At 71.6% G+C, this 230686-nt stretch carries 192 protein-coding genes, 1 tRNA gene and 3 pseudogenes (1 of these 196 running past the window's edge); 77 read left to right on the top strand and 119 right to left on the bottom strand.

Translation table 11 applies throughout. The features are described from left to right. Positions 1-296 carry the 5' end (the start) of a methionine synthase gene (gene metH, locus ACFY16_RS21775; protein WP_390648795.1) on the bottom strand. 3220 nt of this gene lie to the left of the window's left edge, so 296 of the gene's 3516 nt are visible here — the first part of the coding sequence; its start codon is at positions 294-296; its stop codon lies beyond the left edge, outside the window. A gap of 295 nt (positions 297-591) precedes the next feature. On the opposite strand from metH, the gene ACFY16_RS21770 reads away from it, so the two are divergent. The 4 genes from ACFY16_RS21770 (at position 592) to ACFY16_RS21755 (ending at position 5772) form a co-directional block, all read left to right on the top strand. After that, positions 592-1356 carry an IclR family transcriptional regulator gene (locus ACFY16_RS21770; RefSeq protein ID WP_390648794.1) on the top strand — a complete coding sequence of 255 codons (765 nt, stop codon included), beginning with the start codon at positions 592-594 and terminating at the stop codon, positions 1354-1356. Positions 1357-1725: 369 nt separating this feature from the next. Beyond that, on the top strand, positions 1726-2520 hold the full coding sequence (locus ACFY16_RS21765) for an MIP/aquaporin family protein (protein ID WP_351144045.1): 795 nt from the start codon (positions 1726-1728) through the stop codon (positions 2518-2520). A gap of 87 nt (positions 2521-2607) precedes the next feature. Beyond that, complete coding sequence (gene glpK / locus ACFY16_RS21760; protein ID WP_390648793.1) at positions 2608-4146, top strand: glycerol kinase GlpK; 1539 nt, start codon at positions 2608-2610, stop codon at positions 4144-4146. Between the two features lie 9 nt (positions 4147-4155). Beyond that, complete coding sequence (locus ACFY16_RS21755) at positions 4156-5772, top strand: FAD-dependent oxidoreductase (RefSeq protein ID WP_390648792.1); 1617 nt, start codon at positions 4156-4158, stop codon at positions 5770-5772. A gap of 162 nt (positions 5773-5934) precedes the next feature. Here ACFY16_RS21755 and mtnK read toward each other — a convergent pair whose 3' ends face one another. The 4 genes from mtnK to ACFY16_RS21735 are packed head-to-tail and all read right to left on the bottom strand — an operon-like array spanning position 5935 to position 10801. Continuing rightward, complete coding sequence (gene mtnK / locus ACFY16_RS21750; protein WP_390648791.1) at positions 5935-7095, bottom strand: S-methyl-5-thioribose kinase; 1161 nt, start codon at positions 7093-7095, stop codon at positions 5935-5937. A gap of 17 nt (positions 7096-7112) precedes the next feature. After that, positions 7113-8159 carry an ABC transporter permease gene (locus ACFY16_RS21745; RefSeq protein ID WP_390648790.1) on the bottom strand — a complete coding sequence of 349 codons (1047 nt, stop codon included), beginning with the start codon at positions 8157-8159 and terminating at the stop codon, positions 7113-7115. Between the two features lie 25 nt (positions 8160-8184). Further along, positions 8185-9717, bottom strand: coding sequence for a sugar ABC transporter ATP-binding protein (locus ACFY16_RS21740; protein WP_390648789.1), 1533 nt, complete (start codon positions 9715-9717; stop codon positions 8185-8187). Next, positions 9704-10801, bottom strand: a complete 1098-nt coding sequence (locus ACFY16_RS21735) for a substrate-binding domain-containing protein (RefSeq protein ID WP_390648788.1) — start codon at positions 10799-10801, stop codon at positions 9704-9706. The genes ACFY16_RS21740 and ACFY16_RS21735 overlap by 14 nt, the downstream gene beginning before the upstream one ends. A 529-nt stretch (positions 10802-11330) precedes the next feature. Between ACFY16_RS21735 and ACFY16_RS21730 the strand changes: the two genes are divergently transcribed. From ACFY16_RS21730 to mtnB, 3 genes are read left to right on the top strand one after another with little or no spacing between them, the layout of a single operon-like run. Then, positions 11331-11930 carry an acireductone dioxygenase gene (locus tag ACFY16_RS21730; protein WP_390648787.1) on the top strand — a complete coding sequence of 200 codons (600 nt, stop codon included), beginning with the start codon at positions 11331-11333 and terminating at the stop codon, positions 11928-11930. Then, positions 11927-12661 (top strand): acireductone synthase, encoded by a 735-nt coding sequence (gene mtnC / locus ACFY16_RS21725; protein ID WP_390648786.1) that lies wholly within the window; start codon positions 11927-11929, stop codon positions 12659-12661. Before ACFY16_RS21730 ends, mtnC begins: the two co-directional genes overlap by 4 nt. After that, positions 12658-13266, top strand: coding sequence for a methylthioribulose 1-phosphate dehydratase (mtnB, locus tag ACFY16_RS21720; RefSeq protein WP_390648785.1), 609 nt, complete (start codon positions 12658-12660; stop codon positions 13264-13266). The genes mtnC and mtnB overlap by 4 nt, the downstream gene beginning before the upstream one ends. A 76-nt stretch (positions 13267-13342) precedes the next feature. Here mtnB and mtnA read toward each other — a convergent pair whose 3' ends face one another. Next, positions 13343-14374 carry an S-methyl-5-thioribose-1-phosphate isomerase gene (gene mtnA / locus ACFY16_RS21715; RefSeq protein WP_390648784.1) on the bottom strand — a complete coding sequence of 344 codons (1032 nt, stop codon included), beginning with the start codon at positions 14372-14374 and terminating at the stop codon, positions 13343-13345. Between the two features lie 322 nt (positions 14375-14696). Here mtnA and ACFY16_RS21710 point away from each other — a divergent pair, with 322 nt between their 5' ends. The 8 genes from ACFY16_RS21710 (at position 14697) to ACFY16_RS21675 (ending at position 23082) form a co-directional block, all read left to right on the top strand. Beyond that, positions 14697-15749, top strand: a complete 1053-nt coding sequence (locus ACFY16_RS21710) for a BMP family ABC transporter substrate-binding protein (protein ID WP_390648783.1) — start codon at positions 14697-14699, stop codon at positions 15747-15749. Beyond that, positions 15730-17256, top strand: coding sequence for an ABC transporter ATP-binding protein (locus ACFY16_RS21705; protein WP_390648782.1), 1527 nt, complete (start codon positions 15730-15732; stop codon positions 17254-17256). The genes ACFY16_RS21710 and ACFY16_RS21705 overlap by 20 nt, the downstream gene beginning before the upstream one ends. Position 17257: 1 nt before the next feature. Further along, entirely contained in the window at positions 17258-18295 is a 1038-nt protein-coding gene (locus ACFY16_RS21700; protein ID WP_390648781.1) for an ABC transporter permease, read from the top strand. Further along, positions 18295-19161, top strand: coding sequence for an ABC transporter permease (locus ACFY16_RS21695; RefSeq protein ID WP_390648780.1), 867 nt, complete (start codon positions 18295-18297; stop codon positions 19159-19161). The genes ACFY16_RS21700 and ACFY16_RS21695 overlap by 1 nt, the downstream gene beginning before the upstream one ends. Then, positions 19158-19910 (top strand): purine-nucleoside phosphorylase, encoded by a 753-nt coding sequence (locus ACFY16_RS21690; RefSeq protein WP_390648779.1) that lies wholly within the window; start codon positions 19158-19160, stop codon positions 19908-19910. The genes ACFY16_RS21695 and ACFY16_RS21690 overlap by 4 nt, the downstream gene beginning before the upstream one ends. After that, positions 19907-21199, top strand: coding sequence for an amidohydrolase (locus ACFY16_RS21685; protein WP_390648778.1), 1293 nt, complete (start codon positions 19907-19909; stop codon positions 21197-21199). Before ACFY16_RS21690 ends, ACFY16_RS21685 begins: the two co-directional genes overlap by 4 nt. Before the next feature lie 56 nt (positions 21200-21255). After that, complete coding sequence (locus ACFY16_RS21680; protein WP_390648777.1) at positions 21256-21927, top strand: FadR/GntR family transcriptional regulator; 672 nt, start codon at positions 21256-21258, stop codon at positions 21925-21927. Positions 21928-22104: 177 nt separating this feature from the next. Then, positions 22105-23082, top strand: coding sequence for a PAC2 family protein (locus ACFY16_RS21675; protein ID WP_390648776.1), 978 nt, complete (start codon positions 22105-22107; stop codon positions 23080-23082). Positions 23083-23311: 229 nt separating this feature from the next. Here ACFY16_RS21675 and mshC read toward each other — a convergent pair whose 3' ends face one another. The 4 genes from mshC to ACFY16_RS21655 all read right to left on the bottom strand — a co-directional run bounded on the left by mshC (position 23312) and on the right by ACFY16_RS21655 (position 26824). Next, positions 23312-24541: a cysteine--1-D-myo-inosityl 2-amino-2-deoxy-alpha-D-glucopyranoside ligase gene (mshC, locus tag ACFY16_RS21670; RefSeq protein WP_390648775.1), complete on the bottom strand. Its 1230-nt coding sequence runs from the start codon at positions 24539-24541 to the stop codon at positions 23312-23314. A 124-nt stretch (positions 24542-24665) separates the two neighbouring features. Further along, positions 24666-25496, bottom strand: a complete 831-nt coding sequence (locus ACFY16_RS21665) for an SCO1664 family protein (RefSeq protein WP_390648774.1) — start codon at positions 25494-25496, stop codon at positions 24666-24668. Then, entirely contained in the window at positions 25460-26050 is a 591-nt protein-coding gene (locus tag ACFY16_RS21660) for a DUF3090 domain-containing protein (RefSeq protein WP_390648773.1), read from the bottom strand. Before ACFY16_RS21660 ends, ACFY16_RS21665 begins: the two co-directional genes overlap by 37 nt. Before the next feature lie 87 nt (positions 26051-26137). Continuing rightward, positions 26138-26824, bottom strand: a complete 687-nt coding sequence (locus ACFY16_RS21655; protein ID WP_390648772.1) for a histidine phosphatase family protein — start codon at positions 26822-26824, stop codon at positions 26138-26140. Between the two features lie 62 nt (positions 26825-26886). On the opposite strand from ACFY16_RS21655, the gene corA reads away from it, so the two are divergent. Then, positions 26887-27882 carry a magnesium/cobalt transporter CorA gene (gene corA, locus ACFY16_RS21650; RefSeq protein ID WP_390648956.1) on the top strand — a complete coding sequence of 332 codons (996 nt, stop codon included), beginning with the start codon at positions 26887-26889 and terminating at the stop codon, positions 27880-27882. Positions 27883-27906: 24 nt separating this feature from the next. Here the strand turns inward: corA and ACFY16_RS21645 are convergent, their stop codons facing one another. Next, positions 27907-28695 carry a ferritin-like domain-containing protein gene (locus ACFY16_RS21645; protein ID WP_390648771.1) on the bottom strand — a complete coding sequence of 263 codons (789 nt, stop codon included), beginning with the start codon at positions 28693-28695 and terminating at the stop codon, positions 27907-27909. A gap of 234 nt (positions 28696-28929) precedes the next feature. After that, entirely contained in the window at positions 28930-29985 is a 1056-nt protein-coding gene (locus tag ACFY16_RS21640; RefSeq protein ID WP_351144071.1) for an LLM class F420-dependent oxidoreductase, read from the bottom strand. A 210-nt stretch (positions 29986-30195) separates the two neighbouring features. On the opposite strand from ACFY16_RS21640, the gene ACFY16_RS21635 reads away from it, so the two are divergent. Next, positions 30196-31179 (top strand): aldo/keto reductase, encoded by a 984-nt coding sequence (locus ACFY16_RS21635; protein WP_390648770.1) that lies wholly within the window; start codon positions 30196-30198, stop codon positions 31177-31179. After that, complete coding sequence (locus tag ACFY16_RS21630; protein WP_390648769.1) at positions 31176-33530, top strand: helix-hairpin-helix domain-containing protein; 2355 nt, start codon at positions 31176-31178, stop codon at positions 33528-33530. The genes ACFY16_RS21635 and ACFY16_RS21630 overlap by 4 nt, the downstream gene beginning before the upstream one ends. A gap of 92 nt (positions 33531-33622) precedes the next feature. Here the strand turns inward: ACFY16_RS21630 and ACFY16_RS21625 are convergent, their stop codons facing one another. Then, positions 33623-34411 (bottom strand): hypothetical protein, encoded by a 789-nt coding sequence (locus tag ACFY16_RS21625; protein WP_390648768.1) that lies wholly within the window; start codon positions 34409-34411, stop codon positions 33623-33625. Positions 34412-34458: 47 nt separating this feature from the next. Here ACFY16_RS21625 and ACFY16_RS21620 point away from each other — a divergent pair, with 47 nt between their 5' ends. Beyond that, a complete protein-coding gene (locus tag ACFY16_RS21620; protein ID WP_005485166.1) occupies positions 34459-34647 on the top strand; it encodes a DUF5703 family protein in 189 nt (62 codons plus the stop codon). A 62-nt stretch (positions 34648-34709) separates the two neighbouring features. Here ACFY16_RS21620 and ACFY16_RS21615 read toward each other — a convergent pair whose 3' ends face one another. The 3 genes from ACFY16_RS21615 to ACFY16_RS21605 all read right to left on the bottom strand — a co-directional run bounded on the left by ACFY16_RS21615 (position 34710) and on the right by ACFY16_RS21605 (position 37349). After that, positions 34710-35528 carry a chaplin gene (locus ACFY16_RS21615; RefSeq protein WP_390648767.1) on the bottom strand — a complete coding sequence of 273 codons (819 nt, stop codon included), beginning with the start codon at positions 35526-35528 and terminating at the stop codon, positions 34710-34712. A 105-nt stretch (positions 35529-35633) separates the two neighbouring features. Continuing rightward, positions 35634-35867, bottom strand: coding sequence for a chaplin ChpH (chpH, locus tag ACFY16_RS21610; RefSeq protein ID WP_390648766.1), 234 nt, complete (start codon positions 35865-35867; stop codon positions 35634-35636). A 156-nt stretch (positions 35868-36023) separates the two neighbouring features. After that, the gene (locus tag ACFY16_RS21605) at positions 36024-37349 is read right to left on the bottom strand and encodes a M20/M25/M40 family metallo-hydrolase (protein WP_390648765.1); all 1326 of its coding nucleotides are present in this window, start codon (positions 37347-37349) and stop codon (positions 36024-36026) included. 197 nt (positions 37350-37546) lie between these two features. Here ACFY16_RS21605 and ACFY16_RS21600 point away from each other — a divergent pair. The 4 genes from ACFY16_RS21600 to ACFY16_RS21585 all read left to right on the top strand — a co-directional run bounded on the left by ACFY16_RS21600 (position 37547) and on the right by ACFY16_RS21585 (position 44015). Further along, positions 37547-37634 (top strand) — tRNA-Leu (locus ACFY16_RS21600). Positions 37635-37913: 279 nt separating this feature from the next. Then, positions 37914-38342 carry a DUF3291 domain-containing protein gene (locus ACFY16_RS21595; RefSeq protein ID WP_390648764.1) on the top strand — a complete coding sequence of 143 codons (429 nt, stop codon included), beginning with the start codon at positions 37914-37916 and terminating at the stop codon, positions 38340-38342. A 406-nt stretch (positions 38343-38748) separates the two neighbouring features. Further along, a complete protein-coding gene (locus tag ACFY16_RS21590; RefSeq protein WP_390648763.1) occupies positions 38749-42615 on the top strand; it encodes a Pls/PosA family non-ribosomal peptide synthetase in 3867 nt (1288 codons plus the stop codon). 74 nt (positions 42616-42689) lie between these two features. Further along, the gene (locus ACFY16_RS21585; RefSeq protein WP_390648762.1) at positions 42690-44015 is read left to right on the top strand and encodes a M1 family metallopeptidase; all 1326 of its coding nucleotides are present in this window, start codon (positions 42690-42692) and stop codon (positions 44013-44015) included. A 22-nt stretch (positions 44016-44037) separates the two neighbouring features. On the opposite strand, the gene ACFY16_RS21580 is transcribed toward ACFY16_RS21585, so the two are convergent. The 20 genes from ACFY16_RS21580 to ACFY16_RS21485 form a co-directional block, all read right to left on the bottom strand. After that, positions 44038-44928 carry a peptidoglycan-binding protein gene (locus tag ACFY16_RS21580; RefSeq protein WP_390648761.1) on the bottom strand — a complete coding sequence of 297 codons (891 nt, stop codon included), beginning with the start codon at positions 44926-44928 and terminating at the stop codon, positions 44038-44040. Next, a complete protein-coding gene (locus tag ACFY16_RS21575; RefSeq protein WP_390648760.1) occupies positions 44928-46478 on the bottom strand; it encodes a DUF6519 domain-containing protein in 1551 nt (516 codons plus the stop codon). The genes ACFY16_RS21580 and ACFY16_RS21575 overlap by 1 nt, the downstream gene beginning before the upstream one ends. Before the next feature lie 55 nt (positions 46479-46533). Further along, positions 46534-48726 (bottom strand): hypothetical protein, encoded by a 2193-nt coding sequence (locus tag ACFY16_RS21570; protein WP_390648759.1) that lies wholly within the window; start codon positions 48724-48726, stop codon positions 46534-46536. Then, on the bottom strand, positions 48726-52574 hold the full coding sequence (locus ACFY16_RS21565) for a putative baseplate assembly protein (protein WP_390648758.1): 3849 nt from the start codon (positions 52572-52574) through the stop codon (positions 48726-48728). Before ACFY16_RS21565 ends, ACFY16_RS21570 begins: the two co-directional genes overlap by 1 nt. Then, positions 52571-55711, bottom strand: a complete 3141-nt coding sequence (locus ACFY16_RS21560; RefSeq protein ID WP_390648757.1) for a putative baseplate assembly protein — start codon at positions 55709-55711, stop codon at positions 52571-52573. The genes ACFY16_RS21565 and ACFY16_RS21560 overlap by 4 nt, the downstream gene beginning before the upstream one ends. After that, positions 55708-56094, bottom strand: coding sequence for a GPW/gp25 family protein (locus ACFY16_RS21555; protein ID WP_390648756.1), 387 nt, complete (start codon positions 56092-56094; stop codon positions 55708-55710). Before ACFY16_RS21555 ends, ACFY16_RS21560 begins: the two co-directional genes overlap by 4 nt. Before the next feature lie 50 nt (positions 56095-56144). Next, positions 56145-56486, bottom strand: a complete 342-nt coding sequence (locus ACFY16_RS21550) for a hypothetical protein (RefSeq protein ID WP_390648755.1) — start codon at positions 56484-56486, stop codon at positions 56145-56147. Positions 56487-56517: 31 nt separating this feature from the next. Further along, positions 56518-57054, bottom strand: a complete 537-nt coding sequence (locus ACFY16_RS21545) for a phage baseplate assembly protein V (RefSeq protein ID WP_390648754.1) — start codon at positions 57052-57054, stop codon at positions 56518-56520. Between the two features lie 36 nt (positions 57055-57090). After that, positions 57091-58230: a hypothetical protein gene (locus tag ACFY16_RS21540; RefSeq protein ID WP_390648753.1), complete on the bottom strand. Its 1140-nt coding sequence runs from the start codon at positions 58228-58230 to the stop codon at positions 57091-57093. Then, a complete protein-coding gene (locus tag ACFY16_RS21535) occupies positions 58223-58588 on the bottom strand; it encodes a hypothetical protein (protein WP_390648752.1) in 366 nt (121 codons plus the stop codon). The genes ACFY16_RS21540 and ACFY16_RS21535 overlap by 8 nt, the downstream gene beginning before the upstream one ends. A 10-nt stretch (positions 58589-58598) precedes the next feature. Further along, entirely contained in the window at positions 58599-59285 is a 687-nt protein-coding gene (locus ACFY16_RS21530) for a hypothetical protein (RefSeq protein ID WP_390648751.1), read from the bottom strand. After that, complete coding sequence (locus ACFY16_RS21525; RefSeq protein WP_390648750.1) at positions 59282-59917, bottom strand: hypothetical protein; 636 nt, start codon at positions 59915-59917, stop codon at positions 59282-59284. Before ACFY16_RS21525 ends, ACFY16_RS21530 begins: the two co-directional genes overlap by 4 nt. Beyond that, positions 59910-66746, bottom strand: coding sequence for a DUF4157 domain-containing protein (locus ACFY16_RS21520; protein ID WP_390648749.1), 6837 nt, complete (start codon positions 66744-66746; stop codon positions 59910-59912). The genes ACFY16_RS21525 and ACFY16_RS21520 overlap by 8 nt, the downstream gene beginning before the upstream one ends. Next, a complete protein-coding gene (locus ACFY16_RS21515; protein WP_390648748.1) occupies positions 66743-67030 on the bottom strand; it encodes a hypothetical protein in 288 nt (95 codons plus the stop codon). Before ACFY16_RS21515 ends, ACFY16_RS21520 begins: the two co-directional genes overlap by 4 nt. After that, positions 67021-68994 carry an ATP-binding protein gene (locus tag ACFY16_RS21510; RefSeq protein ID WP_390648747.1) on the bottom strand — a complete coding sequence of 658 codons (1974 nt, stop codon included), beginning with the start codon at positions 68992-68994 and terminating at the stop codon, positions 67021-67023. The genes ACFY16_RS21515 and ACFY16_RS21510 overlap by 10 nt, the downstream gene beginning before the upstream one ends. A 45-nt stretch (positions 68995-69039) precedes the next feature. After that, positions 69040-69930, bottom strand: a complete 891-nt coding sequence (locus ACFY16_RS21505) for a DUF4255 domain-containing protein (protein ID WP_390648746.1) — start codon at positions 69928-69930, stop codon at positions 69040-69042. Positions 69931-69973: 43 nt separating this feature from the next. After that, positions 69974-70720: a hypothetical protein gene (locus ACFY16_RS21500; RefSeq protein ID WP_390648745.1), complete on the bottom strand. Its 747-nt coding sequence runs from the start codon at positions 70718-70720 to the stop codon at positions 69974-69976. Further along, positions 70713-71477 carry a hypothetical protein gene (locus tag ACFY16_RS21495; RefSeq protein ID WP_390648744.1) on the bottom strand — a complete coding sequence of 255 codons (765 nt, stop codon included), beginning with the start codon at positions 71475-71477 and terminating at the stop codon, positions 70713-70715. The genes ACFY16_RS21500 and ACFY16_RS21495 overlap by 8 nt, the downstream gene beginning before the upstream one ends. Before the next feature lie 32 nt (positions 71478-71509). Next, a complete protein-coding gene (locus ACFY16_RS21490; RefSeq protein WP_004003113.1) occupies positions 71510-72034 on the bottom strand; it encodes a phage tail protein in 525 nt (174 codons plus the stop codon). Between the two features lie 173 nt (positions 72035-72207). Continuing rightward, a complete protein-coding gene (locus ACFY16_RS21485; RefSeq protein ID WP_390648743.1) occupies positions 72208-74073 on the bottom strand; it encodes a phage tail sheath subtilisin-like domain-containing protein in 1866 nt (621 codons plus the stop codon). A gap of 371 nt (positions 74074-74444) precedes the next feature. Between ACFY16_RS21485 and ACFY16_RS21480 the strand changes: the two genes are divergently transcribed. Continuing rightward, complete coding sequence (locus ACFY16_RS21480; RefSeq protein WP_390648742.1) at positions 74445-74867, top strand: YchJ family protein; 423 nt, start codon at positions 74445-74447, stop codon at positions 74865-74867. 66 nt (positions 74868-74933) lie between these two features. Here the strand turns inward: ACFY16_RS21480 and ACFY16_RS21475 are convergent, their stop codons facing one another. Next, positions 74934-75635, bottom strand: a complete 702-nt coding sequence (locus tag ACFY16_RS21475; RefSeq protein ID WP_390648741.1) for a FadR/GntR family transcriptional regulator — start codon at positions 75633-75635, stop codon at positions 74934-74936. 130 nt (positions 75636-75765) lie between these two features. Here ACFY16_RS21475 and ACFY16_RS21470 point away from each other — a divergent pair, with 130 nt between their 5' ends. Genes ACFY16_RS21470 through ACFY16_RS21455 form a run of 4 tightly spaced genes read left to right on the top strand, consistent with a single transcriptional unit; the run spans position 75766 to position 79592 of the window. Then, positions 75766-76302 carry a gluconokinase gene (locus ACFY16_RS21470; protein ID WP_390648740.1) on the top strand — a complete coding sequence of 179 codons (537 nt, stop codon included), beginning with the start codon at positions 75766-75768 and terminating at the stop codon, positions 76300-76302. 36 nt (positions 76303-76338) lie between these two features. Further along, positions 76339-77736 carry a gluconate:H+ symporter gene (locus ACFY16_RS21465; protein WP_390648739.1) on the top strand — a complete coding sequence of 466 codons (1398 nt, stop codon included), beginning with the start codon at positions 76339-76341 and terminating at the stop codon, positions 77734-77736. A gap of 41 nt (positions 77737-77777) precedes the next feature. Further along, on the top strand, positions 77778-78539 hold the full coding sequence (locus ACFY16_RS21460) for an SDR family oxidoreductase (protein WP_390648738.1): 762 nt from the start codon (positions 77778-77780) through the stop codon (positions 78537-78539). A gap of 24 nt (positions 78540-78563) precedes the next feature. After that, positions 78564-79592 (top strand): L-idonate 5-dehydrogenase, encoded by a 1029-nt coding sequence (locus ACFY16_RS21455; RefSeq protein ID WP_390648737.1) that lies wholly within the window; start codon positions 78564-78566, stop codon positions 79590-79592. 105 nt (positions 79593-79697) lie between these two features. Here ACFY16_RS21455 and ACFY16_RS21450 read toward each other — a convergent pair whose 3' ends face one another. Both ACFY16_RS21450 and ACFY16_RS21445 read right to left on the bottom strand, forming a co-directional pair. Continuing rightward, complete coding sequence (locus ACFY16_RS21450; RefSeq protein ID WP_390648736.1) at positions 79698-80339, bottom strand: cytochrome b/b6 domain-containing protein; 642 nt, start codon at positions 80337-80339, stop codon at positions 79698-79700. Further along, positions 80323-81048 carry a molybdopterin-dependent oxidoreductase gene (locus tag ACFY16_RS21445; protein ID WP_390648735.1) on the bottom strand — a complete coding sequence of 242 codons (726 nt, stop codon included), beginning with the start codon at positions 81046-81048 and terminating at the stop codon, positions 80323-80325. The genes ACFY16_RS21450 and ACFY16_RS21445 overlap by 17 nt, the downstream gene beginning before the upstream one ends. 397 nt (positions 81049-81445) lie before the next feature. Here ACFY16_RS21445 and ACFY16_RS21440 point away from each other — a divergent pair, with 397 nt between their 5' ends. The 4 genes from ACFY16_RS21440 (at position 81446) to ACFY16_RS21425 (ending at position 83705) form a co-directional block, all read left to right on the top strand. Next, positions 81446-82357 carry a DMT family transporter gene (locus ACFY16_RS21440; RefSeq protein WP_390648734.1) on the top strand — a complete coding sequence of 304 codons (912 nt, stop codon included), beginning with the start codon at positions 81446-81448 and terminating at the stop codon, positions 82355-82357. 63 nt (positions 82358-82420) lie between these two features. Continuing rightward, on the top strand, positions 82421-82936 hold the full coding sequence (locus tag ACFY16_RS21435) for an NUDIX hydrolase (RefSeq protein ID WP_390648733.1): 516 nt from the start codon (positions 82421-82423) through the stop codon (positions 82934-82936). A gap of 53 nt (positions 82937-82989) precedes the next feature. After that, the gene (locus ACFY16_RS21430) at positions 82990-83382 is read left to right on the top strand and encodes a YidH family protein (RefSeq protein ID WP_390648732.1); all 393 of its coding nucleotides are present in this window, start codon (positions 82990-82992) and stop codon (positions 83380-83382) included. Further along, positions 83379-83705 (top strand): DUF202 domain-containing protein, encoded by a 327-nt coding sequence (locus ACFY16_RS21425; protein ID WP_390648731.1) that lies wholly within the window; start codon positions 83379-83381, stop codon positions 83703-83705. The genes ACFY16_RS21430 and ACFY16_RS21425 overlap by 4 nt, the downstream gene beginning before the upstream one ends. Here ACFY16_RS21425 and ACFY16_RS21420 read toward each other — a convergent pair. Continuing rightward, positions 83702-84262 (bottom strand): annotated as a pseudogene (locus ACFY16_RS21420) (zinc-binding dehydrogenase); the annotation flags it as partial. The gene ACFY16_RS21425 and the pseudogene ACFY16_RS21420 sit on opposite strands and share 4 nt — an antisense overlap. A gap of 347 nt (positions 84263-84609) precedes the next feature. Here ACFY16_RS21420 and ACFY16_RS21415 point away from each other — a divergent pair. Further along, entirely contained in the window at positions 84610-85644 is a 1035-nt protein-coding gene (locus ACFY16_RS21415) for a phosphotransferase family protein (protein ID WP_390648730.1), read from the top strand. 6 nt (positions 85645-85650) lie between these two features. After that, a complete protein-coding gene (locus ACFY16_RS21410) occupies positions 85651-86865 on the top strand; it encodes an acyl-CoA dehydrogenase (RefSeq protein WP_390648729.1) in 1215 nt (404 codons plus the stop codon). A gap of 54 nt (positions 86866-86919) precedes the next feature. On the opposite strand, the gene ACFY16_RS21405 is transcribed toward ACFY16_RS21410, so the two are convergent. The 8 genes from ACFY16_RS21405 to ACFY16_RS21370 all read right to left on the bottom strand — a co-directional run bounded on the left by ACFY16_RS21405 (position 86920) and on the right by ACFY16_RS21370 (position 102950). Then, positions 86920-87327 carry a hypothetical protein gene (locus ACFY16_RS21405; protein ID WP_390648728.1) on the bottom strand — a complete coding sequence of 136 codons (408 nt, stop codon included), beginning with the start codon at positions 87325-87327 and terminating at the stop codon, positions 86920-86922. Next, positions 87327-92144 (bottom strand): polymorphic toxin-type HINT domain-containing protein, encoded by a 4818-nt coding sequence (locus ACFY16_RS21400; RefSeq protein WP_390648727.1) that lies wholly within the window; start codon positions 92142-92144, stop codon positions 87327-87329. Before ACFY16_RS21400 ends, ACFY16_RS21405 begins: the two co-directional genes overlap by 1 nt. A gap of 240 nt (positions 92145-92384) precedes the next feature. Then, complete coding sequence (locus tag ACFY16_RS21395; protein WP_390648726.1) at positions 92385-94205, bottom strand: hypothetical protein; 1821 nt, start codon at positions 94203-94205, stop codon at positions 92385-92387. Between the two features lie 146 nt (positions 94206-94351). Further along, on the bottom strand, positions 94352-98794 hold the full coding sequence (locus tag ACFY16_RS21390) for a LamG-like jellyroll fold domain-containing protein (RefSeq protein WP_390648725.1): 4443 nt from the start codon (positions 98792-98794) through the stop codon (positions 94352-94354). A gap of 323 nt (positions 98795-99117) precedes the next feature. Beyond that, complete coding sequence (locus ACFY16_RS21385; RefSeq protein WP_390648724.1) at positions 99118-99693, bottom strand: hypothetical protein; 576 nt, start codon at positions 99691-99693, stop codon at positions 99118-99120. Positions 99694-99874: 181 nt separating this feature from the next. Continuing rightward, positions 99875-100468, bottom strand: a complete 594-nt coding sequence (locus ACFY16_RS21380) for a TetR/AcrR family transcriptional regulator (protein ID WP_390648723.1) — start codon at positions 100466-100468, stop codon at positions 99875-99877. A 53-nt stretch (positions 100469-100521) separates the two neighbouring features. Next, positions 100522-102189 (bottom strand): class I adenylate-forming enzyme family protein, encoded by a 1668-nt coding sequence (locus ACFY16_RS21375; protein WP_390648722.1) that lies wholly within the window; start codon positions 102187-102189, stop codon positions 100522-100524. Continuing rightward, the gene (locus ACFY16_RS21370; protein ID WP_390648721.1) at positions 102186-102950 is read right to left on the bottom strand and encodes an SDR family oxidoreductase; all 765 of its coding nucleotides are present in this window, start codon (positions 102948-102950) and stop codon (positions 102186-102188) included. The genes ACFY16_RS21375 and ACFY16_RS21370 overlap by 4 nt, the downstream gene beginning before the upstream one ends. A 180-nt stretch (positions 102951-103130) precedes the next feature. Between ACFY16_RS21370 and ACFY16_RS21365 the strand changes: the two genes are divergently transcribed. Further along, a complete protein-coding gene (locus tag ACFY16_RS21365) occupies positions 103131-104384 on the top strand; it encodes an exo-beta-N-acetylmuramidase NamZ domain-containing protein (RefSeq protein WP_390648720.1) in 1254 nt (417 codons plus the stop codon). An 81-nt stretch (positions 104385-104465) separates the two neighbouring features. Further along, entirely contained in the window at positions 104466-105803 is a 1338-nt protein-coding gene (locus ACFY16_RS21360) for a serine-threonine protein kinase (RefSeq protein ID WP_390648719.1), read from the top strand. 23 nt (positions 105804-105826) lie between these two features. Here ACFY16_RS21360 and ACFY16_RS21355 read toward each other — a convergent pair whose 3' ends face one another. Further along, entirely contained in the window at positions 105827-108613 is a 2787-nt protein-coding gene (locus tag ACFY16_RS21355; protein WP_390648718.1) for a penicillin acylase family protein, read from the bottom strand. A gap of 219 nt (positions 108614-108832) precedes the next feature. On the opposite strand from ACFY16_RS21355, the gene ACFY16_RS21350 reads away from it, so the two are divergent. After that, the gene (locus ACFY16_RS21350) at positions 108833-109438 is read left to right on the top strand and encodes a hypothetical protein (RefSeq protein ID WP_390648717.1); all 606 of its coding nucleotides are present in this window, start codon (positions 108833-108835) and stop codon (positions 109436-109438) included. Between the two features lie 184 nt (positions 109439-109622). Here ACFY16_RS21350 and ACFY16_RS21345 read toward each other — a convergent pair whose 3' ends face one another. Together ACFY16_RS21345 and soxR are read right to left on the bottom strand one after the other, a co-directional pair. Then, positions 109623-110357, bottom strand: coding sequence for a hypothetical protein (locus ACFY16_RS21345; RefSeq protein WP_390648716.1), 735 nt, complete (start codon positions 110355-110357; stop codon positions 109623-109625). A gap of 310 nt (positions 110358-110667) precedes the next feature. Further along, on the bottom strand, positions 110668-111162 hold the full coding sequence (gene soxR, locus ACFY16_RS21340) for a redox-sensitive transcriptional activator SoxR (protein ID WP_390648715.1): 495 nt from the start codon (positions 111160-111162) through the stop codon (positions 110668-110670). Between the two features lie 119 nt (positions 111163-111281). On the opposite strand from soxR, the gene ACFY16_RS21335 reads away from it, so the two are divergent. Continuing rightward, positions 111282-111743 carry a MaoC family dehydratase gene (locus ACFY16_RS21335; protein ID WP_351144119.1) on the top strand — a complete coding sequence of 154 codons (462 nt, stop codon included), beginning with the start codon at positions 111282-111284 and terminating at the stop codon, positions 111741-111743. 13 nt (positions 111744-111756) lie between these two features. Here ACFY16_RS21335 and ACFY16_RS21330 read toward each other — a convergent pair whose 3' ends face one another. Beyond that, on the bottom strand, positions 111757-112380 hold the full coding sequence (locus ACFY16_RS21330; RefSeq protein ID WP_390648714.1) for a TetR/AcrR family transcriptional regulator: 624 nt from the start codon (positions 112378-112380) through the stop codon (positions 111757-111759). 72 nt (positions 112381-112452) lie between these two features. Next, complete coding sequence (locus tag ACFY16_RS21325; RefSeq protein ID WP_390648713.1) at positions 112453-112698, bottom strand: YiaA/YiaB family inner membrane protein; 246 nt, start codon at positions 112696-112698, stop codon at positions 112453-112455. Positions 112699-112915: 217 nt separating this feature from the next. Here ACFY16_RS21325 and ACFY16_RS21320 point away from each other — a divergent pair, with 217 nt between their 5' ends. The 3 genes from ACFY16_RS21320 to ACFY16_RS21310 all read left to right on the top strand — a co-directional run bounded on the left by ACFY16_RS21320 (position 112916) and on the right by ACFY16_RS21310 (position 115400). Further along, positions 112916-113557, top strand: a complete 642-nt coding sequence (locus tag ACFY16_RS21320; protein WP_390648712.1) for a TetR/AcrR family transcriptional regulator — start codon at positions 112916-112918, stop codon at positions 113555-113557. 47 nt (positions 113558-113604) lie between these two features. Further along, positions 113605-114402, top strand: a complete 798-nt coding sequence (locus ACFY16_RS21315; protein WP_390648711.1) for an ArsR/SmtB family transcription factor — start codon at positions 113605-113607, stop codon at positions 114400-114402. 62 nt (positions 114403-114464) lie between these two features. Continuing rightward, positions 114465-115400, top strand: coding sequence for a DMT family transporter (locus ACFY16_RS21310; RefSeq protein ID WP_390648955.1), 936 nt, complete (start codon positions 114465-114467; stop codon positions 115398-115400). A gap of 117 nt (positions 115401-115517) precedes the next feature. Here ACFY16_RS21310 and ACFY16_RS21305 read toward each other — a convergent pair whose 3' ends face one another. From ACFY16_RS21305 to ACFY16_RS21280, 6 genes are all read right to left on the bottom strand, one after another. After that, a complete protein-coding gene (locus tag ACFY16_RS21305) occupies positions 115518-116855 on the bottom strand; it encodes an ABC transporter ATP-binding protein (RefSeq protein ID WP_390648710.1) in 1338 nt (445 codons plus the stop codon). A gap of 259 nt (positions 116856-117114) precedes the next feature. Beyond that, positions 117115-118377 carry an MFS transporter gene (locus ACFY16_RS21300; protein ID WP_390648709.1) on the bottom strand — a complete coding sequence of 421 codons (1263 nt, stop codon included), beginning with the start codon at positions 118375-118377 and terminating at the stop codon, positions 117115-117117. A gap of 104 nt (positions 118378-118481) precedes the next feature. After that, a complete protein-coding gene (locus ACFY16_RS21295) occupies positions 118482-119927 on the bottom strand; it encodes a CitMHS family transporter (protein ID WP_390648708.1) in 1446 nt (481 codons plus the stop codon). Between the two features lie 136 nt (positions 119928-120063). Continuing rightward, on the bottom strand, positions 120064-122316 hold the full coding sequence (locus tag ACFY16_RS21290) for a molybdopterin oxidoreductase family protein (RefSeq protein WP_390648707.1): 2253 nt from the start codon (positions 122314-122316) through the stop codon (positions 120064-120066). Between the two features lie 92 nt (positions 122317-122408). Further along, positions 122409-123026: a TetR family transcriptional regulator gene (locus ACFY16_RS21285; RefSeq protein WP_390648706.1), complete on the bottom strand. Its 618-nt coding sequence runs from the start codon at positions 123024-123026 to the stop codon at positions 122409-122411. Continuing rightward, positions 123023-123631 carry a hypothetical protein gene (locus ACFY16_RS21280; RefSeq protein WP_390648705.1) on the bottom strand — a complete coding sequence of 203 codons (609 nt, stop codon included), beginning with the start codon at positions 123629-123631 and terminating at the stop codon, positions 123023-123025. Before ACFY16_RS21280 ends, ACFY16_RS21285 begins: the two co-directional genes overlap by 4 nt. Before the next feature lie 182 nt (positions 123632-123813). On the opposite strand from ACFY16_RS21280, the gene hmgA reads away from it, so the two are divergent. From hmgA to ACFY16_RS21265, 3 genes are read left to right on the top strand one after another with little or no spacing between them, the layout of a single operon-like run. Next, positions 123814-125130 (top strand): homogentisate 1,2-dioxygenase, encoded by a 1317-nt coding sequence (gene hmgA, locus ACFY16_RS21275; protein WP_390648704.1) that lies wholly within the window; start codon positions 123814-123816, stop codon positions 125128-125130. A 26-nt stretch (positions 125131-125156) separates the two neighbouring features. Continuing rightward, positions 125157-125906, top strand: coding sequence for a GntR family transcriptional regulator (locus tag ACFY16_RS21270; RefSeq protein WP_390648703.1), 750 nt, complete (start codon positions 125157-125159; stop codon positions 125904-125906). Positions 125907-125932: 26 nt separating this feature from the next. Continuing rightward, a complete protein-coding gene (locus tag ACFY16_RS21265) occupies positions 125933-127093 on the top strand; it encodes a type ISP restriction/modification enzyme (protein WP_390648702.1) in 1161 nt (386 codons plus the stop codon). 9 nt (positions 127094-127102) lie between these two features. Here the strand turns inward: ACFY16_RS21265 and ACFY16_RS21260 are convergent, their stop codons facing one another. Then, the gene (locus ACFY16_RS21260; RefSeq protein ID WP_390648701.1) at positions 127103-127825 is read right to left on the bottom strand and encodes a TetR/AcrR family transcriptional regulator; all 723 of its coding nucleotides are present in this window, start codon (positions 127823-127825) and stop codon (positions 127103-127105) included. A 63-nt stretch (positions 127826-127888) separates the two neighbouring features. On the opposite strand from ACFY16_RS21260, the gene ACFY16_RS21255 reads away from it, so the two are divergent. The 3 genes and pseudogenes from ACFY16_RS21255 to ACFY16_RS21245 form a co-directional block, all read left to right on the top strand. Beyond that, a complete protein-coding gene (locus ACFY16_RS21255; protein WP_390648700.1) occupies positions 127889-128923 on the top strand; it encodes an ATP-binding cassette domain-containing protein in 1035 nt (344 codons plus the stop codon). Further along, a complete protein-coding gene (locus tag ACFY16_RS21250; RefSeq protein ID WP_390648699.1) occupies positions 128920-129702 on the top strand; it encodes an ABC transporter permease in 783 nt (260 codons plus the stop codon). Before ACFY16_RS21255 ends, ACFY16_RS21250 begins: the two co-directional genes overlap by 4 nt. Positions 129703-129939: 237 nt before the next feature. Beyond that, a pseudogene (locus ACFY16_RS21245) lies at positions 129940-130380 on the top strand (CoA transferase); the annotation flags it as partial. 9 nt (positions 130381-130389) lie between these two features. On the opposite strand, the gene ACFY16_RS21240 reads toward ACFY16_RS21245, so the two are convergent. The 3 genes from ACFY16_RS21240 to ACFY16_RS21230 form a co-directional block, all read right to left on the bottom strand. Further along, on the bottom strand, positions 130390-130659 hold the full coding sequence (locus ACFY16_RS21240) for a hypothetical protein (protein ID WP_390648698.1): 270 nt from the start codon (positions 130657-130659) through the stop codon (positions 130390-130392). 116 nt (positions 130660-130775) lie between these two features. Beyond that, positions 130776-131588 (bottom strand): anti-sigma factor domain-containing protein, encoded by an 813-nt coding sequence (locus tag ACFY16_RS21235; protein ID WP_390648697.1) that lies wholly within the window; start codon positions 131586-131588, stop codon positions 130776-130778. Beyond that, the gene (locus ACFY16_RS21230) at positions 131585-132127 is read right to left on the bottom strand and encodes a sigma-70 family RNA polymerase sigma factor (RefSeq protein WP_390648696.1); all 543 of its coding nucleotides are present in this window, start codon (positions 132125-132127) and stop codon (positions 131585-131587) included. Before ACFY16_RS21230 ends, ACFY16_RS21235 begins: the two co-directional genes overlap by 4 nt. Before the next feature lie 208 nt (positions 132128-132335). Between ACFY16_RS21230 and ACFY16_RS21225 the strand changes: the two genes are divergently transcribed. The 4 genes from ACFY16_RS21225 (at position 132336) to ACFY16_RS21210 (ending at position 139070) form a co-directional block, all read left to right on the top strand. After that, a complete protein-coding gene (locus ACFY16_RS21225) occupies positions 132336-133871 on the top strand; it encodes a DUF4331 domain-containing protein (protein WP_390648695.1) in 1536 nt (511 codons plus the stop codon). Positions 133872-133965: 94 nt separating this feature from the next. Continuing rightward, positions 133966-135756 carry a tetratricopeptide repeat protein gene (locus ACFY16_RS21220; RefSeq protein WP_390648694.1) on the top strand — a complete coding sequence of 597 codons (1791 nt, stop codon included), beginning with the start codon at positions 133966-133968 and terminating at the stop codon, positions 135754-135756. Further along, complete coding sequence (locus ACFY16_RS21215) at positions 135753-137417, top strand: nickel transporter (protein WP_390648693.1); 1665 nt, start codon at positions 135753-135755, stop codon at positions 137415-137417. The genes ACFY16_RS21220 and ACFY16_RS21215 overlap by 4 nt, the downstream gene beginning before the upstream one ends. Positions 137418-137444: 27 nt before the next feature. Then, positions 137445-139070, top strand: coding sequence for a serine/threonine-protein kinase (locus tag ACFY16_RS21210; protein WP_390648954.1), 1626 nt, complete (start codon positions 137445-137447; stop codon positions 139068-139070). Between the two features lie 4 nt (positions 139071-139074). On the opposite strand, the gene ACFY16_RS21205 is transcribed toward ACFY16_RS21210, so the two are convergent. Continuing rightward, entirely contained in the window at positions 139075-139869 is a 795-nt protein-coding gene (locus tag ACFY16_RS21205; protein WP_390648692.1) for an SGNH/GDSL hydrolase family protein, read from the bottom strand. 316 nt (positions 139870-140185) lie between these two features. Here ACFY16_RS21205 and ACFY16_RS21200 point away from each other — a divergent pair, with 316 nt between their 5' ends. From ACFY16_RS21200 to ACFY16_RS21175, 6 genes are all read left to right on the top strand, one after another. Further along, entirely contained in the window at positions 140186-140620 is a 435-nt protein-coding gene (locus tag ACFY16_RS21200; RefSeq protein ID WP_390648691.1) for a hypothetical protein, read from the top strand. Between the two features lies 1 nt (position 140621). After that, positions 140622-141716: a GNAT family N-acetyltransferase gene (locus ACFY16_RS21195; protein WP_390648690.1), complete on the top strand. Its 1095-nt coding sequence runs from the start codon at positions 140622-140624 to the stop codon at positions 141714-141716. Between the two features lie 391 nt (positions 141717-142107). After that, positions 142108-142929 (top strand): glycosyltransferase family 2 protein, encoded by an 822-nt coding sequence (locus ACFY16_RS21190; RefSeq protein ID WP_351144150.1) that lies wholly within the window; start codon positions 142108-142110, stop codon positions 142927-142929. Next, entirely contained in the window at positions 142926-143975 is a 1050-nt protein-coding gene (locus ACFY16_RS21185; protein WP_390648689.1) for a glycosyltransferase family 2 protein, read from the top strand. Before ACFY16_RS21190 ends, ACFY16_RS21185 begins: the two co-directional genes overlap by 4 nt. Beyond that, positions 143968-144768, top strand: a complete 801-nt coding sequence (locus tag ACFY16_RS21180; protein WP_390648688.1) for a polysaccharide deacetylase family protein — start codon at positions 143968-143970, stop codon at positions 144766-144768. The genes ACFY16_RS21185 and ACFY16_RS21180 overlap by 8 nt, the downstream gene beginning before the upstream one ends. Beyond that, entirely contained in the window at positions 144761-148651 is a 3891-nt protein-coding gene (locus ACFY16_RS21175; protein WP_390648687.1) for a polysaccharide biosynthesis C-terminal domain-containing protein, read from the top strand. Before ACFY16_RS21180 ends, ACFY16_RS21175 begins: the two co-directional genes overlap by 8 nt. A gap of 30 nt (positions 148652-148681) precedes the next feature. On the opposite strand, the gene ACFY16_RS21170 is transcribed toward ACFY16_RS21175, so the two are convergent. Beyond that, positions 148682-150103, bottom strand: a complete 1422-nt coding sequence (locus ACFY16_RS21170; protein ID WP_390648686.1) for a xylan 1,4-beta-xylosidase — start codon at positions 150101-150103, stop codon at positions 148682-148684. Positions 150104-150302: 199 nt separating this feature from the next. Here ACFY16_RS21170 and ACFY16_RS21165 point away from each other — a divergent pair, with 199 nt between their 5' ends. Beyond that, complete coding sequence (locus tag ACFY16_RS21165; protein ID WP_390648685.1) at positions 150303-151397, top strand: DUF5925 domain-containing protein; 1095 nt, start codon at positions 150303-150305, stop codon at positions 151395-151397. Between the two features lie 60 nt (positions 151398-151457). Then, positions 151458-152237: a DUF72 domain-containing protein gene (locus ACFY16_RS21160; protein WP_390648684.1), complete on the top strand. Its 780-nt coding sequence runs from the start codon at positions 151458-151460 to the stop codon at positions 152235-152237. A 5-nt stretch (positions 152238-152242) separates the two neighbouring features. Here the strand turns inward: ACFY16_RS21160 and ACFY16_RS21155 are convergent, their stop codons facing one another. Continuing rightward, a complete protein-coding gene (locus ACFY16_RS21155; protein WP_390648683.1) occupies positions 152243-152611 on the bottom strand; it encodes a GntR family transcriptional regulator in 369 nt (122 codons plus the stop codon). 93 nt (positions 152612-152704) lie between these two features. Between ACFY16_RS21155 and ACFY16_RS21150 the strand changes: the two genes are divergently transcribed. Both ACFY16_RS21150 and ACFY16_RS21145 read left to right on the top strand, forming a co-directional pair. Then, positions 152705-153634 carry a GNAT family N-acetyltransferase gene (locus ACFY16_RS21150; RefSeq protein WP_390648682.1) on the top strand — a complete coding sequence of 310 codons (930 nt, stop codon included), beginning with the start codon at positions 152705-152707 and terminating at the stop codon, positions 153632-153634. Then, on the top strand, positions 153615-154115 hold the full coding sequence (locus ACFY16_RS21145; protein ID WP_390648681.1) for a DUF402 domain-containing protein: 501 nt from the start codon (positions 153615-153617) through the stop codon (positions 154113-154115). The genes ACFY16_RS21150 and ACFY16_RS21145 overlap by 20 nt, the downstream gene beginning before the upstream one ends. A gap of 29 nt (positions 154116-154144) precedes the next feature. Here the strand turns inward: ACFY16_RS21145 and ACFY16_RS21140 are convergent, their stop codons facing one another. Further along, positions 154145-154768 carry a class I SAM-dependent methyltransferase gene (locus ACFY16_RS21140; protein ID WP_390648680.1) on the bottom strand — a complete coding sequence of 208 codons (624 nt, stop codon included), beginning with the start codon at positions 154766-154768 and terminating at the stop codon, positions 154145-154147. Positions 154769-154907: 139 nt separating this feature from the next. On the opposite strand from ACFY16_RS21140, the gene ACFY16_RS21135 reads away from it, so the two are divergent. Continuing rightward, a complete protein-coding gene (locus tag ACFY16_RS21135; RefSeq protein WP_390648679.1) occupies positions 154908-155042 on the top strand; it encodes a hypothetical protein in 135 nt (44 codons plus the stop codon). A gap of 22 nt (positions 155043-155064) precedes the next feature. Here the strand turns inward: ACFY16_RS21135 and ACFY16_RS21130 are convergent, their stop codons facing one another. Further along, a complete protein-coding gene (locus ACFY16_RS21130) occupies positions 155065-155526 on the bottom strand; it encodes a GNAT family N-acetyltransferase (protein WP_390648678.1) in 462 nt (153 codons plus the stop codon). Positions 155527-155817: 291 nt separating this feature from the next. Between ACFY16_RS21130 and ACFY16_RS21125 the strand changes: the two genes are divergently transcribed. Further along, positions 155818-156795, top strand: a complete 978-nt coding sequence (locus tag ACFY16_RS21125) for a lytic polysaccharide monooxygenase (protein ID WP_390648953.1) — start codon at positions 155818-155820, stop codon at positions 156793-156795. 49 nt (positions 156796-156844) lie between these two features. Here the strand turns inward: ACFY16_RS21125 and ACFY16_RS21120 are convergent, their stop codons facing one another. Beyond that, positions 156845-157714: an esterase/lipase family protein gene (locus ACFY16_RS21120; protein WP_390648677.1), complete on the bottom strand. Its 870-nt coding sequence runs from the start codon at positions 157712-157714 to the stop codon at positions 156845-156847. Between the two features lie 173 nt (positions 157715-157887). Continuing rightward, positions 157888-158331 carry a MarR family winged helix-turn-helix transcriptional regulator gene (locus tag ACFY16_RS21115; protein WP_390648676.1) on the bottom strand — a complete coding sequence of 148 codons (444 nt, stop codon included), beginning with the start codon at positions 158329-158331 and terminating at the stop codon, positions 157888-157890. 86 nt (positions 158332-158417) lie between these two features. On the opposite strand from ACFY16_RS21115, the gene ACFY16_RS21110 reads away from it, so the two are divergent. Then, positions 158418-158792 (top strand): cupin domain-containing protein, encoded by a 375-nt coding sequence (locus ACFY16_RS21110; protein WP_390648675.1) that lies wholly within the window; start codon positions 158418-158420, stop codon positions 158790-158792. 3 nt (positions 158793-158795) lie between these two features. Here the strand turns inward: ACFY16_RS21110 and ACFY16_RS21105 are convergent, their stop codons facing one another. The 12 genes from ACFY16_RS21105 to ACFY16_RS21050 all read right to left on the bottom strand — a co-directional run bounded on the left by ACFY16_RS21105 (position 158796) and on the right by ACFY16_RS21050 (position 175612). Further along, positions 158796-159806 carry a hypothetical protein gene (locus ACFY16_RS21105; protein WP_390648674.1) on the bottom strand — a complete coding sequence of 337 codons (1011 nt, stop codon included), beginning with the start codon at positions 159804-159806 and terminating at the stop codon, positions 158796-158798. After that, entirely contained in the window at positions 159803-163258 is a 3456-nt protein-coding gene (locus ACFY16_RS21100) for a DNA polymerase III subunit alpha (protein WP_390648673.1), read from the bottom strand. Before ACFY16_RS21100 ends, ACFY16_RS21105 begins: the two co-directional genes overlap by 4 nt. Before the next feature lie 204 nt (positions 163259-163462). Further along, complete coding sequence (ltrA, locus tag ACFY16_RS21095; RefSeq protein ID WP_390648672.1) at positions 163463-164728, bottom strand: group II intron reverse transcriptase/maturase; 1266 nt, start codon at positions 164726-164728, stop codon at positions 163463-163465. Positions 164729-165419: 691 nt separating this feature from the next. Beyond that, positions 165420-166502, bottom strand: coding sequence for a S1 family peptidase (locus tag ACFY16_RS21090; RefSeq protein ID WP_390648671.1), 1083 nt, complete (start codon positions 166500-166502; stop codon positions 165420-165422). A gap of 233 nt (positions 166503-166735) precedes the next feature. Next, positions 166736-167641 carry a slipin family protein gene (locus tag ACFY16_RS21085; RefSeq protein WP_390648952.1) on the bottom strand — a complete coding sequence of 302 codons (906 nt, stop codon included), beginning with the start codon at positions 167639-167641 and terminating at the stop codon, positions 166736-166738. A 157-nt stretch (positions 167642-167798) separates the two neighbouring features. Next, on the bottom strand, positions 167799-168695 hold the full coding sequence (locus ACFY16_RS21080) for a S1 family peptidase (protein WP_390648670.1): 897 nt from the start codon (positions 168693-168695) through the stop codon (positions 167799-167801). A 209-nt stretch (positions 168696-168904) separates the two neighbouring features. Beyond that, a complete protein-coding gene (locus ACFY16_RS21075) occupies positions 168905-169687 on the bottom strand; it encodes a DUF1684 domain-containing protein (protein ID WP_390648669.1) in 783 nt (260 codons plus the stop codon). A 5-nt stretch (positions 169688-169692) separates the two neighbouring features. Next, positions 169693-171015: an NtaA/DmoA family FMN-dependent monooxygenase gene (locus tag ACFY16_RS21070; RefSeq protein WP_390648951.1), complete on the bottom strand. Its 1323-nt coding sequence runs from the start codon at positions 171013-171015 to the stop codon at positions 169693-169695. Between the two features lie 14 nt (positions 171016-171029). Continuing rightward, on the bottom strand, positions 171030-172109 hold the full coding sequence (locus tag ACFY16_RS21065) for an LLM class flavin-dependent oxidoreductase (RefSeq protein ID WP_390648668.1): 1080 nt from the start codon (positions 172107-172109) through the stop codon (positions 171030-171032). A 34-nt stretch (positions 172110-172143) separates the two neighbouring features. Next, the gene (locus ACFY16_RS21060; RefSeq protein ID WP_390648667.1) at positions 172144-172905 is read right to left on the bottom strand and encodes an amino acid ABC transporter ATP-binding protein; all 762 of its coding nucleotides are present in this window, start codon (positions 172903-172905) and stop codon (positions 172144-172146) included. Positions 172906-172955: 50 nt separating this feature from the next. Further along, a complete protein-coding gene (locus ACFY16_RS21055) occupies positions 172956-174758 on the bottom strand; it encodes an FAD/NAD(P)-binding protein (protein ID WP_390648666.1) in 1803 nt (600 codons plus the stop codon). Beyond that, positions 174755-175612: an amino acid ABC transporter permease gene (locus ACFY16_RS21050; RefSeq protein ID WP_390648665.1), complete on the bottom strand. Its 858-nt coding sequence runs from the start codon at positions 175610-175612 to the stop codon at positions 174755-174757. Before ACFY16_RS21050 ends, ACFY16_RS21055 begins: the two co-directional genes overlap by 4 nt. Positions 175613-176057: 445 nt before the next feature. On the opposite strand from ACFY16_RS21050, the gene ACFY16_RS21045 reads away from it, so the two are divergent. Then, a complete protein-coding gene (locus ACFY16_RS21045) occupies positions 176058-177017 on the top strand; it encodes an ABC transporter substrate-binding protein (protein ID WP_390648664.1) in 960 nt (319 codons plus the stop codon). Between the two features lie 109 nt (positions 177018-177126). Here the strand turns inward: ACFY16_RS21045 and ACFY16_RS21040 are convergent, their stop codons facing one another. From ACFY16_RS21040 to ACFY16_RS21020, 5 genes are all read right to left on the bottom strand, one after another. Continuing rightward, entirely contained in the window at positions 177127-177726 is a 600-nt protein-coding gene (locus ACFY16_RS21040; RefSeq protein ID WP_390648663.1) for an ATP/GTP-binding protein, read from the bottom strand. After that, positions 177710-178060: a DUF742 domain-containing protein gene (locus ACFY16_RS21035; protein WP_390648662.1), complete on the bottom strand. Its 351-nt coding sequence runs from the start codon at positions 178058-178060 to the stop codon at positions 177710-177712. The genes ACFY16_RS21040 and ACFY16_RS21035 overlap by 17 nt, the downstream gene beginning before the upstream one ends. Then, complete coding sequence (locus tag ACFY16_RS21030; RefSeq protein WP_390648661.1) at positions 178057-178485, bottom strand: roadblock/LC7 domain-containing protein; 429 nt, start codon at positions 178483-178485, stop codon at positions 178057-178059. The genes ACFY16_RS21035 and ACFY16_RS21030 overlap by 4 nt, the downstream gene beginning before the upstream one ends. After that, entirely contained in the window at positions 178482-180866 is a 2385-nt protein-coding gene (locus tag ACFY16_RS21025; RefSeq protein ID WP_390648660.1) for a nitrate- and nitrite sensing domain-containing protein, read from the bottom strand. The genes ACFY16_RS21030 and ACFY16_RS21025 overlap by 4 nt, the downstream gene beginning before the upstream one ends. Positions 180867-181074: 208 nt before the next feature. After that, positions 181075-182322 carry a DUF5685 family protein gene (locus ACFY16_RS21020; RefSeq protein WP_390648659.1) on the bottom strand — a complete coding sequence of 416 codons (1248 nt, stop codon included), beginning with the start codon at positions 182320-182322 and terminating at the stop codon, positions 181075-181077. Positions 182323-182613: 291 nt separating this feature from the next. On the opposite strand from ACFY16_RS21020, the gene ACFY16_RS21015 reads away from it, so the two are divergent. Further along, positions 182614-183051: a cell division protein SepF gene (locus ACFY16_RS21015; protein ID WP_390648658.1), complete on the top strand. Its 438-nt coding sequence runs from the start codon at positions 182614-182616 to the stop codon at positions 183049-183051. Between the two features lie 35 nt (positions 183052-183086). On the opposite strand, the gene ACFY16_RS21010 is transcribed toward ACFY16_RS21015, so the two are convergent. Together ACFY16_RS21010 and ACFY16_RS21005 are read right to left on the bottom strand one after the other, a co-directional pair. Beyond that, positions 183087-184277: an acyl-CoA dehydrogenase family protein gene (locus ACFY16_RS21010; RefSeq protein WP_390648657.1), complete on the bottom strand. Its 1191-nt coding sequence runs from the start codon at positions 184275-184277 to the stop codon at positions 183087-183089. A 130-nt stretch (positions 184278-184407) separates the two neighbouring features. Next, on the bottom strand, positions 184408-186012 hold the full coding sequence (locus ACFY16_RS21005) for an MFS transporter (protein WP_390648656.1): 1605 nt from the start codon (positions 186010-186012) through the stop codon (positions 184408-184410). A 264-nt stretch (positions 186013-186276) separates the two neighbouring features. On the opposite strand from ACFY16_RS21005, the gene ACFY16_RS21000 reads away from it, so the two are divergent. Beyond that, entirely contained in the window at positions 186277-187464 is a 1188-nt protein-coding gene (locus ACFY16_RS21000; RefSeq protein ID WP_390648655.1) for a mannosyltransferase family protein, read from the top strand. A gap of 237 nt (positions 187465-187701) precedes the next feature. Next, complete coding sequence (locus ACFY16_RS20995; RefSeq protein ID WP_390648654.1) at positions 187702-188742, top strand: phosphatase PAP2 family protein; 1041 nt, start codon at positions 187702-187704, stop codon at positions 188740-188742. Between the two features lie 131 nt (positions 188743-188873). On the opposite strand, the gene ACFY16_RS20990 is transcribed toward ACFY16_RS20995, so the two are convergent. From ACFY16_RS20990 to ACFY16_RS20980, 3 genes are all read right to left on the bottom strand, one after another. Next, entirely contained in the window at positions 188874-189089 is a 216-nt protein-coding gene (locus ACFY16_RS20990; protein WP_390648653.1) for an I78 family peptidase inhibitor, read from the bottom strand. A 470-nt stretch (positions 189090-189559) separates the two neighbouring features. Further along, positions 189560-190600 (bottom strand): helix-turn-helix transcriptional regulator, encoded by a 1041-nt coding sequence (locus ACFY16_RS20985; protein ID WP_390648652.1) that lies wholly within the window; start codon positions 190598-190600, stop codon positions 189560-189562. A gap of 295 nt (positions 190601-190895) precedes the next feature. Then, positions 190896-191537, bottom strand: coding sequence for a transglycosylase family protein (locus tag ACFY16_RS20980; protein WP_390648651.1), 642 nt, complete (start codon positions 191535-191537; stop codon positions 190896-190898). A 535-nt stretch (positions 191538-192072) separates the two neighbouring features. Here ACFY16_RS20980 and ACFY16_RS20975 point away from each other — a divergent pair. Beyond that, on the top strand, positions 192073-192852 hold the full coding sequence (locus ACFY16_RS20975; protein WP_390648650.1) for a hypothetical protein: 780 nt from the start codon (positions 192073-192075) through the stop codon (positions 192850-192852). Between the two features lie 82 nt (positions 192853-192934). Further along, the gene (locus tag ACFY16_RS20970) at positions 192935-193339 is read left to right on the top strand and encodes a hypothetical protein (protein ID WP_390648649.1); all 405 of its coding nucleotides are present in this window, start codon (positions 192935-192937) and stop codon (positions 193337-193339) included. 55 nt (positions 193340-193394) lie between these two features. Here the strand turns inward: ACFY16_RS20970 and der are convergent, their stop codons facing one another. The 5 genes from der to aroH form a co-directional block, all read right to left on the bottom strand. Further along, on the bottom strand, positions 193395-194873 hold the full coding sequence (gene der / locus ACFY16_RS20965) for a ribosome biogenesis GTPase Der (RefSeq protein ID WP_390648648.1): 1479 nt from the start codon (positions 194871-194873) through the stop codon (positions 193395-193397). Between the two features lie 72 nt (positions 194874-194945). Continuing rightward, positions 194946-195638 (bottom strand): lysophospholipid acyltransferase family protein, encoded by a 693-nt coding sequence (locus tag ACFY16_RS20960; RefSeq protein ID WP_390648647.1) that lies wholly within the window; start codon positions 195636-195638, stop codon positions 194946-194948. Next, entirely contained in the window at positions 195596-196258 is a 663-nt protein-coding gene (gene cmk / locus ACFY16_RS20955; protein WP_390648646.1) for a (d)CMP kinase, read from the bottom strand. The genes ACFY16_RS20960 and cmk overlap by 43 nt, the downstream gene beginning before the upstream one ends. 103 nt (positions 196259-196361) lie before the next feature. After that, a complete protein-coding gene (locus ACFY16_RS20950) occupies positions 196362-197447 on the bottom strand; it encodes a prephenate dehydrogenase (protein ID WP_390648645.1) in 1086 nt (361 codons plus the stop codon). Next, positions 197444-197806: a chorismate mutase gene (gene aroH / locus ACFY16_RS20945; RefSeq protein WP_390648644.1), complete on the bottom strand. Its 363-nt coding sequence runs from the start codon at positions 197804-197806 to the stop codon at positions 197444-197446. The genes ACFY16_RS20950 and aroH overlap by 4 nt, the downstream gene beginning before the upstream one ends. Positions 197807-197935: 129 nt before the next feature. On the opposite strand from aroH, the pseudogene ACFY16_RS20940 reads away from it, so the two are divergent. Further along, positions 197936-198219: pseudogene (locus ACFY16_RS20940) on the top strand (DUF6529 family protein); the annotation flags it as partial. Then, entirely contained in the window at positions 198216-198626 is a 411-nt protein-coding gene (locus tag ACFY16_RS20935; protein WP_390648643.1) for a Rieske (2Fe-2S) protein, read from the top strand. The pseudogene ACFY16_RS20940 and the gene ACFY16_RS20935, both read left to right, overlap by 4 nt. 17 nt (positions 198627-198643) lie before the next feature. On the opposite strand, the gene ACFY16_RS20930 is transcribed toward ACFY16_RS20935, so the two are convergent. From ACFY16_RS20930 to ACFY16_RS20880, 11 genes are all read right to left on the bottom strand, one after another. Next, positions 198644-199666: an ADP-ribosylglycohydrolase family protein gene (locus ACFY16_RS20930; RefSeq protein ID WP_390648642.1), complete on the bottom strand. Its 1023-nt coding sequence runs from the start codon at positions 199664-199666 to the stop codon at positions 198644-198646. Beyond that, positions 199663-200418, bottom strand: coding sequence for an NUDIX domain-containing protein (locus tag ACFY16_RS20925; RefSeq protein ID WP_390648641.1), 756 nt, complete (start codon positions 200416-200418; stop codon positions 199663-199665). The genes ACFY16_RS20930 and ACFY16_RS20925 overlap by 4 nt, the downstream gene beginning before the upstream one ends. An 82-nt stretch (positions 200419-200500) precedes the next feature. Further along, positions 200501-201580: a pseudouridine synthase gene (locus tag ACFY16_RS20920; protein WP_390648640.1), complete on the bottom strand. Its 1080-nt coding sequence runs from the start codon at positions 201578-201580 to the stop codon at positions 200501-200503. After that, on the bottom strand, positions 201580-202239 hold the full coding sequence (gene scpB / locus ACFY16_RS20915; protein ID WP_390648639.1) for an SMC-Scp complex subunit ScpB: 660 nt from the start codon (positions 202237-202239) through the stop codon (positions 201580-201582). Before scpB ends, ACFY16_RS20920 begins: the two co-directional genes overlap by 1 nt. Continuing rightward, the gene (locus ACFY16_RS20910) at positions 202236-203345 is read right to left on the bottom strand and encodes a segregation and condensation protein A (RefSeq protein WP_390648638.1); all 1110 of its coding nucleotides are present in this window, start codon (positions 203343-203345) and stop codon (positions 202236-202238) included. Before ACFY16_RS20910 ends, scpB begins: the two co-directional genes overlap by 4 nt. Positions 203346-203363: 18 nt before the next feature. Then, complete coding sequence (locus ACFY16_RS20905; RefSeq protein WP_390648637.1) at positions 203364-203942, bottom strand: hypothetical protein; 579 nt, start codon at positions 203940-203942, stop codon at positions 203364-203366. Next, on the bottom strand, positions 203927-205063 hold the full coding sequence (locus tag ACFY16_RS20900; RefSeq protein ID WP_390648636.1) for a ParA family protein: 1137 nt from the start codon (positions 205061-205063) through the stop codon (positions 203927-203929). Before ACFY16_RS20900 ends, ACFY16_RS20905 begins: the two co-directional genes overlap by 16 nt. 387 nt (positions 205064-205450) lie before the next feature. Further along, positions 205451-206575 (bottom strand): alanine dehydrogenase, encoded by a 1125-nt coding sequence (ald, locus tag ACFY16_RS20895; protein WP_390648635.1) that lies wholly within the window; start codon positions 206573-206575, stop codon positions 205451-205453. A gap of 135 nt (positions 206576-206710) precedes the next feature. Next, positions 206711-208774, bottom strand: a complete 2064-nt coding sequence (locus ACFY16_RS20890) for a tetratricopeptide repeat protein (RefSeq protein WP_390648634.1) — start codon at positions 208772-208774, stop codon at positions 206711-206713. Between the two features lie 182 nt (positions 208775-208956). After that, positions 208957-209583: an NUDIX domain-containing protein gene (locus ACFY16_RS20885; protein WP_390648633.1), complete on the bottom strand. Its 627-nt coding sequence runs from the start codon at positions 209581-209583 to the stop codon at positions 208957-208959. 119 nt (positions 209584-209702) lie between these two features. Then, a complete protein-coding gene (locus tag ACFY16_RS20880) occupies positions 209703-211367 on the bottom strand; it encodes a CTP synthase (RefSeq protein ID WP_390648632.1) in 1665 nt (554 codons plus the stop codon). A 519-nt stretch (positions 211368-211886) separates the two neighbouring features. On the opposite strand from ACFY16_RS20880, the gene ACFY16_RS20875 reads away from it, so the two are divergent. Together ACFY16_RS20875 and ACFY16_RS20870 are read left to right on the top strand one after the other, a co-directional pair. After that, positions 211887-213689: a glycoside hydrolase family 15 protein gene (locus tag ACFY16_RS20875; protein WP_390648631.1), complete on the top strand. Its 1803-nt coding sequence runs from the start codon at positions 211887-211889 to the stop codon at positions 213687-213689. Between the two features lie 68 nt (positions 213690-213757). Beyond that, the gene (locus tag ACFY16_RS20870; RefSeq protein WP_390648630.1) at positions 213758-215140 is read left to right on the top strand and encodes an FAD-binding protein; all 1383 of its coding nucleotides are present in this window, start codon (positions 213758-213760) and stop codon (positions 215138-215140) included. Here ACFY16_RS20870 and ACFY16_RS20865 read toward each other — a convergent pair. Further along, the gene (locus tag ACFY16_RS20865) at positions 215127-216083 is read right to left on the bottom strand and encodes an LLM class F420-dependent oxidoreductase (RefSeq protein ID WP_390648629.1); all 957 of its coding nucleotides are present in this window, start codon (positions 216081-216083) and stop codon (positions 215127-215129) included. The two genes, ACFY16_RS20870 and ACFY16_RS20865, sit on opposite strands and share 14 nt — an antisense overlap. A gap of 89 nt (positions 216084-216172) precedes the next feature. On the opposite strand from ACFY16_RS20865, the gene ACFY16_RS20860 reads away from it, so the two are divergent. Then, positions 216173-217831 (top strand): PucR family transcriptional regulator, encoded by a 1659-nt coding sequence (locus tag ACFY16_RS20860; RefSeq protein WP_390648628.1) that lies wholly within the window; start codon positions 216173-216175, stop codon positions 217829-217831. On the opposite strand, the gene ACFY16_RS20855 is transcribed toward ACFY16_RS20860, so the two are convergent. The 5 genes from ACFY16_RS20855 to ACFY16_RS20835 all read right to left on the bottom strand — a co-directional run bounded on the left by ACFY16_RS20855 (position 217828) and on the right by ACFY16_RS20835 (position 223310). Then, positions 217828-218964, bottom strand: a complete 1137-nt coding sequence (locus tag ACFY16_RS20855) for a glycosyltransferase family 4 protein (protein WP_390648627.1) — start codon at positions 218962-218964, stop codon at positions 217828-217830. The genes ACFY16_RS20860 and ACFY16_RS20855 overlap by 4 nt on opposite strands. 409 nt (positions 218965-219373) lie before the next feature. Continuing rightward, positions 219374-221101 carry a DNA repair protein RecN gene (gene recN, locus ACFY16_RS20850; RefSeq protein WP_390648950.1) on the bottom strand — a complete coding sequence of 576 codons (1728 nt, stop codon included), beginning with the start codon at positions 221099-221101 and terminating at the stop codon, positions 219374-219376. Positions 221102-221243: 142 nt separating this feature from the next. Then, positions 221244-222149: an NAD kinase gene (locus ACFY16_RS20845; RefSeq protein ID WP_390648626.1), complete on the bottom strand. Its 906-nt coding sequence runs from the start codon at positions 222147-222149 to the stop codon at positions 221244-221246. Next, positions 222146-222961, bottom strand: a complete 816-nt coding sequence (locus tag ACFY16_RS20840; protein ID WP_390648625.1) for a TlyA family RNA methyltransferase — start codon at positions 222959-222961, stop codon at positions 222146-222148. The genes ACFY16_RS20845 and ACFY16_RS20840 overlap by 4 nt, the downstream gene beginning before the upstream one ends. Before the next feature lie 55 nt (positions 222962-223016). Further along, positions 223017-223310: a hypothetical protein gene (locus ACFY16_RS20835; protein ID WP_390648624.1), complete on the bottom strand. Its 294-nt coding sequence runs from the start codon at positions 223308-223310 to the stop codon at positions 223017-223019. A gap of 42 nt (positions 223311-223352) precedes the next feature. Between ACFY16_RS20835 and ACFY16_RS20830 the strand changes: the two genes are divergently transcribed. Continuing rightward, entirely contained in the window at positions 223353-223700 is a 348-nt protein-coding gene (locus ACFY16_RS20830) for a sterol-binding protein (protein ID WP_390648623.1), read from the top strand. Here ACFY16_RS20830 and ACFY16_RS20825 read toward each other — a convergent pair. The 4 genes from ACFY16_RS20825 to ACFY16_RS20810 form a co-directional block, all read right to left on the bottom strand. After that, a complete protein-coding gene (locus ACFY16_RS20825; RefSeq protein ID WP_390648622.1) occupies positions 223684-224550 on the bottom strand; it encodes an ABC transporter ATP-binding protein in 867 nt (288 codons plus the stop codon). The genes ACFY16_RS20830 and ACFY16_RS20825 overlap by 17 nt on opposite strands. Further along, the gene (locus tag ACFY16_RS20820; protein WP_390648621.1) at positions 224547-225632 is read right to left on the bottom strand and encodes a FecCD family ABC transporter permease; all 1086 of its coding nucleotides are present in this window, start codon (positions 225630-225632) and stop codon (positions 224547-224549) included. The genes ACFY16_RS20825 and ACFY16_RS20820 overlap by 4 nt, the downstream gene beginning before the upstream one ends. Then, positions 225629-226672, bottom strand: coding sequence for a FecCD family ABC transporter permease (locus ACFY16_RS20815; protein WP_390648620.1), 1044 nt, complete (start codon positions 226670-226672; stop codon positions 225629-225631). Before ACFY16_RS20815 ends, ACFY16_RS20820 begins: the two co-directional genes overlap by 4 nt. Positions 226673-226948: 276 nt before the next feature. After that, entirely contained in the window at positions 226949-227974 is a 1026-nt protein-coding gene (locus tag ACFY16_RS20810; protein ID WP_390648619.1) for an HAD hydrolase-like protein, read from the bottom strand. A 71-nt stretch (positions 227975-228045) separates the two neighbouring features. On the opposite strand from ACFY16_RS20810, the gene ACFY16_RS20805 reads away from it, so the two are divergent. Further along, complete coding sequence (locus ACFY16_RS20805; protein ID WP_390648618.1) at positions 228046-229329, top strand: DUF1015 domain-containing protein; 1284 nt, start codon at positions 228046-228048, stop codon at positions 229327-229329. Positions 229330-229400: 71 nt separating this feature from the next. Here the strand turns inward: ACFY16_RS20805 and ACFY16_RS20800 are convergent, their stop codons facing one another. Next, complete coding sequence (locus ACFY16_RS20800) at positions 229401-230186, bottom strand: hypothetical protein (RefSeq protein ID WP_390648949.1); 786 nt, start codon at positions 230184-230186, stop codon at positions 229401-229403. Positions 230187-230686: the final 500 nt, after the last annotated feature.

Below are 230686 nucleotides of genomic sequence, written 5' to 3'. Positions count from 1 at the left end.
GGGATGTCGTACTCGCCCAGGGCGGTGAGGTTCGCTCCGAAGGTGTTGGTCTCGACACAGTCGACGCCCGCGTCGAAGTACGCCGCGTGGACCGAACGGACGATGTCTGGGCGAGTGGCGTTGAGGACCTCGTTGCAGCCCTCGAGGTTCTGAAAGTCCTCGAGGGTGGGGTCCTGCGCCTGGAGCATGGTGCCCATCGCTCCGTCGGCCACCACCACTCGGGTGGCGAGGGCCTCTCGGAGCGCGGACACACGGGTCCGGCTGTCGGCGGAAAGGGTCGGCGGCACAGAGGCCATGAAGGGGCTCCCTTAGGTGCGACGGCTGTCGGCTTTGCGCCACCGGGGGATGCCCTCACGGGCTCCCGAGGAGGACGCACGTTCGCCAGGGTATCCGGGACCGGGGGCTTATGGTCAGGGGCGTCCACGGGGCGGACGAGGATGACGTCCTGGTCACTCCCGGGAGGCGAGTGACGTAACAGGTACCGGCCGACCATTAGCGGGAGGTCGGCATGGACCGGTAGTGTTCGACATTGCCGAACGTCGGCAGCAGAGGCCGCGCTTTGTCGGTCAAGGGGACGGAGGCAGGACGGCGATGGCACGGAACATCCAGTCGCTCGAACGGGCGGCCGCGATGCTGCGGCTGCTCGCGGGCGGCGAGCGACGCCTCGGCCTGTCGGACATCGCCTCGTCCCTGGGCCTCGCCAAGGGCACCGCGCACGGCATCCTGCGCACCCTCCAGCAGGAGGGTTTCGTGGAGCAGGACGACGCCTCCGGGCGCTACCAGCTGGGCGCCGAGCTGCTGCGGCTGGGCACCACCTATCTCGACGTGCACGAACTGCGGGCGCGCGCCCTGGTGTGGACGGACGACCTGGCCCGTTCCAGCGGGGAGAGCGTGCATCTGGGCGTCCTGCACCAGCAGGGCGTGCTGATCGTGCACCACGTGTTCCGGCCCGACGACAGCCGGCAGGTGCTGGAGATCGGGGCCATGCAGCCGCTGCACTCCACGGCCCTGGGCAAGGTGCTGTCGGCGTACGACCCGGTGGCGCACAGCGAGGCGCTGGAGGCCGACCGCAAGGCGTTCACGGACCGGACCGTGTGCGAGCCGGGGGAGTTCGAGCACATCCTCGACCTCACCCGCGCGCGCGGGTACGCGGCCGACGTCGAGGAGACCTGGGAGGGCGTCGCGTCCATCGCCGCGCCCATCCACGACCGGCGGCGCATGCCGGTCGGCGCGGTCGGCATCACCGGCGCCGTGGAGCGGCTGGGCCGGGACGGGGAACTGCGCCCCGAACTGATCGCGGCGGTACGGGACTGCGCCCGCGCGGTGTCGCGGGACCTGGGCGCCGGGCGGTTCTGAGGCGCCGTACACATCAACGGGCCGGAACGCCGGGTGGCGCTCCGGCCTCAGCCATGCCCTGATACGCAAAGCGGGATAAACACCCAGTTCAGCACGCTGGGTGCCGATGCCGCTGCCGTACGCGCCCGCCCTCAAGATCGATAGCCCATGGCGATCAATAACGATCGCGCTTTCGATAACAGAACCCTTGACGCATGCGTGCGCCGGGACAAGACTCCCGTCCATCGGTCGGCATTGTCGAACACCTACCGGCAATACGCGCTAGAGTGTGACAACGCCAAGGCCGGCATCGCTCTCACCCCCGAGGGCGCCGGAACCCCGGAGGGACCCGGGAGTTCCAGCCCTGGACGAAGGACAAAGGAGTCGCGGGTGTCCAGCTCCGACATCTTCATCGGCGAGACCATCGGTACCGCCATACTCATCCTGCTCGGCGGTGGCGTCTGCGCCGCCGTCACGCTGAAGGCCTCCAAGGCCCGCAACGCCGGCTGGCTCGCCATCACCTTCGGGTGGGGTTTCGCCGTTCTGACGGCTGTTTACACCTCGGCGCCGCTGTCCGGCGCCCACCTCAACCCGGCGGTCACGCTCGCACTCGCGATCAAGGACAACGACTGGAGCAACGTTCCGGCCTACTGGGGCGGACAGCTCCTCGGCGCCATGATCGGCGCGACTCTGGTCTGGGTCGCCTACTACGGGCAGTTCCACGCGCACCTCACCGACAAGGAGATCGTCGGCGGTCCTGGTGCGCAGGCCACCAAGGTGAAGGCCGTCGAGGCCCAGGAGAAGGGCGCCGGCCCGGTGCTGGGCGTCTTCTCCACCGGTCCGGAGATCCGGGTGGTGTGGCAGAACCTCGCCACGGAGATCATCGGCACCGTGGTGCTGGTGCTCGCCGTGCTCACGCAGGGCCTGAACGACAAGGGCAACGGCCTCGGCAACCTGGGCGCCCTGATCACCGCGCTCGTGGTCGTCTCGATCGGTCTGTCGCTCGGCGGCCCGACCGGCTACGCGATCAACCCGGCCCGTGACCTCGGTCCGCGCATCGTGCACTCGATCCTGCGCCTGCCCAACAAGGGCGGCTCCGACTGGGGCTACGCCTGGATCCCCGTGGTCGGTCCGCTGATCGGCGGAGCGCTCGCTGCAGGCATATACAACGCGTTCTTTGCTTAAGAGCAGCCGGCTTTCACACCGAGTACCGAGCCTCAGAGCACGCGCCGTACATACAGCCCTCACCCACGGACCATTCAGGAGCACACAGTGACCGACGCGCACACCGCCGGCCCCTTCATCGCTGCCATCGACCAGGGCACCACCTCCAGCCGCTGCATCGTCTTCGACCGGGACGGCCGTATCGTCTCCGTCGACCAGAAGGAGCACGAGCAGATCTTCCCGAAGCCGGGCTGGGTCGAGCACAACGCCACCGAGATCTGGACCAACGTCCAGGAGGTCGTCGCCGGAGCCGTCGCGAAGGCCGGCATCACCCGCGACGACATCAAGGCCATCGGCATCACCAACCAGCGCGAGACCACGCTGCTCTGGGACAAGAACACCGGTGAGCCCGTCCACAACGCCATCGTCTGGCAGGACACCCGCACCGACGCGCTCTGCAAGGAGCTCGGCCGCAACGTGGGCCAGGACCGCTTCCGCCGCGAGACCGGTCTGCCCCTCGCCTCCTACTTCGCCGGCCCCAAGGCCCGCTGGCTGCTCGACAACGTCGAGGGCCTGCGTGAGCGCGCCGAGGCGGGCGACATCCTCTTCGGCACCATGGACACCTGGGTCATCTGGAACCTGACGGGCGGTGTCAACGGCGGTCACCACGTCACCGACGTCACCAACGCCTCCCGCACCATGCTGATGAACCTGCACACGCTGGAGTGGGACGAGAAGATCGCCGAGTCCATCGGCGTCCCGCTGTCGATGCTGCCCGAGATCCGCTCCTCCGCCGAGGTCTACGGCGAGGTCACCGGCGGCAAGCTGGGCGACCTGCTCGGCGGCATCCCCGTCGCGTCCGCGCTCGGCGACCAGCAGGCGGCCCTGTTCGGCCAGACCTGTTTCGCCGAGGGCGAGGCCAAGTCCACGTACGGCACCGGCACGTTCATGCTGCTGAACACCGGCGAGAAGATCATCAACTCGTACTCGGGCCTGCTGACCACCGTCGGCTACCGCATCGGCGACCAGAAGCCGGTCTACGCCCTCGAGGGTTCGATCGCCGTCACCGGTTCGCTGGTGCAGTGGATGCGCGACCAGATGGGCCTGATCTCCACCGCCGCCGAGATCGAGACGCTCGCGCTCTCGGTCGAGGACAACGGCGGCGCCTACTTCGTGCCGGCCTTCTCCGGTCTGTTCGCCCCGTACTGGCGCTCCGACGCCCGCGGTGTGATCGCCGGCCTGACCCGGTACGTCACCAAGGCGCACCTCGCGCGCGCCGTCCTGGAGGCCACCGCCTGGCAGACCCGTGAGATCACGGACGCCATGACCAAGGACTCGGGCGTCGAGCTCGCGGCCCTCAAGGTCGACGGCGGCATGACCTCCAACAACCTGCTGATGCAGACCCTCTCGGACTTCCTGGACGCCCCCGTGGTGCGCCCGATGGTCGCCGAGACCACCTGCCTCGGCGCCGCCTACGCCGCCGGTCTCGCCGTCGGCTTCTGGACCAGCACCGACGACCTGCGCGCCAACTGGCGCCGGGCCGCCGAGTGGACCCCCCGCATGGACGCGGAGCACCGCGACCGTGAGTACAAGAACTGGCTCAAGGCCGTCGAGCGGACCATGGGCTGGCTCGAGGACGAGGAGTAAGAACCGCACATGACCAGTCAGCTCACCCTGCAGTCCGTGCCTGCCCTGGGGACGCGCCCGGCCTCCGGCTCCAACCCGAGCCGCGCCGAGACCCGGGAGCAGCTCTCCAAGGCGTCGTACGACCTTCTCGTGATCGGCGGCGGCATCCTGGGCATCTCCACCGCCTGGCACGCCGCGCAGTCCGGTCTGCGGGTGGCCCTGGTCGACGCCGGCGACTTCGCCGGCGCCACTTCCTCAGCCTCCTCCAAGCTGCTCCACGGCGGTCTGCGCTACCTGCAGACCGGCGCGGTGAAGCTGGTGGCGGAGAACCACTTCGAGCGCCGTGCGGTCTCCCGCCAGGTGGCCCCCCACCTGGCGAACCCGCTCACGTTCTACCTCCCCGTGTACAAGGGCGGGCCGCACGGCGCCGCGAAGCTCGGGGCGGGCGTCTTCGCCTACTCCGCGCTCTCCGCGTTCGGTGACGGCGTGGGCCACCTGCTCAGCCCGGCGAAGGCCGCGCAGGACGTGCCCGAGCTGCGCACCGACAACCTCAAGGCCGTCGCCGTGTACGGCGACGACCAGATGAACGACTCCCGGATGGCGCTGATGACGGTCCGTGCGGCCGTCGAGTCCGGCGCCGTCGTGCTGAACCACGCCGAGGTCACCGGCCTGCGCTTCACCAAAGGCCGGGTGACGGGCGCCGAGCTGCGCGACCGTCTCTCCGGTGACGAGTTCGGCGTGACCGCCCGCCTGGTACTGAACGCGACCGGCCCGTGGGTGGACCACCTGCGCCGTATGGAGGACCCGAATGCAGCGCCGTCGATCCGTCTGTCGAAGGGCGCGCATCTGGTCCTGAAGCGGACCGCGCCGTGGAAGGCCGCGCTGGCGACCCCCATCGACAAGTACCGCATCACCTTCGCCCTCCCCTGGGAGGACATGCTGCTGCTCGGCACGACGGACGAGGAGTACGAGGGCGACCCGGCGGACGTCGCGGTCAACGACAAGGACATAGCCCAGATCCTGGACGAGGCCGCGTTCTCCATCCGCGACCAGCAGCTCGACCGCCACCTGATCACGTACGCCTTCGCGGGTCTGCGCGTGCTGCCGGGCGGCCCCGGCGACACCGCCAAGGCCAAGCGCGAGACCGTGGTGACCGAGGGCAAGGGCGGCATGCTGTCCGTCGCGGGCGGCAAGTGGACCACCTTCCGCCACATCGGCCGTACGGTGATGCAGAAGCTGGAGGCGTTGCCGGGCCACCCGCTGGGCGACGACTTCGAGCCGATCGCCTCGCTGCCGAAGAAGCTGCCGCTGCCGGGTGTCGCCAACCCGCGCGCGGTCGCCCACCGCCTGCTCGTCGACCGCCCGGCGCCGGGCCCGCGCATGGCGGCGGACACCGCCAGGCACCTGGCCACGCACTACGGTTCGCTGGCGTTCGACATCGCCCGCCTGGCGAACGAGAACCCGGAGCTGGGCGAGCGCGTCCACCCGGACGCACCGGAGATCTGGGCGCAGGTCGTCTACGCCCGGGACAACGAGTGGGCCGAGACGCAGGACGACGTGCTGCGCCGGCGTACGACGCTGACGATCCGCGGCCTGGCCACGGACGAGGTCCGCGCGAAGGTCCAGGACCTGCTCGACAAGAAGTGACCTGCTCGACGAGGAAGCAGACCTCGCGCCGGCCCCCTCCCCTGACCGGGGCCGGCACCACCGAGGACCGGCCCCTCCCCCTATGGGGGCCGGGACCGTGAAAGGGGCGACTCCGTCGGAGTCGCCCCTTTCACGTGCCGGAACGGACTGGCCCGACGGCCGTCAGGCGAGTGCCCGGATGTGCTCCGGTGTGGTCAACTCCTCGCGCCGCAGGATCAGTTCGCGTCCGAGCAGCAGTGCCCGCCGGGACGCCGGCACCGGGTCCGGCAGGGTCGTCAGGTCCGTGAGGTGGGCGAAGCCGATGATGCGGCGGACGATCTCCGTGCCGGCGTAGCCGAGGGACTCGGTCCAGACGCGGCGCAGGAAGCGGTCGAGGTAGGCGTCGTCGAAGAAGGTGTCGACGCGGGTCGGCCACAGGCGGCGGAACTCGGCCTCGAAGGCGTCCCAGGACAGGCGGAGTTGCTCGGCGTGGTCGGACAGCGCCCCCAGGGCACGGGCCCGCTCCTCCGACACCAGCGCATTGGCCCAGTAGAGGCCGAGGTCGTAGCCGATCGGGCCGACGAAGGAGAACTCGGGGTCGAAGACCCGTACGACGGGGAGGCCGGCGCGCTCGCCGACCATGACGCTGCCGGTGTGCAGGTCGCCGTGGAGGAGGGCCTGCCCGCTCGTCATGAAGGTGTGGCGGAGGTCGGCGACCTCGGTGCGCAGGCGGGCGTCGGCGCGGAACTCGGCGGCCAGGTCGTCGAGGCCGGGGTGCCAGTGGTTGTGCTCGTGCTCGAGGTACGGCTCGGACAGGACCACGTCCTCGGTGATCTTGCAGAGTTCGGGGCTCACGGAGGCCGCGACCAGCGCCTTGCGTTCGGCGGACGGCATGCCGAAGTCGCTGGTGGCGAAGGAGAACTGGGCGACGAACTCACCGATCCGGGCGGAGGTGTGCGGGCCGTAGGCGGCGCCCTCGTTGAGGAGCGTGCGCAGCACCTGGAGGTCGGACATGTCCTCCATGACGAGCGTGTAGTTCTCGGGGTCGTAGCCGTGGATCGCCGGGATCTTGTCGGGGGCGACCTCGGCGACCTGCTCGTAGGCGCGGGCCTCGGCGTCCGCGCGGTCGGGGTTCATCGGCCAGGAGGGGCCGGCGACGCGGACCCAGGGCAGGGCCTGCTTGACGGCCAGGCTGCGGGTACCGTCGCCGGACCTGGCGAGGAAGACCCGGTTCATGTTGCCGTCGGAGACCTCGCGGACCTGGATGTCGGCCAGGTCCTCCCAGTGGCCCCGCTCGTTCAGGTAGGCGGGGATGTCGTCGGTCTCCAGGATGCGGTAGCCCATGGGTTTCCTCGGGTTCCTCAGGAAGTGCGGCGCTTGGACAGGGTGAAGCTGAAGACCAGGGCGAGGATCAGGACCGCGCCCTCGACGACGTCCTGCGTGTAGTACGGCAGGCCCTTGATGGTCAGGCCGGTGGTGATGATGCCGATCAGCACCGCTCCCAGGGCCGTGCCCCACACGTTCGGACGGCCACGGCCGAGCACCGACGTGCCGACCAGTGCGACGGCGACGGCCTCCAGCAGCTGCGAGGTGCCGGCGGAGACATCGCCCTGCCCGATGCGGCTGGCCAGGATGAGGCCGCCGACCGAGGCGAGGACGCCGGAGATGACGTACGCCAGGCAGCGGTAGGCGCCGACGCGGATGCCGGCCAGGCGGGACGCCTCGGGGTTGGCGCCGATCGCGTACAGGACGCGGCCCCAGCGGGTGCGGGCGAGGAAGACCCAGGCGGCGACGGTGAGCCCGCCGAAGATCAGCACCGAGATCGGGATGCCGAGGACGGTGCCCCGGTCGATGCGCAGGAAGCCCGCGGTGAACCTGCCGGGCGCGGTGCTGCCGTCGGACATGGTCATGCCGGGCGTGATGGACTGGCCGTCGACCAGGACGAGTTTGCTGCCCTGGATCACGAAGAGCATGCCGAGGGTGGCCAGCATGTCGGGAATCTTCAGGACCACGATCAGCAGGGCGTTGAGCAGACCCACCAGTGCTCCCGCCGCGAGCACGGCGAGGATGGCGACCGTGCCGACCTGGTTGAAGACGACCATCGTCTGAGCGGCGACGGAGACACCGAGTCCGGCGACCGCGCCGACGGACATGTCCATTCCGCCGACGGCCATGGTGAGGGTGACACCCAGGCCGAGGATCGCGGCGACGGAGACGTACCGGAGGGTGTCGAGGAGGGTCGCCGACTCGCGGAAGGAGCCCTCGCTCAGCGCGAAGTACAAAAAGAGCGCGACCGTGACGAAGATGAAGCCGTACTTGATGACGGCGTTCTGGACGCGCAGGGCGGTGGAGGTCGCGGGCGGGGTCGCCGCCTTGGTGGGGACCTCGGTGCTCTGGGTGGTGGTCATGGCGTACTTCCTGGGAGGGCCGGGGTCACACGGACGCCGAGATGGTCTGGATCACGCGGTCGCGTTCCGCGTCTTCGCCGTAGGCGTCGAGGTGGACCTCACCGGCGGCGAGGACGACGACCCGGTCGGCCACCTCCAGGACCTCGTCGACGTCGGCGGACAGGACGAGGACGGCGGCGCCCTCGGCGGCCAGGGCACGGGCCCGGCGGCCGATGTCACGACGGGCACCGATGTCCACGCCTCGGAACGGCTCGTCCAGGATGAGGACGCGAGGGGTCTCGGCGAGCCAGCGGCCGACGACGACCTTCTGCTGGTTGCCGCCGGACAGCTCCTCGACGGTGCTGTGCTCGTCGCGGGTGACGACGCCGAGGGCGGCGATGGTGTCGCGGCCGAGGGCGTCCTCCTTCGAGCGGTTCACGAGCCCGGCGGTGGACAGGGACTTCAGGAACGGCAGCGAGATGTTCTGCGCCAGCGACCAGCCGGGGACGAGGGCGTCGGCGTGCCGGTCCTCGGGGACGAGGTGGACGCCGGCCCGGATGGCGTCGGCCGGGCGGCGGGGCTTGTAGGGCTTGCCGGCCAGCTCGACCGCGCCCGTGGCGAAGGGCTCGGCGCCGAACAGGCCACGGGCCAGCTCGGTCTTGCCCGCTCCCAGCAGGCCTACGACGCCGGTGACCTCGCCGGCGCGGATGTCGAGGTCCAGCGGGGCGCGGCCTTCGAAAAGGCGGACGCCGCGCAGGGCGAGGACGGCCTGGCCGTGCTCGTTGACGTGCTGCGGCCGGGCCGTCGTCGCCTCCTGGGCCTGGGCCAGCATCGCGCGCAGTGCGCTGTCCCAGTCGAAGGGCCTGGTCTGGTCCTCGGTGAGACGGCCGTCCCGCAGGACGACCAGGCGGTCGGCCAGGGCGTCGATCTCACCGAGGCGGTGGGAGACGTACAGGACCGCGATGCCGTCGTCGCGCATCTTCTCGACGAGTGCGAACAGGCGCTGGGCCTCGGCGGCGGACAGCGCCGAGGTCGGCTCGTCGAGGATCAGCAGGCGCGGGCGGGTCGCCAGGGCGCGGGCCAGGATCAGCAGCTGCCGGTCGGAGATGCCGAGTTCGGTGACGTCGCCCTTGAGCACGGCGTCGCTCCAGTCCAGGCCGAGGGCGGCCTGGATCTCGCGGGCGCGGGCCAGGACGCGGCGGCCGTTCAGGAACGGGTTGCCGCGTCGCTGCGCGAGCTCCTCGAAGACCAGGTTCTCAGCGGCCGACAGGCCGGGCACGATGCCCTCGCCGATGCGCTGGTGCACGGTCTGGATACCCAACTGCCGGGCGGCCAGAGGGGATTGAAGGGCCACCACCGAGCCGTCCACGCGGATCTCGCCTCGGTGGTCGGTGTGGACGCCCGAGAGGATCTTGATCAGCGTGGACTTGCCGGCGCCGTTCGCGCCGAGCAGCGCGACCACGCTGCCCGGGGCGATGTCGAGCGAGACGGAGGCGAGCACCGTCTTGCCGCCGAACGCCATGCCGACGTCGCGCAGCGCGACGGCCGCCGTTTCACGACCGCTGTCAGTGGGCGACATTCGAGATCCAGTCCGCGGTGCTGACCTGGGACAGGTTCAGCGCGGGCAGCGCCTCGCGCAGCTGGTCCATGTTCTCGATCTTCTTCTCACGCAGGAAGTCCTGCGTGATGGCGACGGCCGGGAACTCCACGGACGTCTTGTTCAACTGACCGGCCAGCTCCAGGGCGGTGGTACGGACGACGGCCGCGCCCACCGCGGACGGGTCGGTGCCCGCCGTGGCGACCCACGGGCTGTCGGCGGCGGTCATGTTCTGGATGTCGGCGTTGGAGACGTCCGCGCCGAAGACCTTCACCTTGTCCTGGAGCTTCTTGTTCTGGACGGCGAGGACGGTGCCCTTGGCGAGCTCGTCATAGGGGGCGAAGACGCCGGTCACGTCCGAGTGCTGGGTGAGGGCGGCGGAGACGAGCGGGACGTTGTCGGTGGCGGTGGAGTCGGTGACCTTGCCGACCTTGAACTGCTGCTTCCAGCCCTGCGCGTCGGCCGTCTTCTTCCAGACGGTGTTCCGCTTGTCGAGGGCGGCGTAACCGGCCACGTTGACGTAGCCGACCTTGGCGTCCTTGCCGAGCTCCTTGGCCATCACGTCGAGGACGGCCTGGGCCATGCTGGCGTCGTCCTGCTCGGTGCTGACGACACCCTTGGTCGAGGTCTCCACGTCGTAGACGACGACCTTGATGCCCTTCTTCACGGCCTTGTCGATCTCCGGCTGGATGGTCGCCGGGAAGCCGTGGTCGATGATGATCGCCTGCGCGCCGGAGTTGATGGCCGAGGACAGGTCGGTGGCCTGCTTGGCGTTGTCGGCCTGGGCGTCGTACACCGTCAGGTCGATGCCGAGGGCCTTGGCCTGCGCCTTGGCGCCGTTGCCCCACTGCTCGAAGTAGTCGCCGGCGCCGCTCTGTCGGACGAGGGCCACCTTGACCGTGCCGTTGCTGAACGGGGCGGGCTTCTTGCCGGTGGCCGCCGAGGCCGAGGCGGCGGTGTCGCCGGTGTCCTTCGAGGCGTCCGTGGACTGCGAGCAGCCGGCGAGGAACAGGGCGGAGACCGAGGCCAGGGAGAGCGCGGCAAGAGGCAGACGAGTACGGGACATGGGGGGCTCCAGGTGCAGGGGTGACGCAGAGGGGAGAGAGGGAACGAACCGGGACCGGAGCGAGGGAAAGGAACACGCCACCGTGCGGTCAGGTGGCCGGCCTCGCGGCATCGGGGGCGCCGGAGCTCCGGGGGGGGAGGTCAGCGACAGCTGGCCGTGGTCGACCGGAGCAAATCCACGTACAGCCGCCGCACGAGCAGCAGCATCTTCATGCACAGATCATGAGAACGATTTCAGCCATGCGTCAAAGAAATGGGACTGCTATCTCAGAAAGTGAGACAACGACTTCGTCACACCAGGTTGCCTGGTCGGCTGGCGTTACCATCACGGGACCGGCACCCGACCCGGCACAGTGAGGCCCCGATGACGACTCCCCGCGCGACGGCGCTGCGCATGCCCCGCATGCGGCGCTGTATCGGCGCGACGTGTCACGGCTGACCCGCTGCTCGCCGCCGCCCGTCCCGCTCCCCGCCGTCCGGTGCTCGTCTCGGTATCCGGACTCCCCTCCCAGCCTCCTGGAGTTGCTCCGATGACCCTGCTGACGACGTGGGCCGAGTCCGGCCCCGACACTCTGGTGCGCCGCACCTCGGACCCCGCCGAGATCGCGGAGGCGCTCAAGCCGCTCGGTGTGCGCTACGAGCAGTGGCCGGTCCGCGAGGACGTCCCGTTCGACGCCGACAGCGCGGCCGTGTTCGCCGCGTACGGCCCCGAGATCGACAAGCTGAACGCCGAGGAGGGCTTCACCACGGTCGACGTCCTCGGCCTGCACCCCAGCGACGACCCGGAGTTCCCGGCGAAGGCGAAGGCGGCCCGCGAGAAGTTCCTCCAGGAGCACACCCACGACGACGATGACGAGGTCCGCTTCTTCGTCTCCGGCTCCGGCATCTTCTACCTGCACGTGAACGGCGAGGTGCACGCCGTCTTCTGCGAGAAGGGCGACCTGCTGGGCGTGCCGCGCGGCACCACGCACTGGTTCGACATGGGCACGAAGCCCTCGTTCACCGCGATCCGCTTCTTCCACGAGGAGGACGGCTGGATCGGCAACTTCACCGGCTCCCCCATCGCCTCCCGCTTCCCGGACTACGACACCATCTCGGCCGGCTACGAGCAGGACAAGGCCACCGCGTGACGCTGCACAACCAGCGGTTCGACGTGGACGCCGTGGTGCTCGACATCGAGGGGACCACGAGCGCCACGGGCTTCGTCGTGGACGTGCTGTACCCGTACTCGCGCTCCCGTTTCGGAGCACTGCTCTCGCAACGGAGCGGTGATCCGGAGGTGGCGCGGGCCGTCGCACAGGTGCGGGAGCTCACCGGCGACCCGGACGCCGACGCGGCCGCGATCGAGAAGACCCTCGACGCCTGGCTCGACGAGGACCGCAAGGCGACCCCGCTGAAGACTCTGCAGGGCATCATCTGGTCGGAGGGCTTCGCCCGCGGCGACCTCGTCTCCCACTTCTACGACGACGTCGTGCCGGCCCTGCGCGCATGGCACGCGGCGGGCCTGCGGCTGTACGTCTACTCGTCCGGGTCGGTGGCCGCCCAGCGCGCCTGGTTCTCCTCGACCCCCGAGGGCGACCTGCTGCCCCTGGTCTCCGGCCTGTACGACACCGAGAACGCCGGCCCCAAGCAGGAGCCGGAGTCGTACCGCCGGATCGCGGAGTCGACCGGCATCGCCCCCTCCCGCCTGCTCTTCCTCTCCGACCGGCCGGGCGAGCTGGACGCGGCCCGCACGGCGGGCTGGCGGGCCGTCGGGATCCGGCGGCCCGGGGAGCCGTACTACGAGCAGGGCGTCGGCGACCACGCGCAGGCGGGGACGTTCGACGAGATCACCATCAGCACTTCCAGGAGCACCACATGACCGCCGAGATCAGCCGACACGACCTGGAGGAGGCGGGGGCGGTCCTCGCCGCCGAGTCCGCCCGCTTCGCCGGCTTCGGCTGGATGCGCGGCACGTCCGGCAACCTGTCCGTGGTGCTCTCCCGCGATCCGCTGCGGCTCGCGGTCACCGCCAGCGGCCACGACAAGGGCGAACTGACGCCCGCGGACGTGGTGCTGGTGGACGGTCGGGGTGCCGCCGTGCAGGGGGGCAAGCCGTCCGCCGAGGCCGAGCTGCACGCGCGCGTGGCCGCCCTCACCGGCGCCGGTGCGGTCGTGCACGTGCACACCGTGGCGTCCGTGGCGATGGGCCGCCGCGAGCCCGGCGGGATCGTCCTCAAGGACCTGGAGATGCTCAAGGGCGTCGGCCAGCCCGCGCACGACGTCGAGGTGACGCTGCCGGTCATCACCAACAGCCAGGACATGAAGGTGCTCGGCGACCGCCTGGAGGCGGCCCGCGATCCCCGGATGCCCGCGGTGGTCGTCGCCGGGCACGGGCTGTACGTGTGGGGCGACAACCCGCGGCAGGCGCGGCACCACACCGAAGTGGTGGAATGGCTGCTCGAGTTGGAGCTGACCCAGCGTTAGCCGCGGCGGCAGCCGCACAGCTGCGGGTGCCCGGCGCGAGCGCGCGGGCACCCGCCGGGTCCCACTCGAACAGCCCCTACCGCAGCCGCTCTCCCGGCAGCTCCCCCGCCGACACCTCCAGCACCCCGCGCTCGGTCACCAGGCCGGTCACCAGCCGCCCCGGCGTGACGTCGAACGCCGGGTTGTGCCCGCGCGACTCGGCCGGTGCCGTCCGCACCCCTGCCCACTCCAACACCTCCGCCTCGCCGCGGAGTTCGATGTGGATGTCGTCGCCGGTGGGCGTCGAGAGGTCGACCGTCGTCGTGGGCGCCGCGACCAGGAACGGGATGCCCGCATCCGCGCACGCCAGGGCCACGCCCACCGTGCCGACCTTGTTGGCCGTGTCGCCGTTGGCGGCGATCCGGTCGGCGCCGACGATCGCCGCGTCGACCTCGCCGCGCAGGATGGTGCCGGCGGCGGCCCCGTCGGCCTGGACGTAGTGCGGGATGCCTTCCTGGACCAGCTCCCAGGCCGTCAGGCGCGATCCCTGGAGCAGCGGGCGCGTCTCGTCGGCGTAGACGACCTCCAGTTGTCCGCGGGCGTGCAGTTCGCGGACGACGCCGAGTGCCGTGCCCCAGCCGGCCGTCGCCAGTGCACCCGTGTTGCAGTGCGTCAGGATCCGCAGCGGCCGGTCCACGCCGGCCTTCTTCAGCAGCCAGTCCGCGCCGTGCGCGCCCATCGCGCGGTTCGCCTCGACGTCCTCGCGCTGGACGGCGGCGGCCTCCTCCAGCACCGCGTCGAGGCCCTCGCCGAAGCGGGTCATGACCCGGTCCACGCCCACCATCAGGTTGACGGCGGTCGGCCGGGCCTCACGTATACGAGCCACCGCCGCGCGCACCTGAGCCTCGGACCAGCCCTCGCGCCCACCCTGGAGCAGGGCTATCGCGACGCCGTACGCGCCCGCCGCCCCGATCGCGGGCGCGCCGCGCACGACCAGGCGCTGGATGGCATCGACCAAAGTGTCCACATCGCGGACGTCGACCGTCTCGGTGCGGTGCGGAAGCTGGGTCTGGTCGATCAGCGCGAGGCCGGTTCCGGTCCACTCGACGGCGCGCAGTTCCTGGGACATAACGGGACACTCCTGATGTTCCGATGGTGTCCGACACCGTACATGACCTCGGAGAACCACAGTTCGAGACGGCCGGGCGGTTGGCCGTAAACCGGTGTTAAAGTCCAGCACCTGTATTCCACGGGCCGACACCCCCATCCCGCAGGCCGAGACGACGCAGGAGGACATGTGCCGCTCACCAGGCGCCGGTTCCTCGACTTCGGCCGCTGCGCCGGCGACTGCTGTCGTCGCTGAGCCGTCCCCCTCAGCCCGCCCGTCGCCAGGTCACTCACCCTCATGCGCTCACCGCGGAGCGCCCCTTGCCGTACCCGGAAGGTCCCCGATGCACCGCAGACACCGCCGCACCCTGCAGCTCGCCGCGCTCGCCACCGGCACCGCCCTCCTCGCCACCGCGTGCAACGCCGCCGCGAAGAAGGACGACTCCGCCGCCGGCTCGGGCGGCAGCGGCACGTCCTTCACCCTCGTCACGCCGGACGCCGTGGGACAGAACGAGTTCCTCAAGCTCGCCGAAACCGGGATCAAGAACGCGGCGAAGCAGCACGACGGGACGCAGAAGGTGTACGAGTCCACGGACACCGCCTCCCAGCAGCAGAACGTGCAGGCGGCCGTCGACGCCAAGCCGGACGTCATCGTGCTCGTCGGCTTCGAGTTCGCCGACATCGTCGCCCAGCAGGCGCAGAAGAACCCGAAGCAGCAGTTCCTGATCATCGACGCCTGCACCACCAAGACGTACAAGAACGTCAGCTGCGCGGTCTTCCGTGAGCACGAGGGTGTCTACCTCGCGGGTGCCGAGGCGGGCCTGCTGAGCAAGAGCGGCAAGGTCGGCGCCGTCGACGTGCTCGACACGCCCCAGTTCCGCCGCTACAGCGACCCGTTCGCGGCCGGCGCCAAGAAGGTCGCCGCCACGACGGAGACCTCCACGCGCTTCGTCGGCGGCCAGTCCCCGTTCGACGACTCGGCGCGCGCCAAGGAGCAGGCGAACACCCTGCTGTCCAAGGGCTACGACCAGATCATGGCGGCCGCGGCGGCCGGCAACTACGGCGTCTTCGAGGCCGCGAAGGCCAAGGGCGCGTACGCGTACGGCGTCGACGTCAACCAGTGCCCCTCGGCGCCCGGCACGGTCGTCGACAACGTGATCAAGCGCACGGACATCGCCGTGGAGAAGGGCATCGAGAGCGTCCTCGGCGGCAAGACCGGCACGACCGTCTCGTACGGCCTGAAGGAGGGCGGCATCAGCCTCACCGGTCTGGAGGACGGCGTGGACTCCTCGAAGTGCGTGATCGCCGACCACAAGGACGTCCTGACGAAGGTCGAGGCGCTGCGCGACCAGATCGTGTCCGGAGAGCTGACGGTCGATGACCCCGCCGCGAGCTGACACCGGCGTCGCGGTCGAGCTCCGGGGAATCACCAAGCGGTTCCCCGGCACGCTCGCCAACGACGCCGTCGACCTGACCGTCCACCGCGGTGAGATCCACGCCCTGATGGGTGAGAACGGCGCGGGCAAGTCCACGCTGATGTCCGTCCTGTACGGCATGGAGCGCCCGGACGCCGGTTCGGTCCGCATCGACGGCGCCGACGTCTCCTTCGGCAGCCCCGGTGACGCCATGGCCGCCGGACTCGGCATGGTCCACCAGAGCTTCAAGCTGTTCGACTCCCTGACGGTCGCCGAGAACGTCGTCTACGCCGCCGAGCCGCGCCGTTTCGGCCTGGTGGACCGGGCCGCGGCCCGCAGCCGGGTGCGCGCACTCGCCGAGGAGCACGGGCTCGCCGTCGACCCGGACGCCCGGGTCGGGGAGCTGCCGGTGGGTCTGCGGCAGCGCGTGGAGATCCTCAAACTGCTGCACCGCGGCGCCCGTACCTTGATCCTCGACGAGCCGACGGCCGTACTCACTCCGGCCGAGGCGGACGCCCTGTTCGCGGTGCTCAAGTCACTGACCGCGCAGGGCCGTACGGTGATCCTCGTCACCCACAAGCTGCGCGAGGTCCTCGAGGGCAGCGACAACGTGACGGTGCTGCGGGACGGGCGGGTGGTCGCCCGGCTGGTCACCGCCGAGACGTCCGCCGACGAGATCGCGGCCGCGATGACCGGCCGTGCGGTCGAACTGGACCGGATCCACGCGCCGGGCACGCCGGGTGCGCCGGTGCTCGAGGTGACGGGCCTGGGCACGGACGCCGTGCGCGACGTCGACCTCGCGGTCCGCGCCGGGGAGATCGTCGGCATCGCCGGCGTAGCAGGCAACGGGCAGAGCGAGCTCGTCGAGGCGCTGGCCGGACTGCGACCGGTCACGGCCGGGCGGGTCACCCTCGCGGGGCGGGACATCACGCACGCCTCGGCGACCGAGCGGCGCGCCCAGGGGCTCGCCTACGTCCCCGAGGACCGGCACACGGTCGGTACGGCGCCCGCCGCGTCGGTCGCGGACAACCTGGCGATGGGCCACCACCGTACGTCCCTGTCGTCGCGCGGCGTGCTGCCGCCGACGGCCGTACGGGCCCATGCCCGGCGCCTGATCGAGCGTTTCGGCATCAAGGCGTCCACCCCCGAGGTGCCCGCCTCCGCGCTGTCCGGCGGCAATCTGCAGAAGCTGCTGATCGGCCGCGAACTCGCCCATGACGCACCGCTGCTGCTCGTCGAGCAGCCCACGCGCGGTGTCGACATCGGCGCCATCCAGAACATCCACGACCAGCTGATCGCCTACCGCGACGCCGGTCACGCCGTCCTCCTCGTCTCGGCCGAGCTGAGCGAGATCCGGGGACTCGCGGACCGGGTGCTGGTGATGTACGAGGGCCGGGTCACGGCGTCGTACACCAAGGAAGAGGCGGACGAGCGGACGCTGGGGCTCGCGATGGCGGGCGGCGCCGTATCCGTGGAGGCCGTCGACTGACATGAACGACCGCATATCGGGAGCCCTGCGCTCCCCCATCACCTTCTCCGTGCTGGCCGGTGTCGTCATCGGCGCGCTGTTCCTCGTCGGGACGGGAGCCGACCCGGTCTCGGCGTACGGCGCCGTCCTCACCGGCTCACTCGGCGGCGACGGCATCGGATCGACCCTGACGACCGGCACCAGCGTGCTGGGCATGGCGCTCGCGCTGGCGATCCCACTGCGGGCCGGGCTGATCAACCTCGGTGGCGACGGACAGATGGTCCTCGGCGGCATCACCGCTGCCGTGACCGGTCTCTACGCCCCGCTGCCCGCCCCGCTGACCGTGGTGCTCGCCCTGCTCGCCGGTATGGCGGCGGGCGCCGGCTACGCGGTGCTGGCCGCGCTGTGCGAGAACCGTCTCGGTGTCCCGCTGCTGGTCAGCAGCCTGCTGCTGAGCTACCCGGCGGTCTCGCTGGCCTCGTACCTGGCCCGGTACCCGCTCAAGGAGCCCGGTTCCAGCCTGCCGCAGACCCGGTCGCTCCCGGACGGGGTGGCACTGCCCGCGTTCGGCGACTCGACCGTGACGGTGGGCCTGCTGCTCGTCGTGCTGGCGGCGGCCGCTTACTGGTTCACCGACCGGCGCACCGCTTTCGGCTACGAGATCCGCATGACCGGGCTCAACTCGCGTTTCTCCGCGTACGCGGGTGTCGAACGCCGGGGCCTGACGCTGAAGTTGATGTCGGTCTCGGGCGCGCTCGCCGGACTCGTCGGCGCCATCGGCGTGCTGAGCTTCCCGTACCGCTTCGTCGACGGCTCACTCACCGCGCCGGGCTACACCTGGACCGGTCTGACGGCCGCGCTGCTGGCCACCGCGGCCCCGCTGGGCACGCTGATCGCCTCGTTCTTCTTCGCCGTCCTCCAGGTCGGCGGGCTCGCGATGGAGCGGACGACCGAGGTGCCGCGCGAGCTGACCCAGGTGCTCCAGGCCATCGTGATCGTGTTCCTGGCGGCCCGGCTGCGCTTCCCTAGTCGGTGGTTCAAGCGGAAGGAGGCCCTGTGATGTTCCTCGACTCCGATCTGCTGATGTCGGCGCTGCGCGCGCTGACCCCGATCCTGCTGGCCGCGCTCGGCGGTGCCCTGTGCGAGCGGGCGGGCGTGTTCAACATCGGCCTCGAAGGCATGATGCTGCTGGGCTGCTTCACCTCGGTGGCCGCCTGCTGGTTCACCGGCAGCCCGTGGCTCGGCGTGCTGGCGGCGGCGCTCGCGTCGGCCGCGTACTCGCTGATCCTGGCCGTCGGCGCGGTGACCCTGCGCGGGGACGCGGTGGTGCTGGGCATCGCCATGAACCTCCTGGCGGTTGGCCTGACCAGCTTCCTGCTGCGTACGGTCTTCGGTGTGCAGGGCACTTTCGACGATCCGTCACTCGCCGGGCTTCCGCTGATCGGTGGCTTCACGCCCCTGGCGTACCTGGCGTGGGCCGCCGTCGCGGTGGCCGCGTTGATGCTCTCGCGGCATGTGTGGGGGCTGCGGCTGCGCGGGGTCGGCGAGGCGCCGGACGCGGCAGCGACGCTCGGGGTGAGCCCGGCGAAGTACAAGTACGCGGCCGTGCTCGTCTCCGGGGTGCTGTGCGGGGTCGCCGGGGCCCAGCTCGCCCTGGGCAACGTCACCCTGTTCTCCGAGAACATGACGGCGGGCCGTGGCTGGATCGCCGTCGTCGCGGTCATGCTGGGCCGGGCGCTGCCGTTCGGTGTGCTGCTCGCCGCGCTGCTGTTCGGCCTCGCCGAGGCGGCCGGCTTCCGCCTCCAGGGCCTCGGCCTGCCGCAGCAGGCGACCGACGCCGCGCCGTACGTCGTCACGCTCGGCGCCCTCTTCCTCACGACGGCCCGCCGCCGTCGCCGTACCCGCCCCACCGGAGCCGTCTCATGACCCAGGACCTGCTGCCCGTCACCCGTATCCCCCGCACCGGGCTGCCGGCGCACGCGCTGGTCGTCGGCGACCCGGCGCGCGCCGCGGCCGTCGCCGCGCTGCTCGACGGCGCCGAGGAGGTGTCGTACCACCGCGAATACCGGGTGTTCAGCGGGAGCTGGAAGGGCCTGCCGGTCGTCGTGGCCTCGCACGGGGTCGGTGCGCCGGGGGCGATCCTGCTGTTCCAGGAGCTCGCGGACGCGGGCGTGCGGACCTTCCTGCGGTTCGGCACGGCGGGCGCGATGAAACCCGGGATCGGGGACGGCGACCTCGTCATCGCCGAGGCGGCCGTACGGGACGACGGGGTGACCCACCAGCTGCTGCCGCCGGAGTACCCGGCGGTCTCGGCACCGGAGGCGGTGCTCGCTCTGCAGCGCGCGGCGCACGCGGCCGGTGCCCCGCACCACCGGGGCATCGTGTGGACGCGGGCCGCGTTCCAGCCGGGGCTGATCCCCCTGTTCTCCTACGACGGTGCCGGGCTCGCCGCCATCGAGATGGAGCTGTCCGCGCTGCTGGTGACGGCCTCGCTGCGCGGGCTGGTCGCGGGCGGCGTCCTCGTCGTCGACGGGGCGAACGCCGACGAGCTCGTCGACGAGGCGGCCACCGGCGGATACGACCCGCACCGGGAGGTCGTCGCGGCCGGCGTCGAGCGGGGCGCGGTCGTCTCGCTGGAGGCGCTGCGGCTGCTGGCGCGGGAGGAGCAGGCGTGAGCATCGACCTGCTGGTGCACGGCGGTGACGTCCTGACGGTGGACGACGCCGGAACCGTCGTACGGGACGGGGCGGTCGCCGTCCACGACGGGGAGATCCTCGCCGTCGGCCCGGCCGCGGACCTGAGGGCGCGCCACACGGCGGACGAGGAGATCGACACGCACGGCTGCCTGGTGCTGCCCGGGCTCGTCAACGCGCACACCCACCTCGCGATGACCCTGCTGCGCGGCCGCGCCGACGACGTCACCCTCCAGGGCTTCCTGGAGCGGGTGCTGAAGTGGGAGGCCGAGCTGCTGTCGCCGAAGAACGTGGCGGCGGCGGTACGGCTCGCGGTGGCCGAGAGCGTACGGGCCGGGGTGACCTCGGCGCTCGACATGTACTGGTTCCACGAGGCGGCCGAGCAGGTCGCGCGTCAGGCGGGCTGGCGGCTGCACACCGGACCCACCTTCATGGACGTACCGCAGCCGCCCGACGGCATGGCGTACGAGGACCGGCTGGAGTGGGCGCGGCGGGACCTGACGGCGCGATCACTGCGGCCGGGCAGCCGTCCCGTCCTCTTCGCCCACTCCACGTACACCCTCTCCCCCGGGCAGCTGACCGAAGTGTTCGCCCTGGCGCGGGAGTTCGGGGCACTGGTGCACATCCACGCGGCCGAGAACGCGACCGAGGTCGCCACCGTCGAGGTGCGGCACGGCAGGCGGCCGGTGGAGCTGCTGGACTCGCTGGGTCTGCTCGGCCCCGACGTGCTGCTCGCGCACGCCGTGGACCTCACCGGGCCGGAGATCGCGGCGCTGGCCCGCACGGGCACGTCGGTCGCGCACTGTCCGGTGTCGAACCTGAAGCTGGGCTGCGGGATCGCACCGGTGGCACGGATGCTGGGCGCGGGTGTGACCGTGGGGCTCGGCACGGACGGGGCCGTCAGCTCCAACTCGCTGGACGTGCTGGGCGCGGTGCGGCAGGCGGCGCTGGTGCACAAGGCCGGCGGCGACCCGACGGCGGTCGGCGCCGAGCAGGCCGTACGCATGGCGACGATCGAGGGGGCGCGGGCGCTCGGACTCGGCGAGCACCTGGGCTCGCTGGAGCCGGGCAAGCGGGCCGACCTGATCGTCCTCGACCTGGACGCGCCGCACCTGCGTCCGGCGCACGACCCGTGGTCGACGCTCGCTTACGCGGCGCACTCGGCGGACGTGCGGGACACGGTGGTCGACGGGCGGGTGCTGATGCGTGACCGGGCACTCACCACGCTGGACGAACGGGCCGTGATCGACGACTTGGCCGCGCTTGTCTGATCAAGCCTCCATAATGTGGCTGAGACATCGGATGTCTGAGCGACTGGAGGACCGTCATGGCAGTCACCGATGAGGCGATCGAGAAGATCAAGGGCATGATCGTCTCCGGTGCGCTGCGCCCGGGTGACCGCCTGCCCAAGGAGAGCGAACTCGCCTCCGAACTGGGATTGTCCCGCAACTCCCTGCGCGAGGCGGTCCGCGCCCTGTCGCTGATCCGGATCCTGGACGTGCGGCAGGGCGACGGCACGTATGTGACGAGCCTGGACCCGCAGCTGCTGCTCGAGGCGATGAGCTTCGTCGTCGACTTCCATCGCGACGACACGGTGCTGGAGTTCCTTTCCGTGCGCCGCATCCTGGAGCCGGCCGCCACCGCGATGGCGGCCCTGAGGATCAGCGAGCAGCAACTGGACGCCATGGCGGCCCAGTTGGACGCGCTCGGCGCGGCCCCCTCGGTGGAGGAACTCGTCGCCTGCGACCTGGAGTTCCACCGGGCCATCGTGCAGAGCGCCGGCAACTCGGTGCTGTGCTCCCTGCTCGACGGCCTGTCCGGGCCCACCACCCGGGCCCGGATCTGGCGCGGGCTGACCCAGGAGGACGCGGTCGGCCGCACCCTGCGCGAGCACCGGGCGATCCTGGCCGCGCTGCGCGACCGGGACGCGGAGGCGGCGCGCTCCTGGGCGACCGTGCACATCGCGAGCGTGGAACAGTGGCTGCGCAGCACTCTGTGAATTCCCTGTGAACCGACCGGCGCAGGCCCGGGGCCGCCCGCGCCGGTCGGGGGGTGTTCGGGGGTGGCGAACGGGGCAGTGATCCGTTCACTCCCCCGTGCAAGGGGGCTGCGGGCGCCCCCGCCGCACGCCGTAAGGTTGGGGCGTACGCGAGGGCACGTCGGAAGGAGGCGCTGGGTGATCGAGCTCGAGGGGGTTCCCGAGCTGATCGACCCGGTCATGGTGGCCGCGTTCGAGGGCTGGAACGATGCCGGCGACGCCGCCTCCACCGCGGTCGCGCATCTGGAGCGGGAGTGGAAGGGCGAGGTGTTCGCGGCGCTCGACGCCGAGGACTACTACGACTTCCAGGTGAACCGCCCCACGGTGTGGATGGACGCCGGTGTCCGCAAGATCACTTGGCCGACGACAAGGTTGTCGGTGGTCCGGATCGGCGGCGAGAAGCCGCGCGACCTGGTGCTGGTCCGCGGTATCGAACCGTCCATGCGCTGGCGTTCGTTCTGCAACGAGCTGCTCGGCTTCGCGCACGAGCTGGGCGTGGAGCTGGTGGTGATCCTGGGCGCCCTGCTCGGTGACACCCCGCACACGCGTCCGGTCCCGATCAGCGGGACCACGTCCGACTCGGACCTGGCACAGCGCATGGACCTGGAGGAGACCAAGTACGAGGGCCCCACTGGCATCGTCGGCGTCCTCCAGGAGGCGTGCACGCACGCCGGCGTACCTGCCGTGTCGCTGTGGGCGGCGGTGCCTCACTACGTGTCGCAGCCGCCGAACCCGAAGGCCACGCTGGCCCTCCTCAACCGCCTGGAGGACCTGATCGACGTGCGCATCCCGCTGGGCGAGCTGCCCGAGGACGCGCGCGCCTGGCAGGTGGGCGTGGACCAGCTGGCCGCGGAGGACAGCGAGGTCGCCGAATACGTGCAGACGCTGGAGGAGGCCCGGGACACCGCGGAGCTGCCGGAGGCGTCGGGCGAGGCGATCGCCCGCGAGTTCGAGCGGTATCTGCGGCGCCGGGACGGAGGCGGCCCGCCTGGCGGGCACGCCACGGCGGACGGCAGCGACAGCACGCCGTACCTGCGCGACAACCCCAGCGAGCGGACCCGGCCGCCGAAACCGCCGAAACCGAGCACGGACGACGAGGATTCGTCGGAGGACTGAGCGGGCGGTGCGCCTCGGGCGCACCGCCCCTTTCCGTCAAGCGGGTACGACGACCACCGTGTACGTCATGTCGGGTGCCGGCGTGGTCGTGAACCGCGCGTCGGGCAGACAGAGCCTGTCCCGGTACGCCGCCACCGTGGTCGGCACGTCGAAGTCCGGGTCGGTGCTCCGGCGCCGGAAGGCGCTTCCCCCGCGGGGAGGAAGCGCCCCTCTCGTGCGTCCGCGCTCGCTACAGGGCCACGCCCAGCAGCGCGTCCACGGCCCGCGACACGACGCCGGGGGCCCCGATGTCCGTACCGCCCAGCTCCTGCTGTGCGGCGGCCCAGCAGTCCACGGCCGTGAGCGCGGCGGGAGCGTCGAGGTCGTTCGCGAGGGCCTCGCGGATCTCCTCGACGAGCGCCTCCGCGGGCGGCCCGTCGGGGCGGGAGACGGCCGCGCGCCAGCGGCCGAGCCGTGCCTCGGCGTCCCGCAGCACCTGGTCGGTCCACTCCCAGTCGGAGCGGTAGTGGTGGGCGAGCAGGGCGAGGCGGATGGCGGCCGGGTCGACGCCGTCGCGCCGCAGCTGCGAGACGAAGACGAGGTTGCCCTTGGACTTGGACATCTTCTCGCCGTCCAGGGCGACCATGCCGGCGTGGACGTACGCCTTGGCCATGGGGAACTCGCCGGTCAGCACCTGGGCGTGCGAGGCGCCCATCTCGTGGTGCGGGAAGGCGAGGTCGGAGCCGCCGCCCTGGACGTCGAAGCCCATACCGAGGTGGTCGAGGGCGATGGCGACGCACTCGATGTGCCAGCCGGGCCGCCCGCGCCCGAGCGAACCGCCGTCCCAGCTGGGCTCGCCCTCGCGGGCGGCCATCCAGAGCATGGGGTCGAGCGGGTTCTTCTTGCCGGAGCGGTCGGGGTCGCCGCCGCGCTCGGCGGACAGCAGCCTCATGGCCGCGGCGTCGAGGCCCGAGACCTTGCCGAAGTTCGGGTCGGACTCGATGGAGAAGTAGACGTCACCCTCGAGTTCGTAGGCGGCGCCCAGATCGCGCAGCCGCTCGACGAGCGGCACGATGCCGGGTATCGCCTCGACCGCGCCTATGTAGTGCTCCGGCGGCAGCATCCGAAGCGCGGTCATGTCCTCGCGGAAGAGGGCGGTCTCCTTCTCGGCGAGGGCGACCCAGTCGACGCCGTCCCGCTCCGCGCGCTCCAGGAGCGGATCGTCGACGTCGGTGACGTTCTGGACGTAGTGAACCTGCCGCTTGGTGTCGAGCCACACGCGCTGCACGAGGTCGAACGCGTTGTAGGTCGCCGCGTGACCCATGTGGGTCGCGTCGTACGGCGTGATGCCGCAGACGTAGATGCGGGCGACGGGACCGGGGACAAGGGGAACCAAGCCGCCGGTCGCGGTGTCGTGGATCCTCAGGTCGCGGCCCTGACCAGGCAGGGCGGGGACCTCGGAAGCGGGCCAGGCATGCATGCCATGAGCGTAACCGGACTGAAGTTCCGGATACGAACCGGAGCAGGCCAGATGGCCGGGAAGGCGCTCTTGCGAGACACCGGCCGGTGTGCTGCAGGGCACTTTCAGGCCCGGCGGGGCCCTTTCACACCGGCGGCCACGGAATGGCGGGCCACTCCCCGCTCGGTTCCGGATGTGTCCCGGACTCCAGCAGGGCGTCGACTCGCGCGCGCGTGGCGTCGATCTCGGCGGCGGTGATCAGCCCGGCGAGCCGGACCGCGAGGGCCCCGTCCGGCTCCAGGGCCCCTCTGAGCCCCTTGAGCGCCTCGACGGCCTCCCCGGTCAGCGGCTCCCCCGCCCATCCCCACAGCAGCGTCCGCAGCTTGTTCTCGGCGTTGAAGGTGACCCCGTGGTCGATGCCGTAGAGACGCTCCTCCGCGGCGGGCAGCAGATGGCCGCCCTTGCGATCGGCGTTGTTGATCACCGCGTCGAGGACGGCAAGCCGGCGCAGCCGTTCGTCGTCGGCGTGCACCAGCAGCGCCGTCTTCCCCTCACCGACCTCGGCGAAGCCGATCGCCTTCCAGCCGGGCCCGGGCTCCTCGTCGTCCACCAGGGCGAGCAGCTCGGCGTCCGGGAGCGCCTCGATCCACAGCTGGCACATCCCCTCGCCGTACGGTCCGTCGCGCAGCACGGTGGGCGGCACGAGCCCCCAGCCGGTCGCCTCGGAGACCTCGTACGCCGCCACCTCACGCTCGGCGAGCGTGCCGTCGGGGAAGTCCCACAGGGGGCGCTCCCCGGCGACGGGTTTGTAGATGCAGGCCGCCTCGTGACCGTCGTACGTCACCGTGCAGTACAGCGCCGCGTTGGACGCCTCGCGGATGCGCCCGCGCACGGTCAGCTCGCCCCGAGCGAGCAGCTCGGCGGGCGTCACGTCGGTCGTCACGCTCCGCGGCGGTATCCGTTCTGGCGCGGGCATACGTGTCCTTCCGGGTCGAGCGGCAGGCTGCACAGCGGACAGGGCGGCCGGCCGGCGTTGACGACGTCCAGGGCGCGCTTGGCGAAGGCCCGGGCCTGCGCGCCGGTCAGCCGGACCCGCAGCATCGGGGGCCCGTTCTCCTCGTCCTGGAGCAGCCGTTCCTCGGCCTCGGCGAGGTCCTCGTCGGTCTCCGCGTCGAGCTCCACGAGGGCCTGCGCCTCGACGATCATGCGCTGCTCCTCGCCGTCCCAGGCCAGCGCCATGGTGCCGACCCGGAACTCCTCCTCGACCGGTGTGGCGAGGGGGCCGGTGTCGGAGATCTCGGTGGGCGCCATGGCGGGCACGGCAGCGCTGCCGCCGCTACGGCGTACGACCTCGTCGAGCAGTTCGTCCATGCGCTCGGCGAGCGCGGCGACCTGCGTCTTCTCCAGGGCCACGCTGGTCACCCGGGAGCCGGCGGCGGCCTGGAGGAAGAAGGTACGGCGCCCGGGCAGTCCGACCGTGCCGGCCACGAAGCGCTCCGGCGGGTCGTAGAGGTACACCTGACGGGACACGTCCTGTCTCCATTGGAATCGTGAGTGCGTGAACGTCCATGCGTGAACGCGACTGTATGAACCGCTTCACCCTACTGCGGCCGACGATCACGGTGCGCCCGCGCCGCCCCCGACCGGGGCTTCGTCCCCGGGAGGTTCCTCGCGCGGCGCCAGGGAGGCGAAATCACCCGTGTCCCCGAGACGCACGAGAAAGGGCCGCAGCCGTGTGTAGCGGATCGCGGTGATCGAACACGGTTCGACGGAGATCCTCTGGAAAAGGTCGAGATGAAGTCCGAGGGCGTCCGCCACGAGCGACTTGATGATGTCGCCGTGCGAACACATGAGGTACACGGCATCGGCGCCGTGATCGCGCTCCACGCGCGCGTTCCACTCGCGCACCGCCTCGGCGGCCCGGGTCTGCATGGCCCGCATGGACTCGCCGCCGGGGAAGGCCGCCGCGGACGGGTGCGCCTGGACGACCTCCATCAGGGGTTCGTCCTTCAGCTCGGCGAGTTTGCGCCCGGACCAGTCGCCGTAGTGGCACTCCCCTATCCGCTCGTCGGTGTGCGCCCGCAGTCCGGGGCGCGCGGCGAGCAGCGGCTGGAGCGTCTCCTGGCAGCGCTGCAGCGGGCTGGTGACGACCTCGGCGATCGGGAGCTCGGCGAGCCGCACGGGCAGTGCGGCGGCCTGCGCGGCCCCGCGCTCGTCGAGGGCGACGCCAGGCGTCCAGCCGGCGAGCAGTCCCTCGGTGTTGGCGGTGGAACGTCCGTGCCGGACGAGGATCAACGTGGGCATGCGGCCCAGCGTAGGCGCACCCGGGGGTGCGCAGAGGGCCGGGCGGATGGAGAATGCGCTCCGTGATCGTCGACTGCGCCGTCTACCGCGACGGACACCGTACCGAGGGCCCCGCGGACCTCTCCGACGCCCTGGACGAGGCACGCGCGGCGGGCGGGTTCGTCTGGATCGGACTGCACGAGCCGTCGGAGAACGAGTTCGGCCTGGTCACCCAGGAGTTCGGGCTGCACCCACTGGCGGTCGAGGACGCCCTGAAGGCCCACCAGCGTCCCAAGCTCGAGGTGTACGACGACTCGCTGTTCCTGGTGCTCAAACCGGTTGTCTACGAGCCGGAGAGCGACGCCGTCTCCACCGGCGAGATCATGATCTTCCTCGGGGACGCCTTCGTGGTGACCGTCCGGCACGGCGAGGGCTCACCGCTGGCCGCCGTACGGCACCGGCTGGAACAGGAGCCGGAGACGCTCGGCAAGGGCCCCACGGCTGTGCTGTACGCGATCGCCGACGCCGTCGTCGACCACTACCTGGACGTGGCGACCGAGCTCCAGACCGACCTGGAGGAGTTGGAGGCGGAGGTCTTCTCGCCGGACGGCGGCGGCTCGCGGTACACCGCGTCCCGCATCTACACCTTCAAGCGGCAAATCCTGGAGTTCCGGCGGGCGACCGGCCCGCTGGCCCCGCCGCTGACCAGGCTCGCGGGCACCGGGCAGTTCGGCGGGTCGGTGCCGTTCGTGAAGGACGAGGCGCGGCCCTTCTTCCGCGACGTCAACGACCACCTCACGCGTGTGAACGAGTCGGTGGACGGCCTGGACCGGCTGGTCTCGGACGTCCTCTCGGCGCACCTGGCCCAGACGGGCGTACGGCAGAACGACGACATGCGGAAGATCTCCGCATGGGCGGCCATGGCCGCCGTCCCCACGATGATCGCGGGAATCTACGGCATGAACTTCGACCACATGCCGGAGCTGCACTGGATCTGGTCGTACCCGGCGGTGATCGCGGTGATGGCCGTCCTCGAGGTGCTGTTGTACCGGGCGTTCAAGCGGCAGGGCTGGCTGTAGTTTTCCGGCTTCGTGCTCCTGACTTCAGGCGTATTCGGGTGCGGGCGCGGCGGGGCCGCCCAGCGCGTTGCGCCGCTGGGGCATCTCCAGGGACACCATCCGCCGCCAGCCGGCGAAGCGTTCCCAGGCGTACACGGCGTGGATGACGGCCGCGAGCACCGCGGACTTGGCCTTCGGCCAGTCGAGGATGCGTCCCATGTGGGCCATGACGGCGAGGCTGACGTCACGGTAGATGCGGATCTCGGCCAGCGCGCATTCGCGCAGTGTCTTCTGGATGGCACGGCCGTGCCCGACGTGGGCGAAGCGGAGCAGTTCCTCGTGGCAGTAGGCGAGGTGGTTGTTCTCGTCGTTGGAGATCACCTTCACCGCACGGCCGACGTCGGGGTGGTCGGCGAAGTGCTTGCGCAGCAGCTCCATCTGCTCGGAGGCGCGCTGTTCGGTGACCCGGCTGTGGGCGAGGTAGGTGACGATGTCCCGGACGGTCAGTGGCCGGTCGCTCCTGAGCTTCTCGTGGGCGAGGCCGATGCCGTGCTTCTCCAGGAGCATCGTGTAGTCGGTGTCGGGTGGTACGGGGACGGGTTCGAGGCCCCGCTTCCTGATCAGGGCGTTGAAGATCCGCCCGTGCTTGTCCTCGTCGGCGCCATGGCGGGTGATCTTGGGGGCCAGTTCGCGTTCGCTCTCCGGGACGAGCGCGGCGATCCGGGCGTTCTCCCAGCCGCCCTGCGCCTCTCCGCTGGCCGCGATGGAGCAGAAGAGCCGGAAGGACTCGTCGTCGTCGAGGATCTCCTGGAACAGACTCTTGGCCGAAAGCATCGTGCGCACCTCTCTGCCGGACTACGAGTCAAATGCGGCGCGAGAGGTGGTGCAACAGCTGTGTCGGACGACTCCGCCGAAAGTAGGACCACCGGGGTCACGGTGGAGGCGTAACCGGGCGGGCCCGGGCGCGTTGTTCTGCGTGACGGCCGTGGCGGGGAAGACCCCCGAGCCCCCACCACGGCCGTAGAAAATCTCTCCCTTGTCCCGCCGACGTGGCTGATGTGTCCGGGACTACGCCAGCCCCGCGCGTTCCAGGGCCTCGGTGCCGGCACGGAGCGAGGCGAGCCGCTCGTCCAGCGTGAAACCGGCGGGGGCGAGGCTCAGGGTGGTGACGCCGGCCGCCGCGTAGGCCTTCATCCGGTCCGCGATCCGGTCCACCGAACCGAGCAATGTGGTCTGGTCGATCAGCTCCTGCGGAACGGCGGCCGCGGCGCCCTGCTTGTCGCCGGACAGGTACTTCTCCTGGATCTCGGCGGCGGCCTTCTCGTATCCCATGCGCCGGGCGAGCTGGTTGTAGAAGTTCTGCTTGGGGCTGCCCATGCCACCGACGTAGAGCGCGGTGTACGGACGGAAGGTGTCGGCGAGCCGGGCCACGTCCTTGTCGTCCCCGACGGCGAGCGGGAGGGTCGGGCAGACGTCGAACCCGTCGAGGCTCTTGCCGGCCTTCTCGCGCCCGGCGCGCAGATAGGTGATCGCGGTGTCCTCGAGGTGGTCGGCCGAGGGGAAGATCAGCAGAGCGCCGTCGGCGATCTCACCGGTCTGCTCGAGGTTCTTCGGCCCGATGGCGGCGATGTACAGCGGGATGTGCTCGCGCTGCGGGTGGACGGTGAGCTTGATGGGCTTGCCCGGCCCGCCGGGCAGGGGCAGCGTCCAGTGCTCGCCCTCGTACGACAGCCGTTCCCGGGTCATCGCCTTGCGCACGATCTCGACGTACTCACGCGTGCGTGCCAGCGGCTTGTCGAACTTGACGCCGTACCAGCCCTCGGAGACCTGCGGGCCGGACACGCCGAGGCCGAGGCGGAAGCGGCCGCCGGACAGCGAGTCCAGCGTCGCCGCGGTCATCGCGGTCATCGCGGGCTGCCGGGCCGGGATCTGGAAGATGGCCGAGCCCACGTCGATGCGCTCGGTCTGGGCGGCGACCCAGCTGAGCACGGTGGCCGCGTCGGAGCCGTAGGCCTCGGCGGCCCAGCAGACGGCGTAGCCGAGCCGGTCGGCCTCCTTCGCCACGGCGAGATTGTCCGCGTCCATCCCGGCGCCCCAGTAGCCGAGGTTGATCCCGAGCTGCATGCCCGATCCCCTTACCGCTCAGTAACGTCCCTTGTGCGGAGACCTTAGCGCGAGGGCCTCCGGCGAGGGAGGCGGGTGCGGTGCGGGGCGGGCGGGTCCGTGGCCCGGGCCGGTGGACCGGCGGAACGCCGACAACTGCGGTCCGGCCACGCGAAATCGGTTGTCCACAGGCAACCCACGCACCACCCCTGGCCAGTAATCTCGGCGTCCATGGAGCAGAGGCATCTCGGCCGCACCGGCCTGCGCGTGTCCCGCATCGGACTGGGCACCCTCACCTGGGGCAGGGACACCGACGAGCACGACGCCGCGGACCTCTTGAAGACGTTCTGGGAGGCGGGCGGCAGCCTCGTCGACACCGCGGACGTGTACGGCGACGGGGAGGCCGAGTACCTGCTCGGACGGCTCATGGAAGGCCTCGTACCACGCCATGACCTGGTCATCTCGACCAAGGCCGGCAGCGTGCCGGACCCCGACCGCCGCTTCGACGGCTCGCGCGGCCATCTGCTCTCCGCGCTGGACGCCTCACTGTCCCGCCTCGGCACGGACTACGTCGACCTGTGGCACATCCACGCCTTCGACCCGCACACCCCGCTGGAGGAGACCCTCCAGGCGCTCGACCTGGCGGTCAGCAGCGGCCGCGCGCGCTATGTCGGCGTGTCCAACTTCTGCGGCTGGCAGCTCGCCAAGGCGGGGACCTGGCAGCTGGCGGCACCGGGCACGCGGACCCGCCTGGCGAGCACGCAGCTGGAGTACTCGCTGCTCCAGCGGGGCGTGGAGCGCGAGGTGCTGCCGGCCGCGCTGGACCTGGGGATAGGGCTGCTGCCGTCGTCGCCGCTCGGCCGCGGGGTCCTCACCGGCAAATACCGCCACTCGACTCCCCCGGACTCCCGAGGTGCCTCGGAACATCTGGCTCCCTTTGTCGAGCCCTACCTCGACGACACCGCGAGCCGCATCGTCGACGCCGTGACGACCGCGGCGGACGGGCTCGCGGTGACCCCGCTCCAGGTCGCCCTCGCCTGGATCCGGGACCGGCCCGGGGTGGCGGCCCCCATCGTCGGCGCGCGTAACGCTCAGCAGCTCACGGCGGCGTTGTCAGTGGAGGCGCTTAGTCTTCCTGACGAGATCTGCCGGGCGCTCGACGATGTGTCGGCGCCTGTGCACCGCTATCCCGATCACGACTGGAGCACGCTGTGAGCACCGATCCGGAGCCGGAGACCACGGAGGACGCCGGGGCACCGACCACCGGGACCCCGGAGGCCCAGGACACCCCCGGGGCGTCAGCGGTCAGCGGGGAGCACCGGGAAGCCGGCGCCGAGGCCGCGGCGGGGAACGGTACGGACGCGACCGGGCGTGGCGTTTCGGCGGCCGCCGGGGGCGGCGACGGCGACGGTGAGACGGCTGAGGGCGGCACCGACGGCGACGCGGCCGGTCCGGGAGGCGCGGCGGCCGAAGGCGGAGACTCCGCCGAAGAGGGCGCCGTAGCCGAAGGTGGTGAAGGGGAGACCGAGACGTCCTCCCAGTTGTCCGAGGCCGAGGCCGAGATCGCGGCGCAGCGGCTGGAGCGGGAGCGGATCGAGCGGCGGAAGGCCGAGAAGAAGGGGCCCATCGACAGTGGGGCGAAGCTGAGCGGGAAGGCCGCCGATCTGCTCGCGGCCGTGCGGGCCGTGGAGAGCGGGGAGAAGCCCGTCGCCGCCGCGTTCAGCGAGCCGGAGCCCGCGCTGCGCCGCCCCGCCCCGGAGCCCGCACGGCGGCCGCAGCCGGTGACCGCCGAAGCCGTGGGCATCCCCTCGGGTCCCGCTCCGCAGACCGTCGACGCGGTACGCCGCGTGCTCGCCGACGGCGGCGCGCCCGAGGCGCTGGCGCCGCAGGTCGCCACGGTTCTCGGCGAGGGCGCGGACGACGGGCTGCGCGCCGATCCGTGGCAGTTGCTGCGGGTCACGGGCGTGCGGCCCGAGCAGGCCGACGGGTTCGCGCGGGCGCTGCTCGGCGCGGACTGCGGCCCGGACGACGAGCGGCGGGGCCGGGCGGTCACCGGCTGGCTCCTGGAGCAGGCGGCCCTGGCCGGGCACACCGCCCTGGAGATGCCCGCGCTCACGGCCGCGCTGGCCCAGCGGGCCGTGCCGGATCCGGAGGCGGCCGTGCAGAGCGCGATCGCGCAAGGCGAGGCCCTGGTCTTCCAGGACGCGCTGGACGAACCAGGCGCTCCGGCCGTGCGCCCGGACGACACGGCGGAGGCCGACGAGGACGCCGCGGCGCCCCCGGTCCGTGTCCTCGTCGGTCTGGAGCGGTACGCGCTCGCCGAGGAGAGCCTCGCCGACGGCCTGGCTCGCCTGGTCAACTCTCTTGCCAAGGAGGCCCCGGCGGAGTGGGAGCCGGCCGTGGCCTCGGCCACCGGCAGCGCGGCCGAGCTGATCCGCGCCGTCGCCGGGCACGGCCTGGTGCTGCACACGGGTGGCGAGGCGGCCCGCGCGGAACCGGCGGCCCTGGTCGGCGCGGCCCGGACCCTGGGTCTGCGTGCCGTCGCGGCCTGTCACACGGCCGACGGCCGCCGCAGGCTCGCCGCCACGCTCGGGACGTCCGAGGCCGGTACCGACGTCGTCACCGTCGCCGGGCTCCTCTCCGGCACCGAGGGACCCGGGCGGGACGCCGAAGGGGCCCTGGACCTCGATCTCCTGGTCCTGCTGGACGCGCCGCAGCTCGACGTGGAGAACGCCGCGATGGTGGTGGAGTCGCTGCCCGACGGAGCCCGGCTGGTGCTGAGCGGTGATCCGGCGGTGCTGTGGTCGGCCGGCCCCGGCCGGGTCTTCGCCGATCTGCTCGCCGCCCGCGTGTGTCCGCAGGTCGCCTCGCGTACCCCGGACCCGGGTCCGCTCGGCGAGCTGGTCTCCGGTATCGGCATCGGCGAGCTGACCCAGGTCGACGCGCCCGGCAAGGAGATCGTGATCGTGCCGGTGCGGGACGCGGGCGAGGCCGTGCACCGGACCGTGCAGCTCGTCGCCGACTCGGTGCCGCGTGCCCTCGGCGTCCCCGCCGAGCAGACAGTGGTGATCACCCCCGGCCACGGCGGCGCGGCCGGCACCCGCGCGCTCAACGCCGCGCTCAAGGAGCGGCTCAACCCCGGCCCCGGTCGGTTCGGCGGCTTCGACCCCGGTGACCGGATCGCCTACTCCCCCGTGCCGGGGCGGGTGCTGCCGGGCCAGGTGGTGACGGCTGACGCCGAAGGGTTGCACCTGTCGTGTGCGGGCGACCTGGTCGTCGTACCGAGGGAGCGGGTGGAGCAGGCCGTGCGGCACGGGTGGGCACTGACCGCGCACCAGGCGGTGGGCAGCCGGTGGCCCGCAGCGGTCGTGGTGCTGCCCGGCGATGCCGCGCAGGCCCTCAGCAGGCCCTGGATCTACACGGCGTTCGGCCGCGCGGACCGCCATCTGTCCGTGGTCCACGGGGTGGAGCAGGCGCTGCCGAAGGCCGTCGCGGAGGGCCTGGCGAAGCCCCGGACGACCCGGCTGCCCACGCTGCTGCGCACGCAGGTGCCGACGGCGGACTGATCCGGCCGGCAAACGAACGACACCGACGACGGCGGCGGCCGGGAAGCTTCAGCTCCCGGCCGCCGCCGTGACGAAGGTCGCCGCGCAGCGCCCTAGCGGTCGGCGTCGAGCCGCTCCAGAGCCTGGTCCTCGTCCTGACCCTCATCCCCGTCGTCGGCGTCGTCATCGTCCAGATCCGCGTCGAGATCGTCGTCGATGACGTCCTCCTCGAGGTCGCCGTCGAGATCGTCGACCTCGTCCTGTGCGTCCTCCGAGTCGTCCGTTTCGTCGATGTCGTCGAACACCGCGCTGACGTCGAAGCGGCAGACCACCCGCTGGGGGTCGATCTGCTCGAAGGGGGCCTCCAGCCACTCTCCGGGGTCGGCCGGTTCGTCCGCGGCCGTCACCCAGAGCGTGGAGTCGCCCTCCTCCAGCCCGAACTCCTTGTGCCGGGAAGCGATCTCGTCCGGCTCGAACTCGCCGAACAGGGTGCCGAGCGCCCCGTGGATCGTGCCGGCGGCGTCCTCGCCCGCGCCCGCGCTCTCCTCGTACTCCGCCGCCTCGACCCGCTGGGCCTGTGCCAGCAGCCGCTGGGGCTCCACCACGGCGTAGTCGCGGCGGATCAGCACGCTGATCGCGTTCGGCTCCTCGGGGCCCGTGTACGGCGGCAGCGAGTCGTCCGCACCGGGGATCTCGAAGGGCGTGACCTCGTCGTAGCGGTCGTAGAGCAGCTCGTCGTACACCTCGGCGGCCGCGGCCAGCTGGTTGAACGCCTCGTAGACGGCCGGGTCGTCCTCACCCGACCTGCGTTCGACCGCGGCCAGGTGACGGTCGAGCGCGGTCTTGACCGCCTCGGCGGCGGCTCGTACCTCGGCAGCGGTGGGCTGCGCAGCATCAGACATAGTGCAGACGCTATCCGTACCGGGCCCCAGCCCGCACAATAGATGCGATGCCGGAATACGAATTTGTCGACGTGTACGTACCGCGCGGGGTTTCCCGCAAGGACGCCACAAGACTGCTGACAGACCATGCCGAGTACGGACACTGGGAGTTGGACCGCCTGAGTCTGCTCCGCGACGGCAGCCGCCGGGTGCGGTTGCGCCGACGGATCATCCGCCAGGTGCGTGCCACGTGGTGAGCTGAGGCAACGGAAACGGAGCGGGCCCCGCCACGGCGGGGCCCGCTCCGTTGTGTGCGCCGTCACACCGAGGCGCGTGCCTTGCGGTAGAGGACCGCGCCCGCCAGCAGTGCGCCCGCGCCGACCGGCAGGACGAGGCCCATCGGCAGGTCGGTGCCGGTGTGGGCGAGCTGCGCGGTGCCCCGGGGCCGGCTCACGGACTGGGTGCCCGGCTGGTTGACCTGCGAGCCGTCGCCGGGGGTCTCGTGGCCCGAGCTGGGCGGGGTGCTCGGCGAACCCGGCGTACCGGGCTCCGTGGGGTTGCCCGGCTGCCCCGGGTTGCCGGGCTGTCCCGGCGTTCCCGGGGGCGTCGTACCACCGCCGCCCGGAGGCGTGGTGTGGTGCCCGCCCCCACCGTTGGCGCAGTCGTTGCCGCCGGCGGGGTTGCCGACCCCGATGACGTCCACGCTGTTGCCGCAGACGTTGACCGGCACGTCGATCGGCGCCTCCACGTGGTTGCCGGAGCCCACGCCGGGCGAGCCACCGGTGTGTCCGCCGGCATGCGCGCCCCCGGAGCCGCCGTGGCCACCGGAACCACCAGAACCGCCGGAGCCACCGTGGCCGTCATGGCCGTACCCACCCGACGGCGAACCACCCCCGCCGTTGTCGGCGCATGCGTTGCCCGTGGCCGGGTTGAGGATCCCGACCACGTCGACCGTGTTTCCGCACACGTTCACCGGCGCATTCACCGGTGCCTGCACGGTATTTCCGGACAGTACGCCCGGAGAATGGGAACTGGCGCCGCTCGCCGCCGAGTCGGCGTGGGCATAACCGCCGGCGGCGGCGATCGCACCGGTCGCCGCCATCACGGTCATGAGGCCTTTACGGGTGACCTCTCTCATACTCAATCCCTGCCTTTGACCTTGTCTCGAAAAGACCGATCGGCCCCGGAGCACATGGCGCGCGCTCCGGGGCCGACGGGATGGACAACCCTCAGAAGGGCGACGTCACTTGTTGATGCAGGTGTTGCCGAAGGCAGGGTTCAGCAGCCCGATCACCGAGATCGTGTTGCCGCAGACGTTCACGGGGACGTGAACGGGCACCTGAACAACGTTGCCGGACGCGACACCCGGGGAGTGCACGGCAGCACCCTGGGCACCGGAGTCGGCAACGGCCAGGCCCGCGCCCGCGAGAACCAGCCCGCCGGTGGCAGCGGCAGCGGCGACGATCTTCTTGATCATTATTCCTCCTTGTTGGCAATGCGATCCAAAGTCGCGGATCACATCATCAGTAACGAGGAGGAGATCTTGGGGATACGAGCCTATGAGAGCATCACTCTTCTCAGTTACTTCCGTACATGCTGCCGATTTCTGAAGCAACCGTTTCCGTGGGCGAGTTCAGGACGCGTCGATGAACCGGTCTAGCACCCGCACACCGAACTTCAGGCCGTCCACGGGCACACGCTCGTCGACGCCGTGGAACATGCCGGCGAAGTCCAGCTCCGGCGGCAGCTTCAGCGGCGCGAAGCCGAAGCCCCGGATGCCGAGGTCGTCGAAGGACTTGGCGTCGGTCCCGCCGGAGAGCATGTAGGGAATCGCCTTCGCGGCCGGGTCCTCGGCCAGCAGCGCGGACTGCATGGCGTCCACGAGCGTCCCGTCGAAGGTGGTCTCGACGGCCTTGTCGGCATGCACGTCCTCGCGCCGCACATGCGGTCCGAGGATGCGATCGACGTCGGCGAGGAACTCCTCCTCGAACCCGGGCAGGAAGCGCCCGTCGACGTGCGCGGTGGCCTCGCCCGGGATCACGTTGACCTTGTAGCCGGCGTTCAGCTGGGTGGGGTTGGCCGTGTTGCTCAGGGTCGCGCCGATGAGCTTGGCGATACCGCCGAGCTTGGCGAGGGTCCCCTCCATGTTCTCCGGGTCGAGTTCGGTGCCGAGCGCGTCGCCGAGCTCGTCGAGGAAGGCCCGGGTCGTCTTGGTGACCCGCACCGGGAACCTGTGCCGTCCGAGCCGCGCGACGGCCTCGGACAGCTCGGTGATCGCGTTGTCCCGGTGGATCATCGAGCCGTGCCCGGCCGTGCCCGCCACGGTCAGCTTCATCCAGTGCATGCCCTTCTCGGCCGTCTGGATGAGATAGAGCCGCCGCTGCTCGCTCACGGTGAACGAGAACCCGCCCACCTCGCTGATCGCCTCGGTGACGCCCTCGAAGAGGTCGCGGTGGTTGTCGACGAGGTACCGCGCACCGTACGTGCCGCCCGCCTCCTCGTCCGCGAGGAACGCGAGCACGATGTCGCGGGGCGGCCTGCGCCCGCTGCGCAGCCGGTCTCGTACGACCGCGAGCGTCATCGCGTCCATGTCCTTCATGTCGACGGCCCCGCGGCCCCACACGCACCCGTCCGCGATCTCGCCCGAGAACGGGTCGTGGGTCCAGTCGGCCGCGTTGGCCGGTACGACGTCGGTGTGGCCGTGGATCAGCAGCGCGGGCCGGGAGGGGTCCTCGCCCTCGATGCGGGCCACCGTGGAGGCGCGCCCAGGGTGCGACTCGAAGATCCGCGGTTCGAGTCCGACCTCGGCGAGCTTCTCGGCGACGTACTCGGCCGCCTTGCGCTCGCCCGGACCCGAGTGGTCGCCGTAGTTGCTGGTGTCGATCCGGATCAGCTCGCGACAGAGGTCCACGACCTCGTCCTCGCCGGTGACACCCTTGGCCGTGTCCGTCTGGCTCACGCTGCTTCCTCCCACTGTCACTGCTGGTGGTCCCCTTCATCCTCTCTCTCCCCCGGCCCCGGCCCAAGGCCGAGCCCGGCCCGTCACACGCCGTTCACGCCGGGAGGGACCGCGGGACCGCCTGTGATCAGCCACCCCCGAAAGCCTGGTAATGTTTACGTCGTCGCCGCGGGGGAAACCCCGCACGACAGACACCTGTCCGGGTGGCGGAATGGCAGACGCGCTAGCTTGAGGTGCTAGTGCCCTTTATCGGGCGTGGGGGTTCAAGTCCCCCCTCGGACACCAGCCGAATCCCCTCGGTCGCTCAGCGGCCGGGGGGATTCGCCGTTTCCGTCGAGGCTCCGACGCCCCCTCGGTCGGGGCTCGGATCGGGCCGCGGCGGGCCACCGTGGGCGCGGGCTCGCCACGCCTCCACACGTGTCTCCGCGCGCGTCCACTCCTGGGCCGGAATTCACCCCCGCGGGGGTGTCCGGAAGCCCGGCCGCATGGACGCTTATGGCGTGGCGGGCCCGTCCCGCCGCGACGGCGGCCCGTGCCGTCACCCACGAGCTGAGGAGAGACCCGATGCCCACCATTCCCTGGCTGCCCGGCGCCGACAAGGACGCGGCGGCTCCCGAGGGCGCCACGGGCCTGCCCCTGGTCATGGCCTCCCGGCTCGAGCTGCGGTCGCTGTGGTCCGTGCCCAGGTTCTTCCTGCTGTCGCTCGTCGTGTTCCAGCAGGTACGGCGCTCGCCGGGGCTGATCGGCGCCTCACTTCGGGCCGAGCCGCTGAAACGGACGTTCTGGACCCTGTCGGCCTGGCGCGACCAGGAGGCCCTGAACGCCTTCAACCGGACCGACCCGCACGCGAAGAGCGTGCGCGGGCTGCGTCCGGGGATGAGGGGCTCGGTGTTCGTGTTCTGGAACGCCGGGCGGGACCAACTCCCGATCGGCTGGGACGAGGCCAAGCGGCGGCTGGACGAGCAGGCCGGCAAGGAGACTCGGGCGACATGAGTACGGGTTTCGGCCGGGTCCGGGGACACCGAATCGGGGCGGACCGAGTCCGAGCGGCCCATCCGGTTCCGGTTCGCTGCTGGTGCCGGCACGCGACCGGCGGCACCATCGGCCCCGTTGACCCTGGGGGTTGACGTCCCTCCGCCCCAACGGTCCGACCCCGTTGGCCGGTTGTGTGGGCCATCTCTCTCCCCCGCTCAGACCGCCAGGTCACGGACGGTCTGCCGCGTCCCCGCACCCCGTTCCCGTCCCCCGAACGGCTGCCCTGAGTGGCCGTAACAGGGGCCCAAGCCTAGCGTCGTACTAATATTTCCGGCTTGTTATGGTGCCGAGCCGGACAACCCCAGGCAGACCTGCGGGCCCGCCGGCGCCCCGGAGGCTTCCGGGATCGAGACGCGAGGGCCCGATGGCAGCCATAGACGAGAGCAGCGCTCTCGGCCTGCTCGATGACGAGATCCGCGCGCGGTTCGGCGACACGGCACGTTTCTCGGGGGGCCCTGCCGCCTCCCCGCGCACGCTCGTCGACGTTTTCGACGCCTCCGTACGGTCCTACCCGGACGAACTCGCCCTGGACGACGGCACGACGCGCCTCACCTACCGTGCGCTCGCCGCGGAAGTGGAGAAGCTGCGCCGCCGGTTCGCCGACGCCGGGGTCGGCCTCGGCGACCGCGTCGGCGTCCGCGTTCCCTCCGGCACCAACGACCTCTACGTGGCGATTCTCGCCGTCCTCGCCGCGGGCGCCGCCTACGTCCCGGTGGACGCCGAGGACCCGGACGAGCGGGCGGAGCTGGTCTTCGGGGAGGCGGAGGTGCGGGCGGTCGTCGGTGCCGGTCACCACCTCACCCTCCACGGCGGCCCGGGCACGCCGGCCGGCCGGCCCGGCGCCGAGCACGACGCGTGGATCATCTTCACCTCCGGCTCCACCGGGAAGCCGAAGGGTGTCGCCGTCAGCCACCGCAGCGCCGCCGCCTTCGTGGACGCGGAGGCGGCGCTGTTCCTCACCGAGGACCCGATCGGGCCCGGCGACCGGGTCATGGCGGGGCTGTCGGTGGCGTTCGACGCGTCCTGCGAGGAGATGTGGCTGGCCTGGCGGTACGGCGCCTGTCTGGTGCCGGTCCCCCGTTCCCAGGTCCGCAGCGGCGCCGACCTCGGCCCCTGGCTGGTCGAGCAGGAGATCACCGTCGTCTCGACGGTGCCGACGCTCGCCGCGCTGTGGGAGCCGGAGACCCTCAACGACGTACGGCTGCTGATCTTCGGCGGCGAGGCCTGCCCGCCCGAGCTGGTGCAGCGGCTGGTGACGGAGGGCCGCGAGGTCTGGAACACGTACGGGCCGACCGAGGCGACCGTCGTGGCCTGCGCGGCGCTGATGACGGGGGAGGAGCCGGTACGGATCGGGCTGCCGCTGCGCGGCTGGGAGCTGGCCGTCGTCGACGAGGCCGGGGAGCCGGTGCCGATGGGCGGCAGCGGGCAACTGGTGATCGGCGGGGTCGGACTCGCCCGTTACCTCGACGCGGAGAAGGACGCGGAGAAGTACGCGCCGCTTCAGGCGCTGGGCTGGGAGCGGGCGTACCGCAGTGGCGACCTGGTGCGGGCCGACCCGGAGGGACTGGTGTTCCTGGGGCGGGCCGACGAGCAGATCAAGCTCGGCGGCCGCCGTATCGAGCTGGGCGAGGTGGACGCGGCCCTCCAGGCCCTTCCGGGGGTCGCGGGCGCGGCCGCCGCCGTACGCACCGCTCGCAGCGGCAACCAGCTGCTCGTCGGCTATGTCGTCACCCAGGACGGCTGGGACCAGACAGCGGCCGTGGACAGGCTCCGTGCCGAACTCCCGGCCGCCCTCGTGCCTCTCCTCGCCCCGGTCGACGACCTGCCGACCCGTACGTCGGGCAAGGTGGACCGCAACGCCCTGCCGTGGCCCCTGGAGGGACTGGACAGCGGCGGAAAAATCGAACAGCTCTACGGCACCGAAGCCTGGCTCGCCGAACAGTGGACGGAAGTCCTCGGCATCCCCGTGACCGGTGCCGGCGACGACTTCTTCGCGATCGGCGGCGGCAGCCTGGCCGCCGCCCAGCTCACCACCCGGCTGCGCACCCGCTATCCGAGCGCCGCCGTCCTCGACATCTACCAGCAGCCCACCCTGCGGAAGCTGGCCCGCAGGCTTGAAGCCTCCGCGCGGAAGGCCGGCGAAAACCGCTCGGTCGCCCCCGTCCCCAAGCGCGCCCAGCTGCTCCAGCTGCTCCTCCTCGTTCCGCTGTTCACCCTGCTCGGGCTGCGCTGGACGGTCGCTCTGGCCGCGCTCGGGAACGTGCTCCCCGGGTACTCCTGGCTGCCGACCGCGCCGTGGTGGCTGGTCGCGGCCGGGGCGGTGCTCTTCTTCAGTCCGCCGGGCCGTCTGGCGGTCGCCGCGGGCGGGGCCCGGCTGCTGCTCCGGGGCGTGCGGCCCGGCCGCCATCCGCGCGGTGGCGGTGTCCACCTGCGCCTGTGGACCGCCGAGCGCCTGGCCGAGTTCAGCGGGGCGACCTCACTGACGGGGTCCTGGCTGGAGCGGTACGCCCGCGCGCTGGGCGCCAAGGTCGGCCCGGACGTGGACCTGCACTCGCTGCCGCCGGTCACCGGCATGCTCAAGCTGGGCCGGGGCGCGGCCGTGGAGTCCGAGGTCGACCTGTCCGGCTACTGGCTGGACGGCGACCGGCTGGAGATCGGCCCCGTCAAGGTGGGCGCGCACGCCGTGGTCGGCACGCGCAGCGTCCTCTTCCCGGGCGCCCGCGTGGGCAAGCGGGCCGAGGTCGCTCCCGGCTCCGCCGTCACCCGGCAGATCCCGACCGGCCAGCGCTGGGCGGGCGCACCCGCGGTCAAGCTCGGCAAGGCCAAGCGCAACTGGCCCAAGGAGCGGCCGCGGCGGGGCCGGTACTGGCGGGCGATGTACGGCGCGACCGGTGCCGTGCTGACGCTGCTGCCGGTGGCTGCGGCTTGCGCCGGCCTCCTCGTGGCTCGGGTGGTCGTTCAGCCCGGCGCGAGCCTCGGCGGAGCCCTGCGGGGTGCCGCGCTCGCGCTGGTGCCGGCGACGCTCGCCTACGGTCTCGCGTACGCGGTGCTGCTCCTGGTCGCCGTACGGCTGCTGAGCCTGGGGCTGCGCGAGGGCACGCATCCCACGCACGGCAGGGTCGGCTGGCAGGCCTGGACGGTCACACAGCTGATGGACCGCTCCCGGGAGACCCTGTTCCCGCTGTACGCCGGGCTGGTCACGCCGGTGTGGCTGCGGCTGCTGGGGATGCGGATCGGGCGGGGCGCCGAGGTGTCCACGGTGCTCGCGCTGCCCAGCCTGACGACGGTCGGCGAGGGCGCGTTCCTCGCCGACGACACGCTGACCGCACCGTACGAGCTCGGCGGCGGCTGGGTGCGGATCGGGCGCGCGGAGATCGGGCGGCGGGCCTTCCTCGGCAACTCGGGGATGACCGCGCCGGGCCGGTCGGTGCCGGACGGCGGTCTGGTCGGCGTGCTGTCCGCGACGCCGAAGAAGGCGAAGAAGGGCAGCTCGTACCTGGGGCTGCCGCCGGTGAAGCTGCCGCGCAGCGCCGCGGACGGCGAGCAGAGCCGGACGTACGACCCGCCCGTCCGGCTGCTGTGGGCGCGCGGCCTGGTGGAGCTGTGCCGGATCGTGCCCGTGTTCTGCTCCGCGGCGCTGGCCGTGGCGACGGTGGCGGCGCTGTGCGCCCTGGGTGCCTGGGCTCCGCTGCTGTCGGGGCTGGTGCTGCTCGCGGCGGGCGCGGTCGCCGGCGCGCTGTCGGTCGTCGCCAAATGGCTGCTGGTGGGGCGCCATCGCAGCGGGGAGCATCCGCTGTGGAGCGGGTTCGTGTGGCGCAACGAGCTGGCGGACACGTTCGTCGAGGTCGTGGCCGTGCCCTGGCTGGCCGGCGCGGTGCCGGGCACGCCGCTGATGACGGCGTGGCTGCGCGGGCTCGGCGCCCACATCGGCAAGGGGGTCTGGGTGGAGAGCTACTGGCTGCCGGAGACCGACCTGGTGACGCTGGAGGACGCGGCCACCGTGAACCGTGGCTGTGTACTCCAGACCCACCTGTTCCACGACCGGATCTTGCGGACGGGTACGGTGGTCCTCCGTGAGGGCGCCACGCTGGGCCCTGGCGGGATCGTGCTGCCCGGCAGCACGATCGGGGCCCGCACCACGCTGGGTCCCGCGTCGCTCGTCATGGCCGCGGAGTCCGTCCCCGACGACACCCGCTGGCTCGGCAACCCGATCGAGGCATGGCGTCCCTGAGCGCGGGCCACACGGAGCCGGTGGGCGGTGCACCGGAAACGAGGGCGAGCACAGCGCAGGGAGCGGGCACGGCAGTGGCAGTTCAGCAGTCAGTGGGCCCGGACCCGTACTTCCCGGCCAACGGCGACCCCCGCTACCGGGTGCACCGCTACGAACTCGCCCTGGACTACCGCCCCGACCCGAACCGGCTGGCGGGCACGGCCCGGATCAACGCCATAGCGGGCCGCGCGCCACTCGCCGAGTTCCAGCTCAATCTGGCCGACTTCAGGATCGGCCGGGTCCGGGTGGACGGCCGGCAGCCGCACTACACGCACCGGGGCGGACGCCTGCGTATCCGCCCCGCCAAGCCGATCCGGGCCGGGGCCGCCTTCACGGTGGAGGTGCACTGGTCCGGCAACCCCAAGCCGGTCGGCAGCCCCTGGGGCGGACTCGGCTGGGAGGAGCTGGCGGACGGGGCGCTGGTGGCCAGCCAGCCGATCGGGGCTCCGTCCTGGTACCCGTGCAACGACCGCCCCGCCGACAAGGCGAGCTACCAGATCTCGGTCACCACACCGTCCGCGTACGCGGTGGTGGCGGGTGGACGCCTGCTCACCCGTACGACGAAGGCCTCGACGACCACCTGGGTCTACGAGCAGTCCGCGCCGACGTCCAGCTATCTGGTCGGGCTGGTGATCGGCAAGTACCAGACGGTGCTGCTGGGCGACCCGGGTCTGGGCGGTGTGCCGCAGCACGGGCACATTCCGGCGCAGCTGCTGCCCGAGTTCTCGCGGGACTTCGCGCGGCAGCCCGCGATGATGGAGCTGTTCCAGGAGCTGTTCGGGCCGTATCCGTTCGGTGAGTACGCGGTCGTCGTCACCGAGGAGGAACTCGATGTGCCGGTCGAGGCACAGGGGTTGTCGCTGTTCGGCGCCAACCACGTGGACGGGGCCCGGGGTTCGGAGCGGCTGGTGGCGCACGAGCTGGCGCACCAGTGGTTCGGCAACAGCGTGTCCATCGCGGACTGGCGGCACATCTGGCTGAACGAGGGCTTCGCGAAGTACGCCGAGTGGCTGTGGTCGGAACGCTCGGGCGGTCGCGGCGCACAGCAACTGGCCGCCGCGGCACACCGATCGCTGGCCACGCTGCCGCAGGATCTGCGGCTGGCCGATCCGGGGCGGAAGTCGATGTTCGACGACCGGCTCTACGAGCGCGGTGGGCTCACCGTGCACGCGGTGCGGTGCGCGCTGGGCGACGAGGCGTTCTTCCGGATGCTGCGCGGCTGGGCGGGACTTCACCGGGGCGGCGCGGTGACGACCACGACGTTCACCGCGCACGCGGCCCGGTTCGCCGCCGAGCCTCTGGACGACCTGTTCGACGCCTGGGTGCACGGGACGGCGCTGCCGCCGCTGCCCACGGCGTAGGCAGGGGCGGCAGCGCGGGGGCTCAGGAGTTGGGCACTCTCAGCTTGTCCCAGCTGGCCTTGCCCGGGATGCCGTCGGCGTCCTTGCCCTTGAAGCCGAGCTTGTGCTGCCAGGCCGCGTAGGACTTGCGGTCGGCCTCGGTCCACTCGGGGCCGGGCCCGCTCTCGTACCGTCCGCAGCCCTCGGCGACCAGCCGGCGGCCCATGGCCGTGATGACCGGGGACTTCCGGCCGACGTGGAAGAAGCCGCTGCCCGGGAACGGCTCGTGCGACGGCTTGGGCGCGGGCTTCGGGTCGGGCTCGGGGTCGGGTTTCGGGGCCTTCCCGCTCAGTCGCTCGGCGATGCGCCCCCGCATGCCGTCCATGGTGAAGCCGCGGGGGTCCTGCTTGCCCGGCTGCCACTCCTTGTGGCCGATGACGGAGCGCTCGCTCCAGCCGTGGTGCCGGCAGATCGCGGCGGCCACCTTCTCGATGGCCTCCTTCTGCGCCTCGGGCCAGGGGTCCTTGCCGTCGCCGAGGTTGACGCACTCGAAGCCGTAGAAGTGGCGGTTGCCGTCGGTGTCGGCCTCGTTGTCCGGTGGCAGCTTGCTCTCGTCGACGACGGCGCGCAGCACGTCGCTGTCGCCGAGCCCGGCGTGGTTGGCGCGGCCGTTGCCGACCAGGTGGATCTGGCCCTTCTTGTCGATGACGCCGTGGCACAGCGGGCCCGGCAGACCGGAGTAGCCGTCGTAGCAGATGTCCACGGAGGCGGCGGTTCCCGAGGTGACGGTGTGGTGGATCATCACGCCGTTGACCGGGCCCCAGGGGCCCTTGGTGTTGCGGTTGTGGGTGCGCCAGTTGCGCACCTCGTGGACCGTCAGGCCCTCCGCCCGCAGGATCTCCAGCATTTTGGACGCGCTCAGGGGCTTGGCCATCACTCGTCTCCTTCCACGGCGTCCTCCGCCTCTGCTGTGGTCTGGGACCGGCCGCCGGACGGGTCGGTCTCCGCGGCCCGTTCCTCCCGGCGGGCCTGTTCCTCCGCCGCGAGCGTCGCCTCGTCCGCCGCCGGGATGCTGCTCGCCAGCGGCCCGAAGGCAAGGCGCAGGTCGACGGCGCTCTCCTCGCCCTTGACCAGGGCGAGCGGGGCGAAGTGGCGGGCGATGCCGGCGGGCCCCTGGAGGAGGGGGCGGCGGGCCGGGTCGGCCGGCCACTCGACGCCGCCGGTGGCGGTGCGGGCGGGGATGATCCAGTGGTCGCCGGTGCGGTAGGTGCCGCCCTTGGCGAAGTAGACCTCGACGCCGTCCTCCAAAGGCAGCCACTCCCCCTCGTCCACGGGGACGGCTCCGCCCTTCAGGGAGGTCGTACGGCCCTTGCGCCTCGGGCCCTCCTGGTGGTCCCAGCGGCGCAGGAACGGATGCAGGTGGGGCAGCCGTCCGACGCCCGGCTCCGGTTCCGCGGACAGCCGGACCCGGCGGCCCGGCAGGTCCAGCTCCTCGACGCGCAGCAGCGGCAGCGGTTCGAGACGCGAGGCGTACGCCGTGTCCGTGAACTCCACCCGGTCGCCGACGTCGAGGTCCAGCTTGTCGTCGTGCCCGAGGGACGCCAACTGCACCCAGGTGCCATCGAGTTCGTCGACGGCGAAGACCACCGAACCGTTCTCGCGGGACCACTTGAAGGTGGCGTCCTTCGCCTCGCCGCCGGCGTGGACCTCCACTCGGTAGAGCTGGTTCTCCGGGCCGCGGTAGCGGGCGTCGGGCCGGACCAGGCAGGGGTCCTCGTCGGCGTGGTCGGGCCGTTCGCTGCGGGCGGCGAGCCGTGCGGCGGGGGCGGACTGCCGCTGCGCCCAGCGGGTGAAGGCGGCGCGGACGACCTCCTTGGACGGGTCGGCGTCCTCGGTCTCCAGCGCGGCCAGGGAGAGCGGCAGGACCTGCCAGACGACCTTGACGCGGGCGGCGGTGTCCGGGAGCGCCGCGCCGAGGGCGACCTCGCGCAGCGCCGGGTCCTCGGCCGCGCTCACCGCGCGCTCCCACACCTTCAGGTAGACCACGAACGGCGACTGCGCGGGCGAGGGCAGCCGGTCGCCGGGGTGCTCCGGGTCGCGGAAGCCGTCGGGCTGGTCCCAGTAGGTCCAGTACGCGGGCGGGGCCGTGGTGTCCTGCTCCTCGGCGTCCTCGTCGGGGACGGGCACGCCGGGTGCCGGGCGGTCGGCGTCGCACAGGATGCCGTCGACGTAGTAGCGGCCGCCGTGGATGAACAGGGTGTCGATGTCGTGCCGGCCGCCCACGTACTCGATGCGGAAGCCGGCCGCGTCGCGCGGCCCGCCGTGCGGTCCGATCAGGTCGGCGGCCAGGGCACGGGCCTGGTGGAGCTGGATCGCGGTCTGCTCGTTGGTGTCGGCGTCGAGCTGGACGCGGCCCTGCTGGGCGATGACAGCGGAGTAGTGCCGCTCCGGGCGGAAGGTGGAGCGGGAGAGGTCAGCGTGCATGGAAGGGGTCCCCCTGGTTCGGGATGTGCGGGTTCACGAAGTCGACAGGTGCCGCTCAGGTCACGAAGAAGATCCCGGCGTCCGTGCCCGCCGGCGTGTACTCCGCGAGCCGCGCTCGCAGGCCGTCCTCGCGTTGCGGCCGGTACAGGTCGTGGAAGGCGCCCATCTCGGCGCCGTCGTCCGCGCCGCGCCGGATCTCCTCGGAACAGCGGTCCGCCGACAGTGCGTACCAGGGCGTCCCGTAGCGCTCGCCGGCGAACAGCGGCCGGACGTGGGCGGCCCGGTCCGGGCCGACGAGATCGGGCTGGCAGCGGTACCTGCGGGGGGTACGCGATCCGGCCGGGACGTACGAGTGGCGCAGACAGCCGATGCCGCGCCGGGCCACGTGCAGCCGACCGGTGAATATGGAGTTCTCGGCGATCTTCACGGCGTGCGTGTGCACCTCGCCGATCACGGTCGTGCGGTGCAGGTGGAGCACGGCGTGGGCGTGGCGGCGGTCCGGGGCGGACAGGGCCTGGCGGTCGTGGCCGGTGGCGTCCAGGACGCTGTCGCGCAGCTGGATGTCGAGGGGGTCCTCGCCCACCTCGTCGCCGATGACCTCGACGGTGCCGAGGATGCTGTGCTCGATCTGGAGGCAGGCGGTGGTGCGCTCCAGGACGATGCTGGGCTCGTCGGGCGAGTGCGGCTCGCACTCGGGTTCCAGGGACCAGCCGGGCACGAGCGTGCTGTGGCGGACGACGACCGCGCCGACGGGACCGGTGACGTTGATGCCGCGTCCGGCGACGAGGAGTCCGTCGAGGACGAGGTGCGGCCGCTCGTGCGGGGCGCAGTCCTCGGACACCGCGCGGACGTTGAGGGCGTCGGGGCGGTTGCTGTACCAGTCGAGCAGCCTGATCACCGGCCGCGTGCCCTCGGCGGCCCGCAGTTCGAGGCGGTCGCCCGGGTCGAGGTCGAAGTCCAGCTGCTCCTGGTAGGCGCCGCTGTGCGTGATCTCGATGATGCCGTCGGGGCCGGTCCGGTCCGCGCGGCGGTCGTGCTGCCAGGCCCGGTAGGCGTCCATGATCCGGTGGTACGGCTGTCCCGGCCCGACCCGGTAGAACGCGGCGTCGGGGCGGTCCGCGCGGTCGGGGCGCTCGTACTCGCCGCCGCCCATGTCCGCGCCGAAGGCGTAGTGGTAGTCGACCCACACGCCCTGCCGGGGCGCGGACCGGGAGCCGAAGGCGATCCGCCCCAGCTCGGGGTCGACGGCGACCTGGCCGCGCTTCGGCCGGTAGCGCCAGTCGGACAGGTCGGCGACCACGATGTCGGCGGGCGGTACGGGCTTGTCCTCGCCGTCGCGCCGGATGACGAAGCTCTTGCCGGGGCCGTAGTAGTCGGCAAGCCGGTCGTGGAGCAGGCGGCGGGTGACGAAGGCCGGGACGTTGTCGACGGTGGCCAGGTGGGTGGGGGACGGCTCCGGGACCGGCTTGGTGACCAAGGGGCTGTCGTTGCCGAGGATGGAGAAGGTGTACAGGTTGCGGGCGCGGTCGACGCAGTACGCCGGGGACGACGTCAGCGGGTACTCCTTGAGTCGCCAGACGAGGAGACCGACTCCGGCCGGGCTCCAACCGCCCTGCCTGCGAGCGGAGTCGGCCCGGCGGACGTCGACCGTCCGGGCGCTCTGCTGGAACGGGCCGCCCAGCAGCGCGAGCGCCGAGCCGTCGCGCAGGTCGAGGAGACGCCCGCGGTCGGCGCGGTGGGCGCCGCCGGTCCCGTACAGCTTCACCGGCTGGGTGTGCGCCACGTGCCGGGACAGTTCGACGGCGCGTGCGGGCCGGCCGGTGACCTGCTCGGAGAGTTCCTCCAGGAGGTGCAGGGTGCCCTTGCGGCGGCGGCTCGCGACGGTGGCGGCCACGTCGCGGCGCGGGGCGATCGCCTCGGCGAGCGCGGCCCGGCCGCCGTCGTGCAGGCCGGTGGTGAGGACGCGCTCGTAGCCGGGCAGGGTGCGGTAGCCGACGAGGTCGCCGAGGTACGGCAGCACCCAGGGCGCCGCCGTCTCCACGAACAGGTCCTCGTAGCCCTGCTGGACACCGTCGCGGACCCGGTCGAGCTGCTCGGCGATCACCGCGAGCAGCGCGCGCAGCGGTTCGCCCTCCTCGGCGTCGCGCAGGAGGTGCCAGCGGGGCAGCAGGGCGGCCAGGCCGTCCGGTTCCCGGGACGCCGCCCGGGCTGTGGTGTCGAACTGGACATCCGCCGAATGCGCGGCCATCACTTGACCTCCGTGAGGATCAGGGTGTCCGCGGCCCGCGCCGACAGCAGAGCGAGCTGGGCGGGGCGGATACCGCGGAAGACGCACACCGACCGGCCCTTCGCCAGGGGCCTGGTGTCGGTGATGTCGGGGTTGAGGCGCAGGAGTTCGGCGAGCGGGACGCCGTAGCGGGCGCAGACCGCGGACAGGGTCTCGCCGGTGGCGGCGCGGACCGTGTGGAACTTCTCGTCGTACCTCGCCGGGTGCGCCGGGACCGTGGCTCGTGGGGTGCCGGGGCGGGTGAGGAGGCCGGTGAGCTCCTCGGGGGTGGCGGAGGCGGGGACACCGGTGAAGACGTCGACGTCCACGTAGTCGACGCCGGGCACGGTGTGGGCGGTGGCCAGGATCTCCGAGAGCCGGGCCGGTTCCCCCAACTCCCTTCCCTCGTAACCGAGTCGGCGCAGCAGTGCCTGTCGCAGCCTCGGTTCGACGGTCTCCCAGGCGTGGTCGGGGGCCACCCTCACCTTGGCGGCGACGAGCAGCAGGACCAGTTCGCGTACGTCGACGCGGACCGGGAGCCCGGGGTCGCCGTAGTCGGTGAGGGCGCCGCGCAGGGCGCGCAGCACGTCCGAGTCGTCGGCGATGGGCACGTCGTCGGTGCCCGCGACCGTCACGTGCACCACGCGCCGCCGCCCGTCGAAGAGCTCGCGTGCGGCGGCCCGGCCGATGCCCGCCCGGGAGCGGGCGAAGTCCGCGTAGTCGGCGGACGACACGAGCCGGTCCAGGGACGACACGGCGAGGGGGATCGTACGGCGGGTCAGGCCCGGTCCGTCGGCGTCCGCGCCGCCCGTCGCCGGGCGGGGGTTGGTGACCGCCGTGACGCCGAGGGGCCGGGTGAGGGGCTGGGTGACGCGGTCGGCGGGGACGTTCGCGGCCCGGCCGGTGCCGAAGCGGTAGCGGGCGCGGACGTTCTCGTGTCCGCTGGGCAGGCGGGCGCCGTGCACCCCGTCGCCGAAGGTCACCGTCGTACGCCCGGCGGCGGTGCTGCCGGTGATGTGGACCCGCTCGCTCGGGCCGCGTCCGGCGAGGCTGTCGACCTCGTGCCACAGCACGCCGTCGACCCGGATCTCCAGTACGGGGGTGGCGCCGAGGGGGTTGTCGTCGGCGAGCCAGGTGAGCGGGGACTGCCAGAGCGCGAAGGTCTGGTTCACGCGGTCCGAGTCGCCGCTGCCGATGGCCTCCTCGCGGCTCTCGCCGTGGGTGGCCTCGACGACGTTGCCGAGGATGCGGACGGATCCGCGGCGGTAGCGGTGGGCGAGGTCGGTGGTCAGGGTGAGGCGGGTGTGGACGTGGTCGCCGGGGAGCCGCGGGTCGACGGCCGGGTCGGCGGCGGCGATGGTCACCACCTCGGTGGCGGTGACCCCGGCCGTGCCCGGGATGTCGGTGCGCTCGCCGCCGACGATCAGGGTGCGGCCGGGGCGCAACCCGTCGTACAGCTCGGCCAGTTCGATCTCGTTGCCGTGCACGTCCTCGCCCAGCGGCTCGTCGGCCGGGCGCAGCGGCTCCCCGGCCGCGTGCACGGTGGTGTCGCGGATGTGGGAGAGCAGCACGTCGAACTCGTCCAGCCAGGGGTCGGCGAGGGTGAGTTCGGTGCCGCGGCCGGTGATGCCGTAGTTGGTGTACGCGGCCGTACGCGCGGCGACCACCCGCGTGGTGACGAACGCGAGCGCGGCGTCGCCGGGTACGCCGTCCTGGGCCCCCTTGGCGGGGCGCTGGATCGCCACCCAGCTGCCGGCCGTGATGCCGTCCTGCACGGTGTCCAGCTGCAGGACGCGGCGGTTGACGGGTTCCGGCTTGCCGGCGATGACGATCTCGACGTTGGGTTCGGCGCTGCCCACCGTGTACCGGAGGCTGATCTCGTACTCGCCGTGCGTGAACTGCTCCGTGATGCCCGGCCGCAGCGCGATCTGCTGGGCCGTGCCGTTGTGGACGCCCACGTGGACCAGGCCGTCGTCGTCGGGCCGCGACACGAACAGGGTGCGCTCGGGCAGGCCCGAGTGCAGGCGGGCGGTGACGCCGGGTTCCTGGGAGTCGGTGGGGATGGGGGTCCCCCCGCTCGAGCGAGTTCGAGAGTGGGGGAGGTTCAGCCAGCTCAGCTCGCGGTCCTGGCCGGCCCGTACGGACAGGTCGACCTGGCCGGTGCCCAGCGGGAAGGTGGCGAACTGCGGGACGGGCAGGTTCTCGGCGCGCTGGTCGGAGCTGCTGCCCTCGACGTACTGGAACTCCGCGCGGACCGGGACCTTGCCCGCGGTGTCGTACACCACGCGCATGCTCGTCAGCGCGGCCCCCGTGAGCGGCCAGTCAGCGGTACGCATGACCCGGCCGCGGGCGTCCTGGACTGCCTTGAGCGGGGCCGTGGCGCCGAAGGGGGCCGTGGTGACGCGCAGGGCGAGCAGCTCGCGCAGGAGCTGCGGGGCGCCGGGGGCGGCGGCGGTGCGCCAGGCCGGGTAGAGGGTGCCGAGACCGGGGTTGAGAGCCGAGAGGAGGCGGGCCGTGTCGGTGCCGGGGCGCTGGGCGCGGGTGCCGGCGCGGGGGGTGGGGGTCGCTCCGCGCAGGGCGGGCAGGACGGCGCTCAGCGCTTGGAAGGCTGCCTCGCGGGGGTCGGTCTCGCGGGGGTCGGGAGCGGTCACCGCGGCCTTCGCGGTCTCTGCGTCCGTGGCGACGTCCACGGGCTGCGCGGGTGCCAGCTCCAGTGCCCGCTCGGCGAGTTCCGCCAGCACCGCTTCCAGCTGCTCGAACCAGGCCGCCACGTCCTCGTACGGCTCGGCCAGCACCTGGGCCTCTGCGAGGCGGGCCACGGGCTCGGCCAGCCGGGCCGCGAGCCGCTCCGGGGTCGTGACCCCGTCCAGGTCCGTCCGCAGCGGGGCGAGGACCTGGTCGTCGAAGTCCTCGATCAGCCGGCTGACCGGGCGCGGGTCGGGGACCTCGGGCGTCGGGGGCTCGTCGCCCGGCTCGCCCGGGGCGGCCGGGGCGGCGGTCCAGCGCAGCACCTCGTCGACGAGCTCCTTGAGCGTCGGCGGCGCCGACCGGGGCAGGGAGATCGCCGTGATCTCGTCGTCCCGGTCGATCCGCACATCCGCGATCGGCAGCAGCTTCCGTGCGCCACCCGCCCGTTCGCCGAAGACGAAGAGCAACTGGTCGCCGGTCCGCAGGGAGTTCGCGGTGCCCTCGACGAAGAGTTCGGAGCGGCGTTCCAGGTCCTCGGGGGTGACGAGGGAGGGGCGGCGGCGCCGTACCTTCAGTTCGTTCCAGTCCCAGCGGGCCGTCAGGTCCCGCCCGGTCTCGAAGGTCAGGGACTCCTCGTCGGCGGAGGCGGGCACGCTGTGGCTGCGCGCGCCGCGCGGGACGAGGACGGGCAGGGTCTCGGCGCGCGGGTCGCGTTCGAGGGTGTACGCGAGGTGCGTGGCGGCGGCGACACCGGGGCGGGGCCGGTGGCCGACGAGCCGGCCGAGCAGAACGAGCGAACGGTGCTCGTCGGCGGTGCGCAGGTAGGACTCGTCGGCGATCCGCTCGGAGTGGAAGGTGAGCAGGTCGCCGAGGACGGCGGTGGCGTCGAGCAGGCCGATCGCCGGGTCGTCCGGCGTGCGGACGGTGAGCCCTCCGCCGGCCTCCGGTCGGGACCCCCATTTCGCTTCGCTAAGGGCCGGGTACGCGGGTGAGGCGAGCCGGTCGAGGAGGGCGGCCAGGAAGGAGCCGTACTCGCCGACGCGGTAGTCGAGGGCGGTGCGGCCGGGTGGGTTGTGGAGCGGGGCGGGCGTCAGGCGCTCGTCGTGGCCGCCGCCGCAGGCGCACTCGTCGGTCTCGCTCATCGGGCACCTCCCAGGGATATCGCCAGCAGGCCGTTCTCCGGCCGGTCGGGGTCGTTGTCGCAGCAGGCGATCTCCAGCGGGCCGAGCCGCAGCACGCCGTCCTCCCTCTCTCCTCGGTCCTCCTCGAACAGTCGCCGCAACCGGGTGACCTGCACGCTCTCCACGCCCGGCACGGCCGCGGCGACGGCGACCAGACGGCTGAGCCGGACGGGTTCGCCGAAGGTCAGCGCGTCCGGGTGGAAGAAGCCGGAGCGCCCGCTGCCGAGGACGCGGTACAGCTCGGCCCGGATCTGCCCGTGCTGGTGACCGGGCGCGGCGCACACGCTCAGCGCGATGTCGAGCGGCACCGGGCGGGCGGCGCCGACCACGAGGTCGTGGCCGATGCGCCGGTACGCCTCCAGGGCCTGCGCGACCGAGGCGAGCAGCTCGTCCGAGGGGGCGCCGGTGCCGTAGGCGTCGATCGCGACATGGGCCTCCTGGACGCTGCCGGTCCAGCGGATCTCGGCGGCGGCCCGCTGCACGCCGGGCAGGGCGGAGGCGAGGGCCGCGTAGTCCTCGGCGGTGACCGCGCGCAGGCGGGTGCGGCGCAGGTCGAGCGGGGCCAGCTGGCGTACCTGCTCGACGGGTTCGGGCTCGGTGCCGCCGGTGGCGGGCAGCGGGTTGCGGACCACGACGGCGGGCGGAGTCCCGCAGTCGGCCTGTACGACGAGGTGGTTGACGGCTTCGGCGCCGACGTTGCCCGCGATGCCGCCGCCCAGCCGGTAGTGCGGTGCGAGCCGGGCGCCCGGGGCCGGCCGGGCGCCGTGCCGGCCGTCGCCGAAGCGCAGGGCGAGCCGGCCGTCGTCCTCCAGTTCGCCGACGAAGTGCCTCGCGCGCGGGGCGCTGTCGAGCAGATCGCGGCGCGGCTCCCAGACCGTGTCGGCGCCGTCGTGGACGCGTACGGCGGGCAGGGCCCGGCGCGGGTCCTGGGTGAGCGCGGCGGTCGCGGAGCCGCGCAGCACCTGCTCGTCGGGGTGCAGCCCGGCGGCGTACGGCGGGCCCCAGCTGTGGGCGATCTCCCAGGCGATGTGCCCGTCGAGGACCGTGCCCGCGCGGGCCCGTGCCGTGAGCACCTCCACGCGGCGCAGCTTGGCGTCGAGCAACCGGTCGCTGCGGTGCAGGAGTTCACGCAGGGCGCGGACTGGATGGCGGCGGAGTTCGAGCCGTTCCAGGATGTGCAGCCCGTAGATCACGGCGAGTTCGGCGATCTCGTCCTCGCCGAGCCCGTCCCGGTCGCGGGCGCTGCGCCACAGCTCGACGAGTCGCTGCCGCACCCGGCCCGGGATCGCGGCGATCCGCTCGGCCTGGCCGGCGGCCACGGTCCCCGGATCGGGGAACGGCACCGCCTGCACGATCGGTGCCCGGCCGAGAACGGGCCGGAAACGGGGTGCGATGCCCGGGTAGACGGACTGCGCGAGCAGCGTCCGCAGGGCCGCGGCCTGGGCGTACGCCGTCCCGGGGACGACCCGCTCGTGCCGCTGCCCCGCTCGTTCCAGGCCGAGTCCGGCGCGTACGGTCGCCGCCTCCCCGACGACCTCGAACAACTCGCGCACGTCGTCGGGGCGAAGGGACTCGCCGTTGTCGGCCTGGTCCGTGAGGGAGTTGACGAGCCGTGCGGGCGCGTTGCCCTCGTCCCGGTCGTGGCAGCCGAAGGCGAGCGAAGCGAGACGGGGGTACCCCCCGCCGGAGGCCGGGGGAGGGTCGCAGGAGGCGACGACGGCGGGGACGGGCGGCACGGTGACCGTCTCGGGGAGTCCGTGGAGGGTGCGGCCGTGGTCGACGAGGACGACGTTGCCGCGGGCCAGCGTCACGTCCTCGACGGGCAGGCAGTCGCGTCCGCCGCGCGTGGTGAGGCGGAGCGGGAAGCGCAGGGCGTCCTCGGCGGCCCAGGTGACCTCCAGGACCGGCTGGTCCTCGATGCGGTCGACGGCCGGGGTGACGGAGGTGAGGCGTACGGCCTGCCGGTGGGCGGGGTCGGCGTCGCCGGGGGTGCCGGTGCGCGGGCCCTTGACCTCTTCCAGGATCAGCAGGTCGCCGGGCCTGAGGCCGAGTCGGCGTTCCCGGCAGGTCTCCGGGTCCCGCCACTCGTCACGCAGGGTGGCGGCGGTGGCGCCCTTCGGCAGCGCACACACCTCCCCGCCCCAGCTCCACAGCCGGATCGCGTTGTGCGCGACCCGCAGCTCCAGCGGGTCGGCGGCGACGACCGGTTCGAAGACCTCCACCGAGCCGCGCTCGTCCAGGTCGGCGAGTTCGTTCTCGTCGACGACCGTGCCGGGTTCGGGGCGGTCGTGCGGGTCGAGGGCACGGACGTCGACGGAGGCGAAGCGGTACGTGCCCGGTGCGAGCGTGTGGTCGCCCGCGGTCTCCACGGCGACGTACGCCCGCGCGGTGCAGCCGTCGTGCATCGCGTAGTCGATGAGCCGGACGTGGCGGCGGACGGAGACGCGGCGGCGCGCGGTGTCGAGGTACGCCTCGGTGGCGACGGCATCCTGCTGGTAGCTGATCTGGTCGCCGGTGTACGCGAGCAGTTCGACGAGGGTCGTGCCGAGGTCGGCGGGGTTGCGCTCGACCCAGTCGGGGGTGGTGAGCGCGAGCCGGTCGAGGAGCAGCTTGCGGATGGTGTCGTAGTCGCGGGCCGTGTAGTCGATGACGGGCGCTTCGGGGAAGGCCGGCGCCGTCTGCTCCTCGCCCGTGCGGTCGAAGGGCGTCGGGCAGTCCGGCCGGAAGGAGAAGGACGCGCGGTGGTAGCGCTGGTCGAAACCGCGGAAGGGTTCGGTGCCGGGGCGGCCGTACGGGTCGGTCTCGACGAGCGAGAGACGGTAGCGGGAGGTGTCGCCGGGCCGGTCGAGGGTGACGTGGAGCCGGTCGTCCAGCTCCGGGTCCTCCTCGCGTTCGACACTGACGTCGACGGCGGTGATGCCGGTGATCCGCCGGCCGCCGTCGATGCGGACGTTCCCGGGGCCGAGGCCGTGCGGGGCCTTGCCGAGGAACGTGACGGTCAGCAGCAGCCCGTCGTCGCTCACCTCGACGGCGTCGACTCCGTTGAGCTGGGCGGCCCTCGCCTTGGCCCGGCGGGACACGGTGGCGCCGGTCGTCATGCGGCCGCCCTCCCTTCGAAGACGTCGTCGCGCAGGGCACCGTCGGCCCGCAGGACGTACGACAGGTACACCCGTACGACGTCGTCGCCGCCGACGACATCGAGGGCCACGACCTCGATGAGGTCGCCGAGCCAGCGTTGCAGCGAGGCCTGGACGGAGAGTTCGAGGGTGCTGATCAGCTCGGGGCTGTTGGGGGCGAAGACCAGGTCGAGCAGTCCGCAGCCGAAGTCGGGGCGCATCACGCGCTCGCCGGGGCTGGTGAACAGCAGTTGCTCGATGAGGTCGTGGACGTGTTCGCCGTGGGGGGCGTGGGCGGTGCGTCCCCTGCGGTCGGCGCGGAAGGGGAACGCGATGTCGGAACGCGGGCGGGTGCGTGGACTCATCTGGCGGCTCATCCGGGGGCTCTGGGGGCTCTGAGGGCTCGTCTGGCGGCTCATCGGACGGTGACCTTTCGCTGCGCGGTCTGCACGACGGGCGGTCCCTGCGGGACGAGGGCCGCGCTGAGGCACTGGGCCGCGGAGGTGTCGAGCAGCACGGGAGCGCCGTCGACCGTGATGCCGGTGCCGTCGGCGGTCCAGCGGACCGCGACGCACGGCGTGGGCACACCGTCGACGGTGTGCGGGCAGCCGGTGACGGCGTACGTGTGCGCGGCCGTGGCGACGGTGGCGCCTGCGGCCCGTACTCCGCCGGCGGACGTGGTGGCGGTGACGCGGCCGCCGTGCGGGCAGCCGATCACGGCACCGGCGTCGAGCAGACTCCCTGAAGTCCCTGTCACTTGATGCGTCCCCGTTTTCTGTCGCTGTTCTCTATCGCTTCGAGAGCACGGTCAACTGGCCCTCGTTGATGGTCACTTCGCGTCCGCGCAGGACGACCTCGGCGCCCGCGCCGGTCGCGATGACCACGGCTTCCCTGGTGATGCGGATGTAGGCGCCGTTCTGGGCCTGGAGCAGGATTCCCTGCTCGCCGCCGGCGGTGTCGTTGAGCACGAGCTTGTGGGCCTGCGGTGTCTGCACGACGACCGGCTTGTTCGGCGAGCCCGCCTGGAGTTCGCGGCGCGCGTCGGGAGGCAGTTCGTCGGCGGCGCCGTACCAGCATCCGGTCCAGACCGGGAAGCTCGGGTCGCCCTGCTCGAACTCCACCCACACGCCCGCGCCGGGCGGCGGCACCACGAACTGCCCCGACTCCGGTCCCGTGAACGGCAGGCAGGGCAGCGCCCAGGTGGACGGCTCGTCACCGAGGACGTCCGGGACCTCGACCGTGATACGGCCGATGCGCAACGGATCGTCGTTGTTCACCACCCGGCCGCGGAACTTGCCGAGGTAGCGATTGCTGGGTGCCGCCATGCTGGGGTGCTCCTGGTGGTTGCTGAGGTCGGGGTCTCAGGGCCGGACGTGGTCGCTGCGGGCTTCCAGGCCCTCCCGGGAGAGGGTGAAGTTCTGCTGGTACGAGCCCGGACGCAGGCTGTGCGTGACGGACTTGACGTAGTAGTCGCCGTCGTAGGCCCGTCCGGCGCCGCGTACGCCGACCAGTTGGCGGGGCTGGAGGAGGTAGCCGTGCCGGTTGACGTCGAGCGAGCCGGAGCCCGAGACGACGTCGGCGGAGACGGCGGCGCGGGCGAGCAGTTCGGCCTCGGCCTGTTCGCGCTGCTGCTTGGCCGTGCCGGACAGGGTCCTGCGCTTCAGTGCCGGTGTGGGGCGCCTGCCCAGGGGCGGGCGCAGCGGGCTGATCGCCGGCTGCGGGAGCAGAGTGGACTGCCGTGTTCCGGGGTCCTGCCAGCGCGCCTGCGGCTCCTCGCGAGCCGTGCCGTCGTAGGCGAACGTCAGCTGGTCGACGGTGGAGTTCGCGTCCATGTTGACGTTGAGGGCGTGCTGGCGGATGCCGAGGCGGACCTCCGGTCCCCAGCGGGCCGAGGACCGGCCGGGGGTGGGGCCGGGCTCCAGGTAGAAGGTGTAGCCGTTGGCGCGGGCGAGCTCGGTGACGTACTGGAGGTCGGTGCCCGTCTGGTAGTGCACGCGCAGGTCCTGGTGCGGGGGCTGGGCGATCTTCTCGTCGTAGACGTCGGGCCGGATGCCGTAGTCGGAGTAGCGGCGCAGGATGGCGAGGACGCGCTCGGACGGGGGCAGGTTGGGGTAGCGGGCGGTGCGCTCCTCCAGGTCCATCAGGAGGGTGAGGTCCTCGCCGGTGACGGTGAGGGTGGAGTGGCCGGGCTGGTTACTGGCGCCGACCTCCTGGCGGACGATCAGGCCGTCGAGGAGCACCTCGGGGGTGCCCTTGACGGTGACGGTGACGACGATCCGCGTCTTCGGGTCGAAGAAGCCCTCCGGCAGCAGCCGCTGGTTGATCAGCCCGTTCTTGGTGAGGTCGAAGGCGAGCTGGAAGCCGCTGCGTTCGCCGGCGGTGGCGGTGATCTGGGCGGACAGCAGGGCCTGGGTGACCTCGGCCGGGACGGGGCGGGCGAGCTTGGGGCCCATGAGGAGCGTGAGGTGTACGGGGCCCTGCCCGACAGGCTGGTCAGACACGCCGGTCCCCTCGGGGAAGCCCGCCCGCGAGCGGAATGCCGATGAGCTGCCCGGCCTCGTCGGTCAGCTCGCGTGGATCGAGTACGGGGTTGGCGTCGGCGATCCGCCACCACTGGCCGGGGTCGCCGAAGCAGCGCTGGGCGAGCAGATCGGGGCGCTCACCGGCGCCGACGACGTGGGGCTGGGTCTCCTCCTCGTCGAGCGGCGGCAGCAGCCGGCGCTTGGTGTAGCGGACTTCGGTCCCGTCGGGCCGCCGGTGGATGCCGATCTCGGCGTCGTGGTAGCGGCTGGTGCGGGGGTAGGGGTGGGCGCCCGGTATGGAGTCGAAGGCGCTCTCGTAGGGCTCGGTGCCGGCCATGGTGTGCTGTTCAGCCCCTTCCGCTCAGAGCGTTCGTTCCGGACAGCCCGAGGGCACTCAGGCCGCCGCCCGGGGCCGCGGCCGCGAGCCGCTCCTTCTGCGCGAGGTGCGCCAGGTAGAGGTCGGCGCCGCGGTGCCCGGCGGGCAGGTCGCTGACGGTGAGGATCTTCATGCCGATGCTCAGCGAGGCCCGGATCGGGTTGAGGTTGACGTCGAACGCCGATTCGTTGACGGACAGTTCGGTCAGCCGCACGGGCATGACCCGCTTGCTCCCCCACGTGAACAGCGTCAGCGGCATCTCGATCGGGCTGATCTCGATGGTCCCGTTCTGCGCCAGCCGGCCGGCCGCCCGCAACTGGGCGGTCGTCGGCTGTACGAGCATTTCGAGGGTGGCCAGCTGCGGGTGGATCCCGTCGGGTGCGGCGATCTCGAACTGGTCGGTCGCGTCGATCTCGGCGGTGAACTTCCAGGTCTCCTGGGCGGGGCCCTTCAGGCGAAGGGCCTCGTTCCGGTCCCCGCCGCCGGTCCCTCCGCCGCCGGCGTCACCACTGTCCCCGGCGGACTGCGGCGCGAGGCTGCGCTCCAGGGTGTCGGGATTGAACTGCAGCACGATGATGCGCTGGGGGGTGCCGCGGTCGGGGTCGACGACGACGATGCCGGAGCGGATGGGTTTGGGGATGTCGGCGTAGCGGGTCATGCGTCACCTTTCAGGGGCGGGACGGGCTTTTCGGCGTCGGTTGCCGCCCGCGCCCGGTCGGCGGTGTCCAGGAGGCCCTGTGCCCCCGCGCGCACCGATGGATCGGGGTCCTCCGCAGCCATCCGCCGCAACAGTGACCCGGCCTGCGGCCAGGAGAGGTAGATCGTCGACCAGGCCGCCGCGTTGCGGATCTGGGGATCCCCGTTCCGTGACGCGGCGTCGATCCGCGCGAAGATCCCGGGATCGAACTCCTCGGGTGCGCACAGCGCGAGCCGCACGAGTCCGCGCGCCACGTCCTGCCGCGTGAGGTCGTCACCGAACGGCTCCAGCACCTCTTCGCGCGAGCTGGTCGCAACGAGCAGTGACAGCCGGTCCGCGAGGGCGTCCACGGCTGCCCGGTCCGAGCCGAACACGACCAGCACCGACACATCGGTGATGCGGTCCTCGATGTAGGTGACCCAGAGTTCGGGGGAGACTCCCCAGGTGACTGTCCTCTTGTAATGCTCGTCGCCGCGCCCGTCATTCGAATCGACGAGCTGCCACTCGGCCGTGCGCGCCACAGTGTTCACGGGGTCCCAGCCGGGCAGCTGCCTGAGGGCCAGGCGGCGCTCCGGGTAGACGGACTCAGCCACGTGCGTTTCTCCTCAACCTCTGTTCAAATGCCGGGTCGGCCGGAACTCCGAACATCGCGGCCATTTCGTGCCATATACGCAACAGGAATTCGGCCTTGGCCTCCGCCGCGTTCTGCTTGGAGTAGTCCAGGCCCATGGCGTCCGCCCACAGTTTCATGTTCTCGGCGGTCCTCTTCAGCACCTCTTCCGATGCCTGCGAGGGGGGTTTTATTTCCCGGCCGGCGTTGTCGTTGACCTCCGACCCCACGTTCTCCCACAGCTTGAGGCTGACGCGCTTCTCCGTCGGATCGAGGTTGTACGCCTTCTGCACCATCGCGGCCGGGATCTGGAACTGGCGGGTGAGTGCCGCGATGTCGGGCGCCGGATGGTCGGGTTTCGTGATCTGGACCTGCTTGAGGTACCCGGTGCCGACCGAGCCCGACGCGGAGAAGCCGGCCGAGGTGTCGAAGTAGGTCTGGGCTCCGGACGCTCGGCGTACCGCGAGCAGCCATTCGGTCTGGCGTCCGGCCCGCTGTCCACCGATCACTTCGTAGCTGTCCTTGCCGTACCTCTTGGCCTTCTCCTCGAGGGCCTTCCCCATGGCCGCCTTTCCGGACAGCGGGAGCCCCTCGACCAGTTTTCCTATGTGGTCGCCGCCGAGCGCGGAGGTCTGCGCGGCAGCGACGTTGGGCGCGAGGACCAGCGGGGTCCGCATGGACTCGACCACGCCGGTGAGCACCGCGGTCAGTACCGCCTGGTTCAGTGTCTCGGCGTTCACCGGGCCGTTGCCGTGCCACCCGCCGCGGTTTCCCGCCATCGCGTCCACAAGGTGTTTGCCCATCAGAGCACCGTTGCTCTCGGCGGCCTGGAGGTTCTTCTTCTCCTGCGCGTAGGAGGGCCCCTTGTCCTGCCCCTCTTCGGTCAGATAACTGCCGCCGCCCGTCTTCTCCGAACGTTCAAGGTTGAGCCGGGAATTCAGGGCCGGATCTCCCGCCTGCATTTCGACGGTTTCCGGCTTCCTGTGTTCGAGAGGGTTGTCCATGAGATTGCGCATCATCCCGGCGACGCCGACGTCCGGAGGTACCCGGCGCTCCCGGGCGGCGGTGGGAAGGGTCCCCGGAGAACCGATCCGCTGGGACTGGCCGGCCATCACGTCCGAGCGCAGGATCTGTACGACCATGGCTTCGAGGGCGTCGGCCAGTTCGACCGAGTCCATCTTGAGGCCCTGGGCCACCACTTCTTCGGGGTTGAGCCGGGCACGGATGTCGAACTGGTCGCCGCTCCCCGCATCGAGCTCGGAGAGGCGGTACCAGGCGCGCAGGGCCATGAGGGCGCCCCGCAGGAACGGGCGCCGGACTCCGCGTCGCAGCATCGACTCGATCCGCGGCCGAAGGCGGGCGACGATCCTGCGCAGACGTTCGTCCTTGGACTCCTTCGAGTCCTCTTCCTTCTTGCGCTGGTCCTTCTTCTGCTTGTCGCGCTGAGGATCCCGGTCCTTGGGCCTGCCGTCCCCGCCCTTTCCGTGCCTGGGCTTCTTGGGGCCCTTGGGCTCGTCCTTGTGCTTCGGGCGTTTGCCCTCGTCGTCCCGGCGCTTCGGCTTGGCGGGCCCGTCGGTGTCCTTGTCCCTGTCCCTGCCTTTGTCCCTGCTCCGGTCGCGGTCCCCGTCGGGCCTCCGCCTGCCCGGCGTCTCCTTGTCGTCCGCCTTCGGCCTGGCCGGGGTCTTCTCGTCGCCGTGCGGCCGGGTGGCGCCCCGTTCGCCGCCGGGGCGTGCGGATTCCTTGCCGTCCTTGGGCCTGCCCGGCGCATTCCCCGCCGGCCTGGGCCGGGTGTCCTGCTCTGTTTTCGGCCTGGGCCGTGGCTCCGGCTCGGCCCTGGGCCGGGGCGCGGGGGTCGGGCGCGTGTCGTCGCGCCGGGCGGGCGCGCCGTCCTTGGGTCCGGCATTTCTGCCGGGCGTCCCCGTGGGCTTCCTGCCGTCGGGAGCGTCGGTCCGGGGCCGCGCCGCCGGCTCCGCCCGGCTTCCCTCGGGCCTCCTCCCGTCCCGGCTCGGCGTCCGGGCCCCGGACGGCTCGCGGTCCTTGCCCGTGTCGGGCCTGCCGTCGCGGTCGTCCGAACCCCCCACCCCCGGCCCCTTGCCACCGCCCCGCCCCTTGCCGCCCAGCTTCGCCGCCACGCCCTTCAGGCGGCGGCCGACCTTCGCGACGTACTTGCCGATGCCGTTCAGCAGGGCCTGGTAGAGGACTTCGAGGAGGGCGACGACGCCCGCCGCGACCGCCTTGGCGAAGAGGATGCCCGCGCCGCCCATGCGGACTGCCTTGAGCCAGCTCAGGACCGCTCCCAGGGAGCGGAGGATGGCACTCAGGGCGCCCCAGGCCGTGCGGATGGCGTCGATCACCGCCATCACCCAGCCCGCGCCGGGAATGAGCTTCGCGACGACCTTGGTCATGACCAACTCGCCGATGATCAAAGGGAGTTGGGGGACGACCGCGTCCCAGGCCTCCTTGACGATCTTGTCGAGGGAGTAGCCGCCCTTGACCAGCTTGTCGAGGATGGCCTTCGGTACGCCGATGATCTCCTGGATCTTCTCCTGGAACCACGCCTTGACGGCCGAGGAGACCTCGCGGAACAGGTGGTTCTTCGCACCGTCCACCGCGGAGTTCTTGGCGCCGCTCAGCCAGCCACCGGGGTCGGAGAGGAAGTCGACCGCGATCAGCATCCAGGCGCCGAGGGCGCTCAGCAGCTTCGACGCGAACTCCAGGACCGCCTTCACGGCGTCCACGACCGCCTTGATCGCGGCCTGGAGGGCCTTCTTCAGGATGTCGAGGATGCTACTCAGCAGCTTGCCGACGGCGTTCAGCAGATCCGTGATCGCCTGCTTCAGCGCCTGCGCCAGGCGGTTGACGAGGGCGATCGCCGCCTCGACGAGGGAGGTGATGAACTTCCGGATCCGGTCGGCGAGTTCGATCACGGCCCGGACCATCGCCTTGGCGAACTCGATCAGGTCCTTGATGAAGTTCTTGATCGCCTCGACGATGCTCTTGCGGGCGTCGTCGATCCAGCGCTCGACCGTCTCCTTGAAGTTGCGGACGAAGCCGACGACCGCGTCCCGCGCCGCCCGGATGACCCGGACGATCGCGTTCTTGATCTCGATGACCTTCTGCTTGATCCAGTCGAAGGCCTTCGAGATCCAGTTGCCCGACTCCTGGACGGAGTTGTCGCGCTTCTGCTCGGCGTCGCGTTCGGCGCGGTCGCTCTCGTCCTTGATTTTCTTGTCGCTGTTCCCTTTCTCCTTCTCGACGTCGTCGTCGGTCTTCTTCTCCTGGTCGTCGACGTCCTTGCGAACCTTGTCGTGCCGGTCCGTCTTCTTGTCACCGAGGCTCTTGAGCTCCTTGTCCTGCTCGGTGCGCCAGTCCTCGCGCTGGGCGGTGACCTCGCCCATGGCCTTCTCGCGCTCGCCGGCCTGTGTCCCGGTGTTGGCCGCGATCTCGGCGTCCACCTGTTGCTTGTGCTTGGCCTGCGCGCCGCGGAAGTCCCGGTCCTTGGCCTGCCGGCCCTCGGAGACGCCCTTGCGCCCCTCGGAGAACGCCGCCTGGAACTGCGGCCCCCGCTCGTGCTCGGCGACCTCGGAGGCGGCCTCCGGCGGTACGGCACCCGTCGCGCCGCCGCCCTCGACCGCCCTCCCCTGGCCGCCCCGCTGCCCCGGCACCCGCGCGGTCAGCCGCTCCTTCGGGGCGTCGGGGTAGACCTGGTCCTCGCCCATCGCGCGGCCGGAGTCGTCACGCGCCGTCGAGACCGTCTCCTGGCCCTTGGCGTCGACGTGCCCGTCCTGCTCACCGGCCGTCTGCTCGGCGGCACCCCGCATCCGCACGCCCGGCGCGTCGCCCGCCCGGGCCTGCTTGAGCGCCTCGTCCTTCGTCGGCAACCCGGCGAACTTCGCGGCCAGCTCCTGCGCGTCCACCTCGAAGCCGAGCCAGCTCGCGACCTTCCCGAGGCCGAAACCGAGGGCCATCTTGAAGGTGTCCCAGCCGCCCGGCTCCTCGGCCTTCTCGGCCTCGATCTGCCCTTCCGGCTCCTTCTCGCCGGTGACCTTCGCGTCCTCGCGGTCCGGTTCCTGGGCCTGCTGGGCCGGGTCCTGCGAGTACGCGGCAGGGGCGTCCGTCCTCGGCTTGCCCCGGAGGGTCTGCGGAGCACCCGCCGGGCGCTGCATCGCGGGCGGTGCGGCGGCGAGCGTCTTGTGCTCGTCGCCGACCGTACGGTCCACCGCGCCGCCCACGCCGCCCATGGCCTGAAGTGCCTTGTGCGGCTTGAGCTTCGAGGCCGTGGCCAGCCCCGCCTCCGGAGTCACGCCGGAGAGGTTCGGTGCCGGGCCGGAGTCCTTCCCGGCCTTGCCGCGCGCCGGGGCGGCGCCCCCACCGCCGCCTCCGCCGCCCCCGCCGGTGCGGGGCGCGGCCGCGCTCTTCGGCGCGGGCGCCGTCTCGGGGGCGCTCTTCGGCTCGGGGGCGGACTTCCCGGCGGCCGGAGCGTCGCCGGGTGCCGCGGGCTGGGACTTCGACGCCGATGTCCGTGGCTGCGCCGACTCCCGAGTACGGCTGCCGGGTTCGGTCGCGCCTGTCGTCGCCGTATCGGACGAGCTGGACGAACTGGAGGGGCTGGACGAGCTGGACGCACCGCCGGCCCCGGAAGTGCCGGGTGCGCCGGTGTCCGCCACGGGCGCCGCACCCGCCGGAGCCGCCGGAGCCGCGCCTTCCGCCGGCTGTTCCTTCGCCCCGGCGTCGGACTGCGCCGACCGGCCGGCCGTCGCCTGCGGTGACTCCTTCTCCGGCGCGGGCGACGAGGCCCTGTCGCCGCTCGCGGCGGTGCCTTTCTCCTCCTTGGCGGACTGCTCCCTGGCCGCGCTACCGCCCTCGGACTTCCCCTCGGCGGGGCCCGGGGCCTGCTGCACCGTCGTCTGCGCGGCGACCGGACCGGCCTTCGGATCGTCACCGCTCTTGGGGTCCCTGGACGCCGTGGCCGACACGGACGGAACCGCGGCCGCCTGCTCGACTGCCAGACCGCCCGGGCCGGTTCCGGTCTCCGTCCCGCCCTCGGAGCCGACGGCCGACGGCTCCTGGTCCGTGGGCTCGTCGGTGAGATCGTCCTCGGGTTCCGCGTCCGCCGCCGCGTCCTCGGCGTCCTCCGCGTCCCGCTCGGCCTGCACCCGCTCGGCCCTGGTCGGCGGCGCGGCGGGGAAGCCCACGGCGGCCTGCGTGCCGGATGTCAGCGGCTCCAGCCGGTCGGCGGTCGGTACGGCGGACACCTCCAGGTCCTGCTGCGGCAGGAAGTCGTCCGCCTGGAGCTTGACGTCCCAGGCGCTCGGCTCCTCTCCCCCGGCCTCGACCTCCGACTCGCTGCCCGAGCCGAACGGGTCCTCCTCGTCCTTCTCCTGCGGACCGTCGAGGTCCTGGCTGCGGACGCCGTCGAGCGTGCTGAACGCGCCGGGCAGTTGCGTGTCCTTCCCGGACGCGGTGGGCGAGCCGGTGGGCTGCCACTGTCCACGTCTGTCCTCCGGCCTCGGTTGCCGACCGGTCGCGGCCGCCTCGGCGGCTCCGGGACGGTTACGGGCCGCGGACTCCTCCTTGCTCGCGGCGGGGGTCTCCTGCTGCCGGGTCTCCTCCTTGCCGGCCTGCTCCTTCTCCCTGCCGCCGCCCGCGTCCTCGGACCTGCGGTCCGCCTCCCCTCCGGAAGCTCTGGAGGCTCCGGAAGCTCTGGAGGCTCCGGAAGCTCCGGCGGCCGACGAGGACGTCGGCTGCTCCGCCTTCTGCGCGTCGGGGGCCGACGTCCCGCCCCCCTGCTGAGTGGTCCCGTGCTCCGCCGTACGACCGTTGTGCGGGGTACTCCCGGCCGCGCCCTTCCCGGGAGCCTGTTCCTTCTCCGGGCCCGGGGCCTGGCCGGGCCGCTGCTCCCGCGTCTGCCGTTCCTCGGCCGCCCGCCGCTCGTCCTCGCGCTCGGTCCGCACCTCCTCGGCCGTGTCCGGCTCGATACGGGGGGTCTCGTGCGCGTCCCGCTCCACGCCGTCGGCGGCGAAGTCGTCGTACGCCTCGATCTCGTCGACGAGGTCGAGCACGCGGTCGTGCTCGGAGCTGAGCAGCCGGGTCTCCAGCCGGGTGAGGACGCCGTCGAGCAGCTCGTCGGGGAGCCGGGCGAGTTGCCTGCGGGTGCGCTGGGACAGGTCTTCCGGGTCGCCGCGCAGGGAGCGTACGACCGAGTTCGCCAGCCGGTCGACGAGGGTGGCCGGGTCGATGGCCTCGGTGCGCCTGCGGTCGGCGTCGACGGTGGCGTAGCGCAGCCAGCCGGGGGTGGCTTGGCCCTCCTCGACCTGCGGGGCGGGCTCCTGGTCAGGTGCCGCCTCGGGGCGTACGAGGTGCTGGGCCGCGGACTCCGCCTCCCGTTCGATCGCCTGCTGCGGCAGGCTCACCGCGCCCGGCTCGCGCCCGGCCCGCAGGGTGCCGAGGCCGTGCGGGTTCTGCACGGTGTGCAGCAGCTCGTGGGCCAGGAGGCGGCGGCCCTCGTCGGTGCCGGGCCGGAAGGCGCCCTCGCGGAAGAAGACGTCCTGGCCGACGGCGACCGCGTCCGCGCCGAGCAGCTCCGTGAGCTGTCCCGCGTCGCGGCCGGTGTGCAGCCGTACCCGGCTGAGGTCGTGTCCCAGCCGCTCCTCCAGCTCCCGCCGTACGCCCGGGTCGAGGGGCTGTCCGGCGCCGCTGACGATGTTCTTCGGCTCCTGGCTACGGGACTTGGCGGCGGCCCGCTCTTTGCGCCGGCGTCGGCGCTCCTCGGCGCCCTGTTCCGAACGGTCCTGTCGGCTGGGGGAGTTCACCGCGTCACCTCCCCGTGCCCGCTCAGTCCCTCGTGCACCGCGCGGGCCAGCTCCTGTCCGAGCCGGCGCGAGGACAGTCCGGCGGGCAGCGACGGCAGCCCGGACAGCGTGTCGACCGCCAGGGCGGTGCCGTCCGCCGCCAGCGGCACTCCGTGCAGCCGGACCAGCCGGGTCAGCTCGTGCTCGAAGGCGGCCGAGACCCGCTCGGGGTCCACACGGAAGCCGTGGAGGGCGAGTTCGCCGATGTCGACCCGGATCCGGGCCGGTTCCCCGTTCACACCCATCCGCGCACCTCCGCCGGTGTCACCGAGCGTTCGAGCTTGAGGTACTCGGTGCGGGCCGCCGCGAGCATGTGCCGCATCTGGAGCCGGTCGCCCTCCTCCGCGGCGAGGAACGCCCCGGACAGGGCGATGTTGCGGATCGAGCCGCCCGCGACGGTGAGCTGGGCGAGCAACTGCGGGTCGATGTCCTTGACGGGGGCCTGCGGCGGCAGGACGCGGCGCCAGATCTCGGCGCGCTCGTGCTCGGCCGGGAAGGGGAAGTCGACGACGAAGCGGATGCGGCGCAGGAAGGCCGTGTCGAGGGCCTGCTTCATGTTGGTGGTCAGGACCGCGAGTCCGCGGTAGGCCTCCATCCGCATCAGCAGGTAGCTGACCTCGAGGTTGGCGTACCGGTCGTGGCTGTCCTTGACCTCGCTGCGCTTGCCGAACAGGGCGTCGGCCTCGTCGAACAGGAGCAGGGCGCCGCCGCGTTCGGCGGCGTCGAAGACCCGGCGGAGGTTCTTCTCCGTCTCGCCGATGTACTTGCTGACCACCTGGGAGAGGTCGATGACGAACAGATCGAGGCCGAGTTCCTTCGCCATGACCTCGGCGGCCAGCGTCTTGCCCGTGCCGGAACCGCCCGCGAACAGCGCGGTGACACCGAGGCCCCGGCGCAGTGTCGCCGCGAACCCCCACTTCTGGTGGACGGTCGCCCGCTGCCGTACATGCGCGACGATCTCCCGCAGGACGCTCGTCTGCCGCTCGTGCAGGACCAGGTCCGCCCAGCCCGCCTCCGGTTCGATACGGCGGCCCAGCTCGTCCATGCCGATCCGGGCCTCGTCCAGCCCGGCCCGCCAGGCGAGTCGAGCGGCGTCGAGTTCGTCCTCCTCCGGCAGCCGGCGGCGTACGGTGGCCGCCGCGCACCGGACGACGTGCGGCGGCAGCTGGAACTGCGCGACCAGCGAGCGGAGTTCATGCTCGTCGAGATCGACTGTCTCCTCGAACTCGGATGCCCACAGGGCGAGTTGCTCCTCGTCGTCCAGGCGCGGCACGGGTATCCGCGCGCCGTGCGGCCGGTCCGAGCGCAGCGGGTCCTCGCTCGACACGACGACGGGCACCGCGGCCCCGGCCAGGAAGGCCTCCGTCGCCGCCCGCTGGTCGCGGTCCAGCTCGCCCACCTCGACGAGCAGCGCGGCGGGCAGCAGGATCGCCTCGCGCTGCCACAGCCGGGACAGCAGGTCGCGCTCCGCGGGGTCGGCCGGGATGTCCTCGGCGGTCATCGCGTAGAGCCCGAGCCCGGAACGCGCGGCCCCGCCGGCGGCGATGTCGGCCCGGCTGCGCAGGTCCCCGCCGGTCACCTCGACGAGCGGTGGCGCGTCCGGGCTCGGCGCGGTCGTCCAGCCCGCGGCGACCCGGCTCGCGGCCAGGTCGTACGACGGCGGCAGCGCGTCCGGCACCGGTGTGCGGCGCAGCCGGCCGTGCAGGCGGGCGTCCAGGTAGGGCGAGCCCAGCAGGAAGTGCAGGATGCGCTCGTCGAGCCGGAGCCGGGACGTCGTCAGGCCCGACTCGTCGGCCGGCTCGACGATCCGCCAGCGCCGCAGCGGGGCCACCGGGGTGAGCGCGCTCCAGTGCGGCTCGGCCAGCGCGGCCAGGGCGAGGGAGAACGTGGGGTACGCCCGCTGCGGATCACCGCAGGCCGCGGCGTACCGGGCCGCTGCCGTGGGTTCCAACTCGTGGGCGGCGGTGAGGAGTACGAGGTCACGCTCGAAGGAGGTGAGCCCGAAGCAGCTGACGAGGGCGTCGAGGGGGGCGGTGCCGGGTCCTCCGGAGACGGGGGCGACCACGGCCCCGGGTACGTCGGAGGGGCCCGACGTGCTCGCCCCGTTCTCCGCGTGGGCGTCGACACGGGCCAGGACCCGCCGGATCTCCGCGGTCAGCGTCGGGCCCCCGTGGCGCGCGTCCGCCCCGTCCGGCTCGTACGTTCCCATGTCCTCACCTGCCCCCGTCGTTCCCATGTCGTCTCCGTTCTCCGTTCAGTTCTCCGCGCCCTCGCCGCCGGCCGGGCGCGGGGCGTTCTTCCGGGGTTCCGGCTGCGCCGGCCTGGCCGCCCGAGCGGTCTTGCGGGGTCGCGCCGGGGTCTTGGCAACGGTCTTCGCGGCGGTCTTGGCGGTGGCCTTCGCAGGGAGCTTCGCTGCCTGCCCGGTGCGCGTCCGGCCGGCCTCTTCGCTGTCCGCCTTCACCACATCCCCGGCGGGCGTGTCGTTCGACGGCACGTCGGCCTTCGGTTCCGCCCCCGGAGGGACCGGTGCCCCCGGCGCCCCGAACGGCAGCACCCGCACCTCGGGCCGCTCCACCGGCTTGGCCGGCACCGGGGCCTCCCGGCCCTCGATGAGGACGAGGGCCGCCTGGTAGACCACCGACAGCGAGTACGGGGTCTGGTAGAGCATCCCCCACAGCTTCGACGTCTCGTCGATGTCCATCACCGTCGGCACGAACCGCACCCGCTGCGCCGCCTCCGCGAGGTCGCTGCCCGCCAGGTACGGCCGTTCACCGGCGAGTTCGATGACGTCCTTGGGCAGTACGGGTGTCTCGTGCAGGGTGCGCACCACCGAGCCGAGCAGCCGGTGCCCGACGAGTTCCGTCTCGTCGCCGTACGCGCTGATCAGGAAGTGCAGGTCGAGTGCCGCCGCCGGCCGCCGCACCAGGGTGCCGTCGGCGGCCCGGGTCGGCAGGTCGTTGTTGCGCTGCGAGGTGTTGGGCGTGACCTGGTACAGGAACACGGAGATGGTGGGCTCGGCCGGCGGGTCGGCGGGCGGCTTGCGCGGCTCCACCTTGACGGCCATGTCGATCTCCGGCTGCAGGTTCGACTCGATCAGCAGGGCGAGGGCCTGGGTGACATGGGCGAGGGCGAGTGCGTTGCTCATGGCGTCACTTCCGTTCCACTCGTGCTGCGCGTTCCTGTGCGGCTCACTCGCGCCCCCGGGCCAGGTACTCCGCCAGGCTCACGGTCGCCCCCGGCCGCTCGGCCGCCCGACTCCGCTGCCGTACGCCGGTCTCGGGCGGCTGCGCCGCCGTCACCTCGAGGCGTCCGATCTGCACCTGCACCACCTGCTCCGGCGCCCGGCCGGGGCGCCGGGCCGCGGCCTGCCGTACGGCTTCGCGGGCCGCCGCCGTGTCCGCGGTGCTGGGGCGCGCCGCCGCGGACACGGCGGTGGCGGTGTCCGTGTCCGAGGGGTGGGGCCCGGACACCGTGGTGCGGGCGGGGTCCCGGTCCGTACGTTCCCGGCCCGTCGGTCGCCGCCCGCTCTCGGCCGCCGGCCGGTGCCTCGGGGCGAGCGGCGCGGCGGGACGCAGCGGCGTCGGCGGCTCCGGGAACGAGCGCGCGGCAGGCCGCGGGTCCGGGTCCCCGGGCGCCCGTTCCGTGCGTACGACGGTCCGTTCCCGTTCCGTGCGCTGCCGGGCCTGTGCGGTCGTGGACGGGCGCGGCCCGTCCCGGTCCGGGGCGGCCATGGGCGGGGCGGCGGGCCACAGCAGCGGGTCCGGGCCGCCGGGCTCCGGCACCCGGGCCCGTACCGCCTCGACCCGTTCGAACGGACCGGGAAGCCGCGGCCGTACGCGCGCCGCGGCTCGCGCCGGGGCGGCGTGCCGGGCGATCAGCCGGTCGAGAAAGTCGGGCTCGGCCGACGCTCCCGAGGAGACCGAGGAGTCAGACATCCGCACACAGCTCCAGGTAGTAGCGGCGCCGCAGCGGGCTGAGCGCCAGGATCTCCGGCTCGCTCCAGCCGTAGGCGGTGGCGAGCAGATGCACGTCGAGCAGCAGGTCCCGGGCCCAGGCGTCCAGTTCGGTCCACAGGTAGGAGGCGATGTCCAGCTCGGCCCGGGTGGCCTGCCCGCACTCGGGGCAGGCCACATTGAGCGTGACGTCGGCGCCGGGGTCGGCCGCCTCGACGGCCTCGGCGATCCTGCGCTGCACGGGTCCGGGCAGGTCGCCGGCGGCCACGGCCGCCCCGTCGTGCACCGCCGAGACGAGGCACCGCGCGAGCAGGGCCCGGCGCGGGTCCTCCGCCCGCCCCGCCGCCGTCAGGTCGGCGACACCGGGCAACCGGAACTCGACATCCCAGCCGTCCGACCGCACCCGTACGACAACCTCGCCCGGCCCGACCGCGGCACCGGGTCCGGCCGACTCGTCCCGCCCCGCCGCCGACCGTGCGAACTCCGCGGTGTCCAGGTCGAACTCCATGTCCTCCCCGCACGCCGCGCACGCCAGCCGCACCTGCATCCGCTCCCCGAACAGGGCGCGGCGCAGGGTGAACAGGTCCGCCTCGCGCTTGCCCACCGGGAGCGCCGGCAGGGTGCCGGCGTCCAGGTCCGGGCGGGCCGTGCGATGCAGCAGCAGGGCGCGCCCGGCGGGCGGCTCGGCGAGCCCCGCCTCCCAGGTGGCCAGCAGGCCGGCCGCCCCGGTGATCGCCATGTTCTCCCCCGTTTCCGGTGACCGCCGTCGCCTCAGGCCGGGTTGAGGAACGAGGGCTCCTCCGGCTCGGGCACCTCGTAGTCCCGCTCCCAGCCCTCGCACTCGAGCTTCAGCGACTGGATGGCCACCGCGTTGGCGTTGGCGTCGAGTTCGCCGAGCACCTGGTACTCGCTGGGCCAGGTCCGGTAGAGCTTGTGCGAGACGGCGACCTGGCCGGCCTCGTTCAGGACCTGGATGACGATGTCCTTGCGGAAGTCGGCGAGGGACACCTCCGATCCCAGACCGGCCCCGACCTGCCAGACCTTGTTGGCCCAGCGGTCGAACTCGGGGTCGTGGGTGACTCCGCGCTCCAGCGTGATGCCCTCGAACTCGGAGCGGCCGGGCGACTTGCGCGGGGAGGAGGGGTCGCCGCCGTGGCGGTGCTTGACGACCTCCGTGGTCCGCTTCAACGGACTGATCTTGCTGATGCCCGCGACCGTTCGACCGTCCCAGAGGACCAGGAACTTGAAGTTCTTGTAGGGGTCGAAGCGATGGGCGTTGACCGTGAACTCAGCCATCGGATTCCTTCAGCTCTCCAAGGTTCAAGGGGTGCTAAGCGCTCCGCCGGAAGCGCGGTGACGATCCTGCGGGCCGGTGGGGGCTGGTCGCGCCCACGCGGCGGAGCCGCACATCGACACAGCCCCGCGCCCCTTGCGGGGCGCGATACCGCACCGGACTTCGACAAGGCTGCTCAGAGCGCGAACTGCCCCGACGTCTGCTGGATCCTGACGACCACGAACTCGGCCGGACGGACCGGCGCGATGCCCACCAGGACGTTGACGACGCCGTTCGCGACATCCTCGTCGGTCGTGGTCTCGTGGTCGCACTTGACGAAGTACGCCTCGCGCGGGGTGCTGCCCTTGAAGGCGCCCTGACGGAAGAGCGTGTGCAGGTACGACGACGCGCCGAGCCGGATCTGCTGCCAGAGGCTCTCGTCGTTGGGCTCGAACACGACCCACTGCAGGCCGCGTTGGAGGCTCTCCTCCACGTGCAGCGCGAGCCGCCGCACCGGCACGTACTTCCACTCGCTGTCGAGCGCGTCGGAGCCCTCCAGGGTGCGCGCGCCCCAGACCAGCGGGCCGGTCAGCGGGAAGGTGCGCAGGCAGTTGACGCCGAGCGGGTTGAGCAGACCGTTCTCGCGGTCGGTGAGCTCGACGGTGAGCGAGTGCACGCCCGCGAGCCGCGCCTCGGTGCCGGCCGGCGCCTTCCACACGCCGCGCTCGGAGTCGGTGCGCGCGATGACGCCCGCCACCGCGCCGGACGGCGGGAAGGCGCGCAGCCGCCCGGTGAGCGGGTCGGTGAGCTGGATGTGCGGGAAGTAGAGCCCGGCGTGGTTGCCGCGCACGGCGTCGAAGGCGGCGACCCCGGCCCGTGCGGTGTCCACGCTCACCCAGGAGCCGGGCGCGTCGACCAGCAGGAAGATCCGCCGCTCCGCGCACAGCCGCTGGGCGGCCGAGACGACCGTGAGCATGTCCTCGGTCTTCTCGTACGCGGCGAGTTCCGGCAGCGCCAGCAGGTTGACGTCGGCGACACCGCGCAGCGCCTGGATGCCGGTCTTGTCGGCCTCCGAGCCGATCAGGTCCCTGGGTCCGGGCGCCGCGCCGTCCTCGCCGCCCTCCAGCGGGAACACCGGCGGATTGACGGAGGCCTCCAGGCCGAGGTCGTTGGCGCACTCGCCGAGGAAGCGGACGACGTCCTCGGGGTCGGTGGAGCCCGCGACGACCTGCAGCCGCCGCCCGAAGGCGGTGACTTCGACGCCCGCGAAGGCGTGCTTGCCCGGCGCGTCGGGCAGCGCCCGCAGCTTGCGCTCCAGCAGCAGGGCCAACTCGGCCACGGTGGAGGGGACTTCACCGTCACAGTCGGGCTCGTAGAGCGTGAACTCCCGCTCCACGTCGCCGATCTTGACGGTCAGGTCGACGGCGAGGTCGGGCAGCTCGTGCCCGAACGGCTTGGAGACGGTGCCGGACGGGTCGGGGCGGCCTTCGCCGACGGCCTCCACGCGGATCAGCCGCGATCCCGCGTTGATCACGGTCGGCGCGTGCCGGCTGCTCGCCGGGTCCAGGGACAGCCCGGTGAAGCTCTCCCGCGCATCGCCCTTGGCGTCGTGGACCCGCAGGTTGAAGGTCTCGTCGGGGCGGGGTGTGTCGTAGTCGACGGCGACTCGCAGGCCGTTGCCCCACACGCCGGGTTCCTTGGCGTGGACCTCGAGGACGCGGCTCTCGCTGTGGCCGTCGGTGGACTCCAGGACGACACAGGCGGCCTTGCCGCTGCCGGCCTTGGCGACCCGGACGATCACGGCGACGGTGCCGCCGTTGCCGAAGAACTGGTGCACCGCGTAGGCGACCGCGCTCTGCGACCCCAGCCCGCCGAAGCGGCGCTCGAACTCGGTGAAGCCGGTGACGGTGACGGGCTCGTTCAGCGGGCCGCGCCGGGTGTGCCCCACGAAGGCGGTCACCGAGGTGGTCACGGCGGAGATGGTGCGGGTGCTGCTGGGAAGCTCTTCGACATAGACGCCCGGATACGTCGGCCTCGCGGCGCTCACGGCATTCGTCGGCATTCCCCCTCCAATCCCTACTCAGGCACCGATCGACAGGCACCAAGAGGCGGCAGAGGGAGATGTCCCGTCCGGAGCGCGCGGCAGTCGCCCGGTGCGCCATGTCGCACCGGTCCGCACACCCCGCATCAGCTTTCCCCCGTCGGTGCCCCGGACGGACTGCCGCCCGGGCCAAGCGAGCACGCTTGTGACTCCTGATGCTCAAGTGCTCAAACCACCGTGGAGGGTGGCGAGTTGACGCAGCAAGGCACGTTCACGCCAGGCCGAAGGAAGGTTCGATGAAGGGTGCCACGCACGACTCGCACACGATGTGCGCGCGTCGCGTCAGACACTTCACAGGTTTTGCACAGGTGAGGTGCAGCAGAATGGAGGGCATGTCCCGACGTACCTCGCATCTCCGGCGCCAGAGCCCCTCCGGCCCCGCCCACCAGCCCTCCTGTCCTTGCGGTCTTGCGGAGACGTACGAAGAGTGCTGTGGCCGATTCCATCGGGGTCATGCCGCGGCGCCCACCGCCGAGACGCTCATGCGTTCGCGCTACAGCGCTTTCGTGAAGCGCGACGAGGGATATCTGCTGCGGACCTGGCATCCGCGCACGCGGCCGACGCAGGTCGACTTCGACCCGGGGATGCGGTGGACCGGGCTGGAGATCCTGGAGACGGGGGACGGCACGGCCTTCCACTCCACCGGGACCGTGACCTTCCGGGCTTCCTACCGGGGCGGCTCGCTGCACGAGCGCAGCCGGTTCGAACGCGTCGACGGGGCGTGGGTCTACGTCGACGGGGACTTCCTGGACTGAGCCGACGGGCCGACCACGTCGGCGGGGGACCGAACCGGTCGGCGGACCGAACCGGCGGGGGGCCGGTCAGGGGGCCAGGATGTCCAGTTCCTCGAGCGCCCCCACCGTGATCTGCCGGGTCAGCTCCTCCGCGCGCGCCGCGTCACCCTCGCGTACGGCCTCGGCGACCTGGACGTGCAGGGTGACGGCGGCCGGGTCGGGGTCCTCGAACATCACCTCGTGGTGGGTACGGCCCGCGAGGACCTCGGCGACGACGTCGCCCAGGCGGGCGAACATCTCGTTGCCCGAGGCGGCCAGGATCGCCCGGTGGAAGGCCATGTCGTGGATGAGGTAGCCCTCCAGCCGGTGGCCGCGCGAGTTGGCCACCATGCCGAGGGCGCACTCGGTGAGCTCGGCGCACTGCTCCGGCGTGGCGTGCTTCGCGGCCAGACCCGCCGCCACCGGTTCGACCGCCGAACGCAGGACGGTGAGCGAGCGCAGCTGCCGCGGCCGGTCGGCGCCGGCCAGACGCCAGCGGATGACCTGCGGGTCGTAGACGTTCCACTCGACCGTGGGCAGGACGGTGACGCCCACCCGGCGGCGGGACTCGACCAGGTGCATCGACTCCAGCACACGGACCGCCTCGCGCATCACGGAGCGTGACACCTCGAAGCGCTGCGCCAGCTCGTCGGTGCGCAGGACACTGCCCGGCGGATACTCACCCGCGGTGATCGCGGGGCCGAGGGCTTCCAGTACACGGCCGTGCAGCCCTCGGTCCGGTGTGGTCATGCACTCAGCGTACGCGGTGGATCACCCAACCAAAAAGTCAGACTTATATGTCACAGACTCTTGAATTTGTCGTACCTAATCGGTTTCAGTGTGCTCGACACCAGGTGTCGATGAAGACAGTGAGGCAGTCATGAACACCCCCCAGGTCGTCGTTGTGATGGGGGTCGCCGGCACAGGCAAGACCACCATCGGTCCCCTGCTCGCGGCCCGCCTCGGCGTTCCGTACGCCGAGGGCGACGACTTTCATCCCCAGGCCAACATCGCCAAGATGTCGGCCGGCACGCCGCTCACCGACGAGGACCGGTGGCCCTGGCTGGACGCCATCGGCACCTGGGCCCACGGGCGCGCGGGCCTCGGCGGGGTGGTCAGTTGCTCGGCCCTGAAGCGGTCGTACCGCGACCGGCTACGGGCCTCCGCCCCCGGCCTCGTCTTCCTGCACCTGGCGGGCGACCGCGTCCTCATCGAGGACCGGATGTCGCACCGGCAGGGTCACTTCATGCCGACGGCGCTGCTGGACTCCCAGTTCGCCACGCTCCAGCCGCTCCAGTCGGACGAGGCCGGAGTCACCGTGGACGTCGCCGGCGGCCCCGAGGAGATCACCGCGCGCGCCACGGCCGCGCTGGACGCCCTCGGCGGGAGCGCGCAGTCGCCCACTCCCTCGCAGTAGCCCCTCTCCCCATCCCCTCCGTCACAAGGAATCCCCGTGACCAGACTCAGCGTCGAGATGCTGGCAGCGGACACCGTCGCGCCGATCACCTCGGCCGGCCATGCCCAGCTGGGCATAGCCGTGCTGGCGGGCATCGCCGTCATCGTCCTGCTCATCACCAAGTTCAAGCTCCACGCCTTCCTGGCGCTGACCATCGGGTCGCTCGCGCTGGGGGCGTTCGCGGGAGCACCGCTCGACAAGGCCATCACCAGCTTCACCACCGGGCTCGGCTCGACGGTGGCCGGCGTCGGTGTCCTGATCGCGCTCGGGGCGATCCTGGGCAGGCTGCTGGCCGACTCCGGCGGCGCCGACCAGATCGTCGACACGATCCTCGCCAAGGCGGGCGGACGGGCCATGCCCTGGGCGATGGTGCTGATCGCCTCGGTCATCGGTCTGCCGCTGTTCTTCGAGGTCGGCATCGTGCTGCTGATCCCGGTGGTGCTGATGGTCGCCAAGCGCGGCAACTACTCCCTGATGCGGATCGGCATCCCCGCGCTGGCCGGTCTGTCGGTCATGCACGGACTGATCCCGCCGCACCCCGGCCCGCTGGTCGCGATCGACGCGGTCAAGGCCAACCTGGGCGTCACCCTGGCCCTCGGCATCCTCGTCGCCGTCCCGACGGTGATCATCGCCGGTCCGCTGTTCTCGAAGGTCGCCGCCCGCTGGGTGGACGTCCCGGTCCCGGACCGGATGCTCCCGCCGCGCGCCTCGGAGGACCTGGAGCGGCGCCCCGGCTTCGGCGCCACGCTGGCCACGATGCTGCTGCCGGTCGTCCTGATGCTGTCCAAGGCGCTGGTCGACATCATCGTCGACGACCCCACGCACCATGTGCAGCGCGTCTTCGACGTCATCGGCTCCCCGCTGATCGCGCTGCTCGCGGCCGTGATAGTCGGCATGTTCACGCTGGGCCGGGCCGCCGGCTTCACCAAGGACAGGCTGTCCTCGACGGTCGAGAAGTCCCTCGCCCCGATCGCGGGCATCCTGCTCATCGTCGGTGCGGGCGGCGGCTTCAAGCAGACGCTGATCGACTGCGGTGTGGGCCAGATGATCCTGGACATCTCCAAGGACTGGTCGATCCCGGCCCTGCTGCTGGCCTGGCTGATCGCGGTGGCGATCCGGCTGGCGACCGGTTCGGCGACCGTGGCCACCATCTCCGCGGCCGGACTGGTCGCGCCGCTGGCAGCCGACATGTCGACGACCCACACGGCTCTGCTGGTCCTCGCCATCGGCGCGGGCTCGCTCTTCTTCAGCCATGTCAACGACGCCGGCTTCTGGCTGGTGAAGGAGTACTTCGGGCTGAGCGTCGGCCAGACCCTCAAGACCTGGTCCGTCATGGAGACGATCATCTCCGTGGTCGGCGGCGGCCTGGTCCTGCTGCTGTCCCTGGTCATTTAGAACATCCACCTGATTCAGGGACATCCAGGAGAAGTACGGCGATGACGGCTCACCCCCTCTTCGACATCAGCGGGCGTACGGCCCTGGTGACCGGCTCCAGCCGCGGCATCGGGCTCGCCCTGGCCCGCGGTCTGGCGGAGGCCGGCTGCACGGTCGTCCTCAACGGACGCGACCGCGAACGCCTCACCCGGGCGGCCGCCGAGCTGCCCGGCGACGTCCGCACGGCCGTGTTCGACGTGACCGACGGCCCCTCGGTGGCCGCGGGCGTGGCGGATGTCGAGGAGCGGGTGGGCCCGCTGGACATTCTGGTCAACAACGCGGGCATGCAGCTGCGCGCCCCGCTCCTGGAGTTCACGGACACGGACTGGCACCGCATCCTGAACACCAACCTCACCAGCGCGTTCCTGGTCGGCCGGGAGGCCGCCCGCCGGATGACCGAACGCGGCCGCGGAAAAATCATCAACATCTGCTCCCTGCAGAGCGAGGTGGTCCGCCCGGGCATCGCGCCCTATGCGGCCACCAAGGGCGCCCTGAAGATGCTCACCAAGGGCATGTGCGCGGACTGGGGCCCCTACGGCGTCCAGGTCAACGGTCTCGGCCCCGGCTACATCGAGACCGAACTGACCCGCCCCCTCGTCGAGGACGAGGAGTTCAGCGCCTGGGTAGGGCGGCGCACTCCGGCCGGCCGCTGGGGCCGCACCGAGGACCTGGTGGGCGGCGTGCTGTTCCTCGCCTCCCCGGCCGCGGACTTCGTCAGCGGGCAGGTGCTGTATGTCGACGGCGGCATGACGAGCGTGCTGTGAAGCGCTGTGAAGGGTGATGAGGCGATGCTGGGTTGTGTGATCCACGGGCCGGGCGATCTGCGCGTCGCCGAGTTGCCGACCCCCGAACCCGGCCCGGGTGAGGCCCTGGTGGCCGTCCGTTACGGCGGGGTCTGCGGCTCCGACCTGCACTACTGGCGGCACGGCGGAGTCGGCGACTTCCTCCTCGAGGAGCCGATGGTGCTGGGCCACGAGGTGGTGGGCACCGTCCTCGGGTACGGCTCCCCGGACGCCTCGGGTCCCGCTGTGGGTACGGCCGTCGCCGTGCACCCCGCCACCCCCTGCGGGGTCTGCCCGGAGTGCGCGGACGGGCGGCGCAACATCTGCCGGGACACCCGCTACCTGGGCAGCGCGGCCCGTTTCCCCCACGTCCAGGGCGGCTTCGCGGCGAGGGTGGTGGTACCCGCGGACCAGTTGCGGCCGCTCCCGGCCGGCCTCGCACTGCGCCGGGCCGCGCTCGCCGAACCGCTGTCCGTCGCGCTGCACGCGGTGCGCCGGGCCGGGCAGGTGGCCGGGAAGCACGTCCTCGTCACCGGCGCCGGGCCCATCGGCTGCCTGGTCGTCGCCGCGGCCAAGGCGGCGGGGGCGGCCCAGGTGACGGTCACCGACCTGCTGCCCGCCGCACTGCGGTACGCCACGGCCGCCGGCGCCGACACGGTCGTCCGGGCGGACGATCCGTCCGATCCCGGGTGGCCGGCGGAGGCCGATGTCGCCGTCGAGGCGTCCGGGGTGGCCGCGGGCCTGGAGACGTGCCTGCGTCTGGTCCGGCGCGGCGGAGTGGTCGTCCAGCTCGGCATGCTCCCGCCGGGGCAGAGCCCCTTCGCCGGCAACCTCGTGGTCAGCCGGGAGATCGAACTGCGGGGCGCGTTCCGCTTCGACACGGAGTTCGACGACGCGCTGGAACTGCTCGCGGCCGAGCCCGCGTTCGACGGTCTCGTCAGCGCGGTCGTGCCCTTGCGTGAAGCGGAGTCGGCCTTCGCCCTGGCCGCCGACCGCGGCCGCTCCTGCAAGGTGCTGCTGGACTTCGCCTCCTGAGCCATGGCCGGCCACTGCCGCCGCCTGGGGGCGATGGGGGCTCCTGCCACTCCGGCGAAGCCGAGACCGGGGAGCGCGTCACCCGCTCTGCGGCATGGCGGCCGGTCAGGTCCTACGGCCTGGTGACCGGCGCCAGTGCGGATGCTCCCGCTCCGCCCACTCCGGGCTCACCGACCCCGTCCGCATGCCCCGGCGGGCCTCCGGATCGCCCAGGGCCATGCCGATGTGGCCGGCCAGGACGACGCCGATGGTGAGGGCGAGCCAGTCGTGGACGAAGGTCGCGCTGGTGCGCCACAGCAGGGGCGCGAGGTGGGTGAACCACATGAGCAGGCCGGTGCCGAGCATCACCAGCACGGCCCCGGCGATCCAGGCCGCGTAGATCTTCTGGCCGGCGTTGAACTTGCCCGCCGGACGGGACGCGCGGCGCCGGTCCCGGCGCAGGACGGCGCGCAGCCAGACCCGGTCGTGCGGTCCGAAGCGGTTCAGGTGGCCCAGGTCGGCGCGGAAGGCACGGGAGGCGAGACCGGCGAGGACGGGGACGGGCAGGGCGAGCCCGGCCCACTCGTGGATCCGGACCACCAGCTCACGGCGGCCGACCAGCTCGGCGAACTCGGGGATGTACAGGAAGGCCGCTGTCACCACGCACACGCCCATCAGCACGGCCGTGAGGCGGTGCACCCACCGTTCGGCCCGGCTGAAGCGGTGGACGCGGCCCGGGGCGACGGGCGCGTCAGCTCGTAGGGTCATCGTCCCGTCCGTTCGAGCGGCCCACCCAGGCGTCGACGTCGTAGCCCCGGTCCTCCCAGTAGCCGGGGCGGACGTCCTCGGTCACGGTGATGCCGGAGAGCCACTTCGCGGACTTGTAGAAGTACATGGGGGCGACGTAGAGGCGGACCGGGCCGCCGTGGTCGTGGCCCAGGTCCTTGTCCTGCATGCGCAGGGCGACCAGGACGTCGGCGCGGCGGGCCTGGTCGATGGTGAGGCTCTCGGTGTACGCGCCGTCGAAGCAGGTGAAGCGGACGGCGCCGCCCTTCGCGCGTACTCCGGCGGCGTCGAGCAACCGCGACAGGCGCACTCCCTCGAAGGGCGTCCCGGGCACCCGCCAGCCGGTGACGCACTGGACGTCCCTGACCAGCCGGGTCTGCGGCAGGGCGCGCAGGTCGGCGAGGGTGTAGCTGGTGGGGTGGTCGACCAGGCCGTCGACGGTGAGGCGGTAGTCCGCGGCGCTCTTGTGGGGGACGGACGACGCGACGGAGTAGTAGCGGAAGCCGCCGCCGTTGGGGAGCAGGCCCGTCAGACCCGTGGGGTCCTTGTCGGCCGCGTTGCCGAGAAAGGACTCCAGGCCGCGTTGCAGGGTGGGCGCGGCGATCACGCCGAAGGCGCCGAGGCCCAGGGTGCCGAGGAAGACGCGGCGGCCGACCGGTGTGCCGCGTTCCTCGGGTGGTTCGGAAGTCACGTCCTCATTCGAACACCCGCAACCCCGATGGGGCCAGGTATCACGGAGGCCCGTCAGAATTTCCGTAACCACTTCTTACGTACGTCTCAGGAACCGGTTTCTCCGAAGGGGATTCGTGCCGGTCGGCCGCGAGAGGCGCCCGTGGCGGGCGGGCTCCCGCGCCACCGGTGTGGCGTACGCCATGGCGTCGCGGCGCGCGACAGCGGACCATGGCGGTACGGCAGCACAGCCGCCCGTGATCGACCGGGCACCGCAGCCGCGTCAACCACCCGGTTCCGGGTACTGCCGGAGGTAGCGTTTCCGGGTGCCGCCGGAGTCAATGTTTCCGGACACTCCCAGGGGCATCGACGGCCCTGGGCCGCTAGAGTCGGCCAGCAACGCCCTGTGGCCCGGCCGGATGATCGAGGTACGCAGCGTGTCGGTTCTGGTTCTCATTCTCGCCGTGAGCGCGGCCTGTTGCCTGGGCTTCGGGTTCGTGCTCCAGCAGAACGCGGCGGAGAAGGCACCCCTCAGCGACTTCCTCTCCTTCAGGCTGCTCCTGGACCTGATGAAGGTGCCGCGCTGGCTGGGCGGCATCGGACTGATGGTGGCCGGCATGGTGCTGGGCGCGATCGCGCTCGGCAAGGGCGAGATCTCCCTCGTGGAACCCCTGCTCGCGACGAACCTGCTGTTCGCGCTCGCCCTCTCCCGCCATCAGACCCGGCAGTCACTGGGCCGCCAGGGCTGGGCCGGCCTGGCGCTGCTCGCGGGCGGCGTGACCGCGTTCATCGTGGCCGGTGAGCCGCGCGGTGGCAGCGCGATCAACGATCCGCTCCGGCACTGGCTGATCATCGGCGTCATGATCGGTCTCGCGCTGCTCCTCACGACCTACGCGAAGCGCTCGCGGCTGAGCGGGGGCCCGGTGCTGCTGGGTCTGGCGGCCGGCCTGCTGTACGGCGTACAGGACGCGCTGACGCGGGTCAGCGGGCAGCGCTTCTCCGCGGGCGGCCTCGTCGAGGTGCTGACCGGCTGGCAGCCGTACGCCGTGCTGGCACTCGGGGTGACCGGCCTGGTGCTGGTCCAGAGCGCGTTCGAGACGGCGCCCCTGCGGATGTCCCTGCCCGCCCTGACCGCGGCCCAGCCGCTGGCCGGCATCGCCTGCGGAGTGGGCTTCCTCGGGGACCGGCTGCGCACCGACACGGGCGCGCTGGCCTGGGAGGCGGCGGGACTCGCGGCGGTCGTCGTCGGCATCGTCCTGCTGGGCCTGCACCCGGCGATGCCGAGCGGCACGGGAAAGCCGGAGCGGGTACGGGACCTGCAACCACGCTGATCGCTCCGCACGTCAGGGAAGTGCGGTACTGATTCCTCCCCGGGCCCCTGCTTGGATGGGCCCATGAGCGCTGCTGACGAGATCCTCGACATCGTCGACGAGAACGACCGGGTCATCGGACAGTCCCCCCGCGGCGAGGCCTACGCACAGGGCCTGCGCCATCGCTGCGTCTTCATCCAGGCCCGCGACTCCGCCGGCCGTCTCTTCGTCCACCGCCGCACCCCGACCAAGCTGGTCTTCCCCTCCTTGTACGACATGTTCGTCGGCGGGGTCGTCGGCGCGGGCGAGGCCTACGACGACGCGGCTCTGCGCGAGGCCGAGGAGGAACTGGGGGTGAGCGGACTGCCCCGCCCCGAGTTCCTCTTCAAGTTCCTGTACGCCGACGACGCCGGCCACAGCTGGTGGTCGGCTGTCTACGAGGTCCGCTGCGACCTGCCCGTACACCCCCAGGTGGAGGAGGTGGCCTGGCACGACTTCCTGCCCGAGGAGGAGGTCGAGCGACGCCTCGGCGGCTGGGAGTGGGTACCGGACGGGCTGGTGGCGTACGAACGGCTCAGGGCGTTCCGGGCGCGGGGCTGAACAGGTCCCCTCCCCGCGCCGCCGCCGGACAGGCGCCCGGTAGTGTCCTGCTGGTGATCGAGTTCGTGCAGAACGTCCGGTTGTGGTTCGCGCCCCAGCAGATCCGTCAGGAGGGCGGCACGCCCGACTACCGGTTCTCGCTGGCGAACGAGCGCACCTTCCTGGCCTGGCTGCGCACCGCGCTCGCGCTGATCGGCGGAGGGTTCGCGGTGGACCAGTTCCTGCCCGACCTGCGCTGGGGCTGGCGGGTCGGGCTCGCGCTGGCGCTGCTCGTGGCGGGTGTGCTGTGCTCGCTGCGCGCGGTCAACCACTGGGTGCGCTGCGAGCGTGCGATGCGCCGGGGCGAGGACCTGCCGGTGTCCCGCTTCCCGGCCCTGCTCGGCGTCGTCGTCGCGGTGGTGGCCGTCGCGATGGTGATCGTCGTCCTGGTCGGATGGGACGGATGACCGACGGGACGACGCCGCCCCCCGAGCGCGACCCGGGCCTCCAGCCCGAGCGCACCCGGCTCGCCTGGCGGCGTACGACGCTGGCGAGCACCGTCGCCGCCGTGCTCGCCGTCAAGACCTGTCTGCATCGCGGGCCGACGGCCGCCGGAATCATCGCCTGCGCTCTGTGCTGCGCCCTCTGGCTCACCTTCCTGCTGGTCGCCCACCACCGCATCCGCGCCCTGGCGAACCCCCGCCCCCAGGCGCTGGCCCCACGCCATGCCACGGCGGCGGTGCTGTGCGCGGTGGCGCTGGCCGCGTGCGCGGCGGCGCTGGTCGTCTAGGACCTGTCCGGCCCCGACGCCGGTGCTGTCCGACCCGCCGGACCGTGCCGGTCGCCCTCCGCCTCCCAGTCCACCGTCACCACGATCTTGCCCCTGGTCCGCCCCTGCTGGTTGAGCCGGTATGCGTCCGCCGCGTGTTCCAGGGGGAACGTCTCGGCCACGTGCACGGAGACCGCGCCCTGTTCGACCAGTTCCGTCAGCCGCAGGAGGTCCTCGGCCTCGGGGCGCACGAAGTAGTAGCGGCCGCCGTAGTCGACGACGTCCGGGTCGGCGATCGAGACCAGTCGGCCCTCGGGGGCCAGCAGGTTGGCGGAGGTCTTGGTCGTGTCGCCGCCGATGGTGTCGAAGGCCGCGTCCACGCCCTCGGGCTCCAGGCCGCGTACGCGTTCGGCCAGGCCCTCGCCGTACGAGACCGGCTCCCCGCCCAGTGCGCGCACGAAGTCGTGGTTGGCCTCGCCGACCGTACCGATCACGCGGGCGCCCAGGTGGCCGGCCATCTGGACGGCGATCGAGCCGACGCCGCCCGCCGCCGCGTGCACCAGGACGGTCTCGGGACGAGTGCGAGCCCGGCGGGCATACCGCGCACGCCGGCCACGACCACCGGCACGGCGAGGACTGCGGCCACGCGCGCGTGCGCCACGGCGATCACGTGGACTACCTGCACGACGGCCACCGGCACGCCGAGCGCGCCGGCCACTGGGACGACCACTGACCCGACCCGGCACCCCACGGCTCGGCACGGCTCGGCTCGGCCGAAAAGACATCACCGACGGCTCCCCGCGGTCCACTGCGGGGAGCCGTCGGCCTATCGTGGCCCCGATCACCTTCAGCCCACCCACTGGACGACATACCGACCGGTCGGCATCATAAGTCGGGTCACGTTCACCGCCCGTAGGAGCGACGTATGAGCCCCGACCACCCGCCCGGACTCGATCTCGACCGGCTGCGCGGCCTGCTCGACCGCGAGCGCCCCGGCCTGGTGCACGGCCCCCTGACCGGTCGGCTGATCGAGGGCGGACGGTCGAACCTCACGTACGAGGTCGCGGACGGCACCTCCAAGTGGGTCGTACGGCGTCCTCCGCTCGGTCACGTCCTGGCCACCGCGCACGACATGAAGCGCGAGCACCGCGTGATCAGCGCGCTGCACCCGACGGACGTACCGGTGCCGCGCCCGGTGCTGCTGTGCGAGGACGAGGAGGTGCTCGGAGCGTCCTTCTACGTCATGGAGTTCGTGGCGGGCACTCCGTACCGCACCGCCGACCAGCTCGCCCCGCTCGGCGCCGAACGCACCCGTAACGCGGTGCTGTCGCTGGTCGACACCCTCGTCGAGCTGCACGCGGTCGACCCCGGCGAGGTCGGCCTGGCGGACTTCGGCCGCCCCGAGGGCTTCCTGGACCGGCAGCTGCGGCGCTGGGGCAAGCAACTGGACGCCTCCCGCAGCCGCGACCTGGCCGGGATCGACGAGCTGCACGCGGCGCTCGGCCGGGAGCTGCCCCGCTCCCCCGCCCCGGCCGTCGTGCACGGCGACTACCGGCTCGACAACGTCCTGATCGGCGACGACGACACGATCAAGGCGATCCTCGACTGGGAGATGTCGACGCTCGGCGACCCGCTGACCGACCTGGGCCTGCTGGTGATGTACAGCATGCCGCTCGGCCTGCCGCACTCGCCCGTCTCCACCACCGCCGAGGCCGCGGGCCACCCGACGCCCGCCGAGCTGATCGAGCGCTACGCCGCCCGCTCGGGGCGCGACGTCTCGGCCGTCTCCTGGTACACCGCGTTCGCCTGGTTCAAGCTCGCGGTGATCCTCGAGGGCATCCACTACCGCTACACGCTGGGCCAGACCGTCGGCCGCGGCTTCGACCGCATCGGTGAACTCGTCCCCGTCTTCATCGAGCACGGCCTGACCACGCTTCACGACGGTCTCCAGGAAGGCTGATCCACCATGGACTTCGCGTTCGACGCACGCACCGAGGAACTGCGCGCCAAGCTCCTCGCCTTCATGGACGAGCACGTCTACCCGGCCGAGTCCGTCGCCGAGGAGCAGCGCGCGCGGCTCGCCTCGCCGTGGGACACCCCGGCGGTGGTGGAGGAGCTGAAGGCGGAGGCGCGCAGGCAGGGCCTGTGGAACCTCTTCCTGCCCGACGCCGAGTACGGCGCCGGCCTCACCAACCTCCAGTACGCGCCGCTCGCCGAGATCACCGGCCGTTCCCCGCAGCTCGCGCCCACCGCGCTGAACTGCGCCGCGCCGGACACCGGCAACATGGAGGTGCTGTCGCAGTTCGGCGACGAGCGGCAGAAGAAGCAGTGGCTGGAGCCGCTGCTGGCCGGTGAGATCCGCTCGGCGTTCGCGATGACCGAGCCGGACGTGGCCTCCTCCGACGCCACGAACATCACCACGCACATCGAGCGGGACGGCGACGAATACGTCATCACCGGCCGCAAGTGGTACATCTCCGGGGCGATGAACCCGGACTGCAAGATCTTCATCGTGATGGGCAAGACGGACCCGGACGGCTCCGACATCCGCCGTCAGCAGTCCATGGTGCTGGTCCCCCGCGACACCCCGGGCGTCACGGTCAAGCGCGCCATGCAGGTCTTCGGCTACGAGGACCACTACCACGGCGGCCACGCCGAGGTGATCTTCGACCATGCGCGTGTGCCGGTGTCGAACCTGATCGGCGAGGAGGGCGGCGGCTTCGCCATCGCCCAGGCCCGGCTCGGTCCCGGCCGGATCCACCACTGCATGCGGCTGATCGGCATGGCGGAGCGGGCGATCGAGCTGATGTGCCGCCGGGCCGTCGACCGCACCGCGTTCGGCAAGGCGCTGGCCCAGCAGGGCGTGGTCCACAACTGGATCGCTGACGCCCGGGTCACCGTCGAACAGCTGCGGCTGCTGGTGCTGAAGACGGCCTGGCTGATGGACACAGTCGGCAACCGGGGCGCCCACACGGAGATCCAGTCCATCAAGATCGCCACGCCCCGCGCGGTCGTCGACATCATCGACCGGGCGATCCAGCTGCACGGCGCCGGCGGCGTCAGCCAGGACTTCCCGCTGGCCGAGCTGTACGCGGGTGCCCGCACGCTGATGATCGCCGACGGCCCGGACGAGGTGCACCAGCGGTCGCTGGCGCGGCGGGAGCTGAAGAAGTACCTGTAGGGACAGATGGAACCGGAAAGGCCCCGGCGTCACCGCCGGGGCCTTTCTCACGGGCTAGTCCTTCTGCCGTTCCTCCAGCTGTTCACGCGCGCGCTTGCGCACGTCCTCCCAAGGGTGCCGGGAGAGTCGCGTGAGCGCGGCCGTCGATGTCCCGGGGTTGGACGCCGTCGACGAGACGACGGCGTCGTGGTCGTCACGGGACAGCGTCTCCAGGATGTCCTGCGGCACCCCCTTGCGACCCGCGATGTTCGCCCTGACCCGCCAGTCCTCGTCGTCGACCAGCAGCCGCAGCACCTCCGGCGGGACATGACGGTTGAAGGTCACCCAGAAGCGCATGTCGGGGTGGTCGCGCACGAGGTCGAGCCAGACGTCGAGCGGCGCGTCCTCCTGCTTGATCCGCAGGAAATCGGCGCTGTCGCCGCTCATCCGCAGCCGGACGAACTCCTCGGCGCTCTCGATCATCAGCAGCCCCTCACCGTCTTCAGGGACTTCCAGGAGATGAACTTCCCGGTGTTGCCCTTGTGCTTGCCCTCGATGAACGTACCGTTCTCGCCCGCGTCGGCGACCCATTCGAGTCCCTTCGAGGTCTCCCGGAACACCTTCCACTTGGAGTCTCCATGGCCGGTCCGGTCCGGGCTCCACCAGTACACGACCTTCTTGGCGTCGGGCGGCTGCTGGTAGTAGTTCGCCTTGAACGGCCCACCGTTCATGATCTTGGTCGACCTCTCGGGGTTGATGGTCCAGACGCCGGGAGGCGCTCCCCCGTCGTTGTGGACGAGGACCGGCGCGTGCCCCGCGAGCACGAAGTACGTGTGGAGCTGCTCGATCGTGAGGTTGTACATCGTGGCCGCGCCGGTCCGGGGCAGGAGGCCGACGAGGGTGACATGCCCCCGGTCGGCGGTCCTGAGCGTGTGACCCGGTGTGAGCTGGACGGCGGGGGTCCAGCGGTGGGCGGTGTCGTCCCAGAAAAGGTGCGTGGCCGTGGTGCGGACGGTCGACGTCGTGCCGTCGCCGCCTTGGACCCTGAGGTCGACGAGGTCGTCGTCCTGGTGCACCAGCTCGGCCGTGACCGTGCGCACGGCGCGCTCGCCGGTGGTGGGATCGGTGGCGACGACCTTGTCGCCGGTCCTGACCTCGGCGATGGGCTTGGTGGTGCCGTCGGCCATGAGGACCCGGGTGTCGGCGTCGAAGCTGTTGCAGGCGCCGGAGGCCTTCCCCTTCCCCTCTCCGTAGGCGACGCCGAGATACGCCATGAAGGCCGTGTTGATGAAGTCCCCGATGACCTTGCCCCGGGCGACCTCCTTGGCCTCCTTGTCGCACTGCTCGGCGTGGTAGGCGCAGTAGGTGGCGGCGATCTCCTTGGCGACGGCGGGATCGGCGTCGTCGCCGTTGTCCAGGATGTACTTGTACGCCTGGCGGCAGCCCTCGCGCCCGAAGCACGCGCTGCCCTTGTCCGCGCTCTCGTAGACCGGGTTGTCCCAGAAGTCGTCCGAGAACTCCCCGATCATGCTCCGGGAGAAGTAGTCGGACAGCTTGGCCATGTCGTTCGTGACCGGCGTGTTCGCGGCCACCCACGCCCGCTTGCGGGCCTGCTGGCGCTTGTAGATGTTGCCCCGGTGGTAGTCGGACGTGCCGGTCTTGGGGTCGTAACCGACTTCCTGCTGCTCGTGCTTGCTGCAGTACTTGATGTCGTACTGGCAGGAGTTGGGCCGGGAGCCGATCTCCGTGCCCGACGGGTCGGAGTGGGTCAGCGGGTTGTTCACGGCGTAGGTGTAGCCGTGCATCTGCTGCGGGTCGTCCGTGGTGAGGACCGGGTCCACGGACAGGAACCGGCCGGTCGCCGGGTCGTACTCACGGGCTCCCAGGTGGGTCAGGCCCGTGACGGTGTCGGTGGTGCCGCCGACGAAGCCCTTGGTGCCGGGCCAGCTGTTCGGCTCGGTGCCGCGGAGTTCACCGAAGGGCTTGGTACGGCGCTGGGTGAGCGCCTGGGTGGTGGCGTCGACGGACAGCTGGGCCGTGCCGTGGTGGTCGGCCAGGGTGAAGGAGATCTTGCCGTCGTCGCTCTGCACCGCTGTGTGGCCGCCGCCGAGGTCGAAGTAGCGGGTGCCCTTGGCCGCGGTCGCGCCCTTCGGCAGGGTGACCTCGGTGGTGCCGAGGTAGAGCGTGGTCTCGGTCGGGGTGCGGCCGATCAGACGGTTGCCGTCGGCGTCGTACAGGTACTCCGTGACCTTGTCGCTGCCGCTCTCGACAGGCTCGGTGACCTTCGCCAAGTGGCCTTCGGCGTCCCAGTCCAGGGTCTGGGAGGTGCCGTCGCCGAGCAGACGGGTGTGGGTGTCGCCGATGTCGTCGTAGGTGAAGCTGTCCGTGGACTTGACGGTCCCGGTGGTGTTGTCCACCGAGGCCAGCCTGTGGGAGCCCGGCTTCGGGTAGTTGTAGACGCGCTGCGTGTCCGACCCGCCCGTGGTGCTGTGTCCGGTCTCGGTGAGCCGGTTGCCGACCACGTCGTAGGTGTAGGAGTCCCAGTAGGGGGCCGGGCCGCCCAGCACGCCGGTGGCGGGGGCACTCGCGCAGGCCGTGGTGGACTGCGTCCACGCCTCCGTCGTGCGGCCCAGGTAGTCGTAGGCGAAGCACTGGTTGTCGGTGCCGGAGCGGGAGGTGTCGGAGACGGACAGGACGTTGCCCGCCTCGTCGTACTTGTAGGTGTTGTACTGGTCGACGCCCGCGATGTCCTGCCGGTCGACGCGCGAGGTGGCCAGCCGCTGGGTGCCCCACTCGTAGGTGTTGGTCTCGTACGTCGCCTTGCCGCCGGCGGCGGCGAACGAGTACTGCAGCGGCTTGCCCGTGTAGCTGTAGGACGTCGAGCCGGTCAGGCTCTGCGGTCCGCTGATCCCGATGGGCCGCAGCGTGCCGTCCTCGTAGGTGTAGGACACGGTGTTCGCCGCCAGCGAGCCCGCCTTGGGGTAGCCGACGCCCTGCACCGTGCCGGAGGCGTTGTACGTGGCCGCCGACAGGTAGGTGCCCTGGAGCGCGCCCTCGGTCGACGGGATGGTCACCGAGGTGCGCAGCGGCCGGTAGAGCCGGTCGTAGGCGAGCACCTTGGAGCTGTACGCCTGGCCGCCGCTGTAGCGGATGGACTCCGCGAGTTGGCCCTTGGCGCCGCTGACGGTGTCGTAGATCCACTTGGCCCGCAGAGTGCCGGTGGCGGAGTTCTCGCGCAGTTCGGTCTGGCGGCCCTGGCCGTCGTAGACGTGGGCGAGGACGGTGCCGCGGTTGTCCTTGGTGGTGGTCGGCAGACCGCGGTCGTCGTACTCGGTGTGGCTCGCGCCCTTGTCGGGGTCGGTGGTGTCGGTGAGCCGGCCGAGCAGGTCGTAGGTCCAGGTCCAGGCGTTGCCGGCCGGGTCGGTGACCTTGGTCAGCTCACCGCGCGGCGAGTAGCCGTACGACGTGGTGTCGTAGGCGGCGTCGGCGGCGCGCGCGTGGAGTTCGCGCACCTCCGTGGTCTGGCCGCGCGAGTCGTTCAGCGTGGTGGTGGTGGTGCCGCCGACCGGCGGGATGACCGTGGTGCGGTCGCCGCCGTAGATCGTCTTCGTGACGCCGAGGACCGTGCCGCCGTCGCCGTTGCCGGCGATCTGCTTCGACTCGGTCTCTCGGCCGAGGCCGTCGTAGGCGTGCCAGTTCTGGGTCTCCACGCTCAGCGCGTTGTCAAGCTTGAAGAGGGTCGTGGAGGGCCCGGTGGTGTCGGTGTAGTAGGAGGCGAACTCCTTGGCGGTCAGGCCGCGTTCGTCGTAGAAGGTGTCCGTCAGCAGGGTGCCGCCGTTCGGCCCCGGAGCCTGGGTCTGCCGGGGGCGCAGGAGACCGTCGTAGAGGACGTACGAGGTGTCCTGGGCACCGCTGTTGCCGATGGTCTTCGTGCCGATCGCGATCGGCTTGCCGTCGGTGATGGTGTACGTGAACTCGTAGTTCGGGGTCTGGCTGGTGGTGCGGTCCGGGAGCCACACCTTGGTGTTGCGGCCCAGCGCGTCGTACGCGTACGTGGTGACCTTGCCGTTGGTGTCCGTCTCGGTCAGCGGCAGGCCGCGCAGCGCCTCGAAGGTCTGCGAGGTGCTCGTCGCGGTGCTGCTGTCGCCCGGGGTGACGGGCGGCATGGTGACCGTGGTGCCGGTGGCGAAGCCCGTGGTGGGGGTGAACGCCGTGGTGGTGGTACGGCCGTCGGTGCGGGCGGTCCGGGTGAGCGTGCCGCCGGAGGTGACCGTCACGTCGGCGGTCAGGTCCGTGGAGGTGAGCATGCGGCCGTAGGAGTCGAAGGTGGAGCCCGACTCCAGGTAGACGGCCGTGGTGCCGTCGTACTTCTTGAGTTTGGCCACCCGGGTGACGTCGCCCTTCGTGGCCGCCGCGCCGTAGGCGCCGCCGTCGTAGGCGGTGCGGGTGTCGGCGAGGACGTCGGCCGGACGGCTGGTGGCGGCGGCGCACGCCTTGGCCACCGTCTCGACGCGCACCGGGGTGTTGAGAACGGCGCTGCCGGCGACGTAGGTGGTGCGGGTGCACTGGTCGTCGGCGGCGGTGCTGGTGTCACCTGCGTCGTCGGTCTGGGTGACCAGGCCGGTCGCCGGGTCGAAGGTGTCGGTGGTGGAGGTGGTCCGCCAGTCGGCGCCCGCCCCGTCGTCCAGGGAGGTCCAGGTCCTGGTGTTCTCGGTGCCGCTGAAGTCGGCGGTGACGGTGCCCCAGTCGCGGACCTTCTTCGCGGTCTCCTTGTGCCAGGGCCGGCTCACCGTCCTGGAGAGCACCTTGCCGCCGGGGCCGGAGTAGTTGACGGTCTTGTAGGCGAATCCGGCCGCCGAGGAGTGGTCGGTCAACGGGTCGCCCTCGCCGGAGCCCAGGGTGACGCTGACGTCCTTGGTGCCGCCGTTGGTGGTCTTGCGGTCACCGTCCATGCCGCGCAGGTAGTACGTGTCGGTCTGCGTCTTCATGGCGGAGGCGCCGCCCTGACCGCCGGTGCGGACCCGTACATGGCCGTAGCCGCGCCAGTCGGACCAGGTCTTGAACTTGTCCTTGGTCATGCCGTCGGCGTCGTCGTAGTGCCAGGCCGCGCCGTCCAGGTAGTCGTACATGGTGACCTGGTCGGGCGCGCCGCCCGTGCGGTCGGTGGAGGTGACCGTGTCCACCACGTACTTGTTGAACCACTGCCGTTCCGGGTCGACGGTGGAGCTGCCGCCGATGTACTGCGGGAAGCAGCGGGTGGTGTTGGTCTCCGGGGTGGGCAGCGCGTCCGCGTCGCACACCGGAGCCGAGTAGCCGACGTCGATCTGGCCGCCGGACTCGTCGGCGACGGTGGAGAGCCGGGCCTTGATGAAGGGGGCCCAGCCGTCGCCGGTCTTGTCCAGCCGGTTGGCGAGCTGGGTGTAGGCGAAGGTGACCTTCGGCAGGGTGATCGTGGACGTGCTGTCGTGGCCGGTGTGCTGGACGGAGTCGAGCAGCAGCTGGTAGTCGATGTCGGCCTGGCCCCAGCGGTGCGCGAGCTTTCAGTCGTCGACCTTGCTGTAGGCGCCGGAGACCAGGACCTCGGTGCTGACGTCGGTCAGCCTCTTACGGGTGAAGAACACCGGGGAGACCCGGCCGTTGTCACAGTCCGTGCCCGCGTCGCAGTTCAGGTCCCAGGGGGTGTCGTACCAGTAGAACGAGTCCTTGCTGATCGAGGAGCAGTCGGTGGCGCTGTCCGGGATGCAGCGCTCGGAGCTGGTGAAGTCGACTCTGGCGAGTGCCTTCGCCGAGTACACGGCGTTGGACTTCAGGCCGTACTCGATGCGGTCCAGGGTGCCGCCGCGGACGTAGGGGGTGTCGTCGGTCGCCTTGAGGTTGCGGCCGTAGGAGTTGGTCTCCTTGTCGTAGTAGTACGCGGCGGCGTTGCCGTGCGTGTCCACGACGTAGTCCAGGTTCCAGCGCCAGCCCTGCTGGCACCAGGAGTCCGCGAAGGCGGCGGCGTGGCAGGGTTCGCCGGCGTCGTCGCCGTAGACGGGAACGGTCCAGGTGGAGTCGGTGGTCTCGTTGCCGCTCGCCCAGCCGGGCAGCCGGTTGTATCCGAAGTAGTACTGCGTTCCGTCGGGTGTGGTGACGCGCCAGTACTCGTCGTTGCGGGCGCCGTTGGAGCGGACGTCACTGGTGGAGCCGTAGATCCGGTCGACCTTGGTGCCGTCGTCGTTCTTCAGCTTCCAGGAGTTGGTGCCGTTCGGCACCAACTCGCCGCCGGAGCCGTTCAGTTGCAGCACGGCGTTGTCGTAGCCCCAGCACAGGTCGCCGGGCTCGTTGCCGTCGGCGTTCTTGACGTCGTCGTCGGAGCAGCCCTTGTAGCGGCGCTCGATGTACCCGGGTGACAGGTCGAAGCCGTCGCCGACCCAGGACGACTGGTTGTTGGTGTTGCCGGTGCGGCCGTCGACGCCGCCGGAGGAGTAGGACAGGGAGAGGTTGGGGGCGAGCCCGCCCGGCACCTGTGGCACCGCCATGGGGTACGACCAGGCGAAGGAACCGCTGTTGAGGTCGGTGCTCCAGTTGGCGGACGCGGACAGGGAGGTGGCCTTGTAGTCGCCCAGACCGCTGCCGGAGTCGGCGACCGCCGCGAGCACGGTGGCCGACGAGGCGCCGAGGGTGACCGCGTTCGCGGTCAGGGTCCTGGTCTCGGGGTCGTTGACCGTCTCGACCGGCTCGCTGGTGCGGCACTGCGCCTTCTGCGGGGTGCTCAGCACACAGGCGGGCAGTTCGACGAGCCGCAGCCGGTCGGCGTAGCCGCCGCCGTAAGCACCGGCGAAGGACGAGTAGTCCAGCCCGGCCCGGACCCGGCCGGCGTTCTTCGCGCTGTCGGCGCGCAGTGTGAAGACGGGCCCGTCCAGTCCGGCCTTCTGCGCGAACGCCCGGTCGAGGACGCGGGCGCTGACCGTGCCGGTGGCGGCCTTCTCGCCGTTCCTGCCGCTCCTGACCCGCGCGTCGAGCGTCAGCGGCAGGCCCTTGACCCGGGGCGCGGACTTCGTCGCTGCGTCGGTCGCGGTGCTCGACAGGTCCACCGTCGCCGCGCCGGCCTTCGGCCAGGCGGTGGCCGGCGGCTGCTGCGGGGTTCGGGGGGTCTTCATCACCTTGCGCGGCACGGCCTTGCCCGCGGGGCCTCCGGCGAGTGACTTCTCGGCGGCGGGCAGCGCCGGCCGGTGCCAGCCGTCGGCGAGTGCCGGGGCGGCGACCCCCTGGAGCAGGGTCGCGGTCATCACCGCGGCGGTGGCCAGGGCGATCTTGCGTCGTGGTGTGCGGAACGGGCGTATGCGGAACGGGCGGAAAAGTCTGCGTGGTTCGGGTCTCATGGTCATCCCTCGTAGTCCCCTGTGCGCTTGACCGGGTGCCGCGAGCGCGGCGGCACGGCGGGATTGTGAACAGCGGGGTCGTCCCCGCGACGCCCGGCTCGTTCGAACCGGGCCCGGGCGTCGCGGGGGATGGTGGCCGGACGGGATCAGTCGTTGCCGGGTACGGCGGTCTCCACGCCCGGCATGCCGACGGCGAGGTGGCTGATCTGCACATCGGTCAGCGCGCCCTGGAAGGTCCACAGATCCGACACGGTGCCGGGGAAGTACTCGCCCCAGGTGCTGGTACCGGTCTTGGCGCGGCCGAGCTGGAGGTTCTGCGCGGCCTTGAACGTCACGACGTTCTCGCCGGACGAGTCGATGTCCGTGCAGCCCGCGACGTCCGGTTCGCCGTCCTCGTCCGTGTCGGCACAGGCCACGTCCTGCAGTTCGCCGTTGACGTAGAGCCGCAGGTCCCTGGCGAATCCGTCGTAGACGACCGCGAGATGGGTCCAGTCCTGGACGCTGAAGAACTGTCCGTTCTCCACCTGGGTGGCGGTGGCGGAGGTACTGTCCGCGTCGGCGGTCTCGATGCGCCAGCGTCCCGGGTCGGTGTCCGTGGAGCCGGGCACATAGCGAACCGCGAACGCGCTCTTGGTCGTTCCGGGCGCACTCAGCAGGGTGACGTTCCCGGTGGGCTGGGCCGCTGCCTGGACGAAGCCGCTGACCGTGAAGCTGGCGCTGGTGTCGACCGTCGTGGCGCCGCTCGCGGTGGCCGCGTAGTCGTCGACACCGTCCAGTGTCAGGCCGCCGTCCACCCAGCCGGAACCGGTCGCGGCACCGTTGTAGAGGGTCATGCCCGCGCCCGTCGCGGAGGCGTCCGGGGTGACCGACGGGCTGCCGGTGGCCGACTCGAACTTCCAGCGGGCGCCGACCAGGGGACGCTGCTTGAACAGCTGCTTCACCTCGTCGTCGGAGATGGCCCGGTCGTACAGGCGTACGTCGTCCATGGCGCCCTTGAGCGGGCTGCCCAGGGTGCCGTCCGCTCGGTAGGTGCCGCCCAGGGTGACCTGGCCGACGGCGAGCCAGGGGGTGGTGAAGGCGGCCGTGGCCGCCAGGACACCGTTGACGTACAGCCGCAGCTGGCCGGCGTCGACGTCCTGGACGGCGACGACGTGGTTCCACTCGCCGAGGCGGGCGGCCGCGCAGTTGGTGTTCGCGGGGCACGCGGACTGGGTCGCGCGCACCACCGTGGAGCCGGCGGTGTCGCTCTGCTCGCGGATGAAGACCCAGCCGCCGAGCGCGGAGGAGTGGTAGACCTCGAAGCCGGGGTTGACGGTGCCGGCCTGGGCGATGGCCGTCATCGCCTTGGCTTCCTTGTCCTTGGGCAGCTTCACCCAGGTGGACACCGCGAAGCTCTGGGCGGTGTCCATGATCGGACGGCCCGTGGTCGCGTAGTCGTCGACGCCGTCGAACTCGACCGCGTGACCGTTGACGCCGGTGGCCCCGGCGACGGCGCCGCCCTTGAGCTGGGCGGGAGCCTCCTGGGCGCGGCCGGTCAGCGCGACGGCGTCGGCCTCCTCGTCCATCGGGAAGACCAGCTTCGCCGGACGGGCGTTGGTCACCGGCAGACGGTCGTGCAGCCGGGTCACCTGGGCGTCGGTCAACTGGTAGTCGAAGAACTGCGCCTCGTCGAGGGAGCCCTGGAAGAAGCCCTCCACGGTCCCGTAGTGGGAGGCGGCGCCGAGGAAGGTGCGGCCGCGCGCGTCCCAGGGGGTGGTCGTGTAGGGGGCGGTGGCGACGAGCTGGCCGTCGACGTACAGCTTCAGCAGCTGGCTCGGGTAGTTGAAGGCGGCGACCAGGTGGGTCCAGGTGTTGACCCGGGAGGCCTGGCAGGCGGTGTCCCCGCTCGCGCAGGCGGGCTGGACGGCCCGGGCCACCGAGGTGCCGGACGCGTCGGTGGTGTGCCGCAGGAACACCCAGCCGCCGAGCACGGTGGAGTAGTAGATCTCGTAGCCGCTGGTGTTGGAGCCCGCCTGGGCGACGGCGACGGGCGCGCCGGTCGGGTTGCTCGGCAGTTTCGCCCACACCGACACCGAGAAGCTCTTGGCGGTGTTCAGGACCGGGGAGTCGCTGGCCGCGTAGTCGTCGGTGCCGTCCAGCTCCAGGCCATGGCCGGAGACTCCCTCGCTGCCGGGCTTGGCGCCCGCGTACAGCGTGGCGGGCCACTCGCCGCCCGAGCCGGTGACCTCGCTCGCGCCGGCGGCTTCGTCCATCTGCCAGGACAGCCGGTCGGGCTGGCCGGAGCGCACCCGGAAGGTGTACGTGGTGGGCTCGGAGCCGTTGCCGGCCGCGTCGAAGGCCTGCGCGGTGATGAAGTTGACGCCCGGCCTGGTCGGCATGAACTTGATCGTCTTGACGCCGCCGCCCGTGGTGGTCAGGGTGTTGGCGCTGCTGGGCGCCGCGTTGACGCCGAACCAGTACTTGGTGACGTCGGTGGAGGTGGTGTCGACGGAGAAGGTGCCGTACCGGCCGACGCCGTCCCACCAGGGGTCGTTCGGGTCCTCGGGGTCGGACGCGCCGTACTGGGCGGAGCTGATCACCGGCCCGACGGGCACGCTGGTGTCGTACATGAAGTGGCAGCCGTGGGAGCCGGTGTAGCTCCAGGCCGACCACTGGGCCCCGTCGTAGGAGTGGACGTGCCACTCCACGTGCTTGTTCTTGGGGATGGTGCTGGGCAGCACCAGTGAGAAGTCGGAGCCGCTCTTCTTGCTGGTGGTCCTGGCCGAGGTCCAGCGGGCCTTCCAGCCGGCGCCGTCACCCGCGTCCCAGGACGCCTGGAACTGCACGGAGACCGCGTCCCCGTCGGGGTCGGTGACGTCGTTCGCGCGGATCGTCGCCGTGGAACGGATGCGCACCATCTTGTCGGACGCCACACAGGGGCCGCCCGGGCTCATGGTGAGCTGGGAGAGGGTGATCTTGTTCGGGGCGCGGTTGTACCGCACCCGCAGGTAGGCGTCGTCCGAGAACCGCTTCCAGGTGTAGCGGTCGCCCTCGTCGGTGGCCTTCATCCCGAAGGTGATGGTCGACCACTTCTTGGCCGCGGCCGTGGCGACGGCGTCCTTCACGTCGAACTCGGCGTCGGCGGCGGCGCAGCCGTCGTAGCCGTAGGCGAAGCTGAGGGTCTTGAGCCGGTCGATCCAGAAGTCGGAGTTGTCCTGGCTGTTCCAGGTCGTGGACGAGGAGATGCCCTTGGTCCGCCAGAGCTGGACCTCGCGCTTCTCGCAGGAGGCCGCGTGGGTCTCCCTGACGACGAACTCGGCGGACAGGATCGTCCGGCCGGCGAACTTCGTGGTCGGGATCTGGTAGAAGAGCCGCTTCACGTCGTAGGGGGCGCAGTAGTCCCAGCCGCAGTAGCCGAGGCCCGCGTCGGAGTCGCCGTTGAACTTCCACTGCGGAGAGCTCGCCCAGTACCGGGACACCATGGTCCAGGAGGTGGCCTTGGGCGAGTACCACTGCGGGTCGATGTAGACGGGGTAGACGGTGTCGGAGCCGGTCAGCAGCTCCTTGTCCGGGGTGAGCACGAGTGCGTCCCCGCCGTCGGCGACGTCGACGCCGACGCGCTCGACCCGACCGGATTCGGCGGCGGTCGGCTCGTCGTCGCCGGTGGCCGGGGCGGTGGACTCGTCCGCGGCGGCGGTGACCGTACGAGCGGCCGCGTCGGCGACGGCCGTGGTCACGTACGATGCCGCCCGCGCGCCGGTCGTCGTCGCGTTCGCGGGGCCGGCGGTCCCGACCGTACCGGCGGTACGCGTGGCACCCGTGGCACCTGCGGTCTGCGCGCTCGCGTCGCTCGCGCTGGAGTCCCACATCACCGGGGTCGGCGCCTCGAACACGACGCCGCCCGCGCCCTTGTCGACGGCCTGGAGGCCGCCGCTCGGGGTCTCGGCCACCGCCATCCCGTCGGCGTTCAGCTTCAGCCGCAGCTCGGCGAGTTCCTTGCTCTGCGCGGCCTCGGCCGTCTTCACGACGAGGAGCTGCGTGAAGCCGTCGGGCCGCGCCCCGAGCCGCAGGTCCACGTCCGGCAGGATGTCGGCGTAGACGGCGGTGTCGCCGTCCAGCCGCGGTGCGGGCACGGCGCCGGGCCAGGAGAGTTCGAGCGTCCGGCCCGCTCGGTCGAGGCGCACCAGGGGACGGCCTTCGCCGCCACCGGAGAACTCCAGCCCGACAGTGGCCGCCTTGGGCGCGACCATGCCGCCGTCGGCCTTGGCCAGCGCGGTGTCGATCGGCTGCCACGTGCCGTTGATCCGGGTCCGCACCGGGCGCAGGTACTCCCGCGCTTCCAGGTCGCCTTCGGGAGTGGCGTACACATCGCTGCTCTCGCCGCGCAGCGAGGCCACCTCGACGTTCTTGCCGGATCGTTTCGCTGCCGCGATCGCCTCTTCCTCGGAGGCCGCGGCGGTGGTGCCGGCGCCGGACGTGCCGCTGTCCCCCTCGGCCGACGAGGCCTTCACCGCCGGCGTGCCGGACTGCGGACGGGCGACCGCCTCCGCAGGGAGCGCTCCCATCTGCAGCAGCCCCGCCACCAGGGCGACCCCTAGGCCGAGCACCACCCCATGGCCTGCTCTCGGGTGCTTTCTGCCACCACTCGACATCCGTTCACACTCCCCCGCCTTGACATGATCAGTTCACAGCGCGGGCAAAGGTATGGGCGGCCAATGGCGGGACGGTGAAGGGGAGTTACCCGAACGGTGAACTCCTTGTGGGGCGACTGCCAGGGACGCGTCGTCCGCACGCCGGTGATCGCCGACGGCCCGGACGAGGTGCGCCGGCGGCCGCGGACGCACCGGGCGCCGAAGACGTACCGCTGAGCGGCGTGAGGGCCGGTGAGGGCGCGTCGTGCGCCCTCACCGGCCCTGTTCCCCCGAGGTGACGGTCAGTTCGTGGTCGCCGAGAGGGTCCAGCCCTGCCGGCACGTCAGCCCGCCGAAGTAGCTCTTGTCGCAGCCCCGGACGCGGAACGTGTAGTCGCCGGTGGTCTGCTTCTGCACCCGGATCCGGCCGGACGTCCCGCCGCCGACCTGGCCCAGCCGACCGTACGGGTCGGCGGCGCTGGTGTAGCGGATCTGGAAGAGGTCGTAGTGGAAGGGGGCCGTCGTGCCCCAGTTGAAGTACGCGTAGCCGTTGTACTCCCACGCGGCGACGACCATCTCCGGCCCCTGCGCGCGCGAGGTCGTGATGTTGCCGTTGTCGAAGTACTGGCGCTTGCCCTTGTAGACGTTGTTGACGTAGACGTCCTTGGTGTTACCGGTCGGGCAGCCCATCCACCCGTCGCCGCCGCCCAGGTTGCTCCACCGCTGGTGGATGAGGTTGTTGGTGACCGGGATGCTGCACGCGGCCCGCGCGGGCGCCTGTACCGCTCCCCCGGCCGCCGCCGGCACGGCCGCCGTACCGCCGAGCGCGAGCGCGCCGCCCAGCGCGAGACCTACGAGACGCCGGTTCACTGCAAGCATATTTCTCTCCCCCGAAGCTCCGGCCGGCGGCGCCTCCGCCGGTCCGTCCCGACGAGCATCGCGCTGCCGGCGGCCGGGAGTGCAGAGGACGCCGTCCGGCCCGCCCCGGAGGTTCTCCCGGACGCACCGGGAAGCAGGCCCGTGACACCCGGACCGCGGGCTCCCGCGACTGCCGCGTCCGCTACGGCCGCAGCGCCCGCAGCAGCAGGTCGGCCAGCTGGTCGGCGACCTCCTGGGGGCCGAGCGGGCCGTCGGGGCGGTACCAGGTGGACAGGTGGTGGACGGAACCGAAGTGGTAGTCCACCACCAGGTCGGCCGGGGTCGCCTTGGAGAACACCCCGGTCTGCTGGCCCTCCTCGATGAGCGCGCGGAAGCGTTCGTGGTAGCGCCGGCGCTCGGCGCGCACCTGCTTGTTCTTCTCGGGGCTCAGGTGGTGCATCGAGCGGAAGAAGATCATCGCGTCGTCGAGGTTCTCGATCGTCGTGACGACGACGTCGGCCGCCGCGGCCCGCAGCCGCTTCTCGACCGGCTCGTCGGTGCCCGCCAACGCGTCGAGCCGCTCCTGCTGGACGCGCAGCACGCGCGCGTACACCTCGTGCAGGAGGTCGTCCTTGGAGCCGAAGTAGTGGTACAGCGCCCCCTTGGTGACGCCGGCCGCCTCCACGATCTCCTGCACCGAGGTGCGGTCGTAGCCCTGTTCGGCGAAGAGCCGGGTGGCGGCGGCAAGGAGCCGCTGCGGAACGGGAACTCCGTCCCCGTCGGTCGTCCTGGGCACTGCCGCCACCTGCCTTCCTTGACGCCTACTGGCTGCTGCCTGCCGGCTCATACCTACTGACTGTCGTGCGTGCGGGAACGCAGTTCCCGACGGAGGATCTTCCCACTCGCCGTCTTGGGCAACTCGGGCAGGACCTCCACCTGCCGCGGGTACTTGTAGGCAGCCAGTCTCTCCTTGCAGTACGCGGCGAGGTCGTCCGGGTCCGTCTCGGCGCCCGGGCGAAGGCTGATATAGGCCTTGACGGTCTCCCCGCGATACCCGTCGGGCACCCCGACGACGGCCGCCTCACGCACCGCCGGGTGCGTGTAGAGGACGTCCTCGACCTCGCGCGGCCACACCTTGAAACCGGACGCGTTGATCATGTCCTTCTTGCGGTCGACGACGTACAGCCAGCCCTGGGGGTCCATGAAGCCGATGTCGCCGGTGCGCAGCTCGCCGTCGGGGAAGGTCTCGGCGGTGGCGTCGGGGCGCCGCCAGTAGCCCGGCACGACCTGCGGGCCGCGCACGACGATCTCGCCCTGCTCACCGAAGGGCACCTCCGTGCCCTCGTCGTCGACGATCCGTACGACCGTGTCGGGGCCCGGCAGGCCGACGGCCAGCGTCCCGGAGACAGGGTCGACGGGCGCCTCCAGGCCGGGCGGCACGGACGCGCAGGGCGCGGTGCACTCGGTGAGCCCGTAGCCGTTGCGGATGTACGGCCCGAAGCCGGCCCGGAACTTCTCCACCAGGGCCGGCGGCAGGGGGGCGCCGCCGGAGGAGATGTTCACGAAGGAGGAGAAGTGGTCCGGGGAGACGGCCGGGTGGGCGGCCAGCGCCATGAAGGCCGTCGAGGGGCCCACGGTGTACTGCGGCCGGTGCTCGGCGAACGCGTCCAGGACGACGCCCGCCTCGAAGCGGTACGTCAGGACGAGCGTGCCCGCGCTGTCGAGGCAGGCGCCGAGCTGGCAGACCATCCCGGTGATGTGGAACAGGGGCGCCATCGCGTAGTAGACGGGGGCCCCGGGCAGGGCCAGGCCGGTCCGCTGCCGCTCGGCGTTGTACATGATGTTGCCGTGCGTGTTGGTGGCGCCCTTGGGGGTGCCGCTGGTGCCCGAGGTGTAGCTGATCAGCGCGATGTCGGAAGGGCCGGGGTCGCGGTCGGCCGGCGCCGGGTGGCCCTGCCGGGCGACGGCCGTGAGGTCGTCGGCGTCCGGAGCCTGCGGCAGCCGCTCGAAGGTCAGCACGCGCGCGTCGCCCCGAGTCTGAAAGTCCAACTCGCAGCCGGTGAGCACGATCCGCACCGGCGAGTCGGCGGCGGTGTCGCGCAGGTACGACTCCCACGCGCGGTCGGAGCAGATCAGCGCCGCCACCTCGGCGTCCCGCAGGACGTGCGCGACCTCCCCCGACTTGTACATGGGATTGACCGGGACGACGGTCGCGCCCGCCTTCCAGGCACCGAGCAGGGCGAGCACGAAGGGCGGGGAGTTCTGCAGCAGGACGGCCACCCGGTCGCCCTGCCGCAGACCGCGGGCGGCCAGGTGGCCGGCGACGGAGTCGCTGAGCTCGTCGACCTCGCGGTAGGACAGCCGGCCGTCGAAGTAGGCGAGGAAGGTGCGGTCGGGGGCCTCGGCGACGGCCCGGCGCAGGGCGTGCACGAGGGAGTCGGCGGGGGTCACGGGGGCGCGCTGGGCGTCGTTGAGGAGGGCCACCCAGGGCTTGGCCGCGTAGCGGGAGCCGGTCACTGTCCGGCCTCCCACTTCTGCTGGATGTGGTTCATGTTGGTCAGCCAGCGATCGGGCTCGGCTGCCCTTACCTGGTAATACCCGGCGACCTCGGGGTGCGGCAGGATCAGGAAGCGGTCCTCCTCGATGCCCTTGAAGAGGGCGTCCGCGACATCCCCGGGCTCGATCGCGGTCGGCTGGAGGACGAGGTCGCCCGCGCTGCCGGTGGCGGCCAGCATGTCGGTGCGGACGCCCTGGGGACAGATGGCATGGACCTTGATCCCGCGGTGGCGGTAGGTCAGCGACAGCCACTCGGCGAAGGCGTACGCGCCGTGCTTGGTGACGCTGTAGGGCGCGGCGCCGATCATGGTGAGCAGTCCGGCGGCGGAGACGGTGGAGACGAACCGGCCGCTGCCACGCTCCAGCCAGTCCGGAAGCAGCGCCTCGGCCGCACGGACGTGGGCCATGACGTTGACGTTCCAGGCGAGCGCCCAGACCGATTCCCCGGCCGCTTCGGAACCGCCCGAGGCGACCCCGGCGTTGGCGCAGTAGACGTCGACGGTGCCGCCGAGCGCGTCCCGGGCGTCGGCGATGATCGCGGAGGCGTCGCCCGGTACCGCGACACCGCCGATCTCGTCGGCGACCGCCCTGGCCTTGTCGGCGTCCAGGTCGTTGACGACGACCCGGGCGCCCTCGGCGGCGAAGCGACGGGCCAGCGCGGCCCCGATCCCGCCTCCCGCTCCGGTGACGACGACTCCGGCATCCTGCACGGCTTCCACCATCGGTCTCCTTCGACACGACGCGAATCGGCTCTGCCGCGCCAGACTAACCGGTCGGTATGCGCCAAAGGAAGGGTCTCTGGAGGACCCTGAGGAGCGTGGGGCCGTATCGGCATGCGGCTCCGCCGCGCGACGCGACCAGCCATGAACGGCCCGCAACGTCACCACTCACGGAGGAGCCCTATGCGCCTGTCCAGACGAAGTCTGCTCGCATCGGCAACTGCGGCCACCGCGGCAACCGCCGCATCGGTGTCACTCACGCCCACCTCACCCACGGCCGAGTCCCACATGCACCTGCGCACCGGGTTCGAACGCCTGGCCGCGAACGGCTACGCCCAGCTCAGCGGCGAGCGCACCGGCATCGTCACCAACCCGACCGGCGTCACCCGGGACGTACGCCACATCGTGGACGTCATGCATGCCGACGACCGGGTGAACCTGGTAGCCGTCTTCGGCCCCGAGCACGGCTTCCGCGGCACCGCGCAGGCGGGCGGCTCCGAGGGCCGCTACGACGACCCGGCGACGGGGCTGCCGGTCTACGACACGTATCTCAAGAGCGGTCAGGCGCTGGCCGACGTGTTCACCGCGTCCGGCGTCGACACCGTCGTCTTCGACATCCAGGACGCGGGCGCGCGCTTCTACACGTACATCTGGACCCTGTACGACTGCATGGAGGCCGCGCAGCTCGCGGGCAAGCGGTTCGTGGTCCTGGACCGGCCGAACCCGCTGACCGGGCGCGCGGCCCAGGGGCCGGTCCTGCACAAGGAGTTCGCGACGTTCGTCGGCCGGCAGCCGATCTCGCAGGCGCACGGGATGACGGTCGCGGAGCTGGCGCGACTGTTCAACGGGGAGTTCCTGACCGCGCCGGTGGAGCTGGACACCGTACCGATGACCGGATGGAAGCGGTCGCAGTGGTTCGACGCCTCCGGGCTGCCCTGGGTGCCCCCGAGCCCGAACATGCCGACGCCGGACACCGCCCTGGCCTACGCGGGCACCTGCCTCTTCGAGGGGACGAACCTCTCGGAGGGGCGCGGCACGACCCGGCCCTTCGAGCTGCTGGGCGCGGAGGGGATCGACGGGAAGTGGGCCGCCGCGGTGAACGCGCTCGGGCTGCCGGGCGTGCGCTTCAGGGAGGCGTACTTCGCGCCCACGTTCTCCAAGTTCCAGGGGAAGACCATCGGGGGCGTGCAGATCCATGTGCACGACCGCGACGCCTACGACCCGGTGCGCACCGGGATCGCGCTCCTGGTGACCGCCAAGCAGGCCTGGAGCGGCTTCGCCTGGCGCTCCGACAACTGGATCGACAAACTCACGGGCTCCGCACGGGTGCGCACCGCGATCGACGCGGGCGCGAGCACCGACGAGGTCGTGGCGGGCTGGCAGGAGGAACTGGCGGCGTTCCGGCGGGTGCGCGCGGAGTATCTGCTGTACGGATGACCCGTGACGTATGGCCAAAGTCCCCCGTTGGCAGGACCATGCGCCCATGGCGCACCACCACGGGGGACGAAGGGGCCTGTCATGGCGGAGCCGGCGATGAGTGTGACGCCCTACTGGGAGCTCACCTTCGATGCGGACGGCGACGTGGCCGGCCCGGAGCGGGACCGGCTGCTGGCCGAGGTGACCCGGCGGGGCGTGCGCGACCTGGTCGTCTTCGCGCACGGCTGGAACAACGACCGCTCCGGGGCGACCCGGCTCTACAGCCGCTTCTTCGCCCCGTTCCCCGAACTCGCGCCGACGGCCGGGCTCGGCTACGTGGGCGTGGTGTGGCCGTCGATGCGGTTCTCCGACGAGCCGATCCCGGACTTCCCTCGGTCGGTGGCGGCCGCGACCATCCGGCGTCCGGCACTCGACAAGGACACGCGCCACGCGCTGCTGGAGACCTTCCCGGGCCGGGCGGTCATCGTCGAGCAGCTCGCCCGGCTGCTGGAGCAGCAGTCGCGCGAGGAGGCCGAACTGGAGGAGTTCGGGCGGCTGGTCCGGCTGCTGGTGGAGGTGGTGCCGCCCGGGCCGCAGGCCCTGTTCGCGGCGGACACGCTGGCGGAGGGCGTGCCGCAGGACGAGCCGGAGATGTTCTCCGGGTCCGCGGCGGCGATGTGCGAGGAGTTCGCGCAGGCGCTGGCCCGGGTCGAATCCCCGGACGCGGCGGCGCGGTTCACGGTGCCCAACCCCTGGGACGGGGCGCACGAACTGCTGCGGCAGGGGACCTACTACGCGATGAAGCGGCGTGCCGGGACGGTGGGCGAGCGCGGGCTGGGGCGCGTGATCGGTCAGCTGGCGAGCGCGGCGCCGGAGGTGCGGGTGCACCTGGTGGGGCACAGTTTCGGCGGGCGGCTGGTGTCGTTCGCCCTGCGCGGGCTGCCCGAGGGCGTCCGCACGGTGAAGTCCGTGACCCTGCTGCAAGGGGCCTTCTCCCACTACGCGTTCGCCACCCGGCTGCCGCACGACGCGCGCGCGGGAGGCGTGTTGCAGGGTCAGCAGAACCGCATCGACGGGCCCCTGGTGTGCTGCCACTCCAGCCATGACTCGGCCCTCGGCACGCTGTACCCGCTGGCCTCCCGCATGGCGGGCGACGCGCAGGGGGTGGCCGGGGGATTCGACGTGGCCGAGGGGTTCGACGTAGGCCGGATGCTGGGCGTCAAGTGGGGAGCCATGGGCCACGACGGCGTGCAGGCGGTCCCGGGCACGCGCGCGGTGAAGCTCGCCGACGCACTGCGCGGACCGCTGCCGGCCTCGGGATGCGTCAACGTCGACGCGGCGGCGGTGGTCAGGCGCGGAGGCCCGCCGACCGGCGCCCACAGCGACATCATCCACCGGGAACTGGCACAGGTGGTGCTGGCGGCGGGCCGCATCCGCTGAGTCGGCCCGCCGCCGTCCGGGCGTTACCGGTGTGAGGTGAACTCCACCACCTGCTGGTAGGTGGGCCGGTTCTGCCAGCTGATGTTGCCGTGCTTGATGCCGCCGAGGGTGCGCTGGACGATCGAGTCGGCGCACCACTGGTTGCCCGCCGCGCACAGGTCGTCGCCGGGGTAGACCTGGGCGGCGGTCAGACCGGCCGCCTGCTTCAGGGTGCTGATGAGGGTGTCCCGGCAGGAGCTGAGGCTGCCGCCGCCGCAGTACTTCTGCGCGAGCGGCCCCGACACGGACTCACCGAGCACCGCCCGGATGTCCTTGTCGACATAGCTCCACCAGCCGTACTGGAAGGAGCTTCCGGCGTGCGCGCCGGTCGGGCCGTGGGCGGCCGACGGGCTCTCGTCGATCGCCAGGTTGCCGGTGAAGGCGGTGTACAGGTCGCTGCCGAGGCCGGGTTCGAACTCGGCCTTCACCAGCAGCGGCCACCAGGCGTCCAGGATGCGGATCGCGTCGGCGTTGGCGTACGTCTTCGAACCCGCCGACGTCTCCGTGCGCTTGGCGCCGGCCGTCACCCAGGTCTGGAGCTTGCTGACCGCCGCCGCGGCCGTGGAGTCGGTCACCGTCGAGCTGTTGACGACCTTCAGCAGGTCCGGCAGCACGTCCTCGGCCCGCAGGTCCGCGAGCGCCGCGTCCGCCATCGCCTTCACCAGGGCCGTCCTGGTCACCCCGCCGGCCGCGACCAGCTTCTTCACCCGGTCGTCGAGCAGATTGCCCCGGTGCACCGAGCCGTCGCCCCAGGACGCGGTCGCGTAGTCCTTGGCCTGCTTGTTGTTCCAGGAGATGTAGTAGTCCTGGTCGATGGAGTTGGGGTGGGCGGACGCCGGTGTGTAGTCGGCGGTGTTGGTCGCCGGGTTCCAGTTCTTCCACTCGTACGCCGCCTGCGCCCACACCGGGAACTCGGCGTCGACGCCGCTCGCGCGCACCGGGTTGTCGCCGCTGTTGTAGTACGCGGTGTGCGTGGAGTCGGCGTAGAACCAGTTGAAGGTGAAGTTGATGTGCTGCACCGCGGACTGGAAGGTCCCCGGGCTCTTGACGTAGTCGGGGTCGTTGAGCATCTGGAAGCCGATGATCGAGTCGGCCTCGTGCAGGTAGGAGGAGCGCAGGGTGGTGTAGGCGACCTTCTTGCCGCCGACGGTCGCCCGGTACTCCACCGGCCCGTACTTCGTGCGGTAGACCCGCATCGTGTACGAGCCGGCCGCGGTGCCGTCGGCCGTCGTCGGGGTCCAGGCGTTCTTCTGCTCGACCTTCTCCATGGCCGTGCAGGTGCCGTGGTACAGGTAGTGGTAGTCGTCCTGGCACAGTTCGACGGCGTACGTGTCGATGATGTCCTGGCCGGAGGTCGTGGCGCTCCACGCGTAGTCCTGGCCGCGGCCCAGTTCGACGTACATGCTCAGCCCCGCGAAGGAGGCGCCGCGGGCGCTGATGCCCGGGCCCTGGATCTCCTGGAGCATGAGCAGCTGCGGGGCGAAGTAGCCGGTCTGCGGACCGAAGACGGCGATCGGGTGGCCGCTCGCGGTGGACTTGCCGCTCACCACGAGGGCGTTGGACATCCCGCGCTTGGCGGAGCTCAGCGTGGTGGCCGCCGCGGTGCTGGAGGCGGCGGCCGCCGTGGCGGTGGCCGCGCTGCCCGTACGGTCGTAGACCAGCGGTTCCCGGGTCACCGAACCGGCGTCGGGCAGCGCCTCGCCCTGCGGGTCGTCGGGCTTGACGGCGTACGGGAAGCTCTCGCCGTTGTGGACGGTGAGGACGGCCTCGGTGTCGTTGCGCTCGCGGAAGGACTCCCAGACCCTGGTGCCCTCCGCCACGCCGTACTTGGCCTGGGCGGCGAGCAGGGAGACGGCGTTGTTGACCTCGCCGCCGCCACCGGAGCCGAACAGCGAGCCGATCACGGAGGCCAGCGCCACCAGGTCGGTGATCTTGAAGTGGTCGATGGTGCCGGCGTTGGTGATGGAGTCCTTGTGGCCGGTGAGGACGTACTCGCCCGGGAAGTAACGGCCGCTGTCGGAGGCGTCGATGTAGGCGTTGACGCCGGCGAGGTAGGCGTTGGCGTCGGCCAGTGCCTGCTGGCCGCGGGTGCCGTTGCCCGCGACGGCGTTGTCGATCTGGGCCTGGAGGTCGGCCTCGGTGTAGGGCGCGTTGCGGTAGAACTCCTGCTCAAGACCCTGGTTGCCGGCCGCGCCGCCCGCGAACGTGGTCAGCTGACCGCGCCCCACGTGACGGAAGACGTCCATGAGCCACAGCCGGTCCTCAGCCGCGGCATAACCGGCGCCGAACTCCGTGCCGTATCGAGTGGTACCGGTGATGTGCGGCACGCCCGTCTTCTTGTCGCGGACGATCGACACGTCGCTGCGGCCCGCGGGACTCTCGGTGGAGGCGACTTGATCGGACGGGACCCCGAACGACGCGTCGTTGAAGAACGTGTTGATCTTGTCGGTGGTGAGCGTGGAGTACCCCTTGGCCAGGTTGGCGTAGGGGCCCAACTGGTCCTCGGCATGGGAGGGCTGGGTGCCGAAGGCCTGGTTGAGGAGGATCTGGGCGAGCGTGGCGTTGCCGTTCTCGCCCGGCGGCAGGATGTCGGAGCACTGCCCGCCGCAGTAGTCGTTGGCCGCCGTCACCTCGGCGGCGACCGCCGCTTGGGAAAGCGGGGACAAAAGGCCGGCAATCAAGACGCATATGGATGCCGTCTTCAGGAACCCGGGAAATCTGCCGGGAGTTCTCAGTCTGTCGAGAGTGGTTCGTGGGGTGCGCCCAGGCATGGCAGCTCCTAGCGACGGGGGTGCACGGACGTTACCGCCGGTATCCCCGGGAGTGAAGATGAACATGCGTCACTTTTTGGAGTCGTCACTCCGGCTTATGGGGGCGATCGGAAATCGGATGGAGCCGAATCGCGTGTCGATACGTCTATTCGGCAACGTCCGTACGACGACGCCGAAGTGACCGAAGTACAGGTGCAGGTGTGACGGAGGTGCAAGGCGATGGCCGGTTTCCGGAGTCTGGCGAGACAGGTGCGCGACCCGCGCTGCGATCTGGCGCTGCGGCGCTACTCGCTGCGCAAGTGCCTCGAGCGGTTCGCTCCTTACGGGCACAGGGCGACCTGGGACCATTTGTGCTCCCGGTCAGGGTTCGGTCCCGAGGACCGCTCTCCCGATCCTGCGCGGCTCGTGGCCGCGTTGGAGGAGCTGGAGGAGGCGCGGGCGGTATGGCTCGACTATGAGGTCGAGTTCGCCGAGCGCCGCAAGAAGGAGAAGCACGACGGGCTGCGCAGGCCGGGCACCGTGGACGACTGGCACCGGCTGACCTGGGGCGGTTTCGGCGTCGCCTGGTGCGACAACCCCCGGGTCCACCCCCGTGCGCCGCTCGGCGAGGTACTGCGCCGTCTGATCGCGGCGCTGGAACGCGAACCGGGCGCGACCTGCCCGGTGTGCGCCGGGGAGCGCCTGTTCTGGAAGTACGACCTGGACCACGAACCGTCGTCGGGTCCGGTCTGCGCGGACTGCGGAATACTCGTACCGCGGCCCGTACTCACGCCCGAGGCCCTGGCGTACGCCAGGCGGGGGCGGGCGATGCTGATGTCGGCCTGAGAGCACGCCGGGGGTGCGCCGGGGATGCCGCACCCCCCTGTTTCGCGCCGGTGGCACCATCAGGGCACGGTGCAGGTCTGTCTCAACGGGCGTCGAGGCGCAGCCGACGGTGCGATGACCCCGCTCTCGCCACAGGCGTTGGCCGAGTCCTCCTGCCGGACGGCCGACGGGCCTCGTCCGACGCTCAGTTGGTGGCGGAGGCGTCGGCCCAGTACGGGTGGTTCCAGCGCTCGTCGTAAGGGAGGGCGAGGAGTCCGGCGCGGATCGCCAGGTCGGGCTCGCCCTGGGCGCGCAGCCTGGCGGCACCGGGGCCGGCCAGCCAGGTGCGCAGGTCTGCGACGCCGGCGTCCACGCTGTCGTCGTACCACCAGGAGAACGGGGAGGCGTCGGACAGCAGGTCGTAGAGCCAGACGTCGGCACAGTGGGCGAGATGGGCGTCGGCGACCGGGCTACGGCCCCAGCCGTCCAGGAACGGGGTCACCGTCCTGGCGATCGTGGCACAGGTGTCGAAGACGTCGTCGATGCCGTAGGGCGGCTCGGGCATCGTGAGGGCGTCCTGCCACCAGGCGTGCAGGAACGCCTCGACAGCGGCGGTCTGCTCGGCCGGCCACGAGCGCCAGTCCACTCGGGTCAGCCCGTGGGCTCCGTAGCCGATCGCACCCAGGGTGCCGTCGGCCATCGCCCGTGCGGCCTGCGGCAGCAGGCGCCGCATCGCGGCCGCGTGGTCGTCGAAGTGGTCGGGCACCTCGAAGAGGTAGTACCGCACCACGTCCACCGGCACCCGCACATACGGCGTGCGCAGATACGCGGTCTCCTCGGGTGCGTGACAGTAGCCGCAGCCGGTCTCGTCAGGGCTGGCAAAACCGTTGAAGACGGTGTCGATGTCCGCGAGGGCGGCGTCAAGGGCGACTGAGGACATGGGAGTTGTTCCCGTCAGGACTCCGGGTACGGCGTCTCGGCCGACCGAAGATCACGACGTTACCAGCCGCTGATCCGGTCGCCCCACCCCTTTCCCGTCCGGATGGCCGGAAGGCGATGAAACCCCACTGAGCGACCCCAGGAATCGAGGTGTCCCCATGTCGGGGCTACGCGTCACCACCGAAGTGCACGGCCGTCGAGCGATACAGCCCGGTCACCGGCGGGCGGGCGATCGCGAAGGCGGTGAGCCCGGCGCACCTGACGCGCGAGGGGGGCACGGAGTACGAGTGAGCGGGGTCTCGGGGGTCGGCTCAGGAGCGGGCCTCCGGCCCCTGAACTCCCTCCCGGGACCGGGGTTCCACCATCAGGCGCGAGCCCGCCCTCCGTTCGCCGAAGGCGTCGTCCGGGTTGGACAGGACGCAGGAGTCGAGGGAGAGGCAGCCGCAGCCGATGCAGTCGGTGAGATGGTCGCGGAGGCGGTTGAGCTGCTTGATGCGCTCGTCCAGTTCGGACCGCCAGGTCTCGGAGAGGCGGGCCCAGTCCTCCCGGGTGGGCGTGCGTTCCTCGGGGAGTTCGGCGAGGGCCTCGCGGATCGTGGCCAGCGGGATGCCGACGCGCTGGGCGGCCCGGACGAAGGCGACGCGGCGCAGGGCGTCACGGGTGTAGCGGCGTTGGTTGCCGGCGGTGCGGCGGCTGCTGATCAGACCCTTGGACTCGTAGAAGTGCAAGGCGGAGACGGCGGCGCCGCTGCGGGCGGCGAGCTGGCCGACCGTGAGCTCGTGGATCTTCTCGGGAATCTGGGGCACTCCTCGGAGCCTACCCACCGCGTCACCCCCGCGGTCCGTTGACAGGGGGCGCCGACCCGACCATGCTAAGCAGTTGCTTAGACATGAACACGAACATACATGACGCGAGAGGCCGGGACATGGCAGAGCCGAGGATCTTCACGTCAGCCGACGAGCTGAAGGCTGCGGTGGGCGAGCAGCTGGGGTACACCGACTGGCTGGAGGTCGACCAGAAGCGGATCGACCTCTTCGCCGAGGCCACCGGCGACCACCAGTGGATTCACGTCGACCCGGAGAAGGCGGCCGCGGGCCCCTTCGGGACCACCATCGCGCACGGGTATCTGACCCTGTCGCTGCTGCCGCTGTTCGGGCCGCAGCTGATCTCCGTCGAGGGCGTGAAGATGGGCGTCAACTACGGGACGAACAAGGTCCGCTTCCCCGCCCCCGTTCCCGTCGGCTCGCGGCTGCGCGCCACGGCGACGATCACCGGCGTCGACGACGTGCCCGGCGGCGTCCAGGTCTCCGTCGCCTTCACCGTGGAGCGCGAGGGCGGCGACAAGCCGGTGTGCGTGGCCGAGTCGGTGTCGCGGTACTACGTCTGAGCGCCGCGGGCGGTCACTTCGCCCCCACCATCCGCAGCACGAGGTCGGCGTACAGCGCGCCGACCTCGTCGGGCGTGCGGGGGCCGTCGACATTGAACCAGCGGGCCACGTCGACGCAGAGGGAGAGCACGGCGAGGGTGGTCCCGGGCACGTCCGGCACGTCGAACTCGCCCGTGGTCACACCGTCCTCGATGATCCCGCGCACCTCGGCGTCCACCTGCCGGCGCAGGGCGAGGATCTCGGCGCGGGCGTCCGGACCGAGCGAGTCCAGTTCGTACTGCACGACCCGCGCGGTGGTGCGCCCCCCGGCGTGCCAGCGCACGAAGGAGCTCACCGCGTCGGCGAGCCGCTCCGTCGCGCTGCCCTCGCCCCGGGCCGCCGTGCGCAGGATCTCGACGGCCTTCTCGTGGCCGATCCGGCTGATGCGGTGGAGCAGCTCTTCCTTGGTCTTGTAGTGGATGTAGAGCGCGGCCGGACTCATCCCGGCGCGGCCCGCGATGTCGCGGGTCGTCGTCGCGTGATAGCCGCGCTCGGCGAAGGCCTCCACGGCGGCCACCAACAGCCGCCGGGCCGCGTCAGGGGTGACCTCGCCCCACGGCTCGATCTCGCCGCCGGCCGTGTCCTCCGCCGCACTCATCGCTCGTTCGCCCCTCTCGGTACCGGAGCTACACCATACCGCCGAAGGTGAGCGACCGCTTAGCGTCCCCGCTCAGAGCTTTTCGAAGGGGCTGTACATCCTGGCGGCCGACTCCTGCCGGTCCCGGATCACCTTGGACAGCGTGAAGGCCGAGGTGACCAGATACAGGACGGCGATGGCCAGGAAGGCCCGCACCCAGGCGTCGGCGTTCAGCTTGAAGATGCCGATCGCGGTGGCCGCCATGGCGACGGAGAAGGACGCTACGGCCTGGCCGTAGAAGGCTGCCGTGTTCTGCTGCTTGCCGGGTGTGTCACTCATGGGACAAGCCTCGGCGGACGCGGCCCGTGCCACATCCGCCGAGGTACTCAGGGACGTACGGAGAGGTACTCAGAACGCCGAAACCCCGGTCGGCGCACGGCCGATGACCAGCTTCCGGATCCGGCTGGTGCGCGACGGACCGCGAAAGCCGTACATGGAAAGCCGACCATTTGAATTAGCACTGCTAGTTTCCAGCGGCAGCCCTACTATGTGCGCCATGGCCCGACCGCGCAAGCCCCTCCTCAGTACCGACCGGATCGTCGGGGCGGCGCGCAGGCTCGTGGACGCGGAGGGCCTGGCCGCCCTCTCCACGCGCCGGCTGGCCGCCGAGCTGGGGGTGAGCGGGCCCTCGCTGTACAACCACTTCCGTACGAAGGACGAGATCCTGGAGGCGGTCGCCGACTCGGTGAGCGCCCAGGTCGACCTGTCGATGTTCGAGGACGGCCGGGACTGGCGGACCGCGTTGCACGACTGGGTCGTCTCCTATCGCGCCGCCCTGCGCGAGCACCCGAACATCGTCCCGGTGCTCGCCCACGGCCCCGGCCGCCGTCCGGCCGGCCTGCGGCTCGCGGACGCGGTCTACGGCGCGATGGTCGAGGCGGGCTGGCCGCCCGCGCAGGCCACCTCCATCGGGGCGCTGATGCGGTACTTCGTCATGGGTTCGGCGCTCGGCTCGTTCGCCCGCGGGTTCGTGGACGACGAGAGCGCGTACGACCCGGCCGACCACCCCCACCTCGGGCAGGCGCACCTCCTCGCCGAGCAGCAGGAGAAGATCGACGAACGGGCCTTCGAGACCGGGCTGACGGCGCTGCTGGACGGGCTGGTACAGCAGTACGCGCAGGCACGGCAGACCGCGTGACGACACTTCGGTGGGCGCCGAAGTGTCCGTGTCCCATGCTGGGACGCATGACGAAGAAGGACGCCGGGGCACCGGGGCTGGCCCGGCTGGCCGCGCTCATCGCCGACGAGACACGCGCCGCGTGTCTGCTGGCACTGCTCGACGGGCGGGCGTGGACCGCCGGTGAACTGGCCCGGCACGCGGGTGTCGCCGCGTCGACGCTGAGCGAACACCTGGGCAGGCTCGTCGCGGGCGGGCTGCTCGCCGAGGAGCGGCAGGGGCGGCACCGGTACGTACGACTGGCCGACGCACGGGTCGCGCAGCTTGTGGAGGACCTGGCGGCCCAGGTCGCGCCGGAAGGCACGCGGCGCCCGCGGAATCTGCGGGAGTCGAGCGCCGGATCGGCGATGGCCCGCGGCCGCACCTGCTACGACCACCTCGCCGGCCGCCTCGGCATCGCGCTCACCGACGCGCTGACCACGCGCGGGCTGCTGCGCACGACGAGTGAGCGCGACTCCGGGCAAGTGCGCGGGGTCGGACTCCCGACGCCCGCCGGCGCGCCCCGGCGGCGGGCGCGCGAGGAGAACGACACCGGATTCGTCCTCACGGACGCGGGGGTGCGCTGGTTCGACTCCGCGGGCATCGGTCTCGACCCGCGTGGCCGGCGGCCACTGGCCCGCGCCTGCCTCGACTGGACCGAGCGCCGCCCGCACCTCGCGGGCGTCGCGGGCGCGGCACTGTGCCGGCACGCCCTGGACACGGGCTGGTGCGTGCGCATCGGCTCCGAGCGGGCCGTGAAAGTGACGGCGGCCGGTGAGCTCGCGCTGTCCGAACTGCTCGGGATCGAGGCGGAGGCGCTGCGCTGAGCAGCGCCCCGTCCGAAATCCGCCAGCTCGTCCTTCCTGCCCTTCCTAGCCTCGGGAGCATGATGAACACCTCGCCGCCCCGTCGTACGGAGCTGCTCGCCGCCGGTGCCGCCACGGTCACCGTCGTGCTGTGGGCCTCCGCCTTCGTCTCGATCCGCAGTGCGGGTGCCGCGTACTCGCCGGGCGCGCTGGCGCTCGGACGGCTGCTGGCGGGCTCGGTCGTGCTGGGGGCGATCTGGGCCGTGCGGCGCGAGGGCCGGCCGCCGCGGGCGGCCTGGCGCGGGATCGCGGTGTCCGGCGTGCTGTGGTTCGGCTTCTACATGGTGGTGCTCAACTGGGGCGAGCAGCAGGTCGACGCGGGCACGGCGGCCCTGGTCGTGAACATCGGTCCCCTCCTGATCGCCCTGCTGGGCGCCCGGCTGCTCGGTGACGCGATGCCGCCGCGGCTGCTGGCGGGGATGGCGGTATCGTTCGCGGGGGCGGTGACCGTGGGGCTGTCGATGTCGGGCGGGGGCGGTTCCTCGCTGCTCGGGGTGGTGTTGTGCCTGCTGGCGGCGGTCGGGTACGCCGGTGGGGTCGTGGCGCAGAAGCCGGCCCTTGCGCGGGCGAGCGCGCTGCAGGTGACGACGTTCGGGTGTCTGGTCGGTACCGTGCTGTGCCTGCCGTTCGCCGGGCAGCTGGTGCGGGAGGCGGCCGAGGCGCCCCTCTCCGCCACGCTCAACATGGTCTACCTGGGCGTCTTCCCCACCGCGCTCGCCTTCACGACCTGGGCGTACGCCCTGGCCCGTACGACCGCAGGCCGCATGGGCGCGACGACGTACGCGGTCCCCGCACTGGTCGTCCTGATGTCGTGGCTGGTGCTGGGCGAGGTACCGGGGGCGTTCACCCTGGCGGGCGGGGCGCTGTGCCTGGCGGGGGTGGCGGTGTCGCGGTCGCGGTCGCGGCGGCGCGCGGAGCAGGCCGCGGTGGCCGAGCCGCGGTCCGAACGGGTGCCGTGAGCCACGGTCCGAGCGTGGCCGCGGTCACGGCGGCGTGGCTCTGCGTCTTCCGGCCCACAAACCAGCGGTGTCAGTTTGTGCGCGCCGGACACCTGCGCCCCAGCAGTCCCGGCGCCCTCACTCCTCCAGGTCCGGCAAGTGGTCCGGCCGTGGGCAGATGCGGTCACCCTGCTGATCGAAGACGAACAGATGGGCCAGGTCGACGAGGAGGGGGACCTGCATGCCGTGCCGGAGGTCGAAGTCGGGGGTGGTACGCACGACGAGGTCGCCGGGCAGGCGGCCCTCCGGCGGGACCGGAGCGGGGTCGGTCTGCGCCGGGTCGTCCAGGACGACCACCGGTCCGGCGCGCAGGCTTCCCGCCCGTCCCCGCAGGCGGTCCATGACCGTGCCCTCGCGGCGCCTGCGGCGGGCCGTCCGGGGGGCGGGGCGCGGCGCCTCCAACTCCGGTACGACGGCCAGGCGCGAGCCGGTGTTGAAGTGGACCAGCACCTCGTGCCCCTGGAACTCCACGTGCTCCACCAGGCCGGTGATCGCCACCTCGCCGGGCCGGGCGGCGGTGCGCTCGGCGATGCGTACGGCCTCCGAGCGCAGCCCGACGATCACCTCGCGGCCCTGCTGCACGCGCAGCAACTGGTGGTCCAGGGAGAGCGGTTCGGGCAGCCGGAGATACTGCTTGCCGAGGCTGATGGTCATCGCTCCGTCGAGCGGGGCGCGGACCAGGCCGCGCAGCAGGTTGATGCGCGGGGTGCCGATGAAGGCGGCGACGAAGACGTTGCGGGGCAGTGCGTAGACGGAGCGCGGGGTGTCCAGCTGTTGGAGTACCCCGCCGCGCATGACGGCGACCCGGTCGCCGAGCGACATGGCCTCGGCCTGATCGTGGGTGACGTACACCGTGGTGACGCCCAACTCCCGGGTGAGCTTGGAGATTTCGGCCCGCAGGTGGTTGCGGAGCTTGGCGTCGAGGTTGGACAGCGGCTCGTCCATCAGGAACGCCGACGGGTGCCGGGAGATGGCCCGGCCCATGGCGACGCGCTGGCGTTCGCCGCCGGAGAGCTGGCTGGGCAGACGCTCGAGGAGGTCCTCGATGCCGAGTATGCGCGCGGTGGCGTCCACCCGCGGACGCGGATCCGCGCCGGGTGCCTCGATCCGCAGCGGGAAGCCGATGTTGTCCCGGCTGGTCATGCTCGGGTAGAGGGCGAAGTTCTGGAAGACCATCGCGATGTCCCGCCCGGACGGCGCCAGGTCGTTGGCGTACTCGCCGTCGAGGCGCAGCACGCCCTCGTCGATGTCCTCCAGGCCGGCGATCATTCTGAGCACCGTGGACTTGCCGCATCCGGAGGGCCCCAGCAGGACCAGGAACTCGCCGGGCGCGATGTCCAGCGAGAACCGGTCCACCACGCGGACGCCTCGTGCATAGGCCTTGCTCACGTCGTGCAGGGAGATGGCGAGTGTCATGAAAGTGTCCCCGGGGGCTCACTAGGGCGCTGGTGCTCCGCGATTGAATTGTCCCGTGCGGGTCGTACGGGGCTGTGCGTCACGGAAGTTAACGGACCGTGCGCGGCTGAGGGAAGACACTTGACGGGATCCGGGGGCTCCGGTCCAGTGGGTGAGAAAGCGGACGGTCGGATTCAGGGGGTGGCGGACGCCGGGCGCGGCTCGCGAACCCGGCGGATCACGGACATGACGCACGCCCCGTCGCCGTACGCTCCGTCAGCTATCGTCGGCTGTCGCTCTGCCGGCTCGACGACGGCCGGAGACGCCGGGCCACCCCGCTCACCGCTCCGCTCGCCGCCCCGTCGCCGTCCCGCGCCGTCCTGTCCGGCGACCGCAGCGCGACGCCCGAGGACAGCAGCAACAGTGCCCCGAGCATCACGAACGGCGCGGCCACGCCCGCCACTCCCGCGACCAGGCCCGCCGCGGCCGGCGCGGCGACCTGGCCGAGGCGGTTGCCGGTCAGGCGCAGGGCGAGGGCGGTGGAGCGGGCGCCGTCGGGGGCGGCCTGGACGACCGTCGTCATGGACAGCGGCTGGCCGACACCCAGGCAGAAGCCGAGGGCGACGAGCATCAGGCCCAGCGTCCACACCGGCACCGGCAGCGCGATCCCGGCGCACAGCACCGCCGCCAGCAGGCAGGTGACGGCGAGCAGCAGGGCGCGGCCGAGCAGCCGCAGCAGCGGGGTCAGCACCAGGCGGCAGGCGATGGTGGCCGCCGCGCGCAGACTCAGCAGCACGCCGACGACCGATGGCGCGATGCCCCGGTGCTCGCCGACGACCGGGAGGTACGCCGTCAGGATGTCGGTCGCGGAGAGCACGGAGAGGCTGACGAAGATGCCCGCGGGCACGCCCCGGGCCCGCAGAATGCGGCTGACGGGGACGCGTTCGCCTTGCGCGGTACGGGACTTGGCGGCCGTACGGTCCTCGATGCGCCACAGTGAAGTGAACGCGACCGCCGCCCCCGCGCCCGCCACGACGAGCGCCAGCGCGCTGCTGCCCGCCATGTCGGGGCCGCCGATCAGGACGCCCGCCGCGACCGGCCCGATCAGCTGGCCGAGGGAGGCGCCGATGGTGAAGTGGCCGAAGTTGCGGTCCTGTTCGTGCGGGGCGGACTGGCGGGCGACGAGCGACTGGGCGCCGATCACGAAGCACAGGTGGCCGAGTCCCATCACGCCGCTCCACAGGGCCATCGCCCAGAGGGAGCTCGCCAGGCCGCTCAGGGCGCAGCCGCCCGCTATGAGGACCACGCCGGCCGGCAGCAGGGGGGCGCAGCGGCCGTGGTCGGTGCGCCGGCCGAGCGGTACGGCGGCGAAGAGCGGCAGCAGGGCGTAGACGCCCGCGATGACACCGACCGCCCGCTCGTCCGCGCCCAGCGCGAGGGCCCGGTAGGAGACGGCGGGCCGGGCCATCGACACCGCCCCCTGCGCGAAGCCGAAGGCGATGACGAGACGGAGCAGCCAGCCGCGGTTCCCACCGGGCCTCATGAGGATGTCCTCCCACGAGTTGTCGAGCGAGCGTCAGTCGAGCGGTCAGCCGGGCGATCGATCGAGCGGTCAACCGAGCATCACTCGAGCGGCCGGCCGGGTGATCAGATGATGCCGAACAGGATTCCCGCGCCGAGCACCACCAGCGAGGTGAGCGCCGCCCACTTCACCACGAACTTGGTGTGGTCGCCGAACTCGACCTTGGCCATGCCGACCAGGACGTACACGGCGGGCACCAGCGGGCTGGACATGTGCAGCGGCTGGCCGACGAGCGAGGCGCGGGCGATCTCCAGGGTGGAGACGCCGTGGGCCTGGCCGGCCTCGGCGAGCACCGGGAGGATGCCGAAGTAGAAGCCGTCGTTCGACATGAAGTACGTCAGCGGGATGCTCAGGACGCCGGTGACGAAGGCCATGTGCGGGCCCATCCCTGCGGGGATGTTGTCCACCAGCCACCTGGCCATGTGGTCCACCATGCCGGTGCCCTGGAGGACGCCGGTGAAGACGGCGGCGGCGAAGACCATGCCGGAGACGTTGAGGACGTTCTCGGCGTGGGCGCCCAGGCGGGCCTTCTGGTCGGGCATGTGCGGGAAGTTCACGGTGAGCGCGAGCGCGGCGCCGAGCAGGAACAGCACCGGGATCGGCAGCCACTCCATGATCATGGCGGTGAGCAGGGTCACCGTGAGGAGCGCGTTGAACCAGTACAGCTTGGGGCGCAGGGTGGACCGGGCCGGGTCGAGGACCTTGAGCATGCCGTCGTCCTCGTCGGGCTCGTCGGCGCCCGTGCCGGAGCCGGAAGCGGAGCCCGCGGCGTCACCGAGCCCGCCCTTCCTGCCCGCGCCCGAACCCGCAGCCGCGCTCGAAGCCGCAGCCGAACCCGCGCCGACCAGCACCGTCTCCGTCTCCGGCTCCTCCACCAGCACCTCGTCCAGCGTCAGCACGCCGAGCCGCTTGCGCTCGCGGCGGCCGAGGACGTAGGCGAGGGCGAGGACGCCCAGCAGACCGACGGCGAGGGCGGGGATCATCGGGACGAAGATGTCACTGGCGTCCACCTTCAGCGCGGTGGCGGCGCGGGCGGTCGGGCCGCCCCACGGCAGGGTGTTCATCACGCCGTTGGCCATGGCGGCGACGCCGGTCATCACGACGAGGCTCATCTTCAGGCGCTTGTACAGCGGGTACATCGCCGAGACGGTGATCATGAAGGTGGTCGAGCCGTCGCCGTCGAGCGAGACGATCGCGGCGAGGACGGCGGTGCCGACGACGATGCGGAGCGGGTCGGCCTTGCAGAACTTCAGGATTCCCCGAACGATCGGGTCGAAGAGACCGACATCGATCATCACACCGAAGTAGACGATCGCGAACATGAGCATCGCCGCGGTGGGGGCGAGGCTGGTGACGCCGTCGATGACGTAGTCACCGAGCTTGGCGCCCTTGCCGACGAAGACACAGAACAGTGCCGGAATCAGCACGAGCGCCGCGATCGGCGACATCTTCTTCAGCATGATCAGGACCAGGAAGGTCGCGATCATCGCGAAGCCGAGGATGGTCAACATGAATGGATACCTAACGTTCGCCCTTGAACATCCCACCAGTGGGTCGGCGGTGCGTTGACGTTAGGTCGCGACAAACAGCGTTAACAAGACGTTGACATGCGAGCAATAAGCGCAAAACTCCAGGTCACAGCTTTGCTCAGGTCAGCGCGGTGAGCTTTTCGGTCACGGGAGCGAGTTCCACGGGCACACCGTTGAGGACCGCGTTGCCCGACAGCGGGTCGAGCAGGCTGCCGTCGAGGAGCTGGTTGACGTTGACGCCGGGGTCGACGGCGGCGTGTCCGAGGCGGGTGCCGGGCCGGTCGTGGCCCCAGCCGTGCGGCAGGCTCACCACACCTCGCCTGACGCCGTCCGTGACCTCCGCCGGGGCGGTCACCTCTCCCCCGGCGCCCTTCACGCGCACCGGCGCCCCGTCACGCACGCCGAGGCGTTCGGCGTCCTCCGGGTGGATGTGCAGGGTGCAGCGATTGGTGCCGCCGGTGAGGGCGGGCACGTTGTGCATCCAGCTGTTGTTGGAGCGCAGATGCCGGCGGCCGACGAGGACGAGCCCGTCGTGGCGCTCTCGCAGGGCCTGCCGAAGCCGTGGCAGGTCGGCCGCGATCGGCTGGGGCAGCAGCTCGACCTGCCCGCTCCTGGTCTTCAGCGGCTGCGGCAGCCGGGGGCGCAGCGGTCCGAGGTCGATGCCGTGCGGGTGGGCGAGCAGCTTCTCCAGACTCAGCCCGTCGGGGCGGGCGCCGAAGCCGTCGCCGTAGGGGCCCAGGCGCAGCATCATGTCCAGCCGCCGCTCGGGCCCTGTGTCGCCGGTGAGCAGGGCGGCCGGCTCACGCGGGTCGCGGCCGTGCACCGGGGAGTGCGGATCCTTGACGGCCTTGCCGAGGGTCTGGTCGATGACCAGGGCGTCGACGGCGGACGGGTCGGCGCCGTGCATGCCGGTCACGGCCAGGGTCAGCCGGGCCAGGATCTCGGTCTCGGCCATCCGGCCGGGTTCGAGGGGGACGGCGGGGCGCGTGTAGCGGACCTGGTTGCGCACGGCCAGGGTGTTGAAGGCGAAGTCGTGGTGCGGGCTCTGCGAGGGCGGGGGCGGCGGCAGTACGACGTCGGCGTGGCGGGAGGTCTCGTTGAGGTACGGGTCGACGCTGACCATGAAGTCCAGTGAGTCCAGGGCCTTGTCCAGCCGGTCGCCGTCGGGTGCGGACAGCACGGGGTTGGCGGCGACGGCGACGAGTGCGCGGATCGGCTCGCCCTCGGCGGTGGCGGTGTCGATCTCCTCGGCGAGGGCGGAGAGCGGCAACTCCCCCTTCGCCTCGGGGTGTCGGCTCACCCGGGAGTGCCAGCGGCCGAGCGCGAAGCCGTGCCCCGGGCCGGCGGGGCGGGGTGTCCGGTCGGTGGCGGCCTGTGGGAAGAGGGCACCGCCGGGGCGGTCGAGGTTGCCGGTGAGGATGTTGAGGACGTCGACGAGCCAGCTGGCCAGGGTGCCGTGCGGGACCGTGCAGCTGCCGATGCGGCCGTATACGGCGGCGGTGGGGGCGGCGGCGAGTTCACGGGCGAGGGCACGGATCACGGGGGCCTCGACGTCACAGGCCCCGGCGACGGCCTCGGGCGTGAAGTCCCGTACGGCCTCCCGGAGTTCCTGGACGCCCTGGACATGGGCCGCGAGGTCCTTGAGGTCGACGAGGTCCTCCTCGAAGAGGACGTACGCCATCGCCGCGAGCAGCAGGGCGTCGGTGCCGGGCCGGATCGCGAGGTGCCGGTCGGCGAGCTTGGCGGTGCGGGTGCGGCGGGGGTCGACGACGGTGAGGGTGCCGCCGCGGGCCTTGAGGGCCTTGAGCTTGCCGGGGAAGTCGGGGGCGGTGCACAGACTTCCGTTGGACTCCAGCGGGTTGGCGCCCAGGAGCAGCAGGTGGTCGGTGCGGTCCAGGTCCGGTACGGGTATGGCGTTGGCGTCGCCGTACAGCAGTCCGCTGGAGACGTGCTTGGGCATCTGGTCGACCGTGGAGGCGGTGAACAGGCTGCGGGTGCCGAGGCCGGCGATCAGAACCGGCGGGTAGAGGGCGCCGGCCATCGTGTGCACGTTGGGGTTGCCGAGGACGACACCGACGGCGTTCGGCCCGTATCGCTCGACGACGGGCCGGATACCGGCCGCTACCGCGTCGAACGCCTCCTCCCAGGTGGCCTCGCGCAACTCCCCGTCCCTGCGCACGAGCGGGGTCCGCAGCCGGTCGGGGTCGCCGTCGACGGCTCCGAAGGAGGCCCCCTTCGGGCAGATGAACCCACGGCTGAACACGTCGTCGCGGTCACCGCGGGCCCCGGTCACCCGGGTCCCCTCGATGGTCAGGGTCAGGCCGCAGGTGGCCTCGCACAGGGGGCAGATACGCAGGGCGGTGCGGGGCACGGGTCCTCCCGGAGGGCGGCGGCGACGGTGACGCACGAACGTGCCGCCGAGCATACCGACCGGTATGCCCGAGGGGGAGGGCTCAGGAGATGTCAGTCCAGTGCCCGCGCCAGATAGGCCCGCAGCATCGCCCGCGCCTCCTCGATGATCTTCTCGTCCCCCTCCGGGGCCACCCGGAAGGCGAGGTGGACGAGGGTGTCGGCGGTCTCCACGGCGATCAGGAAGGTGCGGCGCAGGTCCTCGTCAGGGGTGCGGCCGAGGTAGCCGGAGAGCATGTCGGTGAGGCGGTCGGCGACGCGGTGGTTGGGTTCGGCGTGGCGGGCGCCGACCGGTATCTGGTTGCCGAAGTCGACGAGGGAGAAGCCGGGCGCGGTGCGCTTCATGGCCAGGTACTCGTCCAGTACGGCGTCCATGGCCGCGCGCCAGTCGCCCCGCTCGGCCTTCTCCAGCCGCCGGGTGACGCGCTCGGAGTAACCCTCGAGGTTGCGCTGGGCGAGGGCGTCGGCCATCTGGCGTTTGTTGCCGAAGAAGCGGTAGACCGAGCCGATGGGGACGCCGGCGCGCAGGGCGACGGCACGGGTGCTCAGGTCGTCGTAGCCGACCTCGTCGAGGAGGTCGGCGCAGGCGTCGAGGATCCTGGTCAGCCGTTCGGCACTGCGCCGCTGCACGGGCGCACGGCGTAGCGATGTCGCTTGGGGCACGGGCTTCATGATGCCTCTCCGCGGCGGTCGGGTGAACGTCGACCCCCGGTACGTGCACCGGCGCCCCCTTCGCTCACCGCGGCGGACACGCTCACGGCGGGTGCCGGCTCGGGCGCCGACGCCGTGATGGCCGCCGCGCTCTCCACCGGCTTGCCGTCGACGGCCCACACGGTGTCGTCGTCGGCGTAGAGGCGGGCGGTGACCTGGTGGGTGCCGTGCGGGAGGTATCCGGCCGCGAGGCGGTGGCGGGCACCGCGCAGGACGGCGACGGGCCGCTCGTCCACGAAGAGGAGGGCGACGCCATGGCCGGGCACCGCCGCCGGCCGCGTACCGGCCGGCGAGAAGCGGAAGTCGCGTACGGTCAGGCGGACGTCCCAGCCGCCGTCGTCGTCGGGCTCCACCTCGATGCCGACCCGCGGTGCGTCCTTCTCGTCCACCTCACGGTAACGCCGCCCTTCCTGGTCCGTGTCGTCGAGGAGCCGGCCCACCGGCGAGGCGGACTCCCCACTGTTCTGGCTCTTCTGCTCATGCGCATCGCCGGTACCGCAGCCCGCCGATCCGACCAGCAGCACACAGACCGCGAGCGCGCCGAGAAGGCTGCGCTTGCACGACATGCCCGGGAGGGTAGAACACCGGTCCGAAACGCGGATCCCCCTGGAGTCTGGTTCTCGCCGCCGGTCACCCCTCCCGGCGCGTACGACCCGAGCCTCTCCCCCCCTTGCGCCGGCGCCCCCTTGCGCCCGGGAAATCGCAATCCTACGGTGATACATAGGAATCGGGTTGCGAGGGAGCGATCATGAGCGGGGACGCACGGAAGACCGCCGAAGGGCTGTCCTATCTCTCCGGTTTCGGCAACGAGCACAGCTCGCAGGCCGTGCCGGGCGCACTGCCCGAGGGCCGCAACTCACCGCAGCGCGCCCCCCTCGGCCTGTACGCGGAACAGCTCAGCGGTACGGCGTTCACCGAACCCAGGGCCCACAACCGCCGCTCGTGGCTCTACCGGATCCACCCCTCGGCCGCCCACCCGGCGTTCACCCGCACCGACAACGGCGGGCTGCGCACCGCGCCCTTCACGGAGACGGTCGCCGACCCGAACCGGCTCCGCTGGAACCCGCTGCCGGAACCCGCGGACGGGACCGACTTCCTGGCGGGCCTGTGGACCCTGGGCGGCAACGGCGACGCGACCCAGCGCACCGGCATGGCCGTGCACCTGTATCACGCCAGTTCCTCCATGGACCGCGTCTTCAGCGACGCCGACGGTGAGCTGCTGATCGTCCCGGAGCGCGGCGGGCTGCTGCTGCGCACGGAGTTCGGACCGCTGCACGCGGAGCCCGGCCATGTGGCACTGATCCCGCGCGGGGTCCGATTCCGGGTCGAACTGCTGGACGCCTCCGCCCGCGGTTACGTCTGCGAGAACTACGGCACCCCCTTCCGCCTCCCCGACCTCGGCCCCATCGGCGCCAACGGGCTCGCGAGCGCCCGCGACTTCCGCGCGCCCGTCGCCGCGTACGAGGACGTCGAGGGGCCGGTGGAGGTGGTGAACAAGTTCTGCGGCAACCTCTGGACGGCCCGCTACGACCACTCCCCGCTCGACGTCGTCGCCTGGCACGGCAACTACGTGCCGTACGTCTACGACCTGCGCCGCTTCAACGTGATCGGCACGATCTCGTACGACCACCCCGACCCGTCGATCTTCACGGTGCTGACGTCGCCGTCGGACACCCCGGGCCTGGCGGGCGTCGACTTCGTGGTCTTCGCGCCACGCTGGCTGGTGGGCGAGGACACCTTCCGCCCGCCGTACTTCCACCGCAATGTGATGAGCGAGTACATGGGGCTCGTCGAGGGCGCGTACGACGCGAAGGCCGAGGGCTTCGTGCCGGGCGGTGGCTCGCTGCACAACATGATGTCGGCGCACGGCCCGGACCGGGAGACGTTCGACCGGGCGAGCGCCGCCGAGCTACGGCCGCAGAAGATCGACGACGGACTGGCGTTCATGTTCGAGACCCGTTGGCCGGTGACCCTCACGCCGCAAGCGGCGCACGCGGAACACCTCCAGCAGCGCTACGACGACGTGTGGCAGGGCCTCGAGCGTCACTTCCGCCCGTTGCAATGAACGTTGCAGACAGGTACGGATAGCCCGTGACCTCCTTCGCCCCGGACTCGATCGTCCTGAACCGCAAGCTGCCGTTGTGGTACCAGGTGTCGCAGTCGTTGCGCGCCTCGATACTCGGCCGCGCCCCCCAGGATCCGCTGCGCCTGCCCACCGAGGAGCAGCTGGCGGGGCACTACGGCGTGAGTGTGCTGACCATGCGGCAGGCGCTGAAGGAGCTGGAGGACGAGGGGCTCATCTCCCGCCACCGCAGGCGCGGCACGTTCATCGAGCCGGACGCCCACCGGGGCACGCCCGTACGGCTGCTGGGCTCGGTGGACGCGATCGTGGCCCAGCAGTCCGGGATGACGACCGAGCTGCTGGAGCACGGCCGGGCGCCCCTGCCGACCGAACTCGCCGAGTTCTTCCCGGACCTGACCGAGGCGGCGACGTACCACCGGCTGCGCAGCGACGAGAAGACCGGCGAACCGACGAACCACGCCCGCAACTACGTCCGTCCGGAACTGGCCGAACGCATCGACCTGGCGGACCTGGTCCGCTGGCCGATGACGAAGGTGCTGCGGGACGTGGTGGGCGCGGACATCAGCCGCATCACGGACACGGTGGAGGCCCGCCTGGCGGACCCGGAGACGGCGAAACTGCTCCAAGTCCCCCTGCTGAGCCCGATCCTGCACTACACGGGCATCACCTACGACACGGCCGGCCGGCCGTTGGACGTGGCGGTCATCCACTACCGGGGCGACCGCTTCTCCTTCACGGTGACCCTCGACGCCACCTGACCCGGCCCGCCCCGACCCGTCGTACGATGCCCAGCGTGCCGCACGACGACGCTCCGCCGCTGGCGGACCTCATGCCGTGGTCCGTCGCACCGCCGCGGCTCGGCCGGGGGTGGCCGACGGCCGCCGACCCGGCGTCCCTGAAGGCCCGCTGGGACGCGCTCATGAAGGCCGAGGGCCCCGACCGGGAGGCGCTGTTCGAGCCGACGCGTTCGCGCACCCCGCACTCGGCGGTGGGCCGGCTGCCCGGCCAGACCAGCGGCACGGAGAAGCTGGTCCGCGCTTCGGGCCCCTGCCCGGAGCCGGTACGCGTCCTGTACGCGCCCTTCGACGAGCAGTGGCTGATCCCCGACCATCGCCTGATCGACGCGGCCCGGCCGGAGTTGTGGCGGGTTGCCGACGAGCACCAGATCTTCGTCGTGGAGACGCCGGAGTCCCCCGGCCCCGGCCTCCTGGCCACGTCCCTCCTGCCGTTGCTCCGCCCCGGCCGCGTCCGCCCGCTGTTCCGCCGCCCGGGCGGCACGGAACCGAACCTGGCCCCCGGCCTGCTGGACCATCTGTCGGCCCGCCTCGGCCACTCCCCCACCCCCGTGGACTTCCTGGCCTGGACGCTGGCGACCGTACGCCCCGGCCTCACCGTCCCCCTCACCGAGGACCCGGACCTCTGGGCCCAGGGCGTCGAACTGGGCCGCCGCACGCTCTGGCTGATGCGCCGCGACGGTGACCGCCCCAAACTCCCCGGCGGCCGCCGCCCCTACGTCCGTGCCCCGCTCCCCACCCTCCCCCTGACCGTCCACTACGACCGCGACGAGGAAACCCTCCACCTCGAGGAGGGCCGCATCTCCCCGGTGCCGCCGGAGGCCTGGGACTTCGAGGCGGGCGGGGTCCGGGTGCTGGAGCAGTGGTTCGCGGCACGGACGACCGAGGGCCCGGAGCCGGGCACCCTGGCGGCGATCCGCCCGGCGGCCTGGCCGCAGGCGTGGACGTCGGAGCTGCTGGAGCTGATCACCGTGCTGGCGCTGCTGGCGGAACTGCGGCCTCGGCAGCGGGAGCTGACGCAGACGGCGCCGATCACGACAGCGGAGCTGCGCAAGGCGGGCGTACTGCCGGTACCGGATGCGGCTCACCGTCCGGCGTCGGTCCTCGACCACCACGAAGAGGGCCCGGAGGGACAGTTCGCGCTGATCTGACGCTTGGGTTCAGCTGATCTGACGCCCGGGTTCAAAGGCATCGAGCACTCTCCCCAACGTCCGCTCGAACACCGCCTCCAGATCGATCGGCCCCGCATCCTCCGTGAACGCCGCGGCCATCCGCGGATACGCCCCGCTCGCGATCCGACCGCCCAGATAGCCGGTCCGCGCGGCGTTCTCCTGCTCCTCCGACCACGGCAACAACCGCACCCGCTCGGCCGTGGCGATCTCGTTCGAGACATACACCGTCACGACCGCGTTCAGCATCGAGATCAGCTCCATCTTCGTGCCGTAGGACGCCTGAAGCGGGTCCAGGCAGACCAGGCAGTGCTCGATGTAGCGCAGGGCGTGGGGGCTGAACCCGTAGACCGGCGACATCAGCCCCGGCAGCCAGGGATGGCGGAGCATCAGCGCACGGGTCTGATGAGCGACGCGGAGCATGTCGGCCCGCCAGTCACCGGTCGGCTCCCACAGCTCGTGCTCGCCGCTGACCGCGTCCACCATCAGCTCGTACAGGTCCTCCTTACGGGGGACGTAGTTGTACAGCGACATGGTCCCGCAGCCCAGCTCCGCCGCGACGTGCCGCATGGACACCGCGTCGAGCCCTTCCGCGTCGGCGATGCGCACCGCCGCCGCCGCGATGTCGGCGCGGGTGTACGCCGGTTTCGGCCCACGGCCCGTCCGCTCGGGGCGCGCCCAGATCACTTCGGGTTCGGCCGGTCGGCCCGCCATCGATCATCACCTCGACCACCATCCTAGTTACGTACGGCGTACGTAGTGCGTTATGGTCGGGTCATGACTACTACGTACGCTGTACTTAGTGAGGGGCTGGAGAAGCGGTTCGGCGATGTCCGTGCCCTGCGCGGACTGGACCTGGCCGTGCCGCAGGGCACGGTCTGCGGCGTCCTGGGCCCGAACGGGGCGGGCAAGACCACGGCCGTCCGACTGCTCACCACGCTGCTGCGGCCGGACGCGGGGTCGGCCAGGGTCGCCGGGCACGACCTCATGAGGGAGGGCGCGGCCGTACGGCGCAGGATCGGTGTCACCGGGCAGTACGCGTCGGTCGACGGGGACCTCACCGGACGCCAGAACCTGCGGCTGTTCGCCCGCCTGCACCGGGTGCGAGGACCGGCCGAGCGGGCCGACGAGCTCCTGGAGCGCTTCGGACTGGCCGAGGCCGCCGACCGGCCGGCCTCCACCTACTCGGGCGGCATGCGGCGCCGCCTGGACCTGGCGGCCAGCCTGATCCGCCACCCGGAGGTGCTCTTCCTGGACGAGCCGACCACGGGACTCGACCCGGCCAGCCGGAACCGGATCTGGGACACCGTGCGCGAACTCAAGGCGGACGGCACGACCGTGCTGCTGACCACCCAGTACCTGGAGGAGGCCGACCAGCTCGCCGACGACATCGCCCTGGTGCAGCGGGGGCGGGTGGCACACACGGGTTCGCCCGCACACCTGAAGGCGCTCATCGGCTCCTTCGCGCAGGTGGTCGTCGCGGACGCGGACGTCATGGCGCAGGCGGCCGGCGTCCTGGACCACCTCACCGGCTCCGCGCCCACGTTCGACCATGACCGCAACGCCGTGGGCGCGGTCACCCGGGACCCCACTCTCACCCTGCCGCGCCTCGTACGCGAACTCGACGCGGCGGGCGTGCCGCTGCTCGACGTGACCCTGCGGCCGCCGACCCTCGACGACGTCTTCCTGAGCCTCACCGGCGAAACCGACGGAGGCGACGAAACCGATGAGACAGGTGAGACCGGCAAGACCCCCGAGACCTGCGAGACCTACGAGTCCGACCCGACCGGCGACAAGGAGCACGCGGCATGAGCACGCTCGCGTACGACGGCACCGCGATGCTGGGCAGGCAGCTCCAGCGGATCCGGAACAACCCGGCACTGGTGATCCTCACCCAGACGATGCCGGTCACCATGCTGCTGTTCTTCGGCTACGTCTTCGGCAGCGCGCTCGCGATGCCCGGCGCGGAGTACCGCTCCTTCCTCGTGCCGGGGCTGCTGGTGGCCACCGCCGCCAACGGGATCATGACGGGCATGTTCCAGGCCGCCCAGGACACCCACCGGGGCGTGACGGACCGTTTCCGCACGCTGCCGATGAGCCGGGCCGCCGCGCCGCTCGGGCAGGCGGTGGCCGACCTCGTCGTCACGGCCGTCGGGACGGTGCCGTTCCTGCTGGTCGGGCTGGCGGTGGGCTGGCGGGTCGAGGGGTCGGCGACGGGGGCGGCGGGCGCGCTGGGCCTGTTGCTGCTGTTCCGCTTCGCGTGCACCTGGGTGGGGATCTTCCTGGGGCTGCTGACCCGCAGCGAGGAGGCGGCGGGCCAGCTGGGCAGCGCCACGTTCATGCTGCCGCTGCTGTCCAACGCCTACATCCCCACCGACAACCTGCCGGGCTGGCTGCGCACGCTCGCCGAGTGGAACCCGATCAGCGCGGTGACGACGGCCCTGCGGGACCTGTTCGGCAACGCCCCCGTCCCCGACGGCGCCGCCTGGCCGGTCGCGCACCCGGTCGCCGGTTCGCTGGCCTGGTGTGCCGTCCTGATCGCCGTGTTCGCGCCGGCGGCTGTGAGCCGGTACGCGCATCCCCCTGCATGACAAAGGCGCCACGCTCGGGACGTGATCCAGCGCAGGACGCCACCCCTGCCGCCCCTGCAGGGCATCTCCGTCGTCGCCGTCGAACAGGCCGTAAGGCCCCCTTCGCCACCCGTCGGCTCGTCCGTCCGGGCACCGGCGTCATCAAGGTGGAGCAGAGCGACGGCGGCGACTTCGCCCGTGGCCACGACACCGCGGCCGGCGGCCTCGCTTCGCACTTCGTGCGGTGCGAGGCGAGGCAATGACAGGGAGTGGCGGCGGTCGGCCGAACAGCTCATCGGGCAGCCGGACTTGGGTACGGATCCGGCGTGCGCGACGAACACGGCGGGGGTCGCGAACCGGGAGCGTACGGACGCGTACATGGCGAAGGCGCTGGAGGCGCTGGACGCCGACGGGGCGGTCGCACGGCTCGAGGGCGCGGGCATCGCCCGCGCACGCCTGTGGGACCTGCACGAGGGGGCGGAGCATCCGCCGCCGGCGGCTCGGGGGCGGTGGTGGGAGGTGGGGACGCCGGTCGGGCCGCCGCGGGCGCTGCTGCCGCCGATCACGCTGCCGGGCGGAGCGGAGGCAAGGAGGGGGGACGTGCCCGCGCTCGGGGAGCACACCGAGGCACTGCTGCGCGCCGTGGGGATGACGGACGAGCTGATCGCAGCGCTGCGCCGGGACGGTGTGACCGCCTGAGCGCGGGACTCAGTTCCCGCCGAACAGTGAACGGCGCAGCCGGCGCAGCGGCGCGAAGAGCGACACGCGGCGCACTCGCGCGACCCTGCTGGTGTTGTCGGGCTGGGTGTCACGCGCCGTCAGCTCACGCATCAGCGAGGTCGCCTCGGCCGTCTCGCGCTGCGGTATGGCGGGGCCCGCCAGCACCGAGAGATGGCGGTCGAGGCGCGAGCTGGTCGCACTGCTCCCGCAGGTGATCGCAGGGACCCTCGCCCTGCTGCGCACTGTTATCTGTTCCATGTCACTCCCCACCCGTACGAGTCCACCCGGCCCGGGCAGAGTAACCCTATCGCCCCCTCGGGGCACTCGTGTATCGCGGGCACAGGATTCACCTTCCTGGTAAGGGGGTTTGACGACTACTCTCCGAATCCGAGCGATTTCAGGGCGAGTTGGACAATCGGCTGGCTGGTGGGCTGTACTGAGCCCCCGTCGGGTTCGACGGTCACAGCGAGTGACGTGGCGGACTTGTCGAGACCGGACGTGACCAGGGGCGCATCGCCGTCGAAGAGACCGAGGGAGCGCGGTCGCACGTCGGGGCGCATGAGCCACAGTTGGTGCACCTGTCCGTTCGACAGGTCGTCGTATCCGCTCAAGGTGACGACCGCACGCCCCTCCGACGCGGAAGCGATCACTCCGATACTGCGCCCCCGGGCGTCCCGGTCGGTGGTCGCGCGGGCGTCCGGAGCTGCGAGAACGTGGGCGATCTCACGTGACTGCGCCTGCTCGGCCCTCAGCTGGTCCTGGGTGCGGTTGGCCTGGACGGCGAAGAGCGAGGCGACGACGAGGGCCGCGGCGGCCGTCGCCGTGGCGAACGGGACGAAGAGGGGGCGCGGGCGGGGCGCACGGGTGCGCGCGGGCGGCGGCTGCGTGCCCCAGACGTGCGGCGGCAACTGGGGCGTGCGCTCCCGTGTCGGGGCGGGCGCCTGCGGAGTCGTCCGTACGGCGGCCATGACCCGTTCGCGCATCGCGGCCGGCGGCGGGGCGGCCGTGGACCAGGCGAGCCGGACGGTGTCCTCGGTCAGGGCGCGGACCTCGGCGGAGCAGCGGTCGCACCCCTTGAGGTGCCGTTCGAAGCGCAGCCGCTCGGCGGGTTCCAGGGCGTCGAGGGCGTAGGGGGCGGCGAGCGAGTGCAGGTCCTCGCGGCGAAGCAGGCGGTCGAGGACGCTCATGCGACACCTCCCAGGCATTTGCGCAGCTGGGTGAGTCCGTCGCGCATACGTGTCTTGACCGTGCCCAGGGGGAGGGAGAGCCGCTCGGCCACCTCACGGTACGTGTAGCCGTCGTAGTAGGCGAGAGTGACGGACTGGCGTTGCAGGGCCGTCAGCCGGTCCAGGCAGCGGCGCACCCACTCGCGCTCCAGACCCGCCTCGACCTCTTCGCTGACCTGGTCGAAGGCGGGGTGGTGGGCGCGCCGTGCCTCGCGCTGCTCGCGTTCGCCGGCCGCTCGTACGCTGCGCACCCGGTCGACGGCGCGGCGGTGGGCGAGGGTGAGGATCCAGGACAGGGCGCTGCCGCGGCCGGGATCGAAGCGGGCGGCGGAGCGCCACAGTTCGAGCAGCACCTCCTGGGACACCTCCTCCGACTGCGCCGGGTCCCGCACGACACGGCGCACGAGCCCGAACACCGGGCCGGACACCAGTCCGTACAGCTCCTCGAATGCCTTCTGGTCACCACCTGCCACGAGCACCAGAAGCTCGTCCGCCTCCACGCGGGCCCCCTCTCCTCGGCCGCACCCGGCCCGTCCCGTCACCCCGGACATTCGCAACGAACGCACCTCCGGACGGTGTTACGGATCAGCGTGCCCAAAACGCGGGTGGCGGCAGGGAGGAAAAGAAATTTCCCGATCGACCAATCCGATCGTGCTCTCCGCTCCGTATACCCGTCCGTCAGGCAAGTTGACACTGAGGACGGACGGCATGACACCTATCTCCAGGAGCGGTACGGGACGCCGGAGCGTTGCGGCCCTCATATGTGGTGCGCTGGCCGCCGGGGGGCTCACAGCCGCCGGTGTGGCCATGCTGGAACCCGGGGCGGCCTCCGCCTCCAGCCACCGGGAGGCCCCGCTGATCTCGGGGACGCCGCAGTACGACAACACGGACGTGTACGCCTTCGTGAGCCCGGACAAGCCGGACACGACGACGATCATCGCGAACTGGATCCCCTTCGAGGAGCCGGCCGGCGGACCGAACTTCTACACGTTCGCGGACGACGCCCAGTACGACATCCACATCGACAACAACGGTGACGCGCAGGGCGAGCTGCTGTTCCGCTACACCTTCAAGACGCACACCAAGAACAAGGACACGTTCCTCTACAACACGGGCGCGGTCGAGAGCCTCGACGACCCCGATCTCAACATCACGCAGACGTACGACATCGATCTGATCCGGCTGAAGAACCAGCACCAGGTGTCGAAGACGAAGATCGCGGACGACGTTCCGGTCGCGCCGTCGAACGTCGGCAAGGCGTCGATGCCGGACTACGGCAAGCTGCGCGACCAGGCGGTCCACAAGCTCTCCAGCGGCGCGCAGACGTTCGCGGGCCAGGCGGACGACCCGTTCTTCCTGGACCTGCGCGTCTTCGACCTCCTCTACGGCGGGAACCTCTCCGAGGTCGGCCGGGACACGCTCAAGGGCTACAACGTCAACTCGATCGCGCTCCAGATCCCGAACGACATGATCACGGAGTCGAAGCACCAGCCGATCGTCGGTATCTGGTCGACGACCCAGCGCAAGAACGCGAGCGGCTACTACACGCAGGTCTCGCGGCTGGGCAACCCGCTCGTCAACGAGGTCGTCAACCCCCAGAAGGACAAGGACAAGTTCAACGCGTCCTCGCCCTGGGAGGACGCGCAGTTCCTGAAGAACGTCACCCATCCCGAGCTGCCGAAGCTCATCGAGGCGATCTACAAGATCAAGGCGCCCGCCGAGCCGCGCAACGACCTGGTCGACGTCTTCCTGAAGGGTGTGAAGGGCCTCAACCAGCCGCCGTACGTGAAGCCGGCCGAGGAACTGCGCCTGAACACCTCGATCGAGCCGAGCGCGCACCCCAAGCGGCTGGGTGTGCTGGACGGCGACAACGCCGGCTTCCCGAACGGCCGCCGGCTCACCGATGACGTGATCGACGCCTCCCTCCAGGTCGTCGAGGGCGAACTGGTCGGTTCCAAGAACGACCTGGGCGACGCGGTCGACGCCAACGACAAGAAGTTCGGGCACTCCTTCCCGTACCTGGCCAACCCGACCTCGGGTTCGCGCGGCGCGCTCGCGAAGGGCACGAGCAGCGGCACGGACGTCCGCAGCCAGCTCGGCGACGCGCTGAAGCCGGCCGGCTCCTCGAGCAGCGGCCCCGACACCACCCTGATCGCCGCCTCCGCGGCCTCGGGCGCGGCCGGTGTCCTGCTGATCGGCACGGGTCTGGCCTGGTGGCGTCGCCGCATGCAGCGGCCGTACTGACCGCACCGCACCCCCACCGACCGGCGTGGCCCGCACGTACTCATCCCCCACGGTGCGGGCCACGCCACCCCACGCGACGACCTGAGGAGAGGGCATGTCCCCGCGTACGAACGACAGCGCACCGCAGAGGGAGACCACCGCCTCGCCCTCCGCCTCACCGGAGCCGGATCACACCGGGACCGGGGCGCACGCCGGGGGCGACGACGTCCGCACCAGCACGGCTGAAGCCGAGGCCCCGGAGACCGCCACCGCCACCGACGTCTCCCCGACCGGCGCCGGGACCGACCCCTGCGAGGCGAGCGCCCCCGAAACGGCCAGCACCGCGACGGGCACTGCCCCCGAGGTGGGCGCCGTCCGAGCCGGGGGCTCTCCGAAGGAAGCGGCCCAGGACTCCCGGGCCGGGACCCGGGACGCCGACGCCGCGACGGCCCCCGAAGGGGACGACACCGGGGCCGGCCCGACCCGAGCCGGGGGCTCCCCGAAGAACACCGCCCAGGACGCCCCCTGCGACCCTCGCGTCACCGCCGTGCGGCGCGTCGCCGCTGCCGGGCGACGCCTGCGGGTCGGGCAACTCGCCGGGTGCGCTGCCCTGCTGGCTGTGGCGCTCACCGCTGGGGCCGTCGCGGTCGGGGCCGTACGGGACGGGCGAGAAGTGGCCGTTACGGCCGCGCCCGCCGCCGTGTCGCCGGCATTGCTGGGCGGTGGGGACCTGGATGCGACCATCGCCGCGCTGCAGACGCATCTGAGGGGCCAGCCACGGGACTTCGGCGGCTGGGCGACGCTCGGACTCGCGTACGTCGAGCAGGCGCGCACCAAGGGCGACCCCTCGCGCTACCCGCAGGCCGAGCAGGCGCTGAAGCGCTCGCTCGACCTGGCGCCCGACAACGACCCCGCCCTCGCCGGCCGCGCCGCCCTCGCCGCCGCCCGGCACGACTTCAAGGACGCCCTGAAGTACGCCGACCAGGCCCTGAAACAGAACCCCTACAGCGAACGCGCCCTGTGTTCCCGCATCGACGCCCTCGTCGAACTCGGCCGGTACGACGACGCGCAGAAGGCCGCCGACACCGCCGACACCCGGCACCCCGGCGTCCCCGTCTTCACCCGGTACGCGTACGTACGGGAACTGCGCGGCGACGTGACCACGGCCCGCCGGGTCCTGGAACGGGCCCTGGCGACCGCGACCTCCCCCGGCGACGTGGCGTACGTCTCCACTCAGCTCGGCCAACTCGACTGGAACCAGGGCGAGTACAAGTCGGCACTCGACCACTTCGCCCGTGCGCTCGGCGCCGACGAGAACTACCTCCCCGCCCTCGAGGGCCGCGCCCGCGCCCAGGCCGCGAACGGCGACCGGGCCGGCGCGATCGAGGGAATGGAGAACGTCGTCTCCCGGTACCCGCTGCCCGGTCCCCTCGTCGAACTCGGCGAGCTGTACGAGGCCCGCGGCGCCGACGGCGACAAAGCCGGGGCCGACGCCCAATACGCCCTGGTCGACGCCTGGACCGCCCTCGCCCGCGCCAACGGCGTCGACGCCGACCTCGACACCGCGCTCGCCGCCGCCGACCACGGCGACACGAAGGCCGCCCTGCGCGCGGCGCGCGCCGAGTGGGCCCGCCGCCACACCGTGCACACCGCGGACGCCCTCGCCTGGGCCCTGCACGTCAACGGTCAGGACGAGGAAGCCCTCCCCTACGCCCGCGAGGCCACCGCCACCGGCTACCGCAACGCCTCCTTCCTCTACCACCGCGGTGTCATCGAGCGGGCCACCGGCCACGAGAAGGACGCCCGCAACCGACTGACCGCCGCCCTGAAGCTGAACCCCGGCTTCTCGCCCCTGGGCGCCCGTGAGGCCCGTATCGCACTGAACTCCCTGGAGGCGGCCCAGTGAAGCCCCGTCGTCCGCTCGTCTCCGGCGCCGCCGTCCTCACGGCCGCCTGCGCGCTCGCGCTCGTCCCCGCCGGGGCCGCGAGCGCCCATCCCCTCGGCAACTTCACCGTCAACCGCTACGACGGTCTCGTCGCCGCCCCCGGCCTGCTCCGCGTCGACCATGTCGAGGACCTCGCCGAGATCCCGGCCACCCAGGCCAAGCCGGACCTCGAACGGCTGGGCACGGCCGAGTGGGCCCGGCAGCGGTGTGAGAAGGCCGCCGAGGGCAGCCGGGTCACCGTCGACGGGCGTGCCACCGCCCTCACCGTCGGCACCAGTCACGCCCGGCTCCGGCCCGGGCAGGCGGGGCTCGACACCCTCCGCGTCGAGTGCCGCCTGACCGCACGACTGCCCGAGGGCGACTCCGTCACCCTCGGCTTCCACAGCGCGGGCGCCTCCACCGGCCCCGGCTGGCGGGAGATCACCGCACGCGGCGACCGGACGACGCTCACCGCGACGGACGTGCCGAAGGACTCGGTCTCGCACGAACTGACCACTTATCCCAAGGAGTTGCTCTCCTCTCCGGCCGACACCGCCACCGCCTCCCTGAAGCTGCGGCCGGGCGGCCCGGCCCTTGCCGAGGAAGGAGACCGGGGCGCCCCCGCCGCCTCCGTCCTCCCCCGTGGCGCCGACCGCTGGACCCAGGCCCTGGACAACCTGGTCGCCCGCCACGACCTCACCCTCGGCTTCGCCGCGCTGGCGCTGCTCATCGCAATCGCCCTGGGCGCGATGCACGCACTCGCCCCCGGTCATGGCAAGACCATCATGGCCGCCACAGCGGCGGCCCGCGGCGGCCGGGCCCGCCTCAAGGACGTCCTGCCCCTGGCCGCGTCGGTGACCGTCACCCACACCCTGGGCGTGGTGGCCCTGGGCCTCCTGGTCACGGCCGGTTCGGCCGCGGCGCCCTCGGTGATCGCCTGGCTGGGCGTGGCGAGCGGCGCGCTGGTGCTGCTGGCGGGCGCGAGTCTCGTACGACGGGCATGGCGGAACCGAAAGCACGCACACGGGCACGGGAACGCACACGAGCATGGGCATGGGCACACGTATGAAAGCGAGGAGGCCCGGGAACGCCCGCTCGCCCTTGCCGGCGCCCGCGCCGAATCCACACGCGCACTTTCAGAAGCCCATCCGCATCCGCACCCCCACCCCCACGAACACCACCACCATCACGACCACGGGCACGAACACGGGCACGGGCACGGGCACGGGCACGGGCACGGGCACGAACACGGCCACGAACACACCCACAACGGCTTCACCCACACCCACCCCACCGCCCCCACCCTCCGCGGCACGATCCTCCTCGGCTTCGCCGGTGGGCTCGTGCCCAGTCCCTCCGCCGTCGTCGTGCTCGTGGGTGCCGCCGCGCTGGGCCAGGCCTGGTTCGGGCTGCTGCTCGTCGTCGCGTACGGCGCCGGGCTCGCCCTCACGCTCACCGTGGCCGGGTTCGCCGTCGTCCGGCTGGGCACGCGAATGACCCGGGTGCTGGACAACCGCCCTCGCTGGACCGCCCACCCGGTCGTCACCGCCGTACGCCGGACCATGCCCCTGTGGTCGGCTCTGGTCGTCGTGGCCCTCGGGGCCGGACTGGTGCTCAAGGGGGCGGCATCCGTTCTCGGCTGAGCTACTTTTGTGAAGGTATTCGCCTGGATGCGGATGGGGGCGCTGGTGTCCGAAGAACCGGGCAGTGAACGTCTGATCGCGGGCCGCTACCGTCTGCTGTCCCCGCTCGGCGAGGGCGGCATGGGGACCGTGTGGCGGGCCCGTGACGAAGTGCTGCACCGCGAGGTCGCCGTCAAGGAGGTGCGCGCTCCGGCGGGCCTGGCGGGGCCCGACGTGGAGCGGATGTACGCCCGGCTGGAGCGCGAGGCGTGGGCCGCCGCCCGGGTCGCCAACCGCAACGTGGTGACGGTGTACGACGTGGCCACGCAGGACGGCCGCCCCTGGATCGTCATGGAACTGGTCCGCGGCGTCTCGCTCGCCGAACTCCTGGACGCCGAGGGCCCGCTCACCCCGCAGCGCGCCGCGCACATCGGCGCCGAGGTGCTGGCCGCACTGCGCGCCGCGCACGAGGCGGGGGTGCTGCACCGGGACGTGAAACCGGCCAACGTCCTGCTGTCGAACGACGGCCGGGTGGTGCTCACCGACTTCGGTATCGCCATGGTCGAGGGCAGCTCCGCGCTGACCATGACCGGCGAGGTCATCGGCTCGCCCGAATTCCTCGCCCCGGAGCGAGCACTGGGGCGCACACCGGGTCCAGAGTCGGACCTGTGGTCGCTCGGCGTGCTGCTGTACGCGGCGGTCGAGGGCAACTCCCCCTTCCGCCAGGACACTCCGCTGAGCACCCTGCGCGCGATCGTCGACGAGGAGCTCCCGCCGCCGTACCGGGCAGGGCCCCTCGCCCCCGTCATCGAGGGGCTGCTGCGCAAGGACCCGGCCGAGCGGCTGCCCGCCGCACGGGCCGAGCAGGACCTGCGGCTCATCGGCGCGGGCGGCAACCCGCGCGCGGACACCGTACGGACGGTGCCCTATCCGCCGACGGCCGCCACCCGCCCCCAGGAGTCCCGCCAGGAACCGCCGCCGTGGCCCGGCCCCGCGGCCGCGACACAACCCGCCCCCGCCGCGACGACCACCGCGACCCGGCCGGACGGCAACCGTCGCGCCGCCGTCGTGCTGATCGCGGGCCTGGCAGCCCTCGCACTGGCCATTGCCGGACTGACGTACGCACTGCTGAATCGCGACGACGGCAACGGGAACAACAACGGCGGTCCCGGTGCCACCACTCAGAGCGGTGGCGGGATTTCACCCACCGTGAGTGAGCAGAGCCCCTCGGACGACCAGCCGCCGCCCTCGACGCCCCACAGCAGCAGTCCTACGACCGCCACCCCGCCGCAGACCGTCGACGTCGTCCTCGCGGGCACGAACACGCAGTACACGGGCAGCTGTCCGCCGTCGAACGCCGACGCGCCCGCGTTCACGGCGACGATCACGGTGGGCCGGTTGCCGGCTGAGGTCGACTACCGCTGGGTGTCGAAGAACGGCCAGGTCTCGGACCCGGGCTGGAAGACGCTGTCGTTCCCTGCGGGCGGCGGGCGGTCCCAGCAGGACAAGGTGATCGTGACGACGTACTCGGAGAGCGGCACGTTCACGAACGAGATCAGCGTGGAAGTGCGCGACCCGGTGCACAAGACGTCCAACGCGGTGCCGTTCTCGGTGACGTGCGTGAAGGAGACCCCGACGGACGAGGCCTCCCCCTCACCTTCTGCCACTCCGTAGGGGCTCAGGCCGCGTTCGTCAGCACCGGCAGGTAGCCGCTCGACTGCCCGGTCGCGGTCGGGTGGTAGGAGATGCCGATGTCCAGCCAGTTGAGGCTGTGCAGCCAGGAGCTGCCGGAGCAGATCTCATGGCCGGTGAACGTGGAGCGGACGTCGCCGAACGTGAAGCCGTGGGCGGCGACGCGTTGGGCGACCGCGGTGTTGAGCAAGTCGGCCGCGCCGTTGATCGCGGCGCGCTTGGTGTCGGAGAGACCGACGCACGTGGTGCTGAGCTCGTAGAAGCGGGGGTAGCCGATCACGACCACGTGGGCGTTCGGGGCTTTGGCGCTGATCGCGTTGTAGACGGCGTCGAGTTTGCCGGGCAGCGTCGAGCCGACGTAGGCCTTGGCGGTGTTGACGCGGTCGATGCAGCCGCTGTCGGACGAGGTCACACAGGTCGTCATGACGTCGGCGAATCCGGCGTCGTTGCCGCCGATGGTGATCGAGACCAGGCCGGTGGAGGAGCTCAGCCCGCCGAGTTGGTTTGCCAGGACTTCATCCGTTCGGGCGCCCGAGCAGGCGGCGAAGGTGAACGACGAGGGTGAGTGGGCGGCGTTCCAGAGGTAGGGGTACGCGTTCGTGCTGCGGTCGCAGTCGCCGCTGGAGCTGATGTAACTGCCGGCGCCGACTCCCGAGGAGTAGGAGTCGCCCAGGGCCACATAGCCGGTGGCCGCCGCCTGCGCCGTGCCGGCCCCGACGAGGGCGATGCCGCAGGCGAGAAGGAGTGAGCTAACGAATGCCGCAATTCGGAAACGTCTCACGGAGCCTCCCTTTAGCAGGATCTCTGCCACAACTGTCGTATCAACTACGCGCGTTGATAGGAAGTGTCCATGCCAAGATTTTTCGGTCTCAACCACCACTCGCGCCTCAGGCGCACCAGCAGTTCACTGCGTGCCCATGTCAGCCCTACTGACGCTCCGTCAACTTCCGCTGAAAGGCGACCCCCACCGCCTCCGGGGACCAGTAACCCGATCCCGGACGAGAAGCGCGGTGAACCACTTCCGCATCTTGACGGCCCCCTTCGCGCTGCGCGACATTGAAGCCCGGCATCCGGCGCTTCGGGGGGCAAAGTCGCCAATGCAGACCATACGCATCAAGACACCGTCAACGACGTCGGCGGAGGGCACCGAGCGCGCGGGGCCAGGACCGGGGAGGGACCTGTCGCCGCTGCTCGCGGGCGCCGCCACGGCCGTCGGGACGATCGGTGCGCTGCTCGCGCTCACCGACTCGGACTCACCCCTGCGCGGCCCGTTCGTACTGTTCTTCCTGCTCGCCGCCCCGGCGACCGCCATCTCCGCCGCGCTGCGCGGGCTGGATCCTTTCGGTCGCGCCCTCGCCTCGGTTGCGGGCGCGGTCGTTCTCAACATGCTGGTGGCCCAGGGCATGCTGGCCGTGCACCGCTGGTCGGTACCCGGCGGGATCACGGCGGTGACCGTGATCAGTGCCCTCGCTCTCCTGCTGGTTCTGGTGCGGCGGCTGCGCGGCCGTACGGCGAGAAGACAGGGCTCCTGACGTGGACATCAGCGTGTACCGCCCCGGCGAGCTGAGCGCCGCCGACCGGGCGGCGTGGACGGCGATGCAGTCCAAGGCGCATCTGCACGGCGCGCCCGGTCTCGCGAACCCGTTCCTGTCCCCCGAGTTCACGCTCGCGATGGGCCGGGTCAGACGCGGCGTACGGATCGCGGTCGTCCGGGAGGACGGCGAGCCGGCCGCGTACTTCCCGTTCCACAGATCCACCGCCGGCGTCGGCAGAGCCGTCGGCCTCGGTGTCTCCGACGCACAGGGCCTGGTGCACCGGCCCGGGTTCGTCTGGGACGCCCGCGAACTGATGCGGGCCTGCGGGCTCGCCGTATGGGAGTTCGACCACCTGGTGGAAGGCCAGGAGCCGTTCGAGGCGGGAGCCTCCGGCACCTTCCCGTCCCCGGTCATGGACGTCGACCAGGGCTACGAGACCTATCTGGGCCAACTGCGCGCCCAGTCGCCGAAGTTCACCCGGACCACGCTCGCCAAGGAGCGCAAGCTCGGCCGGGACGCCGGCGGCGTGCGGTACGTCCACGACGAGCGCGACCCGGCCGCCCTGGCCACCCTGATGGCGTGGAAGTCCGCGCAGTACCGGCGGACCGGGCGCAGCGACCGCTTCGCGCACGAGTGGATCACCCGCCTCGTGCACCAGCTGTTCCACACCCGCTCCGAGCCGTTCGCCGGGATCCTGTCGGTGCTCTACGCGGACGACAAGCCGATCGCCGCGCACTTCGGGCTGCGCACCGAACGCGTACTGGCCTGCTGGTTCCCGGCGTACGACCCGGCGTTCTCGAAGTACTCCCCAGGCCTCATCCTGCATCTGCGCATGGCCGAGGCGGCCGCCGCCGACGGCATCGCGTACCTCGATCTCGGCCGGGGCCAGAAGGAATACAAGGACTCCCTGAAGACACGCGAACTCACCGTGTCCGAAGGGTGGGTGACACGACGTCACCCTGTGGCGGTCGGACACCGGGCACGGCGTGCCCCGGTCCGGGCGCTGCGCAATGTGGTGCTGTCCCGTCCGGAGCTGTTCGAGCCGGCGGACAGGCTGCTCAAGCGGATGGGGCATTTCCGCTCCAACCGGTGAGCAACACTGTGCAAAGTTGTGTAACGGCCAAACCAACAAAAACGTGAGGCCTCGTTCCAGGTCTTGCCATATGGGTTCAATCATCAATACCGTCGTACATCTCACCCGCATCGGTCCGTCGGCACACGGCTTCAGGGGAGGGACCAAGAGCCGCGGCGTATCGGGGCGGAGCGCGGTAGGGGGGTGCCGTACTCGGTGAGCGCACTTGTCGCCGGGTCGTGCCGCGCGACCGGCCGCCGTTCTTGGGCGGGCCGGCAGCTTTGCCAGCTCATCCGCGTGCACGGAGAGCCATTTCGCCGTGCCGTGGGTGAGAAACCCCCCTTTCGAACCGGACACAAAACCGGGCCGCCCCCAGGGGCGGGCGGTCCACCGGACGAGAGGGACCAGACCCATGAGCTCAGTTCTGCGCCCGCCCACGTCGGGCCAGGATCCGCTGACGGCCGGCAGCTACCGGCCGATCTCCTCTCACCTGGCGATAACGCCACCGGTGAGCGTGGTCATACCGGCCATGAACGAGGCGGAGAACCTTCCGTACGTCTTCAAGACCCTTCCGGACTGGATACACGAAGTGGTCCTGGTCGACGGCAACTCCACCGACGACACCGTTGAGGTCGCCCGCGGGCTGTGGCCCGGCGTCAGGGTCGTCGAGCAGCACGGCAAGGGCAAGGGGGATGCCCTGATCACCGGGTTCGAGGCGTGCACCGGCGACATCATCGTGATGGTCGACGCGGACGGCTCGGCCGACGGCAACGAGATCGTCTCGTACGTCTCCGCCCTGGTCTCGGGCGCGGACTTCGCCAAGGGCTCCCGCTTCGCCAACGGCGGCGGCACCGACGACATGACCTTCATCCGCAAACTCGGCAACTGGGCGCTGTGCACGGTCGTCAACCGCAAGTTCGGCGCCCGCTACACCGACCTCTGCTACGGATACAACGCGTTCTGGCGGCACTGCCTCGACAAGATCGACCTGGACTGCACGGGCTTCGAGGTCGAGACCCTGATGAACATCCGGGTGGTCAAGGCCGGTCTGAAGGTGCAGGAGATACCGAGCTACGAGTACCTCCGCATCCACGGCGCGAGCAATCTGCGGGCCGTGCGGGACGGGTTCCGGGTGCTGAAGGTGATCCTCAAGGAGCGCTCGAACCGGCGGGAGCTGCGCCGGCAGGCCCACCACTCGCCGATGCTCGACTCGGTCCGGGGAGAGGTGTCTTGAGCGGTCCCGACATCTCCGTCGTGATCTGCGTCTACACGGAGGACCGCTGGGAGGACATCCTCGCGGCGGTCGCCTCCGTGCGCACGCAGTCCCGTCCGGCCCTGGAGACGCTGCTGGTCGTCGACCACAACCCGGCGCTCCTGGACCGCCTGACGAAGGAGTACAAGGAAACCGGGGAGGTCCGGGTTCTCGCCAACGCGGGTCCCCGCGGGCTGTCCGCCGGACGCAACACCGGCATCGCCGCCTCCCGCGGCGAGGTGATCGCCTTCCTGGACGACGACGCCGTCGCCGAGCGGGACTGGCTGCGCCGCTTCGCCGAGGGGTACGCCGACCCGCGCGTGCTGGCGGTCGGCGGCCGTACGGTGCCGATCTGGGCGTCGGGGCGCCGGCCCGCCTGGTTCCCCGAGGAGTTCGACTGGGTGGTGGGCTGTACGTACCGGGGCCTGCCCCCGGGCCGGGTCCAGGTGCGCAACGTCCTCGGCGGAAACGCTTCTTTCCGGCGTACGGCGTTCGACGCGGCGGGCGGCTTCGCCACCGGCATCGGGCGTGACGGCGACCGGCGCCCGCTGGGCTGCGAGGAGACGGAGCTGTGCATCCGTCTCACCCGGGCCAGACCCGACGCGGTCCTGCTGATCGACGATCGAGCGGTGATCCATCATCGGGTGCCCGAGGCGCGCGAGCACTTCGGGTACTTCCGCACGCGCGCCTACGCCGAGGGCCTGTCCAAGGCCCTGGTGGCCCGGAGTGTCGGCGCCGGCAAGGGCCTGGAGTCCGAGCGGCGGTACACGACCCGGGTCCTGCCGGCCGGGGTGGCCCGCGGCCTGCGGGACGCGCTGCTCGCCCGGCCGGGCGGCGCGGGCCGCGCCGGCGCGATCGTCGCCGGGGTGCTCACGGCGGCCGGCGGGTACGTGGTGGGCCGCGCCCGGACGCGCAGGGGCGGGACCACCTTCTCGGTGGTGCGGATCGAGGGGCAAGCAGCCGAAGGGCCGGCAGCCAAGGGTCAAGCAGTCGGGGGCGAAAGAGCCGAGGGGGAAGCACATGACTGAGCCACGCGTGCCCATCCTCATGTACCACGCGGTCGCGGCCGATCCGAACGACGCCACCCGGGCCCTGTCGGTCGCCCCCGAAGCGTTCGCCGAACAGATGGCGCTCGTCGGCGAGCTGGGCCTCACCCCGGTCACCACGGCCGACCTGGCCACCCGCTGGCGGTCCGGCCGGCCGCTGCCCGGCCGCCCGGTCCTGATCACCTTCGACGACGGCTACGAGGGCGTGCACCGGCATGCCCTGCCCGTCCTCGCCAAACACGGCTTCGCGGCCACGCTGTTCGTGTCCACCGGCTGGATCCGGGGCGCGTACGACACCGGCGGCGGTCTGGACACCATGCTCGACTGGGACCAGGTGCGCGACCTCGCGGGCGCGGACGTCGAGATCGGTGGCCACAGCCACAGCCACCCGCAGCTCGACCAGCTCGACGACGACTCCCTGCGGGGCGAGCTGGCCCGCTGCCGGGACATCGTCGCCGACGAACTGGGCGCCCTGCCGGTGTCGTTCGCCTACCCCTACGGCTACTCCAGTCGCCGGGTGCGCGACGAAGTCCGCTCGCACGGCTTCGCCCAGGCGCTCGCCGTCGGCAACGGTCTCGCCCGCCGCCGCCAGGGGCCGTACGCCCTGCAACGCGTCACGGTGCGCCGCAGCACCGGCATCGAGGAGTTCGAGCGTCTCGTCGAGGGCCGCACGATCGCCCGTACCTTCGCCAGGGACCGTGCCCTCACCAAGGGGTACGCGATGGTCCGCAGAGCCCGCCAGATCCGCCGGAAGGCCAGCCGTTCCCGTGTCTGACACGACGACCACCACAGCCCAGGAAGCGTCGACCGCGACCGAGGCGCCCGAGCGGGCGGCGCGCCGGCTGCGCCTGCCCGGTCTGGGCAGGTCCCCAGGCGGCGGCAACCAGCTGTTCCGCAACGCCTACGCCCTGATGCTCAACACGGGCATCTCCGCGGTGCTCGGCCTCGGTTTCTGGCTGGCCGCCGCCCGCTACTACTCCGAGTCGGCGGTCGGCCAGGGTTCCGCCGCGATCGCCGCGATGAAGCTCCTCGCGGGCCTGACCGCGGTGACCCTCACGGGCGCGCTGGCCCGCTTCATACCGGTCGCCGGGCGCGCCACGGCCCGCTTCATCTTCCGTACGTACGCGGGCAGTTCGGCGGTCGTGGCGGTGGCCGCGGGCGTCTTCCTGCTGACCCTGGACGCGTGGGGGCCGTCGTATCGCTTCCTGCACGGACCGCTCAACGGCCTCGGCTTCATCGCGGCGATCGTCGCCTGGAACCTGCTCACGCTCCAGGACGGTGTGCTGACGGGGCTGCGCAGCGCACTGTGGGTGCCGGTCGGCAACACCGTGTTCTCGGCCGTCAAGCTGGGGCTGCTCGTCGCGTTCGCGGTGGCGATCCCCACGACCGGGGTCTTCGTGTCCTGGGTCGCCGCGATCGCGACCTCCGTGGTGCCGCTGGGCTGGCTGGTGTTCCGCCGGCTGGTGCCCCGGCACGTGAAGGCGACCGAGGGCCACGCGAAACCGCCGACCCTGAAGGAGATCGGACGGTTCCTCGCCGGCGACTACACCGGCTCGCTGTTCTCGCTCGCCGTGGTCTACCTCGTCCCGGTGATCATCGCCTCGCAGGTCAGCTCCGAGGACAACGCGTACTTCTACATCACCACGACGATCGGCGGCACGGTCAACCTGCTCGCCATCAACATGGGCGCGTCGCTGACCGTCGAGGGCTCGCACGACCCGGCCCTGCTGGCCGCCAACACCCGGGCCGCGCTGAAGCGGATGGCCCGGATCATGCTGCCGGTCACCGGTGTGCTGTTCGTCGGCGCGCCCTGGATCCTGGGCGTCTTCGGCGCGGGCTACGCGGACGCGGCCACCCCGCTGCTGCGCTGGTTCGCCGTCGGCGCGGTGCTGCGGGTCGTCATGGAGACGTACTTCGCGGTGCTGCGCGCCCAGAGCCGCACCGGCCCACTCGCCTGGCTGCAGGGCCTGCTGTGCGTCCTGGTGCTCGGTCTGACGCTGCTGCTCCTGCCCCGCATGGGCCTGACCGGCGCGGGCGTGGCCGAGATCTCCAGCCTCGCGGTGATCGTGACGCTCGCCGCGCCCAGGCTGTACCGCACGGTCAGGGCCGCGCCGGCCGCGGTTCCCGAGACCGCCGCCCCGGACGGGGACCTCGCCGACCTGGGGGCGCGCGAGGTCCCCGCGCCGGGCGCGTTCCGCAGGCCCGCCTGGGCGCTGGACTCCGACACCCTCGCCCTCGGCATCCACGTCGACTTCGACCACCAGGAGCGCCGGCCCGACGTCCGCCCGGGCCCGGGCACCCCGCCCGCCGGCACACCCGCGGTCGGCACCGACCGGCCGACCCGGGCGCTGGAGCGGCAGCCGGGGTCGGAGGCGTCGCCCGGCCCGGCCGCGGCCTCGCTCCGGAAGGAGACGGAGATCGACGCCCCGTTCGGGGCGGACTTCGAAGCGGGCTTCGACGAACTGGACCGTGAACTCGACGAGGCCTCGGAGGCGGACCGGTCGGTCGTACGGCAGGCGCAGGCATCACTCGTACGACGGGATCTTCCGGTACGGCAGGATCCGCCCGTACGGGAAGATCCCCCCGTGCCCGAGGATCCGTCCGTACGTGAACCCGACGCGCCGCGCTCCTGGCGCGAGCGCCTGCTGCCGACCCGCATCGGTCTGGTCCTCGGCTGTCTGCTGGCCGCCGCGCTGCTGCTCTACTGGGTGCCCGCGCTGCGCCTCGGCGAGACCGACCTCGACGAGATGGGCGGGCTCGGGCTGATCTCGGTCCTGCCGCTGCCGACACTGATCGGCGCCGCGCTGCTGATCGGGGTCTTCGCCGCGCTGCTGTGGCTGGGCCGCGAGCACAAGGGGCTGCTGCTGGTCACGCTGCTCGCGACGGTCGTCTCGCTGCACGCGTTGCCCACAGTGATCGAGACCGAGCCGCGGTTCGCGACCGCCTGGCAACACCTGGGCTTCCTCGACTACATCGACCGGACCGGTTCGGCCGTGCCCGACCTGGACGCGCGCTGGAGCTGGCCGGGCTTCTTCGCGGCGGCCACGTTCGTACTGAAGGCGTGCGGGGTCACCGACTACACCGAGCTGATCCGCTGGTGGCCGCTGGCCATCCAACTCCTCTACCTGGCACCGATGTTCCTGCTGGTGCGCTCGATGCGGGCGAGCTGGCGCGCCAAGTGGACCGGCATCTGGATCTTCGTGCTCAGCGGCTGGGTCGGCCAGGACTACTTCTCCCCGCAGGGCTTCACCTACCTCCTCTACCTGGCCTTCGTGGCGATCCTGCTCGTCTGGTTCCGCGCCCCGCGCGTGCTCTGGACGAAGCGGCGGCCCGGCGAGGCGGAGGTCGAGCCGGCCAACCGTCGCCAACAGGCGGTCCTGCTCGGCGTGCTGATCGGCCTGTTCGCGGCGAGCGTCCCGGCCCACCAGCTCACCCCGTTCGTGATGCTGGGCGTACTGGCGGTCCTGGTCCTGCTCGGCCGCTCCGAACTGCGCGGCCTGCCCCTGCTGTTCGCCGTGATCGTGGCGGTGTGGGTGGGCTTCATGGCCGAGCCGTACTGGTCCGGGCACTTCGACGAGCTGTTCGGCGGGGTCGGCGGCGTCGGCAGCAATGTCTCGACCTCCGTCTCCGGCCGTATCCAGGGCGGTAGTTCCACCCACAAACTCGTGCTCTACACGCGCGTGCTGCTGGCCGGCGGAGTGATGGCGTTCGCCTGCTGGGGCTGGTGGCGGCGGCGTTACCACAAGTACCGCGAGCGGTCGCTGATCGTCCTCACGTTCGTCCCGTTCCTGGGCTTCGGCATGCAGTCCTACGGCGGCGAGATGGCGCTGCGCGTCTTCATGTTCGCTCTGCCGGGCGCCGCCCTGCTCGCCGGACTCGCGCTGTTCCCGCGTACCGGGATCACCGCCGAGGAACGCGACAAGGACCGGATGAGCCTCGCCCCGATGGCCGCGCTCCTGGCGGGCCTGATCCTCATGGGCGGCTTCCTGGTGGCCCGTTGGGGCAACGAGCCGTTCGAGCGGATCCGGCCCGGCGAGGTCACCGCCATGGACTACGTCTACGCCCACGACGACCCGACCGTGCGCCTGCTGTGGCTGAGCAATGACACCGTGAACAACGTGACGCCCGCGATGCCGTGGGGCGCGAAGGACATGGAGAAGGTGCAGTACGTGCCGACGCTGGCGCCCAGCGACCCGGTGCTGGTGTCGGGCCTGGTCAAGGCGCTGAAGGACGCGGGCCCCCACTCGTACCTGATGGTCAACCGCAGCCAGGTCGTCTACCTCCAGCTGGACGTGGGCTACTCGGCGACCTGGGAGCCGCGGCTGCTGGAGAACCTGGACCAGCGGCAGGAGCTGAAGAAGGTCCTCGTCAACGACGACGTGACCATGTACGCGCTGCGCAAACAGCCGGCGGGCAAGGTGCCCAAGGCCGAGCCCGGTCCGATCGGCCCGCAGATCACCTGGACGCCCTGGTCGGTCGTCGGGGCGCTGGCGGCCGTCGCGCTGATCATGCTGCTGGCCGCGCGCGAGGTGGTCCGGGTCGCGATGCGGCCGAGCGTGCGGCGGCTGCGGTGGCTGCAGAGCAGCTTCTGGTTCGCGCTACCGCTGCTGGCGGTACTGTTCGCGGCGCTGGTGCAGCGGTTCCTGACCATGAAGTGAGGCGCGTGCGGGTGAGGTGGCTCACCGAGCTCATCTGGTGAGCCACTTCACCTCGTACGCCTGCATCTCGAACCGTTTGCCGTCGATCTGCGCGCTGATCGGCCGGTCGAGGATGTTGACCACCAGGACGACCTTGTCGGTGGCGAGGACCCGGACGTTGGGTACGTCGTCCGGGGCGACGGGCACGGTCGCGTACTTCGTGCCCGGCCCGAACGCCTCACCGAACCGGGAGACCAGGTCGTACATGGGCAGTTTCCCGCCGCCGCCCCCGGTGCTGGTCGGTGTCCAAAGGCAGCCCGGGCAGTCGGTGCCCTTCTCCTCCTCCGGGTTCCAGTAGAAGCCGGAGGACGCGCCGCCCCTGACCATCGCGATCATGCCGGCGGCCTGCACGGCGAGGCGGCGGGTCTCGGACCAGCCCTTGCGGTCGTCGTTGCCGTCGGCGGGTTCGACGTAGTACTCCGCCCACCACAGGGGCAGACCGCCGGTCTGCCGCCGTACCCACTCACCGACGGCGGTGAACTTGTCGGTGGCGCCGAACTCGTCCGGCAGCAGGTCGTCGTCCTTGGTGTAACTGGAGCCGTCGACGACGACGAAGTCCGCGCCGGCCTTGTTCTTGTTCCAGTAGTCGAAGGCGTCGAGGACCCGCTGGTCCATGGCGCCCCACTTGCCCTTGAAGGTCGTCGAGGCCTCTTCCGCGCGCGGGTCCACGCTGTCCATCACCAGGTACGGGCCGCCGACCATGATGTTCTTGTCGACCTTCTTCAGGGCCTTGTAGACGAGGTTGTACAGCTGTGTGTACCCCTCGTAGTCCCAGCGGCCCTCGGCGTTGTTCCAGAAGCCCTTGAACTCGTTCCAGACGATGAAGTGGCGTACGTCCGGGTAGCGCTTGGCGACGGTCGCGGCGAGCGCCGCGAAGTCCGCGTAGTGCTCGGGCCGCGGGGCGGTCTCCAGGGCGGACTGGCTCCAGTCGGTGTTGCCGGTGCCGGCCTTGCCGCCCTTCATCCAGTCCGGTGAGCAGCACAGGGTGATGACCGGGGTGCCGCCGGAGTCCCGCACGAAGTCGATACGGCGGTCCAGCGCGCCGAAGTCGTAACGCCCCTTCACCGGCTCGGGGTTGTCGGCGCCCCAGCCCATGATGGCCTGGTTCTGCGGCAGGCCCCCGTCCGCCGACAGCAGCCCCTCGACCCGCCGGGTGGCGGCGCCGCTGCCCTCGTCGGCGCTGAACTGGGTGTGCGTGAAGCCCCAGCCCACCTCGGGTTTCGCCACCTCCTTCGGGGTGGCGGGAGTGCCGTGCACCTCGCCGCCGTCGGGCGTGGTGCCCGCGGTGGTGCCGCCGCCCCCGGGCAGCGTGTTGATCAGGGTCACGATCAGAGCAAGTGCGGCCACGCCCACGCCGAGCAGCGCGGTGAGTCGCCACCGCAGTGCCCCCGAATTCCACCCATGACGTCCCATCAAGGGCAACAGTAACGGCGGGAACGGGCGTACGGGCAGGTGTTGGCATGGCACACCCTTGTAACAGGACGGAGGAGATACAGAGGGGCGAAGAAGGGGCGCAGAAGGGACACACCGGAAGTGGGGAACGCAGCCGACACTTCGACGCGCACCGCGGAAACCGGGTGCACTCGGCGCCCGTGTGCCGGATCATGGCGGCATGTCCGCGAACCCACACGACGCTCTGCCGATCCGGCTCACCGTCGACGACTCCGACTCCCCGTCCGACGTCGTCGACGCGCTGTTCCTCGGCCGCTTCGCGACGGGCGAGCAGCCGTTCTCGCACGCCTCGAACATCGACCGCGTACGGTCCGGCGCGTCGCTGCTGCCGCCGGACGCCCGCGTACTGCGCATCGCCCGCGACGACGACCGCAGCGCGACGCTGGCCGAGGGCGACGGCTGGACACTCCTCGTCTCCCGCTGGAACCGGGGCGCCGACGTCACGGTCACGGCGACCAGCGCCGAGCTCGCGGCGAAGGTCCTGGACCAGGCCACGGACGGCGCGACGGACGAGCCCGAACCGCAGCCGGAGAACGTGACGATGGGCTTCTGGTACGTGTCCCCTAGACGGGGCCCGCACCGCACCACCCGGCAGATCTCGGCGGGCACGTGGGACGAGGTGCGGGCCAACTACACGGCACCGGTGGCCGACGCGATGGACCGCCTGATGAAGACGACCCCCGAGGACATCGCCGGCCGGCTGCTCCTGCTGCACGGACCGCCCGGCACCGGCAAGACCTCGGCGCTGCGCACGCTGGCGCGTTCCTGGCGGGACTGGTGCCAGGTGGACTGCGTCCTGGACCCGGAGCGGCTCTTCAGTGACGTCGGCTATCTCATGGACATCGCGATCGGCGAGGAGGACTCGGCGGGCAAGGGGCGCTGGCGACTGCTGCTCCTGGAGGACTGCGACGAACTGATCCGCGGCGAGGCCAAGCACACTGCAGGCCAGGCCCTGTCCCGCCTGCTCAACCTGACCGACGGCCTGCTCGGCCAGGGCCGCAACGTCCTGGTCGGCGTCACGACCAACGAGGACCTGGAACGTCTCCACCCGGCCGTCGTCCGCCCCGGCCGCTGTCTGGCCCGTATCGAGGTCGGCGCGCTGACCCGCGCGGAGGCGGTGAACTGGCTGGGCACGGAGGAAGGGGTCGGCCGGGACGGGGCGACGCTGGCGGAGCTGTACGCGCTGCGGCGGGGGACGTCACCGACCTCGGTGCCGGAGCCGCGGGACGCGGCGGATGCGGGGCTCTATCTCTAGCGACATCTCCGGCGACAGCTCAGCGACCACCTCTGGCGCCCTGAGTGTTTTCATGGGGGTATGACCCTGTTCGTGGGCACGTCGGGCTGGCAGTACCGGGACTGGCGCGACGTGCTCTACCCGGCCGACGTGCCCCTGCGGCTGTGGCTGGAGGAGTACACGACGCACTTCGCCACGGTGGAGATCAACAACGCCTTCTACCGACTGCCGAGCCGCGAGACCTTCGAGAGCTGGCGCGACCGGGTACCCGCGGACTTCGTGGTCGCGGTCAAGGCGAGCCGCTATCTCACCCACATCAAGCGGCTGCGGGACCCCGAGGAGCCGGTCGACCGCCTGATGACCCACGCGGCGGGCCTCGGCGGCCGCCTCGGCCCGGTCCTCCTCCAGCTGCCGCCGAACCTGCGCGCCGATCCGGGGCTGCTGGACAGATGCCTCGCCTGCTTCGCGAAGGGCACGCGGATCGCGGTCGAGCCCCGCCACGACTCGTGGTGGACGCCCGAGGTGCGCGAGGTGCTGGAGTCCCGGGGCGCGGCCCTGTGCTGGGCCGACGCGGGGTCCCGGCCGGTCACCCCGCTGTGGCGCACCACCGACTGGGGCTATGTCCGCTTCCACCACGGCCGCGCCCTGCCCTGGCCCCGCTACGGCCGCCAGGCCCTGTCGACATGGGTCCAGCGCATCGCCGACACGTGGTCCGACGGCCGGGACGTGTACGCGTACTTCAACAACGACCCGGGCGGGGCGGCGGTCGAGGACGCGGGGGTCTTCGCACGGGCGGCGAGGGCGACGGGGCTGACGCCGACGCGTACGCCGGAGGGCGTGCGTCAGGATGCCCGCCACTGAACTCCCTAGCTCTCGTACGCCGCCCGCAGGGCGTCGCGGACGGCCGCCAGCGCGTCCGCCTCCGTGAGTCCGAGCCGCCGGGCCCGCTCCACGTAGGCCTGCGCGGCCGCCGCCAGTTCCCGCTCCGCGGCCGCGCCGGCCGCCGCGACATAGGTGCCGTGCCGCCCGCGTGTCTCGATCACCCCGTCCGCCTCCAGCGCCCGGTACGCCTTGGCCACCGTGTTCACCGCGAGGCCCAGCGACTCGGCCAGTCCGCGCACGGTCGGCAGCCGGTACCCCACCGGCAGCACCCCCGACCGCGCCTGCGCGGAGATCTGCGTCCGTACCTGCTCGTACGGCGGGGCACTGTCATCGATGTCGATCTTCAAGGTCACGGGGTGATTGTCCCGCACGCGCCCGTGCCCCGCCCGTGCCCCGCCCGAAAATGAGAGGCGTCCCGGCGCAGGTACCCCGTAGCGTGCGGCTGCATGACTGTGATCGTGCGCGACCTGCGTCCCGACGTCCGCCCCGACATCGAGGCCTTCGCCCATGTCCGCCATCTTGCCCTCCCGTTCATCCTGTGGACCCCGGACGCTGTCGTCCACCGGCTCGTCCACACCCACCCGGACGCCCGCTTCCGGTGCCTCGTCGCGGAGGAGGACGGCGAGATGATCGGCACGGCCCAGCTCGGCCTCGCCCACGACAGCCCGGAGCCGGGCCAGGGCTTCCTCAACGTCTACGTGCACCCGGACCGGGTACGCCGCGGCGCCGGCGGGCTCCTCGTCCGCGCCGCCGAGGAGTATCTGGCCGCGCAGGGCGCGACCAGGCTGTTCTCCTGGGTCCTCGACGAGCCTGCCAACCGCGCGTTCGCCGAGCGGCACGGCTACCGCGCGAGCCGCTCGGCCCACTTCCTCCGGCTGGACCTGGCGAACGGCACCCTGCCACCGCTCCAGGACCCGCCGCCCGGCGTCGAGCTGCGCACCGCCGCCGACTTCGCGGACGACCCGCGCCCGCTGTTCGAGCTGGACGCGGAGACGACCTTGGACGAACCCAGCGACCTCGACACCGAGTTCACCGACTACGAGACCTGGGTCGAGGAGAATTGGAAGCACCCGCTCCTCGACCATGACGTGACCGCGGTCGTGGTCGTCGACGGCCGCCCCGCCGCCTTCAGCGCGGCCCACACGGACCGCGGCACCCGCTACGCCAGCGCCATGACCGGCACCGCCCGCGCCTACCGCGGCCGGGGACTGGCCAAGCTCGCCAAGACCGCCTCCCTGCACCGCGCCCGCGCGGCCGGGTACACGGAGGCGTTCACGGGCAACGACGCCGGCAACGGCCCGATGCTCGCGATCAACAAGTGGTTCGGGTACGAGATCTGCGGGACGGAGGTGCGCTATGTCCGCGAACTCGGCTGACCCGGCCCGCTCGGTGGACGTCGTCCTCGTCAAGGGCGGCCGGACGAAGATCCGTTACCCCGCGGAGCTGCTCCAGGACGACGGCACCCGGATCGTCGTGCGCGCGCCCTTCGCGGGCGGTGCCGTGCGCGACTTCGGCTTCGTGCGCTTCGAACCGGGCGACGTCTTCACGGAGTACTACTGGCGGGACCGCTGGTACGCGGTGATGGAGGTGCGTGGCCCCGCGGGCACGCTCAAGGGCTGGTACTGCGACATCGCCCGCCCGGCGACCCTCTCCGGCACCGAACTCGTCGTCGAGGACCTCGACCTGGACCTGTGGCGCTCCGCCGACGGCAGCGACGTACGACGGCTGGACGAGGACGAGTTCGAGGAGAGCGGCCTCACGGAGAAGGACCCGGAGGCCGCGTCCGCCGCCGTGGCCGCCCTCGACCAGCTGGAGCGGCTGGCCCGCGAGGGTGGCTTCGACGAGCTGCTCACCTAGGGCGAGACACGCCCCAGGGTCCGCCCGGCTCACGTCAGGGCCACCACCGCGTACCGCTCGTCCGCCACGTCCTTCCCCCATAGCAGCGCCTCGTCCGACAGTCGCTCCAGGCGCACCTCCTCGGCCAGAGGCGTCACGAGGGCCGTGAGCCGGTCGGCGGGTATGCCGACCGGGCTGAGGGTGCCCCACACTCCCTCGACCAGCACGAGCCGGCCACCGGGGCGCAGCAGGTCCCGCCAGTGCCGCAGGGCACGGCCCGGGTCGGGCAGGGCCCACAGCACATGCCGTACGAGCACGGTGTCGAAGCGCTGCTCGCCCACCGGCGGTGCCGCCGCGTCACCGACGAGGAACGCGGCGTCACGTCCGGCGAGCTTCTCGCGGGCGAGGGCGACCATGACCGGGGACCGGTCGACGCCGGTGACGTGGTGTCCCTGCTCGGCCGCGAGGAGCGACAGGCTGCCGGTTCCGCAGCCGAGGTCGAGCAGGTCGCCCGCCCGCTCGGGCAGCCAGGCGCGCAGCCGTCGCGCCCAGGCCGAGCGCACCTCCGGATCCCGCAGCCCGTGATCCGGCTCGTCGTCGAACGCGGCGGCCTCCGCGTCCCAGTCCACGTTTGCCGAGGTCGTAGTCGTGAAGTCAGCGATCTCATCCGTCATGCGGCAAGCGTGACACCCACCACTGACAATCGAATCGTGACTCCGGCCACTGACAGACGGCCTCCGATGAGGAACTCTCGCCGAAAGGGTCTACCTCCGTGAGAACACGGAACTCGGTAGGCGCTCGAAGGAGGCAGCCATGCGCCGCATGACAGTGCAGAAGCCCCTGAAGAAGACGGACGCCCGCCGGGTCCGCGAGGAGACCGACGAGCGTCCCGCCGGGCGGCCCGAGGTCCGCAAGGACATCGCACGCACCTGGTGGCCGGACGGCTGACCGGACCGGCCGCCTGCGCCGGTCAGACCAGTCGTTTGCGGTAGTGGATGCGGTCGTAGGGCCCGTCGACGCGGCGTTCCACGACCTCGTATCCGAACTTCGGGTAGATCTTCTGGTTCTCCCACATCATCGCGTTGGTGTACAGCCTGATTTCGGGCAGACCCAGCGCACGCGCGCGTGCCTCCACGAACGCCAGCAGCCGCCGCCCCACCCCCTCGCCGTGTGCGTCGGGGTGGACGGCGATGCTGTCGAGGAAGAGATGGTCCTCGTACGCCTCCAGCACGACGAGGCCGATCACCCTCCCGGTCCCGGGCTCGCCCGCGACGAACACGCGCCCCGCGGCCACGTTCGCCGCGTGGTCCGCCTCCATGGGCTGCGGCACGACGCCGATGCGCTCGATGTAGCGGTGGTACGCCGTGTCGGTCACGGCCTTCACGGCGGGGACCTCGGCGGCTACGGCCGGGCGGATCGCGTCGTCGGTCATGCGCGCACGGTATCCGGTTCTGTCCTCGTGGAGACTCCGGGGCGTTGGATGATCTCGCTGATCCACAGTCCGCCGGTGCCGAGTTGACGGTGTTCCCTGTCCCCCGACTCCGTGCCGCGCCACGCCCCTCGAACCGCCTTTCTGATCGCTCAGTTAGCCCGGCCTTAAAGCGACCATAAGGATCTCCGTCGACCGCCTCCAGCAGGCGATTTCACGGTTGCTTGCGGCTAGCTTGTCGATCACCCCCATGGGATCCGGCCCGCCCCAAGGATCGTTTCGAGGAGTTCCCGCATACCCGCTCGCCGCCGCAAGCTCGCCGTCGCCGCCACGCTGGGCACCGCCCCGCTCGCCCTGACCGCCCTCGCCGCCGTCCCCGCGGCCGCGCACGGCTCGATGGGCGACCCCGACAGCCGGGTCTCGCAGTGCTACGCGGAGGGCCCCGAGAGCCCGAAGTCGGCAGCCTGCAAGGCGGCGGTCGCGGCCGGCGGCACACAGGCGCTCTACGACTGGAACGGTATCCGGATCGGCGACGCGAACGGGCGGCACCAGGCGCTCATCCCGGACGGCAAGCTGTGCAGTGCCGCCGACGAGGAGTTCAAGGGCCTCGATCTGGCCCGCGCCGACTGGCCGGCGACCGGCGTGAGCAGTGGCTCGTACACCTTCAAGTACCGCGTGACCGCCCAGCACAAGGGCACCTTCAAGGTCTACCTGACCAAGTCCGGCTACGACCCCGCGCAGCCGCTGGCCTGGTCCGATCTGGACCTGGAGCACCCGGTGGCGACGGCCACGGACCCGGTGGCCTCGGGCGGCTTCTACACGTTCTCCGGCACGCTTCCCGAGCGCTCCGGCAGGCAGCTGCTGTATGCGATCTGGCAGCGCTCGGACAGCCCGGAGGCGTTCTACTCCTGCTCGGACGTCACCTTCGGCGGCGGCTCCAGCGGGTCCAGCGGCTCCACGGAAGCCCCGGCCGCCGCCTCCGCGCCCTCCGAGCAGCAGATCGAGGACGGTGCCGACAAGTCGACGATCGAGCACCACGGCCATGGGGACGACGACGCCAGTACGTCCGCGGAGCCGAGCACGGAACCGACCGCGAAGGCCGTCGCCGCCAATGAGCCGAAGGCGGCGGGCGCGACCGAGAACCTGGCCGAGACCGGCGGTGACGGCAGCACCCCGTATCTCGCCGTCGGCGGCGCGGCCGCGCTGGCGCTCGGGGCGGCGACGCTGTTCGCGTCGGTGCGGCGGCGTGCGACGGGCGGCGGCAGCGAATGAGACTCCGGGGCCTGACCGGCGGCTCAGGCCGGACAGGCCCCGGCGGTGGTCAGCTCAGCACCGACGCACAGGTGGTCGCGGTGGCGTGCGCCGGGTCGAGAGCGTTCGCCACCTCGTGGAAGGCGATCCGGTCGGTCAGTCCGAGGAGTGCGTGCTCGGACAGGTCGAGCGGGCACAGGTCCTGGATCAGGACGTTCTTCACGTCGGACCCGCTCAGGAACTGGGTTCGATACGGGGTGACGACCTCGTCGTACTTGCTGGCGATGACCGTGTAGTGGACGCCGGGCACGGTGTCGCCGCCCGCGTTGAGTTTGGTCATGAAGTCGGACCCGACGACCTGCTGGGCGAGCGCGGGGGTGGCCAGGGTGAGCAGGTCCTCGGCGCCCGGGAAGTACGGCAGCAGGTTGGTGAGCCCGCTGAGGGTGGTGCCGTGGTTGTTGGGTGCGATGCCGACGAGGGCGTTCACCTTGGCGGCTCCGCCGAGGAACTTCAGGTAGTAGCGGGGCATCATGCCGCCCTGCGAGTGGCCGACGAGGTCGGCCTTGGCGGCGCCGGTCGCGGCGAGCACCTTGTCGACGAAGGCGGACAGCTGCTCGGCCGACTTGTCGATGGGACCGAGGCCGTGGAAGACGGGGACGCCCGGCAGCTCGCCGTAGTCGAGGGAGAAGACGCAGTAGTCGCGGTCCTCGAGGTACGGGGCGAGGGACAGCCAGTTGTCGACGGAGTTGGCGAGGGTGCCGTGGACCAGGACGACGGGGCGGGGGTGGGTGGCGGACGGCTTGCAGGAGTAGTCGTTCCAGCCACTTGACGAGGTCGGGGCCGCGGCGGCCGCGTGGGCGGCGGTGGCGGGGACGGCGGCGACCGCGGCGGTCAGCAGCAGCGCGACCAGCGGTCTGAGCACTCGCTTCCAGGGCAGCATCGTGTGATCTCCTTGCGGCTCAAGGGAGTTGCGACGGCCTTACGCCCTGTGATCCGGATCACGAGGATGCTGTTCATTCGTCAAGTTACGGGCGAGTAGCTGAGGTGTGAAGTTACGCGTCAGTAAAAACTTCCAGTGATAACTGGCAAGGTCGGGGCGGGACGGACAAAGCATCACCAGGCGGGCCTGATGCGACCGTAGGGCGCGATGCGCGCCAAGTGGTCCCACAACACGCCCACTTCACCCTCCCCGAGCAGCTCGACCCACCTCGCCACGACCTCGGCGGCCGCCTCCTCCGCCGCGCGGGTACAGGCCCACCCGCGCTCGGTCAGCATGACGAGCCGGGCCCGCGCGTCCTCGGGATGCGGCCGCCGCTCGGCGTACCCCTTGCGCACGATCTCGTCGACGAGCTGACTCGCGGCCTGCTTCGTCACCCCGAGATGGGCGGCGAGCTCGGTGACCGTCGCGCCGTCCGGAGCGAGCCGGGCGAAGGCGAAACCGTGCGCGGGCCGCACCTCGAATCCGCGGGCGACGACACCGTCGTTGATGCGCTTGGTCAGGTCGCCCGCGGTGGCGAGCAGGGCGGCGGTCAGGGCGAGGGCCTCGGAGTTCTGCACGCCGCATTGAAACACCCTTGACGAATTGGTCAAGTCGCTTGACCATATGGTCAACCTACTTGACCATCTTCGCGAGAGGCACCCGTATGCCTGTCATCCGCTCGTCCGAAGCCGTCACCCACGAGATGCACGGCGCCCGTTTCGTCTCGTACGCCACTCCCCTCACCGGCAGCAAGGAGCTGTGCGCCTGGCGGGGCGAGATCCCGCCCGGGACCAAGGCTCCCGCGCACACCGTCAACCGGGAGGAGATCTTCCATCTGCTCGACGGCGAGCTCCTGATCACGCTCGACGGCCGCACCGACCGCGTCACCGCCGGCGACACGGTGATCATCAACCCCGGGGCGACCCTCGCCGTCGAGAACCCGGCCGACCGGACCGCGGTCTCCTGGGTCACCACGTCCATCGGCCTGGAGGCGGAGCTGGCCGACGGCACGCGGATCGCTCCCCCGTGGGCACGCTGAGTCCTACGCGGCCAGCGTCCCCGGCATCACCGCCCTCGGCCCGAACTTCGCCCGCGCGCGGTCCGCGACCTCCTCGATGCGGCGGACCTTCTCGTCGACGGGGTCGAAGGTGAGCTGGTAGGAGGCCTGTTCGGCGGGGCCGAGGCCCTCCGCGCGCAGGGCGATCGCACGGACGCGGGCCCGCTGGAGGCCGAGCGCCTCATACATGCCGTACGCCGCCTTCGTCAGCGCGGCGGAGTGCGCGGTCGGCTCCTCGAGGGTGCGGCTGCGGATCGTCGACATGGGGGTCCCCCCGCTCGAGCCTGTTCGAGAGCGGCGGAGGTCGGCGTAGCGCACGGTGAGGGTGAGGGTGCGGCACACCTTGTCCAGGGCGCGCAGCCGGGCGCCCAGTTCCCCAGCGGCCGAGAGCAGCGCGCGGCGGTGCCGGTCCGGGTCCGACTCGTCGCGGTCGAAGGGGCGTTCGGCGACGAGAGAGCGGGAGACGGCGTTCGGTACGACCCGGCCGCGGTCGACGCCGTTCGCCTTCTCGTGCAGCTCGCGGCCGGCCTTGGCGCCCACCAGACGCTGGAGCGTGGACAGAGGTGCGGCGGCTACCCGGCCGAGGGTGTCGAGGCCGTACTCGCACAGGGTGCGGGCGGTCGCGGTGCCGACGCCGGGCAGCGCGGCGACGGGCCGCTCGGCGAGGAACTCCGCGACGGCCTCCGGATCGCCGGGGACCGCGCACGTCACCCCGGGAGCTGCCTCGGCCAGCGCCATCCGGGCCAGCATCGGTCCCGGGCCGGCGCCGGTCACGCAGTCGACGCCGTAGTGGACGAGGGCGCGGACCCGGATCACCGACGCCAGCTCGACGGCGCCGCGCCCGAAGTACCGTTCCGCGCCCCGCAGATCGACGAGCGCCCCGTCCGGGGGCAGCGCCTCGACGACGGGTGTGAACTCCTCGAGGAGCCCGAGCAGCTGAGGCAGGGCCGCCTCGTACATCGGAGGCAGCTGGAAACGTACGCAGAGGATGGTCATCCCGCACTCCCCGGACTCTGGTGCCACAACTTCTTTCCACCCGCCGGGCCTTCGCCCGCGGGACGCAGATCGGCCCAGGGGTGCATCTCGTACCCCGTGGGCATCCGGATCGTCCGGCCCTGCGCCGGATCGGCCTCCGCCTGGTGAGGCGCAGGTGCCGCCAGCCGCGCCGCGACCACGTCGAGGCCGCCCTCGGCGCGCAGTTCGACCAGTTCGGCGAGGTTCCAGGCGACGGCGCCCACCACGCTGAGGCTGCGCGGGCCGCGCCGCTGCACCACCCCGCGCACCAGCAGCAGCCAGGAGTGGAAGACGGTGTGGGCGCAGGCGTCGTGGGAGTCGTCGAAGAAGGCGAGGTCGACCAGGCCCGTGCCGTCGTCCAGCGTGCTGAAGATGACCCGCTTGCCGGACCGGATCGGCGGGGTCTGGGTCGCCGCCTTGGCGCCCGCGACCAGGACCGTCTCACCGTGCCGCGCATCGCGCAGCCGTCGCGCCGACACCACGCCCAGCTCGTCGAGGAACGCGCGATGGTCGTCCATCAGGTTGCGCGAGGCGTCCATGGACAGCACGCCCAGCTCGGCGCTGAGCCGCTCCGCGTCGGACAGGTCCGGCAGCCCGGCCGGGGCGGTCTTCCGTCCCCCTGCCAGCGGGAGTTGACCGCCGCCCGCACCCCGCCCGCCCCGGTGCAGCTCGGTCAGGTGCAGTTGCAGATCACGACGGTTGGCGCCGAACGCGTCCAACGCGCCCACCTGGGCGAGCCGCCCGGCCAGCGGACGGCTCGGCCGGGCCCGCTCCCAGAAGTCGAGCAGCGAGGCGTACGGCTGCCCGTCCGCGATCCGGGCCGCCTCGGTCTCGCTGATGCCGTGCACGTCGGAGAGGGCCAGCCGGAGTCCCCATTCTTTGGATCCCGACGACGATTCAGACACCAGTTCGATAGTGTGTGCGACCGCCGACTTGTTCACGTCCAACGGCAGGATCGGCACCCCGCGCCGCCGCGCGTCCGCCAGCAGCAGTCGCTTCGGATACATCCCGGGGTCGTGCGTGAGCAGTCCGGCGTAGAAGGCGGCCGGGCGGTGCGCCTTCAGCCACGCCGACTGGTACGTCGGTACGGCGAAGGCGACGGCATGCGCCTTGCAGAAGCCGTAGCTGCCGAAGGCCTCGACGATCTCCCAGGTCCGCCGGATCGTCTCCGCGTCGTATCCGTTCGCGGCCGCGTGCTGCGCGAACCAGAACCGGATCCGCCCCTGCGACTCCGGATCGGACAACCCGCGCCGCACCCGGTCCGCCTCGCCGCGCCCGCAGCCGGTCATGATGTCGACGATGTCGATGATCTGCTCATGGAAGACGACGACTCCGTACGTCTCCTTCAGCGGCCCTTCCAGGTCCGGGTGCGGATACCGGATCGGCGCCCGCCCGTGCCGTGCCTCGATGAACGGCCGCACCATGTCGGCGGCGACCGGACCGGGCCGGAAGAGCGAGATGTCGACGACCAGATCGTGGAAGGTGGCCGGCTGGAGCCGTCCGACCAGGTCCCGCTGGCCCGGCGACTCGATCTGGAAGCAGCCCAGCGTCTCGGTGGAGCGGATGAGTCGATATGTCGCCGGGTCGCCCGGTGCCACGGAGTCCAGGTCGATTCGCTCCCCCGTCGCCCGCTCCACCTCCGCGACCGCGTGCGCCATCGCCGACTGCATCCGCACCCCGAGCACGTCGAGCTTGAGCAGCCCGAGGTCCTCGACGTCGTCCTTGTCGAACTGGGACATGGGAAACCCCTCGCCGCTGGTCGGCATGACCGGCGTACGGGCCAGGAGCGAGGCGTCGGAGAGAAGCACTCCGCAGGGGTGCATGGCGACTCCGCGCGGGAGGGCGTCGAGGGCCTCGACCAGCTCCCAGAACTTTCCGTACTTCTGCTTCTCCCCCGCCAGTTCCCTGAGTTCGGGCAACTCCTCCAGCGCCGCGCGGGCGTCGCGGGCGCGGATGTGCGGGAAGGACTTGGCGATGCGGTCGATCTCGGCGGGGTCCATGGAGAGCGCGGCCCCGACGTCGCGGACGGCGTGCCGCACCCGGTACGTCTCCGGCATGGCGACCGTCGCGACCCGTTCGGCGCCGAAGCGGCCGATGATCGCACGGTAGACCTCCAGGCGGCGCGCGGACTCCACGTCGATGTCGATGTCGGGCAGGACCGGTCGGCGCTTGGACAGGAAGCGCTCCATCAGCAGCCCGTGTTCGACGGGGTCGGCGTGCGCGATGCCGAGGAGGTGGTTGACGAGGGAGCCCGCGCCGGAGCCGCGCGCGGCGACCCGGATGCCCATGTCCCGTACGTCGTCGACGACCTGGGCGACCGTCAGGAAGTAGGAGGCGAAGCCGTGGTGGGCGATGATGTCCAGCTCCTGGTGCATCCGCTCCCAGTAGGCGCGCCGGGTGTCGTAGCCGCGCAGCACCATCCCGGCCGCCGCCCGTGAGGCGAGCGCCCGCTGGGCGGTGCGGCGGCCGGCGCCGACGAGGTGCGGCTCGGGGAAGTGGACGGTGCCGATGCCGAGGTCGTCCTCGGGGTCGACCAGGCAGGCGGCGGCGGTGGCCCGGGTCTGCTCCAGCAGGCGGTGGGCGGTGTCGCGCCGGTAGCCCGCGGCCTCGACGATCCGTTCCGCCGCTTCGAGCATGGCGTCGGGGCCCTTGAGCCAGGCCTCACCGGAGTCCAGCTCCCTGGCGGGGTCGATCGGGACCAGGCGGCGGGCGGCGTCCAGGACGTCGGCGACCGGGCCCTGGCCGGGATCGGCGTACCGGACGGCATTGCTGAGCACGGGGCGTACGCGCTGCTCGGCGGCGAAGCCGACGGTGCGGGCGGCCAGGCGCAGGGAGCCCGGGCCGGTGCCCTGGCGGCCGTGCCAGACGGCCTCGAGGCGCAGGGCGTCGCCGTAGATCTCGCGCCAGGGGGCGAGGAGGCGGGCCGCGCGGTCCGGGCGCCCCGCGGCGAGCGCGCGGCCGACGTCGGATGCGGGTCCGAGCAGCACGGTCAGGCCGTCGGCGTGGTTGTCGGACCGGGGCAGCAGCGGCGACCCCTCGCCGGCCTGCGCCGCCGTGACGAGCCTGCAGAGATCGGCCCAGCCGGCGGCGCCGTCCCGGGCCAGGAAGGTGACCCGGGGTGTCGACTCGTCGATGAAGGCACCGCCACGCACCGGGGCGCGGCGCCTTTCCGGTCGTACGGACCCGTTCTCTCGCACCGGCTCTCGTACCGGCCCGGATTCCTCGACCGCGAGATCCACGCCGAACAGCGGACGGATGCCTGCCTTCGCGCAGGCCTTGGCGAAGCGGACCGTGCCGGCGAGGGTGTCGCGGTCGGTGAGGGCGAGGGCGTCCATGTCCCGCTCGGAGGCACGCTCGGCCAGCCGCTCCGGGTGCGAGGCGCCGTAGCGCAGGGAGAACCCGGAGACGGTGTGCAGATGCGTGAAGCCCGGCACACGCACCTCCCGCACTCGTGAGCCCGACCAGCTCTCGAACATCAGTTCCCAACTACCTCACCCCCACCATACCTCCTTTCTCGAACATGTGTACGACATCCGCTCGGACCCCTCCGCCGAGTAGCCGGGGGGAATCTCACCCCCCGGCCCTCACAGAACCGTGCGTAAACCTCTCGATTTACACGGCTCGTGTCGTCCTGATCATCAGACCAGCACGGCGCACTGTGTCGGAGACAGGCGCCAGTGCGCGAACATGCGGGGGTATCGCTTCGCGATCTCCCGCAGCTTGGCCAGAGCCTTCTTCTTGCCCACGAGCCGCTTGTACTTCTTCTGGATCCAGCGCACCAAGTAGGCGTTGATGCGCATCGCAAAGGGTTCCAACTCCCACCACCGGAACCGGCTGTAGTAGTTGATCCAGCCCGCCACCATGGGATTGATCCGCCGGGCGAGCTCGTGGAAGGTCAGACCGGTCCGCCGGTGCAGGTTCCAAGACCTCACCGTCCGCCCGATCCTCGTCAGGGCTTCCCTGCTGATGCCCGGAGCGAAGCCGACAGACTGCCTGCCGTGCTTGTCCCGGTTCCGCCTGGGCCGGAACGTGTACCCGAGGAACGTGAACGCCGTGTGCTCGTACGAGCCCCGGCGCTGCGAGTCCTTGCAGTAGACGATCCGGGTCTTGGCCGGGTGCAGCTGCAGCCCGACCTCGGACATCCTGTTCCTGAGCGCGTCCAGGACCTGAAGGGCCTGGCGCTCGGTGACGCAGTGCAGCACGGCGTCGTCCGCGTAACGCTCGAACCAGACGGTCGGGAACTCCCGGGCCATCCACGTGTCGAACGCGTAGTGCAGGAACAGGTTCGCCAGGACGGGAGACACCGGAGCCCCTTGTGGGGTCCCGCGGTCCCGCTCCAGCAGGGTGCCGTCGGGCATGACGAGCGGGGCGGCGAGCCACCTCCGCACGTACAACTTCACCCAGACGGCATCGGTGTGAGCCTCCACCGCCTTGACCAGGAGGTCCCAGGGCACGCTGTCGAAGAACTTGGAGATGTCGAACTCGACAACCCAGCTTCGCCCCCAGCAGCGTTCCCGGCATTTCTCCACGGCGTCCAAGGCGGACCGTCCCGGCCGATATCCGAAGCTGTCCGGGTGGAAAACAGGATCCACCCTCCGCATCAGATGCCGGGCCACAACGGTCTGAGCCACGCGGTCAGCGACGGCGGGAATACCGAGCATTCTCGTGCCACCGCCGTGCAGCTTGGGAATCTCCACCGCGCGCACCGGCGGAGGGATATACGAGCCCGACGACATCCGGTTCCAGACCCTGTAGAGATTATTCCTCAGGTCCTTCTCGAAGTCGTCGATGCTCTGCCCGTCCACTCCCGGCGCGCCCTTGTTTGCTCTGACTTCCTCCCACGCCTCCTTGACTTCCCACTTCGAAATCTCAAACGGCTTGATCGATGACTTCAACTGGCTCATCGCACTCCTCCCGGGCACTGCCCGGTTGATGTGATCAACACAGCCACGGACGACCCGGCCCCTTCGCTCCACCCCCGTTACAGAGGCTTCGTCACTACTACGGGCCGGTCCGCCGGCACTCCCCGCGTCGGTACTCAACCCCTCACAGTTGCGTCTGCCCGGGGTGCTCCCTCTCTCCCGGCCCGTGAGGGCGGGAAGTATCGGGGAATGCCTTCTCCTGTTCCATGTGGAAGCCGCAGACCGGACTCACGTCGCCTGCATGCCGGACACCGCCTGACCAATAAACGGGCACCCGCCAGGCTTATCCCGGAGTTCAGGTAACACCCCGGTTTTGATGTCGTCTGGTTTTCTTTCGACACGTCAGCAGCGATTCACTTGCGTTCGTCTTCCCGATCCCCACCTGACGCCTCTTACGACGCCTTTTCCTCATCGCTCACCACGACGGTCTTCAGCCAACGCAGCATGAGGCGGTTTGAAGCCTCCCCCCGCAGGGCGGCTCCGAAGGGCCATAAATCCTTCATCTTCCACACAGCACCGCAATTGGAAGCCGCCCTACTATCAACTCCTTCACGCGTTCAGGACGCAACACCTGCGCAAACGCAGACCACGCCCGTGCATGCGAAAGTCCCGCCCCTCGCGCGCGGGGCGGGACTTCTTCGGCTTGTTCGGCTTCTTCGGCGGGCCGGTGCCGTCAGCCGATCTGGGCGCCGAAGGCCGACAGCGCCTCGGTGACCGGCTGGAAGAAGGTCTCGCCGCCCGAGGTGCAGTCGCCGCTGCCGCCGGACGTGAGGCCGATCGCGGCGTCGCCGTCGAAGAGCGAGCCTCCGCTGTCGCCGGGCTCGGCGCAGACGTCGGTCTGGATGAGGCCGTTGACGATGTCGCCGTTGCCGTAGTTCACGGTGGCGTCCAGTCCGGTGACCGTGCCGGAGTGCACCTGGGTGGTCGAGCCGCTACGGGTCACCTTCTCGCCGACCGTGGCGTCGGCCGCCCTGGTGATGGCCTGCGCGGAGCCGTTGTAGAGGTCGACCTCGCTCGGGTGGTCCACGTCCGCGGTGTACTTGACCAGGCCGAAGTCGTTGTCCGGGAAGCTGGACTGCTCGTTCTGGCCGATCGTGGCGCCGCTGGAGTCCGTCCAGGTGGAGATGGCCTCGGTGCAGTGGCCCGCGGTGATGAAGTACGGCCGGCCCCCCTTGACCACGTTGAAGCCGAGCGAGCAGCGCCCGCCCGACCCGGTGATCGCGTCGCCACCGGCGATGAGGGGCTTGAACTCCCCCTTGCTGCGCTTGAGTTCCGCCACGGAGCCGAGTCCGTCGACGACCTTGCCGAGCTTGGCCCACTCGGCGTCGGAGACGGTGCGGTCGGCGGTGACGACGACCTGGTTGGTGCGCGGGTCGGTCACCCAGGAGGTGCCGGGGATGGTCGCGTCGTCCTTGAGGGTCGTACGGGCGCTCTTCAGCTCGGCGAGGGAGTTCTCGACGACTCTGGCCTCGGCGCCGGCCGCCTCGACCGTCTTGGCGGCGGTCTCGTCGAGCACGTTCACCACGAGGCTCTTGGCGTTCGCGTCGTAATACGTTCCCGCGGCGTCGGTGCCGAGGGTCCTGCCGAGCGTCGAGGCGAGGTTTCCGGCCGCCACGGCCGACAGGGTCCGGGGTGCGGAGGCCTTGGCGGGCTCGCTGGCGTTCGCACTCTGGAAGGCGACTCCCGTGGCGACCAGCGCGGCGATGCCCGCACCTGCCACGGCCGCACGGCGCCCGGGTATGCGTCGGTGCTTCAACTCACGTCCTCCTGTGGGGGGTCGGCCCGGCAGGCTGGGGCAATCTGGCGGACCGGAAGGCTGGTTGACGGGCGCCAACTCTTCCGAACCGCACAGGGAGCGCACAAGGTCGACTTCAGGACGCGCGTAGAGCGACAGACGCGCCCCCTGTCGCCCTGACCACCCGCGGTCGCCCCAGGCCGATTCGCGGCGCAAACACTACGTGCGAGTAACCAGTCACCGACCAGTGAGGTTCAGTCCTGTCCTGAATTCGCCCCTCTGGGGCTCACATCCAAGCGCGGGGCGGTGGACGGAAGTTGCTCCTGCACCGGTTGCTGCGTCACGGGAGGCGACTGCGGAACCGACTGTTGGACCGGCTGCGGGACCGACTGTTGGACCGGCTGCTGGGCCTTCTCCAGGAACCGCAGCAGCTCCACCGGAAAGGGCAGGACGAGCGTGGAGTTCTTCTCGGCGGCCACCGCCACCACCGTCTGCAGCAGCCGCAGTTGCAGCGCGGCGGGCGTGTCCGCCATCTGCTGCGCGGCCTCCGCGAGCTTCTTCGACGCCTGGAGCTCGCCGTCGGCGTTGATGACCCGGGCCCGCCGCTCCCGGTCGGCCTCGGCCTGCCGGGCCATGGAGCGCTTCATGGTCTCGGGCAGGGACACGTCCTTGATCTCGACCCGGTCGATGGAGACACCCCACTCCACGGCCGGGCTGTCGATCATCAGCTCCAGGCCCTGGTTGAGCTTCTCCCGGTCGGACAGCAGATCGTCCAGCTCGCTCTTGCCGATGATGGACCGCAGCGAGGTCTGCGCCATCTGCGCGACCGCGAACCGGTAGTCCTCGACCCGTACGACCGCTTCGGCCGGCCCGATCACCTTGAAGTAGACGACGGCGTCCACACGCACGGTCACGTTGTCCCGGGTGATGCCCTCCTGGCCCGGCACCGGCATCGTCACGATCTGCATGTTGACCTTGCGGAGCTTGTCCACGAACGGCACGATCATCGTCAAACCGGGCCCACGCACCTCCGGCCGGAGCCTGCCGAGCCGGAACACCACTCCCCGCTCGTACTGCTTGACGACCCGCGCGGCCGCCATCACGTACACCACTCCGGCGGACGCGAGCGTCACTCCCGCCGCCACCAGCTCCTCGACCATCACGGCCCCCAGGGTCCGACGTGGGCGTCTCGCAGGGGATCACCGCCTGCACTTCGCCACTTCGACGGTAACTCCGGCACATGGACAAGGGCGAGCCCCCACACGGCAGTTGCGTGCGGGGGCTCACCTTGCCGCTGGCTGCGGACCGAGGGGATCGTCAGCCGACGCTCACGCCGTAGTAGTTCAGCGCCTCGACGACCGGCTGGAAGAAGGTCGTACCGCCGGAGCTGCAGTTGCCGCTGCCGCCGGAGGTCAGACCGTAGGCCACGGTACCCGCGTAGAGCGGACCGCCGCTGTCGCCGCCCTCGGCGCAGACCGTGGTCTGGATCATCTGGTAGACGACGTCGCCGCCGCCGTAGTTGACCGTGGCGTTCAGCGCCGTGACCCGGCCGCTGTGCGTGCCGGTGGTGGAGCCACGACGGTAGACGGTCGTGCCCACGCTGGGCGTGGCCGCGCTGCTGATGGTCTGGCTGCCGACCGTGCTCGGGTGCGCGGCCGAGCCGGTGTAGCGCACCAGCGCGAAGTCGTTGGTCGGGAAGCTGTAGCTGACGTTCGTGCCCAGCGTCGTGGTCTGACCGGAGTTGGAGTACCAGGTGGAGGCGACCTCGCCGCAGTGGCCCGCGGTCAGGAAGTAGTAGGTGCTCCCGCTGTGCACGTTGAAGCCGAGCGAGCAGCGGTAGCCGCCACCGTAGATGGCGTCGCCACCGGTGATCAGCCTCTTGAACTGACCAGGGGTGTGCTTGATGGTGAGGGCGCCGGCGTTGCCGCCCGCATCCTTCTTGATCTGCGCGATCTCGGCGTCGGAGACCGTGCTGTCGACGGTGACGACCACGCGGTTCGTCTTGGGGTCGACGGCCCAGGCGGTGCCCGCGACATCGGACTTGAGTACGGAGTCCTTGACGCTGCTGAGCTGGGTCGCGCTGAACGTCTGCACGTCACTCGCGTTCGCGGTGGGGACGGCGAACGCGGCGGCGGCCACGAATCCGGTGGCCACGGCGATCAGCCGGGTCCGTCTCGCGAGGCCGCTTCTGGGGGTGGTGCGCTTGATCCTCACTTTTCGTTCCCTCCCAGGGGAATTCGGGGGCCCGTGTGGGGTCGAGGCCCGTGAGGCGCAGCCAGGAGCGGCGTGCCCGGATTTCGAACACACCGTGTCCCTGACAAGCGCTGAGGGGGAGTATTCGGCCGCACGGCCGACGGGCGCAAGGGCGCCTTTCGGCCGTGCAGCCTTCAACTTACCCACGGACCGTGGGAGTTGCTCACGTGTCAGAGCAGGTTCCGCTCCCCCGCCGGAATCGCGACGGCCAGCCTGTTCCCGGGCGGTGGGAAGGGGCAGATGAAGTGGTCGGCGAAGGCGCAGGGCGGCAGCAGGGCCCGGTTGAGGTCGACCGTCGTACGGCCCTCGGCGTCCGGTGCGGCCGGGCGCAGGAACCGGAAGCGGTAGCTGCTCTCCCCACTGGTGGTGTCGGCGAAAACCGCCCACAACGAGCCGTCACCCTCGACCGTCACCTGAAGCGTGTGCTCCTGCCCGTCGAGGGTGAAGGCCAGCTCGCCGCCGAGGCCGAGCCCACGCTCGCGCCCGTCCGCGTTCTCGACACGTACGGTCCGGTCCTCGCCGTACGGCGTGAAGCGCCCCGGCACCGACCAGCGCGGGTCGTACGGTGTGGCCTCGATGCCCTGGAACCGGCGCCGCGCCTCGGCGTCGGGGTCGAAGTCGCGTACGCCCCAGGAGCCCTCGCGGACCAGGACGACCAGCCGGCGCTCGCCCAGCGCGACTCTGGCCGCGGTCACGGGCCCCGGGTCGGCGGCGAGCCGCACCTCGCCGCCGAAGGGCGCCCCGTCAACGGTCAGCCCGTCCGTCTCGGCGGCGGTGAGCACGACCACGTCACCGTCGGCCACCCAGCTCCCCGGGATGTCCGGAAGTTGCCCGTCCGGATAGTCCTCCAGCCAGTGCGTACCCGCCAGCGCGAGCGGCCCGTAGGCCGCCGAGACCGATTCGGTGCGGTGCTCGTGCCACTGCTTCCAGTCGTCGGATGCGTCCGTCGTCATCTGTGTCAACCCTTCCATACCGGGTCGGGCAACCCGAGGTGTGAGCGCAGAGTGCGCCCCTTGTATTCGGTGCGGAAGGCGCCGCGCTCCTGGAGCAGCGGCACCACCCGGTCGACGAACTCGTCGAGTCCGCCGGGTGTGAGGTGCGGGACGAGGATGAAGCCGTCGGCGGCGTCCCGCTGTACGAACGTGTCGAGTTCGGCGGCGACCGCCTCGGGGGTCCCGATGAAGGACTGGCGATCGCTCACCTCGATCACGGTCTGCCGGATGGACAGCCCCTTCTCCTTCGACAGCGCCCGCCACTTCTCCGCGATCGCGACGGTGTCACGGCGCCGGGTCCGCCCCTGAGTGATCGACGAGTCAGCCACCGGGTCGATCTCGGGCAGGGGCCCGTCGGGGTCGTAGGACGACAGGTCGACGCCCCAGACCTGCTCCAGCGCGAGGATCGCGTTCTGCGGGGAGACCTGCTGCCGCTTGATCTCGGTCGCCCTTTCCTGCGCCTCTGCCGCGGTGTCCCCGAGGACGACGGTGACACCGGGCATGATCTTCAGGTCGCCCGGGGAGCGACCGTACGTCGCCAAGCGCCGCTTGACGTCGGCATAGAAGGCGCGACCCGCCTCCAGCGTGCCGTGCCTCGTGCTGTGCCTTCCCGGGGGACAACCCCCGCACCCCCAGCCGGAAATGAGGACGTCGGCGGTGGACGCGGCGCACTCCCGCCCCTCGTCGGAGTCCCTGGCCTGGATCACGACCGGATACCCCTGCGGTGAGCGGGGCACGGTGAACTCACCCGCGATGTCGAAGTGCCGACCCCGGTGCGCGAACGGCCGCGAGACGCCCTCGGGTGTCCAGGAGTCCCACAACTCCCTGGCCGTAGCGATGAATTCGGCAGCGCGCAGGTGGCGCTCGCCCCGGTCCAGGAAGCCGCCGCGCCGGAAGTTCTCGCCGGTGAGGGCGTCGGAGCAGGTGACCACGTTCCAGGCGGCCCGGCCTGCGCTGAGGTGATCCAAGGTGGCGAGTCTGCGGGCGAGTTCGTACGGTTCGTTGAAGGTCGCGTTGACCGTGGCGGCGAGCCCCAGCCGGTCGGTGACGGCGGCGAGCGCGTTGAGCACGGTGAGGGACTCGGGCCCGCCCACCACGTCCAGATCGTGGATGCGGCCCTTGTGCTCGCGCAGCCGCAGCCCCTCGGCGAGGAAGAAGAAGTCGAACAGGCCGCGCTCGGCGGTGCGGGCGAGGTGCTCGAAGGAGGAGAACTCGATCTGCGACCGGGACCGCGGATCGGTCCAGACCGTGGTGTTGCTGACGCCGGGGAAGTGGGCCGCGAGATGCATCCGTTTGCGTACGGTCATGACGCTCCCCCGGTGACCGCGTACTGGTTGGCGGGCCGGCCGAGCCCCAGGTGCTCACGGAGCGTGCTGCCCGGGTAGAAGGTGCGGAACAGTCCGCGGTGCTGGAGCAGCGCCACCGTGCCGTTGACCAGCCGTTCCAGGTCGCGGCTGGGTTCGACGGGGGTGAAATGGAAGCCGTCGACGGCACCGTCCTGGTGCCAGGTGGCGATCAGTTCGGCGAGGTCGACGGGGCCGCCGCGGTACAGCGGGCCCTGCGCGGTCTGCCGGGGGCCGCCTCCGCCGTGGCCGGGCTCGGCCGCGTGCTCGCCGCCGCCGAGGTCGACGAGGAGGCTCGCGAGGACGCGCAGGCCGTCGGGGTCGCGGCCCGACTCGGCGGCCCTCAGGCGCAGTTCGTCCCGTACGGCAGCGGCCTGGGCCGGGTTTGTGGCCCGCACCAGGGCGACGTCGGCGTACCGGGCCGCGGTACTTCGGGCGTGCCCCTCGGTGGCGTCGACCACGCGGACCGGGTGGCCCTGCGGGGGCCTCGGCACGATCGAGGGACCCTTCACCGAGAAGGCCGAGCCGGTGAAGTCGACGTGGTGCAGCTTGTCCCGGTCGACGAAGCGGCCGGTCGCCACGTCACGTATCTCGGCTCCGTCCTCCCAGCTGTCCCACAACTTCGCCGCCACGTCGGCGACCTCACCGGCCTCCTGCCACAGTGCGTCGGCCGCGGCGGCATGCCGACGGCCGAAGAGGCGGGCCTCCCCCTCCGTCGGCGACACCTCGATCCGCCAGCCGGCCCGGCCACGGCTCACCCAGTCCAGCGTGGCCACGGCCGCCTGGACATGGAAGGGCTCGGTGTGCGTGGTGGTGACGGTGGGGACGAGGCCGAGGCGGCGGGTCGCGGGGGCCACGCGGGAGAGCACGGCGAGCGCGTCGGGCCCGGGGCGGGCGAAGCTGTCGTCCAGCGTCACGAAGTCGAGGCCACCGCGCTCGGCGAGCCGCGCCGCCTCGACGTAGGAGCCGGCGTCGTACGCCGTCGGCTGGTCGAGGGCGGCGGCCAGGTGCAACAGCCCCCGGCCGTGCGATGAGGTCATATGGGTGAACCCTTTCTGCGGTGAGCGACCTTGCTCACAGCACCTTGGAGAGAAACGCCTGTGTCCGCTCGTGCCGGGGACGGTCCAGTACGTCGCCGGGGGCGCCCTGCTCGACGATGCGACCGTCGTCCATGAACACGACCGTGTCGGCGACCTCGCGCGCGAAGCCGATCTCGTGGGTGACGACGATCATCGTGGTGCCCTGGTGAGCCAGGTCCTTGATGACGTCGAGGACCTCACCGACCAGCTCGGGGTCGAGCGCGGAGGTCGGTTCGTCGAACAACAGCAGCTTCGGCTCCAGCGCGAGGGCCCGCGCGATGGCGACCCGCTGCTGCTGTCCACCGGAGAGCCGGCTGGGATAGGAGTCGGCCTTGTCGGCGAGCCCCACCCGGTCCAGGAGTCGGCGCGCGGTCTCCACCGCCGCCCTGCGCGGCCGCTTCAGCGCGGAGACCGGCGCCTCGATGACGTTGTCCAGCACGGTGAGGTGCGGGAAGAGGTTGAAGTTCTGGAAGACGAAGCCGATCTGCGTGCGCTGCTTCAGCACCTCGCGCTCGGGCAGTTCGTGCAGCTTGTCGCCGGAGCGCCGGTAGCCGACGAGGGAGCCGTCGACGCTGATCGCGCCCCGGTCCACCTTCTCCAGGTGGTTGATGGTGCGCAGCAGCGTCGACTTGCCGGAGCCGGAGGGCCCGAGGATCACGGTGACCTCTCCGGTGCGCACCGCGAGGTCGATGCCCTTGAGGACCTCCAGCGGGCCGAAGCTCTTGTGCACGGACCTGATGTCGACCATGACGCTCATCGCGTGAATCCCTTGGTGTGGAGTGAAGTTCGGTGGGCCGGGGACGGTGTCTACGCGGCGGCGCGACAGGCCAGGTCCCGCAGGAAGGCCAGCGCGGCCCGTGCGGTGGCGTCGTTCTGCCGGAACGCGGGCCCGCCGGTGCGCGGCCGGGTGAACGCGCCGGGGGTGCGGCCGTCGGTGAAGGGCCCGAGCGCGAAGCGCCGGGGATGCGGCCGGCCGGCCCGGTCCAGCACCCGCCCGTCCACGGGGTCCACGCGGAGCAGCCCGTCGGGGGTCTCGGCGGCCCCGTCGGTGTGCAGAGCGCGCAGCAGCGGGTCGCGGGCGCGGCCGAGGGTGGGCTCGGGCAACCGCGCCTCGACCAGCGCGCGGGCCTCGACGGAGTGACCGGGCACGGTGGCACTGGACGCCCGGAACACCCCGTCCTCGGCCCTGACGGTCATGTCGGCGCCGACGAACTTCAGGACGCCGGCCCGGGAGAGCGCCGGGATCTGCCGCAGCCGGGGCCCGGGTGGCCCGGAGGCGAGATAGCTGAAGAAGCCGTGCCACCAGGGGCCGATGTCACCGAGCCGCACCAACTGCCCGTAGACGGACAGCAGTCCGAGGAATACAGCCAGATCGGCGCTGTGCGACGCATCATGACGTCGTCTCAGGTCATCCTCGATGTAGCCGCGCAGCCCCTCCTGGAGGTCCTCGTGCGTGGCGTACCGCATCCCGTCCAGCGGGTGGTCGAGCGCGGCCAGGTCGAGCCGGTCGCTCGGGTCGGGCACGGCGGCCGACACGAGCGCCTCGCGCTCGACGGCGTCGGCGGCGGCGTACTTCTCCTCGAAGTCGGTCCAGGCGACGGTGGTCCGCTCGGGGTGGGCCGTGAACAGCCGGTGGTAGTGCGCGAAGCCCAGCTCCTTCTCGACCAGCGGCCAGACATCGCGCCGGAAGTCGAAGCGGTCCGGCCTGGCGAGCAGTGCCTCGACCTCGGCGGGCCCCAGGAACCGGGGCAACGGCGGCCGTTCGCCACTGAGGTCGTAACCGATCTTCGAGTGGTACGGCACTCCGCGCCGCGATCCGACGTACAGCACCGGCTCCCGCCCCGACGGCACGTACACGTCCCCCTCGTACCGCCCGCCGCGCCCCTCGGTGAGCAGCACCATCAGGTCGACGAAGGCCAGCCCGAAGCCGCGCACGAGGACGGGCTCACCGGCCCTGAGCGCGGACAGGTCGCTGTCGGCCGTGAAGTCCGGCGGGAGGTGCACGAGCCCGTGTTCACGGGCGTACGACGTCAACGCCCGCTGGTCCGCGCCGAGTTCGGCGTCGAGGTGACCGAGGGCGAGCACGACGAGGTCGGCGAGGAGTGGCCGGGCAAGTCCCTCCAGCCACACCTGCTGGCGTCCCTCGTGCGCCCCGCCGACCCGCAGGGCGCGCCGCGGGTGGTGATGGACGGTGATCTCCGGGGGCAGCGCGGCCACGGCCCGGTCGTGGACCCAGCTCAGGTACGCGCCCTGGAGCTGCCGGTCCGCGAAGGTACGGCCGTCGATGCCGGCCCACTCGTGCAGCGTGGGCCCCTCGCGCACGGGTCCGGCCATGGTCACCGTCTCGTCGGTGAACATGGTGACGTCCTCGGCGTGCGAGTTCATCCAGAGCAGCGGTGACTGCGCCTGCCGCCAGATACGCCCGGCGCCCGGCTGATGGGGGTCGACCAGATGAATGTCGAGGCCCGAACCGGCGTACAGCTCGGGCGCGTTGGCGGCGATCCGCTCGATGAGACCGGTCCCCCGCGGCCCGGCCCCGACGATCACCAGAGAGGGCCTGTCGGAGGACGCGGACGTCGGCGGCCCGGACGAGGGCCCGTACGCGGTCATCGGGTGCGCCCCGAACCGCGGGCGTAGTGCTTCTCCACGTAGTACTGGCCGGCGCTGAGCACCGAGGTGACGACGGTGTACCAGATCGTGGCCACCATCAGCAGCGGGATGACCTGGTAGGTGCGGTGGTAGACGAGTTGCACCGAGAAGAGCAGGTCCTGGACGGCGATGACGCTGACGATGGAGGTGCCCTTGAGGGTGCCGATCAGCATGTTCCCGGCCGGCGGCACGATGGAGCGCATCGCCTGCGGGAGCACGATCCGCCACCAGCGGCGCCACCGGCTCAGACCGAGCGCCTGCGCGGCCTCGATCTGGCCGCGGTCGACGGAGAGGATGCCGCCGCGGACGACCTCGGCGGCGTAGGCGGCCTCGTGCAGGGTGAGGCCGATGATGGCGACAGTGACCGGACCGAGCAGGTTGACGGTCTTCACGCCGAGGATCTGCGGATACAGCGCCCCGATGTTGAACCACAGCAGCAGCTGCACCAGGATCGGGATCGACCGGAACAGCCAGACGTACCCCCAACTCACTGCCCTGAGCACAGGGTTGGCGGACAGGCGGGCCGCGGCGAGCAGCGTGCCCAGGGCGAACCCGAGCGCCATCACGACCGCGGTCAGCCACAGTGTGAGCCACAGACCACGCAGAACCGCGTCCGAGGTGAAGTAGTCGGCGACGACGTCCCACTGGAACGCCTCATTGCGCAGAACGGAGTTGACGGCCAACCCGAGCAGGGCGAGGACGACGACGGCGGCCGTCCACTGTCCGAGACGGCGCTGCGGAACGATCCGCAGGGTGTCCGCGTGCTCCGGTATGTCCGGTGCGGCGGAGGCTTTGGCGAGGGTGTCGGAAGACATCGAAGGCTCCGTGGTGGGTGTCCCCCGCTCGAGCGAAGCCGAGAGTGGGGGAAGGTCGAACACGGGTGGATGCCTTCACACGGGCGCGCCGCGCGGCGCTGTACGGCCGAGCCCCTCAGCAGGGCCGTTCATCGAGAGTACGTGGGCGTTTCCCCTCACTGTCAAGGCCGTCCACACTGTGAGCCGTACGTCTCAAGTCAGTTGACGCGGAACCGGGGACCTGTTCCACTTGGCCCATGCATCCACAGCAGTGGCTGGTCACCCGCTCCCACATCGACTTCGGTCGCGTGTGGTCCTGTTCCTGTTGAGCTGACCCACTGCGCGCCCTGATTCCAGCAGGCGCCTCTTAGCGTTCTCCCTCTTCGCCTTCACACGCGCACCCTCCCCTCACCCTGCGCCCCCTGCCTTCCGCTTTCAGCGTTCTGCTTTCAGGAGACCGAACACCATGCGCCGTGCCTCCACACGTACCCGTAAAGCCCTTTTTGCGCCCCTTGTTGTCATTGCTTCCGCGTCCCTGCTCCTCACCGCCTGCGGCTCCGGCTCCGACGACCCCTCCGCCGGCGGAACCGCGCAGGCCGCGGCGAACTCCGACAAGATCCCCACCACGGACGTCGTCTCCGGCATCCAGAAGGACGAGGCGGCCGCGAAGCTGCTCCCGTCCGACGCGACGAGCCTGACCGTCGCCGTGTCCGTGGGCGGCACCCCGCCCGGCACCACCTACCTGGACGACGGCAAGACCCTGACCGGCCAGGACGTCGACTTCACCAACGCCGTCGCGAAGGTGCTCGGCATCAAGCTCAAGACGGAGCAGGCCGGCTTCGAGGCGATCCTGCCCGCCCTCGACAGCGGCAAGTACGACTTCGGCGCCAGCAACTTCGGCGTGACCGACGAGCGGCGCAAGACGATCGACTTCGTCACCTACATCAACGACGGCCAGGGCTTCGCCACGCGCGAGGACAGCAAGCTGTCCAAGGTGACGGATCTGACGCAGTTGTGCGGCCTGAACATCGCCACCGGCGCCGGCACCACCTTCGAGGCCACGCTCGAGGAGAACAAGCACGTCTGCGCCGATGCCGGCAAGAAGGCGTACAAGGTGCAGACCTACAGCGAGTCCGGCGCGATCTGGTCCTCGATCCAGCAGGGCCGCAGCGACGTCGTGATGTCCACCATCAACGGCCTCCGCTACGCCGTCGCCCACCAGACGGGCGTGAAGTTCCTCAACGAGTACCACCGTCTGGACGTCGGCTTCGCCTTCAAGAAGGGCACCGAGCTGGCCCCGGCCTTCCAGGCCGCGGTGAACAAGCTCATCGCGGACGGCACATACGCCGAGATCCTGAAGAAGTGGGGCACGACGGGTTCGGCGATCACGAAGTCGGAGATCTCACCGGCGGAACTGAAGAACTAGTCGTACGCCGCCCCGCGCCCCTGTCTGCTCCGAGGGGCGCGGGGCTGTGACGTGGTGCGGCTTCGTCGCGTGGGCGCGACCGGCCACGGACGGCCCACGCGGCGGAGCTCTACCGAACCGACGCGGTGCTGCGCCGCCGAGGAGCGGCCCGAACGCCGATCACCCGATCCATCAACGCCCCCAGAACATCCCGTACAGCCCCCCGCTCCCGCGCGTCACACTCCAGCACAGGCACATCCGGCCCCAACCCGAGCGCCTCCCGCACCTCCTCCAACTCGAACCGCTCCGCGTCATCGAAGCGGTTCACGGCGAGGACGAACGGCGCCCCCTGCGCCTCGAAGTAGTCGACGGCCGGAAAGCAGTCCTCGATCCGCCGGGTGTCCGCGAGGACAACCGTGCCGAGCGCCCCCTCCACCAGGTCGTCCCACAGGAACGAGAACCGGTCCTGCCCGGGCGTCCCGAACAGATACAGCGCGATCGTCGGATCGAGCGTGATCCGCCCGAAGTCGAGTGCGACGGTCGTCGTGGTCTTGGACTCGACGCCGACGAGGGAGTCGACACCCACCGAGACCTGAGTGATCGCCGCCTCCGTGTCCAGCGGCTCGATCTCGGAAATGGCCCCGATGAAGGTCGTCTTACCGACCCCGAGCCCTCCGCTGACCACGATCTTCACGGCCAGCGGCACGATCCTGTCAGAGCGCCCGGACATGGTCCCTGATCCTTTCGAGCATCTGGAGCGGCAGCTCCGCGGGTTGCCGGCAGGCCAGCTGCCCGGCCACGACGAGGTCGGAGATCAGCACCTTGGCGACTCCGAGGGGTACGCCGACACGGTCCGCCACCTCGGCGACGGTCGTCGGCCGCTCGCACACGGCGACGATGTGCCGCCGCTCGAACGCCAGCGTCTCGTCGGGTACGCCGACGGCGACGACCAGCGTCTCCAGGCGCAGATCGGCCTGGAGGGGCTCGGCCCGGCCGCCGGTGATGATGAACGGCCGGACGAAGTCCGCGTCCTCCGTGTCCTCGAGGGGAGATTCGCCGCTCACCGGGGCAACGCCTGCCGCAGATCGGCGATGAGTACCGGCGTCAGCAGATCGCCGGCCCGTTCCGCGAGGACCGCCATCTCATAGCCGACCAGGCCGAGTTCGCCGCTCGAGTCGGCCAGGACGCCGAGACAGCTGCCGTCCCGGATGGCCGAGACGAGCAGGAAGCCCCGCCCCATCTCGATCATGATCAGCTTGACCCCGTCGAAGCTGTACCGCTTGGACGCGCTGCGCGCCAGGCTGCTCAGCCCCGAGACGATGGCCGCGAGATGGTCGGCCTCGGTCCGCCCGAGACCGTCCGACACCGCGATCAGGAGCCCGTCGGAGGAGACGGCGACCGCGTCCCGTACCCCGTCGGTGCTCTTGACGAAGTTGGCAAGCAGCCAGTTGAAGGTCTGCGAGTCGTTGGGGGTGTCGACAGTGGTCATTCGGCGTCACCCTCGCTGGTGTCGGTTGCCTGCTGTTCGTCGTCCCTGGCCTTGGCCTTTTCCTTGGCCGTTTCCTCGGCCTCTTCCTTGGCCGTCTCCCTCTCCCTCTCCTTCTCGACGCTGATGCCGCCCCGCATGTGCGCGCTGCGCAGGGTGGACAGCATCCCGGAGACCGCCTCGGGACTGCGGTCGGGCGTCGGCCCGGCGGGGGCGGGGCGGCTGGGGAGGTCGGTCTCGCTGACCGCGTCCGCGATCGCACTGCGCCTCGGCCGCTTGACGAGGCCGTTGCGGGTGCGGGCGGCGGACGTGCCCTTGGCGCCCGCGGTCCTGCTCTCGCCTGGCTTCGCGTCCGCCGCCACGGAGACGAGCTCGGCGGCCGGGGCCGTGGCCCGGGCCGCCGCTTCGGCCTTGGGCGCAGGCATCTCCTTGCGCGGTGCCGGAAGCGCCACCGATGCGTCCGCCGCGGGCCTGCCCGCGGTCTTCTGCTGCGGGGCCTCGGTGAGCAGGTTCGTGGGGATCAGCACCCGCGCGACCACACCGGCCGCCGGCGCCTCCCCGAGCCGTACCTCGATACCGCACTTGCGGGCGAGCGCGCCGACCACGAAGTGGCCCAGGAACCGGGTGGGTTCGGCCATGAAGCTGGCGGTCCCGGAGAGCCGTACGTTGGCCTCGGCGAGGGCCTGGGTGTCCATGCCGAGCCCGTGGTCGACGATCGCGACCAGATACCCGGCACTGGTGCGCCGCCCCTCGATCTCCACGTCCGCGTCCGGCGGCGAGAAGCTCAGCGCGTTCTCGACCAGCTCGGCCAGCAGATGGGAGATCTCGGCGACGACGGAGCCGGTGACGTACGCGCGCTCGATACGGCGCAGGGTGACCCGGCGGTACTCCTCGACCTCGGAGAGCGAGGCGCGCAGCACGTCGGTGACGGCGAGCGGGGTGGACCAGGGCCGGGGGCTGGACTCCCCGGCCAGCACGAGGAGGCTTTCGGCGTTGCGACGCATACGGGTGGCCAGGTGGTCCAGTTCGAAGAGGTTGGCGAGGGTCGCGGGGTCGGCGTCCTCGTGCTCCAGCCTGTTGATGAAGCTGATCTGCCGGCGTACCAGGTTCTGGTTGCGGCGGCCGAGACTCACCAGCGAGTCGGTGGTGTTGCGCCGCAGCACGGCCTGTTCGGTGGCGAGGTCGAAGGCCGCGCGCTGGACGCGGTCGAACGCCTCGGCGACCTCCCGGACCTCGGCTCCGGCGCCGGCGGGCACGGCGAGCGGCGCCGGCGGTTCGGGGTTCTCGCCGGAGTCCGCGTTCTGCACGGCGGCCACGGCCCGCGGCAGCCGGCTGCCCGCCACCTCCCGGGCCTGCTGAGCGAGTCCGGAGAGCGGTGCGGAGACGGACCGTACGCAGTCGAGAGCGAGGGCACCGAGGGCGGCGACCGTGCCGAGCGCGAGCAGCAGGAACAGCAGCAGGTCGCGCTGCGCGGCGCTCTCCTGCCCGGCGGCACGGTTCTCGACGTCCTTGCCGAGGGAGACCTGTACGTCCCGCAGTCCGTTGATGGTCGAGGTCATGGAGTCCCACCAGGCCATGGGCGGGATGTCGTGCCACTTCAGCCGTCCGCCGGCGTGCACCGCGACGCTCTCGTACGACAGGGCGTTCTCCGCGTCCGGGGTGGTCAGTGCCGCGTCCAGGCGACGTTCCTGGGCGTCGGTGGCCGAGCGCGGAAAGGCGTCGAGGGCGGCGAGGCGCCCGGCGCGGATCTCCATGAAGCGGCTGTAGTCGTCGCCGCGGAACCGTCCGGCACGCACCGAGCCGAGCACGATGGCCCGCTCCTCGCCGGTGAACTCCTTGGCGTTGCCGAGTACTTGGAGCGTCTGGTAGGCGTCGCGCAGTTGCCCGTCGTGCACCGCGCCCAGACCGAGGTCGAGCCGGTCGAGGACGGTGATCGTGGTGGTGAAGTAGTCGAAGGTGGCCTTGACCGCGCCCGTGCCGTCGTCGGCGTGCTCGCGGATCCCGGCCAGCCCGTCGAGCCGGCCGAGGGACTCGCGCACGGAACCGGCGGCCGCGTCGCCGCGCCCGTGCAGCGCCGCGTCGAGTGCACCGCGCGCGGCGTCGGTCGCCTTGCGCTGGGCCGGCAGCTTGGCGCGGAACTGCTGGACCCCGCCCACGTATCCGGTGGTGAGCCCGCGCTCCTTCTGCAGCTCGTGGACGAGGCCCTGGAGGGTGATCTCCAGCCGGGCATTGTCCGCGGTGGCGGCGGCGTTGCGGTAGGCGGAGATCTGCTCGGCGGCCGCGACGCCGAGCAGCGCCAGAAGGACCGCGAGGGCGAGGACGAGGATCCTCAGGAGTCTGGTGCGAATGGTGCGGGGGGCCTTACGGCCTGTGGCTGCGTCCACTGAAGTGCCTTAAGTGGGTGGCTAGTTAGTCGGAAGCAGAACGCAGGAATAGTTCCGCTGGCCGACCAACGAGCCCCACCGAGCACCGGTTACCCGATCATGTTTTTGTTTTACCCAGGCGAAACAAGACCCGTGCGGAAGCGCAGGTCGACGCCCGCACTCACGGGCCAGGTATACAAGAACACCGGCGTCCTGTCGCCGGGCGGGATCACAGCCCGCAGTCGCAGCACGAGCAGCACTCGCAGCATTCACAGCACTGGCAGGCCTCACAGCAGGAGCAGTCACAGTCGCTGCACCACCCCTCGCGCTTCTTCCGCGACCAGGGTCCCTCGTACTCGTCGGCACAGCACACCTTGCAGGTGCAGCACAGCCCGATCGCGACCGCGCACCCGGCCCAGAAGCCCCGCTTGCCGGGCCGCGGCGGCTCACCGCCGAAGGGGTTGCCGCCCTGGGGACTGCCGGGAGTCTGCGGCGCGTAGGGCCCCTGCGGGTTGTAGGGCCCGCCCTGCTGCGGCGGCCCGAAGGCCCCCTCCGGGGCATGCCCGAACGCCCCCTCCGGCGCATGCCCGAACTCACTCTCCGGCGCATGCCCGCAGGACGCCGTCCCGAACGCCCGGTCCACCGAGCGTCGCAGCTCGTGCGCGAGCAGCAGATGGGCCAGCCTGCCGTCGTCGAACTCCACCTCGCGCAGGGCGAGCCGGATGCCGTGCAGCGCGTCGTCGGCGAGCCGGCGGGCCTCGGTGAGCGAGGTGCCGGTCGCGGTGAGGGGGTTCCAGGCGCCCGACACGGCGTCAGCTTCCCTGTCCTCGACGGCGTCCAGCAGATGCGCGAGCCGCCCGAACAGCCGTCCGGCCTCGGCGAGCGGCCCGGCGTTGTCCGGCCGCCCCGCCAGTATCGCGGTGTGCGCGAAGGCCGCCGCGGTGGCGGTCTCGGTGGGTTCGGTGACCGTCAGGATCGGCGTCCCCGGCCCCGCGAGGGTCTCCAGACCGATCTGCCGGTCCACCGCGTCGACCAGTACGGCGGTGTCGAACCCGACGGCGGTCCCGCTCCGGGCACCCGCCCGCCCCCAGCTCCGGGCGACCCGGCGCGCGGCGAGCGCCACCGGCCGCCGCGCCAGCAGTCCGTCCCCGTCGGCGACATGGTCGTGCACCTTGGCCGAGGCGAGCACCAGCGAGACGGCGGCCGCGAGCCGGGCCCCCTCGCCGTGCGCGACGGAAGCGGTGCGCATACCGCGCAAGGGACAGGGCCCCGCCGTACGCCGCTGCCCGCCCCCGGTCCGCTCGGCCTGAGCCTCCGTCAGAACCGATACGAGAAGCCCGTCATAGTTCGTCACGATCCTCGCGAACTGCCCGTGGTCCGAACGCAGCGCGAGACAGAGTCCGCACAAATGCGCCATCCACTGGACCCTGAGCCCCTCACCGAGGCGGTGACTGCATGGCCTGACGATTCCGAACACGACGATCCCCCCGTGGTGTGTACGGCGTTGAGCTGCGGCATCGTATCGGCCACTCCGTTCACCCGTACGCTCCGCCCGTCACCCGGACGCCCTCAACAATCATATTTCACTCACAGTCAGCAGCCGCGTACAGCAAGACCCTTGGGAAACGCGGGCTCTCGACGGATCGGCTGTGCACCAGTAACGTCACAAACCCCCCGTGCGGCGTCTATCCACTTGGCGCGACATCCGCATCATGGACGACCATAGAGATGCGGAAAGCAAGAATGACCGCTGTGAGAGGAGGCGTCCATGGGATCGGTGCGCAAGGCGAGTGCCTGGCTTGGCCTCGTCGACGACAACGATGACGAGCGTTACTACGACGACGACTACTCCGAGGGGACCGACTCCAGGGACGCCTGGGTCACCGACCCCCGGGTGAAGGTGGCCACGGACACGGCCGAGGAGAAGGGCCGCCGGATCGGCACGGTCACCCCGGACAGCTTCCGGGATGCCCGCGCCATCGGCGAGATGTTCCGGGAGGGCGTCCCGATCATCGTGAACCTCACGGCCATGGAGGCGTCGGACGCCAAGCGGGTCGTCGACTTCGCGGCCGGGCTGATCTTCGGACTGCGCGGCTCGATCGAGCGTGTGTCCACCCGAGTGTTCCTGCTCACCCCCGCCGACACGGAGGTCGTGAACGGCGAACCGGCCGCGCACCGTTCGGACGGCTTCTTCAACCAGAGCTGAGGCAGGGCCGCTCACCGGCCCTGCCCCGGCGCGGTTCACCGGAAGGCGTCGAGCCCGGTGAGCGCCTTGCCCAGCACGAGCTGATGCATCTCGACGGTGCCTTCGTACGTCAGCACCGACTCGAGGTTCGTCGCGTGCCGCATCACGGGGTACTCCAGGGAGATCCCGTTGGCACCGAGGATCGTCCGCGCCGTACGGCAGATCTCGATGGCCTCCCGTACGTTGTTGAGCTTGCCGAAGCTGACCTGCTCGGGACGCAGGCGGCCGGCATCCATGCGCCGCCCCAGGTGATGGGCGAGCAGGATCCCCTTGTGCAGCTCGACCGCCATGTCGGCGAGCTTGGCCTGGGTGAGCTGGAACCCTCCGATGGGCCGCCCGAACTGCTCCCGCGTCTTCGCGTACGCGACGGCTGCCTCGAAGGAGGCGCGCGCGGCGCCCATCGCGCCCCAGACGATGCCGTAGCGGGCGTGGGAGAGGCAGCTGAGGGGTCCGCGGAGCCCGGTCACGCCGGGAAGGACGGCGTCGGCCGGGAGTCGCACGTCGTCGAGGACGAGCTCACTGGTCACGGAGGCGCGCAGGGACCACTTGTGCTTGATCTCCGGGGCGGAGAACCCCGCGCTGTCGGTGGGCACGACGAACCCCCGGATCCCGTCGTCGGTCTGCGCCCACACGACCGCCACCCCGGCGACCGACCCGTTCGTGATCCACATCTTCCGCCCGTTGAGCACCCAGTCGGAGCCGTCGCGCTTGGCGTACGTGCGCATGGCGGCGGGGTCGGAGCCGTGGTCGGGCTCGGTCAGCCCGAAGCATCCGATGACCTCCCCGGCGGCCATGCCGGGCAGCCACCGCTGCTTCTGCTCCTCGCTGCCGAACCGGTGGACGGCGTACATGGCCAGTGACCCCTGCACGGAGACGAGGGACCGGATGCCGGAGTCGGCGGCCTCCAGCTCCAGGCAGGCCAGCCCGTACTGCACGGCGGTGGCGCCCGCGCAGCCGTACCCGCTGAGCGACATCCCCAGCGCGCCGAGTCCACCGAGCTCGCGGGCGAGCTCCCGGATGCCGGGCAGTTCCCCCTGCTCGTACCACTCGGCGACGTACGGCAGGACGCGGTCCGCGGCCCAGCTCCGCACGGTGTCCCGGATGGCCAGGTCCTCGGGGTCGAGCAGGTCGTCGATGCCGAGGGGGTCGGCGGGGTCGAACGGGGGCAACTTCGAGGACGCGGACATGGAAACACCCTCCGGCAACTTAAAACTAGCACCGCTAGTCACGACTCGACCGCCGCCGACGTTACGACGCAGTGTCCCCTACGTCCACCGTTCCCACGGACTGAGTGGGAGCGAGTCCTGCATCCGCCGCTCAGGCCGAGACGCGGGACTCCGCTACTTCCCTGGGGGCGGGGAGCTCCACAGCGGCAGCGCCCTCGCACTGCATCACCCGCGGCAACCGCAACGCCAGCACCGCCCCCAGCAGCAGCAACCCCGCGCTCACGAACAACGTGACATGCAGTCCGTGCACGAAAGAGTCGCGAGCCGCCCGGCGCAAGGCCGCCCCGGCCGACCCCCCGAGCCGCCCGGCAACCTCGTACGCCTCACCCAGTGAATGTCCCGCCGCCACCCTGTCCGACGCCGGCACCCCCGACACTCCCGCCAGCCCTGGTGTGTACGCCGCGTTCATCACGCTGCCGAGCAACGCGATCCCGATCCCGGCCCCCAACTGGTACGACGTCTCCCCGACCGCCGCGGCCCCGCCCGCCTGCTCCGACGGCGCCTCGCTCAGCATCGACTCGTACGCCCCGAAGAGCGTCATCTCCAGGCCGAAGCCCAGCAACAGGAACCCGACCAGCAACAGCCCGGCGTTGTCGTCGCCGCCCATCGCCGTCAGCGTCACCACCGCGGCCGCCGTCAGGCAGAAGCCGAAGCACACCATCCGCCGCGGCCCGAACCGCCGCAGCAGCCGAGCCCCCGCCAGCCCGGACGCCATCGCCGCGACCGTCAGGGGGAGCAGCCGCAGCCCCGTCTGGAGAGGGGACAGACCCAGCACGAGTTGCAGATACTGCGCCGCGATCAGCTCGAGGCCCACCAGCGCGAGCATCGCCAGCACGATGCACCCGACCGACGTGCTGAACGCCGGCCGTGCGAACATCCGCAGGTCCACCAGCGGATGCGTACGCCGCCGCTGCCGTCGTACGAAAAGAACCAGCAGCACCGCGCCCACCACCAGCGGCACCACCGTGCTCACGCTCCCCGCCGGCTCCCCGCCGCCGAGCCGCTTCACGCCCAGGACCACCCCGAACAGCCCGGCCGCCGCCATCAGCGCGCCGACCACGTCCCAGGGCCCGTCGTCGGCCCCCTTCGACTCGGGCAGCAGCAACCGCCCGACCGGCAGGCTGACCAGCATCAACGGGATGTTGACGAGGAAGACCGACCCCCACCAGAAGTGTTCGAGGAGAAAACCGCCCAGCAGCGGGCCCACCGCCGCGCCCACCGCGGCCACCGCGCTCCAGATGCCGATCGCGAGCGCCCGCTCGCGCCGGTCCGGGAAGACATGCCGCAGGATCGACAGCGTCGCGGGCATGATCATCGCGCCGCCCACGCCGAGCAGCGCCCGTGCGAGGATCAGCACCTGCGCGTCCTGGGCCAGCGCCGCCAGGCCGGAGGCGACGCCGAACAGCGTGTAGCCGAGGAGAAGGATCCTTCTCCGGCCCACCTTGTCGCCGAGCGTGCCGAAGAGGATCAGCAGCGACGCGCAGACAAGGGGATAGGTGTCGACGATCCAGAGCAGCTCCATGGCGCCGGGCCGGAGGTCCTCGGTGACCGCGGGCACCGCCACGTGCAGCACGGTGGCGTCGACGGCGACGAGGAGCAGGCTGACGCACAGGACGACGAGGACGACCCAGCGGTTGGCACCGGCCCCGGCCGCCCGACGGCGCAGCACAGCGGCGGCCGTGGTCGTCTGGGACATGCACGTACCTCCAAGGTGATCCCTCGCGGTGCGGCGGGCTCACGGGGTGGGGGACTCCCCCGCGACTCGGCCGGAGAGGAGCGGTGGTCCCCGGCCCGCGCAAACGCATGCGAGTGACTCGCCAATGTACGCGAGTTCGTTCCCACGCCAAGTGGCGGACCTCTCACACTCGCCACGGAACCGATGTGGCGTACGCCACTCCCCGCACCTCCGAGTACGCCCCGGCGAGCCGTCCGGTTCCGGGTGCGGTCGATAATCGAGCCCGTGACCGATCTTGAGACGCGTGCGGCACCCCCGCGCCCCGCCGCCCTGCGCCGGGCGGCTCCGGCCCTCCTGGGGTACGCGGCCGTACGCGCCCTGGGCCTGCTGACGCTGGCGGTGTGGAGCGGCGCGCGCGGCAAGAGCGCGTACACGCTGCTGACCGCCCGGTGGGACTCGCTCTGGTACACGAGGGTCGCCGAGCTGGGCTATGGCTACGAGGTGCGACTGCCGAACGGCGACGTCCACTCCAACCTCGCCTTCTTCCCGCTGCTGCCCTGGCTGGAGCGGCTGCTGCACGCGGCCACCCCGCTGTCGTACGCGGGCGCCGGCTTCACCGTCAGCCTGCTCGCCTCGCTCGCCGCGGCCTGGGGGATCTTCGCGGTGGCGGACCTTGTGCACGGGCGCCGGGCCGGCGTGTGCGCCGTGCTGCTGTGGGCGGTCCTGCCGGTCGGGATCGTTCAGTCGATGGCCTACAGCGAGTCACTGTTCACGGCGCTCGCCGCCTGGTCGCTGTACGCGGTGCTGACCGGCCGCTGGCTCACCGCCGGCCTGCTGGCGGCGCTGGCCGGGCTGACGCGGCCGGTCGGGCTCGCCGTGGTCGCCGCGGTGTGGGCGGCGGGGATCGCCTCGTTCGTGCGAATGCGGAGCGAGACTCGCCCGCACGGCGCACATGGAGAGGAGCACGCCCCCTCCCCCGCCCGCCGCGCCCTCGCCATGCTCCTCGCGCCCCTCGGTGCCGCCGCCTACGTCCTGTGGGTCGGCCACCGCACCGGCAAGGGCCCGCTCGGCTATCTCGACGTCCAGGCCGGCTGGCGCAACGGCTTCGACGGCGGCTACGCCTTCGCCCGCTTCGTCGCCGACAAGTTCACGTCGTTTCCGTCGGCCCTGGCCGGTGTCGGGCTGATCGTCGGGGTCGGCCTGGTGATCTGGCTGTACGTCGTCGGCGTGCGGCAGGGGCAGCCGCTCCCGCTGCTGGTGTACACGGGTGCCGTCACCGCGCTCGCCCTGTGCGCGTCGAGCTACTTCGGCTCGAAACCGCGTCTGCTGCTGCCCGCGTTCCCGCTGCTGCTGCCCCTCGCCGTGGCCCTGGCCCGGTTGCGTACGTCGAGGTCGGCGCTGGTGGTGGGCGGTGTCGCGGCGTTGTCGGCCGCATACGGGGCGTTCTGGCTGAACGGCTCCGGCCCACCATGATCAACTACCACCGACAGTGAGCGGTCGCGGAATTCCACCCAAGGATTCGGTGAACGAATTCATAAGTGGCATAAAACTGCCCCCCAGGATGATCAAAGGAATTACAGGGGGCGGTCGTGCGGCATTGGGGAATCCCAGGAAATAGACCTCCCCCTGAGAGGAATCCCACATCACATCGTCATCACAAAGCCGCTGAATCGCCCGGGAACAGAGCTCACTCGCTGTAACGTCCATTGGGTGCGTACCGAACGAAACCTCACCCGTCTGGACCGGGTGTTCACCAGGCTGGACCGTGAGCCGGAACGGCCGGCCGACATCGATGTGCCGAAGATGAGCCGGCACCGGCTCGTACTCTTCAGCGCGACCCTGGCCTTCTATCTGGCGATCGTGTGGGCCGTGGTGATCACCTCGTGGCTGGTCCGGCTCGACTGGCAGGTCATGTTCTTCCGGCCGTACCAGCAGTGGCCGGAGATCCACGCCTTCCTCGACTACTACGTCGTCCTCGGCCAGCGCGGCCCGACGGCCGTGATGGTCGCGGCCTGGCTGGGCTGGCGCTCCTGGCGCCAGCACACACTGCGCCCACTGCTGATGCTGGGCACCTCGCTGCTGCTGCTGAACATCACGGTCGGCGCCGCCAAGCTGGGCATGGGCCGGCTCGGACCGCACTACGCGACCACCATCGGCTCGAACGAGATGGGTCTGGGCGGCGATATATTCCCCAGCGGCCACACCGCCAACGCGGTGGTGACCTGGGGGATTCTGGCGTATCTGGCGTCCACGCCCAGAGCGCGCCGCTGGCTGTCCGCCCTCTCCGCGGTGACCTCGCTCGGTGTCGGCCTGACCACCGTCTACCTCGGTACGCACTGGCTGAGCGACGTCGTCCTCGGCTGGGCCGCGGGTCTGCTGATCCTGCTGGCACTGCCGTGGTCCGAACCACTGGTCGCCCGCGCCGAGACCGCCCTCTTCGACCTGCGCGACCGCTGGCGCGCCCGCCGGCCAGTGCCTGTGCCTGTCACCGCAACCCCGGCAGGCCTGGCGCCAGCCGCTCCCGTGCTGCTCAAGCCGCATGCCCCGGCCCAGGACGAGGCGGCCGCGGCCCGCGAGACGGTCGCGCCGCCCCGCCCGCCGCGGACCCCCGTCCACCTGGCCCCCGGCCCGCACACCGCCCGCTCGGAGCGCACTCCGGTCACCCCGGCGGGCAGCCGCCGCCCGCCGCACTCGGACCGCCTGCCGCGCGGTACGGCCGCCTCGGCGGCCCGCCCCATGTCAGGCGGCTGACGGTCCCATGACAAGCAGCTGACCACCACGGACCGCGGAGCTGCCGGTACGCACAGCCCGGCCCCGCACAACGCACGACGAAGCCCCGCCTCCCGCGTCCCAGGAGCCGGGGCTTCGTCATCGGTGGTGCCTCAGCCCTTCCAGGACCGCGTCACTCTGCCGTCCTTCACCTCGAAGTTCAGCCGTCCCACGCGGTACTCCATGGTGATGATCGTTCCCGGCGCCAGCGAGCGAACCGTCGTCCACCCCCGCTCACGCGCGAGCCGCTCGGCACGCCGGGCCTCGAGGCCGACATACCCGGCCGGACTGTCCTGGGGTTCCGCTGGCGGAGTGGGAATGGGTGCCATACCGCCACGCTAGGCCGTGAGGGGCACTCCCGGAAGCCGTACCGCGACGTGGATCACCCCCGTCACACTTCTGTCACAGGATCACGACACGCGTGTCGGCCCAACTCCGTCACACGAACGAGCGGTTGCGTACGCCTTCCGCACGTATTCGAACGTAATTCCCGCGTGTCGGCCGACCCGGTAAACGCGTCGGCCCGACCCGGCGAATAGGGCGCCGGAAAGCACCGGGGGAACCGCCCGCGAATTTGTGTTCCATTCCGATTCCGCGCGGGCCGCGGCAGCTGACGCCACATAGGAAATACACGGCTCCACCACAGAACCCCCGTACGCCTGTCGGGCGCGCGGCGGCGCGAGCATCATGGCGTGAGCCCGTGGGCGCGCGTGCGGCGCGGGCTTCGGCCGAAGCCCCAGGGTCGTCGGCCTCGACCGGTCCCTGGAGTGGGCGACCTCGTGCCCGCCGCCGCGCCACATCACGACGCCGCCCCGGATCCGCTCCGAGTCCCCGGCGTCCGCCCCGCATCACCCGGCGCACGCGGGCGAGGCGCCACGGCCCGCGCCAGGGCCGCGTCGAGCCGGTCCCGGGCCGTCCTGATCGCCTCGGTGAGTTCGACGGGCTCCAGCACCTCGAACGCGAAGCCCGTCATCATGACGTGGACGACCATCACGTCCAGGCTCGCGGCCCCGGTGCGCAGGATGCAGGCGTCGTCGCCGTCGGCCTCCAGCGTGCCGGCGGACGGCGAGACCCGCTCGGCGGCCTCGTGCAGCGGCACCAGCAGCCGGATGACGGCGTGCGAGGCGTACGCGCGCGTGGAGACGCCCTCGGAGACGTACGCGGCGAGATCCTCGGCGGGCGGCTCGCGGGGCGTGAAGCGCGGGCCGTGCGGCGGCCTGGGCTTGATCCGGTCGGCGCGGAACGTACGCCAGTCCTCCCGGTCGAGGTCCCAGGCGACCAGGTACCAGCGGCGCTCGGTGCACACCAGTCGGTGTGGTTCGACGGTACGGCGAGTGGGGGCGCCGTCGTGTCCCCGGTAGTCGAAGCGCAGGCGCTCGGCGTCCCGGCAGAGGTGGGCGAGTTCGGTCAGCACGGCCGGGTCGACGGCCGAGGGCTGCGGTCCGCGCAGCATGGGCACGGTGAAGGCGTTCAGGGCGCCCACCCGGCGGCGCAGCCGGTGCGGCAGGACCTGCTCCAGCTTGGCGAGGGCGCGTACGGAGGTCTCGCCGATGCCCTCGATGCCCTGCCCTGCGGCCGTACGCAGCCCCACCGCGACGGCGACCGCCTCGTCGTCGTCCAGCAGAAGGGGCGGCAGCTCGGCACCCACGCCCAGCTGGTAGCCGCCGCCCGTGCCGGGGCTGGCGTTGACCGGGTAGCCCAGCTCGCGCAGCCGGTCCACGTCCCGGCGCACCGTGCGCGCGGTGACGCCGAGCCGGTCGGCCAGCTCGGCCCCGGACCACTCGCGATGGGCCTGGAGGAGCGAGAGCAGGCGCAGCAGTCGTGCGGAGGTCTCCAGCATGGTCAAAGTGTGTCCCACGGCGCGTGGGGCAGCTGCGGCACGTCGAAGCAGGTGCCGGTCCGAGCGGCGCGGGGAGTCCGTGTGGTTGTCGGGGACGGTGGGCGTCCGGTGCTGAACGTTCGTCACCTCGGCGACAACCTCCCTGCCCGGCCGGCACGCATGCCCGCGCCGCACGCCCGGCGGGTCTTCGCGTACGAACTCCGGTGCGGCCAGGGCGGTTTCGGCGGGGAGGCGGCCGAGCTGTGCCCCACCCGGTCGGCGGAGACCGGGTGGGGCCCGCCGGGGCGGGAGAGCGTCAGAGGTCGAGACGCTGCCCGGGCACGATCACGTCGGGATCCCCGCCGATGACGGCCTTGTTGGCGGCGTAGATCCGCTGCCAGGTGGTCCCGTGCCGGGCTGCGATCCCGCTCAGCGTGTCACCCTCGCGGACGGTGTAGTCGCCACGGGAGGCGCCACGGCTCGGGTGTTCCGTCGAACGGGTCGGCGTCGTCGACGACCCGGACGGCTTCGAGGGGGCCGACTTGATGGCGGCGGAGCCGCTCGCGGGAGCCGCCGGGGCGCCTCCGGACGCTCCGGCTCGCGCCGCGCAGGTCGGCCACGCGCCCCAGCCCTGGGCGCCCTGGACCTTCGTGGCCACGGCGATCTGCTGGGCCCTGGTGGCCCGGTCGGCCGTCGGCGCGTAGCCGCTGCCGCCGTACGCCCGCCAGGTGCCGGCGGAGAACTGAAGTCCTCCGTAGTAGCCGTTGCCGGTGTTGATGTGCCAGTTGCCGCCGCTCTCGCACTGGGCGATGCGGTCCCACACCCCGCCGTCCGCCGCCATGGCGTCGCCGGTCGCGGCGAGCAGTCCGAGGGGGGCGAGGAGCGCCGCCCCGGCGAGGACCGCCGTCGTACGGGTCTTACGGGCGTTGTCGCGGGTGGTATCGGCACATTCGGACATGTGGATCCCTCTCGAACAACCCGGGGTCCCCCAAGGCGGGTCGCCACGACCGCGCATGGACGCGGTCGTCGCGCTCCGCCCGTCCGCCGGACGGTGGTGCTGCGCCCTGGCTGGGCGCGGCCGGCGGACTTCCCGAGCGGTGCTCTGTGCACACGGCGGAGGAATGTAGGGAGCGGACGGAGCCGACATCAACCAACTGCGTGTTGTTCCAGGCCAGTTGGCCGTTACCGCAGGTATCGGCGAAATCCGGACACCCACTTCATTCCCCGATTTCCTGATTTGTCGACCAGGCTTCGGGACGATCTGTGACTCACTTCACCGAACGAACTTCCTTGGATTTCCCAGCTCTTGACGGTGAGTGTCCGATTCCGCACCGCACGTGACCCTGTGCGCTGGATGGTTCGATTCCGTTCGCCCGGCAGCGTGACTCCCGCCACAGATCACCCGTTGTCTTCTGCATGAGCCGGGGACCCACCCGGACCACGGGCCGGGAGCCACCCGGTCTCGCCACGCACCGCATCCCGAGGGAGCCACCGTGCCGCGCATGCTCGACGTCAGCGACGAGGTACGCGCCGAGATCGGCGACGAAGAAGCCGACCGGCTGCTCGCCGGAGAGAACGCCCCGGGCAGTTACGACTGCACGTCCTGTCGCACCCCGGGCGACTCCGAGCACGAGCGCACCAGCACCGTCCTGTTCATCGGGGACGAGACCGCCGTACTCGCCTTCGCCCACGCCGGCTGCCTGCCCTCGCAGGTCGTCCAGGTCACCGAGGAGCAGTTGCAGGGCGCGGTCCGCTCCATCGGCGGCACCGCGGGCGGCGATCCGCAGCAGGCCATGCCCGAGCAGGCCGTGCTCGGCGTGACCAGCGGACTCGTCCTGCTCGCCGGAGAGTTGCACCCCGCGCTGGTCGTCGAGCCGACCGCGCCCATCGTGCGGCCCGGCTCGATGGGCGTCGGCGACGACTTCCTGCCGCTGCTCATCGAGCAGGGCTTCATGCCGCTCACCGAACTGGTCGAGGTACCGCCCGTACTGCACGGCTGGTCGGTGCTGCTCGCCGCGGGCCAGCTGCACGCCGTACTGCAGCCGGGCACGGTCGGGGGGCAGCCGGTCGCCTGGTGGCAGGCGCACCAGCCGCTCCAGGTCACCGACAGCTGGCGGGCGGCGGCGAACAAGCACCAGCAGGTGCTCATGTTCGCGGCACCGGTCGGCTCGATCGGGCGCCAGCCCCGTGAGGATCTGCTGCGGGGCGCGCTCGACAAGGCGGCGGCCAACGGCAAGCTGGTCGCGTCCGCGCTGCCCCTCGCGGGCACCTGAGCGCCCTTGCTCCAGGGACGGTTGACCTGCTGAATCAGCTGCTCAGCCGCATCCCCTGGGCGACGGGGTCGTTTGGACATACGTGCACGCATACGACGTTCCCCGCCGCCAGGCCTTCCAGTCGATCCCGTCCGCACGACCGGCTCAGGACTCTCATGGCGGCCCATCGGCCACGCCGATCTACGACGCGCTCTACGCCGAGTACGTCAAGTCCTTCCGTACGCTGCCGGGTGACCGCAGCGGCGAGGAGGACCTGGGCTTCACCGCCTTCGGGAACATCCCGCACGGTACGGGCTCGTTCGGAGGCCACCGTTCGGGGACGTTCAGCAGTTCGTACAGCGCCTACAGCGCTGGGGCGAACAGCGCGCGGCACAGCGGCGGCCAGCAGTCCCCGTGGCAGCGCGTCGGCCAGATCGCGCAGCAGTACGGCACAGGGATGCACCACGTGCCGGCGGCGCTGCCGCCCGGGCCGCGCAGAGGCCTCTGAGCGGACGCGCAAGGGCGGCCCCGGGAAAACCGGGGCCGCCCTTTTGCTGCCTGTGCTACTTCCGCTTCGCGCCGCGCTTCTCGCGCACCCGCACGGAGATGTGGATCGGCGTGCCCTCGAAGCCGAACTCCTCGCGCAGCCGGCGCTCGATGAAGCGGCGGTAGCCCGCCTCGATGAAGCCGGAGGCGAAGAGGACGAACCGCGGCGGCTTGGTGCCCGCCTGGGTGCCGAAGAGGATGCGGGGCTGCTTGCCGCCCCGGATGGGGTGCGGGTGGGCGGCGACCAGCTCACCGAGGAACGCGTTCAGGCGGCCCGTGGGGACCCGGGTCTCCCAGCCCGCCAGCGCCGTCTCGATTCCCGGGACCAGCTTCTCCATGTGCCGGCCGGTGCGCGCCGAGACGTTGACGCGCGGCGCCCAGGCGACCTGGCCGAGCTCGGTCTCGATCTCCCGCTCCAGGTAGTAGCGGCGCTCCTCGTCGAGCGTGTCCCACTTGTTGAAGGCCAGGACGATGGCGCGGCCCGCGTCGACGGCCATCGTGACGATGCGCTGGTCCTGGACGGAGATGTTCTCCGACGCGTCGATCAGGATGACGGCGACTTCGGCCTTCTCGACGGCCGCGGCCGTGCGCAGCGAGGCGTAGTAGTCGGCGCCCTGCTGGAGGTGGACGCGCTTGCGGATGCCCGCCGTGTCGACGAACTTCCAGGTGACACCGCCCAGCTCGATCAGCTCGTCGACCGGGTCACGGGTGGTGCCCGCGAGCTCGTTCACGACGACGCGCTCCTCGCCCGCCACCTTGTTGAGCAGCGAGGACTTGCCGACGTTCGGACGGCCGATGAGGGCGATCCGGCGCGGGCCGCCGACCGCCGTGCCGAAGGTCTGCTCGGGCGCCTCCGGCAGTGCCTCCAGGACGGCGTCCAGCATGTCTCCGGTGCCGCGGCCGTGCAGCGCCGAGACGGGGTGCGGTTCGCCGAGGCCCAGGGACCACAGGTACGAGGCGTCTGCCTCACCGCTCGGGCCGTCGACCTTGTTGGCGCACAGCACCACGGGCTTGCCGGCCTTGCGCAGCAGTCGTACGACCGCCTCGTCGGTGTCGGTCGCGCCGACCTTGGCGTCGACGACGAACACGACGGCGTCGGCCGCCTCGATCGCGTATTCGGCCTGGGCGGCCACGGAGGCGTCGATACCGAGGACGTCCTGCTCCCAGCCGCCGGTGTCGACGACCTTGAAGCGGCGGCCCGCCCACTCGGCCTCGTAGGTGACGCGGTCGCGGGTGACGCCGGGCTTGTCCTCGACGACGGCCTCGCGGCGGCCGATGATGCGGTTCACCAGCGTCGACTTGCCGACATTCGGGCGGCCGACGACGGCGAGCACCGGCAGCGGGCCGTGGCCGGCCTCCTCGATGGCGCCCTCGACCTCCTCGAGGTCGAAGCCCTCTACCGCGGCGAGCTCCATGAACTCCGCGTACTCGGCATCGCCAAGTGCTCCGTGGTCGTGCTCCTCGCCCGAGCCCTCGGAGTGGATATGGTCGTTCATGAAGTCCGTACCTCGTTCATCGTGGTGATCGGTGGACCACCCGTATCGGGTGATCCACTACTCAAGTGTCTCTTAGCGCCCGGTCAGGCGCCTGGCGTTTTCCAGGTGGGCACTGAGCTGCTTCTGGATGCGCTCGGTCGCCTCGTCCAGCGCCTTGCGGGTACGCCGCCCGCTTCCGTCGCCCGCCTCGAAGGGGTCGCCGAAGACGACGTCGACGCGGGAACGCAGCGGGGGCAGCGCCTTTGTCAACCGACTGCTCTTCTCAGAGCTTCCCAGGACCGCGACCGGGACGATCGGGGCCCCGCTGCGGACCGCGAAGTACGCGAGCCCGGCGCGCAGGGAGGCGAAGTCGCCCTCGCCCCGGGTGCCCTCCGGGAAGATGCCGAGGACGCCGCCGTTGTCCAGGACGCCGAGGGCCTGGGTGATCGCGGTGCGGTCGGTGGTCTCACGGTCGACCTTCACCTGCCCGATGCCGAGCAGGAACGGGTCGAGCGGGCCGACGAACGCCTCCTTCTTGATCAGGAAGTGCGTCGGCCGGGGCGCCACGCCCATGACCATCGGGCCGTCGATGTTGTGGGAGTGGTTGACCGCGAGGATCACCGGGCCGGTCACGGGGACCTTCCAGGCGCCCAGGACGCGCGGCTTCCACAGCCCGTACATCAGGCCGACGCCGATGCGTCTGCCGACCTCGGCGCCCTTGACGGAAGGGACGGACGGGGCGCTCACTTCTCGGCCCGCTTCTCCTCGACGAGGGTGACGACGCACTCGATGACCTGCGTGAGCGTGAGATCGGTGGTGTCCACCTCGACGGCGTCGTCCGCCTTGGCGAGCGGCGAGGTCTTGCGGCTGGAGTCGGCCGCGTCCCGCTTGATCAGGGCCTCGCGGGTGGCGTGGACGTCCGCGCCCTTGAGCTCACCGCTGCGGCGGGCGGCGCGGGCCTCCGGGGAGGCGGTGAGGAAGACCTTCAGGTCGGCGTCGGGAAGCACGGTCGTGCCGATGTCGCGGCCCTCGACGACGATGCCGCTCTCCGCCGAGGCGGCGAGGGAGCGCTGCAGCTCTGTGATCCGGGCCCGCACCTCGGGCACCGCGCTGACCGCGCTGACCTTGGAGGTGACCTCCTGGGTGCGGATCGGGCCGGCCACGTCGGTGCCGTCCACCGTGATCGTCGGATTGTCCGGGTCGGTGCCGGAGATTATCTCCGGCTTGCCGGCCACGGCGGCGATCGCGGAGGGGTCGGTGATGTCGATCCCGTTGCTCACCATCCACCAGGTGATCGCCCGGTACTGGGCGCCGGTGTCCAGGTAGCTCAGGCCGAGCTGTGCGGCCACGGCCTTGGACGTGCTCGACTTGCCCGTGCCGGAGGGGCCGTCGATGGCGACAATCACTGCCGGGACGCTTTCCACAGTGGGGGTACCTTCCTGGACCGGGGTGGTGGGGCGGGGCCGCGACTGTGCCCCGCACAAGGTTACTGGCTCCCCGGACGCCGTTTTACTGCCGGATCGCCCAGCCCCGCTCCCGCAGCGCCGCCGTCAGAACAGGTGCCGACTTCGGCTCCACCATCACCTGCACCAGACCGGCCTGCTGCCCCGTCGCGTGCTCGATGCGTACGTCCTCGACGTTGATCCCGGCCCGTCCCGCGTCCGCGAAGATGCGGGCCAGCTGACCGGGCTGGTCGTCGATGAGGACGGCCACCGTCTCGTACACCCGAGGAGCGGACCCGTGCTTGCCGGGGACGCGGACCTGGCCGGCGTTGCCGCGGCGCAGGACGTCCTCGATGCCGGCGGTGCCCTCACGGCGCTTGTCCTCGTCGGAGGACTGCAGGGCGCGCAGGGCCCGGACCGTCTCGTCGAGGTCGGCGGAGACGTCCGCGAGGAGGTCGGCGACCGGCCCCGGGTTCGCGGAGAGGATGTCGATCCACATCCGGGGGTCGGACGCGGCGATCCGGGTCACGTCCCGGATGCCCCCGCCGCACAGCCGTACGGCCGCCTCCTCGGCGTTCTCGAGGCGCGCGGCGACCATGCTGGAGACCAGCTGGGGCATGTGGGAGACGAGGGCCACGGCACGGTCGTGCGCGTCGGCGTCCATCACCACCGGCACCGCCCGGCAGTGCGAGACCAGCTCCAGGGCGAGATTCAGCACCTCGGTGTCGGTGTCCCGCGTCGGCGTGAGCACCCAGGGGCGGCCCTCGAAGAGGTCGGCGGTCGCGGCCAGCGGGCCGGACTTCTCGCGGCCGGACATGGGGTGACTGCCGATGTAGGACGACAGGTCGAGGCCGAGCGCCTCCAGCTCGCGGCGCGGGCCGCCCTTGACGCTGGCCACATCGAGGTAGCCGCGGGCCACGCCCCGGCGCATGGCGTCCGCGAGCACGCCGGCCACGTGGGCCGGCGGCGCGGCGACGATCACGAGGTCGACGGGCCCGTCGGGCGCCTCGTCCGTGCCGGCGCCGAGCGCGGCCGCCGTACGGGCCTGTTCCGGGTCGTGGTCGGCCAGGTGGACGACGACGCCCCGCTGGACGAGGGCGAGGGCGGCGGACGTACCGATGAGCCCGGTTCCGATGACGAGCGCGGTCCTCACTGGGCGATGTCCTTGCGCAGCGCGGCCGCGGCACCGAGGTAGACGTGCGCGATGTCGGCCCGGGGCCGGTCGGACTCGACGTGTGCGAGGAGGCGGACCACGCGGGGCATGGCGCCGGCGATGTCCAGTTCCTGGGCGCAGATCAGCGGCACGTCGACGATGCCGAGCTTGCGGGCGGCGGCCGCCGGGAAGTCGCTGTGCAGGTCCCGCGTGGCCGTGAACCAGATGCTGATCAGGTCGTCCGTGCCCAGGCCGTTCCGTTCCAGGACGGCGGTGAGCAGGGCACCGACCTGCTCACTCATGTGGCCGGCTTCGTCCCGCTCCAGTTGGACGGCTCCCCGGACCGCTCGTACCGCCACGGCGCTGCTCCTCGCTGATGTGCTGATTGCTCTGATTGCTGACTGCCACGGATCGCTGCTTCGTCCATCAAGCCTAGTCAGACCCGGGGCGACCGGTGCGCGGCGCCCGCTCGGTGAGACGACGGGCGCCGCGTGGCGTTCCTCGGGGCGGTCCCGGTCGCGGTGCACCGCCTGTACGCGGTGCACCGCTTGTGCGCGTTGGGCTGTCAGGCGTAGGAAACGCGCCTTTTGTGGCACTCCGCGCTGAATTGCTTCGTCTTCGATGCCTTCGGTGTCAAGATGCTGCTGCTCCGCTCGGAGCGACTTCCCGGCTGGTTGCTGCCGATCGACGGCGGACTGGTGTTCGCCGTCCGCACGGTCGTCCGGCCGGCCTCCGTCCCTTGCTTCTTCGCACCTTCGGAGTGACGACATGACCCACGGCACGACGCGGCGCACGGTACTGGCGACGGGCGCGGCAGCGTTCGTCGCGGGCTGCGGCAAGTCCGGCGACAACAACGAGTCCGGCTCCCCCGCCACCGCCTCCGCCTCCGTCGGCAAGGAACTGGCGAAGACCAGTGACATCCCGGTCGGCGGCGGCAAGATCTTCCCGGCCGACAAGGTCGTCGTCACCCAGCCGAAGAAGGACGAGTTCAAGGGCTTCTCCAACATCTGCACCCACCGGCAGTGCCCGCTCGCCAACGTCTCCGGCGGCACGATCAACTGCAACTGCCACGGCAGCAAGTTCCGCATCACGGACGGCTCGGTGGCCCACCCCCCGGCGACGCAGCCGCTGCCCGAGAAGAAGATCACGGTGGAGGGCGACACGATCCGCCTGGTCTGATCACCGGCCCCGCCCGGTCAGGCGTCCCAGAGCGCCCCGAGCGTGACCAGCTCGCCCTGGTACTCGATACGGTCCGCCCACCGGGTGGGCCACGCGTCGGCCCCCAGGTACGCGCCCGCGAAGGCGCCGGTCAGGCAGGCGATCGAGTCGGAGTCGCCGGAGCTGCACGCGGCACGGCGCAGCGCGGTCAGCGGCTCGTCGACGAACAGCAGGAAGCACAGCAGCCCGGTCGCCAGGGCCTCCTCGGCGATCCAGCCTTCCCCGGTGGCCAGGCACGGGTCGGTCTCGTGCGAGCCGGCGCGCACGGCCTCCTGGAGCCGGTCCAGGACCGCCAGGCACTCGTCCCAGCCGCGCGCGACGAAGTGCTCGGGGGTGGGGTCCTGGCTGCGGGTCCACAGGTCGCCGAGCCAGCGCTCGTGGTAATGCGTGCGGTTGTCGAGGGCGTACGAGCGCAGCAGTCCGACGAGCCCGGTCGGCTCGGCGCCCTGGGCGAGCAGCCGTACGGCGTGCGCGGTGAGGTCGGACGCGGCGAGTGCCGTCGGATGCCCGTGCGTGAGGGCGGACTGCAACTGGGCCGCGCCGGCGCGCTGTTCGTCGCTCAGGCCGGGCGCCAGCCCGATGGGCGCCACGCGCATGTTGGCGCCACAGCCCTTGGAGCCGATCTGGCTGGCGTCCTGCCAGGGAAGGTCGCTCTGCAGGAGACCGCACGCCTCCAGACACGTACGCCCCGGCGCGCGGTTGTTCTCGGGTGAGCGGTACCAGTCCACGAACTCCTCTCGCAGCGACTGCTCCAAGCCCTGCGGAGCGAGCAGCCCCCGGTCCATGGCGGTCCGCAGCCCACGCCCCACGGCCAGCGTCATCTGGGTGTCGTCGGACACGCGCGCGGGCGTGGGAAGCTCCATCGCGCGCCAGGGCCCGTACCGGTCCAGAATCTTCGGCACTCCGATGAACTCGGTCGGGAAGCCCAGCGCGTCCCCGAGCGCGAGGCCCAGCAGGGCTCCGGTGGCGGCGCGCTTGCGGACGGTGGTCGTGGCGGTCATGCGAGGCGTCCTTCCCTAGGCGTGCGAAGCAGGGGCGGATGGAGGGCGGCGGCGGTGCCGGCCCGGTACAGCGCGGCCGGTTTGCCGCGGCCGCCGGTCAGGCGGGCGGCCCCCGGGACGGGTTCGACGAAGCCGGGGGTGGCGAGCACCTTGCGCCGGAAGTTGGGCCGGTCCAGGGCCGTGCCCCACACCGTCTCGTAGACCTGCTGCAACTCGCCGAGCGTGAACTCGGGCGGGCAGAAGGCGGTGGCGAGGCAGGTGTACTCGAGTTTGGCGCCGACGCGGTCGCGGGCGTCGGCGAGGATCCGGTCGTGGTCGAAGGCGAGCGGCTCGGCGGAGTCGTACGGCAGCCAGCGGGCCTGGGCCGCGTCGCCGCCGACGTGCGGCTCGGGCGCGTCCGGGAGCAGCGCGGCGAACGCGACCGACACGACCCGCATCCGGGGGTCGCGGTCGGGCTCGCTGTAGGTGCGCAGCTGCTCCAGGTGCAGCCCGGAGACGTCCGTCAGGCCGGTCTCCTCGGCGAGTTCGCGCCGGGCCGCCGTCTCGGCGGACTCGTCGGGCAGCACGAAGCCGCCGGGCAGCGCCCAGTGTCCGGCGTACGGCTCCTGCCCGCGCTCGACGAGCAGCACGTGCAGCGCGCTGTCGCGGATGGTGAGGACGGCGAGGTCGGCGGTGACGGCGAAGGGTTCGAAGGCGTACTTGTCGTAGCCGTCGGGCGTACGACCCCCTGACGCACCCCCCGATGCCGACACGACCACCACCCCCTTTTAATAGTCATCTCGACTATAAAAGGGGGTGGTGGTCCGTGACAAGCAGGTGTCGTCCCGGATCGTCCTAGAGGTCGACTTCCTTCATCAGCATGCCGACCTCGGTGTTGGACAGCCGCCGCAGCCAGCCCGACTTCTGGTCGCCCAGGGTGATCGGCCCGAAGGCGACGCGCACCAGCTTCTCGACGGGGAAGCCCGCCTCCGCCAGCATGCGGCGGACGATGTGCTTGCGGCCCTCGTGCAGGGTCACCTCGACCAGGTAGTTCTTGCCGGTCTGCTCGACGACCCGGAAGTGGTCCGCGCGCGCGTACCCGTCCTCCAGCTGGATGCCGTCCTTGAGCCTCTTGCCCAGGTCGCGCGGGATCGGGCCGACGATGGCCGCGAGGTAGACCTTCTTCACGCCGTACTTGGGGTGGGTCAGGCGGTGCGCCAGCTCACCGTGGTTGGTGAGCAGGATGACGCCCTCGGTCTCGGTGTCGAGCCGGCCGACGTGGAAGAGCCGCGTCTCGCGGTTGGTCACGTAGTCGCCGAGGCACTGACGGCCCTCGTTGTCCTCCATGGTGGAGACGACACCTGCGGGCTTGTTCAGCGAGAAGAACTGGTACGACTGGGTCGCGACCGTCAGACCGTCGACCCTGACCTCGTCGTGCTCCGGGTCGACCCGCTTGCCCTGTTCGAGGACGATCTCGCCGTTGACCTCGACCCGCGCCTGCTCGATCAGCTCCTCGCAGGCGCGCCGGGAGCCGTAGCCCGCGCGCGCGAGCACCTTCTGCAGACGCTCGCCCTCCTGCTCGGCGCCCGGGAAGGTCTTGGGCAGCTTGACGTCCTTCTTGCCCGCGTACCGCTCCCGGTTGCGCTCCTCGACCCGCGTCTCGTACTCGCGGGAGCGGGCGGGCGCCGTACGACCGCGGCCGCCCTGCGGGGACTGGGACTGCTTGGGGCCGCCCTTGGCACCGCCGCGCGCCGCGCCGCCGCGCCCGGCCTTCGGGCCGTCCTTCGTCGCGCCGGGGCCCACGTCGTAGCGGCGCTCCTCGGGGCGGGGCTTGCGGGGGCGGCCCTGCCCCTGCTTGTCGTCCCTGCTGTTGCCGGCGCCGCGGTAGTTACCCCGCCCGCCGCTCTTGCCGCTACCGCTGCCGCTGCTTCGCATCAAAGTTCCGTCGTCGTCGTGTGATCGTCTGCGCCGGACGCGTCGGGCGCGTCCGGGTCGAACGACGGAACCCCTTCCTGGGTCTCGGCCTCGATCGCCGCCGCCTCCGGGAGGAAGGGCGCGAGCTCCGGGAGCTCGTCCAGACCGCGCAGGCCCATCCGCTCCAGGAAGTAGTTCGTCGTCACGTACAGGATCGCACCTGTTTCGGGTTCCGTGCCCGCCTCCTCGACGAGACCGCGCTGGAGCAGGGTGCGCATGACCCCGTCGCAGTTCACTCCGCGGACCGCCGAGACCCGGCTGCGGCTGACCGGCTGGCGGTAGGCGACCACGGCGAGGGTCTCCAGCGCCGCCTGCGTGAGCCGGGCCTGCTGGCCGTCCAGGACGAAGCCCTCCACGGCCGCCGCGTACTCGGGTCGGGTGTAGAAGCGCCAGCCGCCCGCGATGAGCCGCAGCTCGAAGCCGCGCCCCTGCACGGTGTACTCGTCGGCCAGCTCGCGCAGCGCGTCCCCGATCTGCCGCCTGGGCCGCTGGAGGATCTTGGCGAGGTGTTCCTCGGTCGCGGGCTCGTCCACGACCATGAGGACGGCCTCCAGCGCCGGCTTGAGGTCGAGGTCGGCGACGGTACGCAGCCCGGCCGGTACGTCGGTGGTCTCGCTCACGCCTTCTTCTCCTCCTTGGGTGTCTCGGGCGGCCGGTCGAACTCGTCGGTGACCTTCGGGGCCTCTCCCCCGTCCCCGCCGGTCCAGCGCACGAGCAGCTCACCGAGGGCGTCCTCCTGCTCCAGGGCGACGGCCTTCTCCCGGTACAGCTCCAGCAGCGCCAGGAAGCGCGCCACGACGGTGAGGGTGTCGTCGACGTCCTCGACGAGCACGCGGAAGCTGGCCTCACCGAGCTCCCGCAGCCGCGCGACCACGATCCCGGCCTGCTCCTGCACGCTGACCAGGGGTGCGTGGATGTGGTCGACATACACCTGCGGCTTGGCCCTGGGCTGCATCGCCTTGACCGCGAGCTTGGCGAACCCCTCCGGGCCGATGCTGATGACGACCTCGGGCAGCAGCTCGGCGTGGTGGGGTTCCAGGCCGACGGTACGGGGGTAGCGGCGGGCTTCCTGCTCCAGCCGGTGGTTGAAGATGTCGGCGATCTGCTTGTACGCCCGGTATTGCAGCAACCGCGCGAACAGCAGGTCACGGGCCTCCAGCAGGGCCAGGTCGGCCTCGTCCTCCACCTCGGCGGCGGGCAGCAGCCGGGCCGCCTTCAGGTCGAGCAGCGTGGCGGCCACGACGAGGAACTCGGTCGTCTGGTCGAGGTCCCAGTCCGGGCCCATCGCCCGGATGTGCGCGATGAACTCGTCGGTCACCTTCGACAGGGCCACTTCGGTGACGTCGAGCTTGTGCTTGGAGATCAGCTGAAGCAGCAGGTCGAAGGGACCCTCGAAGTTCGCGAGCCGGACCTTGAAGACGCCGTCGACGGAATCCCGGGGTTCGGCAGGGCCGGGCTCCCCAGGAGGGACCTCGGGCGCCGGTTCCGGCTCGGGCTCCGGTGCGAGGGTCTCGGGCGCCGACTCCGGCTCGGGCTCCGGTGCGAGGGCCTCGGGCGCCGACTCCGGCTGGGGCTCCGGCTCCAGTGCGACGACCTCGGGCGCCGGCTCCGTAGCTGCTGCCGCATCCTGGGCTGCCGCAGGCGCCGCGGCCCCACCCGGCCCCCGGCCCAGCGCACGCCGACGGCCGGCGGATGGGCCGGGGACGGGAGCGTCGTTCGAGGTCATGGCCCCCGCAGGCTACCGCTACCGCCCGCGCAGCCGACGCACGAGGATGCTCGCGTCCCCGCGGGACTCCAGGTCGGCCAGCACCACGGCGACCGCCTCGCGGACGATCCGCCCGCGGTCGACGGCCAGCCCGTGCTCACCGCGGAGCACGAGACGTGCGTGCTCCAGGTCCATGAGCTCCTCGGCGGACACGTACACCGTGATCTTCTCATCGTGCCGCTCACGTCCGCTGGGCCGCCGTGCGGGGGACCGCCCGCGCTTGCGCGGCTGCGCCTGTGCGTCGGCAGAACCTTCCTGCGCCGCCCCACGCCGCGCGGAGCGCTCCGCGGCGGCGGCCCGGATGCGGGACTCCCCCGCGTCGACCGACTCCGCGTCGGCTGCCACGTGCTCGGCGCCCTCGCCGTCGCCGCCCTGCGCGGGCACCGACTGCGGCGCGTCCTCCGCCGGGGCGGCGGCCGTCGGGTCGCTCTCCCCCGCCGGAGCCGGCACCCGGGCCTCGCCGTTGGCCGGGCGCCGGGGAGTGGACGGCTGGAGCGCCATTCCCCCTGTCGTACGGAACAGTTCGTCGGCCCCCGGCAGACTCACTCGGCGTGACACCGGGCGAGCACCTCCCTGGCGAGCTGGCGGTAGGCGGCGGCACCGACGGAGTTGGAGGCGTACGTGGTGATCGGCTCACCGGCGACCGTGGTCTCCGGGAAGCGGACCGTGCGCCCGATGACCGTGTGGTAGACGTGGTCGTCGAAGGCCTCGACGACACGCGCGAGCACCTCACGGCTGTGCACGGTGCGCGAGTCGTACATCGTGGCGAGGATCCCGTCGAGCTCCAGTTCCGGGTTGAGCCGTTCCTGGACCTTCTCGATGGTCTCCGTCAGCAGCGCCACACCGCGGAGGGCGAAGAACTCGCACTCGAGCGGCACGATCACCTTGTGCGCGGCCGTCAGGGCGTTGACCGTGAGCAGGCCGAGCGAGGGCTGACAGTCGATCACGATGTAGTCGTAGTCGGGCAGCAGCGGCTTCAGCGCCCGCTGGAGCGTCGACTCGCGCGCGACCTCGCTCACGAGCTGGACCTCTGCGGCCGACAGGTCGATGTTGCTGGGCAGCAGGTCCATGTTCGGGACCGCCGTCTTCAGGAGCACCTCGTCCGCCGCCATGCCCCGCTCCATGAGCAGGTTGTAGACGGTGAGGTCGAGCTCCATCGGGTTGACGCCGAGACCGACCGACAGCGCGCCCTGCGGGTCGAAGTCCACGAGCAGCACTCGACGGCCGTACTCCGCGAGCGCGGCACCCAGGTTGATGGTCGACGTCGTCTTGCCGACGCCGCCCTTCTGGTTGCACATCGCGATGATCGTCGCGGGGCCGTGACTGGTCAGCGGTCCCGGGATCGGGAAGTACGGCAGCGGCCGTCCGGTCGGGCCGATGCGCTCGCGACGCTGACGGGCAGCGTCGGGAGCGAGCGTGGCCGCGTACTCGGGGTCGGGCTCGTACTCGGCGTCGGGGTCGTAGAAGTGCCCTTCGGGCAGTTCGTCGTAGTCGGCGAAGTGGTTGCGGGGCGCGCCACTTCCGTCGCCGGCCATGGCGTTCACGTGATGGCCATCCATGCTCTGGGGTGCTGGCTGAGTCACCCTCGGGGGCTGGTGACTCTGGTGGGCTGCGAAGGTGCGCACAGCGACAGAGCCGACAGCCTCGAACCCCCCGGGGCCCTGGCCCCGGACAGGCATTCCTGGTTGACCACCCCCGGGAGAAAATGTCGACTCATTCACAAGTCGTCTTACCTCCTTGGTGACCAGGAAACTTCTAGACAGGTCAGCGTGACACCATGCCGACGGTTGGCGACTCTATGGCGTGTCGGCGGTCCGCAGCAACACAATCCGCCGGACCCGGCAGGATGTGTCGGCAATGAAACATCCCTCTGTCAAGGGCGTACGGCCGTCGCACAGCAGGTTTCACCGGTGTACGAATCGGTTCAAGGGTTACGTTCGAGGCGAGTTGACCGAGAGCCGCAAAGTGACCATACACACATCCGGCCGGACCTTGTCGTGCAAGGTCCGGCCGGGTGCGCGGCGTTGACGATTCGTATTGACGTATCGCTTTTACCGTTTGGTGACTTAGCCGAGCAGCGCGTCGAGCTCGACGTGCTGCAGGCCGTGCGCTTCGGCGACCTCGCGGTAAACGACCTGGCCGTCATGGGTGTTGAGGCCCCTGGCCAGCGCGGCGTCGCGGCGCAGCGCCTCGACCCAGCCGTTGTCGGCCAGCGACACGATGTAGGGCAGCGTGGCGTTGGTGAGGGCGTTGGTGGAGGTGTTCGGCACCGCGCCGGGCATGTTGGCGACGCAGTAGAAGACCGAGTTGTGGACCCGGAAGGTCGGCTCGGCGTGGGTGGTGGGACGCGAGTCCTCGAAGCAGCCGCCCTGGTCGATCGCGATGTCGACAAGGACACTTCCCGGCTTCATCCGGGAGACGAGCTCATTGGTGACCAGCTTCGGGGCCTTGGCGCCCGGGATGAGCACCGCGCCGATGACGAGGTCGGCGTCGAGGACGGCCTTCTCCAGCTCGAAGGAGTTGGACATGATCGCCTTGACCTTGCTGCCGAAGACCTTGTCGGCCTCGCGCAGCTTGTTGATGTCGCGGTCCAGCAGGGTCACGTCGAAGCCCATGCCGACGGCGATCTGGACGGCGTTCCAGCCGGAGACGCCACCGCCGATGACGACGGCCTTGGCCGGGGTCACGCCCGGGACGCCGCCCGGCAGCACACCGCGGCCGCCTGCCGGACGCATCAGGTGGTAGGCGCCGACCTGCGGGGCCAGCCGGCCCGCGACCTCGGACATCGGGGCGAGGAGCGGCAGCCCGCGGCCCGGGAGCTCGACCGTCTCGTACGCGATCGCCGTGGTACCGGACTCCAGGAGGGCGTCCGTGCACTCCTTGGACGCGGCCAGGTGCAGGTAGGTGAAGAGCGTCTGGTCCTTGCGGAGGCGGTGGTACTCCTCGGCGATGGGCTCCTTGACCTTCAGCAGCAGGTCCGCGGCGGCCCACACCTCGTCGGCCGTCTCCAGGATCTGGCCACCGGCGGCGACGTACTCGTCGTCCGTGATCGACGAGCCGACACCGGCGCCTCGCTCGATGACGACCTGGTGGCCGTGGCGCACCAGCTCGTGCACGCCGGCAGGGGTGATGGCCACCCGGAACTCGTTGTTCTTGACCTCGCGGGGGATGCCGACCTTCACGTCGATCACGGTCCTTGGCTCAGAGGGTGTGGGGCAATGCAACACATACCCGGATGCATAGGGGCAGACGGGGATGCACCGCAGGAGAACGTGCGGCAGAGCCAGTCTAATGAAGGTGTTCCCGCTGTCTAGCCTTTCATTGCATCAATCTCCAGCGGATGTACTACGGATTTCGCAGGCGTTAGCGCTGTGTTCCGATGGTCCTGGCTCTGGATCGGTCTCCGGGAGCTCATTTCCCAGCATGCGCTCCGCCGCCCCCCGGTGCAGGCGGGCGGCCGCCGGGTCGCCCAGACGCTCCAGCGTGTCGGCCAGCCGCAGCTGGAGCGCGGCCTGCAGCCGTACGTCCTCGGCGCGGCGCGCCCACTCCACCGCCTCCCGGCAGGTGCGCAGCGACTCCTCCGGCCGGCCCGCGTACTCCTGGACGCGCGCCAGCTCGCTCAACGCCCTTGCCTGGGCGGCCACATCACCGTCCCTGCGGTGTCCGGAGGCCGCCACCCGCCAGTGGCGCAGCGCCTCGCCGTAGCGGCCCGCGTAGGTGTGCGCGGTGGCGATACGGCCGTACAGCCGGGCGGCGTCGGCGCGCTCGTCCCGGGCCAGGCGCTCGGCCAGGGCCCGGCCGAACCAGTCGGCGGCCCGGTCGTAGTCCCCCAGCTCCAGGTGCGCGCCACCTACGGATTCCATCGCGCGGCCGGTCGCATACGGGTCGTTCGCCTCACGTCCGGCGTCCAGCGCCGCCCGATACCGCGCCAGCGCCTCCACCGTGCGGCCGGTCTGCGCGTCCACGTCGGCGAGGTTCAGCAGCGCCGCGGCCTTCTCGCGCGGCAGGGCGCGGCGCTCGGCCACATCGAGGACGAGTCCGTGGATGCCATACAGGTCGGGGGCGGCGGCCTGGGTGCCGAAGTGCGCGACCATGGCTCTGACCAGCTGGGACATCAGGCGGCGGGCCAGCGTGTCCAGCTCCCCGTCGGCGACCGCGAGGCGGGCCGCGGCCAGCAGGGCGGGTCTGCGGACGGTCAGCCAGTCGGCGGCTGCCCTGGGGCTGGGGAAGCGCAGCGCGCTGGGCATGCCCTGGAGCTTCTCGCGCGCCTCGGGGTTGTCCGTCTCGGTGATCGCCCGGCAGGACTGCAGCAGCCGTACCGTGCGCTCCAGCATCCGGGCGCGGGCCAGCTGGAGCTCCGCGGGGCGGTCGTGGGTCTCGCTGAGGGCCACGAGCAGGGGGTGCAGACAGCCGGGGACCTCGTACTGCGGCAGCGGCGAGTCCAAGGGCCGCAGCAGGCCCAGGGCGACGAGGTCGTCGAGGGTGGCGCGGGCGCCGCTGACCGAGCAGCCGGCCAGGGCGGAGGCGGTGTGCGGGTCGATGAGGCCGGCCGGGGCGAGGGAGAGCAGTCGCAGTATCCGGGCGGCGGAGGCGGGCAGGGAGGCGTGGACGAGCCGGAAGACCCGGCTGAGGGGTGTGCCCTCGTCACCGTCCGTGTGCAGCTGCTTGGCGAGGTCGGCGACGGCCGCCTTGGGGCGGGTCGCAAGCCAGCCGCCGGCCAGCGTCAGCGCGGCGGGCTGGGCCCGGCACACCTCGACCAGACCCTCGGCGGCCCGCGGGTCGACCGTGATGCGGACCGAGCCGGTGTAGCGGGTCAGCAGCTCCAGTGCGGACTTCGTGTCGAGGCCGCCGATGGTGCACGGGCGGACGTCCGCGATCCCGGTCAGCGGGCCCCTGGCGACGGCCACCACCAGGCATTCCGGGGTGTCCGGGAGCAGCGCGTCGACCTGCTCCGCGCCGGCCGCGTCGTCCAGCAGGAGCAGCACCCTGCGGTCGGCGAGGGCGGTCCGCAGGGCCTCGCTCAGGTCGTCCTCGGCGGCGCCGGGCGGGGCCGGCCGGTCCAGCGCGGTGAGCAGCTCACGGGCGGCGCGCTCCACCGGCACGGGCGTGCCGTCGGGCTCGCTGAGACGGGCACGCAGCACACCGTCGTAACGCTCCGCGACTTCTCGTACGAGTTCCTCGGCGAGCGCCGTGCGTCCCGATCCGGGTCTGCCCGCGATGAGCAGGACGCGCGCGCGTGGCGCCTTCCTTCCGGAAAGAGTGTCGAGGCCCGCACGCTCGATGTCGGCGCGCAGCTCCTTCAACTCCCTTGTGCGGCCCAGGAAACGGCTCTCCATCGGCGTGCGTCCCGACAGCTGCACGCCGCCTGTGTCCACCGCCTGATCCGTCACGGGCCACACTCCCGTCCAACCGCACGCGCAAGCCCGCCGGGTCTCCGGTTCGGGCGTTTCCAGAGCCTAGTTCACGCTCTGCGACGTTCCGGGCGGAGCACGGCGGAGCACGACGGAGAGGTCCCCCGATCGGATCAGGCGATGGTCACACCGGGCGCGTGGCTTCCGGCGCCGAACCGGTGTCAGGCGTCGAAGGGACGCGCCGGCCACGGCGCCTCGGCCGGCCTCAGGGCGTCGAGCCCGTCCCCCCGCTGGGCGGCGACCAGCGAAAGGACGCCGACGACGAGGCAGTTGTTGTGCAGGTCGCCCGCGAGGACACCCCGGACGAGTTCCTCGACCGGCACGCGCGCGTGCTCCATGTCTGCCTCCTCGTCCTCCACCTCGAAGCGCTGTCCTTCGGCCTCGGACAGGTCGCGGGCGAGGAAGATGCGCACGGCCTCGTCGCAGCCGCCGGGCGTGGTGTAGACGTCGGTGAGGACCCTCCAGTCCTCGGCCTTGACGTGCGCCTCCTCGTACAGCTCGCGCTGGGCGGCGTGCAGCGGGTTCTCACCGGGCACGTCGAGCAGGCCGGCCGGGATCTCCCACAGCTTGTGGCGCACGGGGTGGCGGTACTGCCTGATGACCAGGACGCGGCCCTCCTCGTCGAGGGCGAGGACGGCGACCGAGCCGGGGTGGACCTGGTAGTCGCGGCGGACCACCGAGCCGTCGGGCATGACCACGTCGTCGGTGCGGACGGAGGTCTTGTTGCCCACGAAGGGGGTCTCCGTCGCCCGGATCTCCCACTGCTCGGGAGTGTCCTTGATCGTCATGCCCTGTCCTTTCACCCGTACAACAAAGACCGGTCACAGGTGCAGAAGAGACCGGTCAAAAGAAACCGGGGTGCTCACCTTTTGAAGGTTTGCACCCCGGCCACCGTACAACTGGTGTGTTACTCGGAAATCTCAGATGCCGCGACCTGTCGCTGCACGGCCGCCTTCACGAGGCCCGCGAACAGCGGGTGCGGACGCGTCGGCCGCGAGCGCAGCTCCGGGTGCGCCTGCGTGGCGACCAGGTAGGGGTGGACGTCGCGCGGGTACTCGACGTACTCGACGAGCTTGCCGTCCGGCGAGGTGCCCGAGAAGAGGATGCCGGCCTTCTTCTCCAGCTCCGCGCGGTAGGCGTTGTTCACCTCGTAGCGGTGACGGTGGCGCTCCTCGACGTACTCCTTGCCGTCGTACACCTCACGCACGATCGAGCCCTCGGCCAGCTTGGCCGGGTACATGCCCAGGCGCATCGTGCCGCCCATGTCGCCCTCGCCGGCGACGATGTCCAGCTGCTCGGCCATGGTGGAGATGACCGGGTGGGCGGTGGCCGAGTCGAACTCGGTGGAGTTGGCGTCGGTGATGTCGGCGAGGTTGCGGGCCGCCTCGATCACGATGCACTGCAGGCCCAGGCAGAGACCGAGCAGCGGAATCTTGTTCTCGCGGGCGTAGCGGATGGCGCCGACCTTGCCGAGCACACCGCGGTCGCCGAAGCCGCCCGGGATGCAGATGCCGTCGACGTCGGCGAGCTGCGCGGCGGCGCCGGCCTGGGTCTTGCAGTCGTCGGAGGTGACCCACTTGATCTTGACGCGGGCCTTGTTGGCGAAGCCGCCGGCGCGCAGCGCCTCGGTGACCGAGAGGTAGGCGTCGGGCAGGTCGATGTACTTGCCGACCAGGGCCAGGGTGATCTCGTGGTCGGGGTTGTGGACGCGGTCGAGCAGATCGTCCCAGGTCGTCCAGTCCACGTCACGGAACGGCAGGTCCAGCTTGCGGACGACATAGGCGTCCAGACCCTCGCCGTGCACGGTCTTCGGGATGTCGTAGATGGAGCGCGCGTCGGGGCAGGCCACGACCGCGTCCTCGTCGACGTCACACATCAGCGAGATCTTGCGCTTGATCGCGGTGGGCACCTCGCGGTCGCAGCGCAGGACGATCGCGTCCGGCTGGATACCGATGTTCCGAAGCGCCGCGACCGAGTGCTGGGTCGGCTTGGTCTTCAGCTCACCCGAGGGGCCGATGTACGGCAGGAGCGAGATGTGGACGACGAAGACGTTGTCGCGGCCGACCTCGTGCCGGACCTGGCGGACGGTCTCCAGGAACGGCAGCGACTCGATGTCGCCGACGGTGCCGCCGACCTCGGTGATCACGACGTCGACCTCGTCCGTCGCCATGCGGCGGATGCGGTGCTTGATCTCGTTGGTGATGTGCGGGATGACCTGGACGGTGTCGCCCAGGTACTCGCCGCGCCGCTCCTTGGCGATCACCGTGCTGTAGACCTGACCGGTGGTGACGTTGGCGGAGCCGTCGAGGTCGCGGTCGAGGAAGCGCTCGTAGTGGCCGATGTCCAGGTCGGTCTCGGCGCCGTCGTTGGTGACGAACACCTCGCCGTGCTGGAAGGGGTTCATCGTGCCCGGGTCGACGTTCAGGTACGGGTCGAGCTTCTGCATCACGACGCGCAGGCCCCGCGCCTTGAGCAGCATGCCGAGACTGGAGGCGGTGAGGCCCTTGCCGAGCGAGGAGGCGACACCCCCGGTGACGAAGATGTGCTTGGTCGTCGTTGATTTGGGCGGCATGGCCAAGAGGGGGCTCCCGTGGTCGCTGTCTGGGGGTGCGGTGCGGCTGTCCGGGCCGGAAGATGTCCGGTTTTTCGCGGAGGCGCCGTCGCTGCGGTTCGGGGGTTTCCTGCCCACCGGTCCACGGGCTACCAGGGTATCAGCGCCCGGGAGCGATGGCTTCCGGCCACGCTCTGCGCTCACGTCGACACGGACACGCACGGGTTACGCGCTTCTCACCGGATGCTCACCCGTTCGGCCAAGGCGCGTTGCCCGGAGCGGCACGCAGATCATCTACGTGCGTCGTATCCTGCTCGGACACTCGCTGGCGAGCCCGGCCGGACAACACGGCACCACCCCCGCCCGTAACCCACCGGAACAACGAGACCTCGTCAGTTCGTTGAGCAACAATTGGCTTTTTGCCTCAGAGCTGAGCGGCTGCTTTGCCTCACCGCTCAGCGACGCATTACAAACGACCCCTTGACCGCACTAGCGACAGCCCCATTCTGGGGTGACGTGGCCGTTCGACTGGAGTTGCACGTGGCCGGGCGCATCGAAGATTACGCACTCATCGGAGACATGCAGACAGCGGCGCTGGTCTGCCGGGACGGGACGGTCGACTGGCTGTGCCTGCCCCGCTTCGACTCGCATGCCATCTTCGCCGGTCTGCTGGGCACCGAGGAACACGGGTTCTGGCGCCTGGGCCCCGCCCACGCCTCCGACGCCCAGCCGCCCACGGCGGCCCGGCGCACCTACCGCGGCGACTCGCTGATCCTCGAGTCCGAGTGGGACACCCCGCGCGGCACGGTCCGCGTGATCGACTTCATGCCCCCGCGTGACGGCGCCCCGCAGCTGATCCGGATCGTGGAGGGCGTCTCGGGCCGCGTCCCGATGCGCTCGGCCCTCCGGATGCGTTTCTCCTACGGCCGGATCGTGCCGTGGGTGCACCGGCACGAGGGGCGCACCGTGGCCGTGGCCGGCCCGGACTCCGTGTGGTTCGACACATCCGCGGAGACCTACGGAAAGTCGCTGACGACGTACGCGGACTTCACGGTCGCACCGGGTGACCGGATCGCGTTCACGATTTCGTGGGAGCCCTCGCACACGGAGCCTCCGGCGCTGCCGGAGCCGGAGCAGTCGCTGGAAGCGACAGAGGAGTTCTGGCGCGAGTGGGTGGAGCACTGTACGTACCACGGTCCGTACCGCGAGGCCGTGGTCCGCTCCCTGATCACGCTCAAGGCCCTCACCTACGCCCCGACGGGCGGCATCGTCGCCGCCCCGACCACCTCCCTGCCGGAGGACGTCGGCGGCGTGCGCAACTGGGACTACCGCTACACCTGGCTGCGTGACGCGGCCATCACCCTTTCCTCGCTGCTGCGCACCGGTTACCGCGAGGAGGCCCGTGCCTGGCGCGAGTGGCTGCTGCGGGCCGTCGCCGGCGATCCGGAGAACCTCCAGATCATGTACGGCATCGCGGGCGAGCGCGAGCTCGGCGAGGCCGAGCTGGACTGGCTGCCGGGATACGAGAACTCCGCCCCGGTCCGGGTCGGCAACGGCGCCGCGCACCAGCTCCAGCTGGACGTGTACGGCGAGGTCACCGAGGCTCTGCACCTGGCCCACATGACGGGCCTGGCCCGCAACGACTACGCCTCCCTGCTCCAGCTGAAGCTGATCCGCTACCTGGAGGACCACTGGGACGAGCCGGACGAGGGCATCTGGGAGGTGCGCGGCCCGCGCCGCCACTTCGTGCACTCCAAGGTGATGGCCTGGGTCGCCGTCGACCGCACGATCAAGCTCATCGAGTCCGGTGACGCGGACGGCCCGCTGGAGAAGTGGCGCGAGCTGCGCGACGACATCCACCGGGACGTGTGCGAGCGGGGTTACGACAAGGAGCGCAACACCTTCACGCAGTCGTACGGCTCCAAGGAGCTGGACGCCTCGCTGCTGCTGATTCCGCAGATGGGCTTCCTGCCGCCGGACGACAAGCGCGTGATCGGCACGATCGAGGCGATCCAGCGGGAGCTGTCCACCTCGGACGGCTTCATCCTGCGCTACCCGACGGACGGCAGCAAGGAAGGCGTCGACGGCCTCCCCGGCGACGAGGGCGCCTTCCTCGCCTGCTCGTTCTGGATGGCCGACGACCTCGCGATGATCGGCCGCGTCGACGAGGCCCGCAAGCTGTTCGAGAAGCTGCTGGCCCTGCGCAACGACCTGGGCCTGCTCGCGGAGGAGTGGGACCCGCGGCTGCAACGCCAGGTCGGCAACTTCCCACAGGCCTTCAGTCACGTCCCGCTGATCGACACGGCACTGCGGCTGACGGCGTCCGGAGCCTACGGAGGCTGAACAGGCCCGCGCGGCCGCCCCCTCCTACGCTGGAAGTGACAGATGCCCCTTCCGGGAAGGGGGCGGCCATGGCTCCCTCATCGAAGGCGGGCGCGGCCCTCGCCGCGCTCCGCGAGGATCTGGCAGGCGACGTGTTCGCCCCGGGCGACGAGGGCTACGACGAGGCCCGGACCGTGTTCAACGCCATGATCGACCGGCGGCCCGCCGTGATCGCGCAGTGCGCGAACGAGGCCGATGTCGTCCGCTCGGTGCGCTTCGCCAGGGACCTGGACCTGCATGTCGCGGTGCGCGGCGGTGGGCACAGCGTGGCGGGCATGGCACTCGGCGACAACGCCCTCGTCGTCGACCTGCGCCGCCTGCACGACGTGACCGTCCATCCCGCGGCCGAGGCGGTACGGATCGGGGGCGGGGCCACCATGAGCCACCTGGACCGCGCCACCCAGCCGTACGGCCTCGCCACGACCGGCGGCCGGGCCTCGACCACCGGCGTCGGCGGCTTCGTGCTGGGCGGCGGTACGGGCTGGCTGGACCGCTGGTGCGGGCTGGCCGTCGACAACCTGCTGGGCGTGGAACTGGTCACCGCCGACGCCTCCCGCATCCACGCGAACGCCGACGAGAACCCGGAGCTGTTCTGGGCCCTGCACGGCGGCGGCGGCAACTTCGGCGTCGCCACCGCGCTCACCCTGAAGCTGCACGAGCTGCCGCAGTTCTCCGTCGCCGTGCTGCTGCACCTCCCCGAGTTCGGGCCCGAGGTCGTACGCACCTACCGGGGGGTCGTCGAGTCCGGCCCGGAGGAGGCGGGCGGCGCCGTGCTGTACCTCACGGGCCCGCCCGAGGAGTGGGTACCGCCGCACCTGGTCGGGCAGCTGCTGTGCGCCGCGGTGCTGACGTACGCGGGCGCCGAGGAGGACATGCGCAAGCTCGCCCAGCCGCTGCTGGCACTGCCGCACGAGTCGGAGATCGTGAGCGCGCTGCCGTACGCCGATTTCCAGACCATGCTCGACGATCCGCCCGGCATGCGGAACTACTGGTCGGCGGAGTACCTGACGGGCCTGCCCGACGAGCTGGTGGACGTCTTCTGCGCCCTCGCGGACAGCGTGCCCGTGCCGACCGGCACCCAGCACCTGCTGTTCCCACAGGGCGGCGCCATCGCCGCCGGCCCCGCGGAGTACCCGGTGCCCTATCGGGACGCGCCGTGGGCGGTGCACCCCTTCGGGGTCTGGGAGGACCCGGCGGACGACGAGCGGGCCGTGCGGTGGGTGCGGAGCGTGCGCGCGGGCGTCCAGCCGTGGAGCACCGGCGCGGTGTACCTCAACTTCATCGGCGACGAGGGCGCGGAGCGCGTGGATGCCGGCGTGGGCGCCGAGAACACCCTGCGGCTGGCCGAGGTGAAGCGGCGGTACGACCCGGACAACGTCTTCCGGTTCAACCACAACATCAGGCCGGCCTGAGTGCCGTGAGGGTGCGCTCCCCCGCCGGATCGGCCGCGGTGGCCGGAACCAGGGCGATCTCGTCGAGGCCGGCCTCGGCATAGGCGTCCATGCGGGCGCGTACGGCGTCGCGGTCGCCGACCAGGCCGACGGTGGCCGCCGCCGCGGGCGGGAGTGCGCGCAGCAGGGTGTCGCGGTCGGCGCCGGTCGCCGCCAGCTCCACCGCCTCGCCGAAGCCGGCCGCGGTGAACATGTCGCTGTAGCCCGGCACGGTCAGATAGCCCGCGATGCTCCGCAGGACCTGGTCGAGGGATTCCGGCCGCGGATCGACGGCCGCGGGCAGCCACGCGGCCAGCGTCGGCGGGGTACGGCCCGCCCGCTCGGCGGCGGAGAGCAGCTTGGCGCGCAGTTCGCGCACCTGCTCCGGGGAGACGATGTCGAGCAGCATGCGGTCGGCGTGGGCGGCGGCCACCGCGATCGCCCGGTCGCCGAACGCGGCCACGGTGAGTAGACCGCCGGGCGGCGGCAGACGGCGCCGGAAGGGGCTGCCGGGTACGACCGGCTCGCCCGGTGCGCCGTGCAGCAATCCCCGCACGGCCGCCGCGGACTCCGCCAGCACCGCCGCGGGCCGCACGCGTGGCCGCCCGTGCACGCCCTCGACCACCCGCTTGCTGGACGTCCCCAGGGCCACCCCGACCGGGCGGCCCACGACGGCCGCGCACGACGCGGCACCGCGGGCGAGGGTGTACGGGTCACGTACGGACACCGGCACGGGACCGGCCGTCAACACGGCCTGCCCGGTGCTCCGCCCGATCGCCGCGGCCAGCACGAACGCGTCCCACGTAGGCCCCTCACCCGCCCACACCTCGCGATAGCCGAGCCGGTCGGCCAGCACCCCGACCCGCAACGGCTCGTCGGCCGGGCTGTCGTCCTCGCGCCCCACGGCGACCACGCTGATGTCCATGATCCGGCGGCTACCCGGCCGCCCGGGCCCCAACCCCGAAGATCGATCGGAGATGTCGCCGGAACGTCCGCGCAGGTAGCGTCCGTCGCATGGACAGCCGCACGGACAGCCGCACCACAGACGACCGATTCGACAGCCAGGGCGCCGGCATCACCGTGCAGCGGGCGCTGGAGCTGCCGGGCCTGCGCAGCGGTCTCCCCGAGGTCCTCGCGGGCGCCGACCGGCTGCAGCGGACCGTGCGCTGGGTGCACGCGGGCGAGGTGCCGAACATCGCCTCGCTGCTCAAGGGTGGCGAGCTGCTGCTGACCACGGGGTACGGGCTCGGTACCCGCCCCGCCGACCAGCGCGCGTTCGTGCGCACCCTCGCCGAGCGCGGCATCGCGGCCCTGGTCGTCGAGCTCGGCCCGCGCTTCACCCGGCTGCCCGCCGCCCTGGTCGAGAGCGCGCGGACGGCCGGTCTCCCCCTGGTCCAGCTGCACCGCGAGGTGCCGTTCGTGGCGGTCACCGAGGAGATCCACACGGAGATCGTCAACGGCCACTACGCGCTGTTGCAGCGGGCGGAGGAGGTGCACCGCCGGTGTACCGAGGCCCTGCTGGGCGGCGGCGGAATCCCGCAGGTCCTCGGCATCCTCGCCGACTTCAGCGGCAACCCGGTCTTCCTGGAGACGACGGACGGCCGGCTCCTGTACGCCGCCGGAGCCGGACCCGAGGGCGCGGATCCGCTCCAGGTGTGGGAGGGGCTGCGCGGCCAGCACAAGGACACGCCGCCGCCGTCGGGCTCGGTACTCGTCGACGTGCCCGGCGGGGGCCCGGGAACGGGCTCGGTGCGCGCCCGGCTCGCGCTGCTCCCCGTACGCGCGCCCCTCGCCCCGGTGCACCGCATCGCCGCCGAACGGACCGCGGGCATCCTGGCCGTGGTCCTGATGCAGGCCCGCCAGGAGGAGGAGCTGGCGGCACGCGGCCGCGGCGACTTCCTGACCGATCTCGCCGAGGGCCGTGTCGCCGCGCAGGACGCTCCGGCGCAGGCGCGCGTGCTGGGCTTCAAGCCGGGCGACAGCCCACTGCTGCCGGTGGTCATGCGGCTGGGTGACGCGCTCTCCCCGGGCGGGGGCTGGGCGGTGCTGGCGCGCGCGGTCGCCGAGGAGCTGGCGTCCGTGGGAGTCCCGGTCCTGCTGGGCGTACGACCCGTCGAGGGCCGTGTCCCGCTCCTGCTGGGCCTGCGCTCGGAGTCGGAGCGGTCGGCGGTCGCGGACCGGGTCGCGGCGGCGCTGCGGGCCGGTGTGGAGCGGGCGGGGATGCAGCGGCCGGGAGCCCAGCCGCCGGTCGTGGTCGTCGGGGTGGCCGGTGGCTGGGCGGCAGCGTCGGCGGGCCTGCGGCACGCGGCGGAGACGGCGACCGCCGCCCAGGGCCTGTCCGACCGCCCCTGGTACGACGCCCGCCGCCTCGACATCGACCTGCTGCTGTGGCGGCTGCGCGACCACCCCGACCTGGCGGCCTTCGTGGACCGCGCGATCGGCCCCCTCCTCGACCACGACAACCGCTCCAAGCCACCGCTGCTGCCCACGCTGCAGACCTACCTGGCCCACGCCGGCCGCAAGGCGGAGACGGCCCGCGAACTCCACCTCAACCGCCAGACCTTGTACAACCGCCTCGCCCGTATCGGCGAGTTGCTGGGCACGGACCTGGACGACCCGCAGACGGTACTGGCGTTGAGCCTGGCGCTGCGGGCACGACGGCACGTGCCTTAGATCAACGGCCGGGGCTGCGTCAACTCGTCGTAGACGCTGAGGACCTGGGCGACGGTCTCGTCCTCGGTCGGCCAAGTGGCCGCCTGCCGGGCGCCCTTCTCGGTCAGGAGTTCTCGGTGCCCGGGGTCGTCGAGGAGGCGTACGACGGCTTCGGAGAGCGCCTCGGCGTCGCCGTAGGGGACGAGTTCGGCGGCGTCGCCGACGAGTTCGGGGATGCCGCCGACGCCGGTCGCGACGAGCGGCACGCGCGCGTGGAGGGCCTCCTGGGCGAACACGGAACGCGACTCCCACCGGCTCGGCAGCAGTGCGAGATCCGCGGCGGCGATCAGCTCGCCCACGTCGTCGCGCCGCCCGATGAGCCGCACCGGCAGTCCCTCGTCCTCGATACGGCGCTGGAGCACCGCCCGCAGCGGGCCCTCCCCCGCGATGACGACCAGCGGTACGGGGTCGCGTCGGCGCCACGCGCGCGAGGCGTCCAGCAGCACCTCGTATCCCCGGTGCGGGTCGAGGGAGCCGACGGCCATCAGCAACGGACGTCCGGTGGCGCCGAGTTCGGCCCGGGTCTTGGGGCGGCGCCGGTCGGGGTCCTCGGGCTCGACGGGGCTGCGGGGCCCGGGCAGGGCGACGGCGGCGAGCCGCGCGTCCCTCGCGCCCGTGCGGCGGGCCCGGTCCACGAGGGCCGAGGTGGTGCCGAGCACCACGGTGGCCGCCTTCACCACCCGTCGCTCCAGCAGGCGCACGAGATGGGCGCGCGCGCCCTCGGCGTGCGCGCGGTCGTGCCAGGTGACGACGAGCGGGGTACGCCGCCCGCTGAGGGCGAGCACGGCCCGGAAGGAGGCGTGCAGCCCATGCGCGTGCACCAGGTCGGCCTCCGCGCAGGCGGCCCGCAGCGCCGCCACGGAGCCCGGGTCGCTGCTGCGCGGCACGTGCACGTGTTCGGCGCCGGCGCCCGTGAAGTCGTAGAGGTGATCGGCCTCGTCGGGGGCGCACACCGTGACGCGCACGCCCCGTGCGGCGAGCCCCGCGGTCAGGGAGCGCACGTGTGCGCTGCTGCCGGCGTTGCCTCCGCCCAGCACCTGCACGGTGCGCAGTGGCGACTGGCCGTGCGGTGAGGGGCTGCTGACGGGGCTCACGTAGCCGGGGGCTCCTGGTTCGGCATCGGACGGTCACGACGAAACGTACAGAAGGATCGGGCGCTGGGGGTCTGCCGCGCGGTTTCCTCCATGTCCTACGCCAAGGATGCCAGGACGTACGGGTGTTCCGGGAACCCCGAGGTGACCGACTCCTTCCGGCACGACCGCACGGGTCACTCACACGAGTGAACGCGCCGCCTCACTCACCCGGTCGCCGCAGACCGCCACAGCCACGACGGCGGCGACGTCGACGGCCGGCCCCGCACGCCCGTTCGCGGCGACGATCGCGGCACCGAGAACGGCCGGACCCGCCGGCCCGTCAGACCCCCCGGCCCCCCGGCCCGTCAGACCCCCCGGACCCGTCAGACCCGTCACACCCACCGGCGCGAGGCGTCGCCCAGGGCGGGTCCTAGGCGTCCGCCCGGGCCGCCGCCAGCAGCTCCTCCGCATGTGCTCGGGCCGTCTCCGAGTCCTCCTGGCCGGCGAGCATCCGGGACAGCTCCCGGATCCGGTCCTCCCCTTCGAGCACCTTCACACCGGAGCGGGTCACCGACCCGTCGTTGGTCTTCTCGACCAGCAGCTGCCGGTCGGCGAAGGCCGCCACCTGCGGCAGGTGCGTGACGACCACCACCTGCGCGGTCTTGGCGAGCCGCGCGAGCCGCCGCCCGATCTCCACCGCCGCCTTGCCGCCGACACCGGCGTCGACCTCGTCGAAGAGGTAGGTCGGCACCGGATCCGTCCCGGCGAACACCACCTCGACCGCCAGCATCACGCGCGAGAGCTCACCTCCGGACGCGCCCTTGGCGATGGGCCGCGGCGGGGCACCCGGGTGTGGGGCCAGCAGCAGCTCCACCTCGTCGACACCGAACGGCCCGTACGCGACCGTGCGCCCGCCGACCTCGACGCCCTCCGGGTCCTCCGTCTGCCGGATGTCGAACGACACGCGCGCGTGGGGCATGGCCAACGAGGCCAGCTCCGCGGTCACGGCGGCGGCGAACCGCTCGGCCGCCTCGACGCGCGCGTCCGTCAAGGCCTGTGCGAGTCCGCCCAGTTCGCTCCGCAGCGCGTCCCGTTCGGCGGTCAGCTCTTCGATCCGCTCGTCGTCGCCGTCCAGCTCGGTCAGCCGCGCGGCGCTCCGCTCGGCCCAGGCCAGCACCGAAGCTGTGTCCTGGCCGTCCCGACCGTACTTCCGGGTCAGCGCGGTGAGCGCCGCCCGCCGCTCCTCGACGGCCGACAGCCGCAGCGGATCGGCGTCCAGGTCGTCGGCGTACCCCGCCAGCTCCCCGGCCACGTCGCCCAGCAGGATCCCGATCTCCCCGATCCGGTCGGCGAGCGCGGCCAGCGCCGGATCGTGCGAGCGAACGGCCTCCAGGGCCCGCTGTGCGCCCGCGACGAGCGTCGCCGCGTCGATGCCCTCGGGGTCCTCCGGATTGCCCGCGAGAGCGGCGTGTGCGGCCGTCGCGGCCGACGACAGCGCCTCCGCGTGCCCGAGCCGCTCCGCCTCCTCGGCCAGCTCCACGTCCTCGTCGGCGCGTGGCTCGACCGCCGCGACCTCGTCGAGGCCGTAGCGCAGCATGTCGGCCTCCTGGGCCCGCTCACGCGCGCGCGTGACGATCTCGTCGAGCTCGACGGCCACGGCCCGCAGCCGCCGATAGGCCTCCGTGTACTTGACGAGCGGACCGGCGACCGCGTCGCCCGCGTACCGGTCCAGCGCCTGCCGCTGCCGCGAGAGCTTCAGCAGCCCCTGCTGGTCGGTCTGCCCGTGCACGGCCACCAGCTCGTCGGCGAGCTCCGCGAGCACCCCCACGGGCACGCTCCGCCCGCCCAGATGCGCTCGCGACCGCCCCTCGGCGGAAACGGTACGGCTGATCAGCAGAGCTCCGTCGTCGAGCTCGGCCCCCGCCTCCTCCGCCCGTACGACCGCGGCCGCGCCCGTGGGCACGGCGATGCGCCCCTCCACGACCGCGTTCTTCGCCCCGATCCGCACGAGCGCCGCGTCCGCACGCCCGCCCAGCAACAGCCCCAGGCTGGTGACGACCATGGTCTTGCCCGCACCCGTCTCACCGGTGACCGCGGTGAACCCGGGCGACAGCTCGACAACAGCGTCGTCGATGACTCCGAGCGACCGTATCCGCATCTCCTCCAACACGGACACGACCTTACGAGGTCGGGGGCGGGATGTGCGACGGCACCCGCCCCGGTTACGAGAAGCCGCAGGTGGAGGAGAGCGGATCGGCGGCTTTTGTCACCCGGGCGAGTGGACCGACGTCAGGGAACCGCTACGGCCGAGCCCCGCGCCACCCGGACACGGGCAACGCGAACTTCGCCACCAGTCGATCAGTGAACGAAGCGTGGTGCAGCCGAGCCAGCCGCACCGGCACGGCTCCCCGCCGCACCTCCACCCGTGCCCCCGGCGGCAGCTCGACGGTCCGCCGCCCGTCACACCACAAGACCCCGGGCTGGATGTGCGGCAGCACCTCGACGGCCAGCACGGAATCGGGCGAAGTGACCAACGGCTTCGCGAACAGCGCGTGCGCGCTGATCGGCACCATCAGCAGCGCCTCCACCTCCGGCCACACCACGGGCCCGCCCGCGGAGAAGGCGTAGGCCGTCGACCCGGTCGGGGTCGACAGGACGATCCCGTCGCAGCCGAAACCCGTCACCGGCCGGCCGTCGATCTCCAGCACGACCTCGAGCAGCTTCTCGGCGGACACCTTCTGCACGGCCGCCTCGTTCAAGGCCCAGTCCGTGTGCACGATGTCGCCGTTGCGATGCACGACGACGTCGACGGTCATCCGCTCCTCGACCTCGTACGACTTCGTCACCACCCGGTCGACGACCTTGTCCAGGTCGTCCCGCTCGGCCTCGGCGAGGAACCCGACGCTGCCGAGGTTCACACCGAGCATCGGCACCCCGGACGCCCGCGCGAACTCGGCGCCACGCAGCAGCGTGCCGTCACCGCCGAGGACGATGAGCAGTTCGCAGCCCTCCAGGCACTGCGGGGTGGCCTCCTTGACCAGCTCCACCTCCTCCGGCAGCGGCAGGTCGGGCGCCTCGGCCTCCAGGACGCGCACTCCGATACCGGACTGCAGCAGTCCCTTGACCACGAGTTCGGCGCTGCGGATGGCCGCCGGCCGCCCGGTGTGGGCGAGCAGGAAAACAGTTCGAGCTCGGTTCTCTGTCAACGCGGCCCCTCCGCCACTGCACGGTCAACGTCGGCCGGGTCGAGTTCGGGTGCGCCGGCCCGCAGCCACAGAAAGTACTCGACGTTGCCCGAGGGCCCGGGCAGCGGACTCGCGGTGACACCCTTCACCCCGAGTCCCAGCTCCCACGCCTTCCCGGCCACGCCCCGCACGGCGTCCGCCCGCAGCTGCGGACTCCGTACGACTCCCCCGCTCCCCAGCCGTTCCTTCCCCACCTCGAACTGCGGCTTGACCATCATCACCAGGTCGGCGTCCGGCTTCACGCACCGCGCCAGGGCCGGCAGCACCAGCCCGAGCGGGATGAAGGACAGATCGCCCACGACAAGATCCACAGGTTCCCCATCGATCGCTTCAAGCGTCAACTCGCGTACGTTCGTACGGTCCTTGACGGTGACGCGTTCATCGCTCTGAAGAGACCAGGCGAGCTGTCCGTACCCGACGTCGACGGCGACGACGTGCGCGGCCCCCGCCCGCAGCAGTACGTCGGTGAAGCCGCCGGTGGACGCACCCGCGTCCAGCGCCCGCCGCCCCTCCACGACCAGGCCCTCCGGCACGAACGCCGCGAACGCCCCGGCGAGCTTGTGGCCTCCGCGCGACACGTACTCGGGGTCGCCGTCGTCGGACGCGACGACGATCGCCGCCGCGGTCTCCACCTGCGTGGCGGGCTTGGTCGCGACGGTCTTGCCGACGGTCACCCGTCCTGCGGCGATCAGCTGGCTGGCGTGCTCGCGCGAACGCGCGAGCTTCCTGCGGACCAGCTCCGCGTCCAGACGGCGGCGTGCGACTCCTGCCACGTTCGGTTCAGCTCCTCGTCCCGTACGGCGATTGAAAGGTGCGACCCGAAGGATCTCATTGAGGGGTGGTGGTCGGGTGGCGGGTGGGAGCCGGAGGCCCCGGGCGTGCGTCCAGCGCGGTGAGCACGTCGCGCAGCCCCCGGTGCACATCCTCGTACACCTCGACGTGTCCGTCGGTGGCGAGGTGATCGGCATCACCGAGCCGCTCCAGATGGGCGTCGACCTCGGCGTTGCCGGTGGGGGCGCGGGGCACGTCCAGCGGAGCGGGAGCGGCGGGGTCGTACGCGGGCTCGGCCTGCGGAACCGCCGCTTCCGCCCGGGTGTCGGCCTCGGGCACAGAGTCGCTCATGCCCTGACGCTACCTCGAACCGCTGGGGTACCGTCGATCACCATGGCCACGATCGAGGAGTGCCGCGCCGCGCTCGAGAAGCTCGCCGACAACATGGGGGGCGCCGAGGGCGATGTCCGCGCGGCCGCCGCCCTGGACCGCTCGGTGAGCTGCCGCATCACCGACCTGGACGTCACGTTCGCCGGCCGGCTCACCGGCGGCCGGATCGAGGTGCTCGACACCTTTCCGGGCCCTCCGCGCGAGAAGGCCGAGATCCGGCTGACCATGGCCGGCGACGACCTGGTGGCGCTGGTCGGCGGCGGGCTGAACTTCGCCAAGGCCTGGGGCTCGGGCCGGGTGAAGCTGGAGGCGAGCCTGTTCGACCTGTTCCGGCTCAGGAAGCTTCTGTAGCGGCGACCTTCGCTTCCGTACGTGCCCTGCGTGCCGCCGGCACCACCAGGGGCGTCCCCGTCTCCGGGTCGTCGATGATCTGGCAGCGCAGCCCGAAGACCTCCTCGACCAGCTCGGCCGTGACGACGTCGCAGGGCGCGCCCTGCGCGATGACCTGGCCGCCGCGCAGGGCGATGAGGTGGGTGGCGTACCGGGCGGCGTGGTTGAGGTCGTGCAGGACGGCGACCAGCGTGCGGCCCTGCTCCTCGTGCAGTTCGGCGCACAGGTCGAGGACGTCGATCTGGTGCTGGATGTCCAGGTACGTCGTCGGCTCGTCGAGCAGCAGCAGCGGCGTCTGCTGGGCGAGCGCCATCGCGATCCACACGCGCTGGCGCTGACCGCCGGACAGCTCGTCCACGTAACGGTCGGCGAGCTCGGCGACACCGGTCTGTGCCATGGACTCCCGCACGACCCGCTCGTCCTCGGCGGACCACTGGCGCAGGATCCCCTGGTGCGGGTAGCGGCCACGGCCCACCAGGTCGGCGACGGTGATCCCGTCGGGCGCGATCGACGACTGCGGCAGCAGGCCGAGGGTCCGGGCGACCTTCTTCGCGGGCATCGACTGGATGACCTGCCCGTCGAGCAGCACCCGGCCCTCGCTCGGCTTCAGCATCCGCGACAGCGCCCGCAGGAGCGTCGACTTGCCGCACGCGTTCGGACCGACGATCACCGTGAACGAGTTGTCGGGGATCTCCACCGACAGCTGTTCGGCGATGACGCGCTGGTCGTAGGCGAGGGTGACGTTCTCTGCGGACAGACGGTTCACGGTGCTCCTTCGGTTGTTCAGCCCGCTGCTGGGGTCGGCGCTCATATCCGGCCCGCCCTGCGCTCGGTGACCAGCAGCCACAGCAGGTAGACGCCGCCGAGCACGCCGGTGACCACGCCCACGGGCAGCTGGTCGGCGCCGAAGGCCCGCTGCGAGGCCCAGTCGGCGGTGACCAGGAGGGTGGCGCCCATGCACAGGGACGGCACGAGGTTCGGCCCGGGCGAGCGGGTCAGCCGCCGGGCGAGCTGCGGCGCGGTGAGCGCCACGAAGCTGACGGGGCCTGCGGCGGCGGTGGCGGTCGCGGTCAGCAGGACGGCGGCCACCAACAGCAGCAGCCGTACGCGCTCCACGCGCACCCCCAGGGCGTTGGCGACGTCGTCGCCCATCTCCATCATCCGCAGCCCGCGGGCGTTGGCGAGGACGAGCGGTACGAGCACGGCGCACAGGGCGAGCAGCGGCCAGACCTGTTCCCAGCCGCGGCCGTCGAGGGACCCGGTCATCCAGACGACGGCCCGGGCCGCGTCGACGAGGTCGGACTTGGTCAGCAGATAGCCGTTGACCGCCGTGACGACCGCGGACACACCGATGCCGACCAGCACCAGCCGGTAGCCGTGGACGCCCTGCCTCCAGGACAGCAGATAGATGGCGAGTCCGGTCACCAGACCGCCCACGAGCGCGCCGACGGTGACCTCGTTTGCGTCCCCGGACAGCAGCACGATCACCACGAGCGCGCCGGCCGTCGCCCCTTGCCCGAGGCCCAGCACGTCCGGACTGCCCAGCGGATTACGGGAGACGGACTGGAACAGCGCACCGCCGAGCCCGAGCGAGGCGCCCACCAGGAGTCCGACGAGGACCCGCGGCAGCCGCAGCTCGTTGACGATGAACTCCTGCCCCGGACTGCCGTCGCCGACCAGCGTCTTGAGCACGTCGCCGGCCGGGATCGGGAAGTCGCCGGTGCCGATCAGCACGACGCTCGCGGTGAACGCGGCGGCCAGCAGCAGCACGACGACGGTGAACGCGCGGACGTCCAGGCGGAGGGAGAACCCGCCCGCCGTGCGCAGCGCGCGGGTGGCCCGGTTCGCCCCTGTGGCCTCGGTGGCCCCGGGGGTCTTCAGTGCGGTCTTCACAGCTGCGCCGTCCTCCGCCGTCGTACGAGAAAGATGAAGACCGGGCCGCCGATGAGCGCGGTGACGATGCCGACCTGGAGTTCCGAGGGCCGCACGACGACCCGGCCGATGACGTCCGCGCCGAGCAGCAGCACGGGCGAGAGGACCGTGGCGTACGGCATGATCCAGCGCATGTCGGGCCCGGTGAAGGACCGCACGATGTGCGGGACCATCAGCCCGACGAACACGATGGGGCCGCAGGCTGCGGTCGCGGCTCCGCACAGCACGGTGGCGGCGAGCATGGACAGCGCCCGGGTGCGGTTGAGATGGGCGCCCAGCGCCTTCGCGGTGTCGTCGCCCATGGACATGGCGTTGAGCGGCCGGGCGAGCGCGAGGGCGAGGATCGTGCCGACCGCGATGAACGGCAGCACCTGGGTGATGGTCGAGTCGGTCGCCGACGACAGGGACCCCACCGTCCAGAATCGCATCCTGCCCAGCGCCGCGTCATCCATGATCATCACGGCCTGGACATAGCCGTAGAGCGCGGCGCTGATCGCGGTGCCGGCGAGCGCGAGGCGCACCGGGGTGGCACCGCGGCTGCCGCCGAGGAACCAGACCAGCGCGCCGACGGCGGCCGCGCCGAGGAAGGCGAACCACACATAGCCGCTCAGGCTGGTGACACCGAAGTAGGTGATGGCCGTGACGACCGCGGCGGACGCGCCCGCGTTGATGCCGAGCAGCCCGGGGTCGGCGAGCGGGTTGCGGGTGAGCGCCTGGAGGACGGCCCCCGACAGGCCGAGCGCCGCGCCGGCGAGCAGTCCGAGCAGGGTCCGCGACAGCCGCTCGTCGACCACGACGTCGCCGTACGTGCCCGTGTTCGTGAACAGGCCGTGCCAGACCTGCCCCAGGGACAGCTCCTTCGCCCCGATCGCGATACTCGTCAACACGACGAGCGCCAGGACCGCGACGGAGACGAGCAGCCCAAGACTGCGTATCGCCCTGCGGGTTGGGGGCGCGGGGGCGGTCTCCGCGCGCTGTTCTGGAGGACTGTCAACCAACACCCGGTTAGGTTAGCCTACCCTCGCATTGACCTCGATCCCCCGTCACGGCCGTTCCCAGGCTCACAGGTTCGCGTCGCCGAGGAGCTTTCCCAGCGCGGATTCGCCATGGAGACGCACCGCTGGCTTCCACAGCGAAACACACGGCCGGATTCACGGCGGAGACGCAGGGGTCCGCCCCGCTGCGGAGGCACACGACCCGACTCGCGGCGAAGACGCACCGCCCGACTCACCGCGCAGACGCACCACCCGGCCCTCAGCGGAGACGCACCGCCCCGCTCACAGCCCCAGCCGCGCCAGCGCCTTCCCTCCGTCCAGCCCGCACGGACCCTCCCCGGCCGCCGTCCATGCCGCCGCACACAGCGCGCGCAGCCCGTCCAGGGCTTCTCCGTCGCCCTCCAGCTCCAGCTCGGCACCGGCGGTCGCCGTCCAGCCGCCGCACCGGAAGCCCTCGCCTGCCTCGGTGACCTCCGGCTGCCCGGTCAGCAGCCCCCGCAGATCGGCGTCGACATACGTCGGCCGGTGCTGCGGCGGCGCGGCGAGCAACCGCGCGCCGTCGGTCACGCCGGTCAGCACGAGCAGTGAGTCGACGTCTCCGTTGAACGCACCCTCGATGTCCGTGTCCAGCCGGTCCCCCACCACGAGCGGCCGCTCGGCACCCGTGCGCAGAATCGTCTCCCGGTGCATCGGCGGCAACGGCTTGCCAGCCACCTGCGGCTCGGCACCCGTCGCGATGCGTACCACCTCCACCGCGGCCCCGTTGCCCGGTGCGATCCCGCGCGCGCCGGGAATCGTCAGGTCGGTGTTGGACGCGAACCACGGAACCCCGCGCGCGATGGCGTAGCACGCCTCCGCGAACCGCCCCCACGCGAGCTGGGGACCGCCGTACCCCTGCACCACGGCCACCGGATCGTCCTCCGCGGACTCGACGGGCTCCAGCCCGCGCTCGCGCAGCGCGACCCGCAGCCCGTCCCCGCCGATGACCAGCACCCGGGATCCGGTGGGCACCTGCTCACTGATCAGCCGTGCCACCGCCTGCGCCGACGTGATGACGTCGACCGCGCCCGTCGGTATCCCCAGCTCGGTCAGGTGCTCGGCGACCGCGTCCGGCGTCCGCAGGGCGTTGTTCGTGACGTACGCCAGATGCATCCCGCCCGCGCGGGCCGTGGCGAGCGACTCGACCGCGTACGCGATCGCGTTCCCGCCCGCGTACACCACCCCGTCCAGGTCGAGCAGCGCCGTGTCGTACGCCTCGCTCAGGGCCTGCCCACTGCCCTCGGGACTCGTCCTGACGCTCCGGCTCATTCCACATCGCTCCTCGTTCGATCCCTTTGCCCGATCATCTCTCATGCCACTGACACACGTACGATGCCGGGATGAACTCTGCAGGTCACTCGGAAGCAACGGCGCCCCGAGGCCTGGAACTCACCCCGTTCCGAGGCCTGCGCTACGACCCCGAACGGGTCGGCAGTCTGGCTGCCGTGACGTCACCTCCGTACGACGTCGTAGTACGGCCCGACGGCGTGTACCACCTCCAGTCCGCCGACCCGCACAACATCGTCCGCCTGATCCTCCCGCAGGACGGCACCCCCAGCGCCCGCAACGAACGCGCGGCCGACACCCTGCGCCGCTGGCTGGACGAGGGCGTCCTGACCGCCGACCCCGAGCCCGGCCTGTACCTCTACGAACAGCGCGACGGCGCGGGCCTGCTCCAGCGCGGCATCATCGGCGCCCTGCGTCTGACCGAGCCGTCGGAGGGCGTGGTCCTGCCGCACGAGGACGTCATGCCGCACGTCGTCGCGGACCGCACAGCCCTGATGCGCGCCACCTCCGCGAACCTCGAACCCCTGCTGCTGACCTACCGCGGTGACGGCGCCACGGCCGACGTCATCGAACGCACCGCCGAACAACCCCCGCTCCTGTCGACGACCACGGAGGACGGATTCAGCCACCGTCTCTGGTCGATCAACGACCCCACCGACCTGGCGTGCGTCCAGACGGACCTGTCCCACCACCAGGCCCTGATCGCGGACGGCCACCACCGCTGGGCGACGTATCTGCGTCTACGCGCGGAGCACCCCTCCCCCAGCCCCTGGGACTACGGCCTGGTCCTTCTCATCGACACCGTCCGCTACCCGCTCCGCGTCCGCGCGATCCACCGCCTCCTGCACACCCTGCCGGTCGCCGACGCCCTGGCCGCCCTCGACGGCCTGTTCCGCGTACGTCGCCTCGACGTGCCGCTGCTGGAGGCCCTGGCGACACTCGCCGACGCGGCCTGCGCCGGCAACGCCTTCCTGCTGGCCGGCGACGGCGGCTTCCACCTGGTCGACCGCCCGGACCCGGACCTCCTGGCCCGTACGGTCCCCGCCGACCGCCCGGCGGCCTGGCGCACCCTGGACGCCACCGTTCTGCACACCACCCTCCTCGAACATGTCTGGCACATCCCCGAGGACTCCCCCGCCCACATCGCCTACATCCATGACACGGCCGCCACGGTCGAGAAGGCGGAACGCGACGGCGGTACGGCCGTCCTCATGCACCCGGTCCGCGAGGAGGTCGTCCGCGATCTCGCCCGCCAGGGCGTCACCATGCCCCGCAAGTCGACGTCGTTCGGCCCGAAACCGGCGTCGGGTCTGGTGCTGCGTGCGCTGGAGCTCTGACAACTCCGGCTCCGACATATGAAAGGGCGGGACCCCGTTGCCGGGATCCCGCCCTCACTCACTGATGGACGTCAGTCCTTGTCGTCCGACTTCTCATCGGCCCGGCCGTCGTCGTCGCTGCCGTCCACGTCGCCGTCGCCGTCCGCCTCGGAGACGTCCTGGGACTCGTCCTCACTGTCGTCGAGGGCGTCGACGAACTCCACCCCGTCCAGCTCGGCGAGCCGGTCAGAGGCGTCCGTGCTGGCGTCGCGGTCGGCCTCGACGGCCTTCGCGAACCACTCCCGGGCCTCGCTCCGCCGGTCGGCGGCGAGCAGTGCGTCGGCGTACGCGTACCTCAGCCGCGCGGTCCACGGCTGTACGGAGTTGGAGGCCAGCTCGGGGCTCTGCAGCGTCACGATGGCCGCGTCCAACTGCCCCATGTCACGCCGGGCGCCGGCCGCGACGAGCCGCATCTCGACCTGCCCGGCCTTGTCGAGCTTGTGCACCTCGGGCGCGCCGGCCATGTCCAGGGCCTTTTCCGGCCGTCCGAGCCCGCGCTCGCAGTCGGCCATGACGGGCCACAGCTCAACGGTGCCGGTCATCCGCCGCGCGGCCCGGAACTCCGCGAGCGCCTCGCTGTACTTCTGGTTCGCGTACGCGGCGAACCCGGCCGCCTCGCGCACGGCAGCGACACGGGACGCAAGGCGCAGGGCGATCCTGGAGTAGGCGTAGGCGCCCTCGGGGTCCTCGTCGATCAGCCGCGCGACCATCACCAGGTTCTTGGCGACGTCCTCCGCGAGCGTCTTCGGCAGGCTCTGCAGCTCCTGCCGTACGTCCTGGTCGATCTCGTCGCCGGTGACGTCCTCGGCGATCGGCAGCCGCTTGATCGGCTCGCGGTCCCGGTCGCGCTCGTCACGGAAGCGCCCGCCGCCGCGCCGGTCGTCACGACGGTCGTCACGGCCACGGAAGCCACCGGGACGCCCGGAGCGGTCATCACGACGGTCATCGCGGCGGGGACCACGGCTGCCCCCGCGATCATCCCTGCCCCGGAACCCCCCGCGATCACCCCGGCTGTCGTCACGACGGACATATCCCCCGCGGTCTCCACGGTCCTCCCCCCGCCGGTCGTCGCGGCGGTCGTCGCGGCGGTCCTCGCGGCGGTCCTCGCGGCGGTCGTCACGGCGGTCGTCACGGCGGTCGTCACGGCGGAAGGTTGGGCGGTCACCGCGGTCGTCACGACGGAAGGAGGGACGCTCACCACGATCATCACGACGGAAGGGAGGACGCTCACCACGATCATCACGACGGAAGGGAGGACGCTCACCACGATCATCACGACGGAAGGGAGGACGCTCACCACGATCATCACGACGGAAGG

The organism is Streptomyces sp. NPDC001315, assembly GCF_042896175.1.
In the GTDB taxonomy this organism is placed as follows: Bacteria; Actinomycetota; Actinomycetes; order Streptomycetales; family Streptomycetaceae; genus Streptomyces.
Note: the sequence above shows the minus strand (reverse complement) of the source record. Positions and strands in the feature narration are given on the sequence as shown.

Bases quoted from the DNA above. Each gene is read 5' to 3' on its own strand.
- ACFY16_RS21770 (WP_390648794.1), top strand. From the start codon at position 592: ATGGCACGGAACATCCAGTCGCTCGAACGGGCGGCCGCGATGCTGCGG.
- ACFY16_RS21755 (WP_390648792.1), top strand. From the start codon at position 4,156: ATGACCAGTCAGCTCACCCTGCAGTCCGTGCCTGCCCTGGGGACGCGC.
- mtnK (WP_390648791.1), bottom strand. From the start codon at position 7,095: ATGGGCTACCGCATCCTGGAGACCGACGACATCCCCGCCTACCTGAAC.
- ACFY16_RS21745 (WP_390648790.1), bottom strand. From the start codon at position 8,159: ATGACCACCACCCAGAGCACCGAGGTCCCCACCAAGGCGGCGACCCCG.
- ACFY16_RS21740 (WP_390648789.1), bottom strand. From the start codon at position 9,717: ATGTCGCCCACTGACAGCGGTCGTGAAACGGCGGCCGTCGCGCTGCGC.
- ACFY16_RS21735 (WP_390648788.1), bottom strand. From the start codon at position 10,801: ATGTCCCGTACTCGTCTGCCTCTTGCCGCGCTCTCCCTGGCCTCGGTC.
- ACFY16_RS21730 (WP_390648787.1), top strand. From the start codon at position 11,331: ATGACCCTGCTGACGACGTGGGCCGAGTCCGGCCCCGACACTCTGGTG.
- mtnB (WP_390648785.1), top strand. From the start codon at position 12,658: ATGACCGCCGAGATCAGCCGACACGACCTGGAGGAGGCGGGGGCGGTC.
- mtnA (WP_390648784.1), bottom strand. From the start codon at position 14,374: ATGTCCCAGGAACTGCGCGCCGTCGAGTGGACCGGAACCGGCCTCGCG.
- ACFY16_RS21710 (WP_390648783.1), top strand. From the start codon at position 14,697: ATGCACCGCAGACACCGCCGCACCCTGCAGCTCGCCGCGCTCGCCACC.
- ACFY16_RS21705 (WP_390648782.1), top strand. From the start codon at position 15,730: ATGACCCCGCCGCGAGCTGACACCGGCGTCGCGGTCGAGCTCCGGGGA.
- ACFY16_RS21700 (WP_390648781.1), top strand. From the start codon at position 17,258: ATGAACGACCGCATATCGGGAGCCCTGCGCTCCCCCATCACCTTCTCC.
- ACFY16_RS21695 (WP_390648780.1), top strand. From the start codon at position 18,295: ATGTTCCTCGACTCCGATCTGCTGATGTCGGCGCTGCGCGCGCTGACC.
- ACFY16_RS21690 (WP_390648779.1), top strand. From the start codon at position 19,158: ATGACCCAGGACCTGCTGCCCGTCACCCGTATCCCCCGCACCGGGCTG.
- ACFY16_RS21680 (WP_390648777.1), top strand. From the start codon at position 21,256: ATGGCAGTCACCGATGAGGCGATCGAGAAGATCAAGGGCATGATCGTC.
- mshC (WP_390648775.1), bottom strand. From the start codon at position 24,541: ATGCATGCCTGGCCCGCTTCCGAGGTCCCCGCCCTGCCTGGTCAGGGC.
- ACFY16_RS21665 (WP_390648774.1), bottom strand. From the start codon at position 25,496: ATGCCCGCGCCAGAACGGATACCGCCGCGGAGCGTGACGACCGACGTG.
- ACFY16_RS21655 (WP_390648772.1), bottom strand. From the start codon at position 26,824: ATGCCCACGTTGATCCTCGTCCGGCACGGACGTTCCACCGCCAACACC.
- ACFY16_RS21645 (WP_390648771.1), bottom strand. From the start codon at position 28,695: ATGCTTTCGGCCAAGAGTCTGTTCCAGGAGATCCTCGACGACGACGAG.
- ACFY16_RS21640 (WP_351144071.1), bottom strand. From the start codon at position 29,985: ATGCAGCTCGGGATCAACCTCGGCTACTGGGGCGCCGGGATGGACGCG.
- ACFY16_RS21635 (WP_390648770.1), top strand. From the start codon at position 30,196: ATGGAGCAGAGGCATCTCGGCCGCACCGGCCTGCGCGTGTCCCGCATC.
- ACFY16_RS21625 (WP_390648768.1), bottom strand. From the start codon at position 34,411: ATGTCTGATGCTGCGCAGCCCACCGCTGCCGAGGTACGAGCCGCCGCC.
- ACFY16_RS21620 (WP_005485166.1), top strand. From the start codon at position 34,459: ATGCCGGAATACGAATTTGTCGACGTGTACGTACCGCGCGGGGTTTCC.
- ACFY16_RS21615 (WP_390648767.1), bottom strand. From the start codon at position 35,528: ATGAGAGAGGTCACCCGTAAAGGCCTCATGACCGTGATGGCGGCGACC.
- chpH (WP_390648766.1), bottom strand. From the start codon at position 35,867: ATGATCAAGAAGATCGTCGCCGCTGCCGCTGCCACCGGCGGGCTGGTT.
- ACFY16_RS21595 (WP_390648764.1), top strand. From the start codon at position 37,914: ATGCCCACCATTCCCTGGCTGCCCGGCGCCGACAAGGACGCGGCGGCT.
- ACFY16_RS21590 (WP_390648763.1), top strand. From the start codon at position 38,749: ATGGCAGCCATAGACGAGAGCAGCGCTCTCGGCCTGCTCGATGACGAG.
- ACFY16_RS21580 (WP_390648761.1), bottom strand. From the start codon at position 44,928: ATGGCCAAGCCCCTGAGCGCGTCCAAAATGCTGGAGATCCTGCGGGCG.
- ACFY16_RS21575 (WP_390648760.1), bottom strand. From the start codon at position 46,478: ATGCACGCTGACCTCTCCCGCTCCACCTTCCGCCCGGAGCGGCACTAC.
- ACFY16_RS21570 (WP_390648759.1), bottom strand. From the start codon at position 48,726: ATGGCCGCGCATTCGGCGGATGTCCAGTTCGACACCACAGCCCGGGCG.
- ACFY16_RS21565 (WP_390648758.1), bottom strand. From the start codon at position 52,574: ATGAGCGAGACCGACGAGTGCGCCTGCGGCGGCGGCCACGACGAGCGC.
- ACFY16_RS21560 (WP_390648757.1), bottom strand. From the start codon at position 55,711: ATGACGACCGGCGCCACCGTGTCCCGCCGGGCCAAGGCGAGGGCCGCC.
- ACFY16_RS21555 (WP_390648756.1), bottom strand. From the start codon at position 56,094: ATGAGTCCACGCACCCGCCCGCGTTCCGACATCGCGTTCCCCTTCCGC.
- ACFY16_RS21545 (WP_390648754.1), bottom strand. From the start codon at position 57,054: ATGGCGGCACCCAGCAATCGCTACCTCGGCAAGTTCCGCGGCCGGGTG.
- ACFY16_RS21535 (WP_390648752.1), bottom strand. From the start codon at position 58,588: ATGGCCGGCACCGAGCCCTACGAGAGCGCCTTCGACTCCATACCGGGC.
- ACFY16_RS21530 (WP_390648751.1), bottom strand. From the start codon at position 59,285: ATGACCCGCTACGCCGACATCCCCAAACCCATCCGCTCCGGCATCGTC.
- ACFY16_RS21515 (WP_390648748.1), bottom strand. From the start codon at position 67,030: ATGGGTGTGAACGGGGAACCGGCCCGGATCCGGGTCGACATCGGCGAA.
- ACFY16_RS21510 (WP_390648747.1), bottom strand. From the start codon at position 68,994: ATGGGAACGTACGAGCCGGACGGGGCGGACGCGCGCCACGGGGGCCCG.
- ACFY16_RS21505 (WP_390648746.1), bottom strand. From the start codon at position 69,930: ATGAGCAACGCACTCGCCCTCGCCCATGTCACCCAGGCCCTCGCCCTG.
- ACFY16_RS21500 (WP_390648745.1), bottom strand. From the start codon at position 70,720: ATGTCTGACTCCTCGGTCTCCTCGGGAGCGTCGGCCGAGCCCGACTTT.
- ACFY16_RS21495 (WP_390648744.1), bottom strand. From the start codon at position 71,477: ATGGCGATCACCGGGGCGGCCGGCCTGCTGGCCACCTGGGAGGCGGGG.
- ACFY16_RS21490 (WP_004003113.1), bottom strand. From the start codon at position 72,034: ATGGCTGAGTTCACGGTCAACGCCCATCGCTTCGACCCCTACAAGAAC.
- ACFY16_RS21485 (WP_390648743.1), bottom strand. From the start codon at position 74,073: ATGCCGACGAATGCCGTGAGCGCCGCGAGGCCGACGTATCCGGGCGTC.
- ACFY16_RS21480 (WP_390648742.1), top strand. From the start codon at position 74,445: ATGTCCCGACGTACCTCGCATCTCCGGCGCCAGAGCCCCTCCGGCCCC.
- ACFY16_RS21475 (WP_390648741.1), bottom strand. From the start codon at position 75,635: ATGACCACACCGGACCGAGGGCTGCACGGCCGTGTACTGGAAGCCCTC.
- ACFY16_RS21470 (WP_390648740.1), top strand. From the start codon at position 75,766: ATGAACACCCCCCAGGTCGTCGTTGTGATGGGGGTCGCCGGCACAGGC.
- ACFY16_RS21460 (WP_390648738.1), top strand. From the start codon at position 77,778: ATGACGGCTCACCCCCTCTTCGACATCAGCGGGCGTACGGCCCTGGTG.
- ACFY16_RS21455 (WP_390648737.1), top strand. From the start codon at position 78,564: ATGCTGGGTTGTGTGATCCACGGGCCGGGCGATCTGCGCGTCGCCGAG.
- ACFY16_RS21450 (WP_390648736.1), bottom strand. From the start codon at position 80,339: ATGACCCTACGAGCTGACGCGCCCGTCGCCCCGGGCCGCGTCCACCGC.
- ACFY16_RS21440 (WP_390648734.1), top strand. From the start codon at position 81,446: ATGATCGAGGTACGCAGCGTGTCGGTTCTGGTTCTCATTCTCGCCGTG.
- ACFY16_RS21435 (WP_390648733.1), top strand. From the start codon at position 82,421: ATGAGCGCTGCTGACGAGATCCTCGACATCGTCGACGAGAACGACCGG.
- ACFY16_RS21425 (WP_390648731.1), top strand. From the start codon at position 83,379: ATGACCGACGGGACGACGCCGCCCCCCGAGCGCGACCCGGGCCTCCAG.
- ACFY16_RS21415 (WP_390648730.1), top strand. From the start codon at position 84,610: ATGAGCCCCGACCACCCGCCCGGACTCGATCTCGACCGGCTGCGCGGC.
- ACFY16_RS21410 (WP_390648729.1), top strand. From the start codon at position 85,651: ATGGACTTCGCGTTCGACGCACGCACCGAGGAACTGCGCGCCAAGCTC.
- ACFY16_RS21405 (WP_390648728.1), bottom strand. From the start codon at position 87,327: ATGATCGAGAGCGCCGAGGAGTTCGTCCGGCTGCGGATGAGCGGCGAC.
- ACFY16_RS21395 (WP_390648726.1), bottom strand. From the start codon at position 94,205: ATGAGACCCGAACCACGCAGACTTTTCCGCCCGTTCCGCATACGCCCG.
- ACFY16_RS21385 (WP_390648724.1), bottom strand. From the start codon at position 99,693: ATGCTTGCAGTGAACCGGCGTCTCGTAGGTCTCGCGCTGGGCGGCGCG.
- ACFY16_RS21370 (WP_390648721.1), bottom strand. From the start codon at position 102,950: ATGGTGGAAGCCGTGCAGGATGCCGGAGTCGTCGTCACCGGAGCGGGA.
- ACFY16_RS21365 (WP_390648720.1), top strand. From the start codon at position 103,131: ATGCGCCTGTCCAGACGAAGTCTGCTCGCATCGGCAACTGCGGCCACC.
- ACFY16_RS21360 (WP_390648719.1), top strand. From the start codon at position 104,466: ATGGCGGAGCCGGCGATGAGTGTGACGCCCTACTGGGAGCTCACCTTC.
- ACFY16_RS21355 (WP_390648718.1), bottom strand. From the start codon at position 108,613: ATGCCTGGGCGCACCCCACGAACCACTCTCGACAGACTGAGAACTCCC.
- ACFY16_RS21350 (WP_390648717.1), top strand. From the start codon at position 108,833: ATGGCCGGTTTCCGGAGTCTGGCGAGACAGGTGCGCGACCCGCGCTGC.
- ACFY16_RS21345 (WP_390648716.1), bottom strand. From the start codon at position 110,357: ATGTCCTCAGTCGCCCTTGACGCCGCCCTCGCGGACATCGACACCGTC.
- ACFY16_RS21335 (WP_351144119.1), top strand. From the start codon at position 111,282: ATGGCAGAGCCGAGGATCTTCACGTCAGCCGACGAGCTGAAGGCTGCG.
- ACFY16_RS21330 (WP_390648714.1), bottom strand. From the start codon at position 112,380: ATGAGTGCGGCGGAGGACACGGCCGGCGGCGAGATCGAGCCGTGGGGC.
- ACFY16_RS21325 (WP_390648713.1), bottom strand. From the start codon at position 112,698: ATGAGTGACACACCCGGCAAGCAGCAGAACACGGCAGCCTTCTACGGC.
- ACFY16_RS21320 (WP_390648712.1), top strand. From the start codon at position 112,916: ATGGCCCGACCGCGCAAGCCCCTCCTCAGTACCGACCGGATCGTCGGG.
- ACFY16_RS21315 (WP_390648711.1), top strand. From the start codon at position 113,605: ATGACGAAGAAGGACGCCGGGGCACCGGGGCTGGCCCGGCTGGCCGCG.
- ACFY16_RS21310 (WP_390648955.1), top strand. From the start codon at position 114,465: ATGAACACCTCGCCGCCCCGTCGTACGGAGCTGCTCGCCGCCGGTGCC.
- ACFY16_RS21305 (WP_390648710.1), bottom strand. From the start codon at position 116,855: ATGACACTCGCCATCTCCCTGCACGACGTGAGCAAGGCCTATGCACGA.
- ACFY16_RS21300 (WP_390648709.1), bottom strand. From the start codon at position 118,377: ATGAGGCCCGGTGGGAACCGCGGCTGGCTGCTCCGTCTCGTCATCGCC.
- ACFY16_RS21295 (WP_390648708.1), bottom strand. From the start codon at position 119,927: ATGTTGACCATCCTCGGCTTCGCGATGATCGCGACCTTCCTGGTCCTG.
- ACFY16_RS21285 (WP_390648706.1), bottom strand. From the start codon at position 123,026: ATGAAGCCCGTGCCCCAAGCGACATCGCTACGCCGTGCGCCCGTGCAG.
- ACFY16_RS21280 (WP_390648705.1), bottom strand. From the start codon at position 123,631: ATGTCGTGCAAGCGCAGCCTTCTCGGCGCGCTCGCGGTCTGTGTGCTG.
- hmgA (WP_390648704.1), top strand. From the start codon at position 123,814: ATGAGCGGGGACGCACGGAAGACCGCCGAAGGGCTGTCCTATCTCTCC.
- ACFY16_RS21265 (WP_390648702.1), top strand. From the start codon at position 125,933: ATGCCCAGCGTGCCGCACGACGACGCTCCGCCGCTGGCGGACCTCATG.
- ACFY16_RS21260 (WP_390648701.1), bottom strand. From the start codon at position 127,825: ATGGCGGGCCGACCGGCCGAACCCGAAGTGATCTGGGCGCGCCCCGAG.
- ACFY16_RS21255 (WP_390648700.1), top strand. From the start codon at position 127,889: ATGACTACTACGTACGCTGTACTTAGTGAGGGGCTGGAGAAGCGGTTC.
- ACFY16_RS21250 (WP_390648699.1), top strand. From the start codon at position 128,920: ATGAGCACGCTCGCGTACGACGGCACCGCGATGCTGGGCAGGCAGCTC.
- ACFY16_RS21240 (WP_390648698.1), bottom strand. From the start codon at position 130,659: ATGGAACAGATAACAGTGCGCAGCAGGGCGAGGGTCCCTGCGATCACC.
- ACFY16_RS21235 (WP_390648697.1), bottom strand. From the start codon at position 131,588: ATGAGCGTCCTCGACCGCCTGCTTCGCCGCGAGGACCTGCACTCGCTC.
- ACFY16_RS21225 (WP_390648695.1), top strand. From the start codon at position 132,336: ATGACACCTATCTCCAGGAGCGGTACGGGACGCCGGAGCGTTGCGGCC.
- ACFY16_RS21220 (WP_390648694.1), top strand. From the start codon at position 133,966: ATGTCCCCGCGTACGAACGACAGCGCACCGCAGAGGGAGACCACCGCC.
- ACFY16_RS21210 (WP_390648954.1), top strand. From the start codon at position 137,445: ATGCGGATGGGGGCGCTGGTGTCCGAAGAACCGGGCAGTGAACGTCTG.
- ACFY16_RS21200 (WP_390648691.1), top strand. From the start codon at position 140,186: ATGCAGACCATACGCATCAAGACACCGTCAACGACGTCGGCGGAGGGC.
- ACFY16_RS21190 (WP_351144150.1), top strand. From the start codon at position 142,108: ATGAGCTCAGTTCTGCGCCCGCCCACGTCGGGCCAGGATCCGCTGACG.
- ACFY16_RS21180 (WP_390648688.1), top strand. From the start codon at position 143,968: ATGACTGAGCCACGCGTGCCCATCCTCATGTACCACGCGGTCGCGGCC.
- ACFY16_RS21170 (WP_390648686.1), bottom strand. From the start codon at position 150,103: ATGGGACGTCATGGGTGGAATTCGGGGGCACTGCGGTGGCGACTCACC.
- ACFY16_RS21165 (WP_390648685.1), top strand. From the start codon at position 150,303: ATGTCCGCGAACCCACACGACGCTCTGCCGATCCGGCTCACCGTCGAC.
- ACFY16_RS21160 (WP_390648684.1), top strand. From the start codon at position 151,458: ATGACCCTGTTCGTGGGCACGTCGGGCTGGCAGTACCGGGACTGGCGC.
- ACFY16_RS21150 (WP_390648682.1), top strand. From the start codon at position 152,705: ATGACTGTGATCGTGCGCGACCTGCGTCCCGACGTCCGCCCCGACATC.
- ACFY16_RS21145 (WP_390648681.1), top strand. From the start codon at position 153,615: ATGTCCGCGAACTCGGCTGACCCGGCCCGCTCGGTGGACGTCGTCCTC.
- ACFY16_RS21140 (WP_390648680.1), bottom strand. From the start codon at position 154,768: ATGACGGATGAGATCGCTGACTTCACGACTACGACCTCGGCAAACGTG.
- ACFY16_RS21135 (WP_390648679.1), top strand. From the start codon at position 154,908: ATGCGCCGCATGACAGTGCAGAAGCCCCTGAAGAAGACGGACGCCCGC.
- ACFY16_RS21130 (WP_390648678.1), bottom strand. From the start codon at position 155,526: ATGACCGACGACGCGATCCGCCCGGCCGTAGCCGCCGAGGTCCCCGCC.
- ACFY16_RS21120 (WP_390648677.1), bottom strand. From the start codon at position 157,714: ATGCTGCCCTGGAAGCGAGTGCTCAGACCGCTGGTCGCGCTGCTGCTG.
- ACFY16_RS21110 (WP_390648675.1), top strand. From the start codon at position 158,418: ATGCCTGTCATCCGCTCGTCCGAAGCCGTCACCCACGAGATGCACGGC.
- ACFY16_RS21105 (WP_390648674.1), bottom strand. From the start codon at position 159,806: ATGACCATCCTCTGCGTACGTTTCCAGCTGCCTCCGATGTACGAGGCG.
- ltrA (WP_390648672.1), bottom strand. From the start codon at position 164,728: ATGAGCCAGTTGAAGTCATCGATCAAGCCGTTTGAGATTTCGAAGTGG.
- ACFY16_RS21085 (WP_390648952.1), bottom strand. From the start codon at position 167,641: ATGGTCGAGGAGCTGGTGGCGGCGGGAGTGACGCTCGCGTCCGCCGGA.
- ACFY16_RS21075 (WP_390648669.1), bottom strand. From the start codon at position 169,687: ATGACGACGGACGCATCCGACGACTGGAAGCAGTGGCACGAGCACCGC.
- ACFY16_RS21070 (WP_390648951.1), bottom strand. From the start codon at position 171,015: ATGCATCTCGCGGCCCACTTCCCCGGCGTCAGCAACACCACGGTCTGG.
- ACFY16_RS21065 (WP_390648668.1), bottom strand. From the start codon at position 172,109: ATGACCTCATCGCACGGCCGGGGGCTGTTGCACCTGGCCGCCGCCCTC.
- ACFY16_RS21060 (WP_390648667.1), bottom strand. From the start codon at position 172,905: ATGAGCGTCATGGTCGACATCAGGTCCGTGCACAAGAGCTTCGGCCCG.
- ACFY16_RS21055 (WP_390648666.1), bottom strand. From the start codon at position 174,758: ATGACCGCGTACGGGCCCTCGTCCGGGCCGCCGACGTCCGCGTCCTCC.
- ACFY16_RS21050 (WP_390648665.1), bottom strand. From the start codon at position 175,612: ATGTCTTCCGACACCCTCGCCAAAGCCTCCGCCGCACCGGACATACCG.
- ACFY16_RS21045 (WP_390648664.1), top strand. From the start codon at position 176,058: ATGCGCCGTGCCTCCACACGTACCCGTAAAGCCCTTTTTGCGCCCCTT.
- ACFY16_RS21040 (WP_390648663.1), bottom strand. From the start codon at position 177,726: ATGTCCGGGCGCTCTGACAGGATCGTGCCGCTGGCCGTGAAGATCGTG.
- ACFY16_RS21030 (WP_390648661.1), bottom strand. From the start codon at position 178,485: ATGACCACTGTCGACACCCCCAACGACTCGCAGACCTTCAACTGGCTG.
- ACFY16_RS21015 (WP_390648658.1), top strand. From the start codon at position 182,614: ATGGGATCGGTGCGCAAGGCGAGTGCCTGGCTTGGCCTCGTCGACGAC.
- ACFY16_RS21010 (WP_390648657.1), bottom strand. From the start codon at position 184,277: ATGTCCGCGTCCTCGAAGTTGCCCCCGTTCGACCCCGCCGACCCCCTC.
- ACFY16_RS21005 (WP_390648656.1), bottom strand. From the start codon at position 186,012: ATGTCCCAGACGACCACGGCCGCCGCTGTGCTGCGCCGTCGGGCGGCC.
- ACFY16_RS20990 (WP_390648653.1), bottom strand. From the start codon at position 189,089: ATGGCACCCATTCCCACTCCGCCAGCGGAACCCCAGGACAGTCCGGCC.
- ACFY16_RS20985 (WP_390648652.1), bottom strand. From the start codon at position 190,600: ATGCTGGAGACCTCCGCACGACTGCTGCGCCTGCTCTCGCTCCTCCAG.
- ACFY16_RS20980 (WP_390648651.1), bottom strand. From the start codon at position 191,537: ATGTCCGAATGTGCCGATACCACCCGCGACAACGCCCGTAAGACCCGT.
- der (WP_390648648.1), bottom strand. From the start codon at position 194,873: ATGAACGACCATATCCACTCCGAGGGCTCGGGCGAGGAGCACGACCAC.
- ACFY16_RS20935 (WP_390648643.1), top strand. From the start codon at position 198,216: ATGACCCACGGCACGACGCGGCGCACGGTACTGGCGACGGGCGCGGCA.
- ACFY16_RS20930 (WP_390648642.1), bottom strand. From the start codon at position 199,666: ATGACCGCCACGACCACCGTCCGCAAGCGCGCCGCCACCGGAGCCCTG.
- ACFY16_RS20920 (WP_390648640.1), bottom strand. From the start codon at position 201,580: ATGCGAAGCAGCGGCAGCGGTAGCGGCAAGAGCGGCGGGCGGGGTAAC.
- ACFY16_RS20910 (WP_390648638.1), bottom strand. From the start codon at position 203,345: ATGACCTCGAACGACGCTCCCGTCCCCGGCCCATCCGCCGGCCGTCGG.
- ACFY16_RS20900 (WP_390648636.1), bottom strand. From the start codon at position 205,063: ATGCCTGTCCGGGGCCAGGGCCCCGGGGGGTTCGAGGCTGTCGGCTCT.
- ACFY16_RS20885 (WP_390648633.1), bottom strand. From the start codon at position 209,583: ATGACGATCAAGGACACTCCCGAGCAGTGGGAGATCCGGGCGACGGAG.
- ACFY16_RS20880 (WP_390648632.1), bottom strand. From the start codon at position 211,367: ATGCCGCCCAAATCAACGACGACCAAGCACATCTTCGTCACCGGGGGT.
- ACFY16_RS20870 (WP_390648630.1), top strand. From the start codon at position 213,758: ATGGCTCCCTCATCGAAGGCGGGCGCGGCCCTCGCCGCGCTCCGCGAG.
- ACFY16_RS20865 (WP_390648629.1), bottom strand. From the start codon at position 216,083: ATGGACATCAGCGTGGTCGCCGTGGGGCGCGAGGACGACAGCCCGGCC.
- ACFY16_RS20860 (WP_390648628.1), top strand. From the start codon at position 216,173: ATGGACAGCCGCACGGACAGCCGCACCACAGACGACCGATTCGACAGC.
- recN (WP_390648950.1), bottom strand. From the start codon at position 221,101: ATGCGGATACGGTCGCTCGGAGTCATCGACGACGCTGTTGTCGAGCTG.
- ACFY16_RS20835 (WP_390648624.1), bottom strand. From the start codon at position 223,310: ATGAGCGACTCTGTGCCCGAGGCCGACACCCGGGCGGAAGCGGCGGTT.
- ACFY16_RS20830 (WP_390648623.1), top strand. From the start codon at position 223,353: ATGGCCACGATCGAGGAGTGCCGCGCCGCGCTCGAGAAGCTCGCCGAC.
- ACFY16_RS20825 (WP_390648622.1), bottom strand. From the start codon at position 224,550: ATGAGCGCCGACCCCAGCAGCGGGCTGAACAACCGAAGGAGCACCGTG.
- ACFY16_RS20810 (WP_390648619.1), bottom strand. From the start codon at position 227,974: ATGAGCCGGAGCGTCAGGACGAGTCCCGAGGGCAGTGGGCAGGCCCTG.
- ACFY16_RS20805 (WP_390648618.1), top strand. From the start codon at position 228,046: ATGAACTCTGCAGGTCACTCGGAAGCAACGGCGCCCCGAGGCCTGGAA.